Annotated in this window: 212 protein-coding genes and 4 pseudogenes (2 of these 216 only partly in view); 103 read left to right on the forward strand and 113 right to left on the reverse strand. The window is 69.1% G+C overall.

The window, feature by feature from the left end; all coding sequences use genetic code 11:
* A protein-coding gene (locus K5L49_RS09700; protein WP_223692318.1) for an ABC transporter substrate-binding protein crosses the window boundary here: on the reverse strand, positions 1-483 show its 5' portion. The gene continues 411 nt to the left of window position 1, outside the view; 483 of the gene's 894 nt are visible here — the first part of the coding sequence; its start codon is at positions 481-483; its stop codon lies off the left edge, out of view.
* Positions 484-600: 117 nt separating this feature from the next.
* On the opposite strand from K5L49_RS09700, the gene K5L49_RS09705 reads away from it, so the two are divergent.
* On the forward strand, positions 601-1,137 hold the full coding sequence (locus K5L49_RS09705; protein ID WP_223692320.1) for a MarR family winged helix-turn-helix transcriptional regulator: 537 nt from the start codon (positions 601-603) through the stop codon (positions 1,135-1,137).
* A 90-nt stretch (positions 1,138-1,227) separates the two neighbouring features.
* On the opposite strand, the gene K5L49_RS09710 is transcribed toward K5L49_RS09705, so the two are convergent.
* The 3 genes from K5L49_RS09710 to K5L49_RS09720 form a co-directional block, all read right to left on the reverse strand.
* Complete coding sequence (locus K5L49_RS09710) at positions 1,228-2,778, reverse strand: carboxylesterase/lipase family protein (RefSeq protein ID WP_223692322.1); 1,551 nt, start codon at positions 2,776-2,778, stop codon at positions 1,228-1,230.
* Positions 2,779-2,797: 19 nt separating this feature from the next.
* A complete protein-coding gene (locus K5L49_RS09715) occupies positions 2,798-3,472 on the reverse strand; it encodes a GAP family protein (protein WP_223692324.1) in 675 nt (224 codons plus the stop codon).
* Positions 3,473-3,713: 241 nt separating this feature from the next.
* Positions 3,714-4,148 carry a tautomerase family protein gene (locus K5L49_RS09720; protein WP_223692326.1) on the reverse strand — a complete coding sequence of 145 codons (435 nt, stop codon included), beginning with the start codon at positions 4,146-4,148 and terminating at the stop codon, positions 3,714-3,716.
* 87 nt (positions 4,149-4,235) lie between these two features.
* Here K5L49_RS09720 and K5L49_RS09725 point away from each other — a divergent pair, with 87 nt between their 5' ends.
* Entirely contained in the window at positions 4,236-4,799 is a 564-nt protein-coding gene (locus tag K5L49_RS09725) for a TetR/AcrR family transcriptional regulator (RefSeq protein WP_223692327.1), read from the forward strand.
* Positions 4,800-4,932: 133 nt separating this feature from the next.
* On the opposite strand, the gene K5L49_RS09730 is transcribed toward K5L49_RS09725, so the two are convergent.
* Both K5L49_RS09730 and K5L49_RS09735 read right to left on the reverse strand, forming a co-directional pair.
* Positions 4,933-5,151: a hypothetical protein gene (locus tag K5L49_RS09730; protein ID WP_223692329.1), complete on the reverse strand. Its 219-nt coding sequence runs from the start codon at positions 5,149-5,151 to the stop codon at positions 4,933-4,935.
* Between the two features lie 179 nt (positions 5,152-5,330).
* Entirely contained in the window at positions 5,331-5,723 is a 393-nt protein-coding gene (locus tag K5L49_RS09735; RefSeq protein ID WP_223692331.1) for a winged helix-turn-helix transcriptional regulator, read from the reverse strand.
* A 76-nt stretch (positions 5,724-5,799) separates the two neighbouring features.
* On the opposite strand from K5L49_RS09735, the gene K5L49_RS09740 reads away from it, so the two are divergent.
* The 5 genes from K5L49_RS09740 to K5L49_RS09760 all read left to right on the forward strand — a co-directional run bounded on the left by K5L49_RS09740 (position 5,800) and on the right by K5L49_RS09760 (position 9,863).
* Positions 5,800-6,447, forward strand: coding sequence for an NAD(P)-dependent oxidoreductase (locus K5L49_RS09740; RefSeq protein ID WP_223692333.1), 648 nt, complete (start codon positions 5,800-5,802; stop codon positions 6,445-6,447).
* 369 nt (positions 6,448-6,816) lie between these two features.
* Entirely contained in the window at positions 6,817-7,086 is a 270-nt protein-coding gene (locus tag K5L49_RS09745) for an SdpI family protein (protein WP_223692334.1), read from the forward strand.
* Between the two features lie 133 nt (positions 7,087-7,219).
* On the forward strand, positions 7,220-8,590 hold the full coding sequence (locus K5L49_RS09750; RefSeq protein WP_223692336.1) for a ferredoxin reductase family protein: 1,371 nt from the start codon (positions 7,220-7,222) through the stop codon (positions 8,588-8,590).
* Entirely contained in the window at positions 8,587-9,099 is a 513-nt protein-coding gene (locus K5L49_RS09755; protein ID WP_223692338.1) for an FMN-binding protein, read from the forward strand. The genes K5L49_RS09750 and K5L49_RS09755 overlap by 4 nt, the downstream gene beginning before the upstream one ends.
* Positions 9,096-9,863, forward strand: coding sequence for an FAD:protein FMN transferase (locus K5L49_RS09760; RefSeq protein ID WP_223692340.1), 768 nt, complete (start codon positions 9,096-9,098; stop codon positions 9,861-9,863). Before K5L49_RS09755 ends, K5L49_RS09760 begins: the two co-directional genes overlap by 4 nt.
* Before the next feature lie 42 nt (positions 9,864-9,905).
* Here K5L49_RS09760 and K5L49_RS09765 read toward each other — a convergent pair.
* The 7 genes and pseudogenes from K5L49_RS09765 to K5L49_RS20440 form a co-directional block, all read right to left on the reverse strand.
* Positions 9,906-10,671, reverse strand: a pseudogene (locus K5L49_RS09765) (helix-turn-helix domain-containing protein).
* A 58-nt stretch (positions 10,672-10,729) separates the two neighbouring features.
* Entirely contained in the window at positions 10,730-11,827 is a 1,098-nt protein-coding gene (locus K5L49_RS09770) for a glycoside hydrolase family 172 protein (RefSeq protein ID WP_223692342.1), read from the reverse strand.
* Positions 11,828-11,864: 37 nt separating this feature from the next.
* Complete coding sequence (locus tag K5L49_RS09775) at positions 11,865-12,755, reverse strand: carbohydrate ABC transporter permease (protein ID WP_223692343.1); 891 nt, start codon at positions 12,753-12,755, stop codon at positions 11,865-11,867.
* Entirely contained in the window at positions 12,752-13,609 is an 858-nt protein-coding gene (locus K5L49_RS09780) for a carbohydrate ABC transporter permease (protein WP_374107705.1), read from the reverse strand. The genes K5L49_RS09775 and K5L49_RS09780 overlap by 4 nt, the downstream gene beginning before the upstream one ends.
* 161 nt (positions 13,610-13,770) lie before the next feature.
* The gene (locus tag K5L49_RS09785; protein WP_223692345.1) at positions 13,771-15,093 is read right to left on the reverse strand and encodes an ABC transporter substrate-binding protein; all 1,323 of its coding nucleotides are present in this window, start codon (positions 15,091-15,093) and stop codon (positions 13,771-13,773) included.
* Between the two features lie 139 nt (positions 15,094-15,232).
* Positions 15,233-16,264, reverse strand: a complete 1,032-nt coding sequence (locus tag K5L49_RS09790; protein ID WP_223692348.1) for a LacI family DNA-binding transcriptional regulator — start codon at positions 16,262-16,264, stop codon at positions 15,233-15,235.
* A gap of 123 nt (positions 16,265-16,387) precedes the next feature.
* The gene (locus tag K5L49_RS20440) at positions 16,388-18,946 is read right to left on the reverse strand and encodes a LuxR C-terminal-related transcriptional regulator (RefSeq protein WP_223692350.1); all 2,559 of its coding nucleotides are present in this window, start codon (positions 18,944-18,946) and stop codon (positions 16,388-16,390) included.
* Between the two features lie 234 nt (positions 18,947-19,180).
* On the opposite strand from K5L49_RS20440, the gene K5L49_RS09800 reads away from it, so the two are divergent.
* The 9 genes from K5L49_RS09800 (at position 19,181) to mgrA (ending at position 27,863) form a co-directional block, all read left to right on the forward strand.
* Entirely contained in the window at positions 19,181-19,549 is a 369-nt protein-coding gene (locus K5L49_RS09800; protein WP_223692352.1) for a YciI family protein, read from the forward strand.
* On the forward strand, positions 19,546-20,796 hold the full coding sequence (locus K5L49_RS09805; RefSeq protein WP_223692353.1) for an RNA polymerase sigma factor: 1,251 nt from the start codon (positions 19,546-19,548) through the stop codon (positions 20,794-20,796). Before K5L49_RS09800 ends, K5L49_RS09805 begins: the two co-directional genes overlap by 4 nt.
* Positions 20,797-20,861: 65 nt before the next feature.
* A complete protein-coding gene (locus K5L49_RS09810) occupies positions 20,862-22,187 on the forward strand; it encodes a sensor histidine kinase (protein WP_223692355.1) in 1,326 nt (441 codons plus the stop codon).
* Positions 22,184-22,873 carry a response regulator gene (locus K5L49_RS09815; protein WP_223692357.1) on the forward strand — a complete coding sequence of 230 codons (690 nt, stop codon included), beginning with the start codon at positions 22,184-22,186 and terminating at the stop codon, positions 22,871-22,873. Before K5L49_RS09810 ends, K5L49_RS09815 begins: the two co-directional genes overlap by 4 nt.
* A 90-nt stretch (positions 22,874-22,963) precedes the next feature.
* Entirely contained in the window at positions 22,964-23,845 is an 882-nt protein-coding gene (locus K5L49_RS09820) for an ABC transporter ATP-binding protein (RefSeq protein WP_223692359.1), read from the forward strand.
* Entirely contained in the window at positions 23,842-24,945 is a 1,104-nt protein-coding gene (locus tag K5L49_RS09825) for an ABC transporter permease (RefSeq protein ID WP_223692361.1), read from the forward strand. Before K5L49_RS09820 ends, K5L49_RS09825 begins: the two co-directional genes overlap by 4 nt.
* Before the next feature lie 96 nt (positions 24,946-25,041).
* On the forward strand, positions 25,042-25,890 hold the full coding sequence (locus K5L49_RS09830) for a DUF3592 domain-containing protein (RefSeq protein WP_223692363.1): 849 nt from the start codon (positions 25,042-25,044) through the stop codon (positions 25,888-25,890).
* 38 nt (positions 25,891-25,928) lie between these two features.
* Positions 25,929-26,729 carry a PP2C family protein-serine/threonine phosphatase gene (locus K5L49_RS09835; RefSeq protein WP_223692364.1) on the forward strand — a complete coding sequence of 267 codons (801 nt, stop codon included), beginning with the start codon at positions 25,929-25,931 and terminating at the stop codon, positions 26,727-26,729.
* A 93-nt stretch (positions 26,730-26,822) separates the two neighbouring features.
* Entirely contained in the window at positions 26,823-27,863 is a 1,041-nt protein-coding gene (gene mgrA / locus K5L49_RS09840; protein WP_223692366.1) for an L-glyceraldehyde 3-phosphate reductase, read from the forward strand.
* Between the two features lie 117 nt (positions 27,864-27,980).
* On the opposite strand, the gene K5L49_RS09845 is transcribed toward mgrA, so the two are convergent.
* From K5L49_RS09845 to K5L49_RS09855, 3 genes are read right to left on the reverse strand one after another with little or no spacing between them, the layout of a single operon-like run.
* On the reverse strand, positions 27,981-28,745 hold the full coding sequence (locus K5L49_RS09845) for an ABC transporter permease (protein WP_223692368.1): 765 nt from the start codon (positions 28,743-28,745) through the stop codon (positions 27,981-27,983).
* On the reverse strand, positions 28,742-29,680 hold the full coding sequence (locus K5L49_RS09850; protein ID WP_223692370.1) for an ABC transporter ATP-binding protein: 939 nt from the start codon (positions 29,678-29,680) through the stop codon (positions 28,742-28,744). Before K5L49_RS09850 ends, K5L49_RS09845 begins: the two co-directional genes overlap by 4 nt.
* The gene (locus tag K5L49_RS09855; protein WP_223692372.1) at positions 29,677-30,042 is read right to left on the reverse strand and encodes a PLD nuclease N-terminal domain-containing protein; all 366 of its coding nucleotides are present in this window, start codon (positions 30,040-30,042) and stop codon (positions 29,677-29,679) included. Before K5L49_RS09855 ends, K5L49_RS09850 begins: the two co-directional genes overlap by 4 nt.
* A gap of 85 nt (positions 30,043-30,127) precedes the next feature.
* Here K5L49_RS09855 and K5L49_RS09860 point away from each other — a divergent pair, with 85 nt between their 5' ends.
* Entirely contained in the window at positions 30,128-30,751 is a 624-nt protein-coding gene (locus tag K5L49_RS09860; protein WP_223692373.1) for a DUF3887 domain-containing protein, read from the forward strand.
* 25 nt (positions 30,752-30,776) lie between these two features.
* On the opposite strand, the gene K5L49_RS09865 is transcribed toward K5L49_RS09860, so the two are convergent.
* Positions 30,777-31,496, reverse strand: a complete 720-nt coding sequence (locus K5L49_RS09865; RefSeq protein ID WP_223692375.1) for an SOS response-associated peptidase — start codon at positions 31,494-31,496, stop codon at positions 30,777-30,779.
* A 73-nt stretch (positions 31,497-31,569) separates the two neighbouring features.
* Entirely contained in the window at positions 31,570-32,094 is a 525-nt protein-coding gene (locus K5L49_RS09870; RefSeq protein WP_223692377.1) for an SRPBCC family protein, read from the reverse strand.
* A 104-nt stretch (positions 32,095-32,198) separates the two neighbouring features.
* On the opposite strand from K5L49_RS09870, the gene K5L49_RS09875 reads away from it, so the two are divergent.
* Positions 32,199-32,675 carry a winged helix-turn-helix transcriptional regulator gene (locus tag K5L49_RS09875; protein WP_223692378.1) on the forward strand — a complete coding sequence of 159 codons (477 nt, stop codon included), beginning with the start codon at positions 32,199-32,201 and terminating at the stop codon, positions 32,673-32,675.
* Positions 32,676-32,764: 89 nt separating this feature from the next.
* Here K5L49_RS09875 and K5L49_RS09880 read toward each other — a convergent pair whose 3' ends face one another.
* Genes K5L49_RS09880 through K5L49_RS09890 form a run of 3 tightly spaced genes read right to left on the reverse strand, consistent with a single transcriptional unit; the run spans position 32,765 to position 36,328 of the window.
* Positions 32,765-34,159 carry an MFS transporter gene (locus K5L49_RS09880; RefSeq protein ID WP_223692380.1) on the reverse strand — a complete coding sequence of 465 codons (1,395 nt, stop codon included), beginning with the start codon at positions 34,157-34,159 and terminating at the stop codon, positions 32,765-32,767.
* The gene (locus K5L49_RS09885) at positions 34,156-35,109 is read right to left on the reverse strand and encodes a ChbG/HpnK family deacetylase (RefSeq protein ID WP_223692382.1); all 954 of its coding nucleotides are present in this window, start codon (positions 35,107-35,109) and stop codon (positions 34,156-34,158) included. The genes K5L49_RS09880 and K5L49_RS09885 overlap by 4 nt, the downstream gene beginning before the upstream one ends.
* 22 nt (positions 35,110-35,131) lie before the next feature.
* A complete protein-coding gene (locus tag K5L49_RS09890; RefSeq protein WP_223692384.1) occupies positions 35,132-36,328 on the reverse strand; it encodes an ROK family transcriptional regulator in 1,197 nt (398 codons plus the stop codon).
* Between the two features lie 507 nt (positions 36,329-36,835).
* Between K5L49_RS09890 and K5L49_RS20675 the strand changes: the two are divergent.
* The 3 genes and pseudogenes from K5L49_RS20675 (at position 36,836) to K5L49_RS09905 (ending at position 44,108) form a co-directional block, all read left to right on the forward strand.
* Positions 36,836-38,376: pseudogene (locus K5L49_RS20675) on the forward strand (sugar transferase).
* Positions 38,377-38,452: 76 nt separating this feature from the next.
* Entirely contained in the window at positions 38,453-42,931 is a 4,479-nt protein-coding gene (locus K5L49_RS09900) for a LamG domain-containing protein (RefSeq protein ID WP_223692385.1), read from the forward strand.
* Between the two features lie 10 nt (positions 42,932-42,941).
* Complete coding sequence (locus tag K5L49_RS09905; RefSeq protein WP_223692387.1) at positions 42,942-44,108, forward strand: glycosyltransferase; 1,167 nt, start codon at positions 42,942-42,944, stop codon at positions 44,106-44,108.
* Positions 44,109-44,252: 144 nt separating this feature from the next.
* Here the strand turns inward: K5L49_RS09905 and K5L49_RS09910 are convergent, their stop codons facing one another.
* From K5L49_RS09910 to K5L49_RS09935, 6 genes are all read right to left on the reverse strand, one after another.
* On the reverse strand, positions 44,253-46,103 hold the full coding sequence (locus tag K5L49_RS09910) for a polysaccharide biosynthesis tyrosine autokinase (protein WP_223692389.1): 1,851 nt from the start codon (positions 46,101-46,103) through the stop codon (positions 44,253-44,255).
* A gap of 70 nt (positions 46,104-46,173) precedes the next feature.
* On the reverse strand, positions 46,174-47,538 hold the full coding sequence (locus K5L49_RS09915; protein WP_223692391.1) for a hypothetical protein: 1,365 nt from the start codon (positions 47,536-47,538) through the stop codon (positions 46,174-46,176).
* Between the two features lie 18 nt (positions 47,539-47,556).
* The gene (locus tag K5L49_RS09920; protein WP_223692392.1) at positions 47,557-48,207 is read right to left on the reverse strand and encodes a hypothetical protein; all 651 of its coding nucleotides are present in this window, start codon (positions 48,205-48,207) and stop codon (positions 47,557-47,559) included.
* Positions 48,204-49,004: a CDP-alcohol phosphatidyltransferase family protein gene (locus tag K5L49_RS09925; RefSeq protein ID WP_223692394.1), complete on the reverse strand. Its 801-nt coding sequence runs from the start codon at positions 49,002-49,004 to the stop codon at positions 48,204-48,206. Before K5L49_RS09925 ends, K5L49_RS09920 begins: the two co-directional genes overlap by 4 nt.
* Positions 49,001-50,248: a DUF1972 domain-containing protein gene (locus K5L49_RS09930; protein WP_223692396.1), complete on the reverse strand. Its 1,248-nt coding sequence runs from the start codon at positions 50,246-50,248 to the stop codon at positions 49,001-49,003. The genes K5L49_RS09925 and K5L49_RS09930 overlap by 4 nt, the downstream gene beginning before the upstream one ends.
* A gap of 189 nt (positions 50,249-50,437) precedes the next feature.
* The gene (locus tag K5L49_RS09935) at positions 50,438-51,418 is read right to left on the reverse strand and encodes a glycosyltransferase (RefSeq protein WP_223692398.1); all 981 of its coding nucleotides are present in this window, start codon (positions 51,416-51,418) and stop codon (positions 50,438-50,440) included.
* A 26-nt stretch (positions 51,419-51,444) separates the two neighbouring features.
* Here K5L49_RS09935 and K5L49_RS09940 point away from each other — a divergent pair, with 26 nt between their 5' ends.
* Positions 51,445-52,431 (forward strand): glycosyltransferase family 2 protein, encoded by a 987-nt coding sequence (locus K5L49_RS09940; RefSeq protein WP_223692399.1) that lies wholly within the window; start codon positions 51,445-51,447, stop codon positions 52,429-52,431.
* Positions 52,428-53,150, forward strand: coding sequence for a polysaccharide deacetylase family protein (locus K5L49_RS09945; RefSeq protein WP_223692401.1), 723 nt, complete (start codon positions 52,428-52,430; stop codon positions 53,148-53,150). The genes K5L49_RS09940 and K5L49_RS09945 overlap by 4 nt, the downstream gene beginning before the upstream one ends.
* Before the next feature lie 54 nt (positions 53,151-53,204).
* Here K5L49_RS09945 and K5L49_RS09950 read toward each other — a convergent pair whose 3' ends face one another.
* Complete coding sequence (locus K5L49_RS09950) at positions 53,205-54,224, reverse strand: glycosyltransferase (RefSeq protein ID WP_223692403.1); 1,020 nt, start codon at positions 54,222-54,224, stop codon at positions 53,205-53,207.
* A gap of 244 nt (positions 54,225-54,468) precedes the next feature.
* Here K5L49_RS09950 and K5L49_RS09955 point away from each other — a divergent pair, with 244 nt between their 5' ends.
* From K5L49_RS09955 to K5L49_RS09965, 3 genes are read left to right on the forward strand one after another with little or no spacing between them, the layout of a single operon-like run.
* On the forward strand, positions 54,469-55,545 hold the full coding sequence (locus K5L49_RS09955) for a polysaccharide pyruvyl transferase family protein (protein WP_223692404.1): 1,077 nt from the start codon (positions 54,469-54,471) through the stop codon (positions 55,543-55,545).
* Positions 55,542-56,906: a Coenzyme F420 hydrogenase/dehydrogenase, beta subunit C-terminal domain gene (locus K5L49_RS09960; protein ID WP_223692406.1), complete on the forward strand. Its 1,365-nt coding sequence runs from the start codon at positions 55,542-55,544 to the stop codon at positions 56,904-56,906. Before K5L49_RS09955 ends, K5L49_RS09960 begins: the two co-directional genes overlap by 4 nt.
* Entirely contained in the window at positions 56,903-58,663 is a 1,761-nt protein-coding gene (locus K5L49_RS09965) for a lipopolysaccharide biosynthesis protein (protein WP_223692407.1), read from the forward strand. The genes K5L49_RS09960 and K5L49_RS09965 overlap by 4 nt, the downstream gene beginning before the upstream one ends.
* Positions 58,664-58,938: 275 nt before the next feature.
* Here the strand turns inward: K5L49_RS09965 and K5L49_RS09970 are convergent, their stop codons facing one another.
* Positions 58,939-61,569: a right-handed parallel beta-helix repeat-containing protein gene (locus tag K5L49_RS09970; protein ID WP_223692409.1), complete on the reverse strand. Its 2,631-nt coding sequence runs from the start codon at positions 61,567-61,569 to the stop codon at positions 58,939-58,941.
* Positions 61,570-61,913: 344 nt separating this feature from the next.
* Between K5L49_RS09970 and K5L49_RS09975 the strand changes: the two genes are divergently transcribed.
* Entirely contained in the window at positions 61,914-62,495 is a 582-nt protein-coding gene (locus K5L49_RS09975; RefSeq protein ID WP_223692410.1) for an arsenate reductase/protein-tyrosine-phosphatase family protein, read from the forward strand.
* 90 nt (positions 62,496-62,585) lie between these two features.
* The gene (locus K5L49_RS09980; RefSeq protein WP_223692412.1) at positions 62,586-63,041 is read left to right on the forward strand and encodes an adenylyltransferase/cytidyltransferase family protein; all 456 of its coding nucleotides are present in this window, start codon (positions 62,586-62,588) and stop codon (positions 63,039-63,041) included.
* 131 nt (positions 63,042-63,172) lie between these two features.
* Here the strand turns inward: K5L49_RS09980 and K5L49_RS09985 are convergent, their stop codons facing one another.
* Positions 63,173-64,363 (reverse strand): amidohydrolase, encoded by a 1,191-nt coding sequence (locus tag K5L49_RS09985; protein ID WP_223692413.1) that lies wholly within the window; start codon positions 64,361-64,363, stop codon positions 63,173-63,175.
* Complete coding sequence (gene pip / locus K5L49_RS09990; protein ID WP_223692415.1) at positions 64,360-65,316, reverse strand: prolyl aminopeptidase; 957 nt, start codon at positions 65,314-65,316, stop codon at positions 64,360-64,362. Before pip ends, K5L49_RS09985 begins: the two co-directional genes overlap by 4 nt.
* A gap of 49 nt (positions 65,317-65,365) precedes the next feature.
* Between pip and K5L49_RS09995 the strand changes: the two genes are divergently transcribed.
* Positions 65,366-66,358, forward strand: coding sequence for a malate dehydrogenase (locus K5L49_RS09995; RefSeq protein WP_223692416.1), 993 nt, complete (start codon positions 65,366-65,368; stop codon positions 66,356-66,358).
* Positions 66,359-66,455: 97 nt separating this feature from the next.
* Here K5L49_RS09995 and K5L49_RS10000 read toward each other — a convergent pair whose 3' ends face one another.
* Positions 66,456-68,558 (reverse strand): acyl-CoA dehydrogenase family protein, encoded by a 2,103-nt coding sequence (locus K5L49_RS10000; RefSeq protein ID WP_223692418.1) that lies wholly within the window; start codon positions 68,556-68,558, stop codon positions 66,456-66,458.
* Between the two features lie 195 nt (positions 68,559-68,753).
* A complete protein-coding gene (locus K5L49_RS10005) occupies positions 68,754-69,218 on the reverse strand; it encodes a DapH/DapD/GlmU-related protein (protein WP_223692420.1) in 465 nt (154 codons plus the stop codon).
* A 162-nt stretch (positions 69,219-69,380) separates the two neighbouring features.
* Here K5L49_RS10005 and K5L49_RS10010 point away from each other — a divergent pair, with 162 nt between their 5' ends.
* Positions 69,381-69,959, forward strand: a complete 579-nt coding sequence (locus K5L49_RS10010) for a YdeI/OmpD-associated family protein (protein ID WP_223692422.1) — start codon at positions 69,381-69,383, stop codon at positions 69,957-69,959.
* A 27-nt stretch (positions 69,960-69,986) separates the two neighbouring features.
* Here K5L49_RS10010 and K5L49_RS10015 read toward each other — a convergent pair whose 3' ends face one another.
* Positions 69,987-71,786 carry a glycoside hydrolase family 3 protein gene (locus K5L49_RS10015; protein ID WP_223692423.1) on the reverse strand — a complete coding sequence of 600 codons (1,800 nt, stop codon included), beginning with the start codon at positions 71,784-71,786 and terminating at the stop codon, positions 69,987-69,989.
* A gap of 89 nt (positions 71,787-71,875) precedes the next feature.
* On the opposite strand from K5L49_RS10015, the gene K5L49_RS10020 reads away from it, so the two are divergent.
* A complete protein-coding gene (locus tag K5L49_RS10020) occupies positions 71,876-73,120 on the forward strand; it encodes a TetR/AcrR family transcriptional regulator (RefSeq protein ID WP_223692425.1) in 1,245 nt (414 codons plus the stop codon).
* 117 nt (positions 73,121-73,237) lie between these two features.
* Here K5L49_RS10020 and recQ read toward each other — a convergent pair whose 3' ends face one another.
* Positions 73,238-75,256 carry a DNA helicase RecQ gene (recQ, locus tag K5L49_RS10025; protein ID WP_223692427.1) on the reverse strand — a complete coding sequence of 673 codons (2,019 nt, stop codon included), beginning with the start codon at positions 75,254-75,256 and terminating at the stop codon, positions 73,238-73,240.
* A 128-nt stretch (positions 75,257-75,384) separates the two neighbouring features.
* Between recQ and K5L49_RS10030 the strand changes: the two genes are divergently transcribed.
* From K5L49_RS10030 to K5L49_RS10050, 5 genes are all read left to right on the forward strand, one after another.
* A complete protein-coding gene (locus K5L49_RS10030) occupies positions 75,385-75,948 on the forward strand; it encodes a dihydrofolate reductase family protein (protein ID WP_223692429.1) in 564 nt (187 codons plus the stop codon).
* A 13-nt stretch (positions 75,949-75,961) separates the two neighbouring features.
* Positions 75,962-76,843: an EamA family transporter gene (locus K5L49_RS10035; protein WP_223692431.1), complete on the forward strand. Its 882-nt coding sequence runs from the start codon at positions 75,962-75,964 to the stop codon at positions 76,841-76,843.
* 141 nt (positions 76,844-76,984) lie between these two features.
* On the forward strand, positions 76,985-77,653 hold the full coding sequence (locus tag K5L49_RS10040; protein WP_223692432.1) for an ECF transporter S component: 669 nt from the start codon (positions 76,985-76,987) through the stop codon (positions 77,651-77,653).
* A 7-nt stretch (positions 77,654-77,660) separates the two neighbouring features.
* Positions 77,661-79,475: an ABC transporter ATP-binding protein gene (locus tag K5L49_RS10045; protein WP_223692434.1), complete on the forward strand. Its 1,815-nt coding sequence runs from the start codon at positions 77,661-77,663 to the stop codon at positions 79,473-79,475.
* Positions 79,472-80,272 carry an energy-coupling factor transporter transmembrane component T family protein gene (locus K5L49_RS10050; RefSeq protein ID WP_223695280.1) on the forward strand — a complete coding sequence of 267 codons (801 nt, stop codon included), beginning with the start codon at positions 79,472-79,474 and terminating at the stop codon, positions 80,270-80,272. The genes K5L49_RS10045 and K5L49_RS10050 overlap by 4 nt, the downstream gene beginning before the upstream one ends.
* 105 nt (positions 80,273-80,377) lie before the next feature.
* Here the strand turns inward: K5L49_RS10050 and K5L49_RS10055 are convergent, their stop codons facing one another.
* Both K5L49_RS10055 and K5L49_RS10060 read right to left on the reverse strand, forming a co-directional pair.
* The gene (locus K5L49_RS10055; RefSeq protein WP_223692436.1) at positions 80,378-80,851 is read right to left on the reverse strand and encodes a MarR family winged helix-turn-helix transcriptional regulator; all 474 of its coding nucleotides are present in this window, start codon (positions 80,849-80,851) and stop codon (positions 80,378-80,380) included.
* A gap of 12 nt (positions 80,852-80,863) precedes the next feature.
* Complete coding sequence (locus tag K5L49_RS10060) at positions 80,864-82,591, reverse strand: MFS transporter (RefSeq protein ID WP_223692437.1); 1,728 nt, start codon at positions 82,589-82,591, stop codon at positions 80,864-80,866.
* A gap of 329 nt (positions 82,592-82,920) precedes the next feature.
* On the opposite strand from K5L49_RS10060, the gene K5L49_RS10065 reads away from it, so the two are divergent.
* From K5L49_RS10065 to K5L49_RS10075, 3 genes and pseudogenes are all read left to right on the forward strand, one after another.
* Positions 82,921-83,916: an IS481 family transposase gene (locus K5L49_RS10065; RefSeq protein WP_223692439.1), complete on the forward strand. Its 996-nt coding sequence runs from the start codon at positions 82,921-82,923 to the stop codon at positions 83,914-83,916.
* A gap of 308 nt (positions 83,917-84,224) precedes the next feature.
* Positions 84,225-84,944: a cohesin domain-containing protein gene (locus K5L49_RS10070; protein ID WP_223692441.1), complete on the forward strand. Its 720-nt coding sequence runs from the start codon at positions 84,225-84,227 to the stop codon at positions 84,942-84,944.
* A 35-nt stretch (positions 84,945-84,979) separates the two neighbouring features.
* Positions 84,980-86,829, forward strand: a pseudogene (locus tag K5L49_RS10075) (amidase family protein).
* A gap of 84 nt (positions 86,830-86,913) precedes the next feature.
* Here the strand turns inward: K5L49_RS10075 and K5L49_RS10080 are convergent.
* The 10 genes from K5L49_RS10080 to K5L49_RS10125 all read right to left on the reverse strand — a co-directional run bounded on the left by K5L49_RS10080 (position 86,914) and on the right by K5L49_RS10125 (position 97,653).
* On the reverse strand, positions 86,914-88,278 hold the full coding sequence (locus K5L49_RS10080; protein WP_223692443.1) for an NAD-dependent succinate-semialdehyde dehydrogenase: 1,365 nt from the start codon (positions 88,276-88,278) through the stop codon (positions 86,914-86,916).
* An 85-nt stretch (positions 88,279-88,363) separates the two neighbouring features.
* Positions 88,364-88,900, reverse strand: a complete 537-nt coding sequence (locus K5L49_RS10085) for a gluconokinase (RefSeq protein WP_308116534.1) — start codon at positions 88,898-88,900, stop codon at positions 88,364-88,366.
* The gene (gene manD, locus K5L49_RS10090) at positions 88,897-90,147 is read right to left on the reverse strand and encodes a D-mannonate dehydratase ManD (protein WP_223692445.1); all 1,251 of its coding nucleotides are present in this window, start codon (positions 90,145-90,147) and stop codon (positions 88,897-88,899) included. Before manD ends, K5L49_RS10085 begins: the two co-directional genes overlap by 4 nt.
* A gap of 1 nt (position 90,148) precedes the next feature.
* Positions 90,149-91,537, reverse strand: a complete 1,389-nt coding sequence (locus K5L49_RS10095; protein ID WP_223692447.1) for a mannitol dehydrogenase family protein — start codon at positions 91,535-91,537, stop codon at positions 90,149-90,151.
* Entirely contained in the window at positions 91,534-92,403 is an 870-nt protein-coding gene (locus K5L49_RS10100; protein WP_223692449.1) for a sugar phosphate isomerase/epimerase family protein, read from the reverse strand. Before K5L49_RS10100 ends, K5L49_RS10095 begins: the two co-directional genes overlap by 4 nt.
* 3 nt (positions 92,404-92,406) lie before the next feature.
* Positions 92,407-93,549 carry a Gfo/Idh/MocA family protein gene (locus tag K5L49_RS10105; RefSeq protein ID WP_223692451.1) on the reverse strand — a complete coding sequence of 381 codons (1,143 nt, stop codon included), beginning with the start codon at positions 93,547-93,549 and terminating at the stop codon, positions 92,407-92,409.
* Complete coding sequence (locus tag K5L49_RS10110; RefSeq protein ID WP_223692453.1) at positions 93,546-94,379, reverse strand: sugar phosphate isomerase/epimerase family protein; 834 nt, start codon at positions 94,377-94,379, stop codon at positions 93,546-93,548. Before K5L49_RS10110 ends, K5L49_RS10105 begins: the two co-directional genes overlap by 4 nt.
* 20 nt (positions 94,380-94,399) lie before the next feature.
* Entirely contained in the window at positions 94,400-95,275 is an 876-nt protein-coding gene (locus K5L49_RS10115) for a carbohydrate ABC transporter permease (protein ID WP_223692454.1), read from the reverse strand.
* Positions 95,272-96,282 carry a carbohydrate ABC transporter permease gene (locus K5L49_RS10120; protein WP_223692456.1) on the reverse strand — a complete coding sequence of 337 codons (1,011 nt, stop codon included), beginning with the start codon at positions 96,280-96,282 and terminating at the stop codon, positions 95,272-95,274. Before K5L49_RS10120 ends, K5L49_RS10115 begins: the two co-directional genes overlap by 4 nt.
* A 12-nt stretch (positions 96,283-96,294) precedes the next feature.
* On the reverse strand, positions 96,295-97,653 hold the full coding sequence (locus K5L49_RS10125) for an ABC transporter substrate-binding protein (protein WP_223692458.1): 1,359 nt from the start codon (positions 97,651-97,653) through the stop codon (positions 96,295-96,297).
* A 143-nt stretch (positions 97,654-97,796) separates the two neighbouring features.
* Here K5L49_RS10125 and K5L49_RS10130 point away from each other — a divergent pair, with 143 nt between their 5' ends.
* The 9 genes from K5L49_RS10130 to K5L49_RS10170 all read left to right on the forward strand — a co-directional run bounded on the left by K5L49_RS10130 (position 97,797) and on the right by K5L49_RS10170 (position 105,910).
* Complete coding sequence (locus tag K5L49_RS10130) at positions 97,797-98,816, forward strand: LacI family DNA-binding transcriptional regulator (RefSeq protein WP_223692460.1); 1,020 nt, start codon at positions 97,797-97,799, stop codon at positions 98,814-98,816.
* A 10-nt stretch (positions 98,817-98,826) separates the two neighbouring features.
* Entirely contained in the window at positions 98,827-100,260 is a 1,434-nt protein-coding gene (gene uxaC, locus K5L49_RS10135) for a glucuronate isomerase (RefSeq protein WP_223692461.1), read from the forward strand.
* A 78-nt stretch (positions 100,261-100,338) separates the two neighbouring features.
* Positions 100,339-100,566 carry a hypothetical protein gene (locus K5L49_RS10140; protein WP_223692463.1) on the forward strand — a complete coding sequence of 76 codons (228 nt, stop codon included), beginning with the start codon at positions 100,339-100,341 and terminating at the stop codon, positions 100,564-100,566.
* Between the two features lie 11 nt (positions 100,567-100,577).
* The gene (locus K5L49_RS10145) at positions 100,578-100,988 is read left to right on the forward strand and encodes a type II toxin-antitoxin system death-on-curing family toxin (protein ID WP_223692465.1); all 411 of its coding nucleotides are present in this window, start codon (positions 100,578-100,580) and stop codon (positions 100,986-100,988) included.
* 121 nt (positions 100,989-101,109) lie between these two features.
* Positions 101,110-101,697, forward strand: coding sequence for an HdeD family acid-resistance protein (locus tag K5L49_RS10150; protein WP_223692466.1), 588 nt, complete (start codon positions 101,110-101,112; stop codon positions 101,695-101,697).
* 92 nt (positions 101,698-101,789) lie between these two features.
* Complete coding sequence (locus K5L49_RS10155; protein WP_223692468.1) at positions 101,790-102,557, forward strand: MFS transporter; 768 nt, start codon at positions 101,790-101,792, stop codon at positions 102,555-102,557.
* A complete protein-coding gene (locus K5L49_RS10160; RefSeq protein ID WP_223692470.1) occupies positions 102,470-103,105 on the forward strand; it encodes an MFS transporter in 636 nt (211 codons plus the stop codon). Before K5L49_RS10155 ends, K5L49_RS10160 begins: the two co-directional genes overlap by 88 nt.
* Positions 103,102-104,913 carry a glycoside hydrolase family 2 protein gene (locus tag K5L49_RS10165; RefSeq protein WP_223692471.1) on the forward strand — a complete coding sequence of 604 codons (1,812 nt, stop codon included), beginning with the start codon at positions 103,102-103,104 and terminating at the stop codon, positions 104,911-104,913. Before K5L49_RS10160 ends, K5L49_RS10165 begins: the two co-directional genes overlap by 4 nt.
* Positions 104,888-105,910, forward strand: coding sequence for a DUF2804 domain-containing protein (locus K5L49_RS10170; protein WP_223692473.1), 1,023 nt, complete (start codon positions 104,888-104,890; stop codon positions 105,908-105,910). The genes K5L49_RS10165 and K5L49_RS10170 overlap by 26 nt, the downstream gene beginning before the upstream one ends.
* 16 nt (positions 105,911-105,926) lie before the next feature.
* Here K5L49_RS10170 and K5L49_RS10175 read toward each other — a convergent pair whose 3' ends face one another.
* From K5L49_RS10175 to K5L49_RS10195, 5 genes are all read right to left on the reverse strand, one after another.
* On the reverse strand, positions 105,927-106,247 hold the full coding sequence (locus tag K5L49_RS10175; RefSeq protein WP_223692475.1) for a hypothetical protein: 321 nt from the start codon (positions 106,245-106,247) through the stop codon (positions 105,927-105,929).
* A gap of 148 nt (positions 106,248-106,395) precedes the next feature.
* Positions 106,396-107,430 carry a DUF2804 domain-containing protein gene (locus K5L49_RS10180; RefSeq protein ID WP_223692476.1) on the reverse strand — a complete coding sequence of 345 codons (1,035 nt, stop codon included), beginning with the start codon at positions 107,428-107,430 and terminating at the stop codon, positions 106,396-106,398.
* Between the two features lie 54 nt (positions 107,431-107,484).
* On the reverse strand, positions 107,485-108,372 hold the full coding sequence (locus K5L49_RS10185; RefSeq protein ID WP_223692477.1) for a carbohydrate ABC transporter permease: 888 nt from the start codon (positions 108,370-108,372) through the stop codon (positions 107,485-107,487).
* Complete coding sequence (locus tag K5L49_RS10190) at positions 108,369-109,208, reverse strand: carbohydrate ABC transporter permease (RefSeq protein ID WP_223692479.1); 840 nt, start codon at positions 109,206-109,208, stop codon at positions 108,369-108,371. Before K5L49_RS10190 ends, K5L49_RS10185 begins: the two co-directional genes overlap by 4 nt.
* 103 nt (positions 109,209-109,311) lie before the next feature.
* Positions 109,312-110,682, reverse strand: coding sequence for an ABC transporter substrate-binding protein (locus K5L49_RS10195; protein WP_223692481.1), 1,371 nt, complete (start codon positions 110,680-110,682; stop codon positions 109,312-109,314).
* 241 nt (positions 110,683-110,923) lie between these two features.
* On the opposite strand from K5L49_RS10195, the gene K5L49_RS10200 reads away from it, so the two are divergent.
* Positions 110,924-112,024 (forward strand): LacI family DNA-binding transcriptional regulator, encoded by a 1,101-nt coding sequence (locus K5L49_RS10200; RefSeq protein WP_223692482.1) that lies wholly within the window; start codon positions 110,924-110,926, stop codon positions 112,022-112,024.
* A gap of 75 nt (positions 112,025-112,099) precedes the next feature.
* Here K5L49_RS10200 and K5L49_RS10205 read toward each other — a convergent pair whose 3' ends face one another.
* Positions 112,100-112,714, reverse strand: a complete 615-nt coding sequence (locus tag K5L49_RS10205; RefSeq protein WP_223692484.1) for a LysE family translocator — start codon at positions 112,712-112,714, stop codon at positions 112,100-112,102.
* A 120-nt stretch (positions 112,715-112,834) separates the two neighbouring features.
* Here K5L49_RS10205 and K5L49_RS10210 point away from each other — a divergent pair, with 120 nt between their 5' ends.
* Complete coding sequence (locus tag K5L49_RS10210; RefSeq protein WP_223692485.1) at positions 112,835-113,299, forward strand: Lrp/AsnC family transcriptional regulator; 465 nt, start codon at positions 112,835-112,837, stop codon at positions 113,297-113,299.
* 20 nt (positions 113,300-113,319) lie between these two features.
* On the opposite strand, the gene K5L49_RS10215 is transcribed toward K5L49_RS10210, so the two are convergent.
* Positions 113,320-114,711 carry a pyridoxal phosphate-dependent decarboxylase family protein gene (locus K5L49_RS10215; RefSeq protein WP_223692487.1) on the reverse strand — a complete coding sequence of 464 codons (1,392 nt, stop codon included), beginning with the start codon at positions 114,709-114,711 and terminating at the stop codon, positions 113,320-113,322.
* A gap of 208 nt (positions 114,712-114,919) precedes the next feature.
* On the opposite strand from K5L49_RS10215, the gene K5L49_RS10220 reads away from it, so the two are divergent.
* Complete coding sequence (locus tag K5L49_RS10220; protein WP_223692488.1) at positions 114,920-115,534, forward strand: hypothetical protein; 615 nt, start codon at positions 114,920-114,922, stop codon at positions 115,532-115,534.
* A 434-nt stretch (positions 115,535-115,968) separates the two neighbouring features.
* Here the strand turns inward: K5L49_RS10220 and K5L49_RS10225 are convergent, their stop codons facing one another.
* A complete protein-coding gene (locus tag K5L49_RS10225; RefSeq protein ID WP_223692490.1) occupies positions 115,969-116,820 on the reverse strand; it encodes a phytanoyl-CoA dioxygenase family protein in 852 nt (283 codons plus the stop codon).
* A gap of 100 nt (positions 116,821-116,920) precedes the next feature.
* On the opposite strand from K5L49_RS10225, the gene K5L49_RS10230 reads away from it, so the two are divergent.
* The 4 genes from K5L49_RS10230 (at position 116,921) to K5L49_RS10245 (ending at position 120,611) form a co-directional block, all read left to right on the forward strand.
* Positions 116,921-117,796 (forward strand): helix-turn-helix domain-containing protein, encoded by an 876-nt coding sequence (locus tag K5L49_RS10230; protein ID WP_223692491.1) that lies wholly within the window; start codon positions 116,921-116,923, stop codon positions 117,794-117,796.
* 4 nt (positions 117,797-117,800) lie between these two features.
* Complete coding sequence (locus tag K5L49_RS10235; RefSeq protein WP_223692492.1) at positions 117,801-118,979, forward strand: amidohydrolase; 1,179 nt, start codon at positions 117,801-117,803, stop codon at positions 118,977-118,979.
* Positions 118,980-119,064: 85 nt separating this feature from the next.
* Positions 119,065-119,700, forward strand: a complete 636-nt coding sequence (locus K5L49_RS10240) for a TetR/AcrR family transcriptional regulator (protein WP_223692494.1) — start codon at positions 119,065-119,067, stop codon at positions 119,698-119,700.
* Positions 119,700-120,611: an aminoglycoside phosphotransferase family protein gene (locus K5L49_RS10245; RefSeq protein WP_308116535.1), complete on the forward strand. Its 912-nt coding sequence runs from the start codon at positions 119,700-119,702 to the stop codon at positions 120,609-120,611. Before K5L49_RS10240 ends, K5L49_RS10245 begins: the two co-directional genes overlap by 1 nt.
* A gap of 36 nt (positions 120,612-120,647) precedes the next feature.
* Here the strand turns inward: K5L49_RS10245 and K5L49_RS10250 are convergent, their stop codons facing one another.
* The 3 genes from K5L49_RS10250 to K5L49_RS10260 all read right to left on the reverse strand — a co-directional run bounded on the left by K5L49_RS10250 (position 120,648) and on the right by K5L49_RS10260 (position 124,440).
* Complete coding sequence (locus K5L49_RS10250; RefSeq protein ID WP_223692496.1) at positions 120,648-121,502, reverse strand: patatin-like phospholipase family protein; 855 nt, start codon at positions 121,500-121,502, stop codon at positions 120,648-120,650.
* Positions 121,503-121,572: 70 nt separating this feature from the next.
* A complete protein-coding gene (locus K5L49_RS10255) occupies positions 121,573-122,052 on the reverse strand; it encodes a hypothetical protein (protein WP_223692498.1) in 480 nt (159 codons plus the stop codon).
* A gap of 153 nt (positions 122,053-122,205) precedes the next feature.
* Entirely contained in the window at positions 122,206-124,440 is a 2,235-nt protein-coding gene (locus K5L49_RS10260) for a DEAD/DEAH box helicase (protein WP_223692500.1), read from the reverse strand.
* Between the two features lie 317 nt (positions 124,441-124,757).
* Between K5L49_RS10260 and K5L49_RS10265 the strand changes: the two are divergent.
* Both K5L49_RS10265 and K5L49_RS10270 read left to right on the forward strand, forming a co-directional pair.
* Positions 124,758-126,205, forward strand: a pseudogene (locus K5L49_RS10265) (phytoene desaturase family protein).
* Between the two features lie 65 nt (positions 126,206-126,270).
* A complete protein-coding gene (locus K5L49_RS10270) occupies positions 126,271-126,543 on the forward strand; it encodes a DUF2277 domain-containing protein (protein ID WP_223692502.1) in 273 nt (90 codons plus the stop codon).
* 7 nt (positions 126,544-126,550) lie between these two features.
* On the opposite strand, the gene K5L49_RS10275 is transcribed toward K5L49_RS10270, so the two are convergent.
* Complete coding sequence (locus tag K5L49_RS10275) at positions 126,551-127,312, reverse strand: IclR family transcriptional regulator (RefSeq protein WP_223692503.1); 762 nt, start codon at positions 127,310-127,312, stop codon at positions 126,551-126,553.
* A gap of 156 nt (positions 127,313-127,468) precedes the next feature.
* Between K5L49_RS10275 and hutH the strand changes: the two genes are divergently transcribed.
* The 3 genes from hutH to hutI all read left to right on the forward strand — a co-directional run bounded on the left by hutH (position 127,469) and on the right by hutI (position 131,983).
* Positions 127,469-129,031 (forward strand): histidine ammonia-lyase, encoded by a 1,563-nt coding sequence (hutH, locus tag K5L49_RS10280; protein ID WP_223692504.1) that lies wholly within the window; start codon positions 127,469-127,471, stop codon positions 129,029-129,031.
* Positions 129,032-129,125: 94 nt separating this feature from the next.
* Entirely contained in the window at positions 129,126-130,781 is a 1,656-nt protein-coding gene (gene hutU / locus K5L49_RS10285) for a urocanate hydratase (protein WP_223692505.1), read from the forward strand.
* A 2-nt stretch (positions 130,782-130,783) separates the two neighbouring features.
* The gene (hutI, locus tag K5L49_RS10290) at positions 130,784-131,983 is read left to right on the forward strand and encodes an imidazolonepropionase (RefSeq protein WP_223692506.1); all 1,200 of its coding nucleotides are present in this window, start codon (positions 130,784-130,786) and stop codon (positions 131,981-131,983) included.
* 446 nt (positions 131,984-132,429) lie between these two features.
* Here the strand turns inward: hutI and K5L49_RS10295 are convergent, their stop codons facing one another.
* From K5L49_RS10295 to yczR, 3 genes are all read right to left on the reverse strand, one after another.
* A complete protein-coding gene (locus K5L49_RS10295) occupies positions 132,430-133,359 on the reverse strand; it encodes an arginase family protein (protein ID WP_223692507.1) in 930 nt (309 codons plus the stop codon).
* Positions 133,360-133,449: 90 nt separating this feature from the next.
* The gene (locus tag K5L49_RS10300) at positions 133,450-136,689 is read right to left on the reverse strand and encodes an efflux RND transporter permease subunit (RefSeq protein WP_223692508.1); all 3,240 of its coding nucleotides are present in this window, start codon (positions 136,687-136,689) and stop codon (positions 133,450-133,452) included.
* 292 nt (positions 136,690-136,981) lie between these two features.
* The gene (gene yczR, locus K5L49_RS10305; RefSeq protein WP_223692509.1) at positions 136,982-138,451 is read right to left on the reverse strand and encodes a MocR-like transcription factor YczR; all 1,470 of its coding nucleotides are present in this window, start codon (positions 138,449-138,451) and stop codon (positions 136,982-136,984) included.
* 61 nt (positions 138,452-138,512) lie between these two features.
* On the opposite strand from yczR, the gene yczE reads away from it, so the two are divergent.
* On the forward strand, positions 138,513-139,157 hold the full coding sequence (yczE, locus tag K5L49_RS10310; RefSeq protein WP_223692511.1) for a membrane protein YczE: 645 nt from the start codon (positions 138,513-138,515) through the stop codon (positions 139,155-139,157).
* A gap of 72 nt (positions 139,158-139,229) precedes the next feature.
* Here yczE and K5L49_RS10315 read toward each other — a convergent pair whose 3' ends face one another.
* The 6 genes from K5L49_RS10315 to K5L49_RS10340 form a co-directional block, all read right to left on the reverse strand.
* Positions 139,230-139,988, reverse strand: a complete 759-nt coding sequence (locus tag K5L49_RS10315) for a MerR family transcriptional regulator (RefSeq protein WP_223692513.1) — start codon at positions 139,986-139,988, stop codon at positions 139,230-139,232.
* An 82-nt stretch (positions 139,989-140,070) separates the two neighbouring features.
* Positions 140,071-142,224: an APC family permease gene (locus K5L49_RS10320; RefSeq protein WP_263299230.1), complete on the reverse strand. Its 2,154-nt coding sequence runs from the start codon at positions 142,222-142,224 to the stop codon at positions 140,071-140,073.
* Between the two features lie 226 nt (positions 142,225-142,450).
* Complete coding sequence (locus tag K5L49_RS10325) at positions 142,451-143,068, reverse strand: PadR family transcriptional regulator (RefSeq protein WP_223692516.1); 618 nt, start codon at positions 143,066-143,068, stop codon at positions 142,451-142,453.
* On the reverse strand, positions 143,065-143,916 hold the full coding sequence (locus K5L49_RS10330) for a DUF4097 family beta strand repeat-containing protein (RefSeq protein ID WP_223692518.1): 852 nt from the start codon (positions 143,914-143,916) through the stop codon (positions 143,065-143,067). Before K5L49_RS10330 ends, K5L49_RS10325 begins: the two co-directional genes overlap by 4 nt.
* A 179-nt stretch (positions 143,917-144,095) precedes the next feature.
* Positions 144,096-144,680 carry an antibiotic biosynthesis monooxygenase gene (locus K5L49_RS10335; RefSeq protein WP_223692520.1) on the reverse strand — a complete coding sequence of 195 codons (585 nt, stop codon included), beginning with the start codon at positions 144,678-144,680 and terminating at the stop codon, positions 144,096-144,098.
* Between the two features lie 56 nt (positions 144,681-144,736).
* Positions 144,737-145,786, reverse strand: a complete 1,050-nt coding sequence (locus K5L49_RS10340; protein WP_223692522.1) for a LacI family DNA-binding transcriptional regulator — start codon at positions 145,784-145,786, stop codon at positions 144,737-144,739.
* Positions 145,787-146,126: 340 nt separating this feature from the next.
* On the opposite strand from K5L49_RS10340, the gene K5L49_RS10345 reads away from it, so the two are divergent.
* The 5 genes from K5L49_RS10345 to K5L49_RS10365 are packed head-to-tail and all read left to right on the forward strand — an operon-like array spanning position 146,127 to position 152,248.
* Complete coding sequence (locus K5L49_RS10345) at positions 146,127-147,377, forward strand: sugar ABC transporter substrate-binding protein (protein ID WP_223692523.1); 1,251 nt, start codon at positions 146,127-146,129, stop codon at positions 147,375-147,377.
* Between the two features lie 14 nt (positions 147,378-147,391).
* A complete protein-coding gene (locus tag K5L49_RS10350) occupies positions 147,392-148,507 on the forward strand; it encodes a carbohydrate ABC transporter permease (protein WP_223692525.1) in 1,116 nt (371 codons plus the stop codon).
* Positions 148,508-148,551: 44 nt separating this feature from the next.
* Positions 148,552-149,409 carry a carbohydrate ABC transporter permease gene (locus K5L49_RS10355; protein WP_223695282.1) on the forward strand — a complete coding sequence of 286 codons (858 nt, stop codon included), beginning with the start codon at positions 148,552-148,554 and terminating at the stop codon, positions 149,407-149,409.
* Positions 149,406-150,170, forward strand: coding sequence for a Type 1 glutamine amidotransferase-like domain-containing protein (locus K5L49_RS10360; RefSeq protein ID WP_223692527.1), 765 nt, complete (start codon positions 149,406-149,408; stop codon positions 150,168-150,170). Before K5L49_RS10355 ends, K5L49_RS10360 begins: the two co-directional genes overlap by 4 nt.
* 56 nt (positions 150,171-150,226) lie before the next feature.
* A complete protein-coding gene (locus K5L49_RS10365) occupies positions 150,227-152,248 on the forward strand; it encodes a glycogen debranching N-terminal domain-containing protein (RefSeq protein WP_223695283.1) in 2,022 nt (673 codons plus the stop codon).
* Between the two features lie 137 nt (positions 152,249-152,385).
* On the opposite strand, the gene K5L49_RS10370 is transcribed toward K5L49_RS10365, so the two are convergent.
* Positions 152,386-153,909, reverse strand: a complete 1,524-nt coding sequence (locus K5L49_RS10370) for an MFS transporter (protein ID WP_308116536.1) — start codon at positions 153,907-153,909, stop codon at positions 152,386-152,388.
* A gap of 51 nt (positions 153,910-153,960) precedes the next feature.
* Between K5L49_RS10370 and K5L49_RS10375 the strand changes: the two genes are divergently transcribed.
* Entirely contained in the window at positions 153,961-154,707 is a 747-nt protein-coding gene (locus K5L49_RS10375) for a TetR/AcrR family transcriptional regulator (RefSeq protein ID WP_223692528.1), read from the forward strand.
* Positions 154,708-154,747: 40 nt separating this feature from the next.
* Here the strand turns inward: K5L49_RS10375 and K5L49_RS10380 are convergent, their stop codons facing one another.
* Together K5L49_RS10380 and K5L49_RS10385 are read right to left on the reverse strand one after the other, a co-directional pair.
* Positions 154,748-155,281 (reverse strand): hypothetical protein, encoded by a 534-nt coding sequence (locus K5L49_RS10380; protein ID WP_223692530.1) that lies wholly within the window; start codon positions 155,279-155,281, stop codon positions 154,748-154,750.
* Between the two features lies 1 nt (position 155,282).
* Complete coding sequence (locus K5L49_RS10385; protein WP_223692532.1) at positions 155,283-155,870, reverse strand: RNA polymerase sigma factor; 588 nt, start codon at positions 155,868-155,870, stop codon at positions 155,283-155,285.
* A gap of 259 nt (positions 155,871-156,129) precedes the next feature.
* Between K5L49_RS10385 and K5L49_RS10390 the strand changes: the two genes are divergently transcribed.
* Positions 156,130-156,714, forward strand: coding sequence for a hypothetical protein (locus tag K5L49_RS10390; RefSeq protein ID WP_223692533.1), 585 nt, complete (start codon positions 156,130-156,132; stop codon positions 156,712-156,714).
* Positions 156,715-156,913: 199 nt separating this feature from the next.
* Here the strand turns inward: K5L49_RS10390 and K5L49_RS10395 are convergent, their stop codons facing one another.
* On the reverse strand, positions 156,914-157,987 hold the full coding sequence (locus K5L49_RS10395; protein WP_223692535.1) for an NAD(P)-binding domain-containing protein: 1,074 nt from the start codon (positions 157,985-157,987) through the stop codon (positions 156,914-156,916).
* Between the two features lie 146 nt (positions 157,988-158,133).
* Between K5L49_RS10395 and K5L49_RS10400 the strand changes: the two genes are divergently transcribed.
* Positions 158,134-158,343, forward strand: a complete 210-nt coding sequence (locus K5L49_RS10400) for a DUF3073 domain-containing protein (RefSeq protein ID WP_223692537.1) — start codon at positions 158,134-158,136, stop codon at positions 158,341-158,343.
* A 15-nt stretch (positions 158,344-158,358) separates the two neighbouring features.
* Here K5L49_RS10400 and K5L49_RS10405 read toward each other — a convergent pair whose 3' ends face one another.
* The 10 genes from K5L49_RS10405 to K5L49_RS10450 form a co-directional block, all read right to left on the reverse strand.
* Positions 158,359-158,973, reverse strand: a complete 615-nt coding sequence (locus K5L49_RS10405) for a response regulator transcription factor (protein WP_223692538.1) — start codon at positions 158,971-158,973, stop codon at positions 158,359-158,361.
* A complete protein-coding gene (locus K5L49_RS10410; RefSeq protein WP_223692540.1) occupies positions 158,970-160,130 on the reverse strand; it encodes a sensor histidine kinase in 1,161 nt (386 codons plus the stop codon). The genes K5L49_RS10405 and K5L49_RS10410 overlap by 4 nt, the downstream gene beginning before the upstream one ends.
* Positions 160,131-160,225: 95 nt before the next feature.
* Positions 160,226-160,969 carry an ABC transporter permease gene (locus K5L49_RS10415; RefSeq protein WP_223692541.1) on the reverse strand — a complete coding sequence of 248 codons (744 nt, stop codon included), beginning with the start codon at positions 160,967-160,969 and terminating at the stop codon, positions 160,226-160,228.
* Complete coding sequence (locus tag K5L49_RS10420; protein WP_223692543.1) at positions 160,966-161,928, reverse strand: ABC transporter ATP-binding protein; 963 nt, start codon at positions 161,926-161,928, stop codon at positions 160,966-160,968. Before K5L49_RS10420 ends, K5L49_RS10415 begins: the two co-directional genes overlap by 4 nt.
* An 81-nt stretch (positions 161,929-162,009) precedes the next feature.
* Complete coding sequence (locus K5L49_RS10425) at positions 162,010-163,278, reverse strand: Ig-like domain repeat protein (protein ID WP_223692545.1); 1,269 nt, start codon at positions 163,276-163,278, stop codon at positions 162,010-162,012.
* A 133-nt stretch (positions 163,279-163,411) separates the two neighbouring features.
* Complete coding sequence (gene purM, locus K5L49_RS10430; RefSeq protein ID WP_223692546.1) at positions 163,412-164,539, reverse strand: phosphoribosylformylglycinamidine cyclo-ligase; 1,128 nt, start codon at positions 164,537-164,539, stop codon at positions 163,412-163,414.
* A 19-nt stretch (positions 164,540-164,558) separates the two neighbouring features.
* On the reverse strand, positions 164,559-165,350 hold the full coding sequence (locus K5L49_RS10435; RefSeq protein WP_223692548.1) for a carbonic anhydrase: 792 nt from the start codon (positions 165,348-165,350) through the stop codon (positions 164,559-164,561).
* 84 nt (positions 165,351-165,434) lie between these two features.
* Positions 165,435-166,673, reverse strand: coding sequence for an MFS transporter (locus tag K5L49_RS10440; RefSeq protein WP_223692550.1), 1,239 nt, complete (start codon positions 166,671-166,673; stop codon positions 165,435-165,437).
* Positions 166,670-167,422: a sugar phosphate isomerase/epimerase family protein gene (locus K5L49_RS10445; protein ID WP_223692551.1), complete on the reverse strand. Its 753-nt coding sequence runs from the start codon at positions 167,420-167,422 to the stop codon at positions 166,670-166,672. Before K5L49_RS10445 ends, K5L49_RS10440 begins: the two co-directional genes overlap by 4 nt.
* Positions 167,423-167,473: 51 nt before the next feature.
* The gene (locus K5L49_RS10450) at positions 167,474-168,232 is read right to left on the reverse strand and encodes a DeoR/GlpR family DNA-binding transcription regulator (RefSeq protein ID WP_223692553.1); all 759 of its coding nucleotides are present in this window, start codon (positions 168,230-168,232) and stop codon (positions 167,474-167,476) included.
* A gap of 82 nt (positions 168,233-168,314) precedes the next feature.
* Between K5L49_RS10450 and K5L49_RS10455 the strand changes: the two genes are divergently transcribed.
* The gene (locus tag K5L49_RS10455) at positions 168,315-168,950 is read left to right on the forward strand and encodes an HAD-IA family hydrolase (protein WP_223692554.1); all 636 of its coding nucleotides are present in this window, start codon (positions 168,315-168,317) and stop codon (positions 168,948-168,950) included.
* Positions 168,951-169,165: 215 nt separating this feature from the next.
* Here K5L49_RS10455 and purF read toward each other — a convergent pair whose 3' ends face one another.
* Genes purF through K5L49_RS10470 form a run of 3 tightly spaced genes read right to left on the reverse strand, consistent with a single transcriptional unit; the run spans position 169,166 to position 171,542 of the window.
* Positions 169,166-170,746 (reverse strand): amidophosphoribosyltransferase, encoded by a 1,581-nt coding sequence (gene purF, locus K5L49_RS10460; RefSeq protein WP_223692556.1) that lies wholly within the window; start codon positions 170,744-170,746, stop codon positions 169,166-169,168.
* Between the two features lie 27 nt (positions 170,747-170,773).
* Positions 170,774-171,136: a hypothetical protein gene (locus K5L49_RS10465; RefSeq protein ID WP_223692557.1), complete on the reverse strand. Its 363-nt coding sequence runs from the start codon at positions 171,134-171,136 to the stop codon at positions 170,774-170,776.
* A gap of 37 nt (positions 171,137-171,173) precedes the next feature.
* A complete protein-coding gene (locus K5L49_RS10470) occupies positions 171,174-171,542 on the reverse strand; it encodes a sterol carrier family protein (RefSeq protein ID WP_223692559.1) in 369 nt (122 codons plus the stop codon).
* 74 nt (positions 171,543-171,616) lie between these two features.
* Between K5L49_RS10470 and purD the strand changes: the two genes are divergently transcribed.
* A complete protein-coding gene (gene purD / locus K5L49_RS10475) occupies positions 171,617-172,873 on the forward strand; it encodes a phosphoribosylamine--glycine ligase (protein WP_223692560.1) in 1,257 nt (418 codons plus the stop codon).
* Positions 172,874-172,886: 13 nt separating this feature from the next.
* Here purD and K5L49_RS10480 read toward each other — a convergent pair whose 3' ends face one another.
* Complete coding sequence (locus K5L49_RS10480; RefSeq protein ID WP_223692561.1) at positions 172,887-174,131, reverse strand: FAD-binding protein; 1,245 nt, start codon at positions 174,129-174,131, stop codon at positions 172,887-172,889.
* A 148-nt stretch (positions 174,132-174,279) separates the two neighbouring features.
* Here K5L49_RS10480 and K5L49_RS10485 point away from each other — a divergent pair, with 148 nt between their 5' ends.
* Both K5L49_RS10485 and K5L49_RS10490 read left to right on the forward strand, forming a co-directional pair.
* Positions 174,280-174,708, forward strand: coding sequence for a DUF6325 family protein (locus K5L49_RS10485; protein WP_223692562.1), 429 nt, complete (start codon positions 174,280-174,282; stop codon positions 174,706-174,708).
* An 82-nt stretch (positions 174,709-174,790) separates the two neighbouring features.
* The gene (locus K5L49_RS10490; RefSeq protein ID WP_223692563.1) at positions 174,791-175,132 is read left to right on the forward strand and encodes an SHOCT domain-containing protein; all 342 of its coding nucleotides are present in this window, start codon (positions 174,791-174,793) and stop codon (positions 175,130-175,132) included.
* Positions 175,133-175,150: 18 nt separating this feature from the next.
* Here K5L49_RS10490 and K5L49_RS10495 read toward each other — a convergent pair whose 3' ends face one another.
* Positions 175,151-175,648, reverse strand: coding sequence for a MarR family winged helix-turn-helix transcriptional regulator (locus tag K5L49_RS10495; RefSeq protein WP_223692564.1), 498 nt, complete (start codon positions 175,646-175,648; stop codon positions 175,151-175,153).
* A 52-nt stretch (positions 175,649-175,700) separates the two neighbouring features.
* On the opposite strand from K5L49_RS10495, the gene K5L49_RS10500 reads away from it, so the two are divergent.
* Positions 175,701-176,444, forward strand: coding sequence for a hypothetical protein (locus tag K5L49_RS10500; RefSeq protein ID WP_223692565.1), 744 nt, complete (start codon positions 175,701-175,703; stop codon positions 176,442-176,444).
* Between the two features lie 28 nt (positions 176,445-176,472).
* A complete protein-coding gene (locus K5L49_RS10505; RefSeq protein ID WP_223692566.1) occupies positions 176,473-177,384 on the forward strand; it encodes a phosphoribosylaminoimidazolesuccinocarboxamide synthase in 912 nt (303 codons plus the stop codon).
* 16 nt (positions 177,385-177,400) lie between these two features.
* On the opposite strand, the gene K5L49_RS10510 is transcribed toward K5L49_RS10505, so the two are convergent.
* Positions 177,401-177,949, reverse strand: a complete 549-nt coding sequence (locus K5L49_RS10510) for a hypothetical protein (RefSeq protein WP_223692567.1) — start codon at positions 177,947-177,949, stop codon at positions 177,401-177,403.
* Positions 177,950-178,004: 55 nt separating this feature from the next.
* On the opposite strand from K5L49_RS10510, the gene K5L49_RS10515 reads away from it, so the two are divergent.
* Together K5L49_RS10515 and K5L49_RS10520 are read left to right on the forward strand one after the other, a co-directional pair.
* Entirely contained in the window at positions 178,005-178,652 is a 648-nt protein-coding gene (locus K5L49_RS10515) for a TetR/AcrR family transcriptional regulator (RefSeq protein WP_223692569.1), read from the forward strand.
* Positions 178,649-179,533, forward strand: coding sequence for a VOC family protein (locus tag K5L49_RS10520; RefSeq protein ID WP_223692579.1), 885 nt, complete (start codon positions 178,649-178,651; stop codon positions 179,531-179,533). The genes K5L49_RS10515 and K5L49_RS10520 overlap by 4 nt, the downstream gene beginning before the upstream one ends.
* A 97-nt stretch (positions 179,534-179,630) precedes the next feature.
* Here K5L49_RS10520 and K5L49_RS10525 read toward each other — a convergent pair whose 3' ends face one another.
* Entirely contained in the window at positions 179,631-181,391 is a 1,761-nt protein-coding gene (locus K5L49_RS10525) for a DHA2 family efflux MFS transporter permease subunit (protein ID WP_223692581.1), read from the reverse strand.
* Positions 181,376-181,987 carry a PadR family transcriptional regulator gene (locus K5L49_RS10530; protein ID WP_223692583.1) on the reverse strand — a complete coding sequence of 204 codons (612 nt, stop codon included), beginning with the start codon at positions 181,985-181,987 and terminating at the stop codon, positions 181,376-181,378. Before K5L49_RS10530 ends, K5L49_RS10525 begins: the two co-directional genes overlap by 16 nt.
* 168 nt (positions 181,988-182,155) lie before the next feature.
* On the opposite strand from K5L49_RS10530, the gene K5L49_RS10535 reads away from it, so the two are divergent.
* Positions 182,156-183,271, forward strand: a complete 1,116-nt coding sequence (locus K5L49_RS10535) for an AI-2E family transporter (protein ID WP_223692585.1) — start codon at positions 182,156-182,158, stop codon at positions 183,269-183,271.
* A gap of 9 nt (positions 183,272-183,280) precedes the next feature.
* Here the strand turns inward: K5L49_RS10535 and K5L49_RS10540 are convergent, their stop codons facing one another.
* A complete protein-coding gene (locus K5L49_RS10540) occupies positions 183,281-183,874 on the reverse strand; it encodes a TIGR00645 family protein (protein ID WP_223692587.1) in 594 nt (197 codons plus the stop codon).
* 757 nt (positions 183,875-184,631) lie between these two features.
* On the opposite strand from K5L49_RS10540, the gene K5L49_RS10545 reads away from it, so the two are divergent.
* Positions 184,632-184,916, forward strand: a complete 285-nt coding sequence (locus K5L49_RS10545) for a hypothetical protein (protein ID WP_223692589.1) — start codon at positions 184,632-184,634, stop codon at positions 184,914-184,916.
* Between the two features lie 197 nt (positions 184,917-185,113).
* On the opposite strand, the gene K5L49_RS10550 is transcribed toward K5L49_RS10545, so the two are convergent.
* Both K5L49_RS10550 and K5L49_RS10555 read right to left on the reverse strand, forming a co-directional pair.
* Positions 185,114-185,539, reverse strand: a complete 426-nt coding sequence (locus K5L49_RS10550; RefSeq protein WP_223692591.1) for a hypothetical protein — start codon at positions 185,537-185,539, stop codon at positions 185,114-185,116.
* 8 nt (positions 185,540-185,547) lie between these two features.
* Positions 185,548-185,802, reverse strand: a complete 255-nt coding sequence (locus tag K5L49_RS10555; RefSeq protein WP_223692592.1) for an amidase domain-containing protein — start codon at positions 185,800-185,802, stop codon at positions 185,548-185,550.
* Between the two features lie 185 nt (positions 185,803-185,987).
* On the opposite strand from K5L49_RS10555, the gene K5L49_RS10565 reads away from it, so the two are divergent.
* A complete protein-coding gene (locus K5L49_RS10565; RefSeq protein WP_223692594.1) occupies positions 185,988-186,164 on the forward strand; it encodes a hypothetical protein in 177 nt (58 codons plus the stop codon).
* A 7-nt stretch (positions 186,165-186,171) separates the two neighbouring features.
* On the opposite strand, the gene K5L49_RS10570 is transcribed toward K5L49_RS10565, so the two are convergent.
* The 6 genes from K5L49_RS10570 to K5L49_RS10595 all read right to left on the reverse strand — a co-directional run bounded on the left by K5L49_RS10570 (position 186,172) and on the right by K5L49_RS10595 (position 193,114).
* Complete coding sequence (locus K5L49_RS10570; protein ID WP_223692596.1) at positions 186,172-187,347, reverse strand: zinc-binding dehydrogenase; 1,176 nt, start codon at positions 187,345-187,347, stop codon at positions 186,172-186,174.
* Complete coding sequence (locus tag K5L49_RS10575) at positions 187,344-188,249, reverse strand: phosphonatase-like hydrolase (protein WP_223692597.1); 906 nt, start codon at positions 188,247-188,249, stop codon at positions 187,344-187,346. The genes K5L49_RS10570 and K5L49_RS10575 overlap by 4 nt, the downstream gene beginning before the upstream one ends.
* Positions 188,250-188,315: 66 nt before the next feature.
* Positions 188,316-189,473 carry a TIGR03364 family FAD-dependent oxidoreductase gene (locus K5L49_RS10580; protein WP_223692598.1) on the reverse strand — a complete coding sequence of 386 codons (1,158 nt, stop codon included), beginning with the start codon at positions 189,471-189,473 and terminating at the stop codon, positions 188,316-188,318.
* 37 nt (positions 189,474-189,510) lie between these two features.
* Positions 189,511-191,103 (reverse strand): phosphonate ABC transporter, permease protein PhnE, encoded by a 1,593-nt coding sequence (gene phnE / locus K5L49_RS10585; protein ID WP_223692599.1) that lies wholly within the window; start codon positions 191,101-191,103, stop codon positions 189,511-189,513.
* Positions 191,103-191,984: a phosphonate ABC transporter ATP-binding protein gene (gene phnC, locus K5L49_RS10590; protein WP_223692600.1), complete on the reverse strand. Its 882-nt coding sequence runs from the start codon at positions 191,982-191,984 to the stop codon at positions 191,103-191,105. The genes phnE and phnC overlap by 1 nt, the downstream gene beginning before the upstream one ends.
* A gap of 197 nt (positions 191,985-192,181) precedes the next feature.
* Complete coding sequence (locus K5L49_RS10595) at positions 192,182-193,114, reverse strand: phosphate/phosphite/phosphonate ABC transporter substrate-binding protein (protein WP_223692601.1); 933 nt, start codon at positions 193,112-193,114, stop codon at positions 192,182-192,184.
* A gap of 260 nt (positions 193,115-193,374) precedes the next feature.
* Here K5L49_RS10595 and K5L49_RS10600 point away from each other — a divergent pair, with 260 nt between their 5' ends.
* The 4 genes from K5L49_RS10600 (at position 193,375) to K5L49_RS10615 (ending at position 197,127) form a co-directional block, all read left to right on the forward strand.
* Positions 193,375-195,438, forward strand: coding sequence for a cell wall-binding repeat-containing protein (locus K5L49_RS10600; RefSeq protein WP_223692602.1), 2,064 nt, complete (start codon positions 193,375-193,377; stop codon positions 195,436-195,438).
* Between the two features lie 69 nt (positions 195,439-195,507).
* Positions 195,508-195,765 carry a phosphoribosylformylglycinamidine synthase subunit PurS gene (purS, locus tag K5L49_RS10605; RefSeq protein ID WP_223692603.1) on the forward strand — a complete coding sequence of 86 codons (258 nt, stop codon included), beginning with the start codon at positions 195,508-195,510 and terminating at the stop codon, positions 195,763-195,765.
* Complete coding sequence (purQ, locus tag K5L49_RS10610; RefSeq protein WP_223692604.1) at positions 195,765-196,463, forward strand: phosphoribosylformylglycinamidine synthase subunit PurQ; 699 nt, start codon at positions 195,765-195,767, stop codon at positions 196,461-196,463. The genes purS and purQ overlap by 1 nt, the downstream gene beginning before the upstream one ends.
* A 205-nt stretch (positions 196,464-196,668) precedes the next feature.
* Positions 196,669-197,127 carry a DUF3817 domain-containing protein gene (locus K5L49_RS10615; RefSeq protein ID WP_223692606.1) on the forward strand — a complete coding sequence of 153 codons (459 nt, stop codon included), beginning with the start codon at positions 196,669-196,671 and terminating at the stop codon, positions 197,125-197,127.
* Between the two features lie 9 nt (positions 197,128-197,136).
* On the opposite strand, the gene K5L49_RS10620 is transcribed toward K5L49_RS10615, so the two are convergent.
* On the reverse strand, positions 197,137-198,306 hold the full coding sequence (locus K5L49_RS10620) for an FAD-dependent oxidoreductase (protein ID WP_223692608.1): 1,170 nt from the start codon (positions 198,304-198,306) through the stop codon (positions 197,137-197,139).
* Between the two features lie 43 nt (positions 198,307-198,349).
* Positions 198,350-199,066 (reverse strand): TetR/AcrR family transcriptional regulator, encoded by a 717-nt coding sequence (locus tag K5L49_RS10625; protein ID WP_223692610.1) that lies wholly within the window; start codon positions 199,064-199,066, stop codon positions 198,350-198,352.
* Between the two features lie 109 nt (positions 199,067-199,175).
* Here K5L49_RS10625 and purL point away from each other — a divergent pair, with 109 nt between their 5' ends.
* Positions 199,176-201,527: a phosphoribosylformylglycinamidine synthase subunit PurL gene (gene purL / locus K5L49_RS10630; protein WP_223692611.1), complete on the forward strand. Its 2,352-nt coding sequence runs from the start codon at positions 199,176-199,178 to the stop codon at positions 201,525-201,527.
* A gap of 90 nt (positions 201,528-201,617) precedes the next feature.
* The gene (locus K5L49_RS10635; RefSeq protein ID WP_223692613.1) at positions 201,618-202,034 is read left to right on the forward strand and encodes a type II toxin-antitoxin system VapC family toxin; all 417 of its coding nucleotides are present in this window, start codon (positions 201,618-201,620) and stop codon (positions 202,032-202,034) included.
* 99 nt (positions 202,035-202,133) lie between these two features.
* Here the strand turns inward: K5L49_RS10635 and K5L49_RS10640 are convergent, their stop codons facing one another.
* Positions 202,134-203,036, reverse strand: coding sequence for a DMT family transporter (locus tag K5L49_RS10640; RefSeq protein ID WP_223692614.1), 903 nt, complete (start codon positions 203,034-203,036; stop codon positions 202,134-202,136).
* Between the two features lie 87 nt (positions 203,037-203,123).
* On the opposite strand from K5L49_RS10640, the gene K5L49_RS10645 reads away from it, so the two are divergent.
* Positions 203,124-204,617, forward strand: a complete 1,494-nt coding sequence (locus tag K5L49_RS10645) for a glycosyltransferase family 2 protein (protein WP_223692616.1) — start codon at positions 203,124-203,126, stop codon at positions 204,615-204,617.
* Between the two features lie 39 nt (positions 204,618-204,656).
* Here K5L49_RS10645 and K5L49_RS10650 read toward each other — a convergent pair whose 3' ends face one another.
* From K5L49_RS10650 to K5L49_RS10670, 5 genes are all read right to left on the reverse strand, one after another.
* Positions 204,657-205,076, reverse strand: coding sequence for an organic hydroperoxide resistance protein (locus K5L49_RS10650; RefSeq protein ID WP_223692617.1), 420 nt, complete (start codon positions 205,074-205,076; stop codon positions 204,657-204,659).
* Between the two features lie 72 nt (positions 205,077-205,148).
* Positions 205,149-206,096: an SDR family NAD(P)-dependent oxidoreductase gene (locus K5L49_RS10655; protein WP_223692618.1), complete on the reverse strand. Its 948-nt coding sequence runs from the start codon at positions 206,094-206,096 to the stop codon at positions 205,149-205,151.
* Positions 206,093-206,407, reverse strand: coding sequence for a chorismate mutase (locus K5L49_RS10660; RefSeq protein WP_223692619.1), 315 nt, complete (start codon positions 206,405-206,407; stop codon positions 206,093-206,095). Before K5L49_RS10660 ends, K5L49_RS10655 begins: the two co-directional genes overlap by 4 nt.
* 16 nt (positions 206,408-206,423) lie before the next feature.
* A complete protein-coding gene (locus K5L49_RS10665) occupies positions 206,424-207,764 on the reverse strand; it encodes an FtsX-like permease family protein (RefSeq protein WP_223692620.1) in 1,341 nt (446 codons plus the stop codon).
* Positions 207,761-208,465 carry an ABC transporter ATP-binding protein gene (locus K5L49_RS10670; protein ID WP_223692621.1) on the reverse strand — a complete coding sequence of 235 codons (705 nt, stop codon included), beginning with the start codon at positions 208,463-208,465 and terminating at the stop codon, positions 207,761-207,763. Before K5L49_RS10670 ends, K5L49_RS10665 begins: the two co-directional genes overlap by 4 nt.
* A 141-nt stretch (positions 208,466-208,606) precedes the next feature.
* Between K5L49_RS10670 and K5L49_RS10675 the strand changes: the two genes are divergently transcribed.
* Positions 208,607-209,896 carry a GNAT family N-acetyltransferase gene (locus tag K5L49_RS10675; RefSeq protein WP_223692622.1) on the forward strand — a complete coding sequence of 430 codons (1,290 nt, stop codon included), beginning with the start codon at positions 208,607-208,609 and terminating at the stop codon, positions 209,894-209,896.
* 11 nt (positions 209,897-209,907) lie between these two features.
* Here K5L49_RS10675 and K5L49_RS10680 read toward each other — a convergent pair whose 3' ends face one another.
* On the reverse strand, positions 209,908-211,194 hold the full coding sequence (locus K5L49_RS10680) for an adenylosuccinate synthase (protein WP_223692623.1): 1,287 nt from the start codon (positions 211,192-211,194) through the stop codon (positions 209,908-209,910).
* Positions 211,195-211,314: 120 nt separating this feature from the next.
* Between K5L49_RS10680 and K5L49_RS10685 the strand changes: the two genes are divergently transcribed.
* The 5 genes from K5L49_RS10685 to K5L49_RS10705 all read left to right on the forward strand — a co-directional run bounded on the left by K5L49_RS10685 (position 211,315) and on the right by K5L49_RS10705 (position 215,952).
* Positions 211,315-211,965 carry a TetR/AcrR family transcriptional regulator gene (locus tag K5L49_RS10685; protein WP_223692625.1) on the forward strand — a complete coding sequence of 217 codons (651 nt, stop codon included), beginning with the start codon at positions 211,315-211,317 and terminating at the stop codon, positions 211,963-211,965.
* 118 nt (positions 211,966-212,083) lie between these two features.
* Positions 212,084-212,797, forward strand: coding sequence for a hypothetical protein (locus tag K5L49_RS10690; protein WP_223692627.1), 714 nt, complete (start codon positions 212,084-212,086; stop codon positions 212,795-212,797).
* On the forward strand, positions 212,794-214,647 hold the full coding sequence (locus K5L49_RS10695) for a YhgE/Pip domain-containing protein (protein ID WP_223692628.1): 1,854 nt from the start codon (positions 212,794-212,796) through the stop codon (positions 214,645-214,647). The genes K5L49_RS10690 and K5L49_RS10695 overlap by 4 nt, the downstream gene beginning before the upstream one ends.
* A gap of 40 nt (positions 214,648-214,687) precedes the next feature.
* On the forward strand, positions 214,688-215,536 hold the full coding sequence (locus tag K5L49_RS10700; protein ID WP_223692629.1) for a metallophosphoesterase: 849 nt from the start codon (positions 214,688-214,690) through the stop codon (positions 215,534-215,536).
* A complete protein-coding gene (locus K5L49_RS10705; protein ID WP_223692630.1) occupies positions 215,533-215,952 on the forward strand; it encodes a DUF3052 domain-containing protein in 420 nt (139 codons plus the stop codon). The genes K5L49_RS10700 and K5L49_RS10705 overlap by 4 nt, the downstream gene beginning before the upstream one ends.
* 109 nt (positions 215,953-216,061) lie before the next feature.
* Here the strand turns inward: K5L49_RS10705 and K5L49_RS10710 are convergent, their stop codons facing one another.
* Positions 216,062-216,760: a TrmH family RNA methyltransferase gene (locus K5L49_RS10710; RefSeq protein WP_223692631.1), complete on the reverse strand. Its 699-nt coding sequence runs from the start codon at positions 216,758-216,760 to the stop codon at positions 216,062-216,064.
* A 64-nt stretch (positions 216,761-216,824) separates the two neighbouring features.
* Here K5L49_RS10710 and K5L49_RS10715 point away from each other — a divergent pair, with 64 nt between their 5' ends.
* Positions 216,825-217,616, forward strand: coding sequence for a GH25 family lysozyme (locus K5L49_RS10715; RefSeq protein WP_223692632.1), 792 nt, complete (start codon positions 216,825-216,827; stop codon positions 217,614-217,616).
* A gap of 25 nt (positions 217,617-217,641) precedes the next feature.
* Positions 217,642-218,439 (forward strand): HAD-IIA family hydrolase, encoded by a 798-nt coding sequence (locus tag K5L49_RS10720; protein ID WP_223692633.1) that lies wholly within the window; start codon positions 217,642-217,644, stop codon positions 218,437-218,439.
* A gap of 44 nt (positions 218,440-218,483) precedes the next feature.
* Here the strand turns inward: K5L49_RS10720 and K5L49_RS10725 are convergent, their stop codons facing one another.
* A complete protein-coding gene (locus tag K5L49_RS10725; protein ID WP_223692635.1) occupies positions 218,484-219,572 on the reverse strand; it encodes a PucR family transcriptional regulator in 1,089 nt (362 codons plus the stop codon).
* A 114-nt stretch (positions 219,573-219,686) separates the two neighbouring features.
* Between K5L49_RS10725 and K5L49_RS10730 the strand changes: the two genes are divergently transcribed.
* The 6 genes from K5L49_RS10730 to K5L49_RS10755 all read left to right on the forward strand — a co-directional run bounded on the left by K5L49_RS10730 (position 219,687) and on the right by K5L49_RS10755 (position 226,063).
* A complete protein-coding gene (locus tag K5L49_RS10730) occupies positions 219,687-220,625 on the forward strand; it encodes an alpha/beta hydrolase (RefSeq protein WP_223692637.1) in 939 nt (312 codons plus the stop codon).
* Positions 220,626-220,749: 124 nt separating this feature from the next.
* Positions 220,750-221,700: an alpha/beta hydrolase gene (locus K5L49_RS10735; RefSeq protein ID WP_223692638.1), complete on the forward strand. Its 951-nt coding sequence runs from the start codon at positions 220,750-220,752 to the stop codon at positions 221,698-221,700.
* 59 nt (positions 221,701-221,759) lie between these two features.
* Positions 221,760-222,761 (forward strand): sugar ABC transporter substrate-binding protein, encoded by a 1,002-nt coding sequence (locus K5L49_RS10740; protein ID WP_223692639.1) that lies wholly within the window; start codon positions 221,760-221,762, stop codon positions 222,759-222,761.
* Positions 222,758-223,531, forward strand: coding sequence for an ATP-binding cassette domain-containing protein (locus K5L49_RS10745; RefSeq protein ID WP_223692640.1), 774 nt, complete (start codon positions 222,758-222,760; stop codon positions 223,529-223,531). Before K5L49_RS10740 ends, K5L49_RS10745 begins: the two co-directional genes overlap by 4 nt.
* A complete protein-coding gene (locus K5L49_RS10750) occupies positions 223,528-224,538 on the forward strand; it encodes an ABC transporter permease (RefSeq protein ID WP_223692641.1) in 1,011 nt (336 codons plus the stop codon). Before K5L49_RS10745 ends, K5L49_RS10750 begins: the two co-directional genes overlap by 4 nt.
* A 19-nt stretch (positions 224,539-224,557) precedes the next feature.
* Positions 224,558-226,063: a mannitol dehydrogenase family protein gene (locus K5L49_RS10755; protein WP_223692642.1), complete on the forward strand. Its 1,506-nt coding sequence runs from the start codon at positions 224,558-224,560 to the stop codon at positions 226,061-226,063.
* A 39-nt stretch (positions 226,064-226,102) separates the two neighbouring features.
* Here the strand turns inward: K5L49_RS10755 and K5L49_RS10760 are convergent, their stop codons facing one another.
* The 3 genes from K5L49_RS10760 to pyrE are packed head-to-tail and all read right to left on the reverse strand — an operon-like array spanning position 226,103 to position 229,427.
* Positions 226,103-227,419, reverse strand: a complete 1,317-nt coding sequence (locus K5L49_RS10760) for a septum formation family protein (protein ID WP_223692643.1) — start codon at positions 227,417-227,419, stop codon at positions 226,103-226,105.
* Entirely contained in the window at positions 227,416-228,879 is a 1,464-nt protein-coding gene (locus K5L49_RS10765) for a hypothetical protein (protein WP_223692645.1), read from the reverse strand. The genes K5L49_RS10760 and K5L49_RS10765 overlap by 4 nt, the downstream gene beginning before the upstream one ends.
* Positions 228,879-229,427 (reverse strand): orotate phosphoribosyltransferase, encoded by a 549-nt coding sequence (pyrE, locus tag K5L49_RS10770; RefSeq protein ID WP_223692647.1) that lies wholly within the window; start codon positions 229,425-229,427, stop codon positions 228,879-228,881. Before pyrE ends, K5L49_RS10765 begins: the two co-directional genes overlap by 1 nt.
* 123 nt (positions 229,428-229,550) lie before the next feature.
* Here pyrE and K5L49_RS10775 point away from each other — a divergent pair, with 123 nt between their 5' ends.
* Together K5L49_RS10775 and K5L49_RS10780 are read left to right on the forward strand one after the other, a co-directional pair.
* Positions 229,551-230,396: an exodeoxyribonuclease III gene (locus tag K5L49_RS10775; protein WP_223692648.1), complete on the forward strand. Its 846-nt coding sequence runs from the start codon at positions 229,551-229,553 to the stop codon at positions 230,394-230,396.
* Between the two features lie 167 nt (positions 230,397-230,563).
* Positions 230,564-230,686: the 5' end (the start) of an ABC transporter ATP-binding protein gene (locus K5L49_RS10780; protein WP_223692650.1), read on the forward strand. 744 nt of this gene lie beyond the right edge of the window; the window shows 123 of its 867 coding nt (coding positions 1-123); it begins with the start codon at positions 230,564-230,566; its stop codon lies off the right edge, out of view.

The raw sequence follows: 230,686 nt of genomic DNA on the forward strand, positions 1-230,686 counted from the left end.
GCAGAGGTCGTCCATCCCGCTCACTCCGGCCGGGTTCCCTTTTTTCACGAGCAGGACCTGACCTCCGGCCAGGATGTCGACGAAGTCGAGCGTCTCTCGTCGTTGGGCGAAGTCGCCGAGGGCGAGGCCCGCATCGAATCGGCCGGCCAGCACGCCGGGCACAACGGAGTCGCCGGCGACGCGTTCGATCTTCGCGGTCACGCCGAGTCGTCGCGCGTATTCGGCGGCGAGGTCGGGGACCAGACCGATGATCACATCGCTGCCGGACTCGGTGTACTTGAGCGGTTTGACGCTTCCGCTGTCGGCGAGCACGATGTAGCCCTTCGAGGCGATGGCTGTCGGAAGCCCGGCGACGGTCGTCGCAGCCGTTGTCTTGCCCGGCTCCGGGGTGGTGATGACGGCCTGGCAGCCGGCGAGGGATGTGGCGGCGAGCACGGCGACGGTCGCCGCCCCCACGGCGCCGATGGCGCGGGTGAACCTCATGTGAACCTCCTTGTTCGGGATGCGGTGAGAGCGACACTAGGAGAGATGGGAGAGATAGTCAAGGCATTGACTATACAAATTCACATCGGATTTGCTACTGTCGATCCGGGAGGCGCGATGACGACCGAGAAACGCGAAACCGCTGTGGATGACGTGGGGTTCTGGACCTTCGTCGACTACGCGATGACCAGCCCGCGCAACAGCGAACGGGGCATCGACACCGAAGCCGCCCGACTGTTCATCACTCTTCGCCGCTCCACCGAGCTGATGTTCTACGACCTGAGGGCGCCGGTTCGCGACGCAGGCCTGAGCGAGGCTGGCTTCTCGCTCCTTTACATCCTCGACGTCACCGGCGAGATCACGATGAAGAAGCTCGTCGAATTGAGCGGGATGAGCAAGGCATCGGTCTCCGCCGTCGTCCGTACCCTCGCCGCCGACGGCCTGGTCGAGCGGACGAAATCCGTTGCCGACGGCCGCAGCATCACCCTGTGCCTCTCCGAGATCGGCGCCGAGACCGTCGCCCGGATCTACCCTCGCTACAACGAGCGAGAACAGAGCTGGGCCGAACTGCTCAGCGAAGACGATCGCGCGCACCTGGTGCGCATCCTCGCCTCCCTGATGGACGGCGGACGCGAGGCCCTGCGACGCGCATAGCGGAGCGTCGAGTCTGCGGAACGTTCAAGCACGATGCGCGGACTGCCACCCCGGACGGGTCGGAAGGCCCGTCCGCTCAGTGGCCATGCGTCAGCGGAAGGCGAGCACCCGGTCGCCCCATCCCCCTCGAAGCTCGCGGTCGAGGTCGTCGACCACCCGGTCGGCACGGCCGACGGTGAGCGTCGCGCGGGAGCCCTCGTCGAATGCGGGCCACGGCGAACCGGGTGCGTCGGGTTCGCCGCCGTGGGCGAAGCCGGTCCAGCGGGCCCGGATTCGCTTCGACACCTCCACGCCGGCGCGGTAGCCGCCGAGCTTGAACGTCGGGTCTTTCGGAGCAGAGGTGAGGTTGCCCCAGACGTACGGAAGCTCGGTCGCGTGCGCCGCGCCGATGCCGATCAGTTTCAGCATCGGGGTCGTGAAATCGAAGCGGTAGAGATAGGTGGGCGCTACACGGCTGTGACCCTCCGCGAGCCAGACGGTCGGCATCCGGAACCCGATGTCGGTCGCGATCCCGAGGCCGAGGGTTCGGTGCCGCACCGTCTCGTAGGCGTCGAGCACCTGCTCCCGCGTCGGCGCTTCGAGGCCGGGGTTGTCGGCCCGCATGTTCTCGAACATGGTGTCGATGGCCTCGCCTTTGATCGGCATCAGCGGCGACTTCATGAACTTGAACAGGGTCGCCTCATCCTTGTTCGTGCCGATGAGGAGCGGCACGGGCAGACCGCGCCCGTTGCGTAGCGCGGTGATCGGAGCTTCGCGCAGCAGTTCGCCGTCGATGACCGGCGCGAACGCGAGGGTGCCGGGGAACTCTGATGGGATGTCCGCGTAGACGGTCATGGCCGCATCGACGATGGCCTCGACGTTCAACGTCCGCAATCGGTCGACCTCGTCGGTCGACACCCCCGCGGCAGCCAGAAACCGGTCGGCGACGGTGCGCGAGCGGTCGGTGCCGTACATGGAGGTGGCCGGGGAACTCTCGATGATCGCGCGGTGGAACAGACCGGATGCCGCATCCGTCGCGAGCAGAGCCGTCAGGATCCCGCCCCCGGCCGACTCGCCGAACACGGTCACGCGCTCGGGGTCGCCGCCGAACGCGGCGATGTTGTCGCGCACCCAGGCCAGGGCGAGCAGCACATCTCGCAGAGCCAGATTGGAGTCGAACGGTTGCTGCGGTGTCGCGTGACCGGTGAGGTCGAGGAACCCCAGCGCACCCGTGCGGTAGTTGATGGTGACCAGCACGACATCGCCGTCGGCGACGAGCGTCGTGCCATTGAAGAGCGGCTGGCTGGCCGAGCCGAACGTGTAGGCGCCGCCGTGGATCCAGACCATGACCGGCCGGGCATCCTCGGCCGGTGCGGCCGGACGCCAGACATTCAGGAACAGGCAGTCTTCATCCATCACCGTGTCTGGTCCGAGCGGAACAGCGGGATTGGGTCTCTGCGGTGAAGCCGCGCCGAATGTGACCGCGTCGAGCGGCTGCGCCCACGGCTCGGCTTCGACGGGCGCGCGCCACCGCAGTGCTCCGACCGGCGGCCGGGCGTAGCGGATTCCCTTCCAGGAGATCGCCCGACCGTCGTCCCGTCCGCGGACGACTCCCCCTCTCGTCACCACGACGGTGTCGTCGACGGCACGCGCTGCGTCCATGTGAACGCCTCCCTTTCGGCTATTTCACCAGCTGCTGGATGAGATGGCTCACTTCGATCGCGGCGAGCATCGCGAACAGCACGGTCATGATGATGGCATTGTGCTTGATCATCTCGGTCTTCAATCGCGTGAGGCCGGCCGTGATGACGCGGGATCCGGTCGCCGCGAGAAGGGTGGGGAGCAGCACCCCGAGACCGGCCACCACGGCGAAGCCGAGTGCGAGCAGGATCACTGTCGAGATCGCGAGATCGTGTGCGCCGATCAGGGCGCCCGCCTTCAGCTCCAGCGGGATGTTCTTACTGTTGGTGACCGCCATCAGCGCGCCCAGACCTGCCGCCTTGGCGGGGGAGAGAGTGTCGACGGCCGCCAGCCAGCCGGGCGTCTTCGCCTCCGCGCCGTCGCGGGGTCGGCTGAGCCAGCTGAGCACGGCCAGAACCGTGAAACCGGCGCCGAGAGCTGCGGTGAGGATCAGCACGATCGCGTCGTCGCCGGAGGAGTGTCCTGCGCCCGCCGAGGAGGTGCTCAGGGCGGCGATCACGGTGAAGACGAAGCCGATCAGGGTGAAGGCCACCGAGTAGGCGACGCCGTTCATGCGCCCGCGCTTCGACAGCAGGATGGCCACGATCGCGACGATGGGCAACGGACTGACAATGATTCCGACGAACAGCGGAACCAGCTGTGCAAGCGCACCCACGATCGAACCCTTCGGTCTGCGACCCACCGGGTCACCCGACGGTATTCAAAGTCGGGTTCCGGAGACGCATCCCGGTACGGCTGACACGACAGACCGTCGGCGCACGCACCCGTCACGCGCGGGCCGAGTTGCCGCAAAACGTCGTTCTGGGGCCCGAATCAGCCTCGAGAACGACGTTTTGCGACCGCTCGGGGTCGAGAACCTCCGCGGCGGGCGGCGGCGGCGGTCGAGAGGGCGCGCCTTAGCCGCGGGCGGCGGCGGCCTGCGCCAGGGCGGTGAACTCTTCCACGCCGAAAGCGGTGCCCGCGAGACCCCAGCCGCCCTCGGCCGCCTCGGTGAGGATGACCCAGGTGCGCGACGCCTGGCTCTCGTCTCCACTGAGTCGGGCGATGATGCCGGTCGCCTCGCGCACGATCTGCTTCTGTCCTTCGCGGTCGAGCGAACCGGGCGGGGTGACGATCTGCACCCTCACCGTGCGGGACGACGGCGTGTTCGCGGTGGACACGGCCGTGGCGGGCAGACGGTGGATGAACGCGGCCGTGTTGTCGAGATGGAACGGTCCCGGCGTGGCGACGCCTTCGGCTCGCAGAACGGCGTGGGTGAGCTCGCGGCCGAGCTCGTGGTCGGCGTCCACCGGGAAGAGGTCGTCGGGTGCGTACACATCGATCATGGGCATGGGATGCTCCTCAGAGAAATTATGATGATATGCATAGACCGTAGATTATGACGTTCGTCATAGTCAAGGCCGGAGGGACGATCCGTGGTGAACGATGTGCGAACGAGAATGGTCGACGGCGCCATCCGCCTCCTTGCCACCCGCGGCCTCGCCGGCACGTCGTTCTCCGAGGTGATCGAGCTCACCGCGACACCGCGAGGCTCGATCTACCACCACTTCCCCGGTGGCAAGGATGAGCTCATCGCGGCCGCGATCGACCGCTCGACCGGCACCGCGATCGCCCTGCTCGACCAGCGGGCGGGCCGCCCGGCCGTAGAGGTGGCGCAGCTCTTCCTCGACGCCTGGCGACGGCTCCTCACCGGCACCGGATTCGAAGCGGGATGCGCGCTCGTCGCCGTCACCGTCGACACCGACTCGGCCGACCTTCGAGCCGACGTCGCGACCGCGTTCCACGCCTGGCGGGACCATCTGAAGCGCCTGCTCATAGAGGGCGGACTGCCCCTCGCCGACGCCGAAGCCCAGGCCACCCTTCTCTTGGCCGCAAGCGAGGGGGCGGTCATCCTGAGCCGCGCGACGCGCGACCTCGCCGCATTCGACGCCGTCGCCGAAACCCTGCTGACTCAGATCCGTCGCCTGACGCCGGCGCCGTAGGGCGCCCGCGCGCCGGGGTGACGCGGGCCCGTCCGAACGGTCAGCTGTCGGCGAGGCGTTCCATGATCTGCGCAGCCTGCGACAGAGTCCGACGATCGGCGGGCGAGAGGTGCTCGTCGATCGCGGCCTCGAGTCAGGCCTCGCGGATCGCCGGGATGCTCAGCCGAGCCGCTCGAAGACCCGTCCAGCTGACGCGCGCAGGGACGGGCTGCGCGCTCATCGGTGTCGCGGACGGGGCCTGGCTGGGTCCGCGCCTGCCGCGATGGGCGACGTATGCGATCTGCGCCCTGCTCTCGGGTGCACCGCCGTTCTTCGCGCTGGCCGCCTTCACCTCGCTCCCGGTCGTGCTCACGATCGCCCTGCTGTGCGATGCCGTCGGCGGTGTGCTGAATCCGATCCTGGGCGCGGTGCAGTTCGAGCGCATTCCGCCGCGGCTCCACACGCGGGTTCTCGGGGCCCTTACGGCGAGCGCCTGGATCGGCATTCCATTCGGCTCGCCCGGCGGTCACGGGACTCGCCGACTCGTGAGGGTCAGGCGCTCTGGCGGTTGTCGTACTCCGCCTGCGCCCGGCTGACCTCGCCGAAGTGGTGGATCGACCACTCTTCGAGCGCGCGGAGCGGTTCGAGCAGTGAGCGACCCCCCTCGGTCAGCCGGTATTCGACCTTGACCGGAACTTCCGGGTACACCGTTCGGGCGACCAGGCCGTCGCGCTCCAGCGCGCGCAGTGTCTGGGTGAGCATCTTTTGCGATATGCCCTCGACCTGACGGAGCAATTCGGAGAAGCGCCGGGTGCGTTCTCCCAGCGCACCCACGACCAGGACGGTCCACCGGTCGCCGACGCGATCGAGGATGCGACGCGTCGGGCAGCCGTCTTGGTAGGGATCGAGTTCGAGGCGCCCAGCGGCAGCAGAGGTGGTTACCACAAAGTGCCTTCTTCCGAAAGGAGAGTTGGTTACGTAGAGTTACCACGATACGACAGGGTGTCGACGGAAGGAAACCATGACGAAGATCACAGTGCTGGGCGGAACCGGCTACACGGGAGCGAACATCGCGCGCGAGGCGGTGTCGCGCGGACACGAGGTGACCTCATTCAGCCGCACTGCGCTGAGCGAGCCCGTCGCCGGCGTGAGCTACGAGACCGGATCCCTCCTCGACGACGCCGTTCGTCGAAGCGCCGTGCAGAATGCAGACGTCGTGCTCGGAGCGCTCTCTCCGCGCGGCGAACTCGCGGGCGCACTCGAAGACGTCTATGCACGATTCGAAGAGCTCTCGGCCGAGTCCGGCGCGAGGTTCGTGGTGATCGGCGGTTTCAGCACCCTCCGGCCGGCCGAAGGCGCACCGCGCTTCGTTCACGGCGACGGCGTCCCTGCCGAGTTCGCCGACGAGGCCCGCGAGATGACCGGCGTGCTCGAACACCTGCTCAGCGCATCCCCGACTGCTCTCGACTGGCTCTACGTGAGCCCGGCGGCGACCTATGGCTCCTATGCGCCCGGCGAAGCGACGGGCGCCTACCGCACGGGCGGCGAGGTTGCACTCTTCGACGAGGCCGGCGAATCGGCCGTCTCGGGCGCCGACTTCGCCCTCGCCGTGGTCGACGAGATCGACAAGCCCTCCCTCCGTCGCGCCCAGCTCTCCGTCGCCTATTGAGCAGCCTGCCAGAAGGCTGAGCCCACGCGCCGCCATCCTCCCCGAGAGGGCCGGGAGGGTGGCATGCGGTCATGAAATGCTCGTCCGCGGTGCTGAGGAGTCCGGCCTCAGCACCGAGCCGGGCACGATCCAGATGGGCGCTCTTCTCGCCGAGCCGTACGGCGATCGCGTACGCCTCCCGTGCCGCATCATTCTCATCCATCGTCTTCCTCTCGCGGGCAACGACCGTGCCATTGCGGGATGTCGGGGAGCCGGGCAAACTGAGCGCACCGACGCAACACCTGCGGACGACCGGCGAAGCGGAGGCACCCCCTGATCCCACTCACCGCGCTGGCGTGGGTGTTCACCGCCCTCTTGATCCTCCTGTCGGTGAGCTGTGTCGCGGCCGGCCACGGCCGGATCCCGCTCAATCACCTGGTCGGCATCCGGCTGCCCTCCCTTCTGCGCAGCGAGACGGCGTGGCGTGCGGGACACGAAGCAGCAGTGACTCCTGCGATCGTCGCATCCGCGCTCGCCCTGGTGTTCAGCGTGATCGGACTGTTCGCGCCCCTCGCCTACGTGGGCGCGATCGTCGTATTCGTCGGCGGGGTCAGCTGGGTGTTCGTGCGCGCGTCGAAGGCGGCGACTGCCGCGGGGTGACCCGCGCGGTCATCGGAAACACATCACCTTCTCGCGGCCGCCTCCCAGGCCAAATAAGAATCGCTCAAGGATTCATCCGGACGATGGGAGTACGCCGAAGGTCGGCTGAAGGTCGAACTCCGGGAGGTCGAGCATGACGACGATCGCACCACCTCGCCGGGCGAGCATGCGCCGCGTCAGTCCTCATGCGCAACGCCGTCACGCCCGGGTCGTGCGGCTGGTGCTCGCCGCCGGGCTGGTGGCCGTGATCGGCATGTGGTGGGCGAGCGTCCCGGCCGGATACGCCACGACCCCCGCCGACCTCGCGACCACCGTCGGCGAGCTCAGCGGGATGCTCGGCGGCTACCTGGTCTGCGCGCAGGTGCTGCTCATCGCGCGGGTGCCGTGGTTCGAGCGGGCCGTCGGCCTCGACAAGCTCGTGCTCTGGCATCGGGTGCTCGGCACGACGGTCCTGTTCCTGATCGTGACGCACGTGCTGTTCATGGTGATCGGCGGCGAACTGCTCGACCACAGCCTCCCCTGGACCGAGTTCGTCTCGATGCTCGGCAACTACCCCGACATGGTGACCGCCCTCATCGGCACGATCGCTTTCCTCGCCGTCGGGCTGAGCAGTGCCCGGCTGATCCGGGCCAAACTCTCCTACGAGGTCTGGTATTGGCTTCACCTCACCACCTATGCCGCGATCTTCTTGACCTTCCTGCACCAGCTCAGTGCGGGCGCGCATTTCATCGACAACCCGATCAACCGGGTGCTGTGGCTGCTGCTCTACCTCGGCACCGCATCCGCCATCCTCACCTGGCGGTTCCTCCTCCCGACGCTGAGCGCGTGGCGGCACCGGATGCGCGTGGTCGCAGTCGTGCCCGAAAACGTCGGAACCACGAGCCTCTGGTTCGCCGGAGCCCACACCGACGAGCTCGGCGTGCGGGCCGGCAACTTCCTGCTGTTCCGATTCCTGTCGTGGGGCCACCTGCTGACGGCCCACCCGTTCTCGGTCTCGCGGGTTCCGCACGACGGCACGATGCGGATCACGGTCGGCGCGGTCGGCGATCACACGCGCCGGCTGCGAGACCTGAAGAAGGGGACACTGGTCTTCGTCGAGGGCCCCTTCGGCCATTTCACAGCGGACCGCGCGAGCCGCGACCGCATCCTGCTGGTCGCCGGCGGCGCCGGGATCGGGCCGATCCGAGCCCTGGCGGAAGACCTGCTCCTGCGGGGAGCGAAACCGGTGCTGATCTATCGCGCGCACTCCGCCGACGATCTCGCCCTCCTCGCAGAGCTTCAGGGGATGCGCGGGCTCACCGTGGTCCCGGTCGTCGGGCGCCGGAGCGAGCTCGGCTACGACCCGCTGGGGCCGGAGGGCCTGCACTCCATCGTGCCGAACCTGCACGAGTGGGAGGCATTCATCTGCGGGCCGGAGGGGATGGCCGCCCGGGCGGAAGACTCCCTGCGGGAACTGACCATGCCAAAGCGATTCATCCACCGAGAAGAACTGAGCATGTCATGAACAGAATGAAGTGGCGCGGCACCGTCCTTTTCGTCGTGATCCTCACCGTGATGGGGCTGACGATCGGGCTGCGCCTCTACGGCGTCGGGCAGGTCGCGACCGGCTCCACCGCGGCGACGGCCGTTCTCCCCACCTCGTCGCCGAGCGCGACGGCGTCGGCCGCCCCGTCGGCCACCGCGTCGGCCTCCCCCTCGACCTCGGCCTCCTCGTCGTCGGCCGGGACGGCGTCCGCGTCGGCGTCGAAGACAGTGGACGGCGCCGTCGAACAGACGCCCTACGGGCCGATCCAGGTGCAGATCACCGCGAAGGGGAAGACGATCACCGCGGTGACCGTGCTCCAATCGCCGAGCGACCGGGGGCGCAGCGTCGAGATCAACGCCCAGGCCACGCCGATCCTCGCCCAAGAGGTGCTCTCCTCGCAGTCGGCGAAGATCGACACCGTCTCGGGAGCGACCTACACCTCGGAGGGCTACAGCCAATCCGTGCAGGCGGCGATCGACAAGCTATGAGAACCCTCGACACGGTCATGGGTATCCCGATGTCCATCGACATCCGCGACGACGGCGACTGGTCGGCAGCCGCGCGCGCCGCCTTCGAATCGATGCACGAGGCCGACCGCCGCTTCAGCCGCTTCCGAGCCGAGAGCGAGGTCTCGGCGGTGAACCGCGGCGACATCGTGCCGGACGAGTTCAGCGCAGACCTGCGGGAGGTGCTCGACATCGGCCGCGCCATCGAAGCCGCCTCCGCCGAGGCCTTCACGCTGCGCGCACCCGACGGCACCCTCGACACCGACGGCATCGTCAAAGGATGGGCCGCGGCGCGAGCGGCCGCTGCGCTCCGCCGAGCGGGGATCCGCACGTTCTGCCTCAACGCCGGCGGCGATGTCGCCGTCGCAGGCACGCCGGATGGTTCCCCCTGGAACATCGGCATCCGCTCCCCCTCCGACGCCCACCGCATGCTCGCCGTTCTGAGCGTCACCGACGGCGCGATCGCCACCTCCGGGGCGTACGAGAGGGGCGCCCACATCATCGACGGCCGGACGGGTATGCCTGCAACCGCATATGCGAGTGTGACCGTCATCGCCGACGACCTGACTGTGGCGGATGCGCTGGCGACCGCTGTCTTCGCCCTCGGCTCGGACGGGGTCGGCTGGGCGCTCGGCCAAGGGGCACGGGGTGTGCTGGCCCTGAACAGCGACGGTGAGCTCGTCGGTGCGGGCGAACTCCCCTTCGCCCACAGCCTGACCGACGGGAGACATCCCGTTTCGCCCTGATGCGAAGGATGCGCCCGTCCGCGGCTTCTGGTCGATCTCGGACTACAGCGCCGAGGGCTTCTTCGAACCCGAGGGCGCGGGCTCGACCTCGTGGCTCGCCACCCAGCTGTCGAGAAGTGTGAGCGCATCCTGGGAGGGCGTGCCCGGCTCCGCCGTGTATACGTTGATGCGCAGCCCCGGGTCACCGGGCAGCTCCAGGGCCTCGAAGGTCAGATCGAGGTCGCCGACGATCGGGTGGTGCAGGCGCTTGTGCCCTGTGCGGTGGTACTTCACGTCATGCCGTGCCCAGCGCACGCGGAACTCTTCGCTGCGCGTGCTGAGCTCGCCGATCAGATCGCTGAGGTCGCGATCGTGCGGATTGCGTCCCGCGGTCTGCCGCAGGATGGCGACGATATCGTCGGCGGCACGCTCCCAATCGGCATAGAAACTGCGGGCCCGGGGGTTGAGGAAGGTGAATCGAGCATTGTTCGGCGGCTGGACCTCCTCCGACATCAGGTCGAGGTAGAGGGCCCGGCCGAGCGCGTTGGCCGCGAGCACATCCGACCGGTCATTGCGCACCCACGCCGGCGCCGTCGAGCTGAAGGGCGCGGGCGATCGCGTCGAGCACGCTGTCCGAGACGCCGGCGAGGTTCCCACGTTCGAGGCGCGTGTAGTAGTCGACACTCACACCGGCCAGCATTGCGACCTCTTCGCGCCGCAACCCGATGACCCGACGATTGCCTCCGTACGCGGGAAGCCCGGCCTGCTCCGGACCGATGCGGCCGCGGCGGGAGGTCAGGAAATCTCTCACCTCGGAGTTCTGCGGCATACCTTCGACCGTACGCCGTCGACGACCGCCGAGGGAGGGTCTGCCGGTACCTGCCGCCTTATCTCGGGGCGCGACCGTTCGCTCCGGGTACGGCGGGGAACGGCGAATGCGGCTCGGTCTGGTACCAATACGCCACCGAGAAGATATCGTCCGACCGCTCGAAGAGCCCTTTGTCCCAGACGCCGATCTGCTGCACGGTGACGCGCAACGCGTTCTCGAAGAAGATCGGGTCGGGGAGGTGCCAGCGGTAGACCGCGTGCATCGGTGCCACCGACTGGATGAACGGGGCGGCGCGCGTCTCGTCGCGGGTGCTGAAGAACGGGTAGCCGCAGTACGGCGCACTGAACGGGATGGGCTGCGGTTCCGGTGAGCTCCGCAACTCGTCCTGGAACGCCCATGCGCCGCCGGCGTAGTCTTCGAGCCCCGTGCTGCACAAAGTCGGCAGTTCCGTGTCTCCGTCGAGGAAGAACTTGACCTCGCCCTCACCCCACCAGAAGCGCGACAGGGACGCGAGCCCGATGTAGGTTCCGAGATAGCGCCCGCTCCCGGAGACCCCGTCCACGATCACGTGGTCCTCGCCGAGCGCTGTCGAGGCGTTCGAGCGCCGCCACTGCGCGTGGAAGTATGGCGTCGCATCCGGCACGTCGTCGCCCACGGTGTAGTCGACCTGGAAGAAAACGTGCTCGATCGTGGCGGAGTGGTCGCTGTCGATCACGATGCGCGCGCGCCGCCGGAACGGCATGGGGATGTACGAGTTCATCCCCCCGGTCGGAGCGACGACGATCGGCTCCGACATCACGAGCGACCGCGCGGCGAAACCGTTGCAGAAGAAGTCTCCGAGCGGCGACTCGACCGACGGCTCCTCCTCGTCGTCCCAGTAGATGCGGAGCACGAGATCGCGCAGAACGAACGGCCCGCCGTCGGTGCGGTCGGGGACCGTGATCCAGATGTGTCGAATCACCCCGGGCCCCTCGATGTCGGCCAGCGTCAGGCGCCCACCGGCGGGAAGCGGCAGGTAGGCGCTGCCCTTCCGTCCCGGGCCGAGCGGCGAACTCGCCGCAGCCGCGGCACCCGGCTCCCCGGTTCGGTTCTCCGCATTGATGGAACGGGATCGGACTCCGGCCGGGGCGCGAAGATCGGTCAGTGTGGGAAGCACAGTTCTCCTTGGTGGTGGTGGGGATGCGACGACGGGGTCACTTGACCGAGCCGGCGGTGACGCCGCGGCTCAGGGTCCGCTGGAAGATGATGAAGAAGACCAGGGTGGGGAGCAGCGAGAGCAGCGATCCGGCATTGAGCGCGGTCACGTTGATGCTGTTCTGCCCCTGCAGTGTCGCGAGCGCGATGGGCACCGTCTGCACCGATTGGTCCGAGAGCAGGATGAGCGGGATGTAGAACTCGTTCCAGGTCCAGACGAAGAAGAACACCACGAGCACCGACAGGGTCGGACGCATCACCGGGAAGACGACCGACCACAGGATCCGCCAGCGGCCGGCGCCGTCGAGCGCGGCCGCTTCGAGCAGCGACGGCGGCAGCGTGGACATCACGCTCGACAGCAGATAGGTGCCGAATGCCGCCTGCAGAACGGTGAAGACGATGATCACGCTCCACACGGTGTTGAATGTGCCCGTCGCCTGGGCGCCGTAGAACAGCGGATAGATCAGCGCTTCCTGCGGAAGCATCGTCGCGAGCAGGAAGACGGCCAGCAGCACGGTGCTCCCTCGCACCCGTCCGATCCCGATCGCGTATGCGCTCAGAAGGGAGACGAGCGCGCCGAACACGGCCACGAGCGTCGAGATGACGACCGAGTTTCCGAGGGCTCGCAGATAGTCCACGCGCTGGAGGTACTGCTGGAACGCTTCGAGGCTGAATGCCCGGGGCCAGGCGAGCGGCCCGTTGGTCGAATAGTCGGCGCCGGTCTTGAACGCGTTGAGCACGAGCAGCATCAGCGGCGCGAGCATGACCAGGGCGACCGCGATCGCGGCGGCGAGCACGAGCCAGCGCAGGGGGCGGGCACGACGCGTGCGGGCACGGGGAGCAGCCGTTGCGGACGAGACCGTCGTTCGTGATGAGTCGGTCGCGGTCATGCGCGCTCTCCATCCGCTGCGCCCCGTCTTTGCAGCCAGAGCATGACCCCGGCGACGAGGAAGATGACCACCGACATCGCCGTCGCGATGGCCGAGCCGTACCCGACCTTCGACAGCTCGAAGAAGTTGCGGTACGAGTAGTACGAGGGGACGACCGTCGACCCTTCCGGACCGCCACCGGTCAGGATGAGCACAGGGGCGAACACTTTGAGGGCGCCGACCGTCGCTGTGATGACGACGACGAACACCTCCGGCCGGATCTGCGGGATGGTGATCGCCCGGAAGCGCCGCCACCACCCGGCGCCGTCCAGGGCTGCTGCTTCGTAAAGCTCAGGGTCGACGCGCTGAAGGGCGGCCATGAAGATCACGACCGGATAGCCGATCTGCAACCAGATGAGCATCAGCATCACCGCGTAGATGGCGATGTCCGGGTTGCCGAGCCAATCGGGCGGGCTGGTGACGCCGAATGCTTCGATGACACTGTTGAGCAGTCCGTTCTGCGTGGCGAGCACCCAGCTCCAGATGAATCCGGCCACGGCGATCGGAAGGATCTGCGGCAGGTAGTACGTCGCCCGCAGGAACGCCGCCGTCTTCGCCGTGAACTCGCGACCGATGTAGTCGAAGAGCATTGCGGCGAGCAGCAGGCCGAGAAGCGTCGGGATGACCACCATGCCCACGACCATGAAGATCGTGTTCTTGAAGGCGAGCCAGAACTGCGCGTCGCCGAGCAGATCGGCGTAGTTGCCCAGACCGTTCCAGTGCATCGGGGCGAGGCCGCCCTTCCACCGGAAAAGACTGATGAAGATGTTCACCGCGAACGGCACGAGCACGATCGCGACCGTGCCCACCATCATCGGGGCGAGGTACCACCAGTAGCCGGTTCTGCCCGTTCGTCGCACACCGGTCCGCGCTGGCCGCGCCGGCGCATCCCGTGTCGCTGTCGTCATCATGGGCTTCTTCCTCGAAATGGGTGGATACGGAAGGGGGAGCCGCGCGCGGCGGCTCCCACCCCGCGTCAGCCTTGGTCGACGGCCTTCTTGCCGTCGTCGTAGAACGTCTGGAGCTTGGCCGTGTAGCCGTCGGCCGTCTCGTTCTTGTTCGACATCGCCGCCATGTTGGTCTGGATGAAGTCGAGGAATCCGGGAACCGGGTAGTCCGGGTAGAAGGTGAGTGTGTCGTCCTTCACCAGCTGGTCGAAGCGCTCCGAGTATGCGCGTGTGACCGGATCGGTGATCTTCGACGTGTCGCCCGCGAGCGGAAGGCCGCCGAGCTCACCGATCTTGTTCTGAACCTCCGGGCTGAGCGTGATGTCGATCCAGTCGGCGGCGAGATCCTTGTTGGCCGCTTTCGCTGGAACACCCCACAGGTGCCCGGACGAGCCCATCGACATGTTCGCGCCCGGCAGGGTGAAGTAGCCCCACGGGAAGGTGGCCTGGTTCTTGATGCGATCGAAGACGCTCCCGTTCCAGATGAGCATTCCGGTCTTGCCGCTCAGGAAGTTCACGTTCGCCTGCTCGTAGGTGAGGCCGGCGAGGTCGGTGCCGAGGTACCCCTTGTCGATCCAGTCTTGGAACTCCTGGGCGCCCTTCTTCCACGGATCTGCGGAGAAATCGACCTTGCCTTTGAGGAACATGAAGTCGTCGATCTGTTTGCGATCGGCGAAAGCCGAGACGAGTGAGTACCAGACCCACATCTGGTTGAAGCCCTGATTGGTCGAGGCCGACGACGAAACCGGCGTGACACCGGCGCCTTGCAGCTTCTGCATGTCGGCGACGAACTCGTCCAGGCTGGTGGGAACCGCAGCGATACCGGCCTTCTCGAACAGCGACTTGTTGTAGTAGAGCGTCACGTATTCGCCGATGTTCGGGATGCCGTACCAGTCACCCGAACCTGCTTTGCCCGACTCGTCGTACCGGGCGAACGACTGCATCGCCCCGGTGACCTTCTTATCCCAGCCGAACTTCTTCACGTCGTCGGTGAGGGGCTGCAACAGGCCCTGACTGGCGAGCTGGCCGCCGTCGGCATTGCCTTTGTTGAACTCGACCACATCGGGGACCTTGTTTCCTCCGAGCACGAGCTTGGCGTTCTTGCGGAACGCATCGAAGCTGGTGGTCTGGAAGTCGACCTTCACATCGGGATGCTTCTTCTTGAACAGGTCGACGGCGAGTTGCCAGCCCTGACCCTGTGCCGTGGTGGCGTCTTCGTATTGCAGGATCGTGAAGGTTTTGCCGGCATCGCCGGCTCCGCTGCTGCAGCCGGCGAGACCGGCCGCGGTGATCGCGAGGGCGGCCGCCGTGGCCGCGAGGCGCGCGACGGCGCGCTGACGGGGTGATTTCATTCGTTGCTCCTTTGCATCGGGTTGCACTCCGGGGGGAGGCGTGGGCGAGGGCTCGACGGCAGGCTGGCGCCACCGGCCCTCCGGTTCGTGTGGGGTGACGACGCCGACGGCGCCGGACGACGGATCGGTTCCTGCCGACCTAGCCGGGCGGGGGCCCGATCGAGTTGCGGATCACGGGCGGGCAGGGCATCAGACGGCCGGTGCTCTCGCCTGACCCGACCCGGCCTTCCAGCCGGTCGAGTGCACGCCGCACGGCCCACTCCCCCATCTCACGGTGGGGGAGCTGCACGGTCGTGAGACCGGGGTCGAGCGCCTCGGCGACGAACTCCTGATTGTCGAAGCCGACGAGCGACAAGTCGCGGGGGATCTCGAGTCCGAGCCGCCGCGCGACGTGGTAGAACCCCATCGCGGTCTGGTCGCTGAAGCCGAACACCGCGGTCGGGCGATCGGCTCGCTCGAGCAGGCGGCGGGCCGGTTCGATCGCGAGCGCGGTCGCCGCATCCTCGGCGACGACCGAGAGCGACGGGTCGGGCGTGATGCCCGCGTCGAGCAGGGCGCGCTCATACCCACGAGCGCGCAACCGGGATGCGATCGGGTATGCGGCCACATTGCAGAAGCCGATGCGCCGGTGCCCGGCCTCGACGAGCATCTTCGTCGCGGTGTAGGCGCCGCTCTCCTCATCCGGCACGACGAAGTCGACAACGGCGTCGACGTCATCGTTCGGCCTGCCGTCGAGGATCACCACCGGCATTGCCGGAGGAACGAAAGGGAGTTCGACGAGGCGGTGGAAAGTGGTCGCAACGATCAGCGATTCGATGTTGCGCTGAAGCAGCGATTGGACGGCCGGCGTCTGCAGGTCGTCGTTGCCGCCGGTGTCGATCAGCATCAGCATGAACCCGCTCTCCCAGGCCGCCTGCTGCGCACCCGCGAGCATGTGGCCGGAGAACGGCACGGTCGCCACGCGATCGGAGACGACCCCGATCGTGCGGCTCTGTTTGGTCTTGAGCGACCGGGCGAGCTGATTCGGCACGTAGCCGAGTTCTTCGGCCACGGCCTGGATCTCGGCGGCGACCTGGGGCTTGACCCGTCCGCCGCCGCGTCCGCTCAGAACCAGCGAAACGGAGGAGACAGAGACGCCGACGTGCGAGGCGATGTCTTTCATCGTCAGCATCGATGCTCCCGGGGGTTCGGATCCGTCAATCGTTTGACTTCAAACGATTGACGCAACCGTAAAGGCGTCAAACGCGTTGACGCAAATCCTCGTTGTCGAAGTGTGATCTTCGCGCACCCGGGTTCAGTCGACGAGGTGCCGGCGGCGGGCTTCGGCGGCGGCCTGATCGCGGGATGCGACGTCGAGCTTGCGGTAGACGGAGGCCACCTGGGTCTTGACCGTGTTGAGGGAGACGAACAGCTCATCGGCGATCTGTCGCAGTGTGGCGTCCGTCGCCAGCCGGCGGAGCACGACGAGTTCACGATCCGTCAGCGACACCGCGGCCAGCGCACGCCCGAACGGATCGGCACGACCGTCGAGCAGCTCGCCGCTCGACGGGAACTCCTCCGCGATCAGAGCGGCCAGCTCAGCCCGCGGCACGAGGGCGAAGGGCGAGCGCAGACCCTGCAGGTCGGCGATCGCGATCGCCCGTTTGAGGGCGGCGACCGACTCGGTTCGGTGACCGGAGCGGGCCCGTGCCACGCTCACGAGCAGCAGGGCATCCAGTCGTTGGCGGGGAGTCGCGTCGTCGAACTTCGCGAGCGACTCGACCAGGAGGGCGGCCCCCGCATCTCCCGTGGCGAGGGCGAGCCGGGCACGGGCGATCGCCAGGTGAGCCGAGCGCGAATCCGAACACGTCTCGAGCAGAGACCGGGCCGTCTCCAACCGGCCCGCGGCGATGTTGAGGTCGCTGCGGATTCCCACGAGCTGCGCGAGGGCGGTGTCGCTCGCAGCGCGCGCGCCGTTGACTGCGAGCGCATGCGCCAGCTCGTCCAAGCCCACCTCGGCCTCGCCGGCGACGAGGCGGATGTACGCCCGCACCCACAGCAAGTAGGGCCAGTGCTCGACCCGGGCGATGCGGGCGTCGATTTCGGCGATCGTCTCCAGAGCGCCGGTGACGTCGTTCCGTTCGATCCGCATCAGCGATTCCGCGATGTACCACCCGGTTGCCGGAACGGTGGCACGCCATTGGGCGATGCGCGACTCGGCCATCTGATCCGTCATTGTGCCGGCCTGCACCATCTCGCCGCGGAGCGCGTGGATGTACCCGACCAGGGCACGACGGTGCAGCCGTCGACCGGGGTGGGTGTCGGCCGCGAGCCGTTCGGCGAGCACGGCGGCCTGCCGCATCCGCCCCTCGAGCACGTTCGTGATCACGATCTGGATCATCCCTGCCCCGGCGGCGGGGCCGATGCGCCGCCGGTCGTCGGGCGTCATCGCATCGAGGATTCCCACCACCTGCGTGCCGGCGAGGACCGCCTGGGTGTACCGTCGTGCGCTTCGCAACCCGGCGAACTCCGAGAGCCGCCGGTAGAAGGCCTCGACGGCGTCGACGGGCGGGCGGCGGGCAGCCAGTTCGGCGAGCGCGGTGTCGACGCGCTCGACGAGGGTGAACGACGGCATCGCCTCGTGCTCGCTCTGCACGATCGCGAGCACGATCCCGACGGTGCCGTCGGCGGCGATCTGTTCCGGGCTCAGCAGAGACACGACCCGTTCCAGTTCGGCGTCGTGGTGGTTGATCAGATCGGAGAAGTTCTGTGCCACGATCGGCCAGATGCGAGCGGTGTCACCGGCGCGGACGCTCAGCTCGACCGCTGTCAGCGCCCAGCCTCGGCGATCGGCGAAATCGGATGCCGCGACCCTGCGAAGACTTCTGACCTCACCACCGTCGAGGTCGCGTTCCGCCTCCCGTTCGAGCGCGAGGCGCACGAGCACGTGGAAGGAGAACATCCCGTGCTCGTCGAACTCGCCGAGCCCTTCCCGTTCGAAGCGGGCGAGCATCGGCCCGGCATCGGCAACCCCCGTGAGCCGGGAGGCGAGAAAGCGATCCACTGCGGGGGCGAGGGCGATGCGGAGGGCGAATCGACGCCCGTCGTCGTCCAGCGACGGAATCATGTCGCGCACCGCGTCCGCCGCGATGCGGCCGAGGTCGTGCGGCGCCCCCGCGGGCGTCGCCGTCGCCGCGATGGCGAGGCGGGTCGCCAGGGTGTGCCCGACCGTCGCCGCCCGGATGGCCTCCGCCGTGTCACCGCTGAACGCATCGTTCCCGTTCTGCCGACCGAGCTGGTGCACCTCAGCCGTGTCGAAGGCGAGGTCGGTCGCGAGGATCGTCGCCGTGTCGATGCGCTCCCGCACGACGATCGACTCGAGCCTGCTCCGTCGCCGGGTCGCGACGATCAGCTGGGCGCCCTGGATGCGCGGCAGGATGCGGACGAGGTCGTCGATGCTCTCGTCGGGCGCCGTGTGCAGGTCGTCGAGCACGAGACGGATGTGGCGACCGCTGCCGTTGAGTGCGTCGGCCACCCAGGCCGGCACGAACGTCACATCGAGATAGCCGGCCAGGAAGTCGCGCAGAGGGCCCTCGTCGCCGACCAGGCCGGCGTCGGCCAGCGCCCGCACGACGAGGAACCAGAATCCTCCACGGCTGGCCGCGCGGTCGTCGAGCGCCACCCAGACCTGCGTCTCGTCGCCGGGTCGCCGGCGGAGCCAGTCGGCGAGCGCGAGCGTCTTGCCCGACCCGCCGGGCGCGCGCACGACGACGAGCGCGACCCCGTCGTGCTCGTCGAGGCGATCGGTCACGCGCGGACGGTGCAGGAAGCGGGAGGGGAGACGCGGCACGCCCACCAGCGTCGTGTCGGACACGGCCTCAGTCGGAACCGGAATCGACCTCTCCTCTGTTCGAGACGGCACACACCCCTCCAACGTAGTGGTGCCGGGTGCGCGAGGGGGCCGGGCGGGGAAGGTCCGAGGAATGTTGCGTTCCCGCCGCTGCAGTGTCGAGAATGCGGTAGCGGTGACGACCTTGCTGTGATTCCGCTTTTCGCGGCGTCCCCGCGGTCCGCCGAGCGGATCGCATCCGACACGAAGGAGTACGTCATGAAGTATCTGATTCTGATGCAGGTCGACCCGGCGGTCATCGAGGCCCTGACACCCGACGAGCAGTCGGCGATCGGGGCCGGCCACCAGGCCTTCATCGAGAAGACGACGGCGTCTGGGGAGATGCTGAGCACTCACGCGCTCGGCGACCCCAGCCAGTCGGCGACAATCCGCTCCGTCAACGGAACACCGGAGGTGATCGACGGCCCGTTCGCCGAGATGAAGGAGTTCATGGGCGGCTACTACCTGATCGACGTGGAGTCACGGGAGCGCGCCATCGAGCTCGCCCGGATGATCCCGGATGCCAGCATCGACGGTCTCGCCCTGGAGGTGCGGCCGGTCATGTTCTCCGCCGGGGCGAACATGTGACCGCGCCGGGCCCGGTCGAGGACCTGCTGCGCACCCTGGCGCCGCAGGTTCTCGGTGCGCTCCTGCGCCGGTACGGCACCGGTCAGTTCGATCTGTGCGAAGACGCGGTGCAGGAGGCGCTGCTCGCCGCCCACCAGCAGTGGCCGGAGCAGGGGCGGCCGAACGATCCGCGCGCCTGGCTCGTCACGGCGGCCGGCCGCAAGCTCATCGACCGCATCCGCAGCGAGAGTCGTCGGCGTGAACGCGAGCGCACCCAGACGACTCTGGCGCATCCCCTCGCCGACACCACGGCGAGCAGCGTCGACGACAGCCTGGAGGTCATGCGCCTGTGCTGTCACCCCGCGTTGTCGCGGCCGGCCCAGATCGCCCTCACGCTGCGCGCCGTCGCAGGTCTCACCACGCGGCAGATCGCTCACGCATACCTGCTGCCGGAGGCGACCGTCGCCCAGCGCATCAGCCGAGCCAAGGCACGCATCCGGGCGGCCGGCACGACCTTCCCCTCGCCGGCCACTCCGGGCGACCGCCTCGATCAAGTGCTGACTGTGCTGTACCTGATGTTCACCGAGGGGCACACGGCGACGACCGGACCGGCGGTGCACGATGTCGAGCTCAGCGGTGAAGCCATCAGGCTGGCGCGCATGGTCTGCGCCCGGAAGCCGGAGCACGGCGAGGCGGCCGGCCTTCTCGCCCTCATGCTGCTCACCGACGCCCGGCGCGCGGCGAGAACGACCGAGGACGGCGCACTGGTTCCGCTGGACGAGCAGGACAGGAATCGCTGGAACCACGCGGCCATCGCCGAGGGCGTCGCCATCCTGGAGCGGACCCTGCCCGGGAGGCCTCCGTCGCCCTACCTCCTTCAGGCGAGCATCGCCGCGCTCCACGATGAGGCGGTGAGCACCACCGGAACGGACTGGCGACAGATCCTGATCCTCTACCGCCTGCTCGAACGGCTGACGGGCAACCCGGTGGTCACCCTCAACCGCGCGGTGGCGGAGGCGATGGTGTCGGGGCCGGCGGCCGGACTGGCGACCATCGAACGGCTCTCCGCCGACCGTCGACCGACCGACCGGCACCGGCTGCTCGCCGTGCGCGCGCATCTCCGCGAGCTGGCCGGCGAATATCAGGACGCGGCAGAGGATTACCGGGCGGCGGCCAGGGCGACCGCATCCCTGCCCGAACGTGACTACCTGCTCGGCCGCGCACGACGCCTGACCGAAAGCGCACCGGGGGCGGCGACCGAGCGGTGAGGAACGGCGACCGCCTCCCCCGCCAGACGGATCCGCCCCGAGTCGCCTCCCGGTAGCGTGAGGGGATGACGACGACCGCCGAGAGCGACTGGCTGCGGCCGCGGCCCGACGCCCGCGGCTACCGCACCGACGCGATCTTCGCTGCGGTCCTCACACTCGGAACTGTGGTGTCGGTGCTGCTGACGGTGCGGTCGGGGATCTTCGGGGACGCGCCGCTGTGGCAGGGGCTGATGTGGGCGGGTGCGACGGGGCTTTCGCTGGCCTTCCGACGGCGCTGGCCCGAAGCCGTCGCGATCGTCGGCTCGCTTCTGTTCCCGATCGGCGTCGGTTTCGGTGTGGCGGACATACTGTTCTCCAACATCTGCCTCTTCGTGGCGTTCTACACGCTGGGCGCCTGGAGCCGCCACCGGCGGCGTGCGACGGTTCTCCGGATCGTCATCGTGGCAGGGATGTTCGGGTGGCTGTTCTGGAACCTGATCGTGACGGCCGGGCAGACGGCCTTCCTCCCGGCGCTCTCGCGCGACGGACTGATCTCGCCCTACCTCGCCTACGGACTCATCCAGATCATCACCAACATCCTGTACTTCGGCGGCGCCTGGTATTTCGGCGATTCGGCGTACCGCTCGGCTCGGGAGCGGGCGGAGCTGGTCGAGCTCACCCGCGAACTGGCCTCCGAGCGGGAACGCACCGAGGCGCAGGCGATCGCGCTGGAGCGAGTGCGCATCGCCCGCGAACTGCACGACGTCGTTGCGCATCACGTCTCGGTGATGGGGGTGCAGGCAGGGGCCGCCCGTCGCGTTCTGGAGCGGGATCCCGCCCAGGCGGCGGCCGCCCTACTCACCATCGAGTCCAACGCCCGCACGGCCGTCGACGAACTGCATCTGCTGCTCGGAGCGCTGCGAGCCGACGGTGCCGACGCGGACGACCCGGCACACCGCAGCACGAGCACGCGCGGGATCGGCCAGCTCGCCGAGCTCGTCTCGGAGACCACGGCGGCGGGCCTCCCGACGCGACTCGATGTGATCGGCGAGCCGCGCGCGGTTCCGGCCACGGTGGCTCTGAGCGCCTACCGCGTCGCGCAGGAGGCTCTGACCAACACCCGCAAGCACGCGGGCCCCGGTGCGACCGCCGAGCTGCGTGTGCGCTACCTCGTGGATGCGGTGGAACTCGAGGCCAGCGACACGGGCCTCGGCGGGTCACACTCCAGCGACGGCCGCGCCGGGCTGGGCCAGCGAGGGATGCGCGAGCGCGTCGCCTCCGTCGGCGGCAGCATCGAGATCGGTCCGCGCGCCCGGGGCGGTTACCTCGTGCGCGCCCGGTTCCCGCTGCCCGCGACAGCCGGTGCCGGATCGGGCGAGGGAGCCGCCGCGCCCGCCGAGGGGATGTCGTGACCGCGATCCGTGTGCTGCTCGTCGACGACCAGGAGCTGGTCCGCGCCGGCTTCCGCATCATCCTCGAGTCGGAGCCGGGCATCCGTGTCGTCGGGGAGGCCGGAGACGGCGAGACGGCCGTGCGCCTGGCCGAGCAGACGCATCCGGACGTGGTGTGCATGGATGTGCAGATGCCGGGCATGGACGGGCTGGAGGCCACCCGCCTCCTCACCGCCGGGGTGGAGCCCCGACCCGCGGTCCTGGTGCTCACCACCTTCAACCGCGAGGACTACCTCTTCACCGCGCTGCGCGCCGGCGCCAGCGGCTTCCTGCTGAAGAACGCCAGCCCCGAGGAGCTGGTCAATGCAGTGCAGGTTCTCGCCCGCGGGGATGCGCTGCTCGCCCCGGAGCTCACCCGGCACGTCATCGCCCGGTTCGGCCAGGGCGCGACCGCGGTCCCGCCGGCCGCCGCCCCGGCTGCCCCGGCGGCGACGTCGGCGCTCGCCGAGCTCACCGACCGCGAGCGCGAGGTGCTCGGACTCCTCGCCGCGGGGATGTCGAACGGCGAGATCGCGAAACGGCTCTACCTGGGCGAAGCGACAGTCAAGACGCATGTGTCCAAGGTGCTGCTGAAGCTTGGCCTGCGCGACCGCATCCAAGCTGTGATCTTCGCGTACGAGAACGGCCTGGCGGTGCGCGGGGAATAGCCATCCCCCGCGCGGCGGACACCACGCGGCGGATGTGCGGCCCCCGCCTGCCGCCCTAGCGTTGCAAGCACCAACGGAAAGGTGTCTCCAGTGCTCGAGATCCAGGGCGTCACCAAACGCTACGGCGACCGCACCGTGCTCGACGGAGTGGACTTCACGGTCGCCCGCGCCCGCATGACCGGCTTCGTCGGCGGCAACGGCGCCGGCAAGACGACGACGATGCGCATCATCCTCGGCGTGCTCGCCGCCGACGCCGGAACGGTCAGCCTCGACGGCGCACCGTTGACCGCCGACGACCGTCGCCGCTTCGGATACATGCCCGAGGAGCGTGGACTGTACCCGAAGATGCGCGTGGCCGAGCAGCTGATCTACCTCGCCCGGCTCCACGGCCTCACCCCGGCGGCGGCGAAACGCAACACGGAGGCGCTGCTCGACCGGCTCGGGCTCGGCGAACGCGCCGACGACCTCGTCGCGAGCCTCAGCCTGGGAAACCAGCAGCGGGCGCAGATCGCCGCGGCATTGGTACACGATCCGCTGGTGCTGGTGCTCGACGAACCGTTCTCCGGGCTCGACCCGCTCGCGGTGGATGTGGTGGTCGGCGTGCTGCGCGACCGCGCGGCGGCGGGCGTCCCCGTGCTGTTCAGCTCGCACCAGCTCGACATCGTCGAACGCCTCTGCGACGACCTCGTCATCATCGCGGACGGCGGCATCCGGGCGACGGGTTCGACGGATGCGCTGCGCCGGGAGCACGGCGGCAGCCGGTTCGAGATCCTGCTGGCGGGCGACGCCGGCTGGATCCGCGACTTCCCCGGCGTGGACGTCCTCGACTTCGACGGCGGCTATGCCCTGTTCGAGGCGGACGGCGTCACGGCACAGGGCCTGCTGCTGCGCGCCACCACCCAGGGCACCGTCGTCAGTTTCGGTCCGCACCAGCCCTCCCTCGCCCAGATCTTCAGAGAGGCCATCCGATGAGCACCTCCCCCGCCCCCGTCACCACGCCAGGGTTCGTCTCGAGTGTCGGCCTGGTGGCCGGACGGGAGATCAGCACCCGGCTGCGCAGCAAAGCCTTCCTCGTCTCAACCGGCATCCTGCTGCTCGTCGTGCTGGCGAGCGTGCTGCTCGGCGGCTTCCTCGGCGGCTCGCCGAGCGAGCCGAAGGTGGCCGTTCTGGGCACCGCTTCAGCGATCGTCGAGAAGGCGGGCGGCCTGGAGCAGATCCCGGTCGACTCCCGGGCGGAGGGCGAAAGGCTGGTCCGCGATGGCGAGGTGAGCGCTCTCATCGTCCCGTCCGAATCCGGCACACCCGCCGTCACCGTCATCGGCCTTGACAAGCAGCCGACCGATGTCGTGTCGGCACTGAGCCTGAGGCCGACGGTCGACCTGCTCGACCCCGCCGCGCAATCGCCGTTCCTCGTCTACATCGTCGCCATCGGCTTCGGCATGGTGTTCCTGTTCTCGGCGATCACCTTCGGCACGATGATCGCGCAGAGCGTGGTGGAGGAGAAGCAGACGCGCATCGTGGAGATCCTCATGTCGACGATCCCCGTCCGGGCGCTGCTGGCCGGCAAGGTGCTCGGCAACAGCCTTCTCGCCTTCGGCCAGATCGTGGCGATCGCCGTGCTGGCCACCATCGGAATGATGGTCACCGACCAGACCGTGCTTCTCGGCACGGTCGGGCCGTCGATCGTCCTGTTCGTGGTGTTCTTCATCGTGGGGTTCGTGCTGCTCGCCGCACTCTACGCGGCGACCGCGGCGCTGGTCTCGCGCTCGGAGGACATCGGCTCGGTCACCTCGCCGGTGATGATGCTCGTGATGATCCCCTACTTCCTCGTCATCTTCTTCTACGACAATCCCACCGTTCTCGGCATCATGAGCTACGTGCCGTTCTCGGCGCCGGTCGGCATGCCCATCCGGGTGTTCCTCGGCACGGCCGAATGGTGGGAGCCCGTGCTGTCGCTGGCGATCCTGGTCGCGACGACCGTGCTGGTGCTCGGCCTCGGCGCCCGCATCTACTCGAACTCGCTGCTGCGCACCGGGGCCAGGGTGACACTGTCGGAGGCGCTGAAGGGGTGATCTCCGGTCGTGGCGACCTCGCCGGCTGACCCTCGTGCGGATGCGCGCGCACCGTCTGGTGCGGCGCATCCGCCCCGGCCCGCTACCATCGGGGGCATGAGCACGATCGACCCGCGCGTTGCCCGAGCCGACCGCGAGGCCCGCGCCGCGAAGGGCCCCCGATCCGCCCTGGCCGGCGTGCTGGTGCTGATCGTCCACATCGCCCTCTGGGTCGCCGCCGGCTACGGCCTCGGCGGTCTGCTCGACACCTTCCGCCTGATGGGCGTGAACCAGGTGGGCACCGGCTGGGACAGCGCATACAGCGACACGTTCTCGATGCTCTGGCCGATCGCGGCCGTGTTCGCCGGCTCGATCTTCGGCTTCGTCGTCACCTCGCGCCTGCGCCGATTCGGCCTGGTCGCGGCCGCTCTCGCCCCGTTCACCACCGGCACGCTCGGCGTCGCGATCGGCCTGGCGTTGTTCATCCCGGCCTGGACGCCCGCGCAGGCGTACGGCGAGAAGGTGCCGTTCCTGGCGGGCGACCCCTCCGAGCCGTGGGGGTTCGGCTCGTGGGTGGCCTACTGGATGCCGGTCTGGTTGCCCGCCCTGTTCGCCGTCGCCTTCCTCCTCCTGCTGCTGGCCGCACTGCGGGCGGGGGTGCGAGCTCAGGCGCGGGAGAAGCAGATGGTCGACCTTGCTGCGAATGGTCGGCGCGTGCACGGAACCGTGACGGAGTCGGTCGCGACCGGCGTCGAGATCCAGGGGATGCCGCGCATCCGGTTCACGGTGCGTTTCACCGACACGAACGGCGTCGACCGCTGGGTGACCAAGAAGGGCACCTTCCCGCCGGCCTCGCTGCCCCGCGAGGGCGACCCGGCCGTGGTGTGGTTCGACCCGCTCAACCCCGGCGATGAGAAGGGCATCGTGGTCGGACTCGGCCCGGACGCCGCCGACACCGCCCGGTAGCTCGCCGAATCCGCTTCGACGGCGTAGTGTCGGTGACCATGTTCGGGTTCACGACAGGCCACCGCTCGACGAGCGGGGAGTTCCGCCGCGACAACCAGGACTCCCTTTACTCTTCGCCCTGGTCGGCATTCGTCGCCGACGGGGTCGGAGGCCACGCGGCCGGCGACATCGCCTCCGCCGCGGTCACCCTCAGGATCGCCTCGACGCTCGACGCGACGCACGGGCTCGTGCGCACGGAGTCCCGGCTGCGCGAACTGATCGCGGTCGGCAACGCCGAACTCGGGATGCGGGTGCGACACGACAACGCCCTCACCGGCATGGCGACGACCTTCACCGGCATCTTCAGCGACGGGGAACGCATCCGGGTGGCCCATGTGGGTGACTCGCGGGCGTACCTGGTGCGTGAGGGCCACCTCACGCAGGTCACCCGCGACCATTCGCTCGTGCAAGACCTGATGGATGCCGGGCGGCTCACCCCCGAGCTTGCCCGCACGCATCCGTACCGGTCGGTCGTGGTGAACGTTCTCGGCGGCGACCTCGAAGACGCTGAGGCCGTGCAGATCCTCACCGAGCGTCCCCGCCCGGGCGACCGCTGGCTGCTCACGAGCGACGGACTCACCGACTACGTTCCCGAGGAGGTGGTGAGCGAATGCCTCTCCGCCGCCGCCCGACCTCAGGATGCGGCCGAGCTGCTGGTCAACGCGGCAACCGTTCTGCAGGCCCGCGACAACGTGACAGTCGTCGTCGCCGATGTGATCGCGCACGCGACGGAACCGGCGTACGAGCCCTCCTTCGGCGGCTCCGCGGCCGCCAGCCCGGCCTCGTCGCGCGCGTTCTAGCAGGTCGCGGCGACCGATTCAGCGACGCTGTTCCTGAATGGGATCGAGCTCTCCTGTTGGACAGAACCGGCCGGCGAGCGCGAAGGTGGTGACATGGCTTACCAACCGGACCCCGCCCGCTACGACAGCATGCTCTACCGCCGCACCGGGCGCAGCGGACTCGATCTTCCCGCCCTGTCGTTGGGGCTCTGGCACAATTTCGGTGACGATCGTGCGCACGAGACCCAGCGGGCCACGGTTCTGCGGGCGTTCGACCTGGGGATCACCCACTTCGACCTGGCCAACAACTATGGGCCGCCGTATGGCGCCTCCGAAGTGAACTTCGGGCGCATCCTGCGAGACGAGCTGCGCCCGCACCGGGATGAGCTGATCGTCTCGACGAAGGCCGGCTGGGACATGTGGCCCGGGCCTTACGGCCAGGGCGGCGGCAGCCGCAAATACCTTCTCGCCAGCCTCGACCAGTCGTTGCAGCGGCTCGGCCTCGACTACGTGGACATCTTCTACTCCCACCGGCCCGACCCCTCCACGCCGCTCGAGGAGACCATGCAGGCCCTCGACACCGCCGTGCGCTCGGGCAAAGCGCTGTATGTCGGCATCTCGTCGTACAGCGCCGACGACACCCGGCGTGCCGCCGAGATCCTCCGCGAGCTGGGGACCCCGCTGCTCATCCACCAGCCGTCGTACTCGATGCTCAACCGCTGGGTCGAGAACGAGGGTCTGCTCGATGCGGCCGGCGAGCTGGGGATCGGCGTGATCGGGTTCACCGCGCTGGCACAGGGGATGCTGACCGACAAGTACCTGGGCGGGGTGCCCGACGGGTCGCGCGCCGCCGAGGGCAGTTCGCTCGACCGGGGCTGGCTGACCGACGAGGCTTTGGGGCACATCCGCGCCCTCAACGACATCGCGGCGTCGCGCGGCCAATCCCTCGCGCAGCTGGCCCTCGCCTGGGCGCTTCGGGATGCGCGGGTCACCTCGCTCGTGGTCGGCGCGAGCAGCGTCGCCCAGCTCGAGCAGAATGTCGGGGCTCTCGACCGGCTCGACTTCAGCGCCGAGGAACTCGCGGCGATCGACGAACACGCCGTGGATGCCGGCGTCGACCTCTGGGCGGGCGCGCGCCGCGGCGAACTCGGGTAGTGCCGGTGCCCTGGCCCTGTTGGCCCGAAGGCGCCCTGTTGGCCCGAAGGGGCTGGCCGGGCCGGCGCAGGAACCCGGCCTGGCGGCCTCGGGCGGATGCCAGCGGCGTGGCCTGGTTCAGAGTTCCTTACGGCGGAAGAGGGCCGCGGCCAGCGCGACGACGAGGACGCTGAGCGCCAGCGTGATCAGCACCGGCCAGAGCGGTGAGTCGGTCGCGCTCCCGGCGGCGAGCGAGGTCGCCCGGCCGAGAAGGCCGGCGGGCGAGTAGTCGGCGACGGATGTCCAGATGCCGCCGATCGAGAGCAGCACGAACACTCCGAGGCCGGCGCCGGCCGCGCCGGCGGCGGAGGGGATCAGCACGGAGAACAGAGTCATCAGCGAGACATAGAGCACGGCGAGAACGAGCCATAGCAACGCCGACGACCAGAGCGGCCCGGCCGGTGCGTCGCCGAAGGTGGCGGCGGTGAGCCCCCAGGTGATCAGGGTCGCCACGACGAGCAGCACGGCCACGTAGACGGCGTGAACGATCGCTTTGACCACGACGAACGCCGACCGGGAGACCGGTTTGGTGAGCACCAGGATGGCGGTCCCGCTTCGGCGTTCGGCCGAGACGAGGCCACCGTAGATGATGATGATCGCGAACAGTCCGATCTGCGACAGGTTCTTGATCCACTGGCCGTAAGCGGCGAACGCGGTCGGTTCGGGCACGTGCAGCGCCGAGAATTGGTCGCCGGCGACCGCGGCGAGGAGTTGCGGCGTGTACCGGGCCAGCAGCGGCCCGGTCACGGCGAACAGCAGCAGAATCGCGGGGAGTACGAACAGACGCCAGGTGCGGACGATCTCGAACGCCTCTTTGCGGGCGAACATCAGCGAGGTCTTCACGCCGCTGCCTCCCCGATGAGCTCCACGAACACGTCCTCGAGCCCGAGCTCCCCCGCTTCTAGACGCACCAGGCCGGCGTTCTGGGCGGCGACCAGGCCCGGGATGTCGTGCTGGGCGGCGCGCACATCCGTCACCGTCAGCTCGATCACGCCGGGCGCCCCGGGCGCGCCGGGGGCGACGGATGCGGCCCACGGTCGGGTGGCGAGCACTGCGGCGAGCGCGTCGGCTCCGTCGGAGACTTCCAGCGTGATCCGGTGGCGGCCGTAACGGGCCTTCAGCTCCGGGATCGGTGCCTGGGTGAGCACCCGGCCGTGGTCGAGGATGGCGACCGAGTCGCAGACCCGCTCGACGTCGCCGAGGATGTGCGTGGAGAAGAAGATCGTCGTGCGCCCACGCAAGGAGCCGATCATGTCGAGCACGTCTTTGCGTCCGATCGGATCCAGCGCGCTTGTAGGCTCGTCGAGCAGAAGCAGCCGGGGCGCGTTGACGAGGGCCTGGGCGATGCCGAGGCGTTGGCGCATCCCCCGCGAATAGCCGCCGATGCGCGTCGTGACGCCGCTGAGGCCGGCGGCGTCGAGCAGCATCCCGGTGCGTTCGGTGAGCACGCGGCGTTCGAGCCCGAACAGGCCGCCGGCGAAGAGCATGAACTCCTCCGCGGTCATCCACTCGTAGAAGGCGGGAACGTCGGGCAGGAATCCGAGTTGGGCGCGCACCGTGTTGCCCGCATCCGACACGTTCTCGCCGAGCACGCGGACGGTGCCGCTCGTCGGCCGCGCCAAACCGGTGATCAGGCGCAGCGTCGTCGTCTTACCGGCGCCGTTCGGGCCGAGGAAGCCGAAGATCGACCCCTCCTCAACCGTGAGGTCGACGGCGTCGAGCGCTTTGCGCCCGCGATAGGCCTTGGTGAGCGCCACCGCTTCGAGCGCGGCGGTCATCGGGATCCCCCGGTGCCGGGCTCGCCGGTGCCGCCCTTCCCGGAGCCGCCCTCATCTGCGGGGTCGCCGTACAGTGCGTCGGCCACCGAACGGTTCGAGACCGTTCCCGGCGCCGAGGGCACCTGTTCCACCGGCGTTGCCGGCCGGCGCCCGATCGTCAGATAGAGGATGGCGCCGATGAGGTTGATCAGCACGATGATCGCGACCCACACCCATTTGTTGCCGAGCGCGACCCGCTCGCGGGGGCGACGGACGAGGTCGACGAGCGCGAACACATCCAAGGCCAGCTCGGCGAGTGCGAGGACGCCGAGGATCACCAGCACGCCGACGGGGAGGGAAGTGAGGGTCAGGTTCGGGCTCATCGCGATTCTCCTTGGGCGCCGACGACGTCGGCGCTGATAACAATCTGCTTGACAAGAAGCCCATTTGTCAAGGTATTGTTTACACATGTCGGATTCCTTCTCCGCCGCCGCCGGCCGCCTTCACCGTGATCTGGAGACGATCCTGGCCGCGCCCGTGCTCCGCAGCGAGAGCGATCCGCTCGACGCGCTCCAGGCGTCGCTCGCTGTTCAATCCCGCGCCGCCGAGCTGGTCGCTTCAGCGGTCGAACACGCTCGCAGCTCCGGCCGCACCTGGCAGGAGATCGGCGACGCGCTCGGCGTCAGCCGCCAGGCGGCCTTCCAGCGTTACGGCCGCCCGATCGACCCCCGAACAGGAGAGACGATGAACACCACACCCCTGCCCGAAGCCACCGACCTTGCCGTCACGGTCGTCGACGACCTCACGCACGCTCGCTGGGCGGCGGTCGCCGACCGGTTCGACACCACCGTGCGCTCACAGCTCGGTCCCGACGGCCTCGCCGCGGCATGGGCGCAGATCGTCGGCCTCGCCGGCGCCTACGAGAGCCACGGCGACATCACGGCGACACGCATGGCCGAGTACACGGTCACCGACACCCCCCTCGCCTTCGAAGCGGGCGACTTCATCGCCCGCGTCTCGTTCCGTGACGACAAGACCATCGCCGGGCTGTACATCCTCCCGGCCGAAGTGGCACCACTGCGTCCCGAGTGATCGGATGCGCGCGGCGCGGGCGCCCCTAGTCCGCCTCGTGCTCCAGCGGCCGGATCAGCTCGGGGCCGTCGCCGACCACCGGGCCGACACGATCGAAGACGAGATCGTTCGCGACGGGGATCGCCGCCCGCACCGCTTCGTCGAGCAGTGCCTGGTCGCCGACGACCGTCGGGTCGACCCAGTGGTCCCAGAGCTCTCGCGGCAGGGGAACCGGGTTGCGGTCGTGGATGTCTTCGAGCGTCTGCACCGCATCCGAGGTCAGGATCGTGGCGGTGAGGTGCCAACGGGCCGGATCGTCCCGGCCGAGCGCCGGGTCGGCCCACCAGGCGTAGAGTCCGGCGAGCCCGAGCAGTTCGCCGTCTCGCGCATGGATGAAGAACGGCGTCTTCTTTCCGGTGTCGGTGTTCGTCTGCCATTCGTAGTACCCGATCGCGGGAACGATGGCGCGTCGCGAGGCGACCGATGCTTTGAACATCGGCTTCTCCGCGGCGGTCTCAGCGCGCGCATTGAAGGTGGGAACCCGGGTCTTGAGCTCCTTCGACCAGGAGGGCGTGAGCGACCAGCGGGCGACCTCCACCCGGCGCACGGCGGGCTCGTCCCGTTTCTTGCTCTGCAGGAAGACGGGGATCGGATCGGTCGGGGCGATGTTCCAGCTCGGCCGCCAGTCGCGGAAGTCACCGCCCTCCGCCACGAACTCCTGAATCATGTCGTCGGTCTCTTTGTCCATCGCGAAACGCCCGCACATGCAGGTGAGCATACTCAGGACCACCGTCGAAGGCACCGAGTGCGTGGCCGAGCCCGCCGCGGCCACACCCCCGTCAGTCGGCGTTGTTCACGGGTCCGGCCGCCTCGGCCACCTGGCGGTGCAGCTCCGCGTGATCGGCGGCGGTGAGCGCCTCCCCGCCGCCGAACGAGTACGGCTCGCCCGCACCCGTCTCGATGAACGCCGTGAGGCTACCGTTCACGAACATGCCCCACGCGTTCGTGCACAGCTCGTAGCATTCGACGTCGGGGTCGAGCCCCTCATGGGTGAAGACGATCCGCGTGCCTGCGTCGGCCTCCTCGATGTCGAAGCGGACCGTCGTTCCGTTCCACTCCTGCTTGTCGGCGATGAAGTCGAGGTAGCTTCCGGTGACGAGCCAGGAGATCCGGTGCGCCGGAACGATCTCGGTGACGCGGAATCCGCTGTAGTGCAGTCCGGGGACGACGTACACGAACTCGTCGCCGATGGCCGTCGTCGAGCCGGTGATCCTCCCCCACCATCCGGAGACGTCATTGATCGCATCGAACGCTTGCTGTGGCGTGGCATCCACGGTGATCGTCGTCGTGTAGTTCGCTGTCATCTTCGTCTGCTCCTTGTTTCGACCCCTCGACGGGGCGCTGACTAACTTGCGTGATGCAAGCGTAGGATCACCGACTTGTATCACGCAAGTGTTAAGGTCGAACCATGTTGGGGAAGACCTATGACACGCAGGTGTGCTCGATCGCACGCTCCCTCGAACTCGTCGGCGAACGCTGGAGCCTGCTCATCATCCGCGACGCCCTCTTCGCCCGGGTGACGCGCTTCGGCGACTTCCAGCACAACCTCGGGATCGCGACCAATGTGCTCGCAGCACGACTCGACGCTTTCGTCGCGAGCGGAATCATGGAGCGAGAGGAGCCCTCCGACTACATCCTGACAGCCAAGGGACGCTCCCTCGCCATTGCGCTCATCGCTCTCACCGAGTGGGGAGACGCCTGGGCATCGCCCATCGAACCGCCCATCCTGTACCGGCACACGGCCTGCGACGGCGGTGCGGTGCACACGGTCGCACTGTGCGAGACGTGCGGCCCGGTTCCCGAGGAGGAGATCGCCGTCAGCATCGGTCCGGGCATGCCCGCCGACTACCTCGCGGCGCGACGCGGAGGCACCCGCGCCAGCTGATCGGCACCGCAAGCGTCGACGAACCCCACGCGCCCGAATCGGTCCGGCCCGCCCTGCCCGCCCGCCCTGCCCGCCGAATGCGGCGTGCCTCACGCCGTCAGGGTCGACTCCGATTCCGACTCCGGGTCCTGATCCCGGTCGGGCGTGGCGAGGCTGTCCTGGCTGCGCAATGGATAGGCCCAGAAGCAGATCCAGCCGAGAGCGGCGGCCACAGCGGGAAGCACACCCATCAGCAGCCGAACGCCTCCGTCGACGGCGGCCGCCTGGTGGTCGCCGGCGGCCGGATCGTAGCCACTGGCCGTGAGCACCCACGCGACGGCGACCGCCTGCACGATCACGGAGCCGCGCACGACGAACCCGTTGGCGCCGAAGTAGATGCCCTCTCGGCGCAGACCGGTGCGCTTCTCGTCGTCGTCGATGACCTGCGCGAGAGCGACCTCGAGCAGTTGCAGCACTCCGCCGACCCCGACACCGACGCCGAGTCCCACGAGGACGGCGCCGAGCATCCCGGCCGGGAAGAGGTAGGCCAGCGACGCGACGGCGTAGACGGCCACCGCCCAGAGCAGCGCCGTGCGGGGCGAGCTGCGCCGCACCACCCACGACCAGCCGACGATCGCCGGAACGGCCGCGAGGAAGATCGCCGCGAGGATCGGCGTGCTCGCCGTCTGCGGCTCGTTCAGCGAGTACCGCACATAGAATGGCACGGAGGCGATGATGATCGACGTCGAACTCTGCACGAAGAGCGACCCGAGCACATACGTGACGAACGCGCGATTTCCGAAGGTGTACGCGAGCTGCGCCCTCCAGGGCAGGGCTGCCTCGCGTGCGCGCACCGCTTCGCGGTCGACGGGCCGCTCGACCATCCCGGCCAGTGACCAGGCGAAGAAGCCGAGGCAGACCACGCCGAGCGCCAACGCCATGCCGGCCCAGCCGATCGTGCCGTAGAGAAGCGGGGCACCCGCTGTTCCGAGGATCATGCCGACCAGCCCGAACAGCTGCCGCGGGGTGTTCCCGCGCGCGCGTTCGCGGGTGCTGCGGAAGATCTCGGGGAACAGGGCGGAGACGTTGAGCACCACGACGACGACGGTGACGTCGTAAACGGCGACGATCACGAGGAACCAGACGAGCAATCCTGCCGCATCCAGACCGGCCGGGGGCATCCAGATAAGGACGAACGCCACGATCATCGGGCCGATGCCGAGCGCGATCCACGGCACCCGGCGCCCCCACCGCGTCCAGCGCCGGTCGGAAACGGCGCCGACGAGCGGATTCAGCAGGGCGTTCAGGATGCCGTGGGCGACCATCGCCCCGGCCACCCATTCCGCGGGCACCTTCAGCTGGTCGGCGTAGAAGAACACGACGAACGCCGAGAAAGTCTGCGCCATCAACTGGATGGGGAACGCTGCGGCGCCGAACCCGAGGGTCTGCGCGCGCCCGGCCGGCCCGGTGAGCCGACGGTCCCGCATCCGCCCGAGCGCGCTCATCGCTCACCCCTCTGCACGGCGCGGAGGTCGCGCCACGAGACGCGCACGATGCCTTCAGCCGTGATCGTCGCCGCGACCTCCGGATCGGCGAGCAACCGGTGCTCGTATCCGCGCTTCGAGGCGCCGTAGTCGGCGATGTCGGCAAGCTCGGCATCGTCGGCCATCGGATGCAGGTAGAACTCGGTCACTCCCGCCCCGACCGACCTCAGCAGGTTCAGGAACCCGGCCTTGACCTCGTCGTAGCTTTCTTCGTCGGCCGTGCCGGCGTCGCGCAGGTCGAACGGATGCGTCCACAGCCGGTCCGGGAGCACGACCCCCAGCCGATCGGCCAGGCCGGTCGCCTGATCCAGTGCGCCCTGGAAAGACGGATCGATGTCCATCCCGTCGATCGAGCGCGGCAGCCGGAACGGCAGCCCGTGCTGTGCGGCGAGGGCGAGCACGACGGGAAGGAGACTGCGCCCGGTCGCCAATCCGTAGACCGACCCCATGTGGTTGTCGAGGTGGCTGACATCCGCTCCGGCCGCCAGCGCAGCCGCCAGCTGCGCGGCGAGCTCTGCGGCGACATCCTCGTCGCTCACCTGCCGTTCGACGCTCTCCACATCGAGGGGGAAGTAGCCGGCGTCGTCCACCAGCGTCGTGCCGACGCCCGTGAGCGGCCGCCACCGATAACGGCTCCACTCGCTGGTCAGCACCAGATGCACGCCGACATCCAGCGCCGGCCTCGCGGCCGCGAACGCGAGCGCCTCGGGCGCCCAGGAGCACGGCACCATCACGGTCGTCGAGTCGATATTCCCGGCCTCCAGCAGCTCGGTGATCGCCCGATTGGCCGCGCGGCACATGCCGAAGTCGTCGGCGTTCAGGATGATCGCCCGGGCGTCCGGCGCGAAGCCGAGGCGTTCGACGAGGTCTGACGGGGCCGGGCTCGCCGGCGGGCGGGGGTTCGGTGTCATGGATGGTCTCCTTCGGGGTCGGTCACGAAGCGATCGGGGAACCGGCGGCGGAATCGGCGGCCACGGCGGCGTCGAACACGTCGTCGCGCACCTGCCGATGCACCTGCCCGATGGCTCCGAGCAACACGCCCTCGCCCTGCAGGGCGGATGGCACGAACCGCATGGGCAGCTCCGCGGCGGCAGTCGCCGCGAAGTCGGTGACGGCCGTCACCAGCAGGTCGTCGGCCGCCAGGTCGGTCAGCACGAACAGGTCTGGATCGAGCACGAGGGCCACGGATGCGGCGGAGAGGGCGAGCCGTCGGCCCACCTCGGCGACCACACGCCGCGCGCGCCCGTCACCGGCGGCGGCATCGTGCAGTAGTGCACTCAGCGGCCGCCCGGACGGCAGCCCTTCGGCACTCGCCAGGTCGGCGATCGCCCGGCGGCCGAGCGACTCCGCTCCCAGCCGGAGCCCCGGCTGAGGCAGATAGGCCACCTCGCCGGCTCCACCTGCCGCGCCGCGGTACAGTCGCCCATCGATCACGAGGCCGGCGCCGAATCCGGAGTCGAGCGAGAGCACCGCGAAGGTGCGGGCGTCGCCGACGGCCGTGCCGCACTGCTCGGCGAGCGCGCTCAGATTGATGTCGTTCTCGATGGTCACCGGGCAATCGAGCCCCGCCTGGAGCGCATCGTGGAGCGCTGTTCCGCCCACCGCATATCCGGGAACGGTGCGGAGCGTCCGCCCGTCGGCCCCGACGATGCCGTCGATCCCGACGACGGCCCGCCGCAACCGTGGGGCGGCGGCCCCGGTCTCACCCGGTTCGATCGCGCCGACGGCGTCGGCAGCCAGCTCGAGGATGAGCGCGGCGCGGGCCTCCTCCCCGTCGATCATGCCTGCAACCTCGGCTCCGGCGCGTGCGCGAACCTCCCCGGACGCATCCACCACTGCGACCCGCACGTGGTCGGGCGCGCTGTGCACCGCGAGCCCGAAAGCGGTGTCCGGAACGAGCCGATAGAGCACCGCTGCCGGCCCGCGTCGCGTGCGGTCGAGCCCGGCTTCGGCGATGACACCCGAACCGACGAGCGCCTGGACGGTCTGCGTCACCGTGGTGCGCGACAGCCCTGTGGCCGCGACGAGTTCTGGGCGGGCGAGCTGCCCGCGCGCATCGAGCACGGCGAGCACGGCCCGGGCGTTGAGCGCCCAGAGCAGCCCTTGCGGGCCCGCGAGCAGGCCATCCATGCGTTCTCCTCCCACGTCGCTGTGCGGAACGGGTTGAGTATGACACAAAGTGTCGTACTGGGGAAGAGTGCCGGCGCGGAGGCGATTCGAAGCAGGCTCCCGGCCGCCTGACAGAGGGCTCTCGTAAAGATGAGAAATAATCACCCCCCAACAGGGCTCACGCTCGATGTGGAAAACGATGTAATCTCACTTTTGTGAATAGGTGAGAAACAGTCACTTTCCGTTCGCTGAACTCCTCGTCCGGTCTCACGAGTGGGTCTCCCGGTTCACACACCCGAAATGCACCAACCCGACACGCAGGGAACAACCCGTGAACCCGCATCCGCCGCGTCGAGCGACCCGATCGCTCAACCCCCTTGGCGACCCCAGGCCGCCTCGGCGCGAGCGGAGCAACGGACGAACCCTCACAAGCGGGGCCGGCGGCGGTGAAGCCGTTCGAGACCACGGCTTTCCCCCAGCCGTCGTCGGCTCTTCCGTCGGGAATCCCAGCGCGGGGAGGGCGCTTCCATGACCGTCGTCAAGACACGAATTTCCACCTTCGGCCGGCCCGAGGTGGCGGCACAACCCGTCTCCTCCGAGCGCACATGGGCACGGCAGTACCGAGCACGACTCTTCGTGACCGACACGGCCATCATCCTCGCCTCGACGATCGGAGCCATGTTCCTGCGCTTCGGCTTCGATGACACGGGCGCACGGTTCGCCGGTTTCCGCACCGACTACTTCACCCTCTCGATGCTCATCGCGGCGACCTGGATGTTCGCGCTCGGCGTCTACCACACCCGCGACCCACGCGTGGTGGGCGTCGGGGTGTCCGAGTACAAGCGGGTCGTCAACGCCAGCGCGCTGACGTTCGGCCTGCTCGCCATCGTGTTCCTGGTGGCGAAAGTCGACATCGCCCGCGGCTACTTCGTGCTCGCACTCCCCGTCGGCGTGCTCGGCGTGCTGTTCTCGCGCTGGCTGTGGCGCCAATGGCTCATCCGCCAGCGGATGTTCGACCACTACCTTTCCCGCGCTCTCGTCGTGGGAGGGTTCGACGACGTCGACTACGTCGTGCGGCAGATCCACCAGAAATCCGGCGCGGCTTACAACGTCGTCGGTGCCTCCCTCGACGCGGCGCCGCACGGCGCGCATGTGCGCAAGGGCGTTCCGGTGCCGGCCTCCGCGGGCAGCACCGCCACGGTCGCCGCCCCGCAGCGCGAGGTGCCGGTCGTCTCCGACCTCGACGGCGTCGCCGAGGCCGCCGCCCGGCTCGGTGCTGACACCGTGATCGTCGCCGGACAGGCGCTCACCGGCGGCGACTTCGTGCGCAACCTCGCCTGGCAGCTCGAAGGAACGGCCACCGAACTCGTCCTCGCCTCGCGGCTCACAGATGTGGCCGGACCGCGCATCCACTTCCGCCCGGTGGAGGGCCTTCCGCTCATCCACGTGGAGATCCCGCAATTCGAGGGCGGCAAGCACGTGCTCAAGCGGGCGTTCGACTTCTTCGTCTCCGGCATCGCTCTGGCGCTGCTCTCCCGCTCTTCCTCATCATCACGCTGGTCATCAAACTCGACGACCGCGGGCCGGCGATCTTCTCGCAGGAGCGGGTCGGCCGCAACGGCGAGACGTTCCGGATGTTCAAGTTCCGTTCGATGGTCGTCGACGCCGAGGCGCGCCTCGCGCAGCTGCAAGCGAAGAACGACGGGAACGGGCTGCTCTTCAAGATGAAGAACGATCCCCGCATCACCCGCATCGGCCACACCCTTCGCAAATACTCCCTGGACGAGCTCCCGCAGCTCGTCAACGTCTTCCTCGGCGATATGAGCCTCGTCGGCCCCCGCCCCCCGCTGCCCGCGGAGGTCGAAGGCTACGACGACCACGTGCACCGCCGCCTGTACATCAAGCCGGGACTCACCGGCATGTGGCAGGTGAACGGCCGCTCCGACCTCTCGTGGGACGAAAGCGTGAGACTCGACCTCTACTACGTCGAGAACTGGTCGCTCACCGGCGACCTCGTGATCATGTGGCGCACCGTGAAGGTGCTCACGCATCCCGTGGGGGCGTACTGATGAACGCCGCCAACGCACCAAGCAGGACCCGACCACCGCAAACCCCCATTCGCACATCACAGACACCGAGGTTGTCATGAGCACTGAATCTCGCCCCCGCGCTCGCTCGCTGGGCATCCTGGCCTCCGTCGTCACGACGATCGGACTGGTCTTCGGCGGGCTGGCGCTGGCATCGCCGGCGATGGCCGACACGGCACCACCGGATCCGTCGAGCCCGGCCTCGCCACCGACGGTCGGAGCGACGCCGCTCCCCACCACCCAGATCGACGGTGTCGCCTGGGCGCAGGTCGTCGTGGGCAACACGGTGTACGTCGCAGGAAGCTTCGCCACAGCCCGCCCCGCGGGTGCTGCGGCCGGCGTGAACACCACGCCGCGCGCGAACCTCCTCGCCTACGACATCACCACAGGCAACCTCATCTCGAGCTTCAACATCCCGTTGAACGCACAGGCCCTCGCCATCACGGCGTCGCCCGATGGCTCGCGAGTCTACGTGGGCGGTGACTTCACCACCGCCGGCAGCGGCAACTACTACCGCATCGTCGCGATCAGCACCGCCACCGGCCAGATCATCAGCAGCTTCCGGCCGATCATGGAGAGCGAAGTGCGCGCCCTCGCCGCCACGAACACCGCCGTCTACGCCGGCGGAACGTTCTCCAGCGTGAACGGCACCCACACCGGATACATCGCCAAGATCAACGCCTCCGACGGCTCCCTCAATACCGCCTGGCAGGGCAGCGCCGACTACGTCGTCGACGCGCTCGCGGTGAGCCCCGACGGCAGCAAGGTCTACGCGGGCGGCCGGTTCCAGAATATGAACGGCACACCGCAGTACGGCCTGGCCATGCTCACCGGCGACACCGGAGCCGTGCAGCCGTTCGCCGCGAACCAGACGGTCCGGGACGCGGGCACGCAGGCCGGCATCACGTCGCTCGCGGCCACCAACGACACCGTCTACGGCTCCGGCTACGTGTTCGGCTCCGGCGGCAACCTGGAAGGCAGCTTCTCGGCCAACCCGAACACCGGCGCGATCAACTGGATCGAGGACTGCCACGGTGACACCTACTCGATCTTCCCGATGAACAGCGCGCTGTACATCGCCGGTCACCCGCACTACTGCGGCAACGTCGGCGGGTTCCCGCAGACCAACCCGTGGACCTACCACCACACGCTCGCGTTCTCGCAGGCGACCACCGGCACCCTCACGAACAACGGGGACGGCGCCTACGCGAACTTCAGCGGTCAGCCCTCCCCGACCCTGCTCAACTGGTTCCCCCAGTACGTGACCGGTTCCTACACCGGTCAGGGCCAGGCGGCGTGGAGCGTATCGGGCAACGGCAACTACCTGGCGGTCGGCGGCGAGTTCCCCTACGTCAACGGCATCGCCCAGTACGGTCTCACGCGCTACGCGATGGACAGCGTCGTGAAGAGCACCACCGGGCCGAACGTCAACGTCCCGCTCGTGCCGAACGCGGCATCCTTCACCGCCGGTCAGGCCCGCGTCTCGTGGACCGCGACCTACGACCAGGACAACGTGAACCTGAACTACAAGGTCGTGCGCGACGGTGACACCGCCCACCCGGTGTACCAGACCAACCAGATCTCCAACTTCTGGACCCGCCCGGCGATGGGCTTCATCGACACCGGGTTGACGCCCGGCAGCACGCACTCCTACCGGGTGTACGTGACAGACCCCGACGGCAACCAGATCTCACGACTCGGCAACACCGTGACGATCGCCGCCACCAGCTCCGGCGGAGCCTACGCCAGCTCGGTCACCGCGGCAGGCGCGTCGTCGTACTGGCCGCTTGACGAGTCGAGCGGAAGCGTCGGCCTCGACCACGTCGGATTCAACGACCTGCAGATGCAGGCCGGTGTGACCCGCGGCGTCGCCGGACCGATCACCGGAACCACCGCATCCACGTTCAGCGGAGACTCCACCGGCTGGGCCGTGACCCCGGCGACGGCCACCGCACCCGACACGTTCACCGCGGAGGCGTGGATCAACACCACGACCACCAACGGCGGCAAGATCATCGGCTACGGCAACGCGAACACCGGCACCTCCTCCAGCTACGACCGTCATGTCTACATGGACAACAACGGCAAGATCTGGTTCGGCGTGTACCCGGGATCCTCGCAGACCCTGAACAGCTCGGCTTCGTACAACGACGGCCAATGGCACCAGATCGTGGCCTCCCTCGGCCCGAACGGGATGCGGCTCTACATCGACGGCAAGCTCGTCGGTTCGCGCACCGATGTCACGAACGGGCAGGCGTACTCCGGCTACTGGCGGATCGGCGGTGACAGCCTGAGCGGATGGTCCAACCAGCCGACCAGCAACTTCTTCGCCGGCAGCATCGGGCAGGTCTCGATCTACCCGACGGTGCTCTCGCCGACCACGATCGTGAACCAGTACGTCGCCTCCGGCCGCACCTCACCGTTGCAGCCGGCTCCGGCCGACGCCTACGGCGCTGCGGTCTACAACTCCAACCCGGACATCTTCTGGCGCCTCGGCGACACGAGCGGTTCGACGGCGGTCAGCGCGGACGCGTACGGCAACAACGGCACGTACTCAGGCACGGCGACCACGAAGAATCAGTCGGGCGTGCTCCCGGGCAACGCCGACAAGGCGGTGAAGTTCAACACGAACTCCAGCGGCTCCAGCGGCGGCATCGTCAGTTCCAACCAGCAGGTCACCAACCCGACCACATACTCCGAGGAGATCTGGTTCAAGACGAACACGACGAACGGCGGAAAGCTCATCGGGTTCGGTGACGCCCAGACCGGGCTGTCGAGCAACTACGACCGCCACATCTACATGCAGACCGACGGTCGCATCGTGTTCGGGACGTACACCGGGCAGACCAACACCATCACCTCGCCGACACCGCTGAACGACAACCAGTGGCACTACGCGGTGGCCACGCAAGCCTCGGACGGCATGAAGCTGTACGTGGACGGCACCCTGGTCGGCACCAATCCCCAGACGGCCGCGCAGAACTACAGCGGCTACTGGCGGATCGGCGGTGACAGCACCTGGGGCGGCGCACCGTACTTCTCGGGAACGCTCGACGAGGCTGCGGTCTACTCCAGCGAGCTGAGCGCGCAGGACGTGACCAACCACTACGCCCTCGCCACCACCGGCACCCTGCCGAACCAGGCGCCCATCGCCTCCTTCACGTCGAGCCAGTCCGGCCTGACGCTGAACGTGGACGGCAGCGCCTCCAGCGACCCGGACGGAACTGTTGCGTCCTACGCCTGGGACTTCGGTGACGGAGCGACGGCGACGGGTGCGACCGCATCCCACGCCTACGCGGCCGGCGGAACCTACACAGTCGCCCTCACGGTGACCGACAACCAGGGCGCCACCAACACGAAGACGACCTCCGTGACGGTCACGGCCCCGCCGCCCAACCAGGCGCCGGTCGCCGCGTTCACCTCGACGGTGTCGAACCTGAGCGTCGCCTTCGATGGCTCCGGCTCGGCCGACCCCGATGGAACCGTGGCCTCGTACGCCTGGGACTTCGGTGACGGCACGACCGGCACCGGCGTCAACCCGACACATGTGTACGCCACGGCCGGCGCGTTCACCGTCACCCTGACGGTGACCGACAACCTCGGTCTCGCCGGAACACCGGTGCAGCACCAGGTGACGACGGTCGCTCCGCCGAACCAGGCCCCCGTGGCCTCGTTCACCGCCACACCGAACGGCCTCGCCGTCGCGGTCGACGGCAGCGCATCGAGCGACCCGGACGGAACTGTCGCCTCCTACGCCTGGAACTTCGGCGACGGAGCGACCGGCACCGGGTCGACCGCCAGCCACACCTACGCGGCCGGCGGCACATTCACCATCACGCTGACGGTGAAAGACAACCTGGGTCTTGCCTCGGCGCCGGTCACCAAGTCCGTCACCGTGACGGCCCCGCCGCCCGCGGCGATCGCGTCCGACACGTTCGAGCGCACCTCCGCCAGCGGCTGGGGCACGGCCGACCTGGGCGGCGCATGGACGGGCGCCGGTGCGGCATCCGCCTACACCGTCGCCTCCGGCACCGGCACGATCGTCGGTGCGGCCGCCTCGACCAAGACTGAACTGCTGAGCGGCATCTTGAGCACGAACACCGACACCACGGTGCAGTTCTCGTCGCCCACCACCTCCACCGGCGGCGGCATCTACGTCTCGGCGATCGGACGCTCGAACGGCACCATCGAGTACTCTGCTCGGGTGTGGATGCAATCGACCGGTGTGGTGCAGCTCCAGCTGCTCCAGGGTTCGACGATCATGCAGGCCGTGAACGTCAGCGGTCTCACGTACACCCCGGGCACGCAGTACCAGGTGCGCGTGCAGGTGTACGGCACGTCGCCCACCACCGTCCGCGCCCGCGTGTGGGCCGTCGGTGCGACGGAGCCCACCACCTGGCAGACCAGCGTCACCGACAGCACCGCGACTCTCCAGGTCGCCGGTTCGGTCGGGCTGCGCGCGTACCTGTCGGGCACGGCGACCACCGCCCCGCTGACCACGAAGTTCGACAACTTCGTCGTCAGCCCGGCCCAGTAGGAGACAACGGATGACCACCCCCAGCCGTCGGCAGAACGCCACCGTTCTCGTCGCCCACCCCAGCGCGGAGCTCTACGGCTCCGACCGGGTGATGCTCGAGAGCGTCAGCGCCCTGATCGACGACGGCTGGGAGGTGGTCGTCACCGTTCCCACCGACGGTCCGCTGCTCGGTGAGCTCCGTGCGCGCGGCGCACGCATCGAGATCTGCCCCAGCCCTGTGCTGCGCAAGAACGTGCTGCGCCCGCTCGGGATGCTGCGCTTCCTCCGCACCACCGCCGCAGCCACCGTGCACGGCACCTCGCTGCTGCGCCGCGAGCGGCCGGCACTGGTCTACGTCAACACCATCACCATCCCGCTGTGGGCGGCTCTCGCCCGCACCCGCCGGCTTCCGGTGCTCACCCATGTGCACGAGGGTGAAGCCTCGGCCTCGAAACTCATGCGCCGCGTCCTGGCGCTCCCCCTGTTCCTCTCGTCGGCGCTTGTGGCGAACAGCCGCTTCAGCGTCGGCGTCGTCGAAAGCTCGTTCCGCCGGCTCGGGCGGCGCACCGAGGTCGTGTACAACGCCGTACCCGGCCCCCCGGCGCACCACCCGGTCCGGCGGGACTTGGAAGGCGGGATGCACCTCACATACATCGGCCGCCTCTCCCCCCGCAAAGGCGTCGACATCGCGATCGACGCCCTCGCCGAACTGCGCTCCCGGGGCGTGGACGCCGAACTCGACCTGGTCGGCTCCGTCTTCCCCGGCTACGAGTGGTACGAGAACGAACTCCGCGAGCAGGTCGCCGCCGCCGACCTCGGCTCGAGCGTCACCTTCCACGGCTTCCAGCCCTCCGTCTGGGATCTGGTGGGCTCCGGCGATGTAGTCGTCGTCCCCTCCCGCGTCGACGAACCGTTCGGCAACACCGCGGTCGAAGCGATCCTGGCCGGTCGCCCCGTCGTCGCCAGCGCCACCAGCGGCCTGCTCGAGGCGACCGCCGGGTACCGCACCGCCACCACCGTCGCCCCGGGGAGCGTGAACGCTCTCGCCGACGCCCTCGAAGACACCATCGAGGCCTGGGCGGATCACGCCGACGCTATGCACGACGACACTCTCGCAGCCGAAGAGCGGCACAGCGTCGACGGCTACCGCCGCCGCATCGCCGCCATCGTGCGCCGCCTCGCCTCCCGCACCGCCTGACCGGCCCACCCCGCCCCGCGAGCCACCCCGGCCGAACGGTCGCAAACTGTCGTTCTCCGCCCAGAAGGGCTGGGCAGAACGACGGTCTGCGACCGATGAGCACCCGCTCACCGCCGGAGCTGTGGAGAACTCCGGCGGGCGAGATTACTTCTTGGTCTGCTTCGGGCGATCGGGGAGCTCCCGCTTGGCCGTCGTTCCGGCGTTCGCGGGCTCCAGCAACTCGTCGTCGTCCATCGTGGGGTCACCCAGATCGTCCTCGAACTCGTCGTCGAGGGGTGAATCGTCCACATCGGCGGGGTCCGCCTGCGGTTCTTCCTCCGGGAATTCGAGTTCGAGCGCGTCGAGTGCGACGGTGGCGTCCTCCTGCGGGGCGTCCTCCTGCGGGGCGTCCTCCTGCGGGGCGTCCTCCTGCGGGGCAGCCTTCTGCGGGGCAGCCTTCAGCGGGGCAGCCTTCTGGGCAGCCTTCGTTAGGGCGTCAGCAGTCAGGGCGTCAGCAGTCAGGGCGTCAGCAGTCAGGGCGTCAGCCGCCACGGCATCGGCAGTGATCGCAACAGCGGGAGCCACGAGCGGCGCGACGGGCGCAACCGGCGTCACCGCAACCGGCGGCACCATCGACCGGCGCGAGAACATCCGGCGCCACCACGGCTTCGTCGGTTCCTGCGGGCGGTAATAGTAGGCGTGCCGGTCTTTCGCGGGTGTCGAGCGGTTCAGCACGAGGCCGAGCACGCGTACACCCGACTTCTCGAGCGAGTCCATCGTCTGGGCCAGCTGGGGCCGGTGCACCCGGGTTCGGTCGGCGACGAGCAGGGCGCCGTCGAGCATCCGGGCCAGGATCGCGGCGTCGGCGACGGCGACCATCGGCGCCGTGTCGAACACGACGACCTCGTACTCGTGCACGAGGGAGTCGACCAGCTCGGCCATCGCCCGGGAGGAGAGCAGTTCGCTCGGGTTCGGCGGGATGGGTCCGCTCGCGAGCACCTTCAGTCCGGTGTCGCCCCAGGTCTGCACCACGTCGGCGGCCGTGGCGCGTCCGACGAGCACCGAGGTGAGGCCGGCCTCGCCGGGCAGGCCCGTGTACGCCGCCACCATGGGTCGTCGCAGGTCGGCGTCCACGAGCAGCACCTTGCGGCCTCCCTCGGCCAGCGCCAGGGCCAGGTTGAGGGCGATGAGCGACTTGCCTTCACCGGGGACGGACGAGGTCACGACGAATCCGAGCGTGTCGGAGTCGACCGCCACGAATTCGAGGTTCGAGCGCAACTGGCGGTAGTTCTCTGCCGCGTTCGAGAGCGGATCACGCAACACGACGGGCCCGACCGCCCGACGCTTCTCCCGGTCGGCGGTTCCGAGCAGGGGCACACCGGTGACGGCGGTCGCGATGGCCGCCGAGTGCACCCGGGTGTCGAGCAGCTCGCGCAGCACGACGATGAGCGAGCCGAGCAGGAGCCCGAGCACGAGACCGGCCACCAGGTTGAGTCGTGTGTTCGGCGACGACGGGTCGGTCGGCGCCGACGCCGGCTGGATGACGCGCACGGCGACCGTGGTGCCACCGCCGACACTCTTCGGGGCGATCTGCTCCACCTTCTCGCCGAGGCTCGCCGAGACGGCGTTCGCGATCTTCGCCGCCTGTGCGGGGTCGGTGTTCGACACAGACAGCTCCAGGATGACGGTGTTCTGCGGTGTGCTCACCCCGATCGCATCCGAGAGGGCTTTCGGCGTTGTGTCGAGGCCGAGCTCGTCGATCACCGGGTTCAGCACGAGCGGGGACACTGCGAGCTGAGCGAACGACAGCATCTGGTTCTGGGTGTACGTCGACCCCTGGTTGAGGTCGTTGGCCGAGCCTCCGAAGTTGAGCGAGAAGTAGAGACTCGAAGTGGCCGTGTACACCGGCGTCGCCACCTGGGAGAGGCCCCACCCCCCGAGAGTTCCCACGATCGTCGCGACGACGACGACGTACCAATAGCGCCGGAATGCGGCGAGGTACTGATGCTGACTCATTGCTGTGCCTCTCACGTGGTCGGAGGTGGGGCGAGGTGGTTGGACGTGCCGCGAGCGTGCTGGAGGCATTCTAGGCTCGCCTCCCGCGCGCGGTGCCCGCGAGTTCTCCCGGTGGTTCCGGTTCGCGGCGACGGACGAGCGTGAGCCCGTCGTCCGCTTCTGCGCGCCCGCGGCCGCGCAGAGCGAGTTGCGTGGAGGCCGCGAGACCGATGACGAACCAGACGAAGACCGAGTACTGGGTGATGAGCGCCACCGTGGCGAAAGCGGGGATCTGTGCCACCACCGCGATGGTCGGCGCCGTCGCGCGACGCAGAACGACGAGCACGATGCCGACGACCAGGGCCACGACGATCAATGCCAGGGCGAGGAGACCGCTGGACAGGCCGGTGAGGATGAGCTGGCTGTCGATCGAGCGGAAGTTGCCGAAGTAGACCTGCCCGGTCGAGTCTTTCGTGGCCGATCCGGCCACACCGACCAGATTCATGCTGCCGAGCAGGGAGAGCAGATCGCCGCGGTAGGCGGCGCTCCCGCTCGCCTCCGCTCCGGCGTCGTCGAACACGGTCGTCACGAGCGGGAACAGCACCGCCGAGACCACGACCAGGGTCGAGGTGAGGAGGATGCGGCTGCGGCGCGAGATCGCATCCCTCATGAACACGATCGAGAGCACGAGGCCGAGGAGTGCGCCGATCATGCCGATGCGGCTGAAGGTGAACACCGTCGCCAGAAGCATGAGCAGCACCATCCCGCCGCGCACCAGCAGCGGGAACCGCGAGGCGAGGGTGAGCGGGATGGCGATGGCCAGGCTCGACCCGAGCGCGATGGAGTGCCCGAAGGCGCCCTCCGCGCGAAGAACTCCGCCGCGCGCTTGCAGGCTTCCCCAGATCGTGTACATCGAGTTGTTCACACGGATGAGCACGAACGGGTTCCAGCCCGCGAAGAACTCGATGATGGCGAGGATGCTCACCACCGTGAACGCCACCGCCACCGCCCCGTAGATCCAGTCGGCCGACACCCGGAGGGGGGCGAGCCGGCCGAGCAGATAGCCCACGATGAAGTAGGTGAACAGCGAGAAGGCGAAGCCGAGCGCGATGCCGGGGTTCTCGGTGAGCAGCGAGGCGAGCGCGAACACGACGAGCAGGATGACGAGCGCGTCGAGCAGGCTGAAATGGAAGGAGCGCACGGGCAGCAGCGCCACGATCACCAGCAGCGCGGCCGCGCTCACCGCCGGCAGGTAGTAGTTGCCGTTGAACCCGATGCCGATCCCGATCCAGACCGGCACGAAGCAGAGCACCACGATCCACACGGCCACCGCGAGCTTCGGCGATCGCCGCAGCACGAGGAACGCCGCCACCGCCGCCGCGATACCGGCCGCGGCGACCAGGGAACGGTCGACGGTCGGGCCTGTGACGGCGGTGAGGACGGTGGCGGAGATCATGGAGGGTGCGTCCGGCTGCTACTTGAAGACCGTGATGGGCGAACCGGCGGCGTCGGTCATCGTGATGACGGCGGAGTCCTGCTGGCTGACCGGCATGGTGAAGAGGTAGACCCCGGTGGCGGTCGCCCCGGCAGCGAGCGGACCGAGCAGCGGCTTGGCGCCGTCGGTGAGCGTGGGAGCCGGGGTCGACTTGGAGCCGGAGAACGCGTTCACCGAGACCTGGGCGAGCGAGACGTCTTTGCCGGTCGTGTTCGTGAGGCTGATCGTCACCTCGATGGCCGGGCCGGCCGTCTCACCGGCGCGGATGGCTTTTCCGTCGACGGAGGCGACCGAGACGATCGTGGCGGTCAGCCCGCCGCTGAGTTTCGCATCCACATTGCGGTCGACCGTTTGAGCGACTGCGGCGCCGTACCGGGCGTCGACCTTCGGCGGCGTGACCTTCCCGTCTTTCGACGGTGCCGGGGTCGTCTTGGCGGACGGTGGCGGCGGCGAGTTGGTGCCGTACGTGGGCAGGGTGAACGCCGCCGGGTCTTTGGCGGTGTTCGCGGCACCGCGGATGCCCGCGACGACGAACGCGGCCGCGACGAGCACCACGACGACGGCGCCGACCACGATGAGGACGATCCGTTTGGTGGTCAGGCGTCGGGGCCTGCTGTCGACCTTCGTCATCGGAGGTCCCCTTTCTGAGGTGTGGCCGGGGACGGATTCGGCGTCCAGGCCTGAAGCTCGCGGAACCATTTCACGGCCGCGAGGAGGAGGAATGCAGTGGTGGCGGCGGCGATCAGCGTGTAGACGACCACGAAGACCGGCACGGCGCCGAGCAGGACGAACGAGAGGCAGAGCACCCCGTAGTCCATCGGGAGAACCGCGAGGGCACGCACCCAGGAGGGGCGTCCCGGCTGCTCCGCGGCGAGGGGCACGGCGCCGGCAGTGCGCCGGCGCAGCTGTTCGGTGAGGATCATGCCGAAGAACAGCACGGCCGAGACGACGGCGAACGCGATCGGCACGAGCAGCCAGCCCCGCGGCACGACGTCGAAGCGGTAGAAGCCGATGGCGAGAGCGAGCGGCATCGCCGAGACTTTCGTGGCGTCGACCATGTGGTCGAGCCATTCGCCGGACGGGCTGCTCGTGCCCTGCAGGCGGGAGACCTGCCCGTCGGCCGAGTCGAACGCATAGCCGACGAGCAGCAGCACGGCGACTCCGACGCCGAGACCCCACGAGGGTGGGGCGACGATCAGCAGGGCGACGGCCACGAAGGTGAAGATCGCACTGATCCCGGTGACCGCATTCGGCGAGAGCCCGACCCGGTAGGCCCAGGCGGCGAGGTAACGGCCGATGCGGCGGTTCACGAACCGGGAGTATGCGGGCGCCGAGCGGGCGGCGGGTTTCTGGGCCGCGGCGAGGCGGCGCACGACGCCGAGGTAGCTTTCGGCGGTGGGCGTGGAGGCGATGCTGTCGTCGGTCACGGTGTCGTCAGCTCCTCGGGGGCCGTGTTTGAGGATACGGAGGCAGTGGCGGCACCGGATGCATTCTCGGCCGCCGTCCGGGCGGCCCGCCCGCTGCGCTGCGCGAAGAACGGGCGTCGCGGCCGGCGGAGCTCGCGGGCGGCGAGGCCGAGGCACATCCGCTCGTAGGCGTCGGCGACGTCGTCCCAGTCGTACGCCGCGGCGCGTTCGTGGGCGAGCGCGCGACGGGCCGCGATGATCTCCGGGCCGGCTTCGGCGGCCTCCAGGGCGGCGGCGACGCCCTGCGCATCGGCGAAGTAACTGCCGGAGGCGCCGACGACCTCGCGGTTGAAGGAGACGTCGTAGGCGATCGTCGGTGCGCCCGCGCCGAGCGCGCGCAGCAGCGAGGGGTTGGTTCCGCCGACGGAGTGCCCGTGCAGGTAGGTGTACGCACCGGCGTAGAGCTGGTCGAGCAGCCGCTGATCCCACACGCCGCCGAGGAAGGTCACCCGGTCGTCGCCGAGGGAGTGCACCCGGCGGGTGTAGTCGTCGGCGTACGGCGCCGATCCGACGACGATCAGCGGCTTGGTCGCGTGGCTGCGCCGGTACCCGTCCACGATCACGTCCACGTGGTTCTCCGCCTCGAAGCGGGCGACGACGAGGTGGTATCCGCCGGGCTCCAGGTCGCGGTCGGCGAGCAGGTCGGTCGCGCCGTCGACGGTCGGAGCGCCATAGGCGATGAGTTCGGTGCCGGCGTCGAACTCGTCGCGGTAATAGTCGGCGATGCCCTGCGCGTCGGCGATGAGCGCGTCAGACCAGCGCACGGCCCACGATTCGGCGAACCGGTAGTAGCGGCGGCCGCCGCGGCCCCATTTCGCCCGACGCCACTCCAGTCCGTCCACGTGGGTGGCGACGGGGATGCGCGCGGCGCGGAGCAGCGGCAGGTACGGCGAGTTCGCGGCGTTGAAGACGATGGCGGCATCCGTTCGGTGGCGCAGCAGGTGCGCGACCGAGAGGCCGGTGTGGCTCAGCGTCTCGAGGGACCGCTTGCGAAGCGCGCCTCGGTGTACGAGGCGCATGCCGGCGTAGGTGTCGGGACGGTCGGCGGCGTCGTCGGTGGAGCGGCAGTAGACCACCACTTCGTGCCCGCGGTCGGCCAGCCGGCGACCGACCTCTTCGACGCAGGTCTCGAACCCGCCGTACCGTGCCGGCACGCCGCGCGTGCCGACGAGAGCGATGCTGAGGCGCTTTCCCCCACTGGCCATGACTTTCTCGCTCTCGGTCGACGAACGGAACGACGGATCGACGGAGTGTGGTCACCTTCTCGCTGAGACGTGCGGGAAGGACGCATGCTGATCGCACCAGGGTCGGGTCGCTGTTGCTTCACCCCAGCTTAATGCGAGATTTCCTCACTTGTCGCCCCCTCATCCGGGGGCCGCCCCAGAAATGCCGGATCAAGCGCGGTCCGCGCACCGGTCCTCCGGCACCGGCCGCCCGCCGAGCGCCCTCGCCCGCATCTCATCACGAACGATCCGCCTGCCGTCTCGCAGCGCGCGCGCCGCCGCACCGAACGGGCGCAACGAACGAAGGAACTGTCGTCGACCGCCCTGCAACAGGATCTCCCACGCCACCGGCCACGCCGTGCGCCGCCAGACGAGAAGATCGTCTGTGCCCAGGTTGCGGGCCGCGAACAACAGTCGGTTGCGGATGTTGAAGTAGTAGTAGCCGTTCGACTTGGCCGGCGACTCATGCGCCTGTCCCGACCGTTGGGTGCCGCCCTCCGCGTGCACGGCCACTGCATCCGCGGCGACGTCGAGCGCGCCACCCACCGCCACCACCCGATACGACAGCTCCACATCCTCCCAATACAGGAAGTAGCCGTCGGCGAAGCCGCCGACACGATCCCACAGCTCGGCGCTCACGCACAGACACGCCCCGCTGAGCCAGGGATGCGCCCGGCGCTCGGGCGGCTGCGGCCGTTTGGCGGCCGAGCTCATCCGGCCGTCGGCGAGCGCCAGGTCGGCTCCCGCGAACCAGACCGATCCGTCGGGGCGCAGCACCCGCGGTGAGACGAGCGTCAATGGTTCGGCGGCCACGCGCTCGAACAAGCGACCGGCGTCGGCTGCGCCGATCGACGCATCCGGGTTGAGCAGCAGAAACCGGTCCGCCCCGAGCTCGCAGGCCTTCTCGACGCCGGCGTTCATTCCGAGCCCGAACCCGAGATTCGTGGCGGGGAGAACGGTGGCCCAGCCCTCCGCTCCGGCGAGCGCTGACACCGCAGAACGCTCGGATGCGCTGCTCGCGTTGTCGACGACGACCACCGTGAGTCCTTCCGCATCCCGAGCCAACGGCGCGAGGTTGACGGCGAGCAGCTCGGTGGACGCGTAGTTCACGACGACGACGGCGCAACCCGCGAAACGTGCTCTCTCTGGCATAGACTTCCGCTCTTAGAGCCAAGGGGGTGGAGACAGTGCAACCGGACGAGCCGGTGAGAGTGACGATAGCCGTGCCGACGTTCCACCGTCCAGCCGAGCTGACCACGCTGCTCCCCATGCTTCTCGCGCACGCCGACGAGGTTGCGCAGCTCACCGTCGACGGTGCCTCCCCGCGGTTCACTGTCGACGTCCTCGTCGTCGACAACGATCCCGACGGCAGCGGGCGGACGGCAGTGGCGGGCGTCGGCGACAGCCGCCTCCGCTACGTGATCGAGGCGCATCCGGGCATCTCGGCGGTGCGCAACCGGGCGCTGGACGAGACGGATAGCTCCCGCCTGCTGGCCTTCATCGACGACGACGAGCACCCCCACGACGGCTGGCTGCGCCACCTGCTCCGCACCTGGGCGGCCGCCGGGCGCCCCGCCGCCGTCTCGGGGAGGGTCGTCGCCGCGTTCGCCGGCGAGCTCGACCCCTGGCTGGCGGCCGGCTCGTTCTTCGTGCGCCGCAGCATGCCCACCGGCAGCGCCATCGACGTCGCCGCTGCGGGCAACCTGCTGCTCGACCTCGACCAGGTGCGCGAGTCGGGTGTGCGTTTCGCCGACGACCTCGGCCTCAGCGGTGGCGAGGACACCCTCTTCAGCCGTCAGCTCCACGCGGCCGGGCGCCGCATGGTCTGGTGTGACGAATCCGTGATCACCGACCTCGTCCCCCTCGACCGCATGACACGGCGCTGGGTGCTCCGACGCGCCTGGAGCCACGGCAACTCGGCGAGCGTTCTGCGTGTGCGGCTGGCCGGCGGCGGTGCCCACTCCCTCGCCGCCCGGGTGACCGGTGTGGTCGGCGGTGCCGCGCGCGTCGCCGGCGGCGGGCTGCGCTGGGCGTTCGGGATGCTGTCCCGCTCCCTGCGCCACCAGGCCCGCGGTGCCCGCGCCGTCTGGCGCGGCGGCGGCATGATCTCTGGCGCCGCCGGCATGGTCTACCAGGAGTACGCCAGAACGGAGACGACGCCGTGAGCGCCAGAAGCACAGCCGCCACCCTGGTGCGCAAAGCCACCTCGTTCGCCGGAACGGTGATGGCGGTGCGCACGGACGCCCCGGAGTTCGTGCTGACCTACGACGACGGGCCCGTCGCCGGGAGCACCGACCGCATCCTCGCCGTCCTCGCCGAACGGGGGGCCACGGCCACCTTCTTCATGCTGCTCAGCCGCGTGCGTGCCGACCCCGGTCTGCTCGCCGAGGTGGTCGCCGCCGGCCATGAAGTGGCTCTGCACGGCGTGGACCACCGCGACCTCACGACCTTCCCTCTCGACGAGGTGCGCCGCCGGATGCACGACGGACGCCGCGAGCTCGAAGATGCGGCGGGCCGGCCGGTGCCGTGGTTCCGCCCACCGTACGGGCATCAGACGTTCGGCGTCTGGCGCGCCATCCGGGCCGCCGGGATGACGCCGGTGCTGTGGGGTCCGTCCACGGGGGACTCCCGGGGCGACTTCGACCAGGAGCAGCGGGTCACCGCCGCACTGACCGGTGCCATGCGCGGCGCGATCCTGCTCGCCCACGACAATTTCGCCGACGCCCTCGACGGTGTCGACGACGGAACGCCGCCCCTCCTCGACCGGGCCGATCTGCTCGTCCGCGTGCTCGACGGCTACGCCGGGCTCGGTCTCCACGCCCGCTCGCTCACGGCCGCACTCGCCACCGGCGCCCCCGTCTTCGAGGGCCGCTTCACCCGCTGACCCCTCCCGTCTCCGTGCGGAGGGGCGGTCAGCGTGTCCGTGCGGGATGCGCGCTCAGCGCAGCAGGGCGATGGCGCGTCGGTAGGCTGCGACGTGGGCGCGACCGGCGTCGTCCCATTCGCGGCGGCTGAGGTCCGGTCCGGCGTCCGCAGACAGGGTTCGCACCTGTGCAAGGGCGGACTCGAGGGCTGCGGGGGTGAGCTCGCCGTCGTAGCGGAGAACCCACGGTTCGCCGACCTCGGCCGCGAGCATCCGGTTCACCTCGTTGTCGGGCACCAGCACGGGCCGGCCGAGCGAGAGCGCAGAGAGGGCGCCGCCGGAGTTGTGCATCTCGCGGTACGGCAGCACCACGATCTCGGCCCGGGTCACGGCTTCCACGAGTTCTGCGTCGCTGAGGAAGGAGAAATGCAGGGCGATCCGCCCGTCGCCGGCGGCCAGGGACCGTAACTGCTCCACGAGTTCGGCTGACGACGGCTTGCCTCCGACGGTCAGGGAGACGGGTTCGGCGCCCTCTGGTCCGCCGAATGCCGCATGGAACGCCGTGACCAGCGCGTCCACGCCTTTGTACCGCCGAACGAGACCGACATAGGCGAGACGGCCGGCCACACGCGGCGAGCGCGGGTGAGGCGCGTACCAGCCGCGGTAGTGCCCGTGCACGATGGTCTCGAACGCGGCTTGCGGCGGCATCGGCGTGAGCGGGTTGAGCCGGATGCGCAGGGTCGTGCGCCGGTCGATCAACCGCAGCAGCCATTTCTCGCGCCGCGAGATGCCGTCCGGAACGTCGAGGTTGTGCACAGTCCGCACGATCGGCGTGCGTGTCACGGCGAGTTTGCCGAGCAGCAGCAGGGTGAGTCCCTGGCGGACCAGCTTCTTCACCGGACTGTGCCCGGAGACGAGGATCTCGGGCCAGTGCACGTGGAACACATCGAAGCGCCTGGTGAGCACCCCTCGCCAGCTGAACGTGCGCACCTCGACGCCGGGAACGGTGCGGATGCCGTCCCGCAGCATCACGAGGTACGGGTTGGTGGTGGGGCGCGGTTCGGGGAACGACTGCTGCACGATCAGCTCGGCCACGGCATCCCCTTTCGCGTGTGTTCTCGGACGCGGGCGTCCGTGCGCTCCATCTTGGCCTGCCGGGGCGGAGGCCGCGAACCGCGCGCCCTGTACTGGGGTCATCCCCCGGGGGCGCGCCGGGCAGGGCACGTGGCTAAGATACATGAGTAAGTCTCAACTAGAGGCACCCGTGCAGCGGCTGCCGGGCCCGGCGCGTGAGGGACGCGCCCCGCGCATCCGTTGACCCGATGACGGAAGTGTTGCCATGCGAGTTCTCATTCTCTGGGCCGACGACGCCTCACCCAATCTGGGCGTGCGCGCCCTCGGGTCCGGCACGGCCGAGCTCGTGCGACGCGTCTGGCCGGATGCCGAAGTCACCTTTCAGAACTACGGCCGCCGCGTGCCGCAGCTCCCCATCGGTCGGGTCCGCTCGCTGGTGAAGGAGCGCGTGCTCGGCCGGGCCGGCATGCAGAAATGGCTGGCCGGGTTCGACCTCGTCGTCGACACCCGCTCCGGCGACAGTTTCGCCGACATCTACGGCACCCGCCGGCTCGTCGTCATGTCCACCGTCGCCGAGTTCGCGAGCCAGGCCGGCGTTCCGGTCGTGCTCGGCCCGCAGACGATCGGGCCGTTCGACAGCCGCCACGGCCGCGCCATCGGCCGGCACTCGCTTCGCCGCTCCGCCCTCGTGATGGCCCGCGACTCGGCGAGCGCCGGGCACGCGAGCGAGCTGGGCCGCACCCCCGATGTGCTCACCACCGACGTCGTCTTCGCCCTCCCCCGGCCCACCGTCGCGAAGACCCGGGACATCGTGCTCAACATCTCCGGGCTGCTCTGGTTTCCCAACCCGCACGTGGACTCCGACGCCTACCGCGCCACCGTCACCCGGCTGTACCGATCGCTGCGCGTCGACGGGCGCGATGTCACACTGCTCGCCCACGTGCTCGACTCCGACAATCCCGACTCCGACATCGCGGCCATCCGCGAGTTCTCGGCGACGGTCGCGCCCGAGGCCGAAGTGGTCGTGCCGACCGGTCTCGACGATGTGCGCACCACGGTCGCCTCGGCCGCGACCGTGATCGGGTCGCGCATGCACGCCTGCCTCAACGCGCTCTCGGTGGGCACCCCGGCCATCCCGCTGGCGTACTCGCGCAAGTTCACGCCGCTGCTGGCCGACCTCGGCTGGACCCACACCGTCGACCTGCGCACCAGCGACGACCCGGTGGCCGAGACACTGCGCGAGCTCGACTCCCCCGACCTCGAAGCAGACGCGGTGAGCACGCTCGCCCGCGCCCACGCCACCCTCACCATCGCCGAGCAGGCGCTGCGGGAGGTCGCGTGAGCACCTCGACTCCGACGACCTCGCCGCTGAGCGCGGCCTCCGTCGCGCTGGATGCGGCGATCGACCGCGTCGTGCGCGCCGGCAACTGCTCGGGATGTGGCGCCTGCGCCCTGCTCGACCCGGGTCTCGAGATGCGGCGGACCGCCGACGGGTTCCTGCGCCCGGTGCGCCGCGGAAGCGCCGCCGATGCCCAGGCCCTGCCGGAGGCGGCCGAACGCTCCGCGCCGGTCACCGAGACACCCGCTGCGCCCGTCGCAGACGCGGTCGCCCGTTTCGACGCCGCCTGCCCCGGCGCCACGGTGAGAGCGGCCAACCCCGTCGGCGCAGTACGGCATCCGACGATGGGCCCGGTCGTGCGCGCCTGGAAGGCCTGGGCCACCGACTCCGAGACGCGGCACCGCGGTTCGAGCGGCGGCGCGCTCACCGCCATCGCCGCCTGGCTGCTCGAATCCGGCGAAGCCGCGCGCATGGTGGGGGCGACCGCCGAGCCGGCCGAGCCGCGCCGCACCGTCAGCGTCACGATCCTGTCGCGCGAGCAGGCGATCGCGGCGGCCGGCTCCCGCTACGCCCCGACGGCGAGTGCGGCGCAGCCCGCGGCCGTGCAGAACGGCTCGGTGTTCGTCGGCAAGCCGTGCGAGGCGTCCGCCGTGCGCTCCCTCATCGGCACCCGGCCGGCGGTCGAGGCGACCGCCCCCGGGCTGGACCCGGTCATCCTCTCTTTCTTCTGCGCCGGAACACCGAGTCAGCACGCGACGGATGCGCTCGTCGAGTCGCTCGGCGTGCCCGCCGGCGAGCCGCTCGCCGACCTCTGGTACCGGGGCCGGGGCTGGCCCGGGCGGTTCACCGCCGTGCGCCGCGACGGGTCGTCGGCCGACGCCAGCTACGACGAGTCGTGGGGGTCGACACTGGGACCGGCGGTGCAGTGGCGGTGCAAGGTCTGCGCCGACGGTGTGGGCGAGAGCGCCGACATCACCGCAGCCGACTTCTGGCGCGCCGACGCCCAGGGGTACCCCGTGTTCGCGGAGGGTGCCGGCCGCAGCGCGCTCATCGCGCGGACCGAGCGCGGCTACGACATCGTGGTGCGCGCCGTCGAGGCCGGGGTCATCTCGGTCACCCCGATGAACATCGACGATCTCGCCGGCGTGCAACCCCTCCAAACGACGCGCCGCGGCACCCTCGCCGGGCGCCTCGTCGGTGCCCGTCTCGCCGGGACGACCGTTCCCCGCTACCGCGGCTTCTCGCTGACGTACCTCGCCCTGCCGCGGCTGCGCGAGACGTTCCGGATGGCGAAAGGCACCTTCCGTCGCCGCCGCGCGGCCTCGAACACGGCCGGTACCCGCAATGGAGCGCCGACTCCGTGAGCGACCGGCGCTCGCCACGCCCGCCCGCCCGCCACCGCGGCGAGCGCGGAGGAGCGACGAGCGCATCCGCTCTGAGCGACCGCGGGCCGTCCGTCGACCTCGATGTCGTCGACCCTGCGACCATCGGCGATGCGGCCGACCTCGCCGCGGCGACCCCCGCCGAGACCCTGACCGAGGAGACCCTGGCCGAAGCGGAGCTCGCCGATGCCGAACTCGCCGACACGGACCTCGCCGACACCGGCGGTGGGCGCCCCACCGGGCCGGCCCGCACCGGGCCGGCCCGTGCCGGGCGGGGTGCACCGGCCGCGCCGCGGCTCGGCGCTCAGGCCGCCCGCGGAGCCGCGGTCACGCTCGGGGCGCAGGGCGGCAAGGTGCTCGTGCAGATCGTGTCGGTGGTCGTGCTGGCACGCCTGCTCTCCCCCCACGACTACGGACTCATCGCGATGGTCGTCGCGATCATCGGCGTCGGCGAACTGGTGCGCGACTTCGGGCTCTCTTCCGCCGCCATCCAGGCCACCACCGTCACCCGCGGACAACGCGACAACCTCTTCTGGGTGAACGCCGCGATCGGCCTCACCCTCTCGGCGGTGGTCTTCGTCGGCGCCGGTCTGATCGCGGCCGCGTTCGGTCAGCCCGACCTCGTTCCCATCTCGCATGCGCTCTCGTTGACCTTCCTCATCAACGGCCTCGGCACGCAGTACCGCGCCGACCTCGTTCGGCGCCTGAAGTTCTCCGCGGTGGCCTCCGCCGACATCACTGCGCCGGCCGTGGCGCTGGTCATCGCCATCGGCGGCGCGCTGCTCGGTTGGGGGTACTGGGCGCTGGTCGCTCAGCAGCTCAGTCAGGCTCTCGTCCTGCTCATCGTGCTGGTGGCGGCGGCCGGGTGGCTCCCTCGCCTCCCCCGACGCAGCGAGTCCATCCGCGGGTTCCTCCGCTTCGGCTGGAACATGCTCGCCTCGCAGCTGGTCAGCTACATCAGCAACAATGTGGACAACGTGCTCGTCGGCATCCGGTTCGGTCCGCTCACGCTCGGCGTGTACAGCCGGGCGTTCCAGCTGCTCATGACGCCGCTGAACCAGGTGCGCATCCCGCTCACCACCGTTGCCCTGCCGGTGTTCTCACGCCTCAAGCACGAACGCGCCCGGTTCGACGACTGGCTCTGCCGGGGCCAGCTCGCGCTCGGCTACACGATCGTGGCGGGTCTCGCACTGGTCGCCGGCGCCTCGGAACCACTCACCGCGATCCTGCTCGGGCCGCACTGGTCGGAGGCGGCGCCCATCCTGCGCATGTTCGCCATCGCCGGAATCTTCCAGCTGCTAGCCTTCGTCGGCTACTGGGTCTACGTCTCGCGGGCGCTCACCGGCGACCTGCTGCGGTACTCCCTGGTGAGCGCGGCCATCAAGATCGTCTGCATCCTGATCGGCGTCTCCGGCGGCGTGATGGGGGTCGCGATCGCCTACGCCATCGCCCCGGCGATCTCCTGGCCGATCTCCCTCTGGTGGCTGTCGCGCCGCACGCAGATCCCGACGGCCCGCCTCTATGCCGGCGCCGGGCGCATCCTCACTCTCGCCGTGCTGACCGCGGTGGCCTCGGGGGTGGCCACCTGGCTGTGCACCCCGTGGGGCGCGATCGTGCAGGTGGCCGCGTCGATCGGCGCGGCCCTCGCGGTCTACGCGCTGGCCACACTGCTGGTGCCGGCCGTGCGCCGGGACCTCGGCGGCGTGCTTGCCGCCGCGCGGATGATCCGCTCCCGCTGACCATCCGCTCCCGCTGACCATCCGCTCCCGCTGACGCCCCGGCCCCGGCCCCCGCTGACCATCCGCTCCCGCCCCGGCCCCGGGGCCGGACCCCGGACTTATCCACACCTCACACCCGAAATCGCGAGTGAGTGGTCGCAAACTGTCGTTGTCAGTGCCGAATCGGCAGAGATAGTGACAGTTTGCGACCGCTCGACAGGCTCACGCGGGGCAGGCTCACGCGTGGCAGGCTCACGCGGGGCAGGCTCACGCGGGGAGGCCCGCGCGGGGCAGGCTCACGCGGGCCAGGCTCCGACCTGCAGGGCACCGACCGGTTTGCCGGTGAGCGCAGCGGTCGCGGCTGGCAACGGCTGCGCCAGGGCGGAGGCACCGACCGAGGGCACGAGCTGCGTGAAGCCGGTGAGCACATCCGCGCCGTCGATCGCGCGGGACGACTTCTCCTGCCCGGTCGCCGCCGTGAAAGCGGCGATGGAGGTGTACACCGCCGGGTCGCCAGGACCGCGCGACCAGACGATCGCCCACGTAGGCAGCGCCGTGCTCGACCGCTGGTAGACGTTGCCATTCGTCGTGATGCCCATCTGCGCCGCCGACCGCTCGTGGCTGTAGTCCTCCACGGCCAGGATGGCGTTGCCCGTGCTCTTCGCCAGCACATTGTTGATCACGGTGATGTTGCCGGTGATCCAGGTGACCGTCGGGTCCGGCAGCTTCTGTCGCGGGTCGTGGCCCGCCGTGGAGAGGTCGCTCGCCCGCCGGGTGCCCTGCGTGATGTTGATGTCGCGCTGGTTGCCGGTGATGGTGTTGTTGCGGATGTCGACCGTCCCGGTGTCGCTGACCAGCACCCCGGCCAGTCCGTTGTTCGCGATCACGTTGTTGGCGATGGCGAACTTGGCCGAGATCTCCGCCACCAGTGCGTTCCCGTCATTGCCGACGATGTCGTTGTTGGCCACGGAGGCGTTGTAGACCGATTCGTCGAACCAGAGCGCGTTGCCGGCGTTGCCGAGGAAGTTGCTCCGGGTCACGGTGATGTCGCGGGAGCGGGCGATCTTCAGGCCGCCGGCGACCGGCGCCCGGTTGAAGTGCTCGGTGTTGTTGTTCGCCGCGAGCAGCCCGGTCACTTTGAGACCGTCGGCGTAGGTGGCTGTGGCGCCGAGCATCCCGTTGCGGGCAACGGTGACGTTGGTGACCGTCGCGCCGGTGTCGCCGATCGCGAGCCCGGTGGTGGCGTTGTCGGTGATCGAGAGGTTCTCGAGCGTGACGCCCTTGGCGTACACCTGCAGCGCACCCATGTCAGGAACGGAGGGGGCGTACCGTTTCACGCCGAAGCCGCGCAGCACGGTGCCGTCGCCGACCACGGTGAACGCCTTCACGGTGTCGCTGGACTGCACCTGCTTGCCGTTCGGGTCGGAGCCGAGCACGAGCTGCTTCGCGGCGGTGTCGACATAGAAGGTGCCGGGGGTCACGGCCGAACGCGAGGCGACCTGCGTCAGGGCGGCTCCGTCGATCCAGACCTGGTCGGGATGCGCCGCCATCGGGTAGTTGGGGCTCACGAACGCCCAGCCGGGCTGGGTTCCGTCGGGGGCGCCGCGCGTGTAGGTGGGGCTGTTGTCGAAGGCGACATTCCAGTTGCCGGCCACCCAGGTGCTTCCAGAGCGTGTCCAGCCGGTGACCGTGCGGCTGCCGTCGAACCAGACGGCCTCCTTCGGGTACGACTGGATGGTGACCTGCTTGCCGCGCGGGATCGTGACGGTCTCGTGGTACGTGCCGCCGCGCAGCACGATGGTCGAGCCGCTCGGCACCACGTCGACGGCGTGCTGCACGGTCTGCCACGGAGTGGCCTGGGTGCTGCGCGCTGTGGCGTCCGAGCCGCCCGGGGCCACGAAGTACGCACCGGCCGGAACGGCGTATGCGGTGCTGCCGACCGCGGCCGCACCGGTGGCGACGCGCGCTGTGCTCTGGTCGATCGTCGGGTCGGCGGTGGGAACCGTCGGCGTCGTGGGGGTGGTCGGCGTCGTCGGTGTGGTGGGCGTCGTCGGTGTCGGCGTCGGCGTGGGCGTGACCGTCGGCGTCGGGGTCGGCGTGGTGGTCGCGGGCGGGGTCGGCTGGCCCGGCTGCACCGACTTCAGCGAGTAGGCCTTCAGATCGTCGAAGGAGACCGCCGTGGCTCGGCTGCCGCTGGACACATACGTCCAGACGCCGACAGAACCGGCGCCGCTGAGGCGTTTGGTGGTCATATCCGTTCCAGACACCTGCCAGGCGGGCGCGGGCTGCGTGGCGAACCAGGCCTTCGCGGTGGTGGTCACCGTGTCGCTTCCGGTCACCCGGAAGTCGATCGCGATCTTCTGACCGGCGGTCACCCCCTGTGCCACCAGCTTCTCGCCCGCCAGCGTAGTCTGGTCGACGGTCGAGCCGTTGACCCGCGACACCGAGAGCAGCACGCGCGCATACGCATCCACTCGGATGGTCGCCTGGTAGTACGAGCCCTTCGCCGAGCGCAGCTGCAACCCGGCGTAGACGCCGTTGCCAGTGGTGGGGATCATCGGAAGCGTCACGATGGCCGAGGCGTCGGTGTCGACGGCCGTGGCGGAGGGGAGGGATGCGCTGAGCGACGCTCCGGGGCGCGGCACCGTCGCGACGCCGGTCGCTCCGTTCGCCGAGAAGGCCTGGGGGCTGTTCACGGCGTATGCGCCGCCGACCGGGGCGGCACCCCAACCGTTCTTCTGCACACGGGTGAAGGGGTCGGAGACGATCTGTTTGTCGTTCTGGTAGCTGACCGGCGCGGCGTTCGCCGCGAGGGCCGGCAGACCGAAGGCCGCGAGGGCGATGGCCGCCGCTCCGGCGGTGATGCCGAAGCCGAGCCGGTGAGTCTTTTTGGGGGTTGTGAGGCGGTGAGCGGGCTGACGAACCATAAGGGGTGTCTGTCCAATGCTGTCGTCGTTGTTGGGTGGGGCAGTAGGTGAGACCAACGACTACTGAATTGCTGCAGGCGAGGCTAGCAGAATGCATGTATTGACGCGAACGCAAACTTTCAACTGTACCGGAGTGTTACGCGACTGCGGATAACGATTGACCCCCTTTCGGGTGTCCGTCGCCTGCCGAAAACCCCCGGTCTCCTCGCAGAACGACCCGATCTGGTTGGCGTCCAGTATTCAGGATGCGCACGGTGCGTCGTGGTGCCGCGCCGACGCCTGCTCCCAGGGCCTTGACAGATTCGGTTCCGCCTCATGTCGTCTCGCTCGGCGAGAATGGCGGCATGCCCGACTCCCTCTTCCGCATCCTCACCGTCTGCACCGGCAACATCTGCCGTTCGCCGGCCGCCGATCTGCTGTTCGCCGCCGACCTGGCCGGCGACGAGCGCTTCGCTGTGAGCTCAGCCGGAACCCATGCGGAGTCGGGCTGGCCGATCTCGCCGCCGATGGGCGCCTTGCTGGCCGAGCAGGGCATCCCGAGCGACGGTTTCGTCGCCCGGCAGGCCACGAAGGCCCTCCTCGCCGAGTCGGATCTCGTGCTCACCGCGACCCGTGAACACCGGGAATGGATCACCGGGCACGACCCGCGCACCGTGCGCCGCGCGTTCACGATGACCGAGTTCGCGGATGCGGTGCGCGCCCACCCGAATCCCGCTGAACTGACCGCCGCCGAGCTTGTCGCCTGGGCGGCGGCGAACCGCCCGAGCGCCGGTGTGACCACCCGGGGCGCCACCACCCGGCGCGGTTATGTCGAGGGCGACATCCTCGATCCCTACGGGCGCGGGGATGCAGCTTATGTGGCCTCGCTCGCGCAGATCCAGCCTCTCACTCGGGCGATCTCGGCGGTACTGCTGACCACGCACTGAGCCCGAGCGGCGGCCACCCATCGGGGGTGACAAATTCTCACTTATGCGACAGAATAGGTGAGGATATCTCAACCCGGAGGAGTGCAGCCCGTGACCCGACGCGTCGGCTACGCAGCGGGGGCGTTCGATCTGTTCCATATCGGACACCTCAACATCTTGAAGCACGCCAAAAGCGAGTGCGACTACCTGATCGCGGGCGTCGTCTCGGACGAAATGCTGCACCTGACCAAGGGCATCGACCCGGTCATCCCCCTCGCCGAACGTCTGGAGATCGTCGGGAGCATCGGTTTCGTCGACGAAGCCGTCGCCGAGACGGTTCCGGACAAGCTCGACACCTGGCGCGAGCTCCGGTTCGACGTCTTCTTCAAGGGCGACGACTGGCGCGGCACCGAGAAGGGCCTCCGCCTGGAGCGCGAGTTCGCCGCCGTCGGCGTCGAGGTCGTCTACTTCCCCTACACGATGTCCACCTCGAGCACCGTCCTCCGCCGCGCCCTCGACGCCCTCACCGCCGGCGCCGCACCCGCCCCCCGCTCCGCCCAAGCCTGACCCCCGCCCAGCCCCTTCCCCCGCGCCCCACCAGCCGAGTCCACGAACTATCCGCGGACTCGACGGTTTCGAGCCGATTTTGCGAGGACTCGCGGGCTACTTTGTGCGTAGTCGGGCTGACGCGCGGGCGGCTAGGCGAATTCGACCCCGCCGACGAGCACCAGCTCGCGCGGCGGAGCCGCGACGAGCGCCTCCGGAACGTTCTCGGCGTCGACCAGCACGATGTCCGCAGGAGACCCCACTACCAAGTCGTGCACCGCGCGGCCCACGAACGCGGCGGCGTCGCTGGTCGCCAGGCGCACGGCCGCCGTGAGCTCCTCGTCGCGGCGCGCCCCCGCCAGCTGGGCGAGCCGCGCGGCCAGGCGCAGCGGGTCGCCGTCGCCGAACGGACCCCACAGGTCCCGGATGCCATCGGTGCCGAGCCCGACCGGAACGCCGGCGGCACGCAGCGCATCCAGGGGGAGTCGCGGAGCGTTGATCGGCGCAACGGTCGTGATCGAGACTCCGGCCTCGCGCATCCGTTCGATGAGGCCCTGCTGACGCGCGGGCGCCACCTCGCCGATGGCGAAACCGTGCGCCACATTGACGCGCCCCGCAAGACCGGTGGCCAGCGTGCGCTCGATGATCAGCTCGTACTCGAATGCGCCGAGCTCCCCGCCGTCGTGCAGGTGGATGTCGATGCCGACTCCCCGCCGCACGGCGATGTCGAACAGCGCATCCAGCTGGCCGACCGGGTCGCGGTCGATGGAGGCCGGGTCGAGCCCGCCGATGTGCTCCGCACCGGCAGCGGCAGCCTGGTCGAGCAGGTCGAGCACGCCCGGGCGGCGCAGCACACCGTCCTGCGGGAACGCGACGATCTCCAGCGCGACCGGCACGCCGAGCGATGCCACTGCATCCCGGACTACGCCGATGCCGTCGAGCCCCACCCCGAGGTCGACATCGACGTGCGAGCGGAAGGCGGTCGCCCCCTGCGAGACCAGCGCCCGCAGCAGCGCCGCGGTGCTCTGCGGGCTCGGGATGCCCAGCTCGCCCCGGTGCGCCCGCTCGTGTTCGATGCGCCCCTGCGTCGTGGCCACCCCACCGTAGGAGACCCACGGCCTACCCCACCAGCTCTTGTCGAGGTGGGCGTGCGCGTTCACGAACCCGGGCAGGGCCAGAAGCCCGCGCCCGTCGATGAACCGCGTCGCCGGATCGCCGGCGAGCACATCGTCGCCCGGCCGGTGCGGGTCAACCGCGACGATCGCCCCGTCGGCAATGCGGATATCGGCCGCGGCCGCGCCCCAGGGCCGCACATTGCGAAGAACGGTCTGCACGTCGCTCACCCCGCGAACCGGTCGGTGGCCTCGATGAGCGCGTCAAGGATGCCCGGCTCATCGAAGGCGTGCCCCGCATCCGGGATCATCTGGAACTCGGCCTCCGGCCACGCCCGGTGCAGATCCCAGGCCGTCATCGGCGGGGTGCAGGCGTCGTACCGTCCCTGCACGATCACACCGGGGATGCCGCTCAGTCGACCCGCATCGCGGATCAGCTGCCCCTCCTCCCACCAGCCGCCGTGCCGGAAGTAGTGGTTCTCGATGCGGGCGAATGCCACCGCGTACTTCGGCTGTGTGAAGGTCGCCACCACATCCGGCCGGGGCAGCAGGGTGATCGTCGACGACTCCCAGCGCGACCAGGCGACGGCGGCGGGCCCGTGAACGGCCGGGTTCGGGTCGTTGAGCAGCCGACCGTACGCCTCGATGAGGTGGCCGCGCTCCGCCGGCGGAACCGGCTCCAGGAACCCTTCCCACAGGTCGGGGAAGAGGGCCGCGGCGCCGCCTTCGTAGAACCAGTCCAGCTCCATCTTCCGCAGCGTGAAAATGCCGCGCAGGATGAGCTCGGTCACACGCTCCGGGTGGGTCTCGGCGTAGGCGAGCCCCAGCGAGCTGCCCCAGGAACCGCCGAACACCATCCAGCGTTCCACCCCGAGGTGCCCCCGCAGCCGCTCGATGTCGGCGACGAGATTCGCGGAGGTGTTGCTGCTGAGATCCGCCTCGGGGTCGCTCGCGTGCGGCAGGCTCTGCCCGCAACCCCGCTGGTCGAACAGCACGATGCGGTACTTCGCCGGGTCGAATGCCCGCCGCTGGCTGGGGTTCGTTCCCGCGCCGGGCCCGCCGTGCAAGAAGACGACCGGCTTCCCGTCGGGGTTCCCGCTGGTCTCCCAGTGGATCCGCTGCCCGTCGCCGACGTCGAGCAGACCGGATGCGTACGGTTCGATTTCGGGGTAGAAGGTGCGCATGCTCCGAGCCTAAGCGTGGATGCGCGCCACCGCGTCTTAAGCTGGCAGCGTGAACACCGCATCCCGCCCCGCCGTCACTGTCACCGTCACCGGAGCGGGCGGCCAGATCGGCTACGCGCTGCTGTTCCGGGCTGCCGCCGGCCATTTGCTCGGCCCCGATGTTCCGGTGGACCTGCGCCTGCTGGAGATCCCGCAGGGGCGGGCGGCGGCCGAAGGCACCGCCCTCGAACTGGAGGACGGCGCGTTCCCGCTGCTGAACAGCCTGACGGTCACCGAAGACGCCACGGCTGCGTTCGACGGGGTGAACATCGCCCTGCTGGTCGGCTCACGCCCGCGCGGCCCCGGCATGGAGCGGGCCGACCTGCTCGAGGCGAACGGCGCGATCTTCGGGCCCCAGGGCGCTGCGATCAACGCGGGCGCCGCCGACGACGTGCGGGTGCTCGTGGTCGGCAACCCGGCCAACACGAATGCGCTGATCGCCGCCGCGCACGCCCCGGATGTGCCCGCCGAGCGGTTCACCGCGATGACGAGGCTCGACCACAACCGCGCCGTGGCGCAGCTCGCACGCACGCTGGAGGTTCCGGTCACCGTGATCGACGGTGTCGCCATCTGGGGCAACCACTCCGCCAGCCAGTACCCCGACATCAGCCACGCCACCGTCGACGGCCGGCCGGCCACCGACCTGGTGGATGAAGCATGGCTCGCCGGGGAGTTCATCCCGCGCGTGGCCAAGCGCGGCGCCGAGATCATCCAGGTGCGCGGCGCGTCCAGCGCGGCATCCGCCGCCAGCGCCGCCCTCGACCATGTGCACGACTGGGTGAACGGCACCGGCGACCGGTGGACTTCTGCCGCGGTCGTCTCCGATGGCTCGTACGGCGTTCCCGCCGGCCTCGTCTCATCGTTCCCGGTGCACTCCATCGACGGAGCCTGGCGGATCGTTCCCGGCCTGGAGATCGACGAGTTCTCCCGCACTCGCATCGACGCCTCCGTCGCCGAACTGCTCGACGAACGCGACGCTGTGCGCGCCCTGCAGCTGCTCTAGCCTCCGCCGCTGGCGAAACATTTGCGCCGAGCGTCGCCTCTGCGTCGCCTATTCGCCGCATTCGGCGCACATGTTTCGGCGGCTGCCCGCCGCCGAATCAGCGCTTCTTCGACGTGAGGGTCTTCTCGTCGACGGGGGCGGTGCCGGAGGCGCGCTGCGCCTTGTAATACGCGCGAGCCTCAGCCTGCCGCTCCGCCTCCGCGCCGGTGGCGATCTTCGCGCGCACCAGTTCGGGGCCGTACCCGAAAGCGTCGACCAGGTCGACAGCGTGCGGGCGGATGCGGGCGAGCAGTCGGTCGATGTACGCCGTCACGGCCTGCGCGCGCTGCGGCGCGAGGCGGCCGTGGATGAGGTACCAGGCCAGGTGCTTCTCGATCAGTCCGAAACCGAACAGGTCGCGAAGCCAGGTGAGCACCTGCTTGGTGCCGGCGTCGGGCGCCTGCTCCAGCGCATCCGTGAACGCCTCCCACTGCAGAAGTTCGGCGTGGGCGCGGGCCGCCTCGATGAGATCGTTCTGCTGCGAGTTGAACAGGTCGGCCGCCGCCTTCTTGCCGAGCTTGGATGCCGGGCGCAGCCGGCCGCCGATCTCGGCGATCATCGTCTCGACGCGGTCGGTGAGCAGCTCGCGCTGGGTGCTCGCCTCCTGCAGCCAGTTGACCGAACGGGCGGTCGAGCCGAAGTCTTTCACGGTCTGAGCGACGCTGCGCAGGCCCGTTCCGTGGTAGGCCTTGCCCGCCGCCTGGGTGACGACATAGCGGGCAAGCGCCCCCGCATCCGCCTTCGCGAACTTGCGACTGAAATCGGTCAGCAGTCGCTTGGCCACCAGCTGCAGCAGCACATTGTTGTCGCCCTCGAATGTGACGTAGACGTCGAGGTCGGCGCGCAGCGAGGTGAGCCGATTCTCGGTGAGGAAGCCGGAACCGCCGCAGGCCTCGCGGGCCTCCTGCAGCGTGTCGAGCGCATGCCAGGTCGAGAGCGGTTTGAGCGCGGCCGCGATGGTCTCGAGGTCTTGGCGGTCGGCATCCGTCGCGGCGCGGCCGCTGAACACGTCGTCGAACTTGTGCAGGAAGACTTCGTGGGCGAAGCTGCCGGCGTAGGTGGTCGCGAGCAGCGGAAGCAGCCGGCGCTGGTGCCGCTGGTAGTCGAGGATGACCTCCTCGTCGGTGTCGCTGCCGGCGGTGAACTGGCGGCGCTCGTCGCCGTAGGTGATCGCGATCTTGAGCGCGATCTTCGCGGCGTTGATGGCCGAGCCGTCGAGTGAGACGCGCCCCTGCACGAGGGTGCCGAGCATCGTGAAGAACCGTCGGCCGGGGCTGTCGATCGACGAAGTATACGTGCCGTCTTCCGCGACGTCGCCGTACTTGTTCAGCAGGTCGAGGCGCGGGATCCGCACACCGGTGAAGTGCAGGCGTCCGTTGTCGATGCCGTTGAGCCCACCCTTGATGCCGTCGTCTTCACCGCCGATTCCGGGCAGGAAGTCGCCGTTCTCATCCCGGATGGGCACGTAGAACGCGTGCACGCCGTGGTTGACGCCCTTCGTGATGAGCTGGGCGAACACGGTGGCCGCGATGCCGTCTTTGCCGGCATTGCCGAGGTAGTCCTTCCACGCCCCGCGGAACGGGGTGTCGATCACGAACTCCTGCGTCGCCTCGTCGTAAGTGGCGGTGGTGGCCACCGAGGCGACATCCGATCCGTGGCCGGTCTCGGTCATCGCGAAAGCGCCGGGCACGTCGAGGGACATGATTCCGGGCAGGTACTTCTTGTGGTGGTACTCGGTGCCCAGCTGAAGCACCGCGGCCCCGAACAGGCCCCACTGCACGCCCGACTTGATCTGCAGCGACGGGTCGGCCGCCACGAGCTCCTCGAAGCCGGCGATGTTGCCGCCGTTGTCCTCCTGGCCGCCGACGCTCTTCGGGAACGCACGGTGCACCTGCCCGTTCTCGACGAGCAGCTTGAGCTGGTGGAATGTGCGGGCCCGCTGGTCGTCGAGGGTCAGCCCTTCGACCTTCTGCATCTCGGGCCGGCTCGAGAGCTCGCGGGAGGCGAGCCGGATCTCGGCCCAGTCGCCGAGCAGTTGACGGCCGAGAGCGGCGACGTCCACGCGGGGAGCGCCACCCGACGGCGCCGAATCTCGGGCGGGTGCGGATGCCCGGGCGGGCGTGGCGGATGACGGTGTGGTGCGCGCGACAGTGTCGACCATGAGCATTCCTCTTCGATCTCGCGGGGATGCTGTCACGCTACGACGCCGCGCCCGGAACACGAAGTCTGCGGTGCGGGGCCTACAAACACCCAAGGGATGCAGCGCCGCACGTTTGCGGATTGCTCCAATTCGTAGCGCCCGTGTTGTGCGCGAACCCACAATCTCGGACGCTTGTCGCCCGAGGACGTCGTGCGGTCAGGCGGCGCGGCGCGCATCTCTCGCGGTTCGTGGGTGCGCGTGCAGCGGCGCCGCCAGCGCCGCGCGAGCTGCCCCGGCCCCGCGGAGTTCGATCACCGTCCCGGCCGCCACCTGGAGGTCGCGATCGACCCGCGCACCGTTGCCGACCATCACATTGCGGCCGAGCTTGGCGTTGCTGCCGATGCGGACACCGGCGCCGATGACGCTCTCTGCCCCGATGTGCACATTGGCGCCCACGAAGGTGCGGTCGCCGATCATCGCGCCCTGGTCGATCCAGCTGCCGGCGCCGACATAGGCGTCGAGGCCGACGCGCGCGTTCGCCTCGACGTAGGCCGTCGCGTCGATGTAGGCCGAGTCGGCCACCCGGGCCGACGGGGCGACGAGGCCGCGCCCGTTGGCGTGCCTCTTGTACTTGATCACGGCGCCGGTCTCGTCTTCGAGCTCTTCGATCATCCTTGCCATCGCGTCCTCCTCGAGATCGTCACAGAAAGGTTCATTGTGATAACACGTAGACGGTAAAGATAATTCCCTGGCTGCCGGGCAGAACCGTCGACCGTGCACCGTCGACCGTGCACCGTCGTGTTCCTACCAGAGCCGTCGGGCCGATCGGGGCATGATCGGTGTATGGCCGATTTCGAGACGATCTACCCCCTCAGTGCCGCCGAGTGGCGATCGTGGTTGGCCGACCACCACGACGACACGGCCGGCATCCGACTCGCGGTCGCCAAGAAGGGGTCGGGGCACACCAGCCCTGACTGGGACGAGGCCGTGCGCGTCGCCCTCTGCTTCGGGTGGATCGACGGGCGGCGCAACGCACTCGACGACACGCACTTTCTGCAGAGCTTCACACCCCGGCGACCGCGCAGCACCTGGTCGCAGCGCAACCGCGATCTGGTCGCCGAGCTGATCGCCTCCGGCGACATGACCGAGGCGGGGATGCGCGAGGTCGACCGCGCCAAGGCCGATGGGCGCTGGGATGCGGCCTACCAGCGGGTCTCCGACAAGACCGTGCCCGACGACCTCGCCCGGGCGTTGGCGGCGAACCCCGAAGCCGCCGCCTTCTTCGAGACGCTCACCAGCCAGAACCGGTTCTCCATCGTCTACCGCACCACCAACGCCAAACGTCCGGAGACGCGGGCCCGGCGCATCGCCGATTTCGTCGCCATGCTCGCCCGGCACGAGACCGTCTACCCCCAGAACTGAGCCGAGACCCAGAACCGGGGGTCGGCCTCAGAAGCGGAGGCCGTGACCGAAACGGAAGAGCGGGTCGGCCGTGTCGAAGGGCACGTCGGGGCGGTTGGCCCGCACCGCATCCATCGACGAGGGGAGCTCCATCGGCAGCGATCCCTGCGGCTCGGCCTCGCCGAACAGCACGTCGAGGAGGGCGCGCTGGCTGGCGCCGAAGTCGCCGAGCAGGGCGGCCGCATCCGCCGCGAACGGGGTGAGGATGGCCGGCCGGTCGAGGAAGACCTCGATCACGGTCGGCACAGCGCGCGCGATGGCGAGCACCTCGTCGACCGTCTCCTGCGGGAAGTCCAGCGATCCCGCGTGGAAGAAGTTCTCGAACATGGTCGCGCGCTGCTCATAGGGCGCGTGCAGGCGCACGAGCGCCGCATCCGCCTCCTGAGGAGTGGCGACGACGGTGGCGAACCCTGCCGCCACCTCGGCGTCGAATCCGTGCAGGTATACGCGGATGCCCCGTTTCAGCGGCAGGATCGGCGCACTCGCGCCGGTGGGGGTCTCGTTGGTGAGTAGGGTGACCGCGGCGCGCTGAGCGGCCTCGCCGGCGGCGACGAACTCCGCGTTGCCGACGACCTCTGTGGCCCGCGCCACATCCACGAGCGGAGCGTCGAACAGCCCGAGCACGAACTTCTCGCGCAGCAGACGGCAGGCGGAGGTGTCGATGCGGTCCTCGGCGATCTCTCCGCTACGCACCAGTTCGACCAGCAGTTCGGGGATGGCCTCACCGCCGAACTGGTCGGCGCCCGCGTTCAGCACCTTGACCATCCGCTCCCTCGTGCTGAGGTGTTCGACACCCCAGGCGCGGGCGGGAAAAGGCTGACCGGCGATCTCGGCGTCGCTGAGGAGCCCCCAGTCGGTGCAGACGATGCCGTCGAAACCGAACCGCTCGCGCAGCAGCCCGGTGATCACCGACTTGTTGAAGCCGAAACCGACCTCTTCGTACTCGGTGCCGACGGGCATGCCGTAGTAGGGCATGATCTGGCTGGTGCCGGCCTCGAAAGCGGCCTCGAACGGCTTGAGGTGCAGTTCGAACTCCCCGCCCGGATACACCTGCTCGCGGCCGTAAGGGAAGTGCGGGTCTTCGCCGTCTTTCTGCGGACCGCCGCCGGGGAAGTGCTTGGTCATGGTGGCAACCGAGTCGGGACCGAGCTCGCTGCCCTGGAAACCGCGGATGTATGCCGCTCCGAGGCGCGAGGTGAGGTCGGCGTCCTCGCCGAACGTCGCCACCTGGCGCGCCCAGCGCGGCTCGGTGGCGAGGTCGATCTGCGGGTGCAGGGCCACCCGGATGCCGACGGCGGTGTACTCCTGGCGGGCGATGTCGCCGAACTGCTCGACGAGCTCCTCCGAACCGATCGCCCCGAGACCGAGGGTCTCCGGCCACTGCGAGAACGGCCCGGCCAGCATCGAGGCGCCCGGGTTCTCGCTGAACGAGTGACGCGGGTCGGTCGAGATGGTCACAGGGATGCCGAGCCGGGTGCGGGCGGCCACCCCCTGAACGCGGTTGTGCCACTCGGCCATCTCCGCCGCGGTCTGCGCCGCGCCGAACACGTTGAAGTGCGTCATCTGACGGTCTTCGATCAGCTCGGCGGTCGCCGGGATGCCGAAGGTCGGCTCGGCCTCGGCCACCTGGCCGCCCTCGCCGATCGTGATCATGGTCTGGAAGAAGAGGCCGGCCTTCTCCTCGAGCGTCATCTGGCCGAGCAGGTTCTGCACCCGCTCGTCGACCGGCAGCGCGGCGTCGCGGTACGTGGGGTCGACCGGGGCGGTTTCGGGGGTGGTTTCCGGCATCACTTCTCTCCTTTGATTCGCAGTGCAGCACGAGTATAGGTCAAATTCGACCGCTTGGTAACATGGTGGTCCGCGGCTATCCTCGAACGATGGCGGCGACAGCGGATGCGGGGCCGGGGCCCCGAACGGAGCCCCGCCGTTCCGCGCGCGGCCTCGCCCGGCGGGAGCAGATCCTCGACGCGGCGGGCGCGCTGTTCGCCGAGGGCGGCTTCGCGGGCGTCTCGCTGCGCGAGATCGCGGCGCGGGCCGAGCTGTCGCATCCGGGACTGCTGCGCCACTTCGCCTCGAAAGACGAGGTGCTCCTCGAACTGCTGCACCGCCACGAGGCGGCCACCGGGGCGTGGCTCGCCGAGCAGTCGTTCTCGCCGAGCGACAATGCGGAGCGCATCGTTCGGATCGCCGAGCGCAACGTCGCGATCCCCGGATACGTCGAGCTCTTCACCGCGCTGGCCGGGGAGGCGACGAGCCCCGCACATCCAGCGCACGACTACTTCGCCCGCCGCTATTCCGGGCTTCGGCGCTCCAGCCCTGCCGGAGCAGCGGACGCGCGGCTCGCCGCGGCATGGGACGGACTGCAGCTGCAGTCGCTCTACGATCCGGCGCGGGTGGATGTGGCCGAGCGCCTGAGAGCGCACCTCGCGCCGGCCGGCACGCAGCCCGCAACACGGGCCGCAACACGGCCTGCTCCGACCGGGGTCGACCCGGTGCGCGGCGAAGCGCGCCGCGACGTGCGCAGCGACGTGCGCAGCCGCGGTGGAACGGGCTACGCCGCCGGGCGCGCCCGGCGCGAGCGCATCATCGACGACGCGACCACCCTCTTCGCCGCCGGCGGCTTCACCGCCACCAGCCTGCAAGACATCGCCGACCGGGTCGGCGTCACCAAGTCCACCCTGCTCTACCATTTCGCGAGCAAAGACGATCTGCTGCTCGCCGTGCTGCGTCGGCGCGACGACCTCTCGATCGCGAGCCTTCCCGAGACCGGCTTCACCGCCCGCGACCTCCTCGACCCGATGGTCGACGGAGCGCGCAGGAACGCCACCCAGCCGGGCCTCGTCGAGCTCTACAGCGTGCTCGCCGGTGAAGCGACGAGCTCCGACCATCCCGGGCACGACTTCTTCCGCGAACGCTTCCGGGGAATGCGACACCTGCTCACCGACGCGTTCGCCGAACTCGCCGGCACGGGCGCGCTGCCCACCACGATCGACCCCGACCAGGAGGCCGTATGGTTTCTGGCACTGTGGGACGGCCTGCAATTGCAATGGCTCTACGACCGCACCGCGGTGGATGTGGCCGACCAGCTGCGAGCGCACCTGGTCGCCCTGGCTTCGCGCTAGCTTCGCCCTGGCTTCGCGCTAGCTTCGCGCTGGCTTCGCGCTAGCTTCGCGCTAGCCCAACCGACGGGTCGAACGGCGGGTCGAACGGCGGGTCGAACGGCGGATCGAACCGGCGGTTCAGCCTGCGGCGACGACGCCGAGCAGAGCCTCCCCGTAGGCTTCGCGTTTCTTGGCGCCGATGCCCGTGATGCCGTCGAGATCGGCGAGGCTCGCGGGACGGGCCGCCGCCACCGCCTTCAGGGTGGCGTCGCCGAAGACGATGTAGGCCGGGACTCCCTGGGTGCGGGCGGCCTCGGCGCGCCAGGCGCGCAACGCCTCGAACAGCGGCTGGTCGGCAGGCGCGAGATCGGCCGTAGCGCTGCGCGAGGAGCGCGAGACGCGTTCGGGGCGATCGGGTTCGCGGCGCAGGATCACGGTGCGCTCGCCACCGAGCACGCTCGCGCTCTGCGGGGTGATGGCGAGAACGCCATACTCACCTTCGGGCTTCAGGAGTTCCTGGGCGATGACCTGGCGCACGACACCACGCCACTGGCTGTCGCTGAGGTCGGCCCCGATGCTCCAGGTGGCGAGGTTGTCGTGGCCGTACTGGTCGATCCGGGGCGTGCGCTTTCCGCGCAGGATGTCGATGAGGTGGCCGGCACCGAAACGTTGATTGCGTTCCCGCTGCAGGCGCACCACGGTCGAGAGCAGCTTCTGGGCCGGGACGGTTCCGTCCCAGCTCTCCGGCGGGGTGAGGCAGGTGTCGCAGTTGCCGCAGGGCTCAGAGCGCTGGCCGAAGTAGCCGAGAAGGTTGACCCGGCGGCATTGCACTGTCTCGCAGAGGGCGAGCATCGCATCCAGGTGCTGACTCATCCGGCGGCGGTGCGCGAGATCGCCCGGGGAGTCGTCGATCATGCGGCGCTGCTGCACCACGTCGTTGAGACCGTAGGCGAGCCAGGCGGTAGAAGGGAGGCCGTCGCGGCCGGCGCGGCCCGTCTCCTGGTAGTAGCCCTCGACCGACTTGGGCAGGTCGATGTGGGCGACGAACCGCACATCCGGCTTGTCGATGCCCATGCCGAACGCGATTGTGGCGACGACGATGATGCCGTCTTCGCGCAGGAAACGGGACTGGGTCGCCGCTCGCACCCTGGCGTCGAGACCGGCGTGATAGGGCAGTGCCTTCAGGCCCCGGGCACTGAGGAACTCGGCGGTCTTCTCGACGGTGTTGCGCGAGAGACCGTAGACGATGCCCGCGTCGTTCGGGTGCTCGGTCGTTATGAAGTCGAGCAGCTGCTTGCGCACCTCGACCTTCGGAACGATGCGGTACTGGATGTTCGGCCGGTCGAAATCGGCGACGAACTGGGCGGCGCCTTGCAGCTTCAACCGGGCGGTGATCTCCTGGTGGGTCGCCTCGGTGGCGGTCGCCGTGAGCGCAATGCGCGGAACCTCGGGCCAGCGCTCGGCGAGCTCGGAGAGTGCGAGATAGTCGGGGCGGAAGTCGTGCCCCCACTGGGAAACGCAGTGCGCCTCGTCGATTGCGAATAGGGCGATCGTGCCCCGCTCCAGGAACCGTTTGGTGGCCTCGGAGGAGAGACGCTCCGGGGCGACGTAGAGGATGTCGAGCTCGCCGGCGAGATAAGCCTGCTCCACCCGGGAGCGCTCGGTGGCGTCTTGCGTGGAGTTGAGGAAAGCGGCACGCACGCCCACCGCGAGGAGCGCATCCACTTGGTCTTGCATGAGCGCGATGAGCGGCGAGACGACGACACCGGTGCCCTCGCGCACGAGCGACGGGATCTGGTAGCAGAGGCTCTTGCCGCCGCCGGTGGGCATGAGCACGACAGCGTCGCCGCCGCCGACCAGCTGCTCGATGATCTCGCCCTGCTGACCGCGGAAAGAGTCGTAGCCGAACACCGTGTGCAAGGCGTCGGCGGCGGTGGCGAACGTGGATGCGGATGCGCGCGGCTGCGGCCGCGCCGCTGGGACCGGCACAGAAGACCCGCCCGCCGGCGCCCCACCCGAATCGGCCGGCGCCCCACCGAAGTCGACGGGACCGCCGAGGTAGGGGTCGTCGACGAGGTCGGGGAACGGGGGTTCGTCGTCGGCCGGCGGCGCGTCTCGCTCGTCGGGCTCCCAGGGTACTTCCGCGTTCCAGCTCATCACCCGATCGTAACGAGAGCAGCCGACCTGCGGAGACCGAGGCGCCGGGATGTGGACGACGCCGGACTGTGGAGAACCTCCCACTGCTAGCATCGGCACACCACGTCGCCGCAACCGGAGGAGACAGCATGCGCCGCCTGATCGTCACCGAGTTCATCACCCTCGACGGCGTGGTGGAGGCGCCGGGCGGCGAGAAGACGCATCCTCACGCCGGCTGGACGTTCCCCTTCGGCACCGACGAGCTCTTCGCCTTCAAGCTGCGCGAGACGCTCGAGGCGGAGTCGCTGCTGCTCGGACGAAAGACGTTCGAGCAGTTCCAGGCCGCATGGCCGGAGCGCGACGGCGAGTTCGCCGACACGATGAACGCGATGCCGAAGCATGTCGTCACGGCCCGCACCGACGAGCTCGGCTGGAACGCGACCCGTCTCGCCGGCGATGCGCGGGCGGCGGTGGGAGAGCTCAAACGCGGCGACGGGGGCCCCATCCTCGTGGCCGGGAGCGCGACCCTCGTGCGCTCGCTGCTGGTCTGGGGGCTGGTCGACCAACTTCGGCTCCTCAGCTTCCCCGTCATCGTCGGCGGCGGGCTGCGCATCTTCCCCGACGACCGCGCGAAGGCGCAGCTCGAACTGACCGAGCTGGTGCGCTTCGAGAGCGGCGCCGTGCTGCACGTCTACGACTTCGCCGGGAACTGAGCTCCGCCCCTCGATGCTCACAGCGGTCATCGGGCTCCTCGGAGCCGTCGTCTACGGCTCCGCCGATTTTCTGGGAGGTCTGGCATCGCGCCGGATCAGCCCGCTGCGCGTCACCGCGATCGGCGCGGTCTCCGGGCTGGTCGGCCTGCTAGTGGCGCTGCTTGTGGTCGGCGGACGCTGGTCGGCCTCGGCCGTCGGCTGGGGCGCTCTCTCCGGTGTGACCGGCGCGGCGGCCATCTCGCTGCTGTACGCCTGCCTCGCGATCGGGCCGATGAGCATCCTTTCACCGCTGACAGCCGTGGTCTCCGCGGTGGTTCCGATGACCTGGGGACTGCTCGGCGGTGAACGGCTCGCCCCGATCGGCTTCGTCGCGCTCGGGTCGGCCCTCGTCGCCGTCGTTCTGGTGGGGTTCGTTCCCGAGAAGGGGGCGGTGCGGCCCCGGCCACGCGGCCTCCTGATGGCCGTGTGTTCCGGCACCTTGATCGGCGTGTTCCTGATCCTCGTCGATCAGACACCCGACGACTCAGGGCTGGTACCGCTCGTGCTGAACCGCACTGTGAACGGCGCGATCATGTTCACCACCATCGGGGTGCTCGCCCTGCTGGCGCGTCGGCGGCGGGCGCGGGCGAACCTGCCGGCCCCGGATGCGCGCTCGGGCTGGCTCCCCGGCCTCGGCCTCGCGATCGCCTGCGGGTTCGTCGACACGGCCGCCAACGTGCTTGTGCTCTTCGGCCTCCGCGCCGGCGACCTGAGCGTGATGTCGGTGCTGATCGCGATGTACCCGGCCGGCACGATCCTGCTCGCCGCGGTCGTACTGCGCGAACGGATCGCACCGGTGCAGTGGGCGGGTCTGGCACTCGCGCTGGCCGCTGCCGGGATGCTCGCCGTGGCCTGAAAAGCGAGACCCGCGATCGATACCGCCACGGCGTAGGACCGGTTGGAGCGCGACCACGCTCGAGCCCCACCGGTTGTAAGGCTAGCCTTACCTCATCTACGCTGGAGGGAGCATCCCACCCCCGACCGCAGAGAACGGCTCATGAAAAACACCAGCACCCGCCTTCTGCTCACGTGCGCCGCGATCGGGGTGGCCGGCGGCATCGTGTTCTCCATCAGCGCCTACATCTCGGGCACACTCGCCGCCGCCGCGCCGATGTTCTACGGCGCCGTGATCGGCGTGTACTTCCTGCCCGGCGTGATCGCGCAGGCCCTGCTCCGACGCGGCGGCGTGGCCCTGATCACCTCGGTCATCGCCGGGCTGGTGTCTGTCCCGTTCCAGCCCATCGGGTTCGCCGCCGTGATGGCGGCCGGTTCGATCGGCCTGCTGCAGGAGCTCCCGTTCGCCGTGACCCTCTACCGCTACTGGCGGGCCTGGCTGTTCTACGCGGCCGTGACGGTGGCCGGGCTGGTTTTCGGGTTCGGCGTGTACATCGCCCAGGGCGCCGAACAGAGCAAGCCGTGGGTGCAGGTGCTGCACGTCGGGCTGTTCGTGCTGAGCCCCATTCTGTTCACCTGGATCGGTCGTGCCGTCGCGGCTGGCCTCGACCGCACCGGCGCGGGCCGCGGCCTGCAGATGCCGCTGGTGCGACGCCGCCCCGGCCGAGGCGGCGACGCGATGCCGATGACGGCCGCCGCGTTCGCAATGCCGTTCGGCCCGTTCGCCCTTCCGGCCCTGCGCCCGGCGCGGCGCGTTCGGCCGACACGCTGAGGCGGCGGTGACCGCGCAGCCGGCGGCCCTCACCCTGCGCGGTGTGCGCATCCGTCACGAGGGGGCTCCGGCCTGGACGCCCGACGGGGTGACGCTGGAGGTCGCCGCCGGGGAGGTCCTACTCGTGCTCGGACCGAGCGGATGCGGCAAATCGACTCTTACGCTGGCGCTCAACGGTCTCGTTCCGCATGCTGTGCCGGCCGACCTCGAAGGTACGGTGCTCGTCGCCGGGCGCGACACGGCCCAGGCCCGCGTCGCCGAGCTGAGCGAGCAGGTCGGCATGGTCTTCCAAGACCCTGACGCGCAGCTGGTGTCGGCCACCGTTCTCGACGAGGTCTGTTTCGGACCGGAGAACCAGCTGGTGACCGTCGACGATGTGCTCGAACGCGCGGAGTGGTCGCTGCGCGCCGTCGGGCTCTGGGAGCGACGCGACGACAACCCCGACACACTCTCCGGCGGCGGGAAGCAGCGGCTGGCGATCGCGTGCGCACTCGCCCTGGATGCGCCCGTCCTGGTGCTGGACGAGCCCACCGCCAACCTCGATCCTGCGGGAATCGAGGAGGTGTACGAGGTGCTCCGCTCGCTGCGAAACGCCGCCGAACCCCGCAGCATCGTGCTGGTGGAGCACAACCTCGACGCGGCGATGGACCTCGTCGACACCGTGGCGGTGCTGGATGCGGCCGGGCGGCTCGTCGCCCACGGTCCGGTCGGCGAGGTGCTGCGCGACCGCGCGGACGAGCTCCTGAAGCTGGGCGTCTGGCTTCCGACCGCGACCCTGGCGGCGCTGCGACTGCGCTCCGCCGGCGTCACCATAGACCCGCTTCCCCTGACCACCGCCGACCTGAGCGCGGCCCTCGACGCCCTACCGTCGCTTCCCACGCTCCCGACGCAGACCCTTGCGCGCGCCGGCGACGCGACATCGCCGGAGTGGGCCGTGCGCATCCGGGGCCTGACCGTGCGCCGCGGGCGTGGGGACGCGCGACGCGAGGTTCTGCACTCCGTGTCGCTCGACGTGCGACGCGGCGACTTCGTGGCTGTGCTCGGCGCCAACGGCACCGGCAAGACCACGCTCGTGCAGGCGCTCGCCGGTGTCGTCCGCCCTCCTCGCGGAACGGTCGACCTCGACGGGCTCGACCCGGCCCGCGCCTCCGTCGCCGCCCTCACCGCCGCGGTCGGGTTCGTCTTCCAGAACCCGGAGCACCAATTCGTGACGGCGTCGGTGACCGACGAACTCGCCTACGGGCTCCGGCTGCACCGCCGGCCCGAAGCGGAGGTGCGCGAGCGCGTCGACCGGATGCTCGCCACCCTCGGTCTGCAGAACCATCGCGATGCGCACCCGTTCCTGCTCTCCGGCGGCCAGAAACGCCGCCTCTCGGTGGGAACGGCGCTGATCGCCGGCGCGCCGCTGCTGGTGCTCGACGAGCCGACCTTCGGGCAGGATCGGGAGCGCGCCGCCGAATTGCTCGGCCTGCTCGGCGAGCTGAACGCTGCCGGCACCACCGTGATCATCGTGACTCACGACCTGCAGCTCGTGGCCGAACACGCCAATCACGTGGTCGTGCTCACGGACGGCGGGGTCGTCGCTTCCGGAAGGACGGCGGCGGTGCTGGCCGACCGGGCGACCCTGGAGCGGGCAGGACTGCGACCCCCACCGCTCGCCCGTGCGTTCGCGGACCTCACCGCGCATCCGTCGTGGCGCTCGGTGACACGCCTGGCCGACCTGCCCTCCGGCCCCGACCTGCCCTCCGCCCCCGCCCCATCGATTCGGGATGTGCGCACAGGGCAAGCGGCCGCCGGCACCATCGACGGGGGCACCCCCTGAGCCTCCTGACCACCGACCCCTACGCCTCGACGACCGACCCGCCCGCACGGTTCCTGCACCACCTGAACCCGCTCGCGAAGATCGCGGCGGTGCTGCCGGCGATGGCCGTGCTGCTGTTCACGCGCGACATCGTCACGCCGCTCGTGTTCGTCGTGCTCAGCGTGCTGGTCGTCCTGGCCGGCGCTCGGATGCGACCGGCCATCCTTGTGGGGCTGCTCGCCGCCCTGCCGGCGCTCGTGTTCGTGATGGCGCTCAGCTTCGGATTCTGGACGGATGCGTCACGTTTGGCCGATCAGCGCATCCTGTTCGGCATCGGGTCGTACACGTACACCGCGGGGGCTTTCGCGGTGGGAATCGCCACCTCCCTGCGCCTGGCGGGCCTGGTGGTTCTCGCGCTGATCGGCGGCCTCACCACCACCGGACCCGACCTCGCGCGGGCGCTGGTGCAGCAGTTGCGAGTGCCGTACCGCATCGGCTACACGGCGATCGCCGCCTACCGGTTCATCCCGCGTTTCGGCACTGAGCTGGCGCTGATCCGGCAGGCGCAACGCGTGCGTGGGGTCGCGACCGGGTGGGGCCCGGTCGCAACCCTGCGGCGAGCATTCGCGGCGGTCGTACCCCTGCTGGCCGGTGCGATCCGGCACGCGGACCGGATGGCGCTCGCCATGGAGTCGCGTGCGTTCGGTGCGCATCCGACCCGCACCGAACGCCACCCGACCCCGTGGCGTGTGCGCGACACCGTCTTCGTCCTGCTGTTCTGGGCGGTCAGCGCGGCCGTCTTCGCCCTCACCCTCTAAGCCTGACCCCCGGCGGTTTGCCACTGAGTGCCGCTCTGACCGCCTGAGAGCGAGCGCCGGTTGCAATCGGCGGGCGGCGTCAGCGGGCTGGACCGGCGGGCGGGGTCAGGGGTTCGGGGAGGTGACCTGGGCGGCGGTTTCGAGTGCGGGGATGGCCCGGCGGATCTGTTCCACCTCGGTGGCGCTGAGCTCGGCGAGGATGGCGGTCACCGCTCGCGCCCGGTCGGAGCGGGCCCGCAGGAGCAGCTCGATACCGGCATCCGTTCCGGTGACGAAGAACGAACGGCCGTCATCGGGGTCGGGCTGGCGCGAGACCAGCCCGCGCGCCTCCAGATCGGCGATGACACGGGTGATCGTGGGGGCCGCGACGACCTCGATCGCGGCGATCTCGCTCGGCCGCACCGGCCCGCGGCGCACGATGGTCGACAGGGCCGAGAGCTGCCCGTGGCTGAGGCCACCGGTCGACGATCGCATCCGGCGGTTGAGCCGGCCGACGGCGAGAGCCAGACGGCTCGCCAGATCGTCATCCTCGGCGAGGATGCTCTCCGGCGCCGCCCGGCGCCCGCCGCCCGTCACCATCGACGTTCCCTGCTATGCGCTCGTCGCACCGACTTCCTCACCCTCCCGCTGAACGACACTCTCCTCATGAACATACTTGCCCCCGCCCGCGAACGAGGCGATGGCGCCGATGATCGACATGACCGCGGCGGCGATGAACACCACGATGAGACCGTCGTGGAACGGTCCGGAGATCAGCTGCGGGAAGAACTCTTTACCGGTGAGGGTCGCCGCATCCACGTGCGGGCTGGAGAGCACGCCCGTCGGCCCGAGCAGGTTCTTGATCGGGTTGTAGCCGAGGAACGCCGCGAACAGACTGCCGACCGGCGGCGTCTGTCCGACCTGCGCCGCAATGTTTGCGGGAACCCCGTTGGCAGTCAACCCACTGGTCAGTGCCCCCGGCAGCGAAGTCGACAACCCGGCGATCATCAGCGAGAAGAAGATGCCGATCGACAACGAGCTTCCGGCGTTGAGGGCGACGCCGGCCATCCCGGAGGCGGATCCGCGCTCGTTCGCGGGCACGCTGTTCATGATCGAGGTGCGGTTCGGCGATGAGAACAGTCCGGAGCCGATGCCGTTCAACCCGGTGAGCAGCGCGAACTGCCAGTAGTCGAAGTTGACCGGGATGAGCAGCAGCCCGATGAAGGTCAGCCCGACGAGGGTGAGACCGACCGTCGCGAACATCCGCGACCCGTACCGGTCGGAGAGAGCACCGGAGATCGGCCCGGCGATCAGGAACCCGATCGTGATCGGCAGCATGTAGATGCCCGCCCAGAGCGGCGTCTGCTCATAGCTGAACCCGTGCAGCGGCAACCAGATGCCTTGCAGCCAGATGATCAGCATGAACTGCAGCCCGCCGCGGCCGATCGAGGCGAGGAAGCCGGCGAAGATGCCGGAGGCGAACGAACGGATGCGGAACAGCCGCATCTCGAACATCGGCGATTTCACCCGCAGCTCGATGAACACGAACGCCACGAGCAGCAGGATGCCGCCGATGATCGAGCCGAGGACCCACGGGTTCCCCCAGCCCTGCGTGCTGCCGCCGTAGGGCTGGATGCCGTAGGTGATGCCGGTGAGGAGCGCGATCAGCCCGACCGCGAAGGTGGCGTTGCCGAGCCAGTCGATCCGGCCGGGGTTCTTGGTGCCCACCTCGTGCAGCGACTTGTACGACCAGATCGTGCCGATGATCCCGAACGGAACCGAGACGAAGAAGACTGCGCGCCAGTCGATCTCGGCGAGGATGCCGCCGACGATCAGTCCGATGAAGCTTCCGGCGATGGCCGCCACCTGGTTGAGCCCGAGGGCGAACCCGCGCTTGTTGGCGGGGAACGCATCGGTGAGGATCGCGGTGGAGTTGGCGAACAGCATCGCGCCGCCGATGCCCTGCACGAACCGCCAGACGATCAGCCACATGGCCGCCGGGCCGCCGGTGAAAGGGTCGAGACAGAGGGCGATGGCGGCGATGGTGAAGATCACGAAGCCGAGGTTGTAGATCTTCACCCGGCCGTACTGATCGCCCATGCGCCCGAACATCACCACGAGGACGGCGGTGACCAGCATGTAGCCCATCAGCATCCAGAGCAGGTAGCTCACATTGCCCGGTTCGAGCGGATTCAGTTTGATGCCGGTGAAGATGGCGGGCAGCGAGATGATGACGATCGACGAGTTGATCGTCGCCATGAGCATGCCGAGGGTGGTGTTGCTGAGTGCGACCCACTTGTAGTGGGGGTGGTCTTTGTTGAAGATGCCGGTGCGGGCCAAGAGAGTCCTTCGAACGTTCACGTCAGATAGTTGCTTTATATGCATTAACTATATATCCGGATGCGCGGGCGGCAGCTTCGCGGGTATCGGGCGAACAATAGGCAGTTGACATGAACCCGTCGATCCCTCGTCGAGTGGACGTCACTTTTGGTCTGGTCGCTCTGACCGCCATGGTGATTGCTGTCGTCGGACTCTTGAGCTGGGCCGGCCACGCACGCTCTAGATGTAGTGCCCAGGGACGTTGTTTGATTTGGCATCCGTGACATGGCGAGAACCTCCGGGCCAGAGTGGGAGTTGCTTAGACACTCACTCGAAACCTGGAGGTTCTCGTGTCTCACGGTAATGCGGCTTTGACGCCGCGGCAAAGGTTGCGTGTTGCGCGACTGATCATCGACGAGGGCTGGACCGTCGCTGCGGCGGCTGACTACTTCCGTGTTTCGTGGCCGACCGCCGCGAAATGGGCACGCCGCTACGTCGAACTCGGCCCGGAGGGGATGACAGATCGGTCCTCCCGCCCGCACGCGCATCCGAATCGGACCCCGCAGCTGCTGGTGAAGAAGATCGTGCATCTGCGGATCAAGAAACGCCTTGGTCCGGTGCAAATCGCTGGCCGGCTGGGGATGCCGGCGTCGACCGTTCACGCGGTTCTGGTGCGTTGCCGTCTCAACCGGCTCACCCATGTCGATGTGAAGACCGGGGAACCGGCCCGACGTTACGAACACGACTACCCCGGATCGCTGATCCATGTCGATGTGAAGAAGCTCGGCAACATCCCCGACGGCGGCGGGTGGCGGTTCGTCGGCCGAGCCCAGGGCGACAGGAATCGGGCGAAGACGCCGGGCAAAGACCGCAACCAGTACTACAACCCGAAGATGCGACACGCGTTCGTGCACACCGTGATCGATGACCATTCCCGCGTCGCCTACGCCGAGATCCACGACGACGAACGCGCTGAGACTGCGATCGGAGTCCTCCAACGGGCGACGTCCTGGTTCGCCGATCGTGGAGTCCGCGTCGAACGCGTCCTCTCCGACAACGGCTCCGCCTACCGCTCCCACGCCTGGCGACACGCCTGCACGGACCTCGGCATCCGCCCGAAGTTCACCCGCCCCTACCGGCCGCAAACGAACGGCAAAATCGAACGCTTCCACCGCACGATGAGCGACGGATGGGCATTCGCCCGCCACTACAACTCCGAGTCAGCCCGCCGCGCAGCCCTCCCCGCCTGGCTCCATCACTACAATCAACACCGACCCCACACCGCCACCGGAAAGCTCCCGCCCATCACCCGGCTATCGAGCAACCTACCTGGGCACTACATCTAGAGCAGGCTAAATCGATTTCAGAGGGTCGCCTCCCAATCCATTCGGCCGCAGACTGTGCCTCAATTTCGCGCGCCGGCCCCCGTTCTGTGAAATGTCTCAGAAACACGATCGCGCACTGCCGGAAACAGCGGTTCCGTATCGTCCTTCGTGTCGATGGCGCCGCTTCCTCAGCCGCCGGCCCGCTCCCCTGGGCCGGCCTTGGACCGTTCGCAGGTCGTGCTCCCCCGGCGCCTCGAGTCTCCCCTTCCTCCCGCTGACGGCGGACGCATCGGCGTCCCCTTTCGCCCCCAGAGGAAGGCACCACCCGAATGCATCAGAATCCCAGGCGGCTCCCGCGCCTTCTCGCCGTCGCCGCGGCCGCACTGGCCGGTCTCGGCCTCGCGGTCGGCACAGCGGCTCCCGCTCTCGCGGCCCCCGCTGTCGCGAACGTCTCCGTCTCGGCGCCGTCGACAGTCACCGCCGGTGACGCCTTCGAGGTGACGGTGAAACTCGCCGGCGCGACCGATGTCTACGGCTATGAGGTGGTGCTGGCATTCGACCCGGCCGTGGCCTCCCCCGTCGACGGCAGCGCCGCTGTCACCGCCGGCGGCTTCGATTCGGTCCGCACCGGAACCGGCACGGTCGACCTCGTGTACACGCGGCTCGGCACCTCCCCGGCGCTCTCCGGCGACCTCACCTTCACGCTGACCTTCACCGCGACCGCGGCCGGGTCGACAGCGTTCACGGTCCGCTCGCTCTCGCTGGTCGACTCCGCCTCGGCCGTGACGGCGTCGACGAATGCGGCGACCAGCCCGACGGTCGAGGTCGTGTCCGCCGCGGCGACCCCACCCCCGACGCCCACTCCCACCGGCAACCCCGGGACCGGCGGCACGGGCACGGTCGGCACCGCCTCGGTATCGGACGATGACCTCGCCTCCACCGGTACCGATGTCGTCCCCTACGCCGCCGCCGCCCTCGCGCTGCTCGCCGTCGGCGCCGCGGCCGTACTGATCGCCGCACGCCGCCGCCGCGCAGGAGACGCCCGATGACCGCCAGCCGCCCGACCGAGAGGAGAACCACTGTCATGCACACCCGATCGAAGCGCCCCCGCACCGCGACCATTGCGGGCGCCATCGCCACCCTGGCCGCGCTCGTCGCCACCGGAGCCGTCGTCGCCCCGGCCGCATCCGCCGCGCCTTCCGACACCACCACCGGCGCGTTCCTCGCGCCGTACTACACCGCGCTCGACCTGACGGGCGACCGTCAGGTCACGAAGGCCGACCTCGATGTGCTGGCGAAGCACCTCGGCGACACGCCCGCCTCGGCAGGCTGGTCCCTCGTCTCGAAGGCCGACACCGACGGCGACGGCACCATCACCATCCGAGACCTCGTCGCACTCTCCCAGCGCATGATCTACGATGATGGACCCTTCCAGCTGGTGGAGGCGTCCGCCCTCGACATGCAGGCCGCGATGAACGCCGGCGTCACCACCTCCGTGAAGATCACCCAGGAGTACCTCGACCGCATCGCCGCCCTCGACCGAACGGTCGTCGACACGGGTGCCGGTGGGCGAGCGCTCAACTCGATCATCTCGACGAACAAGCAGGCACTGACGATCGCCGCCCAAGCCGACGCCACTCGCGCCCGGAAGGGGATGACGAGCATGCTCCTCGGCGTCCCGATCGCGGTGAAGGACAATTACGACACCGCCGACATGCCGACCACCGGCGGCTGCGGCTGCTGGGATACGAACCAGACCAGCGATGACGCGGCGATGGTGAAGGGCCTTCGCTCGGCGGGCGCCGTCATCCTCGCCAAGGCCAGCCTGGACGAGTTCGCCTACGGGTTCGTGTCCGAGTTCTCCTCATTCCAGGACGCGGGCACGTCGCTCCTCGTCGCCAGCCCCCTCAACACGACGAAGACGGCGGGCGGCTCCAGCGGTGGAACGGGGGCCGCCATCGCCGCGAACCTCGCGGGCATCGGGTTCGGCACCGACACGGGAGGCTCCATCCGCGTGCCGTCGACGTACAACTCGCTCGTCGGCATCCGCCCGACTGTCGGCCTCACCAGTCGCGACGGCATCATCCCCTCGCACTCAGCCAGGACACCGGCGGCCCGATCGCGCGAAGCGTCACCGACGCGGCCGTGGCTCTCGACGCCGTCACCGGCGTGGACTCCGCCGACCCGATCACCGCGGAGCAGACCGGCCACGTGCCCGCCTCGTACACCGCGGCTCTCGACCCGACCGCGCTGAGAGGCAAACGGATCGGCATCGTCACCTCGATGGTCGGCACGAACGCGACCGTCACCCGGCTGTGGGCGAACGCCAAGGCAACGCTCGAGGCGCAGGGCGCGACCGTCGTCGAGCTCACCGCGAGCACGGCGTTCACCGCCACGCTCAACGAGGGGAGCGGGAGCACGAACGAGTTCAAGCACGACCTGAACATCTACATCCAGAACCACCTCGCCCCGGCGGTGACGGCCCGCTCGATCACCGACATCCTCGCCTCTGGCCGGAACGTCACCTCCCGCAACAGCATCTACACCTCGCGGAACGCCGTGACGGATGCGCAATACCAGGCGTGGGCGGGCCCGGCGGGCACGCACACCACCGCCATCGCGAACGGCAACACCACGGTCACCCAGCTGATGAACGACAACGCGCTCGACTCTCTGGTCTACCCGAGCGGTTCGCCGTACGGCACCATCGGCACGAACATGCGCCTCAGCCCGAACACCGGGATGCCGGCCATCACCGTGCCGATGGGTCAGGCCATCGCCTCCGACGGCAGCAACCCGGTCGTCGGAGCCAACGTCAACCTCGAGTTCCTCGGGCGCGACTACGACGAGAGCGGCATCATCGGCCTGGCGTACGCCTTCGAGCAGGCGACCCACGCCCGCGCGACCGCGCCACTCTACGGTCCGCTGAAGTAACCCTGTCGTCCACCCCGTCGAGGGCGGTAGAAGCAGCGCCAACCGGCGCGGATCGGTGCTTTTGCCGCCCTTCGACGAAGGGGGTCAGCCGAGGCGGATGAGCTTCTTGTTGACGAACTCGTCGGCGCCGAAGCGGCCGAGCTCACGGCCGGAGCCGGAGCGCTTGACGCCACCGAACGGGAGCTCCGCGCCGTCGGCGAGCACGACGTTCACGAAGACCATGCCGGCCTGGATCTGGTCGGCGACCCGCAGGGCTTGCTCGTCATCGGTGGTGTACAGGTATGAGCCGAGCCCGAACGGGGTGTCGTTCGCGATGCGCACCGCGTCGGCCTCGTCTTTCGCGCGGTAGACCTGCGCCACCGGGCCGAAGAACTCCTCCTGCGAGGCCGGGTTGTCGGGGGCGACATCGGCGAGCACCGTCGTCTCGAAGAACGCGCCCGTGCGTCCGCCGCCTCGCACCAGGGTCGCGCCGTTCTCGACCGCGCGCTTGACCTGCTCGTCGAGGTTCTCGGCCGCGCGCAGCGAGGAGAGCGGCCCGAGCGCCGACTCCGCCGAGGTGGGGTCGCTCGCCTCGACCTCGGCCAGTTTCGCCGTGAACTTCTGCAGGAACGGCTCGTACAGCGCGTCGGCGACGACGAACCGTTTGGCGGCGTTGCAGGACTGGCCGCTGTTGTCGAGGCGCGCATCCACGGCGTTCTGCACGGTCGCGTCGAGGTCGTCGGTGGAGAGCAGGATGAACGGGTCGGAGCCGCCGAGCTCCAGCACGACCTTCTTGAGGTTGCGTCCGGCGACCGCGGCCACCGTGGCGCCGGCGCGCTCGGAGCCGGTGAGCGAGACACCCTGCACGCGCGGGTCGGCGATCACGGTCTCGATCTGCTCATGCGAGGCGTAGATGTTCACGTACGCGCCGGCCGGGAAGCCCGCGTCGAGGAACATCCGCTCGATGGCGGCGGCCGACTCCGGGCACTGTTCGGCGTGCTTGAGGAGGATGGTGTTGCCGATCACCAGGTTCGGGCCCGCGAACCGGGCGACCTGGTAGTAGGGGAAGTTCCACGGCATGATGCCGAGGAGCACACCGAGCGCCGAACGCCGGACGAACGCCGAACCGTCGCCGTCCAGCAGCGTGATCGGCTCGTCTTTCAGGAATTCGGCGGCGTGGTCGGCGTAGTACTCGTAGATCGCTCCGGCGAAGTCGACCTCCCCGAGCGCCTGCTCGACCGGCTTGCCCATCTCGCGCACGATGATGTCGGCGAGCTCCTGGCGACGCTCGATGTGCAGTTCGCCGACGCGGCGAACCAGGGCCGCACGTTCGTCGACGCTTGTCGTTTGCGACCAGGTCCGGAAAGTGTCGTCGGCCGAGGCGATCGCGGCGCCGAGGGCATTGTCGTCGATGGTGTCGAACGTCTTGACGATCTCACCGGTAGCGGGGTTCGTGACGGCGTAGGTCATGTCGTCTCTCCTCTTTGAGCGTTTGGGACAATCGTACTAGGCCGCACGCGCGCCCCGATAGGAGAGGGCCACCGGGCTGTCCGCCTCAGGGGGTGCTCGTGCTCCGGCCGATGGTCAGGGTCCGCACCCCCTCAGTCGCCTGGATCAGGATGTCGCCCGTCGCGGCGGCCACGTCGATGGTGACGCCGGGCTCGTCCTCCCCCAACGGTTCGAGCGCACCGAGCTGGGAGTCCAGGAGTGTCGCCGGCATGAAGTGGTCGGAGCGGCCCTCCATCCGCACGGCGAGCACCTCCCGGGATGCGGCGAGGTGGACGAAGACCGCGGCCGGCGACTGGCCGAGGATGGTCTCCCGGTACGACCGTTTGAGCGCCGAGCAGGCGACGACGAGACCGTCGCCAGCGGCGAGCGCCTGCCCCACCGACCGGAGCCAGGGTGCACGGTCGGCGTCGTCCAGGGGCGTGCCGCCGGCCATCTTACGGACGTTCTCGATCGGGTGGAGGGAGTCGCCGTCGACGAATGGCACGCCCAGCTCGTCGGCGATGAGGGCGCCGATCGTGCTCTTGCCCGAGCCGGACACCCCCATCACGACGACTCGCACCGGCGCTGCTGCCGCGTCGGTCACCAGTCGTGCATGGAGCCGTCGAGGAGACGGTTCACCGGCAGGTACGCCGCCTCGTACGGGAACGACTGCGCGATGGCCTCGTCGTAGTCGACGCCGAGGCCGGGCGCTTCGCTCGGCTTCAGCATCCCCTGCTCGAAGGTGTACGTGGTGCGGAACACCTCGTGCGTGGTGGGGCTGTGCTTCATGTACTCCTGGATGCCGAAGTTGGGGATGGCGATGCCGAGGTGGATCGCCGCGGCCAGTCCGACCGGCGAGACGTCGGTCGGTCCGTGCACACCCGACTTGATCTGGTAGACGGCGGCGTAGTCGAAGATGCGCCGCAGGGCGGTGATCCCGCCGGCGTGGGTGATGGGCGAGCGCACGTAGTCGATCAGCTGCTCCTCGAACAGTTCCCGGTAGTCCCAGATCGTGTTGAACACCTCCCCGATGGCCAGCGGCGTCGTGGTGTGCTCACGCACCCGGCGCAACGCCGCCTGGTTCTCGGCCGGGGTGACGTCTTCGAGCCAGAACAGGTCGTACGGTTCCAGTGCTTTGCCGAGTTTCGCCGCCTGGATGGGCGTGAGCCGGTGGTGCGCGTCGTGCAGCAGCGGCAGTTCGGGGCCGAACTCATTGCGCACCGCCTCGAACACGGTGGGCGCGTGGCGGAGGTAGGCGCGGGTGTCCCAGCTCTCCTCCACCGGCACGGCGCTGCGCCGGGCGGGCTCGTAGTCGTAGCGGGCATCCGACCCCGACCCGGCGCCGGCGGCCGCGTTCTTGCTCGACGCGACCCCGTACACGGACGGCAGGCCCGGGATGCCGGTCTGCACCCGGACGGCGCGGTAGCCCTCTTCGAGGTGCTCGGTGATCGAGTCGAACAGTTCCGGCAGCTCGGCGCCGGAGGCGTGGCCGTAGACCAGCAGCCCCTCGCGACTGCGACCGCCGAGGAGCTGGTAGAGCGGCAGGCCGGCGACCTTCGCCTTGATGTCCCACAGCGCCGTGTCGACGGCGGCGATCGACGCCATCGTCACCGGACCGCGGCGCCAGTACGCACCCCGGTAGAGGTACTGCCAGGTGTCCTCGATCTGGTGGGCGTCGCGGCCGATCAGGAGCGGGACGACGTGCTCGCTCAGGTAGGCGGCGACCGCGAGCTCGCGGCCGTTGAGCGTCGCGTCGCCGAGACCGGTGAACCCGTCATCGGTCGTGATCCGCAGGGTGACGAAGTTGCGTCCGGGGCTCGAGACGAGCACTTCGGCAGAAGTGATAAGCATGTCAGTGTGCTCCTGTCGGTAGCGGTGGTTCGGTGGTGGTTCCGGCCCGCAGGTGCGCGATCCGGCTGTGGATGAGGTCGGTGACCGCTGACACGCCCGCCAGGTCGGGAGCCAGTTCGGTGAGAACAGCGGTTGCGAGCGCGCCATCGTCGTCTGGGTTAGCGCGAAGGCGCACGACGAGCGCGATGGCGGCGGGATCGCGCACATCATCACCGAGCAGATGCAGTGCCCAGGCAGCGAGAACCCCGGCCTGAGCCTCGCCGGGCCCCCGGCCGTCCGTCAGCCGCAACCTCAGCGGGTCGAGGATGCGCGGACCGAGCTTCTGCGAGCCGTCGGACGCGATCTGCGCCAGTCGGTGCTCGATGCGTGCGTTGCCGAAGCGATCGCGGAGGGCTGCGAGGGTCGCATCCACTGTCTCGACATCGAATGGGAGTTCGGTGCGCGCCTCCGCCCAGAGGGCTTCAAGGTCGCCGACGATGTCGACGTCGCGCATCGCCTCCGCGATGGTGGTGTAGCCGCTCAGTAGCCCGCGGTAGGCCAGAAGCGAGTGTCCGGCGTTGAGCAGCCAGAGCTTGCGGCGCTCGTACGGCTCGATGTCGGCGACGAACTGTGCACCGACCGCTTCCCAGGCGGGGCGGCCGGCGGGGAAGTCCCCGCTCAGCACCCACTCGCTGAACGGCTCGGTGACCACGGGCGCAGCATCGTCGTAACCGGTCAGCCGCGCGGCGGCCTCGCGGTCGGCGTCGGTGGCGGCCGGGGTGATCCTGTCGACCATCGACGACACGAACGAGACCGATCCCTCGATCCACTCGGCCAACCCTGGGTCGACGTCGCTCGCGAGGCCGAGCACCGCATTCCGCGCCACCCGGCCGTTGTTCGGCAGGTTGTCGCAGCTCACCACGGCGATGCCGCCGGCACCCGCTGCGCGACGAGCACGCAGCCCGTCCACCAGTCGACCGGGGGCAGTGGCTGCGCCATCCCCTGCCGCGAGCGACGCCCGGTCAGCATCCAGCGCCTCCGCCGGTGGTCGGTAGCCGGCCTCGGTGACGGTGAGCGTCAGCACCGCGACTGCCGGGTCGGCGACGGCCGAACGCCAGCGAGCGGTGTCCCCGCCGTCTGCCACAGTGCTCAGCGCATCCACGATGGTCGCCGCATCGGATTCCGGGCCGCGCTCGATCAGCGTGTACACCGCGTCCTGTGCGGCGAGCACGCGCGCCCCCTCCGGGCTCCGGCCGGTGAACGCCGCGATACCCCAGCCCGCGCCGCCCGCCCGGTCGCCACGCTCGTTCGCCCGCTGGGTGTACCAGGCCTGGTGGGCACGGTGGAATGCGCCGAGACCGAGGTGGACGATGCGGACGGGGTGACGCTCGGCGCGCGGCGGCGGTGTCATGCGCGCGCCGCGACCCGCGAACGCGTGCGAGCCTCGACCTCGCGCAGGTAGGCCAGGTTGTCGCGCGTGCGCTCGGCGAGCGGCAGTTCGGTGGAGAAGTCCTCCGCCGTGACCCAGCCGTCATAGCCGAAGGTGTGCAGCGCCTCGAAGTACGCCTCGACATCGCCTGCGCCCGTGCGAAGAGGCGCCCACTCGTGGTGCCAGCGCACGGTGCTGTCGGCCTCGGGCGCGCCCGGCAGCCAGGCGACATTCTTCACGTGCACGTGCGCGAGGTACGGGCCGAGAAGCTGGAAGGCGGCGAGGGTCGCCTCCTGGCCCTCGATGACGAGGTTGCCGAGGTCGTGAATGACGCCGACCGTCTCCGGGTCGATGCCATCGACCAGCCGGAACGCCGCAGACGCCGATGGTGTGATGGTCTCGTGATGCAGTTCGATCAGCGCCTTCACACCGAGTTCGCCGGCGCGGGACGCCGCGCGCTCGATATCGCGACGCGCGGAGGCGAACAGCTCACGGTAGTCACCCGAGTCTGTGCGCAGCACGGTGACGCGCACCTGCCGTGCGCCGAGCGCGGCGGTGGCGGCAAGCATCCGGTCGACGTTCGCGTGGTCGTCGCAGCGGGCATAGCCGCCGATGCCGGAGAACTGCAAGCCGGACTCTGCGGTCAGGCGGGCGATCTCGGACACGGACTCCTCGAGCCCGGTCAGCGGCCAGGTCGCGCGATTCCCGGCCCAGAAGCCGGGCGGGTCGGCTTCGTCCTGGTCGATGATGCGCCACTCGATTCCGTCCCAGCCTTGGGCGGCGAGCGTCTCCGCCGCTTCGGCGGGGGTCCAGTCGGGGGTGGACGCGGTGAACACAGAGAACTTCATCGGTCAGGCTCCTGTCGTGACGGTGATGTGGTCGAGCGCTCCGGAGAGCACCTCGTCGAACGCGATCGGTCGGCCGAGGGTGGCCGACAGGTAGATGGCGCGGACGACGGCGAGCGACACGAACGCGTCCTCGACCGTGACGCCGGGTGCGCGGTGCTGCTGGATCGCATCCACCACGTCTTCGTATTGACGCAGGTGGCCGACGATGAAGCGGTCGGCGCCGCGGACTCCCCCGCGCACCTCGTCCGCCTCGACGAGCTCGGCCGCACGATTCACCACGCTGGCACCGCTCGCATCGAACGCTGTCGGGTCCGCGGTGCCGAAGTACTCGAGCTGGTCGTCCTCGATGATCGCCGAGCCGCGGTCACCGTGCACGTGGATGCGCACCGACCCTCCGGGGTATGCGGCGGTCGTCGCGTGCACCACGGCGAGCGCGCCGGACTCGAACCGCACAGTCGCGACGGCGATGTCCTCGACCTCGACACGCTCGTGCGCGAGGAGTGCCGTCTGCGCGACGACCTCGACCGGTCGGCCGAGGAACCAGACGAGCAGGTCGACGGTGTGCACGCCCTGGTTCATCACGGCCCCGCCGCCGTCGAGCTCCCAAGTGCCGCGCCACTGGCCGGAGTCGTAGTAGTCCTGGCTGCGCCACCAGGCGACGGAGGCGATCCCGCTGGTCACCCGGCCGAACGCGCCGCCGTGCGCGGCCTCGGCGACGACGACCGAGGCCGGGTCGAACCGGTGCTGACTGATCACGGACACCACCAGACCGCGGCTCTCCGCCTCCCGCGACAGCTCCAGGATGCGCTTGGCCCGCGCCATCGAGACGTCGAGAGGCTTCTCGATCACGACATGCTTGCCGGCGGCGAGCGCTTCCTCGGCGAGCTGCACGTGCAGCCCGCTGGGGGTGCAGATGACGACGATGTCGACGTCGGCGCCGGCGACCGCGGCGGGAAGGGTCTCGAACTGCGCGGGGCGCTGCCCGCCGAACTCGGACACGATCTGATCGGCGAGAGCGCTCGCCGCGGCGGGGACCGCATCCACCAGGGCGGTGATCGCGAGGTCGGGGTGCCGGGCGATTGCCCTGGCGTGGTTGAGGCCGATGATGCCGCAGCCGACGATGGCCACGTTCAGGCGAGAGCTCATACGAGCTGCACTCCAATCTGGTCGGTGAGGCGACGGAACGCGCGGCCCGCGCGGCCGAACGCCTCCGGTCCGGAGAAGCCGCCCATATTGTTCACGTCGGCGAGGTGGGGTTCCAGGGAGGCGAAGCCGGCGTAGCCGTCGTCGCGGAGGGCGGTGAGGGTGGCGAGCAGTTGCCCGTCGCCCTCACCGGCGGGGGTGACCTCGCCGGTGGCGCCGATGGCGTCTTTCACCTGCAGGTACTCCACGTGCGGGCGAAGGGCGGCATATCCGTCGTCGAACGGGAAGGCGACGCCCACCTGCACGAAGTTGGCGCTGTCCCAGGCGAGCCGGAGGTTCGGCGATCCGACGGTCTCGACGATATCGAGGCAGCGCTCGGGAGTGTCGCCGTAGATGTCCTTCTCGTTCTCGTGCAGCAGCACGACATCGGCGGCCTCGGCGGCGTCGGCGAGGCCGCGCATGCGGCGCATCACGTCGTCGCGGATGCTCGCCACGGCCACGTCGTCTCCGCGGTAGAAGGAGAACACCCGGATGGAGCGTGTGCCCAGACGTTTGGCCGCTGCGATGGCGCGGCCGAGGCGTTCGATCTCGTGCTCGACAGGGAGCGACACATCCACTTTGCCGATCGGGGAGGCGATGGCGGAGACGCCCATCCCCCGCTCGCTGACGATGCCGGCGAGACGATCGAGCTGTTCGTCATCGAGGTCGACGACGTTCACTCCCCAGGCGCTGCGCACCTCGATGTGGTTCGCGCCGAGCGCTTGCAGCACGGCGACTTGGACCACCGGATCCTGGTCGATCTCGTCGCCGAAGCCCGACAGGGTCCAGCTCACCGATCTTTGAGCGTTTTGGCTCACTTCACTCCTCCTGAGGTCAGGCCACCGACGAGGTAGCGCTGGAATACGAGGTACAGCGCGACGACGGGAACGGCGCAGATGAGCGACGCAGCCATCATCTGCCCGTAGAGCGGTATCGCGCCACCCTCTTGCGTTGCCCCGAACACCTGCAGTGCCACGGCGGCAGTGCGGGTCTCGGGGTTGGTCAGCACGGATGCGAACAGCACGTCGTTCCAGCCGAGCAGGAACGCGAAGATGCCAGAGACGACGATGCCCGGCCAACTCAGCGGCACCACGATGCGGGTCAGGATGCGCCACGACGACGCCCCGTCGATCCGCGCCGCCTCCTCGAGCGCCTTGGGCAGGCCGCGCAGGTAGGTGACCATGACCCAGGTCGAGAACGGGAGCGCAAACGTCAGGTAGGTGACGAACACCGCCCAACGCGTGCCAATGATCTGGACGCCGAGAAGGCTCGCGGTCGACGAGAACAGCACGAACACCGGAAGCAGCATCAGCGTGCCGGGTATCGACTGCAGGCCGAGAAGACCGCGCAGGAACGTCAGGCGCCCGCGGAAGTCGTAGCGGACCAGCACGTACGCTGTCGCGACCGCGAGGAACGCGCAGACGATCGCGACGGCGACACAGACGATCACACTGTTCATCAGGCCGGTGCCGAGATCCACCGTGGACCACACTTTGAGGTAGTTGTCGAAGTGCAACTCGGTCGGCCAGAACGCGCCGCCGGCAACGGCCACGTCGGAGTTGATCGACGCGAACAGCATGTACAGCACCGGACCGAGCACGATCACCAGGAGCACAACGATGATCGCGACAAGTAGTGGACGCGGCAGCAGTCGCGTGATATCGGCTGAAGACGGCTTGACGGCGGTCATTTCTGCTCCTCCTCTCCCGAGTCGAGTTTTACGGCCCGCAGGTAGACGAACAGCGGGATGGCGATGAGCACCAGGGAGCAGATCGCCATGGCGGCGCTCAGCCCGAACCGGAAGCTCTGAAAGCTGGTGACATAGGTGAGCACCGGCAGCACATCGACGTCTTGCGGGGCCGGAACGCCGAACAGGACGAACGGCAGTGTGAACGCGTTGATGTTGTGCAGGAACGCGATGATGAGCGCCAGGAGGATCGGGCCGCGCAGGTACGGCAGAATCACCGAACGCAGCTTGATCCACCAGGTCGCGCCGTCGATCGCGGCGGCCTCGTGTACCTCGTGGTCCACGGATTGCAGACCGGCGAGTACGAGCAGGTAGAAGAACGGCCACGATGTCCAGATCTGCACGACGATGAGCGACCAGTAGCTGAGCGGGCCGTTGAGGAACAGGCCGGTGTGGATGCCCATGCTGCCGAGTGTCGAGTCGACCACGCCGCCCGGCTGCAGCATCGTGCGCCACAGCGTACCGACAACGAACGCCGGAAGCACGTAGGGGATGAGGAACAGCGAACGGACGAGGGCGCGCCCGCGGAACTTGTTCTGCGTCGCGAGGGCGGCGGCGAGGCCGATCGGCATCGTGACGACGGCCGCAATCAGCGCGAAGGAGACACTGATCCCTATGGAGCGCAGCAGTGACGAGGAGACGATCGCCTCGATGTAGTTCTGCACGCCGATGAACGGCGCCTGCAGCCAGCTTTGCAGCGTGTACTGGTCAAGGTCGAGCGTGGACAAGAGCGCTGCAACCAGAAGCGGCACCACGATGATGACCAGCATGAGGATGCCGCCGGGCAGCAGCATCCAGAGCGGCCGGTTGCGCTCGTACTTCCGCCTGCGGCGCGGCTTGGGGTGCTGGTCGGCTCGGCCGGAGCGGCCGCCCGCGGGGGTGATCCCCGCGGGCGAACCACTGTGGTGACCGGTCGCGCCTTCCGGAGCGGCCAGGGTGGAGTTGGACATGATCGGGGCCGGTTACTTGGCCTTGTTGAGCGAGCTCTGCGCGGTGTCTTGTGCCGTCTTGAGCTTGGCTTGGAGGTCGGAGGACGACACCGATCCGCTGGCGAGCGACGGAATGGACTGCACCACCACGTTCACCAGGGCGAGCTGGGTGTCACCCCATGCGCCGCTGAACGGCGTGCCGAACGCCTTCGTACCCGCATCGAGGATCGGCGCGATGAGCTGGTTCCCGCTCTCGATCTGCTTGGCTGCGTCGGCGTTCGTCGGCAGGTCGCCGAACGTCTTGGTGTACTTCACCTGGTTGTCGGTGCTGGTGAGCATCTTGATGAGCGAGAAGGCGAGGTCCTGGTTCTTGGAGTACTTCGCCACGACCATGTTGTCGCCGGAGATGATCGTCGCTGCGGCTTTGCCACCGCTGGGGAGCGTGGTCGCTCCCGGCGGGATGGTCGGCATCACGGCGTAGGCGTACTTGCCCGCGACGCTCGACTTGTCGAGCGTGACCTGCGACGACGAGGAGACCATCGGCAGGATCGCGGCCTTTCCTTCGGCGAACGCGGCGACAGCGTTGGCGTTCTTCCAGCCGACCGCGGCGGGGTCGACGACCTTGTCGTCGGTCAGCCAGCCGAAGTACGACTCGTACGCCTTCTTCACGGCGTCGTCATCGATCGTCGCCTTCTTGCTCTTCAGATCCAGAATGGTGTTGCCCTGCTGCATCGACATCGCCCAGATGAACTTCCACGGGTCGAAGCTGTCCGCGTACGCGATGGCCATCCCGTGGACGTCGCCCGAGGTGAGCTTCTTCGCCTGCTCGGCGAGCCCATCCCAGGTGTCGGCGGGCTTGTCGATGCCTGCCGCCTTCAGGAGGTCTTTGTTGTACGCCATGACGAACGGACGGCTGAGGAACGGGATGCCGACCTCGTTCTTCTCGTCCGGCCCGGAGATTCCGAGCGTGGCCGGCACGAAGCGGTCGCGACCACCGATCTTCTTCCAGTCGTCGTCGGTGAGCGTGACGAAGGCCCCGGTCGAGTATGCGGTGGGCGTGAAGGTGGTGCCGAGGTCGTAGATGTCCGGGCCCTGGCCGCTGAGCACCGAGGTCTGGATCTTGGTCAGCTCATCGTTCGCCGATGCGAACGTCTCGAACTGGACCGTCGCGCCCGTCTCCTTCTGGAACTGGGCGGACACATCCTTGAACCACTGCTGCTGTTCGGTCGGGTAGAGGGCGTTGGCCGCGATCATGACGTCGAGAGTCTTGCCCGTGCCGTCGACCTTTCCCGAGGTGGAGGAGCCAGTGCTCCCCGACGAGGAGCAGCCGCTCAGTGCTAGGCCGATGACGGCCAGTCCGGCGACCGCGCCGAGCGCGATACGTGATCTCATTCGTGACTCTCCTTTGAGACAGGGACGTGAGTGTCAGCACCCTCTGCTGGTGCGTCGAGGATGGTTGCTGAGGACTCTAGGCAGGGCGGCAACGGCACTGCAACCGATTGCCAAAAATTGCCAAAGTGTGCTGAGATGTCGTCATGCAACCTCTCGCCGGAGCGGGGTCGGATCGCCCAGCCACCCTCGCAGACGTGGCGGCGGCCAGTGGAGTCGCCACCTCGACGGCCTCGCGTGCCCTCTCGAACCCCGGCCGGGTGAATGCCATCACCCGCGAGCGAATCGAGCACGCCGCCCGCGAACTCAACTATCTCCCCAACTCGCAGGCCAGAGCACTCACCAGCGGCAAGACCCGCGCCATCGCCGTGCTCGTCTCCGACGTGACGAACCCGTTCTACTTCGGGATCATCCGCGGCACACAACAGCAATTGAAGGCGGCCGGGTACACCCAGATCCTCGTCGACACCGAGGAGTCCGACGAACTGGAGGACGGAATGCTGCACAAACTCCGGCGCTCCTTCGACGGCGCGATCCTCGCCGCTTCCCGCCTCACCGATCGGCGGCTGACCACGCTCGCACGGGAGATCCCCCTGGTCGCAATCAATCGGCAGACCCGCAGCGTGCCGCACATCTTCATCGACACCCCGAGCGGGATCGAACAGGCCGTCGGCCACCTCGTCTCCCTCGGCCACACCCAGCTCTGCTACGCATCCGGCCCAGAGACGTCGTGGTCGAACGAAGGCCGTTGGCGGGCGATGGTGCGGGCGGCGGATCGCTACGGGGTGACCGCCACGCGACTCGGCCCGTTCTCCCCGCGCCAGTACGCCGGCGCTGCGGCCGCCGACGCCGTGCTGCATGCGGGCGTCACCGCCTGCATCGCCTTCAACGACCTGCTTGCCATCGGGATGCTCGCCCGCTTCCGCGAGCGCGGCGTCGATGTGCCCGGTGATGTCAGCATCGTCGGCTGCGACGACATCTTCGGCGCCGACTTCTGCAACCCGCCGCTGACCACCCTCACCGCGCCGATCGAGCAGGCCGGCCGCACGGCCGTGTCGATGCTGCTCGCCCGGCTCGACGACGAGAGCACCCTCGGGATGCGCCAAGGCGCCACCCTCCCCACCCATCTCACCGTACGCGCCTCCACCGGGCCCGCGCGGAGCTGAAAGGACGCCGATGACAACGCTCGCCCCGCATCCGGACCGTCTGTTCCCCGCCGACCCGGCGGAGCGCGACCTGGCCAGGCGTCTGCACGCCGCAGTCGCGGATGCCCCCATCGTGTCACCGCACGGCCATGTGCCCGCGGCGATGCTCGCCGCCGACGAGGCGTTCGGCGACCCGTCGGCGCTCCTCATCACGCCCGACCACTACGTGACGCGGATGCTGCACGCCGTCGGTGTGCCGCTGGCCGACCTCGGGCTCTCGCGCGACGGCGCGGCGCCGACCACCTCCGGCCGGGAGATCTGGCGCAGGCTCTGCGAGAACTGGGACGTCTTCCTGGGCACCCCCGTGCGGTTCTGGTTCGAATCGGAATTCAGCGAGGTGTTCGGGCTCACCGAGCAGCCGTCGGCCGCGAGTGCCGACGCGCTCTACGACCAGCTCGCCGAGACGCTGACACGCCCCGAGTTCCGTCCGCGCGCTCTATTCGACCGGTTCCGCATCTCGGTGCTGGCGACGACCGACGACCCGGCCGACGATCTCGCCGCCCATCGACGCCTCAACGAAGATCCGACGTTCACCGGCCGCGTCATCCCGACGTTCCGCGCCGACCGGTACATGCACCCGGACGAGCCCACCTGGCGGGGCAGACTGGACGCTCTGGCCGCACGGGCCGACATCGACACGTCCACGTACCCCGGCCTTCTCGCCGCCCTCCGCGCGCGCCGCCACGTCTTCCTCGCCGCGGGTGGCACGGCGACGGACACCGGCGTTATCGATGCGGGATGCGAGCCGCTCCCAGACGCGGAGGCGTCGCGCATCCACCAGGCCGCCATCAGCGGCAGCCTGACCGCCGCCGAGGCGGTGGCCTATCGGCACAACATGCTCTACCGGCTCGCCGAGATGGCGGCGGACGACGGACTGGTGATGCAATTGCACCCGGGTGTCATCCGCAACCACCACCGCCCGACGTTCGACGCGTTCGGCCCCGACACCGGCCACGACCTGCCGGCCGTCGGCGGGTTCACGACGCCGCTCACGCCCATCCTGCGCGACTTCGGCACCAGCTCGACGTTCCGCATCGTGCTGTTCACCGTGGACGAGACGACGTTCTCACGCGAGATCGCGCCGCTGGCCGGCTTCTATCCGAGCGTGTACGCGGGCGCGCCGTGGTGGTTCATCGACACCCCCGCCGCGATCCTGCGCTACCGCCAGGCGATCACAGACAGCGCGGGCTTCACGAAGACGAGCGGGTTCATCGATGACACGCGGGCGTACTGCTCCATCCCGGCCAGGCACGACATGTCGAGGCGGGTGGATGCGTCGTTCCTGTCCTCCCTCGTGATCACGCACCAGCTGACGGAAGAAGATGCGTTCGCCCTCGCGCACAGGCTCGTCGACGAGATCCCACGGTCGACGTTCCGCCTCGACCGACCGACGCTCCACATCTGACGCCGGGGCCATCCACAGACGACCCACGGAGTCGCGTATATACTCGTTCTACATTGACATATACGGAGGGGGAGGGGGATGACTCACATGACGCCTCCCGCCCGGAGCAAGAAGCTGATCGCGTTCCGTGAAGACCAGGTGCGCGCGCTCGGCTCCATCGCCGATGACACCGGGTCGAACTTCACCGCGACGGTGCTCGACGCCGTCGACGCCTACATCGCCGCGCACGACAGCACCACGCAGCAGATCGTCGACCGCCTGGCGTCCAAGAACGCCGGACTCCTCGAACGACTGCGCGACGCGTGAGCATCCGGTACGTGGCCCTGGAAGAAGCGCTCATCGTCATCCGGGTTGTTCACGGGGGCGAGCCACTCGCTTCCATCCGGGACACCGTGCTCCTGCAGTCGGCATTGGAGCGGCCGAAGGCCACCCTCTTCGGCCGGGACGCCTACCCGGATGACTACGCGAAGGGGGCAGCCCTCCTGCATTCGATCACGCGCAACCATCCGCTCCTCGACGGGAACAAGCGCACCGGCTGGCTGTTGTGCGCCCTCTTCTTCGAGCTGAATGGCTACGAGGAGCACTACGACGAGGACGCGATGTTCGATTTCATCCTTGCTGTCGCCGCCGGCGAGATCGAGGAGATCGGGGAGATCGCCCGACCACTCTCCGGCTGGTTCACGCGGCGACCTCCACGCGAACAGGTGATGAACGCCGTCGCTGGTTGAGTCGACCGAGCGCGCACATTCGCGCTACCCATTGCTTTTGGCCGCGGGGAGGGCGACTCTGGGAATGCGGGCGCCGCCCGCCCGTGCGACCGTTTCCCGACCGGTGGAAAGGAGCGCGCACATGACCCACCCCGTCATCCCCATCGTGCCCGTCGTGCCATTGGCGCAGAAGTCCGGATTCTCGCTGCAACTCCACCGCGGTGAGACGTTCGCCATCGCCATCGCGGGAATCCTCCTCGGCATCATCGCCCTGGTCTGGCCGAACGTCACCCTGGTGTTCATCGGTGTGATCTTCGGCGCCTACCTGATCGTCTCCGGGTTCGTGCGGCTCTCCGCGGCGATCGCGTCCAAGCATGTCGGCGCCGGTCACCGCTTCCTCGTCGGTCTTCTGGGGGTGATCGTGCTGGCGGCAGGGGTGCTCTGCCTCATCGACCCGACACGGTCGGCCGTGCTGCTCGCCTTCGTGCTGGGCCTCGGCTGGATCGTCTCGGGCATCGTCGACCTCATGGGGGCGGCGACCGGTGCGACACGTCCGAGGTGGGTGGGGCTCGTCAGCGGGATGGTCTCCCTCCTCGCCGGCCTCGTCGCCCTGACCCTGCCGGCGCTCACCCTGCAGGCGTTCATCGTCGTCGGCGCGATCCTGCTGATCTCGGTGAGCCTCATCTCGCTGCTGACGGTGCCGCGACGCGGGGCGACCGCCGCCTGGTAGTCGCCCCCTCACGCGATCGCCACGAGTCGTCGATTTTTGCTACGGTGAGGGCGGATAATATTTCCACGTGGAAATGCGACGATGAGGACGCCATGATCACCCCTGCAGAAACCGACGATCCGTCGCGCATCCGAAAGCGGGGCACCGCCCTCGGCGGCCGCACCTGGACGTCCCTGATCCTCCTCGGGCTCGTCGGCCAGCTCGCCTGGACGATCGAGAACATGTACCTCAACCTGTTTGTGTACGACACGATCAGCCCCGACCCCACCGTCATCGCGATCATGGTCAGCGCGAGTGCGATCGTCGCGACGCTGGCCACGATGATCGTCGGGGCGTGGTCCGACCGGGCGGGCCGACGCCGCCCGTTCGTCTCGCTCGGCTACATCGCCTGGGGTCTCTGCACGGCGGCGTTCGGTTTCGTCGGTGTGCCCGGCGGCACCGAGACCGCCAGCGGCACGGCCGTTCTGGCGGCGATCGTCGGCATCATCGCGCTCGACTGCATCATGAGCGCCTTCGGCTCCGGCGCCAACGACGCGGCGTTCACCGCCTGGGTCACCGACTCGACGGTGCCCGCCAACCGGGGTCGGGTGGATGGCGTGCTCGCCGTCCTGCCGCTCATCGCGATGCTCCTCGTCTTCGGCCTGCTCGACGGCCTCACCCGCGCCGGCGATTGGAAGGCGTTCTTCGCCGTCGTGGGAGTGGTGACGGCCGCGACCGGTGCACTCTCCTGGTTCCTCCTGCGCGATCGTCCCCTCCGCGCACCCGCGAGCGCGTGTTCGCCGCCGTGCTGCACGGCCTGCGCCCCAGCACCATCCGGCAGCAGCCGACCCTCTACCTCACGCTCGGACTGTGGGCCGTGATCGGGACGAGCACGCAGGTCTTCCTGCCGTATGTGATCATCTACCTGCAGCGGTACCTGCACATCGAGGCGTACGCGCTCGCCCTGGGCATCGTGCTCATCCTCGCGTCGGTGCTCAGCGTCATCGCCGGCCGCATCATGGACAGGATCGGGAAGATCCGGTTCCTGCTCCCCGCCGTCGTGGTGTTCGCGGCCGGCCTCGTGGCGATGACCTTCGCCCGCGAGCTGCCATTCGTGATCGCCGCCGCAACTGTGATGATGGCCGGGATGATGGCCTCCCTCGCCACCGTCTCCGCCCTCACCCGCGACCAGACGCCACCGGATCGGGCCGGTGCCGTGCAGGGCATCCGGATGATCCTCGCCGTGATGGTGCCGATGATCGTCGGCCCGTTCGTCGGCGCCGCCGTGATCGCCGGCGCCGCCAACACCTACACGAGCCTCGGCGTGACCCAGCCCGTGCCCGGCCCCGAGATCTTCCCGGCGGCGGCGATCGTGCTCGTGCTCGTTCCGGTGCTCGCCTTCCTGCGCGCGCGGACGGTGCGCGCGTGAGCCGCACCACGCCGTGGGCCGGTTCACTCGACCCCGACGCGGTGCTCACCGAGTATCCCCGCCCGCAGCTCGTCCGAGACAGCTACCTCAACCTGAACGGCCGCTGGCGGTACGCGATCCGCGACGCCGCCGGCACACCCGCGAGCTGGGACGGCGAGATCCTCGTCCCGTTCTCGCCCGAGGCCGCCCTCTCGGGCGTCGACCGACAGCTGAAGCCAGGCCAGCACCTCTGGTACGAGCGGACGGTGAGCCTGCCGCCGGGCTTCGCCGACGATCGGATCCTGCTGCATTTCGGCGCGGTCGATCAGGCCTGCGCCGTGCTCATCGACGGCGTCGTCGTCGGAACGCATTCCGGCGGGTATCTTCCGTTCGCCGTCGATGTGACGGAGGCGTTCCACGCCGACGGCGAGCACCTGCTGCAGGTCGACGTGATCGACGACTCCGACACCGGCCACCACTCGCGCGGCAAGCAGGCGTTGCGGCGCGGGGGCATCTGGTACACCGCCCAATCCGGCATCTGGCAGACGGTGTGGCTCGAATCCGTTCCGTTCGTGCACGTCGAACGCCTCGACATCCGCCCGCTGCTCGCCGAGAGCGCGGTCGAGGTCACGGTCGAGGCCCGAGACGCGCCGGTCACCGTGATCATGACGGCCGACGGCGTCGAATGCGCGCGCGCGAGCGGGCGACCCGGCCGGGCGATCCGGCTGGCGCTGGATGAGGTGCGCGAATGGAGTCCCGAAGATCCATACCTCTACGACCTCGAGATCCGCGTCGCCGACGACATCGTTCGCAGCTACGTCGGCATGCGCTCGGTCGGGCTCGAGCGCGACGCCTCCGGGCTCCCCCGATTCACCCTCAACGGCAAACCGTACTTCCACGCGGGCGTACTCGACCAGGGCTACTGGCCGGACGGACTGTACACGGCACCCTCCGATCAGGCGCTGGTGCACGACATCCGGTCGATGAAGGAGCTGGGCTTCACGATGCTGCGCAAGCACATCAAGATCGAGCCGCTTCGCTGGTACCACCACTGCGATCGCCTCGGGATCCTCGTCTGGCAAGACATGGTCAATGGCGGCCGGTCATACAATCCCGCCGTGATCACTGCGCCGGTCCTGCTCCCGGTGCGGCTCGACGATCGGCGGCATCGCGCGTTCGGACGGCAGGACGCGGCCGGTCGTGACGACTTCCGGGCCGAACTGGCCGAGACCGTCGCGCTCCTCAGGAACACGCCGTGCGTCGTGGCGTGGGTGCCGTTCAACGAGGGGTGGGGGCAGTTCGATGCGCTCGACGCGGTGGCGCGCATCCGTGCTGCCGACCCCGACCGCCTCATCGACCACGCCAGCGGATGGCACGACCAGGGCGGCGGGGACATGCGCAGCCTGCATGTCTACTTCCACAAGCTCCGGCCGCGGCGCTCGTGGGGGCGCGACGGCCGGGCCGTCGTGGTGTCGGAGTACGGCGGATACAGCCTGCGGCTGCCGGGGCACGCTTTCGGCCCCCGCGAGTTCGGCTATCGACGACTCCCGACGATCGCCGCCTTCACCGCGGCGTTCGCGGCGTTGCACCGGGAGCAGATCGTCCCCGCGATCGGGGCGGGCCTCTCGGGCATCGTCTACACGCAGCTGGCCGATGTCGAAGACGAGCTCAACGGTCTGATGACCGCCGACCGCACGGTGTTGAAGGCCTTACCCGATACGGTGCGAGAAGTGAACCGCGAACTCGCCGAGGCATTCCGTCGAGCCGTCGGGGAACCAGGGATCCGCGAAGAAGAGGAACAGGATGAGCCGCACGATCAGCGAGCGTGAGATCACCGAGCCGGTCGCGCTCCGCCTGCCGAACGGCCGGCTGAACCCGGCGGCCGTCGGGTGGAGTCGCACCCCTCTGCACGACACCTCCGGCATCGGCCGACCGGGCTTCCGGCGCGGCTGGGGACGGGACAAACGCTGGGAGTACTGGGCCGTCACCACGCCCACCCACCTGATCGCGCTGACCGTGTCGTGTCTCGACTACGCCTCCGTGCACAGTGTGATGGTGCACGACCGACGCACCGGGAACACCGTCGAGCGCGGCGCCGTCTCCCCGCTCGGGAAGAGCGCCGTCCTTCCGCCCTCGCTGGGCTCGGGGCCGGCCCGCGCCCGCGCCGGGTCGATCGCGATCGACATCGACGAGACGGCGGAGGGCACCCGGCTGCGCGCCACGGCTGACGGTCTCGCCCTCGATATCCTCGCCGTGCGTCCGGTGGGGCACGAGGCGATGGCCGTCGTCGTGCCGTGGTCGTCCCGTCGATTCCAGTACACGGTGAAGGATGTCGCCCGGCCGGCACGCGGGTTCGTCCGCGTCGGCGACGACCAGACGCTCGTGCCCGCCGGCGAGAGCTGGGCCGTGCTCGATCACGGCCGCGGCCGGTGGCCCTACCGGGTGCGCTGGAACTGGGGCGCCGCCTCCGGCCGCCTCGCAGACGGGACGACGGTCGGCCTGCAGTTGGGCGCACGGTGGACCGACGGCACCGGATCGACCGAGAACGCCGTCGTCGTCGAGGGCCGGGTGCACAAGATCAGCGAAGAGCTCGACTGGGAGTACGACGAGACCGACTGGCTCGCCCCGTGGCGTATCCGCGGCTCGTCCGTCGACCTGGTGTTCGAGCCGTTCTGGGATCACACCAGTTCGACCGAACTCCTCATCTTCGGCAGCCGCGGGCACCAGTGTTTCGGGCACTACCGCGGTTGGGTGCAGACCCCAGTCGGCCGGGTCGCCGTCGACGGGCTGCTCGGCTGGGCGGAAGACGTGCGCAACCGCTGGTGACCGGCCGCGCCGGCCCTCAGCTCGAGAGGGCGTTCACCGGCGAGGGGAAGGATGCGGCCGAGGCCGCGATCAGCGTGTAGACGACGACACGGTCTATCTGCGAATGCCGCACCCACGACCGGCTGTGCGACGCATCCCCGTCGTAGTCGATGATGATGAGATCGTAGGGATCGTGCGTGCCGACGATGGGCACCAGGCGGGCCGTTCCCGCACCGGCCGGGCCGGTGAGCCAGGCCGTGTACCCGCTCGAATCGTCGCCGTCGCGCGGCACCTGGAGCGCACGCTCGGGGATGCGGAGCACGGTGGGGGTGGCGTGTTGCAGCTGTCTCACAGTCATGATGTTCTCCGTTCAGGGGAGGGGATGAGCGGAGCACCGAATATCGGTACGGCGCTCCGCTCGGCTCCGGCCGTGACAGTGGACGTGCACGGTGATCCCGGAGCTGCTCAGGGGTGGCGACGGCGTCAGCCCTCGCCGGTGCGGCGGCTCACCACCGTCGCTCGACCTCCTCGACGTGACCGAAGACGTTCGCGAAGGCGACGACCTCGCCGGTCGCCAGGGTGATCCGGCCGGTGTACGTGCCGTAGCAGGTGTCGCCGCGGCTCTTCACCACCCAGCGGTCGAAGAGGTGACGCCGATGATGCTCGGGGGCGAAGACGACGTCGACATCGGGACCGGTGAGCGTCCAGGGTTCGAGCCAGTGGGCCGGGTCGTAGTCCCAGGCCAAATGCGAGCTGATCTTGTGCAGTCGGCCCTCGATCCGGATCCAGTTCTCGGTCGAGGGTGTCCCGTCGGTCCATTTGCCGCCGAACTGCAGCCCGATCCGACGCCCGAGGGTGTCCTGTCCGTGGCCGGCGCCCCAATTCCACAGCGTGAAGTACGGCCAGCGGCCACGACCGCGATCGTGGACGGCCGTCGATTCGTCGGCCTCAACGCGGTGGCTCACCCCATCGACGACGATGACACCCTTCGCCGTCAGCCCATTGTCCTTCTTGGTGTACTGGAACGCCTTCGCCGACCAGGGCACGACAACGCCCATCGACTCGTGCCCCGGCTCGCCGGTCACGGTGAGGTCGACTCGGATGCGCTCCGACTCCGCGTGCAGCACGGTGCCGGTTCCGCGCGGCGTCATCCGCACCAGCACGTTGCCACGGCGGGCCTCCATCGGCTCCCCGGTCGTGGCGCTGCCCAGGCCGCCCCCACCGGGCAGCCAGGTGTTCCCACCCTGGGTGATCTCCGCGTAAGTGGAGCGGTCGATGTACGAGATCGAGACATTGGCCCGATAGTCGTGGTGCGAGATGTTCAGCGAGACGATCGCCGTCGGTGTGACGATCGACCAGTACTCGAAACGTTTGTTGCGGCCCCAGCCCGGCAGTCCGGTGCGGTGCAGCGCCGTGCGGGTCCAGCCGACCGCGTCGGGGTTCAGCCGGCCGGAGGGCAGGCACAGGTCGACAGGCGCCGTGATCTCCCTCTCGGTCACGCGTTCTCCGGCGGGTGGGATCTGCTTGACGGGGAGCCTCACGCGGTGGCGCCTTTCTCTTGTGATCGTTGATGACATGGTTCGGTGACCGACCGGTCAGCCCTTGGTGGCGCCATCGGCGAGACCGCGGATCAGCCATTTCTGCACGACGAGCGCCAGGATGACGACGGGCACCACGGTGAGCATCCCGGCCGCCGACAGGGCGCCCCAATTCGCGCCGTGCTCGGTGTCGCCGGCCATACCCACGATCGCCACCGGAACGGTGACCGCGTTGCGGCTCGTCAGCACGAGCGCGAACAGCAGCTCCTCCCAGGCGAGGATGATGCTGAAGATGAAGGTCGAGATCAGCCCCGGCGCCGAGATCGGAACGATGATGCGGAAGAACGCACCCATGCGCGAGCATCCGTCGAGCATCGCCGACTCCTCGAGCTCTTTCGGCAGTGAGAGGAAGAAACCGCGCATCAGCCACATCACGTACGGGATGACGAACGAGCAGTAGGCGAGGATGAGCGTGATGTGGGTGTCGGTGATCCCCAGAGTGCGGGCAACGAGGAACATCGGCACGGCGAGCGCGATCGGCGGCACGCCTCGCGAGAGCAGGATCAGCACGCCGATCGTCGCCGCTCCCCTGATGCGCAGGCGGGAGAGCGCGTAGCCCGCCATCGACCCCGCGACCAGAGAGAGGATGCCCGCGCCGAGCGCCACGATGACCGTGTTGATCATCTTCTGGCCGAACCCGTTGCTCATGAAGGCGGCGACGTACTGCGAGAGCGTCGGATCGAAGAAGAACGTCGGGGGCGTGGTGAAGATGTCGCGCTGCAGCTTGAACGAGGTCAGCAGCATCCAGAGCAGCGGGAGCAGGAACAGGATGCAGACGATCACGCCCGCCCAGATGCGGGTGCGCTCGCTCCGGCTGCGCTTGCCGACGGGCGCGACGGAGTTCTCGTCGACGCGCATTCTTCGGCGTTCTGCGGTGGTGGTCACAGTCTGTCCTCCAGCTTCTTGCTCCCCAACAGGAACACCAGGGTCAGGATCATCGTGATGACGAGCACGATCACCGCCATCGCCGACGACTCGCTGAACTTCAGCAATCGGAACGCCTGTTGGTAGATGTACAGGTTCACGACGTTCGTCGACTGGCCGGGACCGCCGTTGGTGGTGGCGAGGATGATGTCGAACATTTTCACGGCGCCCAGCCAGCGCACCACGAAGGTCGCCGCGATGATCGGTCCGAGCATCGGGAGACTGACCGACCAGAGGGTCTGCCACCAGGATGCGCCATCCACCTTCGCCGCCTCGAAGACGTCTTTCGGGAGGGCGAGCAGGGCGGCGGCTGCGATCAGGGCGACGAACGGCACCGAGCGCCAGGTGTCGATCATGACGATGCTGATCATCGACATCGTCGCGTTGCCGAACCAGTCGATCGGCGCCACCCCGAACAACCCGAGGAACCAGCCCACGACCCCCCAGAGCGGGTCGAGGATCATCTTCCAGATGCCACCCGAGACGACCGGGGCGACCACCATCGGGATGAGGAAGAGGGCGCGGACGACACCGCGCCCCCTCCACTCGGCGTTCATGAGGTAGGCGATCCCGAATCCGAGGATGATCTGCAACGGCAGTGCGAGTACCAGGTAGATCCCGGTGACCACCAGTGAGTTCTGGAAGCTCTCGTCTTGCAGTGCCGCCGTGTAGTTGTCGAATCCGACCCACCCCGAGGGGGAGAACGATGCGAGGTCGAACGTCGAGAAGCTGATGCGCAGCGTGTAGAGCAGCGGGTAGATCAGCACAGCGGCCAGGAGCAAGGTGGCCGGCAGCATGAACGTCCACCTGCCCAGGACATCCCGCATTCGTGATGCCCTGCGCGTGGGGATGCTCCGCGTGGCGGCGCGTCGGCGTCTCGTGAGTTCGACCGTCATCACGTTACTTCTTCAGCAGAGCGACGATTTGCTGCTTGGCCTTCTTGAGGGCATCCGATGCGGATGTCTGGCCTTGCACGGCAGCACTGGTCTGATCGGCGAGGATCTCCTGGATGGCGTTCGACTGCGGCGAACGAACACGCCACATCTCGCCCTTGTCGGCGATGTCGTACGCGCTCTGGAGCGCGGTGAACACCGGGGCCAGCCACGGCTGTGTGGGCGTCGTGGCGAGTGTCGACTTGCGGGCGGGGAAGGAGCCCAAGGTGTTGGTCGTCCAGACCTCGCCCTTCTTCGACGACATCCACTGCAGGAACGTCCACGCGGCCTGCGGATGCGTCGAGTTCTTGAAGACGGAGCCGCTCCAGATGCCGCGGTGCGTGCTCGCGCCGGCACTGCCGGCGGGCAACGTCTGGATTCCGACCTCATCAGGGGTGAGCTTCGTCACTGCCGGGTCGACCGCTGCGCTCTTGTACGCGCTGCCCCAGGTGAAGATCGAGGCGACCTTGCCCTGACGGAAAGCGTCGAGCGGCTGGGTGTAGTCATAGTTCGTCGCTCCGGGCGGGGCGTACTTGAGCAGGTCGACCTGCGTCTGGAGCGCCGCGACGCCCTTGGCCGTGTCGAAGGTCGGGTTCAGATTCTTATCGAACAGCGCCCCTCCGTTGGCGTTGAGCACGGACTGCCAGACCGGCGGTGAGAGAACGCCGCGCGCCCAGGTGAGCCCCGTCGACCAGGAGTCGATCGTGCCGTCACCGTTGGTGTCCTGCACCAGCTTCGGCGCTTCCTGCATGTACTGATCCCAGGTGAGCTCCGGCGTCGGCTCGGCGAGACCGGCCTTCTTGTAGAGCGTCTTGTTGTAGAACATGAGCAGCATGTTCGAGCGCAGGGGAACGCCGTACTGCTTGCCCTTCCACTCACTCGACGCCAGCGGCGCAGCGTTGAAGTCGGCCCAGTCGTACGATTTGTCCGTCCACTGGGCGGCATCGCTCTTCAGCTCGTAGAGCACGCCGGCATCGGCCAGCTGTGGGGTCCACGGGTCGTCGAGGGTGATCAGGTCGTATTGGGGATCCGTGGCGGTTCCGTTGAGCATCCCCTTGGCCAGCAGCTCGTCGTAGGGCACCGAGTCGATGGTCACATCGATGTAGGGGAACTCTTTGTTGAACTCGGGCACGAGCTGGTCCTGCCACTGCTGGGCGAAGGCGTCGTTGGCCATCATCGTGATCTTGACGTGCTTGGCTGCGGTGCCGACACCGCCGCCGTCGACCTTTGCGGGTGTCTCACTCGTCCCGCTGCAGGCAGTGAATGCCATGAGGCTCAGGACTGCTGCACCGGCCGCGAATCCTGCTCGCGCTCGCCGCATTCGAACGGACTTGTTCATTCGTACATCTCCTCGTCGTTGATTTGGATGTTCGTGGTCGTCGCACGACGCACGAGCGCCTGGCGCGGGTGTGCCGCGCAGACGGCGCCGACGTGTCGCCGACCGGAATGTGAGTGCGGGACGGCCCGTCGGGGGTTCGATGGGGAGCGCCGCAGAGACACTCAATCAGATCTGATCGAATATTGCAACGTGGAAATAGAGAAATATCGCAACGTTGCAACATGGTGGCTACGATATGGGGGTGAGCTCCAGAGACGACTCGACACCGGCCAAGCGCACCGGGGCGCCGACGATCAAAGACGTCGCGGCGCTCGCGGGCGTCTCCTACCGAACCGTGTCCAATGTGGTGAACGGGCACCGCTACATCAGCGACTCCACCCGGCAGAAGGTCGAGGCGGCGATCGCCGAGCTCGGCTATCGGCCGCAGCTCGCCGCGCGCCAACTGCGCAGCGGTCGCAGCAACCTCCTCACCCTCTCGGTGCCGTTCGTATCGCATCCGTACTTCGCCCAGCTCGCCCACGCGGTCGTCACCCAGGCTGAGCATTTCGGCTACGACGTTGTCATCGACGAGACGCGCGGCCTGCTCGAGCGGGAACTGCGCGTGGCGGCCGGGTTCAGCACCATCCTCACCGACGGCATCCTGTTCAGCCCCCTGACCATCGACCTACACCGGTTCGAAGCCGAACGCGGGGCGACCCCGCTCGTCCTGCTCGGTGAGCGCTTCCGCAGCACCAGCATCGACAGCGTCGTCGTCGACAACGTTCACTCGAGCTTCGACGCGACGACCTGTCTGGTCGAGGCGGGCCGTCGGCGACTCGGGTTCCTCGGCCAGGTTCAGGTCGGCACCATCGGCGCGGCACCCGCCGACCTGCGCATCCGTGGTTTCCATCTGGCACTGGAGGCCGCCGGCATCGAGGCGGATGCGCAGCACATCATCTCGGTCTCGCGGTGGGACCAGTCGAACCCCGACGGCGACTACTCGCGCGAGGAGGGGTACGAGCGCGTCAAAGAGCTGATCGCGCGCCCGAACGGTCTCGACGGCCTCGACGGCCTCGTCTGCGCGAACGACCTGCTCGCGATCGGCGCGCTTCGTGCGTTCCGTGAAGCCGGGATCGCCGTTCCCGGCGACGTCGTCGTCGTCGGCTGGGACAATACGGCCGAGGCGGCCTTCTCCGCGCCCTCGCTCACCACGATCTCCCCCGACCTGAACGAGATCGCCCGCCTGTCGATCGTTGCGATGTTGCGCCGCCTCGACGACCCGGCGGCCGCCCCGCAGACCGACATCGCGCCCTACCGCCTGGTGCAGCGCGAGTCGACCAACACCGCGGACGCCTCCCGCTAGGACGCCGCCCGAAACGGAGGATGGCGCTCACTCGGGTGCGTGGCGATATCCTGACTCGCTGCGGGGCGTCTTCGGTCAGAACACGATCCTTTCCACGATCAGCACCAGGCCGATCACGATCATCGCCGAACCGGAGACCCGGCTCACCCAGCGGGATGCCGCCGGGCGCGAGCGCAGCACCGCGCGCGCCCCGAATCCGACACCGGTGTAGACCACCGCGCAGCTGAGCACATGCACAGCGCCGAGCACCGCGATCTGCAGGGCGACCGGCCATACGGCCGTTGGCGTCGTGAACGGCGGCAGCAGTGCCAGGAACAGCAGGAGGAGTTTCGGGTTCAGCCCGCTGACGCCGATGCCTTTCGTCGCCCAGCGCAGCCACGACCCCTCGCTCCCGCCGCTCTCCGCGATCGGCACGGCGGGGCGACGAAGCGTCGACACGCCCAACCAGATCAGGTATCCCGCGCCGGCCACCGTGAGCATGGTCAAAATCACCGGAGCGCCCGCCACCAGGGCACCGACACCGGCCGCGACGACGATCGTCGCGATGACATGTCCGGTGAGCAGGCCGCCGACCGCCGGCGCGATGCGGTCGCGCAGCCCCCCGGCGATGACATACGCCCAGTCCGCGCCGGGCGTGATGACGAACAGGAACGACACCGCCCAGAACGCGAGAATCGTGCCGAACGCCATGACGCTCCCTCTGCTCCGCCCCGGTCGGGCGGTCGCCCTCTGGAAGAGTAGGCGGGATCACGCGAAAGGTGCTTCCAAGATCTTCCACGCAATCCGAGGTTTTGGGGGAGAATCTTTCGTGTGGATGACGTTGACAGAAGAATCCTTGCCGAGCTGCAACAGGATGGGCGGCTCAGCATCACCGAGCTGGCCGAGCGCGTGCGCCTCAGCGTCTCCCCGTGCCACCGCCGTCTGCGCGCCCTCGAACGCTCGGGGGCGATCAGCGGATACCGGGCCCACCTCAATGCAGGCGCGCTCGGCCTGACCTTCGACGCGCTCGTGTTCGTCACCATGCGCGACTCGACCCGGGACACCATCGCCGAGTTCGAACAGTCCGTGTCGACCGTTCCGGCCATCATTCAGGCCCAGCGACTCTTCGGCGACCCCGACTACCTGCTGCGCGTGGTCGCCCGCGACCTCCCCGCTTTCGAGGCCCTCTACGACCAGGAGCTCTCGGCGCTTCCCGGCGTGCAACGCCTCAGTTCGACCCTCGTCATGAAGAATGTCGTGCAAGACCGGCCGCTGCCGCTCGACCCGCTGCGCTGACCGGGTGGGCGGCAGAGCCGTCACATCGTGTCGAGGATGCCGACCAGCTGCTCGAACGTGGTCATCGGGTTGAGAATCGCGAACCGCGTGTTCGGCCGCCCCTGGTGCGAACTGGGGGTGACGAACGCCCGCTGTTCGGCGAGCAGACGCGCGGACCACTCGGCGTAATCGGCGCGCGACCAGCCGTCGCGCTCGAACACGACGACCGAGAGCTGCGGTTCGCGCACGAGCCGCAGCCCCTCGCGGGTGTCGATCTCACGGGCGATGTCGTGAGCGAGCTGCAGAGAGGCCCCGATCGCGTCACGGTAGGCCTGCGCGCCGTATGTGGCCAGCGAGAACCAGAACGGGAGCCCGCGTGCCCGACGCGTGAGGTGCGCCGCATAGTCGGAGGGGCTCCACTCCGACGTCTCCGTGAGGGTGTCCAAGTATTCGGCATGCTGCGTGTGCGCCCGACGACCGGCCGCCGGGTCACGGTAGATCAGGGCGCAGGCGTCGAACGGCGCGAACAGCCACTTGTGCGGGTCGACGATCACCGAATCCGCCTGCTCGACGCCGGCGAACCGGGCACGGGCGAGCGGGGAGAGCATCCCGGCCAGACCATAGGCGCCGTCGACGTGCAGCCAGAAGTCGAACTCCGCCTTGAGTGTGGCGAGGGAGGCGACGTCGTCGACGATCCCGAAGTTCGTGGAACCGGCCGTGGCCACGACGGCGAACACGGAGGATCCGTGCTCCTCGAGCGCTCCACGCACATCGGCGCCGGTCAGCATGCCGCTGTCGCCGACCGGCACGGGAACGACCTCAACATCCATCACCCGGGCGGCCGAAGCGATGGAGGAGTGCGCTTCCGCGCTGCAGACGATGCGCCAACGCGCCGGCGGCACCTCGCCCGCCTCCTCACAGCGCGTGCGCGCCGCCTCGCGGGCCGCCACCAGCGCAGACAGGTTTCCGAGCGTCCCACCCTGCACGAACACACCGCCGGCGGTGTCCGGCAGCCCGAATTCGCCGGCCAGCCAGGAGAGCACCTGGTTCTCGGCGAACACCGCCCCCGAGCCTTCGAGCCAGGAGCCGCCGTACACCGCGCTCGCCGAGACCACGAGGTCGAACGCCGTCGCCGCCTTCGTCGGGGCGGTGGGGATGAACGAAAGGTACTGGGGGTGGTCGGTGGTGATGCAGGCGGGCGCGAGCACGTCTTCGAAGAGTTGCAGCGCACGGGCGGCGCCGATCCCCTCGTCCACGACGGTGCGGCCGACGAGCCGCGCGAGCTCGGCCTCCGCAACGGGACCGTCGAGCGGTGTGTCTGTGCTGAGGATGCGCCGGCGCGAATACTCGAGCACGAGGTCGACGAGATCGACCGTCTCGGGCGACACCTCGTGCATGCGCCGTGTGTTCGCGGGTGCGTCGCTCTCGGTCATCGGGGCTCCTTCTCTGCTCATCTGCTCGTCTGCTCTCGCGCAGCACGCGCGTCGACAGACTCTCACACAAAGGAGGTCTGACGCACGTTCAGCGCATTTCTTGACGATACAACGCACGCTTTCCTCCCTTGTGTGTCATTTTGCGCAACAAAACATCACCGCTGCATCACGGTCGAAAGATGTCGGAGGCCCGGCGTAGAACGGCCTCATGGCCGAACGAAATCGCGTGACTCCGCTCGGCGACATCGTCGCCATCCCCCTTCGTGGCGCTTGGACGGGCAATCGCGGGCGCCTGCACGTCGGCCACGAGATCACCCGCTTCCACACCAGCGACCTCTGGATCACATGCGAACTGGACTTCCGCGGACGTTGGAGCGAGCAGTGGCTCCCCACGCGCTACACCTACCTCTTCTTCCACGACGAGGCGGTCTCGTTCGCCGCCGGGCACCGACCGTGCGCCGAATGCCGTCGCACGAGCTACCAGGCGTACCAAACCTCGTGGGCGAACAGTCTGGGCGAAGACCTCCCGACGGCGGCCCAGATGAACCACCGACTCCATGCCGAACGACTCGTCGCCGGCAGTCACCGCCGCCGCCTGCACATCGAGTCGTGGCCGCACCTGCCGACGGGCGCGTTCGTGCTCACCTCTGAGGGCCCGGCGCTGGTGCTCGACAGCGAGGTCGTCGAGTGGAGCCACGACGGCTACGGCGACCGGCATCCCCGACCGGTGCGCGGCGAGGCGATCGCGATCACCCCGCCTGCGACCCTGGCCGTTCTCCGCGACGGCTACCCCGTGCAACTCGGCATCCCGCGTTCAGCCTGATTGACTGGACGGATGTCGGATGCTCCGCTCTCCGCCCCCGCGCGGGCCCTCTTCCTGAACGGAACCGTCGGCGTGGGCAAGACCACCACCGCGCGGCCGGCGCGAGGGTGCTCGTGCTCGCCGGCGTGATCGAGGAAGCGGCGACGGTCGAACGCTACCGCGAGGCGGTGGATGCGGAGCTCACCGTCGTACGTCTCACAGTCGCCCCGAGGAGGGCGAACGCCGGCTCCTCCGCCGCCACGAGGGCGACCCCGCCGGCCTGGCCTGGCATCGCTCCCGATTCGGCGAACTCTCCGCGGTGCTCGACGCCACCGGACTCCCCGGTCCGACCGTGGACACCACCTCGCGCACCCCGGATGAGGTGGCCGAGGAGCTGCTGAGGGCTGTGGGCCTCTGACCCGCGCCGCGGGAAGACACAGCGAGGGGAACGATCGCTACAACCCGTCTCGGTCGTGCCAGTGCTCCTGCCAGCGCCAGTCGATCGGGTCGGAGACGCGCTGGTAGCGGATATCGGTCGACAGACGCATCCGGCCCTGGGCATCCGTGTTGTCGCAGGAGGCGTGCACGATGTGAGCCGAGTGCACCATCACGTCGCCGGCGCGATAGTCCGCGAATAGCCAGCGTGCGTCGTACTCCTCGGCCAGGCCGGGAAGGTCTGCGGTGATGGAAGCGGCGGGCCGTTTGAGGGTTCCGGCACGCTCCTCGGCCAGCACACGATGATGGCTGCCCTCCAGGTAGGCGAGACCGCCGCGATCGAGCGGGCAGTCACCGAGCGGAATCCACATCGAGAGCACCCGGTCGGTGCCCTCGCGCAGATACACCAGGTCGTAGTGCGCCTGCGTCGCGGTCCCGACGCCGTTCTCGCCCGCGCGGGTGTGCCGGATGATCTTGCGCCTGTGCAGATGCACCTCGTCGTCGAGCAGCCAGGCGAACCAGTCACGGATGCGGGGATGCTCGGTGAGCGCGCGGTACGCCTCGCCGGGCACGATCTCGTCGAAGAGCACTCGGCGGAGTTCGGCGCGGTCGACCTCACCGTCGGCGCCGAGGCCGAGCCCCGGATCGGTTCCCGCTCGCACCAAGCCGGTGCCGGCCAACGCGGCGAAGTAGTGGGCGCGGAAGGCTTCGACCAGCTCAGGCGCGAGGTGCCCGGGCAGGTAGAGGTAGCCGTCACGGCGCAGGCGGGCCCAGAGGGCGTCACGATCGTCGCGGTCGGAATCCGGTACGGGGTCGAGCATCCCGAACCGCGCGGGGGATTCGTCGAGCCGGTATCCGTTCGAGGTGAACATGACACCATGGTGCTGCCGCTTGGATTCCTGCGGCTTGGACTTCTGCGCTCCTATGCTTGGATTCTCGGCGATCAATGACCTCGACTTGGACGGAGACGCCATGTGGTCCTCCTTCGCAACACCCCCGGACGTGCTGCGCGACACGGGGTTGGTGTGCCTCGGCGCCGGCGAGGCGAACGGGGTCGCGCCCGGCTTCGTGCGTCGCGCGCTGCCGAGCCACGGCCTGGTACTCGTCACCGCGGGCGACGGTTGGTATGCGAGACCCGGCGAACGCCGGCCGGAGCGGGTGATCGCGCCGGCGGCGATCTGGCTGTTCCCCGGTGTCGAACACGGCTACGGCTCTGGGCCTGCGGGCTGGCATGAGCACTGGATCCTGTTCTCCGGCGCGATGACCCGCGTGTATCGCGAACTCGGCGCCGATTCCCGCCGTGCCGTCGTCGGCACTCGGCACGGGCCAGACGCCGACACGATCGGGGCGACGTTCGCCGGGCTGCGCGAGGCTCTCTCGACCCCCGGTCTGCCCGCCGCACTGCGCGCATCCGCGCTCGTTCAGCGTCTCCTGCTCGCCGCCGCGGCGGGCCTGCCCGAGCGACACCCGACCCACGACGTGCTCGGCGCCCTCGAGCAGACAGCGGCCGCCCCGACCCCGATTGCCGAGCGAGCCCATCGCCTTGGCCTGGCACCGGCCGGGCTGCGCGAACGGGTGCGCGAGCAGACGGGGATGACCCCGCAGGAGTACATCCTGGGCGTCCGCCTCGCCCGCGCGCAATCCCTGCTCGCCGAGACCCGGCTCGACATCGCCACCGTCGCCGCCCGCGTCGGCTACGACGATCCGGCATACTTCTCCCGCCTCTTCGCGGCGCGGGTGGGCGTGCCGCCCCGCGCGTTCCGCGCCCAACAGTCCCGCGACCGCGAGACCCCGATCGGACGTCAACCCGATTCGGGTTCCGCCCGCGACGACGACGCGGCAAGATGAAACCATGACCATCGACGAGCTGTACCGCGACCTGCACCGCCACCCCGAGCTCTCCTTCGAGGAGGTCCGAACGGCCGGCATCGCCGCCGACAGGCTCCGCGCGGCCGGCTACGAGGTCACCGAGCACATCGGCCGCACCGGCGTCGTCGGCGTGCTGCGCAACGGCGAGGGACCGACGGTGCTGCTCCGCGCCGATATGGACGCCCTGCCCGTCGCCGAAGACACCGGTCTCGACTACACGAGCGAAGCAGCCGGTGTCATGCACGCCTGCGGACACGACGTTCACGTGACCTGCCTGATCGGTGCCGCCGACCGGCTCGCCGCCACCCGTGACGAGTGGCACGGCACCCTGATCGCGCTGTTCCAGCCGGCCGAAGAGGTCGGCGGCGGCGCGCAGTCCATGCTCGACGACGGGCTCTACGAGTCCGTTCCGGTTCCGGATGTGGTGCTCGGCCAGCACGTCGGTCCCGCCCCGGCCGGGCTGGTCGGCGCCCACTCCGGCGCAGCCTTCGCCTCGGCGAACAGCATCGACATCACCGTATACGGTCGCGGCGGGCACGGCTCCCGGCCGGAGACGACGATCGACCCCGTCGTGCTGGCGGCGGCGATCGTGAGCCGGCTGCAGACGGTCGTGGCCCGCGAGATCGCCCCACAGGAGACGGCCGTCCTCACCGTGGGGCGGCTCAACGCCGGTACGAAGAACAACATCATCCCCGACTTCGCCAGCCTCGGCCTGAGCGTCCGCGCGTACAGCGAAGAGGTGCGAACCCGTCTGCTCGGCGCGATCGAGCGGATCGTGCGGGCCGAAGCCGCCGCATCCGGCGCCCCCGAACCACTCATCGAGCATGCGGAGTCGTTCCCCGTGACGGTGAACGAACCGGCGGCCACCGAGCGCACGGGCTCCGCATTCCGCGCCGCGTTCGGCGAAGGTTCGGTGCTCGACCCCGGCCAGGTGAGCGGCAGCGAGGATGTCGGCCTGCTCGCCACCGCGGCGGGCGCACCCCTCGTCTACTGGATCCTGGGCGGCGCCGACCCCGACAGCTATCTCGCTGCGGCACGAGCCGGAACCGTCGACCGCGACATCCCCTCGAACCACTCGCCGCACTTCGCACCCGTGATCCAGCCGACGCTCGACCGCGGCGTGGAGGCGCTCGTCGTCGCCGCCCGGGAGTGGCTGGCCTGACCTCGCGCACATTCGGTGCGAAAGTTCGGCCCGCCTATACTCCGAATTGGGCGACGACCACGCCGACCCGGAAGGAAGAATGAAGATGGCCGCGTCCCGCCCCACCCGCCGCAGCGGGGCCGCCGCCGATCGGGTGGTGAAACCCCAGGCGCGCACGGCCGCCACCCGGCAGCGCATCCTCGACTCGGCGATGGCCGTGTTCGCCATCAGGGGTTTCAACAACGGCTCGCTGATCGAGATCGCCGAACAGGCCGGGATGACGCATGCGGGCGTCCTGCACCACTTCGGCTCCAAAGACCAACTTCTCATCGCCGTGCTCGAGCACCGCGACCAGGCGGACGTCATGCACTTGGAGGGCCAGCACCCGCCGGTGGGCAAAGACCTGCTCCGTCACCTCGTCGACACCGCCCGGCTGAACGCGACCCGGGCCGGAATCGTGCAGGCCTACGCCGTGCTCTCCGCCGAGTCGGTCACCGACGACCACCCCGCGCAGGACTTCTTCCGGGAACGCTTCATCGGTCTGCGCAGCATGGTGGCTGAGGCTTTTCGCGAGGTTGCGCCCGCCGACGTCGCCGAGGAGAAGCTCTGGCAGGCAGCGGCGGCGGTCATCGCCGTGATGGACGGCCTGCAGGTGCAGTGGCTGCTCGAACCGGATGCGGTGCAGATGCCGGAGTCCGTCGACGCCGTGATCGGGGCACTGACCGCCTGGCTCAACGCCTGATGCTCACGCCCGAAGCAGACATCCCGTTGGATGTCGGCACGGTCGCTGCGCTCGTGGCGGCCCAGCATCCTGATCTCCTCGCCGAACTGCGGCTGGTGGCCGACGGCTGGGACAACTCGATCTACCGTCTCGGCGACCGCTACGCAGTGCGGCTTCCGCGACGGCAGGTAGCCGCGCAACTCATCGTGAATGAACAGACCTGGCTGCCGCGACTGGCGATGGCCCTCAGCATCGCGGTGCCGGAGCCTGTGCGGGTCGGCGTGCCGACCGCCGCCTTCCCCTGGCCGTGGAGCATCGTCCGCTGGTTCGACGGCATCGACGGTGCCGATGTCTCGGCCTCCGAGCGGGCGGCCCTGGCTGTTCCATTAGCCGAGTTCGTGGTGGCATTGCACTCGCCCGCTCCGCACGACGAACCGGTTCCCCACAACCCGGTTCGCGGTGTTCCTCTCTCCTCGCGCGATGCGTCGGTGCACGACCGGCTCGCGCAACTTGTCGACCGGCCGGAGGCGGGCGCGCTTGCCGACGGCTGGGAGCGCGCCCTAGCCGCACCCCCGTGGGCGCGCGAACCGATCTGGCTGCACGGCGACCTGCATCCGGGCAACCTGGTGCTCAGTAGGCCGCCGGGAGCGGGGCAGCCGGGCGCGGCGCTCGCGGCCGTGATCGACTTCGGCGACCTGACCGCGGGCGACCCCGCCACCGACCTCGCCACGGCCTGGCTCACCTTCGACGCTGAGGCGCGTGCTGTCTTCCGCGCCCGCATCGACGAGCTCACCGACACCGACGAGGCGACCTGGCAGCGGGCCCGCGGGTGGGCGATCGCCCTGGGCACCGCCCTCGCCCTGCACTCGGACGACAACCCCCGCATGGCGGGGCTCGGCCGTCACGCCCTGGAGCAGCTCAGCGGCGCGTGACCAGCGCACTCCGACGCCAGACGGCCCGGCGAGCGATCAGCGCAGGCCGAGCCGCTCTCCGATCCCGCATGCGGCGGCGCGCCCGACCGCGAACCCCGCCTCTGCGGCCGGCCGGCGGGTGTGCGGGTCGAGCGGGTTGACGCCGAAGGCGGCGACGGACGCATCGTCGGCGTAGACGACGGCCACCGGTGCCGGTCGCAGCGCCTCGAGCTCTTCCGCGGGGAACTGCCCGAACCCCGGACCGCCCGGTAGGATCGGCGCGATCACCAGCACCCAATCGGATCCGACGGCCAGATCGGCATTGGCGAGGGAGCGCATCCCGCCGTCGATGTACCGCCGGTCGCCGATGGTGACCGGCGGCCACACTCCGGGCACGGCACAGCTCGCGGCGACGGCGTCGGCAAGGCGCACGCCCGATGCGGCGTCGAACACGCGCAGCTCGCCGCTGCCGGCATCGATCGCCGTGAGCAGCATCCGCCGTTCCGGCCAGTGTTCGATCGGCAGCCGGGCCTCGATGGAGACCATGCGCTCGGCCTCGGTCACCGTCTTCGCCGCCAGCGCGAGACCCCCGATGCGCCGTCGCCCCTCCTCGGGTGTCGCGTCCGGGTCGGCGATCGCGAGATAGCTCGCCATCAGGGCCTGCATGTCGACCCTCGGATCGAACTCGGCTGTCTCCGGAGCGAGTTGCGCCGCGTAGAGCTCGGCCACGGGTCGCCCGCTCGCCAATTGCGCCGCCACGGCTGAGCCGGCCGAGGTGCCGATGAAACCGACCTCCGGAGCGAAGAGCGCCTCGACCAGTCGTGGGTCGGCGTCGGCCAACCCGTTGACCACGCCCAGCTCCCAGGCGATGCCCGCGACCCCTCCTCCGGCAAAGGCGATCGAACCGGCCACAGCGCACCTCTCTCTCCTTGGTGACTTCCCAGCATCACGCTACTCCGCGCCGCAGACACGGGCGCGCTGGTCAGCCCAGCAGGTGCGGCACCGCAGTGGCGGCCTCGCGCAGGCTCGCCGCGGGGATCACCGGTTGCAGGAGCACGTTCAGATAGACCGCGATGCTCGGCCCTCCGGCCGGGCGCTCGTCGACGTAGCATCCGTAGAACCAGTCGGCTCCGAGCAGGGCGAGCGTCCACCCGAACAGGTCGCCGAGCGCCGTCTCGTCGGAACCGGCCGTCATCCGGATGCACACCGTCGGCACGGCTCCGTCGACGCGGCCGATGCGCACGACCGTCTCGGCGAACCCGGGATGCGCGGGTGTCACGCAGGAGCGGATCACGTCGAACGCCTCGGGCTCTCGCGAGCGGTCCTGCAGGTGGTCGATCACCAGATCGGTCAGCCCGACGCGGGCCGCCGCCAGCTCGGTGAGGCAATCCGCCGTGACGGCAGCCGCGATCCGATCGGCCTCTGCTGCGGCGATGACACTGCCGGCAGTTCTGACCGTCATAGATGATCCTCTCGAGCGTCCCCTCGATGGTCTCACATTTCTACACGTTGTAGAAGTCAGTTCTGGGATTCTCATCACCGCCAGGACTCCATCCGCACAAACGAAAGGCCGCCGACGAACCGGAGTTCGTCGGCGGCCTTTCTCGGGCGGATCTCAGGCGCCGGCGTGGGCGAGGTCGCTGAGCAGCTGGTCGCCGGGGATCGCGGGAACGAACTCGGCCTCGATCTCAGCGCGACCGAGCAGCTCGGTCATGCGACGCTGGCGCTGGCGCGGGATGAGCGTGACCACCGTGCCCTGCTTGCCGGCACGACCGGTGCGACCCGAGCGGTGCAGGTAGGTCTTGTACTCGTCCGGGGCGTCGGCCTGGATGACCAAGTCGATGTCGTCGACGTGGATACCGCGCGCGGCCACATCCGTCGCCACCAGCACGTTGACCCGGCCGCTGGTGAGCTGCGCGAGGTTGCGGGTGCGGCGCGACTGGTTGAGGTCGCCGTGCAGGCTGACGGCCGGGATGCCGGCGTCGTCGAGCTGGTCGGCGAGCATCTCGGCGAACGCGCGGGTGCGGGCGAAGACGAGAGTCTTGCCCTCACGGTCGGCGAGCTGCTCGATGATCGCGCCCTTGTCGCGGTGCTCGATCACGAGCACGCGGTGGTCGATGGTCGACGACGCCTGGTCTTCACCGGCGACCTCGTGCACGCTCGGCTCGGGGAGGAACTCCTCGACGAGCTGGGCGACGCCCTTGTCGAGCGTGGCCGAGAACAGCAGCTTCTGACCACCCTCCGCGGTCTCACGCAGGATGCGCTGCACCGGCTCGAGGAAGCCGAGGTCGCACATGTGGTCGGCCTCGTCGAGCACCGTGATGACGACCTCGCTGAGGTCGAGGCGGCCCTGCTCGATGAGGTCTTCGATGCGCCCGGGGGTGCCGATCACGATGTCGACGCCGCGCTGGAGGGCGCCGACCTGACGCGCCTGCGGAACGCCGCCGTAGATCTGCGTGGTGAACAGTCCGACGCTGCGGGCGATCGGCTGCACAGTACGGTCGATCTGCAGCGCGAGCTCGCGGGTGGGCGCCAGGATGAGGGCGCGCGGCTTGCGGCCCATCTGACGCTTTCCGCCCGATTTGCCCGAATCGGCCCAGAGGGTCATCAGGCGTTCGACGAGCGGGGCGCCGAAGGCGATGGTCTTGCCGGAGCCGGTGCGGCCGCGTCCGAGCACGTCTTTTCCGGCCAGCACATCCGGGATGGTCGCGGCCTGGATCGGGAACGGCTTGTCGGCGCCGAGTTCGGCGAGGGCGCGCTCGATGTTGCCGCCGATGCCGAGATCGCCGAAGCTCACGCCTTCGACGTCGGTGGCCTGGATGGCGTCGGCCTCGAGGCGTTCGAGCACGACATCCGCGCCGGGAGCGAAGGACGCCTTCTCGTCGCGCGACGGGTAGAACGAGGAGCTGCTGTCGCGGCGCGGGCCGCGGTCGCCGCGGTCGTCGGACGACCGACGCGGACGGTCGTTGTCGTAACTGCGGGCCGGACGGTCGTTGTACGCGGGACGCTCGGTGCGGGCCGGGCGGTCGTTGTACGCGGGACGCTCGCCACGGGCGGGACGGTCGCCGTATGCCGGACGCTCGCCACGGGCGGGACGATCGTTGTACGCCGGACGCTCCGTGCGGGCCGGACGCTCCGTGCGGGCCGGACGCTCACCGCGGTCGGCGAACGAACGACGCGGACGGTCGTTGTCATAGCTGCGGGCCGGACGGTCGTTGTACGCCGGGCGGTCGGTGCGGGCCGGACGGTCGTTGTACGCCGGGCGGTCGCTGCGGGCCGAACGGTCGCCGCGGTCGTCGAACGAACGACGCGGACGGTCATTGTCGTAGCTGCGGGCCGGACGGTCGTTGTACGCCGGACGCTCACCCCGCGGGGCACGGTCGCCGTACGCGGGACGCTCACCACGGGCCGGACGGTCGCCGCGGTCCGGGCGGTCGCCGCGGTCGTCGAACGAACGACGCGGACGGTCGTTGTCGTAGCTGCGAGCCGGACGGTCGTTGTACGCCGGACGCTCACCCCGCGGGGCACGGTCGCCGTAGGCGGGACGCTCACCACGGGCCGCGCGCTCACCGGTGCCGGGGCGCTCGCCGCGCGACTCCCAGCTGCGTGCTTCCTTGCCGCGGGGCTCCCAATTGGGTCGCTCCTTGCGGGCGCCGGCGCTTCCGGCGGAGTCGCGCGAACCGTATCCCTGACGGGCGGCACGGTCTTCGGTGGTCCAGCGCTGCTTCTTGGGCGCGGGGGCGCCGGTCGACTCTTCCGCGCGGTAGCCGCGGTGGCCGGGGCTGCGGCTGCCCGACTTCGGTCCGCCCTTGCGGGCGCCGGGGGCACTGTTCTTCTTGAATCCTGGCATGATGTTTTTCCTGGGTTGTTCTCGTGTGCATGGCACAGCGCATGACACGTGGTGTCATGGTCTGGGGAGAACCCGGGCAGTCTTTGGCCGGGGCCGTTCACATACAGTGATCATTCGCCCGCCGAATTGGCGACGAAACCGGCCCACCTGACTTACAAACCCATCCGCGCACAGAAGCGCGGTGTCAAGAGCCGACCTCCCTACGATACCCGATCGAGCCTGAGAATGGGTCGGGACTGCAAAAGACGCCGGGATGCGGCCGGCCGGCCCCGTCTCCTGCACGCACAAGCGGCGCACCAAGGGGTATACAGGGAGACATGAGCCCCGACCCCGACGCGATCGTCATCGGTTCCGGACCGAACGGTCTGGCGGCCGCCGTCACCCTCGCGCGGGCGGGCCTCGCCGTGCGCGTCTACGAGCGCAACGCCACGGTCGGCGGCGGGATGCGCACGGAGCCGCTCACGCTGCCCGGTTTCCGACACGATGTGTGCTCGGCCGTGCATCCGATGGCCTTCGCCTCCGGATTCTTCCGGCGGTTCGGGCTGGCCGAGCGCACGCCGTTCGTCGTGCCGTCCGCGTCGTACGCGCATCCGCTCGACGACGGACGCGCCGGAATCGCCTACCGCGACATCGACCGCGCCGCCGCCTCGCTCGGCGCCGACGGCCGCGCCTGGCGGCGGCTGCTCGGCCCACTCGCCGCCCGGGCCGACGAGGTCGCACAGTTCACCGGCTCCCCTCTGCTCCGGGTTCCCCGGCACCCGGTGGTCGCAGCCCGCTTCGGCCTCGCCGCACTCAACCAGGCCGGTCCGTGGTGGAACAGCACCTTCCGCACCGAAGAGGCGGCCGCCCTGCTGACGGGCGTGTTCGCCCACGCCACCGTCGCCCTGCCGAGTCTGGCCGGCGCCGGCGCCGGGCTCGCGTTGGCCACCTATGCGCACGCGCACGGCTGGCCGGTTCCGATCGGGGGCAGCCAGGCCATCGCAGACACTCTGGTCGCCGATCTCGTCGCCCACGGCGGCGAGGTCGTCACCGGGACCGAGATCACCAGCCTCACCGAACTCCCTCCTTCCCGGGCCGTGCTCTTCGACACCGGGGCCGCTGCCGCCGCGCGGCTGGGGGGCGAGCTGCTGCCGTCTGCCTACCGCCGACGGTTGACAGCGTTCCGCACCGGGAACGGCGTCGCCAAAGCCGATTTCGCCCTCGCCGGCCCGGTGCCCTGGGCGAACCCCGAACTCGCCGAAGCCCCGACTGTTCACCTCGGCGGAACACGAGCGGCCATCGCCCGGTCGGAGAACGACGTGGCGGCCGGGCGCCACAGCGAAGACCCATACGTACTCGTGTCGCAACCGTCGTTCGTCGACCCGTCGCGCGCGCCGGCCGGCAAGCAGGTGCTCTGGGCGTACACGCATGTCCCCGAGGGTCGACCATCGACCAGAAGGATGCGATCATCCGCCAGATCGAACGGTTCGCACCAGGCTTCCGCGACCTCATCCTCGCGTCGGTCTCGCGCACCGCGGCCGACATGGAGAGGTACAACCCCAACTACGTCGGCGGGGACATCGCCACGGGCGCCCCCAGCTTCGCCCAGCTCGTCGCCCGGCCCGTCGCCTCCGCCGACCCGTGGCGGATGCCCGGCCGCGGTCTCTACCTGGCATCGGCCGCAGCCACCCCCGGACCGGGCGTGCACGGTCTCGCCGGTTACTACGCCGCGCGCAGCGCACTGCAGCACGAGTTCGGATTGCCGGCCCCCTCGCTCTCCCCCTGATCGCGAGGCGTGCATCCGTTCGGCCACCCCTGGTCTGCGTCGGCGGCTCGGCGTACCCTCATCGCATGTGCCGGAACATTCACACCCTCCATAATTTCGAGCCCGCCGCCACCTCAGACGAGGTGCACGCCGCCGCGCTCCAATACGTGCGCAAGGTGAGCGGATCGACGAAACCGTCGCAGGCGAACACCGCCGCGTTCGACCGTGCTGTCGCCGAGATCGCCCACATCACCCATCACCTGCTCGAAGACCTCGTCACCACGGCGCCACCCAAGAACCGTGACGAGGAGGCCGCCAAAGCGAAAGCCCGCTCGGCCCGTCGTTTCGCCGCCGCATAGCCGCCGCTCAGCTGCCCCGGATGCGCCGCGACAGTTCCGCCGCCGCCGCACCCACCCGAGCGGCGAGCGCCGGCCACTCCTCGCGCGGTACATGCTCCCGCGGGAATGTGATCGCGATCCCGGCCGCCGGCCAGCCCGCGTGGTCGCGCACCGACACGGCGACCGACGCGAGACCGGGGGTCACCTCACCGTCCTCGGTGGCGTAACCGGCCGCACGCACCTCGGCAACCACACGTTTCAGCTCGGCGTAGGTGTGGGGGCCAGAACCGGTGCGGCTCTCGAAGGCCCCCGCATCCGGGTACAACGCCCGAAGCTGCTCGGCCGGCAGCGTCGCCAGCAGGGCTCGCCCGCTGGCGGTCAGATGGCTCGGCAGGCGAACTCCCACATCCGTGACCAGGCGCGGCCTCCGCGGGGCCCGCTCCTCAACGATGTAGACGACATCACGTCCGTGCAGCACGGCCACATGGCCGGATTCCCCGATCGCATCCACGAGCCCGGCGAGGATGGGTCGCCCCAGCCGACTGAGCGGCTCCTGCCGCGAGAACGCCGAACTCAGCTCGTACGAGGCCACACCCAGCCCGTAGCGTTTCGCTTCGGGGAAGTGCAGAACGAACCCATGCTCCAACAACACGGCGAGCAGGTGGTAGACCGTCGACCGCGGCAGACCCAGCGCCCCGGCTATCGATGCCGCGGCCACCGGCCCCCGCTGCCCCGCCAGGTGCTCCAGAATCCGCAGCGTGTTCTCCGCCGCAGGAACCTTGCTCGCCATCGAGCTCCTTTCGCCGTCGAGTCCAGGCTTTCGCGCTGAATCCGGCCCGCATCATGCATGGAACCCAGAAACCGATCGCGGAACACGTCTGGGATACGAGACAGTGATGAGTCTAGGGGAGGCGCGCGCGGGCCGCGGAACGTGTGGGATGAGGTCATGGTCACGAACAATGTCGTCATCGTCGGTGCACGGCCGCTCAGCATCGCTGAAGTGGTCGCCGTCGCGCGCAACGACAGCCCCATCGAACTCGATCCCGCCTCGCTCGAGAGCGTCGAGGCCTCCCGCGCCCTCGTCGAAGCCCTCGCCGACGACACCGAACCGCACTACGGCATCTCCACCGGTTTCGGTGCGCTCGCCACCACGTTCATCCCGAGCGACCGCCGTGCCCAGTTGCAGGCGAGCCTGGTGCGCTCCCACGCCGCCGGCTCCGGTCCGGAGGTCGAACGCGAGGTGGTTCGCGCGCTCATGCTCCTTCGGCTGTCCACCCTGATGACCGCCCGCACGGGCGCCCGCCGCGTCACCGTCGAGACCTACGCCGCCCTGCTGAACGCCGGCATCACGCCGATCGTGCGCGAATACGGCTCCCTCGGCTGCTCCGGAGACCTCGCCCCGCTCGCCCACTGCGCGCTGGCCGCGATGGGCGAAGGCCAGGTGCGCGTCGGCTCCGCCCCGGACGGGCCGGGTGCGCTCACCGACGCCGGCGCCGCGCTGGCCGCCGCCGGCATCCGCCCGGTCGAACTCGCAGAAAAGGAGGGTCTCGCCCTCATCAATGGCACCGACGGGATGCTCGGGATGCTCTCCCTCGCCATCCACGACCTCGCGGCCCTGCTCACCACCGCCGACATCTCCGCAGGTCTCAGCGTCGAAGCCCTGCTCGGAACCGACGCCGTCTTCGCCGACGACCTGCAGCGCCTGCGCCCCCAGCACGGCCAGGCCCTGTCGGCCGCGAATCTGCGGGCCATGCTCGCCGGATCCCCGATCATCGCGAGCCACAAAGGCCCCGAGTGCACCCGCGTGCAAGACGCGTACTCGTTGCGCTGCGCCCCACAGGTTCACGGCGCTGCCCGCGACACTCTCGACCACGCGACCCTCGTCGCCGAGCGCGAACTCGCCTCCGCGGTGGACAACCCGGTACTCACGCCCGATGGCCGCGTCGAATCGAACGGCAACTTCCACGGCGCCCCGGTCGCATATGTCCTCGACTTCCTGGCGATCGTCGTGGCGGATGTGGCGAGCATGTCCGAGCGGCGCACTGACCGCTTCCTCGACGCCTCGCGCAACCAGGGGCTCACCCCGTTCCTCGCACACGAAGTCGGAGTCGACTCCGGCCTGATGATCGCGCAGTACACCGCGGCCGGTATCGTCTCCGAGCTCAAACGGCTCGCCGCGCCGGCATCGGTGGACTCGATCCCCTCGTCCGCGATGCAGGAGGACCACGTCTCGATGGGCTGGTCCGCCGCCCGCAAACTGCGCCGCTCGCTCGACGGGCTCGGCCGGGTGCTGGCCATCGAGATCATGACCGCCGCCCGCGGCGCCGACCTGCGCGCCCCGTTGAAGCCGGGCCATGCCACCGGTGCCGTCATCACAGCTGTGCGCGAGGTCTGCGCGGGCCCCGGCCCCGACCGCTTCCTCTCGCCCGAGATCGAGGCGGTCACCGCCCTCGTGCAGTCCGGCCGCATCCGAGCCGCCGCCGAATCCGCGGCCGGCCCCCTCACCTGACCCGCCTGGCCCGCCCGGCCCGCTTCAACGTGGTTGAGGGAGGCGGTGGCGCGCACGAGACAGACAGAGAGACAAGAGAAGGAGAAGGAAGATGATGGATGGAGCGAGGGAGGTGCGCGCAGCGCGCGGCACCGAGATCACCGCGAAAAGCTGGCAGACCGAGGCGCCGCTGCGGATGCTGATGAACAACCTCGATCCGGAGGTCGCCGAACGCCCCGACGATCTCGTCGTCTACGGCGGAACCGGCCGGGCCGCCCGCAGTTGGGAGGCGTTCGACGCCATCGTGCGCACGCTGCGCGACCTCGAGAAGGACGAGACCCTGCTCGTGCAGTCCGGCAAGCCCGTCGGCGTCTTCCGCACCCACGAGTGGGCGCCACGCGTTCTGATCGCCAATTCGAACCTCGTCGGCGACTGGGCGACCTGGCCCGAGTTCCGCCGCCTCGAAGCCCTCGGCCTCACCATGTACGGGCAGATGACCGCGGGCTCCTGGATCTACATCGGCACCCAGGGCATCCTGCAGGGAACGTACGAGACCTTCGCGGCCGTCGCGGCGAAGCGGTTCGGCGGCACGCTCGCCGGAACCCTCACGCTCACCGGCGGCGCCGGCGGCATGGGCGGCGCCCAACCGCTCGCCGTCACCATGAACGAGGGCGCGGTGCTCATCGTCGACGTCGACGAAACACGCCTGCAGCGCCGCATCGACCACGGGTACCTGGATGAGCTCGCCACCGACCTCGACGACGCGGTCGCACGCGTGCTCACGGCCAAGCTCGAACGCCGCCCACTCTCCGTCGGGCTCGTCGGCAACGCGGCAACCGTCTTCCCCGAACTGCTCGCGCGCGGCATCCCGGTCGACATCGTCACCGACCAGACGAGCGCGCACGACCCGCTCAGCTATCTGCCCGAGGGCGTCTCCGTCGCCGAGTGGCACGATGCGGCGGCCTCGGACCCGGAGGGCTTCACTCTGCGCGCCCGCGCCTCGATAGTGAAGCATGTCGAGGCGATGGTCGGCTTCCAGGATGCCGGGGCCGAGGTCTTCGACTACGGAAACTCTCTGCGGGCCGAGGCCGAACTGGGCGGTTACGCACGTGCCTTCGACTTCCCCGGGTTCGTGCCGGCCTACATCCGCCCCCTCTTCGCCGAGGGCAAGGGGCCGTTCCGGTGGGCTGCGCTCTCGGGCGACCCGGCCGACATCGCCGCCACCGACAAAGCGATCCTCGAACTGTTCCCCGACGACGAGCACCTGCACCGCTGGATCACCCAAGCCCGCGAGAAGGTGCACTTCGAGGGCCTGCCGGCGCGCATCTGCTGGCTCGGTTACAAGGAGCGGCATCTGGCCGGCCTGCGCTTCAACGAGATGGTCGCCAGCGGCGAGCTCTCCGCACCGATCGCGATCGGCCGCGACCATCTCGACTCCGGTTCTGTCGCCTCCCCCTACCGGGAGACCGAGGCGATGGCCGATGGCTCGGACGCCATCGCCGACTGGCCCCTGCTGAACGCCCTCCTCAACACGGCCTCCGGCGCGACCTGGGTGTCCATCCACCACGGCGGTGGCGTCGGGATCGGCCGGTCGATCCATGCCGGGCAGGTCGTCGTCGCCGACGGCACGTCGCTCGCCGCGGAGAAGATCGAACGCGTGCTCACCAATGACCCCGGCACCGGCGTCATGCGCCACGTCGACGCCGGCTACGAGCGCGCGGCCGAGGTCGCCCGCGAACGTGGGCTGCGCATCCCGATGCAGGAAGGCTGACCATGGCCGCTCCGACCACCCTCGTCACCGGCATCGGCCAGCTCGTCACCAACGACCCGGCGAACCCGGATGCGTCGGGCACCGAGCGACTCGGGCTGATCGAACGGGCGGCGCTGCTGATCGCCGACGGCGCCGTGGCCTGGGCGGGGCCGGAGTCCGCTCTCCCCCGCGCCGCCGTCGAGGCCGCTCGGACCGTTGACGTCGGCGGGGCTGCCGTGCTCCCCGGCTTCGTCGACACGCACACCCATCTGGTGTTCGGCGGCGACCGGGCAGCCGAGTTCGAGGCACGCATGTCGGGGGAGGCATATACGGCGGGCGGCATTCGCAGCACGGTCGCCGCAACCCGGGCGGCGACGAATGCGGTGCTGGCCGCGCGCCTCGACGGGTTCGTCTCCGAACTGCACGCCCAGGGAACGACGACGTTCGAGATCAAGAGCGGATACGGCCTCACGGTCGCTGACGAGGCCCGTCTCCTGGCCCTGGCCGCGCGGGTCACCGACGAGACCACATATCTCGGCGCCCACGTCGTTCCGCCCGAGTTCGCGGGCGACCCCGACGGGTATGTCGACCTCGTCGTCGGGGAGATGCTCGACGCCTGCCTCCCCCACGCGCGCTGGATCGACGCGTTCTGCGAGACCGGAGCTTTCACCCCGGAGCAGTCCCGCCGCATCCTGGAGGCCGGCGCCGCCCGCGGGCTCGGCGTGCGCCTGCACGCGGGCCAGCTGGCGCCCAGCGAGGGCGTCGCCCTCGCAGTCGCGCTCGACGCCGCGAGCGTCGACCACTGCACCTACCTCACCGACGCCGATGTCGCCGCCCTGGCCGCCTCCCGAACCGTCGCCACCCTGCTTCCCGGCGTCGAGTTCTCCACGCGCCAGCCCTACCCGGATGCGCGACGTCTGATCGACGCCGGCATCACCGTCGCCCTCGCAAGCGACTGCAACCCCGGCTCCTCGTTCACGTCTTCGATGCCGTTCTGCATCGCCGTCGCCGTGCGGGATATGCGCATGACACCCGCCGAGGCCACCTGGGCCGCCACCGCCGGCGGGGCGGCCGCGCTCCGCCGCACCGACGTCGGTCGCCTCGCCGTCGGAACCCGCGCCGACTTCACCGTCTTGCGCGCCCCGAGCTTTCTGCACCTCGCCTACCGGCCGGGGGTGCCCCTCATCGACGCGGTCTGGCGCGCGGGGGAGCGGATCGTCTGAGATCACGGGGCGACCCGCATCCCAGCTGCCCCTCCTGTTCTCAGGAGCCGGCACCCACCGGCTCGCTGCTCCCGAAACGAGGGGTGCCGCTACCTGTTCTCAGGAGAAAACGGCACCCACCGGCTCGCTGCTCCCGAGACAGGGGGTGCCGCTACCTGTTCTCAGGAGCCGGCACCCGTCGACTCGCTGCTCCCGAGACAGGGGGTGCCGCTACCTGTTCTCAGGAGAAAACGGCACCCACCGGCTCGCTGCTCCCGAAACCGGGGGGGCCGCTACCTGTTCTCAGGTGAAAACGGCAACCGTCGACCGGTGGCTCCTGAGAAAGGGACGACGCGGCGCTCCCGACACACGGGCTCCTGAAAAGCGCGCGCCCTCCTCACGAGAACCGCCGAGCGGCCGAGCCGCCGAACCGCCGAACCACCGAACGGCTGATCCACGCGATCCGGTCAGCGCTCCGCGACACCGGCGGCCGCCTCCAGCACGCACAGTGCCATGAGCCGCACCGTGCGTCCGTCGGGGGCGTCCGCGGTCGCATCCACCTCGGCCAGGTCGAGGGACCGCACGGCGGGATGCGCAGCCGTCACCCGAGCCGCGCGGCGCAGTTCCCAGGCCGAGAGGCCGCCGGGAACGGAGGCGGGGCAGCCGGGCGCGACCGACCGGTCGCAGACATCGACATCGAGGTCGACGTGGATGGGGCCACCGGCGCGACCGGCGATCTCCAGGGCCTCCTTCAGCACATCGTCGAGCGGGCGACGGTGCAATTCGTCGCGGTGGATCACGGTGATGCCGAAATCGGCGGCGCGAGCCGAGTACTCGGGCGAGTTGGCGAAGTCGGCGATGCCGATCTGAACGATGCGCCGACCGGCGAGGCCGGCTTCGATCAACCGGCGCACCGGCGAGCCGTTGCTGACACCGTCGCGCAGATCGTGGTGGGCGTCGAGCGTGATCAACCCCGCGGTCGCGAGCTCATCCCCCCACGCGCCGAGGGCCGCCGGCACCGTGAGGGCGTTGTCGCCGCCGAGCGCCACGACCAGGCTGGCGCGGGCGACCGCATCCGCCATCGCCGCGATGGCTCGGCCCTCACCCTCGGCCCCGTCTGGTTCTGGCACATCGCCGGCGTCGGTGATGGTCAGGTCGGCCAGTGACCGCGCCCGGGTGCGACGCCTGTCGGGCGAGAGGAACGGCGCGTAGTAGCGCAGTGCTTGGCGAACCGCCGCCGGAGTCTCCCCCGCGCCCGTGGCCGACAACGAGGTGCGCCAGGTCGGGATGCCGAGCAGCGTCAGGTCGATCTGCTCACCCGGTTCGATCGTCTCGGGGGATGGCCAATCCCCTGCCCGGCCCCACAACGGATCCACGGACAGTTCGCGTGTGCTCATACCGCGAAGCTACCAAGGCACCCTCGTCGGCGAAACGTCTGCCGCTGCTTTCGTGTCCGAGATCCCATACACCCCAGGCTCCGGCGGCAGCTAGGGGGTTGCATCGACCGGGGCGGGGATGTGTTCGGCCGCCCTGGCCGCGCGTCGCGCGTCGCGACGCTCCCGGCGACCCTCCACCAGGTTGTACAGGGTGGGCAGCACGACCAGCGTCAGCAGCGTAGACGAGACGAGACCGCCGATCACGACGATCGCGAGCGGCTGCGAGATGAACCCGCCGCCACCGGTGAGGCCGACCGCCATCGGCGACAGGGCGGCGATCGTCGCCAGCGCGGTCATGAGGATCGGGCGCAGACGGCGGGAGGCGCCGTGCGCCACCGCCTCGGCCACCGACATCCCCCGACGCCGGTACTGGTTGACCAGGTCGATGAGAACGATCGCGTTGGTGACCACGATGCCGATCAGCATCAGCACACCGATGAGCGAGGCCACTCCGAGCGGGATGCCCGAGATGATCTGCAGGGCGATGGCACCGGTCGCCGCGAACGGAACCGAGACGAGCAGCAGCAGCGGCTGTCGCAGCGAGCGGAAGGTCGCGACCATCACGATGTACACGATCAGGATGGCGGCCAGCAGTGCGAGCCCGAGCTGGGAGAACGCATCCGACTGATTGGAGGAGACGCCGCCGATCTTGGCCGTTGCGCCGCCCGGGAGGTCGGCGGCCTTGAGGGCCTTCGTCACGTCAGCGTTCGCGGTCGCCAGGTTGTCCGTGTTGGGCGTCGCCGTCACCGTCGATGTGCGCAGTCCCCGCGAACTCGTCACAGTGGACGGGCCGTTGGCCTGCTCCACGGTTGCGAGCGTGCTGAGGGCGACCGGCCCGGTGGCTGTCGGGATCGACAGCTGCGAGAGCGCCGCGACGGTGGTCGGCGGGTTGGCGCTCTGCAGGTAGATGTTCAGCGTCGAGTTGTCGATCGCGATCGTTCCGGTCTGGGTCGGTTGCATCGCCTGCGAGACGAGCGACCCGATGGCCACCTCGCTGAGCCCCGCGGCGGCGGCCTTCGTTCGGTCGACGCTCACCGAGACGTACGGCAGCGAGGCGCTCAGGTTGTCGCTGGTCTGCTTGAGCGAATCGAGCTTCTTCATCTGCGCGACGACCGAGTCGGTGGCTGTCTGCAGGTCCGCGTTGTTCGGGGCGGTGATGTCGACCTCGATGTCGCTCGAGGTGCCGAACCCGCTTGAGGCCGAGACCTCGATGTCGCCCTGCCCCTTGATCGCGGCCATCTCGTTCTCGACCGTGTTCTGCAGTGCGGTCTGGTCGTAGCTCGGGTCGGTGGTGACGGAGAACGTCGCCCCGCCCCCGCCCCCGCCGGTGAACGCAGCGGCGAGCGAGCCGCCGCCGATCGACAGCTGCACGGTCTTCACGCCCTTGGTGTCGAGCAGTTTCTGTTCGACGACGCGGGCCGCGTCATCCTGCGCCTGCAGGCTGGCTCCCGGTTCGAGCGTCTGCGTGATCGACAGGGTGTTCTGGCCGGTGGAGCCGAGGAAGTTGGTCTTCATCAGCGGTGTCAGCGCGAGCGTTCCGACAAGCACGACCACCGCGATCAGCACCGTGGCCACCGAGTGCCGCAACGTCCAGTGGATGATCGGCAGGTAGCCCTTCTGCAGGCGTGAGGGATGCTCGAGCTCGTCTTCGCCCTTCTCCATCGCCTCAGCGATCGACAAGTGCGAGGCCTCCGACGCGTCCGCCTCATGCTTCTTCGACTTCGGGGCGCGGAGGAACCAGTAGGCGAGCACCGGCACGATCGTCAGGGCGACGAGCAGCGATGAGAGCAGCGCGATCGTCACGGTGACCGCGAACGGACGGAACAGTTCGCCGGTCGTGTCGCCGACGAAAGCCAGCGGGAGGAATACGGCGACGGTGGTGATGGTGGAGGCCGTGATGGCGCCCGCGACTTCGCGCACCGCTTTGACGATCGTCGAGGCCCGGTCGACCCCGGGCACGAGCTGTCTCTTGATGTTCTCGATGACGACGATGGAGTCGTCGACCACACGGCCGATCGCGATGGTGAGCGCGCCGAGGGTGATGATGTTGAGCGTGTACCCGCTGGTCCACATCACGATGAAGGTGATGAGCACGCTGGTCGGGATGGAGATCGCCGTCACGAGCGTGGAACGGATCGACAGCAGGAACACCAGGATCACGATGACCGCGAAGAGCAGGCCCAGCAGGCCCTCTTCGGTCAGCGAGTTGATCGACTGCGTGATGAACGGTGCCTGGTCGAACACGACGGTGACCTTGGCGCCGTTGCCGAGCTTCGTCTGCAGGTCGTCGATGAGAGCGTTGACGCCCTTCGACACCTCGACGGTGTTCGCCGAGGGAAGCTTCGTGACCGCGATGGTCAGGGCCGGCTTGCCATCGACGCGCGAGATCGAGCTGGTGGGGTCGTCGGTCTCTTTGACACTGGCGACGTCGCCGATCGTCTGCGGGGTGGCAGCAGCGGCGGCCGCTGCAGCAGCCTCGGCAGCGGCGGCTCCTGCGCCGGTGCCGGCGCCGGCGGAGGCTCCTGCGCCCGTTCCGGCACCGGCCGTGGCCGAGCGGATGAGCGGGAGCGACTCGAGGTCGGCGATCGAGTCGAGCTGCTTGCCCGACTGCACCGAGAGGGTCTTGCCGTCTTCTGTGATCGACCCACCCGGAACGAGGACGCCGTTCTGCTGAAGCGCGTCTTTGATCGACTGCACGCTGAGCCCGGCAGCGGTGAGCTTGGCGGTGTCGGGGACGATGGTGACCCGCTGACCCACCTGGCCGACGAGGGTAGCGTCGTTGACGCCCGTGACGTTCTTGATCTCGGGGAGCGCCAGCTTGGTGATGTCGTTCCCGAGCGACTTCACGTCGGTGGCACTGGTCACGGCGAGCTGGATCACCGGCAGATCGTCGATGCTGCCGGAGAGGACCTGCGGGGTGACGTTCGTCGGAAGCGTCGACTGGATGCGGTTGATCGCCTGGTCGATCTTCTGCTCGGCCGTGGCGAGATCGGTGCCGTAGGTGAACTTCGCCGTGATGAGCGACTGGTTGGTGCTGCTCACCGACGAGGTGCTGTCAAGGCCCGGGACGCCTTGGATGGCCGCCTCGACCGGCGTGCTGACGTCGTTGTTGACGATCTCGGGCGATGCCCCCGGGTAGGTCGTCATGATCGCGAGCTGCGGGAACTCGATCGACGGGATGAGCTCCTGTTTGAGGTTCGCCAGCGCGAGTCCACCGAACGCGGCCGCGACGATCGTGATCAGCGCGATCAGGGCGCGGTTCTTCATACTGAGGACGGCGAGAAAATGCACAGGCGCACCCTTTGCGAGATCTGTTTGCGAGGATTGCGACGCCTTCGCCGCAGACGAAGTATCTCATTGCAGCCTGTGCACGTTCCTCATGCCGTGGTACGACTTCCGGGCCGCGCACTACTCCCCTCGGAGTGTGTCAGCCCGCGATGGCTCTCTCGTCGGGACGGAGAGATGGACGGTGGCCGACGACACCGGAGATCCGTGGCACCCGCCCCGGTGGGGTCATGGCCAGGTGGATCATCCGCCCGAAGGCGGGGCGAGGCGGGGCGGAGGAAGCAGGGAGAGGTGCGCGTCAGACGACGTCGGCGAGGATGGCGGGGTCGGTGTAGGGGACGGGTTGGTGCAGCGACGTCGCCCATGCCCGGGAGAGGGCGCGGAAGGCGCGGATCGTCTCGTCCTCCCCCGACGTGATCGGGATGCGCAGGAAGCGCTCGAACGCTCCGTCGAGCCCGAAACGGGGACCGGCGGCGATCAGCAGCCCGTGGTTGCGGGCCCCGAGTGACAGGGCCGAGCTGACGGGGGCGCCGAGGCCGACCCAGGCAGCGAGACCGCCGTGCAGGTGGGGAACGGTCCAGGTCGGGAAGTGCTCGGCCACCAGGCGGCGCACCGTGTCCCGGCCCGACCGCAGCTGCGCCCGGCGCTCTTCGACGATCTCGCCCATCTGCGGCAGCATCCTCGCCACCACCAGCTGCTCCAGGATGGGTGTGCCGAGGTCGGTGGAGGGTTTCGCCGCGACGAGTTTGCGGATCAGCGGCCGGTCGGCGCGGATCCAGCCGATGCGCAGGCCGCCCCACATGCTCTTGCTCGCCGAGCCGATCAGGATGACGGGCGCGTCTCCTGCGCGACGGTCGCCGTACGCCGCGAGCGGGAGCAGGTGGTCGGCACGGTCGATGTCGAGCTCGGCCGTCGTCTCGTCGCCGACCACAATGGTGCCCTGGGAGGCCGCCGCCGCCAGCACGCGCTCGCGCGTCTCGGCCGACATGGATGCGCCCGTCGGGTTGTGGAAGTCGGGGATCAGGTAGGCCAGCGCCGGGTTCGCCCGGCGGATCGTCTGCTCGACAGCGTCCACATCCCAACCGTCGGCGCCTGCCTCGAGGCCCGGGGTCGTGCCGACGGTCACCGGCACCAGCCGGGCGCCGGCCAACCGAAGCGACTCCGTTGCATGGGGATAGGTCGGCATTTCGACCAGCGCACGGTCGCCCCGGCCGAGGAACGTGCGCGCGAGGAGGGCGATGGCCTGCTGCGCCCCCACGGTCACGAGGATCTGTTCGGCGTCGGTGGGCAGGCCGCGCTCGCCGTACCGTTTCGCGATCGCTTCCCGCAGGTGCGGCAGCCCGATCGGGTCGTAGCCGGAGTCGGGCAGGAAGTGCGGCAGCTCTTCGGCGGCGGCCCGCGCGGCGGCGGGCAGGGAGGCGACCGCAGGCAGCGCCGCCTTGGTGAAGTCGAGCATCCCCTCGCCACCGAGGGGGGACGCTGCAACCAACACCGGCCCCGGGAGCCGGGTCAGGCTGCCCGATCCGCGCACGCTGTCGACGAAGCCCGCCTCGCGCAGTTCCCGGTAGGCGGCGGTGACTGTCGTCCGGCTGAGGTCGAGGCGGCCAGCGAGGTCGCGCTCGGCCGGCAGCCGGGTGTCGATGGGGATGCGTCCGTCGAGCACGAGCAAGCGGATGCGGTCGGCGAGCGCCTGGTAGTGCGCCCCGTTTCCGCGCCACTCGCCGAGCAGGGTTCCGAGAGAGCGGGCGGTCAGCTGTGCATTCGGCATGATGCCACCTTAAGCAGATTGGCATCTTGATAAAAGGCCAATCGTCAAATTGGATGATTGTGTGACCGCTCGACTCTTCCCCCGCCGCCTCGCCCGGCTCCTGCTCGGCCTCGTTCTCTACGGCATCGCCATCTCGATGATGGTGCGAGCCGGCATCGGGCTCTCCCCGTGGGATGTGCTGGCACAGGGACTGTCGATCAAGACCGGGTGGGCGTTCGGCCTCATGACCAACCTCATCGGGCTCGTCGTCCTGCTGTTCTGGATCCCGATCCGTCAGCGTCCGGGGCTCGGCACGATTCTCAATGTGCTGCTGATCGGTCCGAGCGCGCAGCTCGGGCTGACCCTCATCCCTCAACAGACCCAGCTCTGGGCGCAGGTGCCGCTGTTCGCCGGCGGCCTCGTACTGCTCGCCGTCGCGACCGGGCTCTACATCGGCCCGCAGCTCGGGCCCGGCCCGCGGGACGGCCTGATGACCGGGCTGCACACGCGGACCGGGTGGCCGATCTGGGTGGTGCGCACCGGCATCGAGGTCACCGTGCTGATCGTCGGGTGGCTCCTGGGTGGCAACGTCGGGTTCGGCACCCTCGCGTTCGCCGTGCTGATCGGCCCCCTGTGCACGCTCACGCTCCCCCTTTTCGCGATCCACCTCCCCACGGCAGCGACGACGGATGCGGCTGAGAACGAGCTCGAGACGCGCACGACGTAGCCGCCGAGCACACACCGCCTGGCCCTCGTCAATGAGGAGGGGGCCACATCGCGTGTACTCGGCGGTCGCCGTTCAGAGGGTGCGGTCGGCGTAGACGCGCAGGGCGTCACGCACGAAGGCCGCACCGACGGCGCCACCGTAGTTCGCACCGAACCGCGGATCGGCCACATACATCTCGCCGAGGCCGAGGAGATACGCCTTCGTCGGACCGTTCGCGTCACTGCCGGGCGTGCCGGGCACGCTCGCAAGCCAGTCGAAGTGCCGCTGGGCGAGCGCCTGGGCCTCCTCGCCGTCGGGAGTGATCCCACTCTCGGCCGCAGCGGCCCAATCGGCGTTCAGCCGACCGACGACGGTTTGGAAGGCCTTCTTCTCGTCCGGCGAGGTGCTGCGCCACCAGGCGTCGCTCGTTGCATACGCCTGCGTGCCCCAGCGTTCCTCGACCTCGTCTTTGTATTGCGTGTGGTCGAATCCGTCGAACATGTCTTCTGCCATGATCTGTTCACCCCCCTCCAGCGATCGGATCGTCGCTTCGACCGCCGCGATCTGCCGCGCCAGCCGGCCCCGCTCGTCACGCAACCAGATGAGGTGGTTACGCAGTGCGGGGGCCGCATCCCGGTCGCTGCCGAGAACATCGGCGATGGCCGGAAGGCCCAGGCCGAGTCCCCGCAACAGCAGGATGCGCTGCAATCGCACGAGGGATGCCCGGTCGTAGTACCGGTAGCCGTTGTCACCGATGCGGCTGGGCGGGAGGAGGCCGATCTCGCCGTAATGGCGCAGCGTGCGGCTCGTCGTTCCGGCCAACCGCGCGATCTCCTGGATGGACCAGTCCATCGTCTTCTCCTCTCTCGTGGGGTGCGAACTCCACGGTAGAGGTTGACGCAGCGTCAAGGTCAAGTGCCCGACGGCGCTGATCTCAGCGCTTCGCGCGCGCCGGAACCTTCTTGGTCTCGGCAGCCGGCTTCTTCGCCGGCTTCTCGTCCGGCGACGGCGCGGCAACGGACGGTGCAGCAGTTGACGGCGGCGTCGCGGCGGGCGGCATCCCACCCGACCGGGTCGGCCCGTGGCCGCGACCACCGTGCGTGACGGAGGCGGGCTCCAGCGGCCGGCGGGCCACCGGGCGAACCGGCTCGCCGCGCCGATCCTGCCCCGGCAGCGGGCGGGAACGACGACCGTAGATGAGCGACGACGAATCGAGCAGCCACGGCACCAAGGCGACCGTGACGCCGTGACAGAGCAGAAGCTGCTGGCGCAGACGACGCGCCCGGTGGTTGTGGAGCAGCGCCTCCCACCAGTGCCCGACGATGTACTGCGGCAGATACACGGTCACGACTTCGGCGCCGTGCTCCTCCCGCCGGTGCTTCAGATACTTGATCAGCGGGATGCCGAACTCGCGGTACGGCGACTCGATGATCGTCAGCGGCACGTGGATGTTCTGCTCGATCCAGTCTTTCTGCAACTGCTCGGTCGCATCCTCGTCGATCGACACATGCACGGCCTCGATCGATTCGTGCCGGGCGGCGATCGCATAGTCGAGGGCCTTCAGCGCGGGCTTCTGCATTTTGCCGACGAGGACGATCGCGTGGTCGCCGCGGCTGCCGAACGTGGTGACCGGGTCGACCTCGATCTCTTTCTCCACATCCCGGTAGTAGCGGTTCACGCCGAGCATGAGCAGCCAGAGAATCGGCATGAAGATGAACACGAGGTACGCGCCGTGGGTGAACTTGGTGATCGTCACGACGATCAGCACCACCGCCGTGAGAAACGCGCCGAAGGCGTTGATGCAGAGGCTGCGCACGATGCTTCCGCGTTCCCCGTGCGGCACCGTGCCCGAACGCAGCAGGGAGATCCAGTGCCTCACCATGCCCGATTGACCGAGGGTGAACGAGACGAAGACACCGATGATGTACAGCTGGATGAGGTTGGTCAGATTGGCCTGATAGACGAGCAACAGGGCGGTCGCGGCCAACGCCAGGACGATCATCCCGTTCGAGTAGACGAGACGGTCGCCGCGAGTGTTGAGCGACTTCGGCGCGTAGGAGTCGCGCGCCAGCACCGAACCGAGCAGCGGGAAGCCGTTGAACGCGGTGTTGGCGGCGAGCAGCAGCACGACCGCCGTTGCGGCCTGCACGATGAAGAACAGCAGGGAGTTGTTGCCGAAGGTCGCGGAGGCGATCTGGGCGATCAGGCTGCGCTGCGGCGACGTGGCGCACTGGGCCCAGCCCTGCAGATCGCAGGGGTTCTCTGCGTAGTGCACACCGCTGATCAGGGCGACCGTGGTGAGACCGGCGAAGAGCACGATGGCGATCCCGCCCATGAGGGCGAGCGTCTTGCGAGCGTTCTTGATCTTGGGGGTGCGGAACGCGGGGACGCCGTTGGCGACCGCCTCCACCCCGGTGAGGGCGCTGCATCCGCTGGAGAAGGCGCGCAGCAGCAGCAGGATCATGGCGGCTTGACCGAGGCCTGCCGCGTGCACGGTGTATCCGGCGGATTCGGCGACCGGCGCATGGCCGAGCGCCGTGCGGATGAGCGCGGTGACGACCATCACGAAGATCGACCCGATGAACAGGTAGGTGGGGAGCGCGAAGGCTTTGCTCGACTCGCGCACACCGCGCAGGTTCACGGCGGCGATGAGCACGACGAAGAGCACGGCGAGTTCGACTCGCCAGCCGCTCAGGAAGGGCAGCGCAGAGATGATGTTGTCGACGCCCGAGGCGACGGAAACCGCGACCGTCAGCACGTAGTCCACGAGGAGTGCCGAGGCGACGACCAGTCCGGCCTTCTCGCCGAGGTTCTTGTGCGCGACCTCGTAGTCACCGCCGCCGGAGGGGTACGCCTTCACGAGCTGCCGGTACGACAGCACGACCGTGACGAGAAGCACGACGACGGCCGCCGCCACCCAGGGCGCGAACGTCAGGAACGCCAGACCGCCGAGCAGCAGGATCATCAGAAGCTCCTGCGGAGCGTACGCCACACTCGACAGCGCGTCGGAGGCGAAGATCGGGAGGGCGAGGTGCTTCGGGAGGAGCTGTCCTTCGAGTTTTTCGCTCGGAAGCGGGTCGCCGATCAACCACCGCTTCGGGGATCTCCCGTCATTTGTCACGAGGGTCGAGAATACTCGCTGCCAATCCCCTGTCAAGTCGGCGCGTCGACCGCAGGGAACGTTGCGGTTCTGCAATACATGGATGCAGGCCTGCGGGTGGCCCGAATCGGCCCCGCACACACGCGAAGCGCGTTCGAACCTGAGTGTCGAACGCGCTTTCGCTGTATTCGGCTGAGTGCCGGTCGCCGAGCGGTCAGCGGCGGCTCAACGACTCCAGAACCGAGGCCCGCACCCGGGCGAGCTCGAGCTTCAGCTGGGGGATCACGTCGTCGGGGATGAACCCGCGCGCGGCATGCGAACGCAGATCGGTTCGCAGCTGCTGACGGAACTCATTGAGCACCGCCTCGGCCTCACGGGCGGAGGCGGAGGCCGCCTGGCGCGCGTTGCGGACCGTCGACGTGAACTCGCTCACATTCGGAGACCTTTTCGCCTCGCGCGCGGCTGAGGCGAGATCGGCGCGCAGGCTGCGCATCGCGTCATCGACCCCGGCGCGGACCTCGTCGGCGAGCCGACGGACCGAATCGGTGACCTCATCTTCGATGGCGTCGAGTTCGTGCTCCCGCTCTGCGAGTTCAGCGCGCCCGGCGTCGGTGATGGCGTAGACGGTCTTGCGGCCCTCGGTGGACTTGGTGACGAGCCCCTCTTCCTCGAGCTTCGCCAGCCGGGGGTAGATCGTGCCCGCGCTCGGGCTGTAGGTTCCGCCGAACCGTTCGCTGAGCGCCTGGATCAGCTCATACCCGTGTCTCGGCGACTCACCAAGCAGGCTCAGCAGGTAGAGCCTCAGGCTGCCGTGGGCGAAGACGGGGGTCATTCGGGCGCTCCGTCGTGAGCGGTGTCGTTCGCGGCGCCGGCCGGAACCGCGCTGCGCACGACCGAGACATTGCCCGACACCGAGTTGACGCTGACCTCGGCCCACGAACCGTCGAGTCTGCCGGAGGTACCGGTGAAGTTCTTTCCGGGCGACGAGGAGATGAGCGCGTTGTCGAGCAGGATCTTGCCCGACACCGTGTTCACGCGGTAGCGTGCCCCCAGCCCATCGGGGATGCGCACGGTCAGGTCACCCGAGACCGTGTTGCTCGAGAGCTCGTCGAGCCGCCCCGTGATGTCGACCATCACATCGCCGGAGACGCTGTCCACCGTGAACCGCGGGATGTCGCCCGACGCGGTGACATCGCCCGACACCGTGTGAGCGGAGATCCGCCCGATGTGGTCGCGCGCCGAGAGTTCGCCGCTCACGGAGTTCAGCTCGATGTCGCCGATGAGCCCGTCGACCACCAGGTCGCCGGAGACCGTGCTCAGTCGGCCGTTCGTCTTCAGCCCCGACACGAGCGCGGTGGCCGACACGATGCCGAATTTGAGGGCCACATCCCGGGGGACGAGCACACTGACGTCGGCCTTGCCGTTGCTGCGCATCGATTTGAAGACTTCGATGAAGTTGTCCCACCGCAGTTGCGGGTGGTCGATCTCGAGCTGGTCGCCTTCGATACTGATCTTGAGGTCGCGCCCGCTGACCGAGTGCACCTCCACCCTCGCTCCGGGTTCGTCGTGCCCGATCACGTCGATCTGCCCGCCGATGAACCCGACCTTGAGCGAGCGGACCAGCTCGAGGTCGATGACTTTGCTCTCCCCGGGCTGGATCAGCCACTTGTCCTGTGCCATTGTTCTCTCCTGTTGCGCCTGTGTGGTGCCGCGCTGCGCGGACCCTCGGTGATTCGCGATATATCGCGTTGTTGACAAATTCACGATATATCGCGTTTGCGGGCATCGCAAGCCCGCGATGCGATTCCCACCGCTTTTCAGGGTCGGCTCAGGGTCGGCTCAGGGTTCACCCGCGCCGGTCAGGACCGGCGGAGCCAGGGCTGCAGCGTGCGGGTGACGAACGGCAGCAGCAGATAGGTCATCGTCGGGGTGAGACAGAGCGTGGTGATCAGCACCGTCGCCAACGGCCAGAGCTGGTGCCAGCCGGGGATGAGGTAACCGGTCGCGTAGGTGAACACGAGCGAAAGCGGGAAGAAGCCGAGCCAGATCGTCACCGCCTGCTTCCAGCGGGGCGGCGCGGGCGGCACTCCCGCCTGCGGTTCGTCGAACCAACCCTCGATGCCGGTGCGACGCTCCACACGGGAGACCTCGACGAGCTCACGCCCCTCGTAGAGCCAATCGGCCCGGTCTTCCGACGCCTCCCAGGCGTCGAGCGTGGCCGTGTCGGCGAACCGATAGAGCATGTGCCACTCGTCGGAGTCGTGGCGGGCCCGCACCCAGCCGGAGCCGAGGAAGCCGTCATAGGTATTGGCGAGGTTGACGCCCGACTGCACCCAGCGGGTCACTTCGGGCAGGCGGGTGTGGTCGACGCGGCGGGTGATGGAGACGGTGACGGGGAGTCTGTGCGCTTGTGGCGCATCCCGATCGGACTCTTGTGGAGGCATACCTCCAGTGTCGCCGATTCTCGGTTACACCGGTGTTTCGACCGACTCGACCGGTGTCAGCGGGCGGCGGCGATGACGGACGGCCCATCGCGCACGACGAGTCGGGGCGCCACCATGCGGTGCCGAGGGTCGGAGGCCGAGGTCTCGGTGGTGACCCGGCCGCCATGGGCGCCTGTGAGCAGGTCCAGCACGCCCGTGGCCACTTCATCGAGCGGCTGCTCCACGCTCGAGAACCCGATCGACGCCGCTACCGGGGTGTTGTCATAGCCGATCACGGGAAGGCGGCCCGCCGTCGCCATGAGCGCGCCGAGGGCGAGCGAGTCGCTCGTGCAGACCACCGCATCCAGCGTGCCCGCGGCGAGCTCCAGACGGCGCATGGCCTCGGCGCCGAAGTTCACACCGTCTTCGGCGGCGACCTCCAGCACGGCGAGCTCGTCGGCGCTGAGGCCGCTGTCGGAGCGCATGGCCTCCAGCCAGCCGAGGCGACGGTCGTCGCCGGTTCCCGACCCGGTCGGCCACCCGAGGAATCCGATGCGCCTGGCCCCGCCCGCGAGCAGATGGGTGGTCGCCTCGCGCAGGCCGTGCCGGCCGTCCACATCCACCCAGAGGTGTTCGGGGTCGGCCATGTCATCGATGCCCCACGGCCGACCGAAGGTCACGAACGACTGGCCGCGCTCGATCAGCCATTCGGTGCGCGGATCGCCGTGGAAGGTCGATGTGAGCACGAAAGCGTCGACGTCGGCGCCGTCGCTGAGACGGCCGAACTGGGCGATCTCGTCTTCGGGCCCGGCGGCGGTGAAGAGCAGCACGCGCAGGTTCTTGCGATCGGCCTGCTCCGTGAGGGCGTGCAGGAAGCGGTCGAGGATGCTGCCCGAGATGCCGTCGGTCGTGATCGGGTCGAGCCGGATGCCGATGGTCGAGCTCTTCTGCGTGCGCAGACGCCGTGCGGAGGCGTGAGGGCGGTAGCCGAGGTCGAGGATCGCCGCCTCGACGCGTTCCCGCGTTCCCTGCCGCACCATCTCGGGGGCGTTGAGCACATTCGAGACGGTCTGACGCGAGACGCCGGCCGCGAGGGCGACATCGAGGACGGTGGGCTGGGCTCCCATGCCGCTCCTCTCGCTTCGTCGCCGTTCTGGCCGTTCGGGCCGGTAACGACCATACTGCCCGGCAGCTTGACACCTTCGGAACGACGTGACTATGGTGACAACGCCCCAATTTGATCGTTCAAAAACGAATGTACCATGTCGAAATTTGAACGATCAAAACCGTTCCACGACCAGAGGAGGTCCGATGCCCGCCGCTCGCGTGCCGCATCCCTCCTCCCGTCGGAACAGCCGAACCGACCGGCCCCGGGGCAACTCCGCCGAACACGGCGCCCTCCCGACTTCTGCGACCCACCCCCTCGTGCGCCCCTCCAACGGGCACACTCACACCAAGGAGAAAACAATGCAACGAAGCACACCACGCTGGTTCGCAGGCGGCGCTGTCGCCGTCGCCACCGCGCTGGCCCTCACCGCGTGCGGTTCGGGCTTCAGCGGCGGCGGAAGCGACTCGACCGGCAAGCTCACCTCGTCTGACAAGCCCCTCACGGTCATGATCGGCTCGAGCGGCGATGCGGAGACCGCAGCGGTCAAGTCGGCCGTGGCCGACTGGTCCACGAGCGATGGAACCAAGGCGTCCGTCGTCGCAGCCTCCGACCTCAACCAGCAGCTGTCGCAGGGTTTCGCCGCCAAGAAGCCGGCCGACGTGTTCTACCTGTCGACGGATGCGCTGGCCGGTTACGCCTCCAACGGCTCGCTGCTCGCCTACGGCGACCAGCTCAGCAACAAGAGCGACTTCTACCCGAGCCTGGTCAAGTCGTTCACCTACGACAATAAGTTCTACTGCGCGCCGAAAGATTTCTCCACGCTGCAGCTGATCATCAACACCGACATGTGGAAGGCCGCCGGCCTCACCGACTCGGACATCCCCAAGACCTGGGATGAACTCACCACCGTGTCGAAGAAGCTCACCACCGCCGACCACGTCGGTCTCGGCTTCTCGGGCGAGTACGCCCGCATCGGCTCGTTCATGACCCAGGCCGGCGGCAACCTGATGAACGCCGACAGCACCAAGGCGACGGCGAACAGCGACGCCAACATCAAAGCGCTCGACTACGTGAAGTCGCAGCTCGTCGCGGGAGACTTCAAGTACGCCAAAGACCTCGGCGCCGGCTGGGGTGGCGAGGCCTTCGGCAAGGGCCTGGCCGCGATGACCATCGAAGGCAACTGGATCACCGGTGCCCTGAAGTCCGACTTCCCGAACATCAAGTACAAGGTGGCCGAGCTGCCCGCCGGCCCCGCCGGCCAGGGCACCCTGCAGTTCACCAACTGCTGGGGAATCGCCGCGGACAGCCCCAACCAGGCCGCCGCGCTCAAGCTCGTCGAGAAGCTGACCAGCAAAGACGACCAGCTCGCGTTCTCGAAGGCCTTCGGCCCGATGCCGTCGATCAAGTCGGCCGCCAGCGACTGGAAGGCCGCCAACCCGGACCTCGTCCCGTTCCTGAGCGCCGCCGACTACGCCCAGGGCGTTCCGACCGCCAAGGGCTCGGCCGACGTCGTCACCGACCTCAACAGCAAGCTGGAGACGCTGAAGACGAGCGATCCGAAGACGATCCTCGACGCCACGCAGAAGAACCTCGAAGCGCTGCTGAAGTAACGAGAAGATCGATCATGTCAACAACCACGAGTCGGTCTCGTCGCACCGGAATCCGGCGCGGCGAGGCCGCCTCGGGGTGGCTCTTCACCGCCCCGATCATCATTCTCCTGGGAGTGTTCCTCCTCGTTCCGGTGCTCATGGCACTCTGGGTGAGTTTCTCCGACTGGGGCGGCCGGGGCAGCCCCTTCTCGAGCGACGTGCACTTCGTCGGCTTCGAGAACTACAACACACTGCTCTCCGGGGGCGGACTGGCCGAGCAGGACTTCGGCACCGCCCTGCGGAACAACGCCTGGTACGTGGTGCTCGTCGTGCCGCTGCAGACGATCGTCGCCCTCTTCCTCGCCGTTCTGGTGAACCGGGCGATCCTTCGCGGTCGCGGATTCTTCCGCACCGCCTTCTACTTCCCGTCCGTCACGAGCTCCGTGGCGATCACCGTGCTGTGGCTGTTCCTGTTCAGCTCGTCGGGCGCGGTCAACAAGGTACTGTCGTGGTTCGGCATCAACGGACCGAACTGGTTCAACGACCCCGACGGCATCATCCACAACCTGCTCGCCGGGTTCGGCATCACGACCGGGCCGGCCTTCCTCACCGACAACTCGCTGCTCGGCGTCTCCTGGTGGGACTGGCTCGGCGGCCCCTCGGTGGCGATGAGCGCCTTCGTGCTGATGGCCATCTTCACCACCAGCGGCACCTTCATGCTGCTCTTCATCGCCGCCCTGCAGAACCTCGGCGGCGACATCACGGAAGCCGCGATGATGGACGGCGCCAACGGCTGGCAGCGCTTCTGGCGCATCACGCTCCCGCAGCTGCGCCCCACACTGTTCACCGTGCTCACCCTCGGCCTGATCGGCTGCTGGCAGATCTTCGACCAGATCTACACCGGCACCAAGGGCGGCCCCGGCAAGACGACGCTGACGCCTGCCTACCTGTCGTACACCTCGGCATTCCAGAACCAGGAGTGGGGCCAGGGCGCGGCGATCGCGTTCATCCTGTTCGTGATCATCGTCGCCTTCACGCTGCTGCAGCGGTGGATCCTGCGTGAACGCAAAGTCTCCAAGCGCCGCATGCGGCTCTATGAGGTGCCGGCCGCCGACACCGTCGCCCAGAAGTCAACCGGAGGCACCCTGTGACCATCGCAGCGAAGCCGGCGCCGACCGGCACGACGCCCGCACCCGTGCGCAATCCGGAGAAGCGCCACAAGTCGACCGGATCGATCGCGGCGCAGTCCGTGCTGTACGCGATCCTGATCGCGATCGCCGTCATCTACATCATGCCGTTCCTGATCCAGGTGTCGACGTCGTTCAAGACCGAGCCGAACGCCACGGCCGACCCGATCTCGCTCATCCCGTGGAGTTGGACGACGGCCGCCTACGAGAAGCTCTTCGCCTACTCCGACTTCCCGCTCTGGTTCAAGAACTCGGTGATCGTCACCGTGTTCGTGACACTCGGCCGGGTGTTCTTCAACTCACTGGCCGGCTACGCGCTCGCCCGCCTGCACTTCCGCGGGCGGACCGTGATCTTCGTCTCGCTCATCGCGGTCATGTCGGTGCCGTCGGTCGTGCTGCTCATCCCCAAGTTCCTGGTGCTCAACCAGATCGGTATGTACGACTCGTACGCCGGCATGATCGTGCCTCTGCTCACCGATGCGGCCGGCGTGTTCATCATGAAGAACTTCTTCGAGTCGATCCCGCCGAGCGTCGAGGAGCAGGCCCGGATCGATGGCGCAGGAACGTTCCGCGTCTTCTGGTCCATCGTTCTGCCGATGGCGCGACCGGCGCTCATCACGATCATCATCCTGTCGTTCCAGGGGTCGTGGAACGAGCTCAGCCACTTCATCATCTCGACCCAGGATCCGTCACTGACCACCCTGACGAAGGGTGTCGCCGGCCTCGCGAGCGGGCAGCTGAGCCAAGGCTCGCAGTACCCGATCAAGCTGGCCGCAGCGGCCATCATGACGATCCCGGTCGCCGTGATGTTCTTCATCTTCCAGAAGCGCATCATGAACTCCAGCGAGGGCGCGGTGAAAGAGTGACGGCCGCCCGACCGACCATCCTCGCCACCTGCGGCGGGCTCAACCCGGGAACGTGGACCGACGCCGTCTACGGCCCCCTGCTCACGCACGCCATCGAGCTGGCCCGCGTAGACGGTCGCGCGCCCCGCGTGGCGCACCTCAATACAGCGGGCGGCGACCAGCGTTCGGTCGAAGGCATCGAGCTCGAGGCCGCGCGCGCCGCCGGCGTCGAGGCGAGCCATGTGCGCTTCTTCCCGCACCCCAATGTTCCCCACCTGCGCGAGCACATCCTCACCCGCGATGTGATCTGGGTGAGCGGCGGCAGCCTGGTGAACCTGCTGGCCGTGTGGCGCGCCCACGGTCTCGACCGCACCCTGCGCGAGGCGTGGGAGGCCGGGGTCGTGCTGGCGGGCGGTTCGGCCGGCGGCCTCTGCTGGCACAGCGGCGGCACCACTGCCTCGTTCGGCCCGCAGATCAGCGCTGTCGCCGACGGTCTCGGCTTCCTGCCCGGATCGCTCGGCGTGCACTACGACTCCGACCCCCGGCGGCGGGTCGCACACGAGGCGGCGATCGCCTCCGGCGCCCTCCCGCCCGGCTACGCCCTCGACGAGGGTGTCGGCCTGGTCTACGCCGGGACCGACCTCACCGACGTCGTCACCGAACGCGACGGCCAGTACGCCTGGCGGGTCGACGTCGAGAACGGGCACGCCGTGCAAACGCGTGTGACCCCCCGGGTTCTCGGCGCCGTCGACGCGGCGAGCGCCGCGACCGAAACCCTCTGAACATCCTCCCCTCCCATCCCCTGACCACACCCCTTCGAGGAGACGTGAACACCACGATGACCCAGCCGCTCCAACCCCTCCTGCACGACAGCGTCGTGGTGCTCACCGCACCCAGCCAAGCCTGGTCGGCGACAGACGGCACCGTGGACGGGTGCGGCATCCACGGCTTCTACCACTCGGATGTGCGGGTGCTCAGCGAGATCGGCCTCACGGTCGGCGGCGCCGTGACCGAGCACATCGCCACTGCCGGCCCGGACGCCGGGACCGCCGTGTTCACCTCGCTCGCCCGCCCGCTCGACGACACCACGGCCGACCCCCGCGTGCGGGTCGAGCGGGTGCGCACCGTCGAGGCGGGCGCGCTCCGTGAGACCGTCACGGTTCGCAACGCCCTCGGCACGCCCATCCGTCCGGAGATCGTCGTCTCCCTGCGCGCCGACTTCAGCCCCATGCAGGTGATCAAGGCGGGCCGCAACGGAAGCGAGCATCCGATCGTCGCCGCCGCGACCGCTGACGGCGTCACCTTCACCTCCGGTGTCGTCACCGCCACCCTGGCGGCCGACGGCGCGGCGATCACCACCGCCGGCGACACAGCGACCCTCAGCTGGACGCCGGAAGTCTCCGCACGATCCGTCGTGACCGTGAGCTGGCGCATCGACGTCGACGACCCGTCCGCCGTCGTCGCCGGCGCCGCACCCTCCGCAGACTGGTCGGCGTTCACGGCCGCCACCGGCGACTCCCGTCTCGCCGCCTGGCTGTCGCGCGCCCTCGACGATCTGCAGGCTTTGCGGATGTCGACGACCGCGCACCCCGACGAGGTCTTCCTCGCCGCCGGGGCCCCCTGGTTCTTCACCCTGTTCGGTCGTGACTCGATCTGGGCCGCCCGCCTGTTGCTGCCCCTCGGCACGGACATCGCGGCGACGACCCTGCGCATCCTCGCGGAGCTGCAGGGCACCGAGATCGTGAACGAGACCGCCGAGCAGCCGGGCAAGATCATGCACGAGCTGCGCCCGTCCGCCCTCACGATCCCCGGCGAGGGAATCGTGCTCCCGCCGCTCTACTTCGGCACGGTCGACGCCACGGCCCTCTGGGTGAATCTGCTGCACGACGCCTGGAAGTGGGGGATGCCCACCGACCAGGTGGAGGCGCTGCTCCCCCACCTCGAAGCGGCTCTGGCATGGATGCGCGACTTCGGCGACAGCGACGGCGACGGCTTCCTCGAATACGTCGACACCACCGGTCACGGTCTGGCGAACCAGGGCTGGAAAGACTCGGGCGACTCCATCCAGTGGAAAGACGGCACGCTCGCCGACGGCCCGATCGCCCTCTGCGAGGTGCAGGGGTACGCCTACGAGGCCGCCGTCGGGGGCGCCGATCTGCTCGACGCGTTCGGGCGTCCGGGCGGCGCCGAGTGGCGCGAGTGGGCGGCCGGCCTGAAGCAGCGCTTCGCCGACGAGTTCTGGATCGATGACCCGGCGGGGGCATACCCGGCGATCGCCCTCGACGCGGCGAAGCGCAAGGTGGACACCGTCACCAGCAACATCGGGCACCTCCTCGGCACCGGCATCCTCACCCCGGAGCAGTCGGCCCTGATCGCCCGCCGGCTCGTCTCGCCCGAGATGAGCTCCGGATACGGTCTCCGCACCATGTCGACGGATGCGGCCGGCTTTTGGCCGCTGTCGTACCACGGCGGCTCGGTGTGGGCGCACGACACCGCGATCGCCATCGCCGGATTGGGCCGCGTCGGCCACACCCGCGAAGCGGAGATCCTCGCCGACGGTCTGCTCGCCGCCGCCGAAGGATTCGACTACCGCATGCCCGAGCTGCACTCCGGCGACCCGGCGGCCGAGACGTCGAAACCCATCCCATACCCCGCTGCGTGCCGGCCCCAGGCCTGGTCGGCGGCGGCAGCCGTCGCGGTGCTCTCCACCCGGCTCGGCCTGCGTGCCGACGCCCAGGCACGCACCCTGCAGGTCGAGCCGATCGTCGGCACCGGCGTGATGGAGGTCACCGGTCTGCGCTTCGCGGGAGCGCCGGTGGCGGTCAGCGCCGACGCCGACGGCACGGTCACGCGCGGCTGATCCCCGCCCCCCGAACCGGCGGGCCGTCTCTTCCCCCCACTGAGACGGCCCGCCTTTTCCCTGCCCGGCGCTCCTGTGGCAACCCAGCGTGAGCTGCGTCGGGCTGAAACGCCGCTGATCGTCCCCGTCGCGCCTCGCTAGCCCGCGACCTCAGCACCGGTCGTGTCGTCCGTCTCCGGCTCTGTCTTCGTGTCTGTCTCCGGCTCCGTCTCCGGCTGTGTCTCCGTCTCCGGCTGTGTCTCCGTCTCCGCGCGACGCGATCGCACGAACCCGAAGATCACGAACACGGCCGCCAGACCGGTGAGCACGAGTCCGCCGATGGTCGCGGCGAACTGGAATTGCGACCCCTGCTGGGCGGTCCAGTCGGATGCGGTGATGGTGCCGGTGAACACGGCGGCGAGGATCGTCCCCGCGACCGCGATGCCCACCCCGTTCGCCACCTCGGTCGTCGTGTCGGTCAGCGCCGAGCCGATGGAGGTGCGATTCTTCGGCAGACCGTTCAGCACGGCGATGGCCGAGACAACACCGATGACACGGAGGCCCGCCGCGACGAGGGCGAGAGCGATCGCGACGAAGACATAGCCGAAGCTGTTGAAAAGCGCGTAGACGGCGAGACCGATCACGACCGCGGCAGCGCTCATCCAGGCGGCGCGATTGATGCCGACCCGCTCGACGAACGGGTTCACGAAAGGGCCGAGCGACAGGAGCACGACGACCTGAGGCAGCATGCCGACGGCAGCCAAGGCGGGAGGCCACCCCCAGGCGAGCTGGAGTTGCAGGGTCACCAGGTAGCCGAGGCCGGCGGTGGCGAGCCCGGCCGCGGCCTTGAAGGCGAGACCGCTGGAGACGAGCGGCCGGGCGATGAGGCCGAGGTCGAGGAGCGGATGCTGCGCCGATCGCTCCCTGACCATGAACAGCGCCGCGGCGAGGACCGCCGAGCCGGCGACCACCCACGGGGCCCACGAGGCGGCGCCCTGATCGATGAACATCGTCGGCGCGACGAGGGCGAGCACGATCGTCGCCGTCGCGAGCAGCGCTCCCGGAATGTCGAGGGGGTCGCGATGGAGCTCACCCGGCTCGTCTGCGGCGATCCCCGTGCGGATGCCGACGATCGCCAGTAGAGCGATCGGCACATTGATCAGCAGCAGCACCTGCCAGGGCGCCACGGCCAGCACGAGGCCGCCGACCGTCGGCCCGATGGCGAGCCCGACCAGGCCCACGGTCGAGATGAGCGTGATCGCTCGAACACGCAGACTCTCCTCGTCGAACAGGCGGTAGGCGAGCGCCATCGAACCCGGGGTCGTCATGGCCGCCGCGATTCCCATCACCACGCGTACGGCGATCAACTGCTCGGCCGTTGTGACGAATGCGGTCGCCAGGCTTGCGACGCCGAGGAGCACCAGACCGATGAGCATCACGCGGCGGCGACCGTATCGGTCGGCCATCGCGCCGAACAGCAGCATCAGACCCCCGAACACCACGGCGTAGCTGCCGGTCACCCACTGCAATGCGGTCGTCGATGCGTGAAGGTCGCGGCCGATCGTGGGTAGCGCGACGTTCAGGATCGAGTTGTCGAGCATCTCGAAGAGGAAGATCGCCGACAGCCCGCCCAGGGCCAGCCATGACCCGCGCAGCGTAGTAGAACGTTGTTCGTTATTCACAAACACTGTTCTACTTGCAGAACAGTGTTCGTGTCAAGGTACGATGGCATCATGGCATCCCCACAGCAGCGTCGCGCCGCCCGGCACGCGACCGCCGAACCCTCGCTCACCGGCCGCAAAGCGCCCATCACCGTCGACCGGATCACGGATGCGGCGCTCGCGATCGTCGCTGCCGACGGATACGACGCCCTGACCATGCGCAGGGTCGCCGCGCTGCTCGAGACCGGTCCCGCATCGCTCTACGCCCATGTCGTCAACAAGGCCGACCTCGGCGAACTCGTCATCGGCCGCCTCTGCCGCGAAGTCGACCTGCCCGAACCAGACCCCGCGCAATGGCGCCGGCAGATCACCGACATCTGCACCCAACTCCGCGACCAATACGCGAAATACCCCGGGGTCTCCCGCGCCGCCCTCGCGATGGATGTGACCGACCTCGACGTTCTGCGCGTCAACGAGGGGATGCTGGCCATCCTGATCGCCGGTGGCATCGACCCCCGGATCGCCACCTGGACCATCGACGCGCTGTTCCTCTACGTCGGGGCGTACGCGATGGATGTCGCCGTCGCAGGAGCGGGCCCGGACACGGGCGACCGCCGACTCGGCACGAACGATCGAATCGACCTCATCGCCCGCTTCCGAGCGCTCCCCGCCGACCGCTTCCCGAACATCCGCACCTACGCGACCGAATTGACGTCCGGAACAGAGCACGAGCGCTTCGACTTCTCGCTCGGTCTCCTCCTGGGCAACCTTGCCCAACTGGAATCGAACGCGGCGCAATCGACCGCGGCACACGCCTGATCGGCGCTCTCGAGAACATGCTGCCTCTCATTCCATCGAGTCAGTGGCGCGGCGGCGCGCTCATCCCGAGGTCGGTGCAGAAGGCGTGCACACTCGAGGTGTCGCCCTCCGGGCGGGGGAAGACGGCCGGCACCTGATCCGGGCGCAGGCAGGCGACCAGTGGCGGCACGGCGAACTCGGTTCCAGCCGGCGCCGTCGATGCGGAGAAGACGCCCACCCGCCAGGCGGCGGCGCAGTTCTCGATCGCCGCGGCGAAACGATCCGCGGGGTCGGCGATCGCCGTGGTGTGCCCGTCCGGGCCGGTCATCTCGTCGGGGATGCCGGCCTGGGCGAACCGGGAGTTCGCATCCGGCGCGCTGTAGCAGTACGCGGTGCGCGCCTGCATCTTCTGGTTCGCGATGGTCACGGCGGCGATACCCGCGCCGCCGCCCACGAGCAGAACGGCTATGCCGGCCGCCACGAGGCGGTGCCGCTTCGCGCGGCCCCGGGTCTCGGTGTCGAGCCTGACGAACAGCTCGCGCTCCATGCGGAGGGTGGTGCCGTCTGGGAGGGGAGGAAGGTGGCCGATGGTCATGTCAGTGCCCCCGTTTCAGGAGAGTCAGTTCGGTTCGGAGACGCTGCTTCATCCGTGAGAGCCGGTTGCGCACCGATCCGTGGCTGAGGCCGAGCCGCGCGGCGGCCTCCTTGTAGGTGAGGTCTTCGACGAGACAGAGACGGAAGATGTCCCTGTCCTCTTCCGGCATCGCAGCGATCATGGCCTCGAGACCGCGCATCGCCTCCCTGCTGATCGACAGGTCTTCGGGGCTGGGGGCGTCCGCCTCGAGGTCGGCGCTGGTCTCGAGCGGCACCGTCGGGCGGCGTTGCACAGCGCGCATGCGGTTCTTCGCGAGGAAGCGTGCCGTCGTGACGAGCCACGGCAGGGTCGATTCCCCCACCAGGTCGATGCCGTCCCGTTTCGTCCACAGCGTCATGAAGGCGTCGACCGCGATCTCCTCGGCATCCGGCCGGGACTGCAGCACCGAGAACGCCGCCCAGTACACCGGAACGTGGTGCAGCTGGTAGAGCTGACGGAAAGCATTCCGGTCGCCGGCCACCACCTGCTGGAACAGCGCAGCCTCCGCGAGCCCGGGTGGGCTCTCACCCGGCCGTGCCTCCGTCGTCATCCCGAGCCCTCCCCCGTCGTCGTGCGGCCGACGGCGAGCCCAACGATGCCGTCATCTTGAGGTGTTCGCCACGAGGCCGGCCGTCTCACCGTCACACGAAATGCGCATCCCTTTCTCCAATGTTCACGAAAACGGATGCGTCTCAAAACGGTCGACCGGTCGGCGTGTCGCCACGCGCTCGGTTGACGAGCCGCCATCGGTCGAGTTGATTGAGTATGCAGCCTTTCGGGTGGGCTGCCAACCCGTGAGGAGAGCGACGATGCGTGCTAGGGGATATCGCCTGGGGGCGCTCGTGGGGGGCCTGGGGTTGATCGCGACGATGTCGACGATGGGGGTGGGGGCCGCGAACGCGACGCCCGCCCCGTCGGCACCGCCGGCGGACAAGTCCTGCTGGATCGCCATCGACACCGGCGACAGCCTCTGCGTTCCCGCCGGCGACGACCTGGTGGCCGCCGTTGCGGAACAGAAGGGCGTTCGACTCGTCATCCCCGACGGCACGGTTCTCGGTGGCGTGGCCGTGAACTCCGCACGTTCAGACCTCGCACCGGCCGCGGCGCTGGCGAGCGTCGCACTCTCCGCGATCTACGACGACGTGAACTACGGCGGAAGCTCGTACGTCATGTCGGTCAGCGGCGGCAATTGCTCGGTCTCGGCCTACGGACTCACCGATCTGAACGGGATCGGCTGGTACGGCCGGGTCTCGTCGTACAAGAGCTTCGGCACCTGCAAGACCGCCCTCTTCAAGAACACGAACTACGGAGGGACCTCCACCGGCTACGCCGTCAACGCCGCCTCGCTCGGGTCGATGAACGACCAGGCGAAATCGTGGCGCGTCTCGGGCTGAGACGATCTCGCGGTCTGAGGACACTACTGGAGTAGACACTCTTGTCCACGACAAAGGAGACTCCGATGACCTCGAACCCGTCCCCGTCCGCCCGCCCCGGATCCCTGGCCTCCGCCATCGACCTTCCGCCCACGCAGCCGATCGACATCTCCGAGCTGATCACCCGCGCTCTCGCCGAACACTGACCGAGCTGCGCCGGCTAGAGCTGAGCCATGATCTGGCGGGCGATCACACGCCCCGCCCGATTGGCGCCGATCGTGCTGGCCTGCGGGCCGTAGCCGGCCAGGAAGATGCGCGGATCCTGCCAGGAGGCGCCGGAGGCGACCGTGAGGCCGCCCGCCTTCTCGCGCAGCTTCAGCGGAGCGAGGTGACGCAGTTCGGGTCGGAAGCCCGTCGCCCAGATGATCGTATCCGCCTCGGTGAACGAACCGTCGGACCAGCGCACACCGTGCTCTTCGATGGCGGCGAACATCGGGCGTTCCACGAGTAGGCCACGGTCGACGCCGGAGGCGATGCGCCGGGTCCTCGGCACGCCCGTGCCGCTCACGATGCTGGGGAGCGCCCCGCCGGCGCGGGCCGCCGCATCCTGGGCCGCCACCGCTGCGACGCCGCCCTCGATGGTCAGCTCCGACTCATCCTTGAACTCGACCGGACGACGGGTGGCCCAGGTGACCTGCCGCACCACATGCTCCAGTTCCAGCAGGAAGCCGATCGCCGACGTGCCGCCGCCGACCACGACCACCGACTGCCCGGCGAACTCGTCGGCGGCGAGGTAGGAGGACGTGTGCACATGCCGTCCGGCGAATACGTTCATTCCCGGGTAGTAGGGCACGAAAGGTGCACCCCAGGTTCCGCTGGCGTTCACAACGACGCGGGCGACCGTCTCGCCGGCCGTGTGCTGCACCACGAGGTCGGCCCCACGGTCGAACACGCTCGTCACCGTCACCGGCCGCTGCACGGCGAGCCCGAAATGCTCCTCGTATCGGCGGTAGTAACCGGCGACGATGTCCTTGGCGGGAAGAGACCGGTCGGCGGTCTCGAAACTGATACCCAGCTCCGCCATGCCCGGCAGGTCGTTGACATGATGAGCACTGCCCAGTTTGAGCGCATCCCACCGATGCTGCCAGGCCCCGCCGGTGGCCGGGCCGCGGTCGTAGAGCACGAAATCGACGCCGGGCGTGAGCTCGAAACGGCGCAGATAGTAGGCGACGGCGAGGCCCGCCTGGCCCGCACCGACGATCGCCACCTGGGTCTCGGTGTTCGTCGCGGTCACGCGCTCATCCCATCATTCATGCCTGTGTGGGAACTCGGGGCGGGGCGGGTCCCCCATGCTAAACTAGCGGTTAGTTTTCACTGTTCCTGTTCGGATTCCCGGGTGGCTCATTGCCCACCCGGCCTGGCACCGTAAGGGGGTCACGCATGGGGCGCGGCCGTCAAAAGGCAAAGCACACCAAGATCGCGCGCGAGCTGAAGTCGTTCAGCCCGGACGTGAACTACGACGCGCTCGAGCGCGAGCTCACCGGGCACGCCCACCACGACACTCAGTACGACGCGTGGGCCGACTACGAGCCCGACGCCGGTGGCTACCAGGAAGACTTCGAGGAGCACGACCAGCCGAAGCGCGCATAGCCGACCGAGGCGCCGCTAGAGCCAGCCCTTTTCGGCGGCGATCGCCGCCGCCTCCGAACGGTTCCGCGCACCCGTCTTGCCGATCGCGCTCGACAGGTGGTTGCGCACGGTTCCTTCGCTGAGGTGCAGCGCGCGGGCGATGTCTGTGATGCTGCCACCCTGCGCGGCCACGACGATCACCTCCGTCTCACGCGGCGTGAGCGGCGAGCTGCCGGAGGCGAGCGACTCCGCGGCGAGCGCCGGGTCGACGACGCGCAGGCCCGAGGCCACGCGTCGCACCGCATCCGCGAGCTGACCGGAGGGCGTGTCTTTGACGACGAATCCCGAAGCCCCCGCCTCCATCGCGCGGCGCAGATAGCCGGGCCGGCCGAAGGTGGTCACGATCAACGAGCGGCACGACGGCAGCGTCTCCCGCAGCGCCGATGCCACCTGGATGCCGTCCAACCCCGGCATCTCCACATCCAGCAGCGCCACATCAACCAAGCCGGCACGTGCCGCCGCCACCACCTCGTCACCTCGGCCTACCTGCGCGACCACCTCGAGGTCGGCCTCCAGGTCGAGGAGCGCCGCGAGTGCCCCGCGCACCAGCGCCTGATCGTCGGCCAGGAGCAGCCGGATGGTCTCGGTCACGCTTTCGCCTTCCGTACGGTCAAACGGACGCCGCCGTGCTCGCTCGGGCCGACGAGCACCCGGGCTCCGACCGTACGCGCGCGGACGGTGAGGCCGTCGAGGCCCGAACCGCGCGTCGGGGTCGCCGCCACGTCGACATCGGGCGCACCCACCACGCCCACCGCGGCCAAACCGCGCCCGTCATCCTCGATCTCGAGGGTGTCTGGCGAGACCGTCACCCAGCAGTTCCGCGAGCCGGAGTGACGGATGACATTCGTCACCCCTTCCCGCAGCACCCACCCGAAGAGCTCCCTCAGATTCGGGTCGACACCGTCGCCGCTCCGCGGAAGATGCGCCTCGATGTCGGCGGCCGCGAGCCCCGCCTGAGCGGCGGCGAGTTCGGTGGAGAGACTCATCTCGCGGTACCCGGCGACGGCCGCACGCAGATCGGCGAGAGCCGAACGGCTGAGACGTTCGATGTCGGCGATCTCGGCTTCCGCCTTCACCGGGTCGATCGTGACGAGACGCCGTGCCAGCTCCGATTTGACCGTGACGACGGTGAGGGAGTGCCCGAGCACGTCGTGCATGTCCCGCGAGAACCGCGCGCGCTCCTCGATCACGGCGAGCCTCGCGATCTCGCCCTGCGCCCGGCGGAGCCGACGGAACGACTCGAGCTGCCGGGCGAAGGCGAACATCATGATGCCGATCGACACCGTGATGAGGGCGATGTACCAGTTGTCGTCGAACGTCCCGGTGATCGTGATGATGACCAGCTGCGCCGCACCGAGGCCACCGATGATGCCGATCGCCAGCGCCGGGCGGAAGGCGAGCATCCCGGTCATGCAGGCCACGTAGACCCACGTCCAGCACGCGGCGAGCCCGATGAACGGGAACAGGGTCAACGTCAGCAGGAAGTACGCGGCGATGACCACCATCCTGGTCCGCTCGCTCGACGCCCAGAACAGCGGGGGAAGCACCAGGAACCCGATACTGATGACCGCGAGCAGGGTGGTGACGATCACCTTCGTGCCCACGCTGCCCGGCCCCGCCCAAAGGGTGAAGAAGGTCGAGACCTGATAGATCAGCCCGATCAGCGCACCCGGATACCAGCGACGCGCGGAGAGGTGGGTCAGCTTCGCCCAGACGCCGTCGGGTGTCTCGTACTGCGAACTGTCCACCGTCAACACACTAGTCACTGGATCCGGCCCCGGGCACGGCGCCCCGTCGCCGCTCCGGGCTGCGGGCCCGCGATCGTCTGCGGGGATCCACACCATCAGCTGCGCGAGGCGTCTCGGCGGTAACGCCAGACGACGAGGCCGCCGAGCACGAGCGTCCACCCGAGGAGGACCAGAGCGGGCTCCAGCACCCCGCCGCTCTGGTGGGCGCCCATCTGCCCGAGCCGGTTCAGCCAATAGGAGGGAACGATCTGGGCAACGTTCGCGACCCAGGCCGGGAAGATCTGCAACGGAACCCAGAGCCCACCGAGCACCGCCATACCCATGAACACCGCCATGAAGAGGGGCTGGGCGAACTCCGGCTTCGCGAGCTGGCCGATCAGGATACCGAGCAGCGCGAACGGGACGACTCCGAGCCACAGCCCGAGCCCCGCGGTCAGCCAGTTGCCGAGCGGCAGTGGCGAATGGAAGAGCATCGACGACACCGCGAAGATCACGATGATGGAGACGAGCGCCATGAGCAGGGCGGCGATCAGCTTGGAGAAGAGGTAACCGAGGCCCGAGAGCGGTGTGATGCGCAACTGACGGTTCCAGCCGATGGACCGCTCGGTGACGATGTTGAACGCCTGCGACAGCGCCGCCATCATGCCGCCGTACCCGGCCACCTGGATGGTGGTGACCACGATCCATGGCAGCTTGGTGGTCGGGTCGACCTGCCCGCTCGCCCCGAAAGCGCCGCCGAAGGCGACGAGCATCACGAGAGGGACGGCGAGGGTGAAGACCAGTGCTCGCGCGTTCTTGATCTGGCGCAGAGACTCGAGTCCGAGGTAGGCGATGCTCATCGCTGGGCTCCGTTCAGGGCGGCGCCGGCGGGGGCGGCATGGGCGGCGTCCGCGTTCGCGGTGCCTTCGGTGAGAGCGAGGAACGCGTCGTCCATCGTGTGGGCCGTGACCTCGATGTCGTGGATGTCGGCGTGCTCGGCGAGCAGCGCGCGCAGAGTCGTATCCGAGTCGTCGCTGACGATCGTGAACTGTTCGCCACGCCGGTCGAGCGAGCGCACGCCGGGAAGGCGTCGCAGCCTGGCCTCTGCCTCGGCCGACCAGGCGAAACCGAAGCCCGCGCGGATGCGGCGGCCCGAGACGACAGCCTTCACCTCTCCGGGGGTTCCGTCGGCCACCACCCGCCCCGCGTTGAGCATGACGATGCGGTCGGCGTAGGTGTCGGCCTCGTCGAGGTAGTGCGTGGCGAAGACGACGGTGCGGCCTTCGTCCGTGAACTCCCGCATCGACTGCCAGAAGGTGCGGCGAGCCTCCACATCCATCGCAGCGGTCGGCTCGTCGAGGAAGAGCAGGTCGGGGTTCGAGACGACGGCGACCGCGAACCGGGCCCGCTGCATCTGCCCTCCGGAGAGCTTGCTGACCTTCTGTTTGGCGATCTCGGTGCAGCGGGCGCGTTCAAGCGCTTCGGCCACGCTGAGCGGATGCCGGTGGGCGGCAGCGACGAGGGCAACCGACTGCGCCACGGTGAGGGTCGGCAGAAGCGCGCCACCCTGGAGCATCGCACCGACGCGCCCCTCCTGGATGGCACGGCGCGGGTTCTCCCCGAAGAGCTCGGCCGTTCCCGAGGTCGGGTGCGCCAGGCCGAGCGCCAGGTCGATCGTCGTCGACTTTCCTGCGCCGTTCGGACCGAGCAGCGCGACGACCTCACCACGGTCGATGCTGATGGTGACGCCGTTGACGGCCTGCAGGGAGCCGAATGACTTCCGCAGGTCGGTGAGCTGGATGGCAGGTGTTCGATTCACGCTTTCAGCGTGCCGAACGGGCCGCGCCCCCACGAAGAGCATCCGTCAGGGTTCGGGGGTGACATTTGTCACCCCCTGAGCTCAGGCTTTGGCCTCGCGGGAGCCGCCGAACCGCACAAGCCCGACGACACCGAGAATGCCGCCGACTGTCAGCAGGGCCGCGCCGATCATGAGCATGAGGTCTTCCCCGGCGCGTTTCAGCGGGGGCGCCGTCGGGTCGATCGCCGGCAGGGCGGAGTCCGGCCCGGCGCCCGGAGGGCTGTCGGAGAGCGTGACGACTCCCGCACCCGCGCGGGAGTATGGAACGGCCGGCAGTGCGACCGCGGCTCCGGCCGCATCCACTGTCGTGCTCGCCCGCTGCAGCAGGACGAAGAACGTCGCGGCGGCCGAGCCGGCCGGCCGGTGCGCGAGCGGAACGATGATCGTCGCCGAACGCTGCCCCTCGGCCAGCACGAGCCGCCCGCGGGTGGCGGTGTAGTCGGTGCCGGCCACGGCCGACCCGTCTGCGGTCGTGTAGTCGACGGATGCGGTTCCCGCGTCGCTCGCCCGAGTCACGGTCAGCACAGCCTGATCGGCGGAGGGGGAGAGCACCGGCGTCATGATGGAGAGCGCGCCGCTGGCGGCAGAGACGGTGAGCGTGGCCGTCGCCCGCGAACCGAGCAGCGGGGAGCCGTCGGCCGGAACATAGTGCGCCGTGACCGTGTGCGCACCGGATGCGGGGGCGGGGAGAGTCACGCGGGCGACACCGTTCGCCGCGACGGTGGCCCGCACGGGGTCGTTCGCATCGACCGCGAACTCGACCCGGCCGGTGTCCGGCGCCGCCAGCAGCATCCGCGTGACGGCCGCCGTCAGGGTGACCGTGTCGCCGGTTGCGACGGTCGCGGGAGCGGAGAGCACGACGGTCGTGACCGTGGCGCAGGGCGGCGAGGCTTGGTCGGCCGCGGCGGAGGCGGACCCGATGAGCCAGGTGGTCGGAGCGGCGACGGGATCGACCGTCACGGTCCAGACGCCGTGGTGGTCACCGGGGAGGAAGGCGCTCGGTTGCCCGCGATCGGTCGCTCCGGGGGTGACCAGGTTGGCCGCCGCTCCGGCCGGCACGGAGACCGGGGCCGTGGCGCTGCTGCGGTAGCCGAAGACCACGGTGCGCACCGCGACTCCGCTGTCGAGGGACGCGTCGACGACACAGTCGACGACGGGTGTGACGGCGTCGGCGGGCGATGTGGCCGGCACCGTCGATGCGCTCGGCGGCAGCGCCATCGCGGCCGGCGCGATCACGGCGACCCCGAGCAGCGCGAGACCGAGAGAAGCGAGCGCGCATGCCGCACGGATACTGGCATGCGTTCGGCTCACAGCCGCAACTCTATCCACCCGGGGTGACCCACCGCGTCTACCCATCCGGGTGTCGCCCCGGCCTCGCCCGCCCGCGTCGGGCCCGATCAAGCGAGGACGCGGCTGTGGCCGGCGGGAAGGAGGGACGAGGAGCCTAGGCGGGGTAGGCGCCGGTGAGGCGCACGGCACCGCCGTCGACGCCCTTGGCACCCTGCTCGAAACCGGCGAAGTCGCGGGATGCCGTGGCGACAGTCCCGGCCGCCCAGGCCGGAATGCCCGCGGCGACGATGGCCGCGATCACGGCGTCGGCCTTCTCAGCGGCAACGACGGCGAACATGCCGATGCCCAGGTTCCAGGTGCCCTCGCTCGACTCCAGGGTCGAGCCGGCGAGGTCGCCGAGCACGCGGAAGACCGGGGGCGGAGACCAGAGGGCACGGTCGAGCTCGACCCACGAGCCGCGGGGCAGCACCCGGGCGAGGTTGGCCGCGATTCCGCCGCCCGTCACATGGCTCAGCGAATGCACGGCACCGGCCAGCGCCGGGGTCTGCAGCACGTCGAGCAGGGGCGTGGTGTAGAGGCGCGTCGGCTCGAGCAGGGCCTCGCCAACGGGGCCGCCGAGCTCATCCAACCGGTCGGTGTAGCCGATCTTCGCCTGGGCGAGGATGTGGCGCACGAGCGAGAAACCGTTCGAGTGGAGGCCGGAGGAGGCGAGGGCGACCACCACATCACCGTCGCGCACACGGTCGGGGCCGAGCAGCGCATCCGCCTCGACGGCGCCGACGGCCGCGCCAGCCACGTCGTAGTCGTCCGGGCCGAGCAGACCGGGGTGCTCGGCCGTCTCGCCGCCCACGAGGGCCGTTCCTGTCGCGGAGCAGGCTCGGGCGATGCCCGCGACGATGTCGGCGATGCGGGAGGGGACGACCTTGCCGCAGGCGATGTAGTCCGTCATGAAGAGGGGTTTGGCACCGACCACGATGATGTCGTCGACGACCATGCCCACGAGGTCTTGGCCGATGGTGTCGTGCTTGTCGAGCGCCTGGGCGATGGCCACCTTCGTGCCGACGCCGTCGGTGCTCGTGGCCAACAGCGGACGTTCGAACGCTTTCAGTGCGGAGACATCGAACAGCCCGGCGAAACCGCCGAAGCCACCGACCACATCCGGTCCGTGTGTGCGGGAGACCGCCGCCTTCATCAGCTCGACCGCGAGGTCGCCCGCCGCAGTGTCGACGCCGGCCGCGGCGTAGGAGGCGGAGGCGGTCGGGGCTGCGTGCTGATCGGTCACCGGTTAAGGGTACCGGGTGTCAGCCCGCTGCGATGCCCGTGATCGTGCGACCGTTCAGCGGTTGCACCGGTCGGTGGTTGTCCGAGTAGATGTCGGTGAGGTCGTGCAGCTGCGCGGGCGACACGGTGAGCGGGTGGAGGTAGACGTTCCACAGCACGTCCGCGGTGCAGGGCGGGCTGGTGAGCGAGCCGATGTACCGCGCGCTCGTCGACCCGGGCGGGATGAGCGCGGCCGGGTCGATCGGCTCGGTCAGGTCCACCCTGTCTGTCCCCACCGTCACCGGATGCGGCATCGACGAGAACACTTCGTCGAGCGCGGCGTTCGCGGCACCGGTGCGAAACAGCACGCTCATCACCGCGATGGCGCCGGTGCTGCTGACGTGCACGAGCTGCAGCTCGGCCGCGGCCGGGCGGCCGTCGAGCTCGTGCTCCGACCCGGCGTGGAAGTCGAGTTCCCGCAGGTCGTACCGGGTTCCGGCGATGGTGATCGCATAGGCGTGAGGGTCGTCAGCGACAGCGACGATCATGTGTCCGTCGTTTCCGAGCTCGAACGATGCTGGCCGGTCGTGCAGCACGACGGGCGCCGCGGTCGGATCGATCGCGAGAGTGCTCGTGTCGATATCGACGGGCGATTGCCGGGATGCGCGAGTCGTCGAGCAGGCCGGGTCGAGCGTCTGCCACTGGGCCGGACCGGTGTCGGCGCCGTACGACCAGCTCGGCCGCGCCTTCTCGGCCGTGGCGGCGGATGCGCATCCGCTCAGCGCGACGGAGGCGGCGAGCAGCAGGGAGGTGGCGGCGATGATTCTGCGCATGACACCCTCAGTTGTAGCTCTTCTTGCAGTGTGTGCAAAATTGACGGATGAGTCCGGGCCGATCCGCCCGCGCACCCGCTCTCGCTAAAGTCGGCGGGATCGCTCGACGCGACTCATGATGACGAGGCCGATGACGGCGGCGACCGCGAAGGCCGCGGGAATGAAGAAGACGAGCGGGAGACCGATCGCGGCGACGCCGAGGCCGCCGGCCAGGCCGCCGATGGCGGAACTGATCGCGGTCGAGCTGAGGAAGATCGCGGAGGCCGTGGCGACGGCGGCCGGGAGAAGGCGCTGCGCGACGATGATCCCGAGCGCGGCGAAGACACCCCAGACCGCGCCCATCAGGATCTGTCCGGCGAAGAGCCCGACGGCCGTGCCCGTTGTGGCGAAGCAGACATTCGCGGCGACGCCGCAGGCAGCAGCGACCGCCATGAGCCGGATCATGCCGATGCGACGGCCGACCAGCACCGCGAGAGGCATGAGCGCGAGTTCGACGAGAGGCTGGATGCCGATGATCGCGCCGCTGAGGGCCGGAGCGAGGCGCAACTGCTCGTTCATGTAGATCGGCAGGTACGCATACTTGACCGATTCGCCCGCATAGACGCAGATGTACAGCCCAGTGAAGGCGAGCAGCGGCAGCATCACGCGGAACGTCGGTGCGCTCGAGCGGGGCGCCGGATCGTCGGGGGTGGAGGGCACCGGGGTGCCACGGAGACGGCCGAGGGGGATGATCTGCGCGAGGGTGGCGACGGCCACGGCGACGAACATGACGCGGAGCCCGGCAGCGGCGGCCAGGAAGGAGCCGAGCACGGGGCCGAGCACCCACCCGGCGGTGAGCGCCATTCGCACGACGGCGACGACCCCGTCATCGGCGGTGGTGGGTCGTGCGGTGAGTTCGTCGTGGACAGCCGCGAACAGCTGGGAGGTCGCGGCGCCGGCGAAACCGAGCACGACGATGCTGATGACGAAAGGCATCCATAGCTGGGTGGAGAACGCGATGCCGATCCACCCTGCGAAACCGGCGACGGCGCAGAGCCGGAAGAGTCCGAGCCGCTTGCCGGTGCGGTCGGAGCGCGAGCCGACCAAGTAGCCGGCGATCGGAGCGGTGAGATTGGTCAGGTAGTAGAGGCCGGCGACGGGGAGCGAGGCACCGAGATCTCTGACGAGGAACGATGCGATGAGGGGCGCGGCGGCGGAGATCCCGAGCCCGGAGAGGAAGAGTGCCAGCGTGGACGCCCGGTAAAGCGGATGCGCGAGAACGAGCCGGAGCGCCGAACTCCGGGCACCTGAGGAGGCGACGCGCGTCGGTGATGTCTCGGTCATCGCGCCTCCCCGAACACAGCACTGACGACCTGGTGTTCGATGTCGAGACCGGACCATTCGTCGACGAAGTCGTCGTCGTAGACGAGCGCGAGCGGGCCGTCGAACCCGTTGTCGCGGAGGGTCTCCAGCGAGCGACGGTAGTCGTCGAGGTCGCCGCCGGCAGGACCGAAGTGGCACTTCGCGTGGCAGGTCTCACCGCGGGCCGCGACCGCGGCAAGGTCGTCGTACTTGGTCTCGCCGACCCAGTTGCCGGTGTCGATCAGGAGGCCGACCGCGCCGCCGGCCGCATCGAGGAGCTGCAGCACTTCGCGAGGACCGGGGGTGAGTTCGAGCCAGTTCTCGGTCACGATGCGGATGCCGTCGTGGTCGCGAGCGAGCCGCGCGAGACCCTGGGCGCTCGCGCGGAGCGTCTCCTCGTCAGGTGCCGATCGACCCGCGATGACCCGGGCGCGCCGTGCCCCCAGGATGGTCGCATCCTCGACCCAGCCGCTGATCCAGTCACGGTGCGCTTCGCCGTCGTCGGGGTTCGTCAGGTCGCCGTCGTCGATGAGCAGCGCGTCGAGGGCTATGCCCGACTCGGCCAGCGCCTGCCAGAGCTCGTCGAGGTAGCCCGCCTCCCGCGACGGCAGATGGAAGTGGCAGAGCTGCACGGTGTCGAACCCGCGCAATTTCAGCAGGGCGGGCAGCTCAAGCAGCGGCACGCCGGAACCGAGCGTGCGGTGCAACGACCAGGACGAGACGGTCTTCAATGACTTCTCCAGACAGGGGCGAGGGGCGGGGATGCGGCGGCCGGCACGGAGTCAGGCGATGACGATCTCGACGCCGAGGGAGCGGAGCTCGGTGAGCACGTCCTCCGGCGCCGTGTCATCGGTGACCACGACGTCGACGTCGCGGAAGCCGCAGGTGACGGACATCGCCGACCGGGAGAACTTCGCCCCTTCGGCGATCAGTACCACGCGGCGACCGGCACCGACCATCGCCCGCTTCGCCGCCGCATCCTCGAGGTCGTGCGCGGTGACGCCGTCTTCGATCGAGGCGCCGCAGCAGCTGAGGAACACGGTGTCGAAGCGCAGCCCGCGAAGCGACTGTTCGAGCAGCGGGCCGACGATCGACCCCTCTTCCGGGTTGACGGAACCGCCCGGAAGCAGGATGTGCGCGGTCTCGCTTCCCGCGAGCGCGTTGAGGGCCTGGATACTGAAGGGCATGACGGTCAGTCGGCGCGACGCCAGCCGCCGGGCGAGCTCAGCCGCCGTGGTGCCGCTGTCGACGCACACCGCTTCGCCGTCGGCCACCAGGGCCGCGGCCGCCACCGCGATCCGCTCCTTCGCCGAAGTGTCTTCGAGGCGGCGCAGCGCGTAGGGCAGGCCTTCGCCACGCATCCGCACGCTCACCGCTCCGCCGCGCACCCGGCGCAGGATGCCGGCCCGGGCGAGCTGGTCGAGGTCACGGCGGACGGTGACCTCGGACACGTCGAAGGCGGAGGCGACATCGGTGACGTCGACGCGACCGCGGGCGTTGAGGGCCTCAAGGATGGCCTCGTGTCTCGGGTTTCCGCTCATGTCGACAAACATACACGGATGATGTTCGTTTGGTCATGTATTGTGAATGTTCTGTCGCCGCGTGCATCCAGGAAGGACGGTCGTGACCGTGACGAAACACCTGCTCGTGGACTTCGGCGAAGTGATCAGCCGACCACAACCCCCCGCCGCCATGACCGGGATGGCCGCCCTTGTCGGCCTGCCGCCCGAGACGTTCAGCGAACGGTACTGGGCGTTCCGGGCGCCATACGACCGCGGCTCATCGGCGCAGGAGTATTGGGCCGACGTCGTCGGCCGGCCCGTGCCCCGAGATGAGCTCGCCGAGCTCCGACGCCGTGACCTCGAAAGCTGGACCCACCTGAACACCGCGACGATCGCGGCACTGCGCGACGCCTACCGGCGAGGAGCCCAGCTGACCCTGCTGTCGAACGCGCCCCACGACCTCGCCGAGGAGGTCGGCCGGCACGCCGATCTGACGGAGGTCTTCACGCTGCTGCTGTTCAGCGCCGAGCTGCGCCTGGCGAAACCGACACCGGAGATCTTCGACATCGCTCTTTCGCTCGCCGAACGGCCTCCGGAGGACACACTGTTCATCGACGATCGCGACGAGAACCTCCGCGCGGCCGAATCCCGCGGCATCCGCACGCACCGCTTCACCGCGGCCGAGACCCTCGACGCCACGCTCCGGGACATCGACTTCCTCCCGCCGCGGCCACCGTCTCGGAACCGGGCGGGTTGAGCCGGAAGTCGCGGTTGGAGACGAACACGCGCAGCGATTCGAAGCCTATTGAGAACCTGAGAGACCTCTCAGGCAGTTTCGAAACCGTTCAGAGAAGGTTCATTCGTGCCGTCTTCGAGCCATCGACGGCGCCCGCCGAAGCGTTCCGGGCGCGCCGGACCCGGCCGATCCACCGGCGGCAGAGCCACGATGTCGGCGGTCGGCCGAACGAGGGACTACTCCTGACGGGCCGGATCGCCGAGCGTCGCCGCGGGGAGCAGGGACTCGAGCTCGGAGTCGGGACCGGGGTCGCATCCGTCGGCCGCAGCCGCGCCCTCGACGGGCGATTCGGCGCCGGCGGGACGCTCCAGCAGGTTCTTGCCGAGGTGGTGCGCATCCGGGAGCTCGATCGGGTAGACCCCGGTGAAGCAGGCGGTGCAGAGACGCTCGCGCGGCTGCTCGGTGGCGGCGATCATCCCTTCGGCCGAGAGGTAGCCGAGGCTGTCAGCGCCGATCGACTGCCGCACCTCGTCGACGGCGAGGCCGGTCGCGATCAGTTCGGCGCGCGAGGCGAAGTCGATGCCGTAGAAGCACGGCCAGGTGATGGGCGGGCTGGAGATGCGCACGTGCACCTCGGCGGCGCCGGCCTCACGCAGCATGGAGACGAGAGCACGCTGCGTGTTGCCGCGCACAATCGAATCGTCGACGACCACCAGACGCTTGCCCTTGATGACCTCTTTGAGCGGGTTCAGCTTGAGCTTGATGCCGCGCTGACGGATGGTCTGCGACGGTTGGATGAACGTGCGACCCACATAGGAGTTCTTCACGAGACCCTGGCCGAAGGGGATGCCCGATGCCTGGGCGTACCCGATCGCGGCCGGCGTGCCCGACTCCGGGGTGGGGATGACGAGGTCGGCTTCCACCTGGTGCTCGCGGGCCAGCTGCCGGCCCATCTCGACGCGGGCCTCGTGCACGCCACGGCCGGCGATGGTGGTGTCGGGCCGGGCGAGGTAGACGTACTCGAAGACGCAGCCGGCGCGCTTCTCTTCGGCGAACCGCTGGGTGCGCAATCCGTTCTCGTCGATCGCGACGAGCTCGCCCGGCTCGATCTCGCGCACAAAACTGGCGCCGACGATGTCGAGGGCGGCGGTCTCGGAGGCGACGACCCATCCGCGCTCAAGCCGGCCCAGTACCAGCGGACGCACACCCTGCGGGTCGCGGGCGGCATAGAGGGTGTGCTCGTCCATGAAGACGAGACAGAATGCGCCGCGCAGGTGCGGAAGCACCTCGAGGGCAGTCGCCTCCAGCGTGTGGTCGAGGTCACCGGTGAGCAGCGCCGTGACCACGGCGGTGTCGGTGGTGTTGCCGCGGGAGAGCTCGCCGTCGAGCTCCGGGTAGCGGTCGTGCACGAGCTGCATCAGCTCGGCCGTATTGGTGAGGTTGCCGTTGTGGCCGAGCGCGACCGTTCCACTCGCGGTGCGGCCGAGCGTCGGCTGCGCGTTCTGCCAGGTGGATGAGCCGGTGGTCGAATAACGGCAGTGGCCGACGGCGATGTGGCCGGTCAGGGAGTTGAGGGCGTTCTCGTTGAACACCTGCGAGACCAGACCCATGTCTTTGTAGATGAGGATCTTGTTGCCGTCGCTGGTGGCGATGCCGGCCGACTCCTGGCCGCGGTGCTGCAGGGCGTAGAGGCCGAAGTAGCTGAGCTTCGCCACCTCCTCGCCCGGAGCCCAGACGCCGAAGACACCGCAGGCATCCTGCGGACCCTTCTCGCCGGGCAGAAGATCGTGACTGAGAAGACCGTCGCCTCCGGACAAACCGGAACCCCCTTAGATCGGGATGAGTTAGTTCTCGATGGATTTGTGGGTGTCGGATGCTTCGTCGACAGCCGCTGACTCGCTGTGGGTGACGTGCACGTCCAGTCTATCCGCCAGAACGGTACGCGCCCTGCGCGTGCTGGAACGGTCGATCAGCAGGGCGACGAAAGCCCCGAGCGCCACGCCGACGACCACGCAGAACAGCAGCAGGAAGCCGAAGACGGTTCCGCGGTCGTAGGTGGGGTTCGGCGGGAAGGCGAACGTCAGGATCAGCGCGACGACCACGAACACCAGCGCACCCGCCAGCATGAACCGGAAGTACCTCGGCGAGCGCTTGACCCGCACCGAGCTCTCGGTGACGGTGGCCTGCTCCTCGGGGTTGTCGCTCATGTCCCTATTGTCCCTTAATGAAGCTGGGAGCGGAGCCTCACGAGATTCCGGCGACCCGCAGCGGCAGGAGCCCGTGCAGGTCTGCGCGCTGACCGGAGGCGTGCACCTGCCCCGCCGCCACGGCCTGCTCCCACGTCGTGCGGCCGGTGGCGAGTGCGAGCCAGGTGGCCGCATCCGTCTCGATCACGTTGGGCGGGGTGCCGCGCGTGTGACGGGGGCCCGGGATGCACTGCACAGCTCCGAACGGCGGCACCCGAACCTCCACGGTGTTGCCGGGCGCCCGCTCCGCCAGCAGTTGCAGGAGGTAGCGCACCGCTGTCGCCCGTGCGTTGCGGTCCGCGCCCTCCCCCAGCGCGGCGTGCACCGCCGCCTCACCGTCCGCATCCTGGATCTTCGCCCTCGCCATCCCCCCATCCTCCCGCACGCCCGTTCGGAGGAAACGGAGGAAACGAAAGAAAGGGGGATGGGTAGGATTTGGGCGTGAAGATTCTGGTGCTGGGTTCGGGCGCGCGCGAGCACGCCATCGTCACGTCGCTGCTGACGGAAGAGGTGGCGCACGAGATCGTCGTGGCGCCGGGCAACGCCGGGATCGCCCAAGACGTGTCGGTCGAACCGGGCCTGGACCCGCTGAACGGCGAGGCCGTCACCGAGTACGCGATCGAGCACGACATCGATCTCGTGGTGATCGGGCCGGAGGCACCGCTGGTGGCCGGAGTGGCCGACCCGCTGCGCACGCGCGGCATCCCGGTGTTCGGCCCCGGCAAGGTGGCGGCGCAGCTCGAAGGCTCCAAGACGTTCGCGAAGCGGATCATGGATGCGGCCGGTGTTCCCACCGGCCGTGCCGTCCGCGCCACCACCCTGCTCGAGGCCGAAGAGGCGCTCGACGCGTTCGGAGCCCCCTACGTCGTGAAGGCAGACGGGCTCGCCGCCGGCAAGGGCGTTCTCGTCACCGAGGACCGCGAGGCGGCCGTCGCCCACAGCTCGCACTACCTGGAGCACGGCGCCGTCCTCGTCGAAGAGTTCCTCGACGGCCAAGAGGTGTCGCTGTTCCTCGTGAGCGACGGCCACACCGTGCTGCCCCTCTCGCCCGCGCAGGACTACAAGCGCCTGCTCGACGGCGACGCCGGCCCCAACACCGGCGGCATGGGCGCATACTCCCCGCTCCCGTGGCTGCCGGAGACGTTCGTCGACGAGGTCATCGAGACCGTGGCCCTGCCCACCGTGCGCCAACTCGCCCGCGAGCAGACCCCGTTCATCGGGCTGCTCTACTGCGGGCTCATCCTGACCGGCCGCGGCATCCGCGTCATCGAGTTCAATGCCCGCTTCGGCGACCCGGAGACCCAGGTTGTTCTGCCGCGTCTGGTCACGCCGCTCTCCGAGCTGCTGTTCGCGGCCGCCACCGGCGCTCTCGCCACGCAGCCGCGGCCAGAGTTCGCGCTCGACGTGGCCGTCGCCGTCGTGCTCGCCAGCGAAGGCTACCCGGAAGCCCCGCTCACCGGCCGGGCGATCACCGGGCTCGACGAGGCCGCCGCCGTCCCCGAGGTGACGATCGCGCACGCGGCGACGGTCCGGGATGCCGCGACCGGCGCCCTGCTCGCGACCGGCGGCCGGGTGCTCTGCGTCGTCGCCCGCGGGACCACCTTCGCCGAGGCGCGCGCGCTCGCTTACGAGGCGGTCGGGAAGATCGGCCTCGACGGCTCGCAGTACCGCACAGACATCGCCGCCCGCGTCGTCTGAACCGGTTGCAGGCTCAGTCGAGCAGGCGGGCGAGGAAGGCGTTGCGGAACGTGCCCTGCGGGTCGAACGTCTCCGTCAGCGTGCGGAACTCCGCGAGCCGCGGATAGCGGGTCGGCACGACACCGGCAGTGTCGCGATAGACCTTGCCCCAGTGAGGCCGGGCTCCCAAAGGGAGAAGGGCATCCTCGACAGCGGGCAGCACCGCTTCGACGCCCGCCTGATCTCGCAGCCAGGTGAAGTGCAGGCCGACCGCATCCGTCTCGTAGGCCGACGACAACCACAGTCCGTCGGCGGCGACTGTGCGGATCTCGGTGACCTGGAGCAGCGGGGCCACGAGCGGGCCGAGCGCGCGGACGGCCTCGATGGCTTCCACCGCGCGAGCACGTGGCACGAGGTACTCCGACTGGATCTCTTCGCCGTTGGACGGCGTGAACTCGAGACGGAAGTGGGGAAGCCGCTCGTTCCACGGGCCGACGACGCCGAGCTGCTCGGTGGTGTTGCGCACATCCATGGTCGGGATCATGTGCCTCGGCTCGGTGAGCGCGCGGGCGCCGAAGAAGTCGTCGCCGACGGTGACGGTGTCGCCCTCCCGCTCCTTCAGCCAGGCGAGACCGACCGCATCCTCGGTCCAGGTCGTGAAGAGGGAGACGCTGTACGCCGCCGAGGTGATGTCGTCGAACCGGTCGAACACGGTCGACCAGGGCAGGGTCTCGAACAACCGCTGGCGCACGCCGAACGTGGGCTGGATGTCGAGCGTCAACTCGGTCACGACGCCGAGGGCACCGAGCGAGACGACCGCGCCGGCGAACGACGGATCGTCGCGATCGAGATCGACGATCTCCCCGTCGGCGCGCAGGATGCGCAGGGCCCGCACCGCGGTGGCCAGGTTGCCGTTGCGGTCGCCCGACCCGTGGGTGGCGGTGGCGACGGCGCCGGCCACCGAGATGTGCGGGAGCGAGGCCAGGTTCGCCAGCGCCCAGCCGGAATTCTGCAGCACGCGGGCGAGGTCGCCGTAGCGGGTGCCGCCGCCGACGGTCACGGCCCGGGCCCCCTCATCGATGCGCACCTCGGCGGGAAGCCCGGCCGTGCTCACCAGAAGATCAGTGTCATCGGCGAGATCGTTGAACGAGTGCCGGGAGCCGAGCGCCCGCACGGAGCGCGCCGCGACGATGAGGTCACGCAGCTCGTCGACGCCGGTGGGATGCGCGATGCGCTTCGCCCGGTACTCGTGATTCCCAGCCCAATTCCACTCGCCCACGCCGGCCTCCTTCGAACCTGTGCGCACCAGTCTCGCAGGTTGTGTGACCGTGCACATGAACGCGAGACGACTATGTCTTCTCACGGCCGACCCGCGCTGGTAGCGTGACGACTACGGCGCCGCGCCGTAGAGCGAGCGGAGGAATTGCGTGACCGATTTCGAGTACGGACCAGCTGAATTCATCGTCGCGCAATTCGACAGCGACAGACCATCGCCGGGTGTGGTGCAGGCGATCCTCGATCTCCTCGACACCGGAACGGTGCGGCTGCTCGATCTGCTCTTCGTGTCGCGTGCGCCGAGCGGTGAGGTCACGCTGCTCGAATTCGACGATGTCGGCGACGAGTACGGCCTGGCCGGCGTCACCCTGGAAGCCAGCGGGCTCGCCGGCGCCGAAGACGTGGACGACATCACCGAGCTGATCGATCCCGGCACCTCCGGCGCGATCCTCGTGCTCGAACACACCTGGGCCAAGAACCTCGCCAACCGGTTCTTCGCCGCGGGCGGGAGCGTCGTGCACGCCGAACGCATCCCGGCACCGGTCGTGAACGCCGTGCTCACCGAAGCCGCCGAGGAGTGACCACCGCAGGCCTCAGGCGCTCCGGCGCATCCACAGCGGGGCTGCATCACGCGGCCGCGTACGAGAGCAGAAGGAGAACACCATGCCGTTCATCCGTCGAGTAGGTCGTCCCGGATTGCTGGGGCTCGCCGCCCGCACCGCGGTCGTCGCGGGAACCGCGACCGCCGTCGCCGGTGGGATGCGCTCCCACCAAGAGGCGAAGGCGCAGGAGCAGTACGAGGCCGAACAGTTCCAAGCCCAGCAGCAGCAGGCCGCCATGGGTGCGGCGGCGCAGCAGGCCGTGGCGCAGGCGACGCCGGCGGCCCCGGCGGATTCCGGCGGCTCCGATCTGATGACTCAGCTCTCCCAGCTGGGGGCACTGCACTCGCAGGGCATCCTGTCGGACGATGAGTTCAGCGCGGCGAAGGCCAAACTGCTCGCGTAGGGAACGGTTGGGGCGGCGTCAGTCGTGGCGCGATTCATCGCGAGCGTAGCCAGGGTGCCCGTCGGGGCCGAGCCCCGCCCCTGCCGCGACTTTCGCCAGCAGGCGCGAGAGCACGAGACGTTCGTCGTCGTCGAGCGTTTTGAGCAGTCCGTCCTGGTGCGCGTCGGCGACGGTTCTCAGCTGCGCCAGAAGGGCGGTTCCGGCGTCGGTGAGTTGGAGCTCATAGTTGCGACGGTCTTTCGCGCTGCGGACTCGTTCGACGAGCCCCCGGTTCTCGAGGTCGTCGACAAGGGCGACGAGCCGGCTGGGCACCGTGCCGAGCCGGCCGGCGAGCTCGCGCTGGCTGATGCCCGGGCTGCGGCCGAGGGCCCGCAGAGCCCCGGCGTCGCGCGGCGTGAGACCGATCTCGGCGACACGCGCAGCGAAGCGGTCGGCGGCGTGCGCGCCGAGCTGCGTGAGCAGGAAGGCGGTGCGCGGCGATGGCCGTTCGGGGCGGGGGGCGGATGCGACGGTCACGGATCCAGAATACCCCTTGCGATAAACGATTACAAAGTGTAATCATTTCATCATGAACGCTCTTCCTGCTCCCGCCCGCCGATCGGGCGGACCCCATCTGGGCACACTGGCCATCGTCTCGGCCGCGCTCCTGCTCGCCTCCCTCCTCATCGGCGCTGTGCTGACAGGCGGCCAGGCCTTCGTCTCGCCATTCGACGGGAAAGACGCGGTCATGGCGTACGCGCAGAAAGACTGGGCGAGCATCCGGGTCACCTCGATGCTGCAGTTCGGTTCCGCCGTCCCGCTCGGCATCTTCGCCGCCACGGCGTTCGCGCGTCTCCAGCGGCTCGGCGTGCGCGTCCCCGGGCCGGCCATCGGTTTCTTCGGCGGCCTGACCGCCTCGGTGCTGCTCATGGTCTCGGCCCTGGCCGAATTCGTACTCAGCCGCCCGGAGGTCACGACGGATGCGAACCTCGCCCTGGCGCTCTCCTTCCTGTCGTTCGCCACCGGGGGCGTCGGCTCCGTCACCGGCATGGGTCTGCTCCTCGCCGGCATCGCGGTGCCTGCCCTCATCCTGCGCCTGTTCCCCCGCTGGCTCGCGTGGGCCGGGCTCGTCATCGCCGCACTGGCGGAACTCAGCTTCCTCTCGCTCGCGGTCGAACCGCTGCAGTTCCTGCTGCCCATCGGGCGCTTCGGCGGAATGCTGTGGCTGATCGCCGCCGGCTTCCTGCTGCCGACCGACCGCCGCGACGTGCGCGACCGGAGCCACGAGGTGCGCGGCGGATCACCGGCGGGGGACGACGGCACGAGCGAGTAGCGCCGCACGCGCCCCTTAAGATGGGCGCGTGACTTCCTCAGCCGCCCTGCCCTCCTGGTCGCACGTCTACTCCGGAAAGGTGCGCGACCTCTACGTTCCCGAGCGGGCCGGCGGCCTCGAAGACACCGACGCCGTGCTCGTGGTGGCGAGCGACCGGGTGAGCGCCTTCGACCACGTGCTCGTGCCGGGCATCCCCGGAAAAGGGGAACTGCTCACCACCCTGAGCCTGTGGTGGTTCGACCGGCTGTCGACGGTGCCGAACCACCTCATCCCCGACCACCGCCTGGTGGGCGATCGGGTCGTCGAAGCGATCCCGGATGCGGTGGCCGGCCGTTCCATGCTGGTGAAGCCACTGCACATGTTCCCGATCGAGTGCGTGGTGCGCGGCTACCTCACCGGTAGCGGGTGGGCGGAGTACCAGGCGACGCAGGGCGTGTGCGGCATCCCCCTGCCCGCCGGGCTCGGCAACGGCGACCGGCTGCCCGAACCGATCTACACGCCCGCATGGAAGGCGCCGCTCGGGCAGCACGACGAGAACATCAGCTTCGAGCGCACGATCGAACTCGTCGGCGCACCGGTCGCCGAGGAACTGCGCCGACTGTCTCTGCTGATCTACCGTCTGGGCTCCGAGATCGCCGAGGCACACGGCGTGATCATCGCCGACACCAAGTTCGAGTTCGGAGCCGACCGCACTACCGGCGAGATCACCCTCGCCGATGAGGTGCTCACCAGCGACTCGAGCCGGTACTGGGATGCGGCGGCCTACGCCGCGGGCACCACCCCGGCCGAGCGGATGGCCAGCTTCGACAAGCAGATCGTTCGCGACTGGCTCGCCGCCCATTGGGACAAGAACGGCACTCCGCCGGCCCTTCCGGCAGATGTCGTGGAGCGGACGGCCGCGCGCTACCGCGAACTGCTCGCCCGCCTCACAGCGGATTGAGCGCGGCGCGGACGCCTCACCGCGGGGTCGAAGCCTTGCCGGGCCAGAGGGTATAGCTCACCGGCCAGATCGCGCAGATGCCGAGCACGAGCGTGAGCGTCGAGAGCCAGCCCTGGAGGGCCGCGGTGCGGTCGTGGTCGCCGACGATCGCGATCGCTGCGAGGAGCAGCACGCAGGCGATCGCCCAGGCGACGACGGTCAGGCCGAACTGTCTCCACTCGTGGCGCACACGCGGCGGTCCTCCTTTCGGCACTGTCACCGGTGCCGGGCCGCCGGCGAACCGGTGGGCGAAACGCGCATCCATCCGGGTGATGATGCCGTGACCGAACGCGACCGAGAAGCCGAGGTAGGCGGCCGCGAGACCGTGCGTCCATTCGGCGGTCGCTCCCCGGGCGAGGTCGAGGACGGTGGCGGCCAGGAGGACAAGGTCTGTCACAGGCACCAGAACGAGCAGCATCCCACCGAGGCGGCGGCGGCGCAGCACATAGCGAGAGAGGAGTCCGGCCAGCAGGAGGATCCAGAACAGGATCTCGCAGGCGACGATCACAGCGATGAGCATGCTCATTTCTAGCACAGTCGTACTAGACTCGTCGAGGGAGAGGAACCGTATCGTAGTCCGCATGAGAACCAGCGAGTCCGTCGAGGAACGCCGCCGGCACATCGGCGAAGCCGTCTGGCGGGTGATCCGCCGCGACGGCATCAACGCGGTGAGCACGCGCACGGTGGCGGCCGAAGCCGGCATGGTGCTCGGGTCGCTGCGCCACTACTTCCCCCGGCAGGCCGACGTCGTGGAGTTCGCGATGCGCCTCGTCATCGACCGCACCACCGAACGCGTACGCCGCATACTGCACGAAGCCGGAGCGGATGGCCCCGACCCGCAACTGCTGCTGGAGCAGTTCCTCCCCCTCGACGATGAGCGACGCGAAGAGATGGAGGTCTGGCTGGTGTTCGCCGGAGCGACCCTGTCGGACGCGACGCTCGCCCCTGTGAAACGCGACTCGGACGCGGCCCTACTGCTGCTCATCCGGCAGCTGGTCGAAGCGCACTCGCCCGCCGGCACGACCGCGACCGAGCTCGACCGGGCCGCCGACCGGCTCCGGGCGCTCATCGACGGGATGGCCGCGCACCTGGTCGGACCAGCCCCCGCGCTCGACTCCGTCACGGCCCGAGCAATCCTGGCGGCGGAACTCGACCGGATCGGCGAAGACCCCCGCCGTGCACACCCTCAAGAAATACCGGGAGCCGCCCAAGCGTTGAACGGGGCATGACCGAGCTCCTCTCCCCCGACACCGCCATGGGCGCCGTCACGCTGCGCGTGGCCGACCTCGACACGATGACCGCCTACTACCGCGACGGCGTCACCCTCAGCGTGCTCGCCGCGGAGGGGAGCCGGGTGATCCTCGGCCGGGATGCGACCCCCATCGTCATCCTGGAGCACGCTCCCGAGCTGCGGCACGCATCGCCGCACGACGCCGGCCTCTTCCACACCGCGATCCTGTTCGACAGCGAAGAGACCCTCGCCGCCGCCGTGTACTCCGTGGCGACCAGGGCGCCGGGCACCTTCACGGGAAGCGCCGATCACCTGGTGAGCAAGGCGTTCTACTTCACGGACCCCGAGGGCAATGGCGTGGAACTCTACTGGGACCGCGACCGCACGCAGTGGAGCTGGGCTCACGGTCAGGTGGAGATGGGCACCCTGTACCTCGATCCGAACGACTTCCTCGGCGAGAACCTCAGCGAGCGGGCCGCCGCATCCGTCGACGCCGCAGACGGCAGCAGACTCGGCTCGGCCACGGTCGGCCACGTGCACCTATCGGTGGGCGACGTGGCCTCGGCACGCGAGTTCTACGTGAACCGTCTCGGCTTCGAGACGACCGCCGCGCTCGGCGACCAGGCGCTCTTCGTGAGCGCCGGCGGCTACCACCACCACATGGCCATGAACACCTGGAACAGCCGCGGCGCGGGGCGCCGGCAGCTGGCGCTCGGGCTCGGTCAGGTGGAGATCCGCGTGCCGAACGCTGACGATCTCGGCGAGCTGAGCGAACGGATGCGGCACTACGGCATCGAAGCTCGCGACGACGGTCGGTCGGTGACGTTCGACGACCCGTGGTCCAATGCGGTGCGGGCAGTGGCGGGGACAGCAGCGTAGCCGGCGACGACGTTTTCGGCCGGCTGGGCCGATTCGTCCGACATGTTCGGACAGAGAAGGCCCCGCCCGGAGAACGGGCGGGGCCTTCTCTGTCGGATCAGTCGACCGGGGCGGCGTGGAGGCCGTGCGGCGGCTCCTCGTCGGGAGCCAGATCGGTGACGGGCGGAACGTCGGCGGCATGCGAGCCGTGCGTCACCGCATCAAGCGGCACCGCTGCGGCATGCGAGCCGTGAGCGGCGGCGACACCGACCGGCTCCGGCTGACCGGCGCCGGAGGGAAGGCCGTCCACCGCACCGGAAGCGCCCGCACCGGAAGCGCCAGCAGCGGCGCCCGCGGCGGCAGCGCCCGCGGCGGCAGCAGCCGCGTCGGCCCGCGGGCCCCAGGCCGGCGGCTTCGGCTTGGCCCAGAACACCACGATGATGGCGCCCAGGAAGGCGACGGCGGCCGGGAGGAGCAGCGCCTCCGACATGGCCTGGGTGAACCCGGCGTGCAGGAACTCGGGAAGCTCCGTTCCCCCGGTCACCGCGCCGGCGCCGGAGGCGCCACCGGGCGCCTTGGGCAGATCGACGGCGAGACGGCCGGAGATGAGCGCAGCGATCGACGCCGAACCGAGCACGGCACCCACCTGACGGGTGGTGTTGAAGACGCCGGAGCCGGCGCCCGCCTGGTTCATCGGAAGGTTCCGGGTGGCCGTCGTCGAGATCGGGCCCCAGACCCCCGACATGGCGATACCGAGCAGGGCGCTCGGAGCGAGCAGCCACCAGATCGACACATCCGGGGTGAGCAGCCGCGAGTACCAGAACAGTGAGACCGCGAACAGCACGAGCCCGGTGGTAGCGAAGTAGCGCGGGTTGATCCGGTCGATGAGCTTGCCGACGAAGGGAGCGAACACGCCCGAGAACACGGCCATCGGGGCGAGCATCAGCGCGGACTCGGTCGGCGTGAGGCCACGCACGGTCTGGAAGTAGAACACCAGCGGCAGAGCCATGCAGGTCACCGCGAACCCGACGGCCGTGATGGCGCCGTTCGAGAGCGAGAAGTTGCGGTCGCGGAATAGCGCGAGCGGCAGCAGCGGCTCCTTCTTGTTGAAGGCCTGCCACACGACGAACGCGACGAGCACCACGATGCCGGCGATGATCAGACCCCACACGGAGATCGGGCCGGTGATGACGCCCCAGTTGTAGGTTCCGCCCTCCTGGATGCCGAACACGAGGAGGAACATGCCGACGGCACTGAGCACCACACCGATGATGTCGAAGCGGTGCTTGTGGGTGGGCAGTTTCGGCACGAGCCGTGCCGCGAGGATGAAGGCCACGACACCGACAGGCACGTTGATGAAGAAGATCCACTCCCAGCCGAGTCCGTCGACGAGCACGCCGCCGAGCAGCGGGCCGATCAGCGTGGCGACACCGGCGACGGCACCCCAGAGCCCCATCGCCGCGCCGCGACGGTCGGGCGGGAAGATCCGCGTGATCACAGCCATCGTCTGCGGCGTCATCAGCGAGGCGCCGAGACCCTGCACGACACGGGCGGTGATGAGCATGCCGATGCCGCCGCCGGCCATCGTTCCGGAGAATCCGCACCACGCGGAGGCGAGCGTGAAGATCACGAGGCCGACGAGGTAGAGGTTCTTCGGGCCGAAGCGGTCACCGAGACGGCCGGTGATCAGCAGGGGAACGGCGTACGAGAGCAGGTAGGCGCTCGTCACCCAGATGACGGCGTTGTAGTCGGTGCCGAGGTTCAGGCCTTTCATGATCGCCGGGTTGGCGACCGACACGATTGTCGTGTCGATGAGGATCATGAAGAACCCGATGACCAGCGCCCAGAGCGCCGGCCACGGCTTCAGTTCTTTTTCCATGTCGAGTCTTCCTTCTGATGGTTCTTCTCCTCGGTCCAGGACAGTTCGCCTGATTCGAGGTCGTCGATGAGGGACTCCAGCCAGGTCACTTCGACCCGGGTCAGTGTCCGCGTGTATTCCACGTTGATCCAGTACTTGCGGGGCAACGATTTCGCCCGGAGGTCGGCGATGCCGTCGTCGATGAACGCCAGGTCGGCGCGCAGCAGGTTCAGCCGGTTGCGCAACAGCTGGATGACCGACTCGAGCGGCAGATTGTGCGACTCTCCGAGGGCGAGCGGAAACTCCGGGTACTCGTTGGTCGGCGTCGCGAGGATGGTCGCGATCCGCTCGCTGAGAGCGAGGTTTCCTTGCTCGGTGATCTCATACGTCGTGCGCTCCGGTCTGTTGCCCTCGCGCTCGGTCCCGGTCGCCCGCAGCAATCCCAGCCCGGCCAGCCTGTCCACCGTGTGATAGAGCGAACCCGGCCTCACCTTGACGACGCGATCCTCCGAGCGCTGGATGAGCGTCTGGTACATCTCGTAGGGGTGCATCGGTCGCTCGACGAGCAGCGCGAGCGCGGCGACGCCGAGGGGCGTGAGCGGGGTGGGGGGTGTCATGATCGTTCGAATTCCAGGTTGATTATTCCACTCGGAATAATACGACGCTGAGTACCATTTATCAACACTCGATCGAATGTCGCGTGCTCCAGAAGCTCGAGATCTGACCCCTGACGGCGAACGGACACGGTGGTATGGTCGGGTCCCGGCGTCGAACCAGGGGGTCACGTGAAGAAGCAGCAGAAACAGGATGCCGTCGCACCCGCGCCGCGCACCGCGGTCGGCGCCCACCGCATCCGGCCGTTCTCGTTCGGGCTGGTCGGCGCGCTCGGGGTGCTCGTCGCACTGCTGATCGGCGCGGTGGTGGGGCAGCTCTCGACCGTGCTCGTCTACATCGGTCTCGCGCTCTTCCTCGCTCTGGGGCTCGACCCGATCGTCTCGTTCATCGAACGCAAGCTTCCGCGCGGCGCCGCGGTCACGATCGTCGTCGCTGCGGTGATCATCGTGTTCGCGGGCATCATCCTCGCGATCGTGCCCGTGCTGGTCGAACAGATCAGCCACCTGGTGAAGACCCTGCCGACGACGGTCGACGACATCACCAGAAGCGGCTGGTACAAAGACGTCACGCGGCAGTACGGCGACAGCATCCAGCAGGGGCTGGACGGCATCCTCAACTTCCTCAAAGATCCCGGCAACCTGGCCACCATCGGCGGTGGCCTGATCGCCGTCGGCGCGGGCATCGCAGGTGGTGTCACCGGGGTGACCATCGTACTGATCCTCACGCTGTACTTCATGGCCTCACTGCGGTCGATCAAAGGGATCGCGGCCCGGTTCGTGCCCGCCTACCGTCGCGAACGGTTCAGCGAACTCGTCGAAGACGTCTCCGGCGCCGTCGGCCGCTACGTCATCGGGCAGGCCGGCCTCGCGCTGATCAACGGCGTCCTCAGCCTGATCTTCCTCACCATCATCGGGGCGCCGATGCCCGCCCTGCTCGCGCTGATCGCGTTCCTCGGCTCACTCATCCCGTTGGTCGGAACGTTGATCGGTGCGGTCGTCAACTCGTTGATCTGCCTGATCGCCTCACCGCTCACCGCGCTGGTCGCGTTCATCTACTACCTCGTCTACATGCAGGTCGAGGCGTACATCATCAGCCCCCGGATCATGAACAAAGCGGTCTCCGTGCCCGGGGCGATCGTGGTCATCGCCGCGGTGGGCGGCGGCACGATCGGCGGGATCCTGGGCGCGCTGGTCGCGATCCCGGTCGCGGCGAGCGCGATCATCATCATCCAGAAGGTGGTCTTCCCCGCCCAGGACGAGAAGGTCGTCCCACCGGCGGAAGGCTGAGCCGCCGGGCTAGTTCTTCCTCGACATCCGGTCGATGGCGGCGAGCGCCACGGCCGACAGGATGAAGACGCAGTGGATGACCACCTGCCACAGCACCCCCTCGGAGGTGTAGCGGACGCCGTCGATCGACCCGCCGCCGGCAGCTCCGATATCGGAGACGCCGATGAAGGTCTTGAGCAGGTGGATGGAGGAGATGCCGATGATCGCCATCGCCAGTTTCACCTTGAGCACGTTGGCGTTCACATGGGACAGCCATTCGGGCTGATCCGGGTGGCCGTCGACGTTCATGCGTGAGACGAAGGTCTCGTAGCCGCCGACGATGACCATGATCAGGAGGTTGGCGATCATCACGACGTCGATGAGTCCGAGCACGTAGAGCATGATCGTGGCTTCGTCGATGTGCGTCGGGTCTTCGATGACCTTGGCCCCGAGGTGCCAGAGCTCGGTCATGAACACGAAGACGTAGATCGCCTGGGCGACGATCAGCCCGAGGTAGAGCGGGGCCTGCAACCAGCGGCTGGCGAAGATGAGTGTGCCGATGGCGCGTCCGACGCCTCTCTCGGCGTGGCGGGTGGGCGGAGTCGACGGGGCAGTCTCTGTCACGGGGGCTTCCTCACGGGGGTCGGGCAAGGAAGAGAATAAGCGGTCGAAACCGAGTTTTTATGTGAGAATGCTCAGATTTTGCAGGATGTTCTCAGCCGGCTGTTCCTCGGCGGCCGGTGAAGGCGCGGGTCACGGCCGTGCGGTCGAATGCCGGGTCGGCGAGCGCAGCCCGGTGAACGGCGGATGCGCCGCTCGCGGTGGCGCTCGCGCTAACCGGCTGTGGCTCGGCCCCGGCTGCGGCTCCACATGCGACACTGACAGCATCCACGCCAACATCAGCCGCCCGGTCGGCCGCTGACGAAGCGTACATCGCCGCGATCACGCCCACGCTTTCCGAGTACCCCGATGTTCAGCCGATATTGCTTGACTATCTGACCGAGGACAAACTCATCGAGCTCGGCAAGCAGGCATGCATCGACTTTCGGAGCGGCGACTCGCGATCGACACAAAGGTGCCTTGGTTCGCTGAGCCATTGTGGCTCACATACGCCCACCACCGCACTCCATTGGTTTCCGTCCCACTAGTGACCGCGAGCCACGGGCTATCGACGAAGTAGCTCACCCCAAGCCATGCGGCACCCAGGACTAATACTGAAGCGAGTCCACCCGCCACCCATTTCACGATCCGCTTAGTCCGCGGATTGGTTTTTTCTGGCATTTGTATGCGCTTCCCGCTACCCCCAGTCGTTTCCCGCCGTTCCCGTCCGGGCCGTAGTGGTCCACACCGTAGCCGAAGTACCGGCACCACCAAGGGTGAGGTGATCCACTACTACGCGACGATCGCGCCGGCGCCGCTCCCGCACACCGGAGCACCCGAAGGGGACGCGGCACTGGTACTGGACGACGGAACCCGAACGGGAGCCATCTCATCGCTTGCTGGCGTTGTCCTCGTTGAGCTCATGACCGAGGGGATATGTCGCGAATACATCAAGGCCGGCCGAAAGCCCCCGGTCTATCGCTCGCTCAACCTGCCAGACGGCGACGCAAAGAACGCTGAGCTCGAAATTCAGTATGCCGCTCGAGTTCGCCCCATCGAGCCTTAGGCTCGGCGCCCCTGCTGCCATCGCAAGAACAGCTCGCCACGTGGCGTATCGGCCGGTGCCTCATCCCAAACTGGCAAATGCGGATGTCATCGAGACAGAGTTTGAGATGCGCGCCGAACGCTCAGCTTCACCAAATCGAGGAGACGAGTGCGTCCGTGTCAAACCATCGAGCGAGCGTCGGCTCGATCCTCTCGGCACTAGGGCGTTGGCGATGAGGGGGTTGTGACCGCGCCGATGGTCCACACTCGCCGATCTTGATTCCAGTACATCCACCACCGGCAGGGATCTGAACCTTTGAGGTCGCTGTAGGCGATGACGAGCACGGCTTGTGGACCGTTCGGTGCGTCCAAGCTGGTGTGGCTCGCGTGCCCGTCCAGGTAGGTGCAGGCGGCGATGACGCTGGTCACGTCACCTGCTGGTGATCCGGGGACGAGCTCGTCGACACCACTATGGTTGCCTGACTCGAGTGCCCGAAGGAGCTTGGGCACGAGGTGTGAAGCACTGTCCGGCGGGGGCGCGCCGCCGGAGTCGACATCGGAGGAAGGTGTGCAGCCCGTCAAGGCAAGCAGAAGTCCCGTCACCGCGGTGACGCGAAGGACTCGGGCCTTGGCGGGCTGCTTCATGGAAATCCTTAGTAGCTGGTGTGCAGGTGCATGTCAGCAACGTACGCGTGCGGATTAGCCACGATATAGGCCGAGTATGCCTGGTTGTAGTGATTGGCCGAGTGCTGGGTGAAGTACGGGCTACCGCTGGCGTCGACGTAGGTGACGATCGTGGTGTGGTCGTACTTGGCGGTGGTGTCACCGTTCCAGATCCAGAAGGCGATGTCGCCCGCTTTCCACTTGGGAGTGGAAATGTCTGCGTAGAACCGGGGCGAGTAGAGCACCCCCAAAAGCCGGGACGCTACGGCGCACCTCGACGATCTGAGCAGCCAGTGCCTCCGGCGTCTTGTAGCCGCCGGCCAGGAACCCCAGAGCTCCGGCGCGCGCGGCCGCGATAACGAGGGCGGGGGACCGCCCGCCATCGGTGCTGCGACGAGGGGGATGCGCATCCCGAGCGAGGTCTGCAGGCGTGAAGCACGATGACACCATCGGATGCGGCCACGCCCCGCTCGAGGTCTGGGCTTCCGACTCTGTTCTGCTCAGCTTCGACGGGCGCGCGCTGGAAGTCTTCGGGTTCACCGATGTGCAGCGCTTCCATATCCCGTTCCGCCCGGTGGTGCAGTTCTCGGGCCGATCCCCCGTCTGACCCCGGCTCAGCCCGGGAGCACGGCGACCCGGGGGTACGTGCCTGTCGCGGCCTCGGCGATCGCCTCGTCGACATCGGCGAGAGGGAACGTCTTGCCGACCTGGGCGGCGAACGGGAAACGTGTCCACGACTCGCTGAGGAACCGCACCGCCTGCTCCAGGTGCCGCGGCGCGTAGTTGTGCACTCCGCGAACAGTGAGCAGCCGTCGCACCAGCTGCTCGGGGTCGAGGGCGATATCGGGGCCGGGCGAGACCGAGCCGACGAGGATGAGCGCGCCCCCGACGTCGACGGCCGCGAGCAGGGCGCGCACGGCCGCGGGCGCCCCCGAGAGCTCCAGCGCGACGGTCGGCGCGGCGCCGCGCCCGTCGGCGCGCACCAGAGCGGCGGCGAGGCCGAGCGGCGAATCGGCGGGGGATCGCGGATCAGAGACGGCGACGGCGCCGAAGGTCAGAGCCGTGTCGCGACGGGCCGGATCGGGATCGCTCACGACGACGCGGGCGCCGGCCTCGGTGGCCATCGCCACGGCGGTGAGACCGAGCATCCCGGCGCCGGCTACCAGCACCAGGGCACCCTCCAGCGTCGTGATCGCGGCCGCGGCCTCCAACGCCGCAGCCACGGTCGCCGTCGAGCACGACGCCGGAGCGAGCACGGTGGCGGGGATGTCGTCGGGCACCGGCACCATCGGCGTGCCGTCGAGGATGTGCGCGTGGGTGGCGAATCCGCCGGAGAGCTCCCAACCGCGGCGCATCCGTTCGTGACCGTACTTCTGCAGGGTGAGGCATTTCTGGGGCAGCCCGCGACGGCACCGGACGCACCGCCCGCAGGGCACAGCCACCGACCAGACGATCCGCTCACCGAGCGCGATACGGTGCCCGTCGGTCGACTTGGCTCCGCCGCGGCCGAGCGCGACGACGCGCCCTACCTGCTCGTGCCCGAGGACCAGCGGCGTCGGCGCCGACCGGTGCCCGGAGACGGTGTGCACATCGGAACCGCAGACCGTGGCGAGCTCGATCTCGACGAGGGCGTCGCCCGGCGACAGGCGCACTCCGGGAACAGCAACGGCCTCGTGCCGGTGCCCCTCGCCCGGCCACACCATCGCCGTCGCCGACGGGTAGACGCTGACCCCTTTGCCCGCGCGCGCCGGCGGTTCCAACACACGCGGGGTGACCGCCCGGACCGTCACCGGAGGGCAGCGTCGGTGTCGAGGTCGGCGAGCGGGTCGGTGTCGAAACCGAGCAGGTCGAGCAAGTCTGCCACACTCGGGATGACGGCATCGGCGCCGGCGTCGTGCAGAGTGTCTTCGTCGTGGGCGCCCGTGAGCACACCGACGACGAGGCCGGCGCCGGCCGCAATGCCGGAGACGATGTCGCTCGCGGTGTCACCCACCACGACCATGCCTTCGACGCTGGTCGCGCCGGTGCGCAGCAGCGCCGTGAGCGGCAGGTCGGGGTAAGGGCGCCCCCGCCCGGCCTCGGCCGGGCTGAGAGTGACGTCGGCGAGGTCTTGCCAGCCGAGGGCCGCGAGCACCGCATCCTGGGTCGGGCGGGAGAAGCCGGTAGTCAGCGCCACCTTCACCCCGGCGGAGCGGAGGCGACGGATGAGGTCTTCCGCACCCGGGACGGCGCGCAGCCCTTCGCTGGCCGCGAGGGCGGCGTATGCGCTCTCGAACTCGGCGTTCGCGTGCTGCGCCTGGTCTTCGTCGTCGGTGAGGGCGCGGAACACGGCGATCTTCGACTGCCCCATCGTCTCGCGCACATAGTCGAGCGCGCTGACGAGCTCCTCGGGGGTCTCACCGATTCCAGCCGCCTCGGCCGCGATCTCGAACGCGCGCACGACCAGGCCGTCATCGACGACCGTCGTCCCGGCCATATCGAGCACGACGAGTTCGAGGTCGACGTCGAGCGGGTCGTGCTCCTCCTCTTCGTCGTCGTCATCGTCGGTGTCGTCCCACTCGTCGTCCGCCCCGGCTTCGGCGCTGTCGAGGTCGCTCGCGCCGTAGGCGCCGACCTCGTCATAGGGGGCGGCAGTGTCGAAGGTCGAAGCGTCGTCGAATTCTGAGGTGATGAGTCCATCGCGCGTTGTCATGGTGCTGCCTTTCTGAGCGGTTCAACCGGGGATCGGTGGGTAGGGATGCGGGGGCGGGCCCAGCGGTCAGTCGCGGGCGGCACCGACGGTCGCGAGCGCGCTGGACGATGACGAGAACAGGTCGTCGACGACGCGTTCGGCGAATCCGAGCCCGGTGGTCATCCCGATGCCGGTGGTCACCGAGACGACGCGCACCTGCGGTGCCGGCGACGCGAGCAGGAACTCGTCCGGCGCCGAAGCGTAGACGCCCTGCCAGCGTTCGCGCACCCGGATGCGGTCGGTGCCGAAGAGCAGCCGCGCTTGGTCGAGGAGCGCGTCGAATGCGGCCTCCCGCTGGAACGGTGGAACGTCGTCACCGCGGTAGTGGGTGTCCCCGACGATCAGGCTGCCGTCGGGCCGCTGCGTGTACATCTGGTTCAGGTCGAGCGCCAGCAGCTCGGGATGCTCCTCCGCGAGCCGGTCCCGCAGGCCGGCCGCACTCGGTGTGCGCGCGAACCCGGAGTACCGGATGAGCGACCAGCCGGTGAACAGCGGCGCGCTCAACGGATGGTCGAGGTCCGCGTCGACGAGCATCATGTCGAGTCCGCACCGCCGGATGCCGGCCGCCTCCGCGATACCGGGGAACAGCTGGTCGACGTCGGCGTTGACCGCCACGACGACCGCATCCGCTGACACACGCCCGCGAGTCGTGTGCACGGCGCCCGTCTCCACGCCGACCACGGCGGTCTGCCAGAAGAAGTCGACGCCGTGCGCGTCGAGCCAACGGGCGATCGCGAGCGACGCCTCGCGCGGATCCACCTGCAGGTCGTGCGGGAGGAACGCGCCGCCGATCGCGACGCCGGGGCCGACTGGCACGCGCTCGCGCACCTCGTCGGCGGTGAGCATCCGCACATTGTGGCCGCCGCGCCGCTCCCGGAACTCGGCCAGCACGGCCAGTTCGTCGTCGGCCTGGGCCACCACGACGGTGCCGCTCTCGCGCAGCCAGAACCCCACCTCGGGGGCCAGGGTGAGCCACAGTTCTCGGGCGAGTTCGGCGTACGCCCGGGCTTCGCCCTCCTGCCCCGTGAGACACAGATGCCCGAAGTTGCGCACGGAGGCGCCCCGGATGGTGGATGCGCGGTCGACGACCGCGACGCTCAGCCCGCGGCGCAGCGCGGCCACGGCGTGGCCGAGGCCGACGATCCCCGAGCCGACGATCGCGAGATCGTAGTGTTTCGTTCCCATCCCCAACTCCTTGCTCATCGTTGTGCCCGTTCCGTGCTCATCGCAACGCCTTGCGCATCCACACCGCGATGCCCTCGACGACGAAAACCGTCGCCATGATCACCAGCACGAAGGCGAAGACTTCATTCCACGCGGAGACGCGGGAAGCGTTGTTCATGTAGAAGCCGATGCCGCCGCTGCCGACCACGCCGAGCACGGTCGCCGCCCGGATGTTGCTGTCGAACAGGTAGAAACTGTGACCGACGAAGGCCGGAACACTGGGCGGAACGGTCGCCGACGAGTACACCTGCAGCCGTCGGGCGCCGACAGCGGTGAGCGCGCGCTGCGGCCCGGCCGGCACCTCCTCGATCGAGTCGGCGAACAGCTTGCCGAGCAGTCCGATGCCGCCGAACCCGAGGGCGACCACGGCGGCCGTCGGTCCGAGACCGGTGATGATGATCAGCACGATGGCGAGCACCAGCTCCGGAATGCCCCGGATTGCGACGAGCAGAACCCGGAAAGTTCCGCGGGTCGGTGCGTTTGGCGCCACGTTGCGCGCCGCCAGCGAGCCGATCACCAGCGAGAAGACCAGGCTGATGATCGTCGCGGCGAGCGCGATGAGCACGGTGTCGCGCATCGCCACTGCGATCTGCTCCACCGTGTACGGCTCGAAGGTCGGCGGCCAGAACGTGATCAGCGGCAGGTTCTTCCAGAAAGTCAGAAAGTCGCCCCAGTGCACCTGCGCCACGAAGAACGCACCGAACACCACCACCGCCGTCAGCCCCCAGCCCACGGCCGAGCGGATGCGCCGCTCGCCGCGACTGCGCGCCTTGCCGCCGCCGAGCATCCCCCGCCGCACGGTGGAAGAGATCAGCTCCATCACCACGCAGAGCGCGAACATCACCAACGCGAGCGCCATCGCCGTGCGGTAGTCGAGCGTCGCGAGCGCCCGCCACATCTCGTATCCGAGACCGGCCACCCCGACGTAACCGAGGATGATCGAGCCGCGCAGGTTGATGTCGTTGCGGTGCAGCACCGTGGCCACCCAGCTCGGCATCACCTGCGGCAGCACGCCCGAGAAGAACTCCTGCGCTTTGCTGCCGCCGGCCGCCCGGATGGCCAGCCGAGGCCCCTCGTCGATCTGCTCGATCGCGTCGGCGAACAGCTTGGAGATCATCCCGATCGAGTGGATGCCGATGGCCAGGATTCCGGGAAGCGTCCCGAGCGTGAACAGCACGGCGAAAACCATCGCGAGCACCACATCCGGGATGGACCGGGTGGCCACCGTGAGGAAGCGGCCGATCCACTGGGCGGTGCGGTTGGGGCTCGTGTTCGAGGCCGCCAGGTAGGCGACCGGCACCGAGAGCACGGCGGCGAGCAGAGTGCCGAGCACCACCATCCCGAGCGTCTGCCCGATCGCCGGCCACAGCACCTCGGGGGGCGGGAACCGCAGCGGCACGATCCGGGCGAAGAACGCCTCGGCCTGCGGGATGCTGCGGCCAACCGTGTCGAAGCTGACCCCGAGCAGGGGGAAGGCGGCGACGCCGAGCGCCAGCAGGGCGAGCAGCACCACCACGGCCGCCACGCGCGAGAACGACGGGCGCGGGCGCCGCGGAACGGCGCGACGGTCGTCGAACGGCAGGGAGACCATCAGCCGGCGCGCTCCGCACCGGTGCCGGACGACGGTGCGAGCACGGCATCCGCCAGCTCGCGCTCGGCCGCGGCGTCGAGCTCGTCGGAGAGCTCGCTCTCGATAACCGTGAGCTCGCTGGTCGTCGCCGCGACGCGCCCGTAGATCTCCATCACCTGCTGCTTGTCCAACCCCTCGGTGGGGGTGTCGAGCACAACGCGGCCGTGCCGCAGCCCGACGATGCGGTCGCCCCAGCCGAGAGCGAGGTCCACCTGGTGCAGGCTGCAGATCACGGTCAGGCCGTTGTCGAGAGCGATCTCCCGGATGAGCGCCATCACCTGTTCGCTCGACTCGGGGTCGAGCGAGGCAACCGGCTCGTCCGCCAGCAGCACCTCGGGCTCTTGCATGAGCGCTCGCGCGATGGCGACCCGCTGCTGCTGCCCGCCCGACAGGGTGTCGGCGCGCTGGTAGGCCTTCGACTCCAGCCCCACGCGCTCGAGATGCTGCAGTGCGCGCCGGCGCAGGGCGGCCGGGTAGCTGAAGACGCCCAGTCGCGGACCGCGCAGCGTGGCGAGGGCTCCGGTGAGCACGTTCTCCACGACGGTGAGCGGGCCGACCAGCTCGAACTGCTGGAAGATGAAACCGACCCGGCTGCGAAGCGCTCGCAATGGCCGCTGGCGCAACGTGGCGACCGACTGGCCGAGAACCGTGACCGCACCGCGCGTCGGGGTCTCCAACCCGTCGAGGTGCCGCAGCAGAGTGGACTTCCCCGACCCGGACAGGCCGAGGAGCACCACGATCTCGCCCCGCGAGACCGTCAGCGACACATCGTCGAGTGCGGTCGTCTCTGCGAAAGTTTTGGTGACACCGCTCACCTCGACCACGCGCGCTGCTTCGCCCATTGTTTCCTGCCCTAGTTTTCCGCCCGAGAACCCGTGCCGTAACGCTAAAAGCCGGGTGCGACCGCCGCCGCAACGCCGGGTAACGGGAACATGAACGGCGTGCGGCTTGCTCGCGCCGCAGGCACACGAGAAAAGCCGCCGTCCGCTCCGGTCTCCCGGAGTGGACGGCGGCCTCGGTCAGAGCGCGCGGCGCGGGGCTACTTGGCCTCGCATTGGGGGGATTTGGTCACCGTGCAGATGTCGCGGATCTGGTCGTAGTACTTGTCGTCGACCGGGCTGAAGGCGAAGAACGTGTCTTTGAAGCCCTGCGAGTCGGCGTTCTTGATGCCGGCCTTCTGGATGTCGGCGATGGTGACGGTCGACAGCTTGTCGCTGAGGTCCTTCTTGATCTCATCGGGCAGCCCGTTGGCGTAGACCATCGGGGCGCCCGGAACCATCGTCTTGGCGACGACCTTGAGACCGGACTGCGCCTCCACGGCTGAGTCCTCGGCGAAGCCCGCATCGCACTCGGCGCCCTGCGACACCTTGAGGGCCGATGCGTCGTGCTTGCCGGCGAAGACCGGCGTGATGTCCTTCGCCGGGTCGATGCCCGCCTTGAGCAGGTTGTAGGTCGGGAAGAGGTAGCCCGAGGTCGAGCTCGGGTCGACGAAGCAAACCTTCTTGCCCTTGAACCCGTCGAGCGAAGTGATCGACGAGTTCTTGGGAACGATCGCCTCGGAGTAGTAGCCGGGCTTCTGCCCCTCCTTGGTGATGATGGAGGCGAACGGTGTGAGCTTGGCGCCGCCGTTGGCGGCGGTGACATACGTGAAGCCCGAGAAGCTCGCGACGTCGACCTGGCCGGCGATGGCCGCCTGGATGAGGGCGGTGTAGTCGCTCGACTCGCGGTACTCCACCTTCTTCCCGGTGATCTTCGCGATGTAGTCGGCGATCGGCTGGTAGTTGGACTGCGTGTTCACCGTGTCCGGGACGACGCCGAAGACCAGGGTGGAGGAGTCCTTCGCGAACGTTCCGGCGGAGGAGGCGGTGGCTCCGTCCGTGGAGTCCGCGTTGGCGGAACCGGTGCAAGCGGCCAGACCGAGCGACAGCACGAGGGCCGCGCCGACGGCGAGCGCCTTGGTGAGGGATTTCATCGAAGACCTTTCGTAGGTGTGCGCCGGTGCGGCGCTGCTGCGTACGTCGGGTCACGGTATGAGGCTCCGGAGACACCCTCGACAACCCCCGGTGACGCCCCGGTGAACGGATCGCGAGGCGCGCGCCGACGGGGGCACGGCGCGTGGGCGCATCTTTCGTTGAACGACGGGTGAACTGGTGCTGGTCACGGGCACCCCGCGACTGCTAGCCTCGGTCTGCTCAGGCGGGTCGCGATGGTCGCGGCAAGGGGGGAACTGTTATGCGGGCACGTTTCGTCGCCGCTCTGACGGCCGTCGTCGCGGTGGTCATCGGGCTCACCGCCGGATCGCCCGCCCTCGCCGCTACTGCTGGCGCCTTCCACACGGCCAAAGCGTCGTTCAAGATGGTCGGCAATCTGGACTCGATCAGACTTGTTCCTGGTCGCGGGGTCGTAGCGACCGGCTGGGCGCTCGACGTCAACAACCCCCGCGCGACCGACAACCTGCTCGAGATGCGAATCACCTACCCCAACGGGACCGTCGGGGATCAGGAACTCACCACCATCGCGCTTCCCCGTCCCGACGTCGCCCGGCAGTTCCCGACGGCGGGACCCAACCACGGGTTCTCCATGACGCTCGGCTACTTCGCGGCGGGAACCTACCGGTTCTGCGCCGAGGTGAAGGGGATGAACGCCGGGGTCGAAGACTTCACCGGGCTCGACAAGTACCTCTACCGCGAAATCGGCTGCAAAACATTCACCATGCCGAAGGAGACGATGAGCGGCGCCATCGAATCGATCACGCTGCAGCCGGCCAAGAACAAGCCCGGGTTCTGGATCACCGGCTGGGTGTCCGACAACTGGCTCATGGGTGAGCCACTCGTCACCTTCATCGTCACCCGCACGGACGCTCAGGGCAACATCGAGACTCGACAGGTGCAGGATCTGACCAGCGTCGCTCGACCGGATGTGGCGGCGGCGCATCCGGAGCTCACCGGCATCCGCGGGTTCTCCGTGAACACGGGGCCGTGGGGGTCTGGGTCGTTCAAGGTCTGCGGCTCGGTGGTCACCAACGGCAACAACCCGCAAACGTCGACAGTCGACCTGGGGTGCGTCAATGGCGCGTTCACCAGTGTGGCGTACACGCCCGACTCCGGTCTGGGCTTCAGCAGTCCCGCCACGGTCGGCTCGACCCTGACGTTCTCGCCGGGCAGCTGGACTCCCACCCCGAACACCATGACGTACTCGTGGGAGCGCGGCCGCGTCGCCGCGTCGTCCAGCGACGCCTACAACGCCCCGACAACGCCGACGACTCCGACGACGAAGGTCCTCGGCCCGAGCGACGTCGGGCACGCATTCCACGTCGAGGTGCTCGTCTCCGCCGACGGACTGATGGGGGGTCAGGGGCACGCCGACAGCGACCTCGTCACGATTCCGGGGGTCACGACGTCTCGCATCGGTGGGGCGGATCGCTATTCGCAGGCCGTGTTGAGCTCGAAAGCGGCCTTCCCCGACGCGGCTGCGGGCGCCCCGGTCGTATACGTCGCCTCGGGTGAGAACTTCCCCGACGCTCTCTCCGCGGGGCCGGCTGCCACCCACCAGCGCGGTTCCCTGTTGCTTACCGGATCGGCCGCCCTCCCGGCGGTCGTCGCGGCGGAGATCCGGCGGCTCCATCCCGCCACGATCGTCGTCGTCGGCGGGCCGACGGCTGTGAAGCCGGCGGTGTTCGCCTCCCTGCAGAAACTCGCCCCGTCGACGATCCGTCTGACCGGCGCCGACCGGTACGCGGTGTCGCGCCGCATCGCCGAATACGCTTTCGGGCACGGTGCGCCGAGCGCCTTCATCGTCACCGGGCGCAACTACCCGGATGCGCTCTCGGCCAGCGGAGCCGCCGCCTCAACCGGAGTACCCGTGCTGCTCGTCAACGGTTACGCGTCGCGCGCCGACTCGGCGACCGTCTCGACGCTGTCGAAGCTCGCCGTGAGATCCGTGACGATCGCCGGCGGCACGACCGCCGTCACACCGGGCGTTGCGGGGTCCCTCGGGGCGCGTATAGCGGTATCGCGGGCGACCGGCGCCGACCGCTACGCAACCTCCATCGCCGTCAACGCAGCTTTCGACCACGCCGACACCGTCTATCTCGCCACCGGCATGAACTACCCGGACGGACTCAGCGGTGGAGCACTCGCCGGCGCGAGCAACGCACCGCTGTTCCTCGCGACCGGTTCCTGCGTGCCACCGGGGGTGATCTCGTCGATCATGCAACTGAAAGCGACGAAGGTCGTCATCCTCGGCGGCACAAACGCGATGCGACCGCAGCTCGACGCGCTCTACGCCTGCGACTGACGGACACGGCCCGCCGCGGGGACCGATAGAATCGTCGCATCCCCGACCCCTCGCGAAGCGGAGTGTGCGTTGCCAACGATCGTTGTAGAAGTCATGCCGAAGGCCGAACTGCTCGACCCGCAGGGCAAGGCCGTCGCCGGCGCCCTCGCGCGTATCGGCAAAGCGCAGTTCAGCGGCGTCCGGGTCGGCAAGCGGTTCGAGCTGACCGTCGACGGGCCGATCGACGACGCCACGCGCGCCGCCGTTGAGGAGATCGCGGGCGAGATCCTGTCGAACTCGGTGATCGAAGACGTGGTGGGTATCCACTACCCGGGGGAGCAGGGCTGATGCGCATCGGCGTCGTCACCTTCCCGGGCTCGCTCGACGACCGCGACGCCCTGCGCGCCATCCGTCTGGCCGGCGCCGATCCGGTGGCCCTCTGGCACGGCGAACACGACCTGCAGGGCGTGGATGCGCTGGTGCTGCCGGGCGGGTTCAGCTACGGCGACTACCTGCGCTGCGGCGCCATCGCCAGTCTCTCCCCGATCATGACCGAGGTCATCGATGCGGCAGGAAAAGGGATGCCCGTGCTCGGCATCTGCAACGGCTTCCAGATGCTGGCCGAGGCGCACCTCGTCTCGGGCGGCCTGATCCGCAACGACCACGGCAACTTCATCCGCCGAGATCAGCACCTGCGCGTCGAGAATGTGGACACCCCGTGGACGAGCGGCTTCGAGCCCGGACAGGAGATCGTCATCCCGCTCAAGAACGGCGAGGGCGGCTTCGTCGCCTCGGCCGCTGAGCTGGAGCGGCTGGAAGGCGAAGGCCTCGTGGCGTTCCGCTACGAGGGTGTCAACCCCAACGGCTCGCTCAACGACATCGCCGGCGTTCGCAACGATCGCGGCAACGTCGTCGGCCTCATGCCGCACCCCGAGCACGCCGTCGAAGAAGGCTTCGGCCCCGACACCGCCGCCGCCATGCGGTCGGGCGTCGACGGTCTGACGTTCTTCACCTCCGTTCTGCGTTCGACCCTCCTCGCCGCCTGACGCCGCCCGGCCGGCGGCCTCCCGAGTCCGCACGAACTGGCCGGCGAGTCCGCGCGAAATCGTCCGAAAACGTTCGAGTCCGCAGACAGTTCGTGGACTCGCGGGCGTGCGGGGGGCGGGGGCGAGGGGGCGGGGGGGAGGGGGCGGGGGGGAGAACGAACTTTTGGATGATTCGGGGGGCGGGCGGAGGCGCGAGAGTGGGAGTATGACTCCCCGACTGCTGTTCCGAACTCTCGCGATCGCCGAAGCGATCACCTGGACCCTGCTGATCGCGGGGATGCTGCTGAAATACGTCGCCCAGGTCGGTGATTGGCCGGTGCTGGTCGCCGGGTCGATCCACGGCATCGTATTCATCAGCTACGCGGTGACGGCCGTGCTCGTCGGCATGAACCAGCGCTGGCGCATCCCGCTGCTCGTGCTGGCGGTGGCGACCGCGATCGTGCCGTACGCCACGATCCCGTTCGATGTCTGGGCCGACCGCAGCGGCCGGCTCGACGGCCACTGGCGCACGACCCCCACCGAGGACGCGCGCGACCACACCCTGGTGGCACGGCTGTTCCGCTGGATGCTGAACCACGTCGCCGTGCTCGCGAGCCTCCTGGTGATCGCGGTCATCGCCATCACCACAGTGCTCCTCATCATCGGGCCGCCCAAGCTCTCCTGACCCGGCCGCTCAGTCTGCAGGTCCGGCAGGACCGGCAGGTCCGGCAGGACCGGCGTGGCCAGAGAAGAAGTCGAGGAGTTCGGCCGGGGCGTTCGGGCTGAAGATCATGTCCAGGCCGAGGGCCGACTGTTCGGCCGACTCCTGACCGCGCGCGAAGAGGGCCGGCTCATATTCGGCGAGCGCCGCATCCAGGTCGTCGCCGTGGCGGAGGAGCGCGAGAGCCAGCGTCGCGCCGTCGAACATGGCGAGATTCGCACCCTCCCCTGCGAACGGCGACATCACGTGCGCCGCATCGCCCGCCAGTGTCACCCCGCAGACCGGCGCCCAGGAGTGGCCGACCGGCAGGGCGTAGATGGCGCGCGGAACGATGTCGTCGTCGCTGTTGCGCACCAGGTCTTGCAGCTCCGGGCTCCAGTCCGACAGCCGTTCGAGCACCGCGGCCCGCACAGCCACCGGGTCGCTCCAGTCGATGCCGCTGTCGGCGATCCAGTTCTCGGGGAGTCGATCGCCGACACCGAGCCAGATGTCGTCGCCGCCGTGGCCGCCGATGTACTTGTCGTCCGAGGCGGCGAAGAGCGAGCCGGTACCGACGGTCGCGTACTCGCGAGGGTGCCGTTCGGGCGCATCCGTCAGCCGGAACTCGACGAACGTGATTCCGGTGTAGGCCGGTTTGGCCGGCGAGACCAGCGGGCGCACCTTCGACCACGCGCCATCCGCTCCGACGACCAGATCGGCCCGGGCGGTGCTCCCGTCGGCGAAGCGCAGCTCGTGGCGGCCCTCGCCGAGCGGCACGGCCTCGACGAGCTTGCGACCCCACTGGATCGTGGCCGGCTCGAGCGAATCGACGAGCAGACGACGCAGATCGGCGCGGTCGATCTCGGGCCGGCCGCCCTCGCCGTCGTCACCTTCGTCGATGTGCACTCTGCCCGTCTTGTCGATCACGCGCATCGCTTCGCCGCCCGGGTGCGTAAGCGCCAGGAACTCGTCGAGCAGTCCGGCCTCGCTCAACGCGATCTGCCCGGAATCGTCATGGATGTCGAGCGAGCCGCCCTGGCTGCGGGCGTCGGCCGAAGCCTCGAGCTCGTAGATGGTGGAGCCGATGCCGTGCACCTGCAGGATGCGGGCGAGGACGAGGCCGCTGAGGCCCGCCCCCACGATGGCGATGGTTTTCGTTGTCATGATCGTTCCTCTTCGTTCGTCGTCGTGGTTTCGGTCGGCGCGCTCAGGCGCGACTGCCTGCCGTGGTGATGCCGGCGATGAGCACGTCGAGCGCCCACTCGTACCGGTCGGGACCGACACCGGAGCTCAGTTCGTGGGCCAGCCGGGCTATCTGGGGGTGGCTCGCAGCCTCCACCCCGGCGAACTGCCGGTCGAGTTCGACGTTCTCCGGCCGGCGCGGCTCGCCCCCCGCCTCGGCGTAGGCGGCCGAGTGCTCGGCCGCGATCGCCACCGGGTACAGCAGCAGCACATCCACACCCCACGCGGCGGCACGGTCGGAGGCCCCGCCCTGCACGAGGAGGTCGAGCACCGTCTCGACGAGGGCGACATAGTGCGGTCCGTTCGGCCGCGTGGTCACGGCCATCCTGGCGATCTCCGGATGTTCGAACAGCACGGTCGTGAACTGCCGGAGCACGTCTTTCAACCGGTCCGTCCAATCACCTGCGCCCTCGCGGGAAGCCCGGGTGTCGATCGCCGCCAGCTCGGCGTCGAGGATGCCGGCGTGCAGGTCTTCGGTGTCGCGCACGTAGACGTAGAGGGAGGCGTGCCCCGTGTCGAGTGCGCGCGCGACGCGCCGCATCGTGACTTTCTGAGCGCCTTCCTCGCGCAGGATCACGGTGGCCGCGTCGATGATCGTCTGACGGCTGAGCGCCGGCTTGGCGGGTCGCTCCCGTCGGCTTGGCGGGGTTGCTGGGGATGCGGTGACCATGGCGTCGAGCATAGCACGACCATGGTCGTTACGACCATGGTCGTTGCTGCGATTCGGCTACACACTTCGCCGGTAGACTGGGACCCTCCCCCGGCATCCACACATCTTGGAGAGTGCCAGCGTGACCGAAGCCGCCCCCACCACGCACGTCGTCGACACGCACGTCGTCGACACGCACGTCGTCGACACCGTCGCGAACGCGATCGCGACGCCCGAGAAGGAGCAGCCGTACGCGGCGCTCGGCCTCAAAGAAGACGAGTACGCCAGCATTCGCGAGATCCTCGGCCGCCGCCCCACCTCGGGCGAGCTGGCGATGTACTCGGTCATGTGGTCGGAGCACTGCTCCTACAAGTCGTCGAAGATGTACCTGCGCCAGTTCGGCCAGAAGGTCACCCCCGCCATGAAGAAGAACCTCATGGTCGGCATGGGCGAGAATGCCGGCGTCGTCGATGTGGGCGAAGGCTGGGCGGTCACGTTCAAGGTCGAGTCGCACAACCACCCCTCCTACATCGAGCCGTTCCAGGGCGCTGCGACCGGCGTCGGCGGCATCGTGCGCGACATCATCTCGATGGGCGCCCGCCCGGTTGCCGTGATGGACCAGCTGCGCTTCGGCGCCATCGACAACCCGGACACCGCCCGCGTCGTGCACGGCGTCGTCTCCGGGATCTCCTTCTACGGCAACTGCCTCGGTCTGCCGAACATCGGCGGCGAGACCTACTTCGACCCGATCTACCAGGGAAACCCGCTGGTCAACGCGCTCTCGGTGGGCGTCCTGCGCCACGAAGACCTGCACCTGGCCAACGCCTCCGGCCTCGGCAACAAGGTGGTGCTGTTCGGCGCCCGCACCGGTGGCGACGGCATCGGCGGCGCGAGCATCCTCGCCTCCGACACGTTCTCGGCCGGCGGCCCGACCAAGCGCCCCGCAGTGCAGGTCGGCGACCCGTTCGCCGAGAAGGTTCTCATCGAGTGCTGTCTCGAACTGTTCCGCGACAAGCTCGTCGAGGGCATCCAGGATCTCGGCGCGGCCGGCATCTCCTGCGCGACCAGCGAGCTGGCCTCGAACGGCGACGGCGGCATGTTCATCGAACTCGAGAAGGTACTGCTGCGCGACCCGAGCCTCACCGCTGAGGAGATCCTCATGTCGGAGAGCCAGGAGCGCATGATGGCGGTCGTCAAACCCGAGCTGCTCGACGCATTCCTCGCTGTCACCGCCAAATGGGATGTGGAGACCAGCGTTCTCGGCGAAGTGACCGACACCGGCCGCCTCATCATCAACTGGCACGGCGAAGAGATCGTCAATGTCGAGCCGCGCACGGTCGCGGTCGACGGCCCCGTCTACGAGCGACCCGTGGCCTACCCCACCTGGATCGACGCCCTCCAGGCCGACAGCGCCTCGCGCCTGGCGCGGCCCACCTCCGGCGACGAGCTTCGCGAGCAGTTCCTGGCCCTGCTCGGCAGCGCCAACCTCGCCGACAAGGGCTGGATCACCGACCAATACGACTACTTCGTCGGCGGCAACACCGCCCTCGCCTTCCCCGACGACGCCGGCATGATCCGCGTCGACGAGGAGAGCGGCCTCGGCTTCGCCATCGCCACCGACGCTAACGGCCGCTACTGCCAGCTCGACCCCAAGCAGGGAGCCAAGCTGGCGCTGGCCGAGGCGTACCGCAACGTCGCCGCATCCGGTGCCGTGCCCGTGGCCGTCACCGACTGCCTCAACTTCGGCAGCCCCGAGAACCCCGAGGTCATGTGGCAGTTCTCCCAGGCCGTTGAAGGCCTGTCGGACGCCTGCCTCGAGCTCGAGGTCCCGGTCACAGGCGGCAACGTCTCGTTCTACAACCAGACGGGGTCGACCCCCATCTTCCCCACCCCGGTGGTCGGCGTGCTCGGTGTCATCGACGATGTGGCCCGCCGTATCCCGGCCGGCTGGCAGGACGAAGGCCACAACATCTACCTGCTCGGCCTCACCCGCGAAGAGCTCGACGGTTCGGCCTGGGCCGGCACTGTGCACGGCCACCTCGGCGGCCTCCCGCCGGCGGTCGACCTCGGCCGCGAGCGCGACCTCGCCGAGCTGCTGCACGCGGCATCCATCGAGAGCCTCGTCGGTTCGGCACACGACCTCGCCGACGGCGGCCTCGCGCAGGCCCTCGCCGAGAGCGTCCTGCGGTTCGGCGTCGGCGCCCGGGTGTGGCTCACCGAGATCATGGACCGCGACGGCGTGGATGCGGCGACCGCGCTCTTCAGCGAGTCGACCGGCCGTGTCATCGTGTCGGTCCCGCGTGAAGACGATGTGAAGTTCCGTGGTCTGTGCGACGGACGCGACTTCCCCGTGCTGCGCATCGGCGTCACCGACGCCGAAGTCGGCACCCAGCCCGTGCTCGAAGTCCAGGACCTCTTCACGGTCGGCCTCGAAGAGCTGCAGAGCACCCACCGCTCCACGCTCCCCGAGCACTTCGGCCCGGTCGTCGCCTAGAGTTCCCGCCGCGACCGGTCGCGCACCGAGCACGGCGGGCAACCTGCGTGAGGACTTCGCTCCGCGCCCGTTCGGGTGTTTGCTTGAGAAATGACCGACTCGCCGAAGACCGTCCGTTTCGCGATCGATGCACCCACCGCACTGAGGCTCGTGCGCGACCGCGTCACCGACGATGCCCATCCGCCCCTGGTCGCGCCTGCCGTTCTGCGCAGCCACGTGCTGTCGATGCTCTACCGCGAGGCGCGGGACGGGCTCCTGGACGAGGCGACGGCGCGACGGCAGCTGGAGGGTCTCGCCAGCCTCAAGATCCGCCTGCTGGGCGATCGGGTATCTCGCGCGACCGCCTGGAGGCTTGCCCGCCAGCTCGACTGGGAGGACACCGCCCCCGCCGAGTATCTGGCGGTCGCGACGCTGCAGGCCGATGTTCTCGTGGCGGGCGACGACCGGATCGCAGCGGCGGCGACAGGGCTCGTTCCGCTGGCCGAATACGGCGACCTGATCCGCTGACGTCGCGCAGGACGTTTTCGGCGACGCGCCGCGCGTCCGTCCGTCCGTCGTGACGGATGGATCGGGCTCAGGGGCGGGATCGCCGATCAGCGGGGCGGGCTACCGCGCGGGTGCGGGGATCCGCCGCGTCAGCAGGCGCACCCGCTGCTGGGTGAGGAGGATGCCCGCGATCACGATCACCGCACCGGCCGGCTCGTTCCAGCTCAACGTCTCACCGAGCACGAGGATGCCGAGCGCCACGCCCACGACCGGCGTCACGTAGGTCACACCGGAGGTCGCCGTCGGCCCCCACGCGCGCAGCACATTCATGTTCCAGATGTAGACGATGCCGGTGCCGAGCGCTCCGAGGGCGAGGAGGCTCGCCAGCACCGGCCAGCTGAACGTCACGGGCCCCCACGCGACGACCGGAGTGAGCGCCACCATGATCACGGCGGCGATGCCGATGTTCATCACAGCGGTCGATGTGGCGGAGATCTGCCGGTGACTGATGAACCGGCGGATGTACCCGAAGCTGAAGCCGTAGCAGGTGACGGCACCGAGGCAGGCGAGCTGGCCCCACAGGCTGCCGGTGAGGGCGGCGACCCGCCACGGACCGATGACGACGATCACACCCGCGATCCCGACGACCACCCCCAGCACTTGGTCTCGGTTCAGCTTCTCGACGCGGAACGCCACCGTGACGAGGATTGCCGTGGCGATGGGGGTGACCGCATTGTAAATGCTCGCCAGGCTGGACGACACGTACTGCTCCGCCCAGGCGAACAGAAGATAGGGAACGATGCAGTAGCTGATCGCCACGACGGTGAAATGAAGCCAGACGATCGGCTCGCGCGGCAGCCGGCTCCGCGTCGCCACGGCGATGATGCCGAGCGTGATCGCCCCGAAGACCAGGCGCACCCAGACCACCTGACCGAAGCTCACGCCCTCGAGCCCCACCTTCATGAAGAGGAAGCTGGCACCCCAGATGAGCCCCATGGCGATGAACTGAACGGCGACCTTCACATCACGACGCTAGCGGGCGCACCCGACATCCGCTCGCGGCTTTCGGACTCAGGGTATTGTGGCGTCAGAAGGCGAGGGGTCTCCCGAATGGATGTGCTGTCGGTTCTCGCGTGGACCCTGACGATCGTGTGCGTGGTCCTGGCGCTCACCGGGCTCGTGCCCGTCGTCGCGAACTTCGTCGTCTTCCTGATGATCCCGTTCCACGCGTTCATCAACCACTACCGGGACGCGAAGCCGTACCTCCCCCGGGTGGCGATCGTCGTGCCGGCCTGGAACGAGGGCGCGGTGATCGGTGCCTCCATCGACCGGCTGCTGCGGCTCGACTACCCGCGCGACGCTCTGCGCATCGTCGTCGTCGATGACGCGAGCACGGATGCCACGCCCGATGTCGTGCGCGAGTGGCAGGCCCGCTATCCCGACAACGTCATGCTCCTGCGCCGCGAGAAGGGCGGCGAGGGCAAGGCTCACACGCTCAACCACGGCATCCGCGAGATCCTCAAAGACGACTGGATGGAGGCGCTGCTGATCATGGACGCCGACGTCATCTACCTTCCGGACTCGCTGCGGCGGATGACACGCCACCTGGCCGATCCGGCTGTCGGCGCCGTCTCGGCCTATATCCGCGAGGGCAGCGCCGACCGCAACTACCTCACGAAGTTCATCGGCGTGGAGTACGTGCTCTCGCAGCCCGCTTCCCGCCGTGCGCAGAACGTGCTGGGCGCGCAGGCCTGCCTGGCCGGCGGCGCCCAATTGCACTCCCGCGACAACCTCGTCGCCATCGGCGGGCAGATCGACACCTCCTCGCTGGCCGAAGACACCATCACCACCTTCGAGACACAGCTGCACGGTCGCCGGGTCGTCTTCGAACCGCACGCGGAGGTGCTGGCCGAGGAGCCGCGTGCGATCGAGGGTCTGTGGAAGCAGCGGCTGCGCTGGGCGCGTGGGAACGCCACCGTCACCGAGCGCTATCGCAAAGTGTGGTTCCGCCGTTCCGAGAACCACCACCTGGGCGGAGTCATGTTCGGCCTCGAATGGTTCAGCCTGTGGCTGCTCCCGGTGATCATGGTCGCGTCGTCGGTCGGGCTCGTCGGGCTGCTCTTCCTGCACAGCGAGTTCGCGACGACGGTTTTCCGCGTGCTCTGGATCTCAGCGGCCCTGGCCTACCTCTTCGTGCTCATCCTCGGCTCCCTCACCGACCCGCACACCAGCAGGCGCGCGCTCGGACACATCGTGCTCTTCCCCGGGATCGCGAACATGCTCGTGATGCTCACCGCGCTGTTCCCGCCGGTCACCCTGGTGTGGCTGCCCGGGCTGTTCGGCGTGACGCTGAGCGAGCAGGCCCTGTTCGTCATCACGCTCTGCACGTATGTCTGGATCCCGCTATCGATGGTCGTCGCCTGGCTCGCGCGCAAGGCGGAGAGAACCCGCGCCGGTCGCTGGCTCGCACCGACCCTCGTGTACCTGGCCGGCTACGGTTCGCTGCTCTGCGCGATCACCTTCGACTCGTACGTCAAAGAGCTGGCGCATGCCGAAGCCACCTGGGACAAGACCGAGAAGGTCGGCCGGGTCGCCCTCGACTGAGCCGCCCGCCCGACAAAGAGTCGGGCCGGGCATCCGGCCTCAGTCGACGATGGTGAGCTGCACCGGAACGTTGCCCCGGGTGGCGTTCGAATACGGGCACACCAGGTGTGCGGCCTCGGCGAGCTGCTCCGCCTGTTCCCGACCGAGACGCGGGATGTAGACGTCCAGTTCAACAGCGAGCGCGAATCCGCCTTCGCCGTTCGGGCCGATGCCGACGCTCGCCGAGACCGCGGCGTCGGTGGTGTCGAGTTTCTCGCGGCGACCGACCGCATGCACGGCGCTCAGGAAGCAGGCGGCGTAACCGGCGGCGAAGAGCTGTTCGGGGTTGGTTCCCTCACCCGACCCGCCCATCTCTTTGGGCGGGCGCGTGTCGAGGTCGAGCAGATCGTCTTCGCTGCGGACGTGTCCGTCCCGTCCCCCACCTGAAGCGTGTGCGATTGCGGTGTAAGCGATGTCCATGGCCTCAGCCCATACCAGCGATCTGAACGGCGGCTGGGAGCGCGCGGCCAGAGCGGGTGTAGGGCGGCGGTCTCAGCCGCGCGAACCCGACTCCGGCCGCGGCACAGCGAACGGCTGATCCGAGAACTCCTCCAGCAGCGGCCACAGTCGTGCGCCGACGCGCGCGCTGCGTGTCGTGCGGGTGGCGCCGACGACAGCCGGCGCTCCCCGGGTGACCTGCCGGGGGCCGAAGTACTGGCCGCCGACCGCATCCGGGTCGAGTGCGGCGCGCACGACCGGCCAGGCGCCACGGTCTTTGCCCTGCGTCCACCCGGACTGCAGGTTGTCCGCGAACCGCTTGAGTCTCGAGGGCTGGTTCACGCCGCGCACACCCGGCGTGCGGCCCGAGGTCGAATACCCCGGATGCGCGACAAGAGCGGACACCCCGCTGCCCGCCTGCCGCAGCCGGCGGTCGAGCTCGAACCCGAACACCTGCAGGGCGATCTTCGACCGCGCGTACGCCGTCCAGGCGTCGTACGACCCGGACAGCTGCAGATCGTCGAGCGGGAACCGGGCGAGCCGTGTGGCCAGTGAGCCGAGCGAGATCACCCGCGAGTCGGTCGTGCGCTCCAACACCGGCAGGGCGAGCGCCGTGAGCCGGAAGTGGCCGAGCACATTCGTGGCGAGCACCAGCTCGTTGCCATAGGCATCCGTCGCCCGCTTGGACGGGGGATGCACGATTCCGGCGTTGAGGATGAGCAGATCGACCCGCTCACGGTCGAGCAGGGCGGCGGCTGCTTCGTCAACCGAGGCGCGATCGGTCACCTCGAGCGGCATCGCCTCCACGCTCGCGCCCGGAACCCGGCGCCGGATGGCGCTGACCGCGGCCTCCGCACGCTCCGGGTCGCGGCAGGCGAGCACGACATGGGCGCCGGCCCGGGCCAGCTGCTCGCTTGCGAAATACCCGATCCCGGCGTTCGCCCCGGTGACCACCGCTGTCTTGCCCGAGGCGGAGGGCAGGGCGGCCGGGTTCCAGTTCACCGGGTGCTCTCGGTGGCGATCCGCTCGTGGTGGTGGATGACCTCGGCGATGATGAAAGTGAGGAACTTCTCCGCGAACGCCGGGTCGAGGTGGCTCTCCTCGGCCAGCGCCCGCAACCGCTCCACCTGTTCGCGCTCGCGCTGCGGGTCGGCGGCGGGCAGGCCGTATTCCGCCTTCAGCGTTCCGACCTGCTGCGTGAACTTGAAGCGCTCAGCGAGCATGTGTACGAGTGCCGCGTCGATATTGTCGATGCTCTGCCGGATGCTGTGCAGCCGGGCGATCGCCTCGGCCTCGTCTTCGTTCTGACCCATGGAACGACACTAGCCGTTAGAGACTCGGCGAGCGGTCGGCGAGCACGCGGGAGAGCACGGGTCGTGTCGCCGCGAGCCCCAGCCAGACGACCAGGATGCCCGCGGCGAGGCACGCCACGATCATCGCGATGCTCGCGGGCGCCAGCAGCAGGGCGAAACCCGTGAGGGGGAAGATCACGACGGCGGCCGTGAGGGCGGAGCCGATCGCCGTGATCCGGAGCGGGGACATGATGGCGCGGGTGCGCGCCGCGTTCATGGTCTCCTCGGGCATGCCGATCCGGTCGAGACTCACATAGAGCTCTCGGCGGTCGAGCACAGCGGAGGCTTGGTTGACCCCCACGGAGCAGGCGACCATGAGGAACGAAGCGATGACGGTGATGATCACGCCGGTGCGCACATCCGCGTAGAGCTGGAGGGACTCCTGATCGGCCGGCGCGCGGTCGGCCGCGAAGCCGAGCAGCGCGACTCCGACACCCGCGAACACAGCCATGAAGCTCGTCATCGCCACACCCGACACCTGCCGCCAGGCGGCTTTCGGCGACTCGAGGACGCTGCGGGCCGCCAGCAGCCGCGTGACCGTCTTCGCCCGTTTCGCCTGACCCGAAGCGACGAGCCGGATGACCCAGGGTCCGACAAGGTTGAGCACGGCGACGGTGCCGCCGAAGCCGAGGGCGAGCACGGCGAGGATCACGCCGAACCCGTCGGCGAGGCTCAGCGCGCTCATGGCCAGGAACGTGACCACGACCACCGCGGCACCGATGGCGAACCGCACCCAGTGCATCCGCGGCGCCACCTGTTTCGTGCGCACGCCGAGCGGTGTGACGATCACGCTCCGCAGCCCGACGATCGCGCTGACGGCGGCGAGCCCGGCGATCGCCAGCACGGCCAGCACGAGGAGCACCGGATGCAGGAAGACCGCGGCGGCGCCGAGCGGGGCGCCCCGGAACGGGATGAGTCCGACGAGCGGAACGGCTGCGAAGTAGACGACGACGCCCGCGAGCGCGCCGACCACCGCCGTCACAGTCGACTCGATCACGGTGAGAGCGCCGACCATCCCGGGCGTCGCCCCGAGCAGCCGAAGGCTCGCGAGCCGGTCGTCGCGTCGGCGGGCGGAGAGACGGGCGGCCGAGCCGCCCAGCGCGACGAGCGGCACGACGAGCAGGGCCAGAGCGACGACGGCGAGCAGTTGGTAGAGGAAGACGGTGTCGCCTCGCCAGGAGAAGAACGCCTGCGCCCCGCCGCTGACGATGAGCAGCAGGGCGGTGACGACCGCGAACGCGACCACGGGGAGCACGATCGTCGAGCGGTCGGCGGCGGCACGGCGGGAGAGCAGCCACGCGATCCGCAGCGTGGTCACGCGGTCACCGCCTCGTCGACGATGCGGCCGTCCGCGAGCTGAAGCACGCGCGAGCAGCGGGCGGCGACGCCCTCGTCATGCGTCACGACCACGAGGGAACGGCCACGGCCGATGGTGGAGCCGATCAGCGCATCCATCACCTCGGCCGAGGTGTGCGAGTCGAGGGCTCCGGTCGGCTCGTCGGCGAAGACGATGGATGCGCCGGTCACCTGGGCGCGCGCGATCGCGACGCGCTGGGCCTGGCCGCCCGAGAGCTGGCCGATCCTCCTGGACTCGAAACCGGCCAATCCGAGCGCGGCCAGCCAGCCGGCCGCGTCGTGCTCGGCGATCGGCCGGGCGACGCCGCCGAGCATCAGCGGCAGGGCCACGTTCTCCACGGCCGTGAGCTCGGGCAGCAGGAACCCTTGCTGGAAGACGAAGCCGAACGCCTCCCGCCGCAGCCGCGAGCGCTCCTTCTCGCTGAGCTGGACGATGCTCACCGGTCCGCTCGCCAGGGCGAGATCGATGGAACCGGCGTCGGGTCGGATGATCCCGGCGAGGCAGTGCAGCAGGGTGGTCTTGCCGGAACCGGATGCACCCATGATCGCGACCGACTCCCCGGCGGCGACACGGAAGTCGACACCGGCGAGGGCGACGGCCGCACCGTAGGTCTTGGTGAGGGCGACAGCGGACAGCACGGGCGGAGGGGCAACAGAAGTCATGACCCCATGCTCGCCAGACGGGCGGGGCCGGCACATCCGCCCTCCGCGCCATCCTTGCCGACTCGCGTCATCCTTGCGACGGAGACGAAACCGGGCCAGGCGGCCCTCGACGACGGCCGAGGTGGCGGATACGGTGGGTCAGTGACCCAGAAACATCGCACCATTCCCGCCGACGCCGATTCCGCCCGGGCCCTCGCCGAAACCGGCCTGCGGCTCGCCGTCGTCAGTCCCGACGACGACGCAGACCTCGACAACTGGATTCGGGCCGACTTCCGCGGCTTCCTCGGCGAGCACCCCAAGCCGGAGGTGCTGGCCGAGTCGCGCGGCTACTTCCGCGACAATCGCAATACGGCGGTGTACGACGATGCGATCCCCTCGGCAGAGGCGCCAGTCGGCACTCTCGGCGCCTGGGCCGACCCGCTCACGGTTCCCGGCGGCGCCCGGGTCGATGCCTGGGCGATCAGTTCGGTGACGGTCGCTCCGACGCATCGCCGGCGCGGCATCGCCCGCGCCCTGCTCACCGGCGAGCTGCGCACCGCGAACGCCCTCGGGCTTCCGCTGGCCATCCTCACCGTCTCCGAATCGGTGATCTACGGCCGCTGGGGGTTCGGTCCGGCCACGTTCGCGAGCGAATGGCGCGTCGACACGAAGCGGGTGAGCTGGGGCGGGGCGGAGACGACCGGTCGGCTCTCCTTCACCGAGCCGGAGGCCTACCGCGAGACCGGCCGCGCCGTGCTCGACCGGGTGATGGCGGGACGGGCGGGCGAAATCGGCCTCAGCCGGTACCACGCCGACCGGCTGATCGGACCGCTCAAGGGGAGCGTCGACGCCGACAAGTACCGCCTGGTGCGCTACGACTCTCCGGCCGGCGAGCCTGAAGGTTTCGTCAGCTATGTCGTGAAAGACACCGCCGACTTCGTCAAGCACACCGTGGAGGTCGTGCACCTCGCTGCCGCGACCGACGCCGCCCTCACAGCGCTCTGGCGCTACCTGATAGACCTCGACCTCGTCTCGGAGGTGCATGTCAGCACGCGCGGGGTCGACGAGCCGCTGCCCTTCCTCGTCTCGGATGTGCGCGGTGCCGCGGTCGCCGGCATCGAAGATCATCTGTGGCTGCGCATCCTCGATGTGCCCGCCGCCCTGACCGCACGCACCTACGAGCGCGACGGCGAGCTCGTGCTCGACATCACCGACAAGCTCGGCTTCGCCTCCGGCCGCTACCGTCTGAGCGTCGACGACGGTGTCGCCCGTGTGACCCCGACCGACGACGCCCCCGACGTGACGCTCCCGGTCGCCTCACTCGGCAGCGTGTATCTCGGCCACGACGCGGCACGCGGTCTCGCCGTCGCCGGCCGGATCGCGGGCGACGCGAATGCGCTCGACCGTCTGTTCCGCACGGCGGTTCCCCCGCGCCTCAGCACCTGGTTCTGAGCGGGCGGGAACTAGTCCACCAGATCGTGGCGGGAGATGATCTCGTCGCGAGCAGGCCCGACGCCGATCGCCGAGATGCGGGCGCCGGAAAGCCGCTCGAGGGCGAGCACGTAGTCTTGGGCGTTCTGCGGCAGGTCTTCGAAGGAGCGGCAGCCGCTGATGTCCTCGGTCCAGCCGGGGAACTCTTCGTAGATCGGCACCGCGTGGTGGAAGTCGCTCTGCGACGCGGGCACCTCGTCGTGGCGCACTCCGTCGACGTCGTAGGCGACGCAGACCGGGATGCGCTCGATGCCGGTGAGCGTGTCGAGCTTGGTGAGCACGAAATCGGTGACGCCGTTGATTCGTGCCGTGTAGCGCGCGATCGGGGCGTCGTACCATCCGGTGCGGCGCGGGCGACCCGTCGTGGTGCCGAACTCGAAGCCACGCTCACGCAGAAACTCGCCCCACTCGTCGAACAGTTCGGTCGGGAAGGGGCCGGCTCCGACGCGGGTCGTGTACGCCTTGACGATGCCGATGACCCGGTCGATGCGGTTCGGGCCGATGCCCGACCCGGTGGCGGCCCCGCCCGAGGTGGAGTTCGAGGAGGTGACGAACGGGTAGGTGCCGTGGTCCACGTCGAGCATGGTGGCCTGGCCGCCCTCGAAGAGCACGTACTGGCCGGCCACGAGCGCCTCGTGCAGCAGCAGGCTGGAGTCGACGACCATCGGGCGCAGGCGTTCGGCGTAGCGCAGCAGGTCGTCGACGACCTCGTCGACCGAGATCGCACGTCGGTTGTAGATCTTCACCAGCAGGTGGTTCTTCTGGTCGAGCGCACCCTCGACCTTCTGACGCAGGATGTTCTCGTCGAAGAGGTCTTGGATGCGGATGCCGACGCGGTTGATCTTGTCGGCGTAGGTCGGGCCGATGCCGCGCCCGGTCGTGCCGATCTGGCGCTTGCCGAGGAACCGCTCGGTCACCTTGTCGATGGTGCGGTGGTACTGGGTGATCACATGGGCGTTCGAGCTGACCTTGAGGCGCGAGACGTCGACGCCGCGGGCGATGAGCGCATCCAGTTCTTCGAACAGCACCTCGATGTCGACGACGACACCGTTCGCGATCACCGGCGTGACGCCCTCGGTCAGGATGCCGGAGGGCAGCAGGTGCAGCGCGTACTTCTCGTTGCCGACCACGACGGTGTGGCCGGCGTTGTTGCCGCCGTTGAACTTGACGACGTAGTCGATGCGGCTGCCGAGGAGGTCGGTGGCTTTGCCTTTGCCTTCGTCGCCCCACTGGGCGCCGATGATCACAATCGCGGGCACTTTTCAGTCCTCTCGATGGGGGATGGAGTGCGCCGGGCGGCCGGGGCCTGACTACCGTCGCACTCGATCCTATCGCGCCACTATCTTGCACAGCGATGTGCAAGATAGTACGATGGTGCCGTGCCCACGACCTCGACTCCACCGCCGCCCCGCGCGCCGCGACGCGACGCCGCCGAGAACCGCGAAGCCATCCTCGTGGCCGCGGCCGCCGAACTCAACGAAGACATCGACGCCTCACTCGAGGCGATCGCCAACCGCGCCGGCCTCAGCCGGCGGGCGATCTACGGGCACTTCGCCACCCGCGACGACCTGCTCGTCGCCGTGTTCACCCGCGGCGCCGCCCGCCTGGCCGCCCTGCTCGAGCCGGTGTCGCATCGGGACGCCCGGGTGGAGATCGCGCTCTTCGGCGCCACTCTCTGGGCCGAGGTCGAACATGTGCGCGTCGCGGCCGAGCTCGCCGTGCGCGGTCCGTACCGCGAACAGGTCGGCGACGCCCTCGAACCGGCGCGACGACGCCTGCGCCGAACACTGGAACGCGGCATCGTCGCGGGACAGGTGCGGGAAGACATCGACCTCGGCACGCTGTCGCGGCTGGTCGAGAACGCCGCCGTCTCCGTGCTCGACGAGGCGACCCGCACCGGGCTCTCCCGCGAGGCCGGGCACCGGCTCGTCATGCTCGCCGGGCTGAGCGCCGCCGGGCTCGGCTGGCGCGAGGCGGATACGCTGATCGCGCAGGCTCCAGAACTCGCCTTCGAGGAGGCCTCCGCATGAAGATCGTTCTCGACCAGGTCGCCAAGGGCGCGCACAATGCGGCGCTTCCCCCACCTCCGCCGCCTTCCAGACCGGTGAGGTCACCCTGGCACGGGCCGAGACCGAGCAACGCCCGACCGTGCTCGGGCTCATCGCATCCGGCCGGATGCGCCCCGACTCCGGCACCGTCACCATCGACGGCGACACCGACTTCCGGGCGATGCGCCGTCGCATCGCCCTGATCGACGCCCCGGATGTGTGCGAGCCGGCCGCCGATGTCACCGTGGCCGGCATCGTGGCCGAGGAGCTCATGTTCGCCGGCCGCCGCTCCAACCCGATCGCGGTGAACCGCGCACTCGGCGAATTCGGCGTCTCCAAGTGGGCCCGCTTCGCGATCGGAACCATCCCGCCCACAGTGCGGATCGGTCTGCTGATCGAACTCGCCCTGCTGCGCAGAGGCGTGGAAGGCCTGGTCATCACGTCGCCCGACCGGCACGGCGGCGACCCGAACGAATGGTGGGACCTGGCGCGCCGCGTCGCCGCCCGCGACATCGCCATCCTCATCGTCGCCGGAGACGCCTCGGCCGCGGCCATCGCGGGCGCCGCCCTCGTCGCCCGCATCGACGAGGTGACGACACCGGACCACGCCGACGACACCTTCGACGAAGACCCGGCCCGAGACGACACCGACGAGGTTCCCGATCAGATCGTGGCGCCGGCCACGTTCGATACCGGAGAGCCCCTGCGCGCCGCTGCCCTGCCGCTCACAGGCCCCGATGGCGCCGATGGCGCCGGCGAACCCGACGGCATCCCGACGTTCCGCAAGCCCGACGCCCAGGAGGGCATCGAATGAAGATCCCGCAGATGATCGCGGCGGAGTTCCGCCGGCTCACCGCCAGCCCGATGTCGATCGTGGCGCTCATCGCCCTGATGTGCGTTCCCGTGCTCTACGGCGGCCTGTACCTCTGGGCCAACCAGAACCCGTACGCGAACCTCAACAAGATCCCCGCGGCCATCGTGGTCGACGACACGGGCGCGACCGTCGACGGCACGACGACGAACTTCGGCGACGAGGTGGCCGACGAACTCATCAAAGACGGCTCCTTCGACTGGCATCGCGTGACGACCGGGTCCGCCGCCTCCGGGGTCGACAACTCGAAGTTCGACTTCAGCATCACGTTCCCGGCCGACTTCTCCGACGCGCTCGCCTCAGCATCCGGAACAGCCCCCCGTCAGGCCAAGGTCACCCTGACCACCAACGACGCCAACAGCTACCTCGCCTCGACCATCGGAACGCAGGCCGCGGAGAAGATCCGCGCCTCCATCGTGAAGAAGGTCAACCAGCAGGCGGCGGCCCAGTTCCTGCTCGGTCTCTCCGACATCCGGGGCAACCTCGTGACCGCCGTGGACGGCGCGGGTCAGCTGGTGGCCGGCAGCACGACCGCGCAAACGGGCGCGGCGACACTCGCCGACGGCACCGCCCAGCTCGCCACCGGCACCAAGCAGCTGAACGGCGCCCTCGAGCAGCTGTCCAGCGGCGCGGCGACGCTGCGCGACGGCGCGGCGAAGGTGGCGAGCGGCAACGACACGCTGGCCGCGCTGGCATCGGACGCCGGAACGAAGGCCGCCGATGCGGCAGCCCAGCTTCCCGCCGTTCGTCAGGCGATCGTCGACCAGATGACGGCTGCCGGCGCCAGCACGACCGAGATCGACCTCGTGCTGAGCAAACTCGACCCGCTCGGCGACAAGCTGGTCGCCGGAAACGACAAGGTGCAGGGCCTCGTCGCGCAGGTGAACGAACTCGCCGCGGGCGCCGACCAGGTGGCCTCGGGGTCGAGTCAGCTCGCCACCGGCGCCTCCCAGGCGGCCGCCGGATCGGCGCAGCTCACCGCCGGCGCCTCCCAGGCCGCGAGCGGTTCTGCCCAGCTGCGCGACGGCCTCACGACCCTGAAAGACGGCACGGCGAAGCTGCAGAACGGCCTCAAAGACGGTGTCGCGCAGATCCCGGACAACTCACCCGCGCTGCAGGCGAAACAGGCGGCCACCATCGCCGACCCCGTGAACCTCAAGAACGACTCGATCACCTCCGCCGGAACCTACGGCGCCGGCCTCGCCCCCTTCTTCGTCGCGCTGGCAGCCTGGATCGGCATCTACGCCCTGTTCCTCATCGTGAAACCGGTGTCACGCCGCGCCATCACGGCCCTGCACTCGCCGATCAAGATCACTCTCGCCGGCTGGCTGACCCCCGGTCTGCTCGGCGCCATCCAGATGGTGGGGCTGTTCGCCGTCGTCGCGGGTGCGCTGCAGTTCAGCATCCACAATCCGCTCGGGATGTTCGGGCTGATGGCAGTCTCGTCCCTCACCTTCGCCGCGATCATCCTGGCCCTCAATGTGTGGCTCGGCAGTGTCGGGCAGTTCCTCGGGCTCGTTCTGATGGTGCTGCAATTGGTGACCGCCGGTGGAACGTTCCCCTGGCAGACGCTCCCCGGGCCGCTGGCGGCACTGCACCATGTGCTGCCCATGTCGTACGCGGTCGACGGGATGCGCCAGCTCATGTACGGCGGCAATCCGGCCACCGCCTGGGCCGACGCCGGCGTATTGGCCCTGTGGATGCTGATCGCGCTGCTCGTCGCCGCCATCGGGGTGACGCGGATGACCCACTTCCGCACCCTGCGCGACCTGCGCCCGAGCCTGATCGGCTGAGGCGCGGGCGCCGTCATCCGTGCCCGGTAGGGTGACCGTCGTGAACGATCCGTTGCGCATCCTGCACCTCTCCGACACCCACCTGTTCGGCGACGGGAGCCTCCACTACGGCGTCGTCGATACGCTCGCCGCGCTGGACAGGGTTCTCGACCGTGCCGCCGCCCTGGACGCGGTCGACGCTGTCGTCGTCTCCGGCGACCTCTCAGACGACGGCAGCCCCGAGTCGTACCAGCTGCTCGCCGACCGACTCGCCCCCTGGGCGGCCGGGCGCGGCGCGCAGGTCGTGCCGGCGATGGGCAACCACGACGACGCTGCGGCGTTCGAGCGGGTGCTCGGCGACCGGGAACGGACGGTCGGGATCCGCGGCTTCCGCATCGTGACCGTCGACAGCACCATCCCCGGTGCCGGCTACGGTCGCGTCGAGGGCGCGCGACTCGACCGGCTCGCGGAGGCCCTGGCCGAGCCCGCCCCGAACGGCACCGTCGTCGTGCTCCACCACCCGCCCGTCCCACCGACGACCCGGCTGTTCGATTCGCTGCGCTTCGTCGACCCGGCGCCGTTCCTCGCGGTGTGCGCGGCGGCCGACGTCCGCGTCGTCCTGGCCGGGCACTTCCATCACGCCCTCGCGACGACGGCCGGCCCTCACGCGGTCCCCGTCGTGGTGTCGCCCGCCGTCGCCAACACCGTCGATGTGCTGGCACCGCGCGGGCACGACGTCGGCGTGCGCGGTTCCGGGTTCACCCTCCTGCAGCTTCCCGCGACCGGCCCCGTTCGGGCACACGCCGTGACAGCACCGCACCCCCACGACGGTGCCATCGTGTACGACCTCGACGGCTCGGACATCGGCCGGATCGCCGCCGTGACCGGATGGAGAGGAGAGAACCGATGACAGCGACACCGCCCAGCCGGTCGGCGACCCCGCTGGCGAAGAAGCTCGGCGCGAAACCGGGGATGACGGTGCAGTTGCTGCACGCGGATGCCGGCTGGCGCATCCCACCGGACGGCCTGCCCGACGACCTCACCTGGCTTCCGGACGGCGACGACTCCCCGGCCGACCTCATCGTGGCGTTCTTCCGCGCGACCGCCGACCTGCTCGCCGAACTCGACGCGCTCGGTCCGCGCATCCACCCCGCCGGGATGCTCTGGCTCGCCTGGCCGCGCAAGGCGGCCGGTCGCCTCAGCGACCTCTCCGACTCGGTGGTGCGCGCCGCCGGTCTCGATCGTGGTCTCGTCGACGTGAAGGTCGCCGCCCTCGACCAGGACTGGTCCTCCCTCAAATTCGTCTGGCGCCTCACCTCCCGCTGAGCCGCCCTAACCCCTCCCCGCCGTGCCCTGCCCTGCCGTGCCCTTCCCCAGCAGCCGAGTCCACGAATTGTTCGCGGACTCGGCGGGGCGGGAGCGTCAGCGCGGCAGGTCAGGCGAAGGGAACATGCTGGAGGATCCAGGCGTGCATCGCCACGGCCGCAGCCGCGGACGCGTTGATCGAACGGGTGGAACCGAACTGCGAGATCTCGACCACCGCGTCCGCCGCCGCCAGCGCCTCCTCCGACAGCCCCGGGCCCTCCTGCCCGAACAGCAGCACGCAATCGCGCGGAAAGGTGAACGTCTCGATGATGACCGAACCGGGAACATTGTCGATCGCGATGATCGGCAGCCGCGCGTCCCGGGCCCAGGCGACGAACGCGGCGACGTCCTCGTGGTGGTCGACGTGCTGGTAGCGGTCGGTGACCATCGCACCGCGCTTGTTCCAGCGACGGCGGCCGATGATGTGCACCGTGTCGGCGGCGAACGCGTTCGCGCTGCGCACGATCGAGCCGATGTTCATATCGTGCTGCCAGTTCTCGATGGCGACATGGAACGGATGCCGCCTCTCATCGAGGTCGGCGACGATGGCCTCCATGCGCCAGTACCGGTAGCGGTCGATCACATTGCGGGTGTCGCCGTGTCGCAGGAGGTCCGGGTCGAAGTGCCCCTCCTCGGGCCACGCACCCAGCCACGGTCCGACCCCATTGGTGCTGAGCTCGGGTGTCGCCGCCGCGGCACCGGATGCGGGCTCGCCCGACCCGAGCGGGCTCGACTCGGCCTCGGCCGGCCTCTCGGGGGTGCTGTCCATCCGTTCAGCGTAACCGGAGGCGAAGTCACAGGATGCGCGCCGCCGCGTGTGACAGATTGATCCGGTGACAGCCCAGAAGACCGAGAGGACCCGCCGACGGCGAACCCGCTGGTGGCTCGCCGGAGGCGCCGTCGGCACAGCCGTTCTCGCGGCCGGCGTGTGCGCCGTGCTCATCGCCACAGGCATCCTCTGGCCCAATCGGATCTTCGCGAGCACGTACCCGGTGCGCGGTGCCGACGTCTCCACGTACCAAGGGGCGATCGATTGGCCCGTCCTCGCGAAGCAAGACCTCGACTTCGCGATCCTCAAAGCAACTGAGGGGTCGACCGACAAGGATTCCCGCTTCGACCAGAACTGGGCCGAAGCACGGAAGACGCCCCTGATCGTCGGCGCCTACCATTTCTTCAGTTTCGACAGCTCGGGCGCCGCGCAGGCAAGGAACATCATCCGCACGGTCCCGGCGGAGGCGGGCACCCTTCCGGTGACGGTCGACCTCGAGTTCTACGGCGCGTATCTCGCGAAGCCTCCGAGCGTGGAGCGGGTTCGCAGCATCCTCGACCCGCTGCTCACGGCGCTGCGAACGCACTACGGTGTGCCCGCGATCATCTACGCCACGCCGGACGTCTACGACCGGTACCTCCGCGGGAGCTACACGGACAACCCGCTCTGGATCCGGTCCGTCGCCCTCCCGCCCGAACTGCCGGACGGGCGCGACTGGACGTTCTGGCAGTACTCGGACCGGGAACGCCTCGCCGGGTACGCCGGAGAGGACGGCGACGAGCCCTACCTCGACATGAACGTCTTCTCGGGATCCATGGAGGCGCTCGAAACGCTGCGGCAATCGGGCACACAATAGGCTGTACCCGTCGAAAGGGGTTTGCGTGGCGCGACGCGACGAGATCGAATGCTGGCTCACAGACATGGACGGAGTGCTCGTCCATGAGAACCACGCCCTGCCGGGGGCGGCCGACCTGATCCAACAGTGGCGGGACCAGGGCACACCGTTCCTGGTGCTCACCAACAACTCGATCTTCACCCCGCGCGACCTCGCCGCCCGGCTCCGCGCATCCGGTCTGGATGTGCCGGAGGAGTCGATCTGGACCTCCGCCCTGGCCACTGCCGACTTCCTCAAGTCGCAGATGCCCGGCGGCAGCGCCTTCGTGATCGGCGAAGCCGGCATCACCACCGCGCTGCACGAGGCGGGCTTCATCATGACCGACACCGACCCCGACTATGTGGTCGTCGGCGAGACCCGCAGCTACTCGTTCGACGCGATCACAAAGGCCGTTCGCCTGATCGGCAAGGGGGCGCGGTTCATCGCCACAAACCCCGATGCGACCGGCCCGAGCGCCGAAGGCCCCCTCCCGGCCACCGGTGCCATCACCGCGATGATCACCAAGGCCACCGGCATGGAGCCGTACGTCGTCGGCAAGCCGAACCCCATGATGTTCCGCTCGGCGATGAACCGCATCGGCGCCCACTCCGAGAACACCGCGATGGTGGGCGACCGCATGGACACCGACATCGTGGCCGGCATCGAGGCGGGGCTGCACACGATCCTCGTCCTCACCGGCATCAGCGACAAGAGCGAGATCGAACGCTTCCCGTTCCGGCCCGACGAGATCGTCGACGGCGTCGCCGACCTGGTCACCCGCGAGCCCGTCGAGTCAGACCTCTAACCCCCCCCCTCCACCCCACCACCCCGGAGGGGGTGAGGGTGTGGTTAGAGCGAACAACGCCAGAGTAGGAGGGCGAGTTGCGCCCGCTGGCGGCCGGCCGGCGACGCCAGGTCGATGTCGAGCTGCGTTCCGATGCGCCCGATGCGGCTCTGCAGACTGCTGTGATGGAAGTTCGTCGCGCGAGCGGCCTCCCTCAACGAACCCGAGTGCAGATAGGCGTCCAACAGTTCGAGCGCCAATTCGCCACCGGTCTCAGCTGCGATGCGGGCGATCGCAGACACGTCGTCGTCGGCGGCGATCGTGCCCGCGTCGATCCCGCCGAGGAGACGGAGCACCCCGACGGAACGGGCGTCCAGAGCGCGCGGCCAGGCTATTCCAGCCCCGGCGAACCGCAGCGTCTCGCGAGCGGCCGACCACGACCGGGGCGCGTCCAGAGTCTCCACGACAGGCCCTGCTCCAAGCCGGGCGGGAACGTCGATCGCCTCCAGGTCGGCCGGATGCGCACCGACCACGACGACCAGGGCGAGCCGGCGGGAGAGTTGCGCTGCGAACAGGCGGCGGGACCAGACCGCGCGCAGGTCGCGGACGACGGCCTCGACAGGGGTGCCATCATCCGGTTCGAGCGCGATGAGCTGAACGGTGCTCGACGGCTGAAGGCCGATCAGCTGGGCGGCGCGAGAACGTTCGGCCTCGGTGGCGCGATCGCTGATGAGGATCTGGGCGAGAGCGGGATCCGCGAAACCATTGGTCGCCTCGAGATCGGTGGCGGACCGCCTACGAAGAACGCTGGCGACCGTCAGGGCGAATCGTTCGATGATGAACTCGTCGAGATCGCGGGCCGCGCTCTCCCGTTCGAGCCACACCCGCCCCTCTTCCTCCCCGTCGAGGATCCGGACACCGCTGGTCTGCCCCCGAGGGCCGTGCAGGGGTTCGCCGTCGCGTGAGCAACGGACGAGCATCCCTCGGCCGCTCAGCTCGACCCCGGCGGTGCAGTCGGCGATGACGGCGGTAGCCCGCACGACGGCCTCGAGATCGGGGCTGTTCGTGCTCAGCTGGTCGAAGTAGGAGACAACACGAAGGGCGCGCTCACCAGCCGCGTCAACATTGACCAGCTTCAGCATCAGCCCTTGCATGCGGCAATGGTACGACCCCGTCGCGCCATTCGGCGCGCCAAATGGCGCGAAATCGGCTCGAACCCGCGCCGAATGGCGAGCCGTTGGCGCACACGTTCGCGAAACGATGTGCTGGTGACCCTTTCGGTACCGCTTCGCCTCGACCCCGAGCTCGCCGCGATCAGCGTCATGATCCCGGAATTCGATCTGCTGGATGACCTGCCCGAGGCACGACGGATCGAGGACGAACTCGCGGCGCAGGGCCGCAATCCGCTTGACGGCATCGTCATCGACGACATCCGCATCCAGCGACGCGACGGAGCCCGACTGCGCGTGCGGACCTATCGACCGCCCTCTTCCCGGGCGCTCCCCGCGATCCTCTACATCCACGGGGGTGCCTTCATGCTCGGCAGCGTCGCCACCGAAGACGAACGCTGCGAGTTCTACGCACGCGACGCCAACTGCGTGGTGATCGCACTGGACTACCGCCTCGCACCCGAGCACCCCTTCCCCGCCGCGTTCGATGACTGCGCCGATGTGCTCGACTGGATCTACCGCGAAGCCGGCTCGCTCGGAATCGACCCCCGGCGGATCGCGATCGGCGGCAACAGCGCCGGCGGAGCGCTCGCCGCGTCGACAGCACTCGCCGCTCGCGCCATCGACCGCCCTCCGCTCGTGCACCAATTGCTGGTCAATCCGGTGTTGGACTGCCGAAGCCGCACACCCTCGATCGCCCGATTCACCGAGACCCCGGTGTGGACCGGCGCGCACAATGTGCTGATGTGGGAGCGGTATCTCGGAGCCGCCGCCGGCAGCGCGGACCACCGCGCGTCGCCGTCGCTCGCCGACGACCTCGCCGGATTGCCGAGCGCTTCCTTCTGGATCGCCGAGTTCGACCCGCTCCGCGACGAGGACTACGACTACGCGCTGCGCCTGATGGCGGCCGGCGTTCAAGTCGACCTGACGCAGTACGCCGGCACCATCCACGGCTTCGACGGCTACCGCATGACCGGGGTGGGCCGTCGGGCGATGCGCGACCAGATCCGCGTGCTCCGCCGGGTCTTCCAGGGGTAGGCGCCAAACGGCGCCGAGCGGGCCGGAACACCCGACGAATGGCTGGTGCCCGCCGCCCGCCGTGCTTCTACCGTCGAAGAAGAGAAAGAAGCCGCACCGACGGTGACTCGAAGAGGAGTTGAACGTGCAGAACGCGCAGACAGACAACGGCACGGTCAAACCCGTCATGGATCCCGCCGTGCGGCTTTTCGTCGAGTCGGCGCGAGGCTCGCTCTTTCCCCCTCTCGCCGACCTCCCCGCTGGACGCCTGCGTGCCACGATCAACGCCGCCCTGCTGAGCCACGACATCGTGGGATACGTTCCCGAGCCCGTCTTCCGCGTCGAACGCGCCACATACACGGACGTTCCGGTGCGTGTCTACTTCCCATCCACCCCTCCGCAGAGCGTGGTCGTCTACTTCCACGGCGGCGGATTCGTGGCGGGCAGTCTCGACACCCACGACAAGACCACCCGCCGTGTCGCCAATGGGGCCGGTGCCGTCGTCGTCAGCGTCGACTACCGCCTCTCGCCGGAGTATCCGTTCCCGTTCCCGTTCGAGGATGCCCGCACCGCGACGAGGGAGGCCGCGCGACGTTATCCGCACCTGCCGCTCATCGTCATGGGGGACAGCGCCGGCGGCGCCCTCGCCGCATGCGTCGCCCAGTGGGCCCGCGACACCGGCCTGGTCGAGCTCGCGGGCCAGGTTCTGGCATACCCGGTCATCGACTTCGATCTCGGGACCCGGTCGATGCTCGACTACGGCACCGACTACCTTCTCACCCGTGACGACCTCGCCCTGTATCGACACCACTACCTCGACGGCACGGAGGGTGCACGCTACGCCCTCCCCGGCTCCCTGACCGATCTCAGCGGTCTCGCACCGGCCGCCGTCACCGTCGCCGGGTTCGATCCTCTCCACGACGAGGGCGTGCGGTACGCACGACGACTCTCCGATGCGGGCGTCCCCGTCGAACTCATCGAGAACGACGACCTCATCCACGGCTGGCTCGAGGTCGCCGACACGTTTCCCGCAGCCGCCGCCGCTCGCGATCGGCTCGTAGTGGCCGTACGTCGCCTCTCCACCGTCTTCCGTTGACCGAACACCCGCTCGAACCACACCTGAATCACACCCGAATCACACCAAGGAGAATCACAGTGTCACAGCGCACCTCTCACCCCGTCCGCACTGTCGCGGCCGCGGTCATGGCGTCGGCAGCCCTCATCGCCCTCGCCGGCTGCAACGCCATCACCAACGGCTCCACAGCCGACACCCCCAGCACCGGCGGTGCCCTCCGATCCATCCTGTTCGTGAACCCACTGCCCAACTACTCGCAGTGGAAGCTCATCGGCACGTGCATGGGCGAAGAGGCGCAGAAGAAGGGCGTGAAGTTCTCGCAGGTCGGCCCCTCCGGTAGCAGTGTCGACGCGAACTACATGGTCTCCCGCTATCAGCAGGGCATCGCGAACGGTGAGGGAGCGATCGCCACGTTCCCGCTGTCCGCCGAGCAGTTCTCGCCCCTGATCGACCAGGCCAAGAAGAAGGGGATCCTCACGGCGACCCTGTTCGGCGGCGGCTCCACCTCGGATCAGGATGTGGAAGTCGGCACCGACTACGCGACCTCGGCGACACAGGCGGTGGACTTCATCTCCAAGAATGCCGGAAGCGAGCAGGTCAAAGTCGGACTGATCGTGGGCGCCGCGACGCCCCCGCCGAAAGTCTGGTCCGATGCCTTCATCGCGGCCGCGGACAAGACCGACAATGTGAAGGTCGTCGACACCGGCATCGACAACGGCGACCCGACGAAAGACGTCGACCTGGCCGTGAACATGCTGACGGCCCACCCGGAGATCACCATGTTCGCCACGAACGAGGGCGCCGCCTCGGCCGGCATCAGTGCCGCCATCAAACAGAAGGGTCTCGTCGGCAAGGTGCACTTCGTCGGCAACGGTGCCGACGAGAGCGGGGTCCAGGCGCTGAAAGACGGCACCGCCGCATCTGTGCTCATGCAGGATCTCTGCGGTGCGGGCGAGGCGACAACCGATGCGCTCATCGCTCTGCACGAGGGCAAGAAGGTCGAACCCACGATCGGTGTCGACATCGTCTACGCGACGAAAGACACCTACAAGAAGTACCTCGACGGCGGGCGCTACCTGTGAGCGACACCACCGTGCCGGCATTGGAGCTGCGATCCGCCTCGAAGTCATTCGGGCGGGTCGCGGCCCTCCGCAACGCCAGCCTCTCTGCCTACCGCGGCCAGGTTCTCGGGATCGTCGGCGACAACGGCGCCGGAAAGTCGACGATGCTCAAGACCCTGAGCGGCATCCACTCGCCCGACTCCGGCTCCCTGCTGATCGACGGTCGCGACGTGGTCTTCAACAACCCCAAGGATGCCCGCGATGCCGGTATCGCGACCGTGCAGCAAGATCTGGCCCTGGTCGAAGTGCTCGACGTCGCGACGAACATGGCGCTCGGGAGCCTGCCGCGCAGAGGTCTGTTCGTCGATCGCGCGACGATGAACCAACAGGCGCGCCAGGTGCTCACCGACATCAAGGCGACCGTCGGGTCGGTGACGATGCCGGTGGGACTGCTCTCCGGCGGGCAGCGGCAGATCATCGCCATCGCACGAGCCGTGCGCCTCAACGCCGACATCGTGCTCCTCGACGAACCGACCGCCGCGCTCGGCGTGCGCGAGACCGCGCACGTGGGCGAGATCATCGACGAGCTCAAACGGCAGAACAAGGCGGTCGTGTGCATCAGTCACGACATGGAGTTCGTGTTCGAGCACAGCGACACCATCGCCGTGATGCGGCTCGGCCGGGTGGTGGCGATCCGTCCCGCCTCCGGTACGCCCCGCGAAGAGATCATCGGGCTCATCACCGGCGCCATCGCCGGAAACGCCCCCTACGACAGCGAGGGAACAGCATGACGCAGAACGTGGCGCAGGCCGCGCCTCAGGAGCGCACACAGGGAACGAGCGAACCCGGCCGGATCGCGCAGCTCGTGCGTCGCCAGGAGTTCACCCTCGTGCTGGTCGTGCTCGTGATCGGCATCATCGCGGCGATCCTCAACCCGGTCTTCATCAGCAGCAACAACCTGATCGAGCTGGCGCGAGCCACTGTGATCTACTTCATCATGGCGTGCGGCGCGACCCTCATCACGATCGGGGGCGGGCTGGACTTCTCGGTCGGCTCCGTGTTCACGCTCGGCGGCATCGCGACCGCCTGGGGAATGAGCATCGGGGTGCCCTGGCCCTTCGCCATCGTCATCGGGTTGCTCTCCGGCACGATCGCCGGGCTGGTCAACGCCCTCATCATCGAGAGGCTCGGCGTGCCGCCCATCATCACCACACTGGGCACCTTCTACATCATCTCCGGCCTCATCGTGGTGTTCTCGGGAGGCAACGACATCGTGGGGCTCTCCCCCACGTTCGAGCTGCTCGGTCAGGGATCGCTCTACGGCATCCCTCTGGTGGTGCTCTACGCGATCATCATTGGGGTCGTGTTCTGGATCCTCCTGGAGAAGACCCGATTCGGATACAACGTGCGCGCCATCGGAGGCAACCGTGCCGCAGCGGTCACCAACGGCATCTCGGCGACCTCCATCAACCGGTGGCTCTACGCCCTCGGCGGGCTGCTGGCCGCTCTCGCTGGGATCATCTACACGGCGCGCACCGGCAGCGGCCAGGTCAGCGCCGGCGGCGCCTCGGTGACGCTCGTCGTGACGAGCGCCGTCCTGATCGGCGGCACGAGCCTCTTCGGCGGCCTGGGGACCATCACCGGCACGGCGATCGGGGCTCTCCTGTTCGCCGAGATCGATAACGGGCTCGCGCTCTCCAACATCCCGCCGCTGTACCTCAACATCGTGATCGGCAGCATCCTGATCCTGGCCGTGGCCGCCGACTACGTGCGACGCAAGCGGCTGTATCGCCGCTGAGACCACGGAAGAGCATTCAATGACCACCGACGACAAGCAAGGAATCAGCGTGAGCGCCCGTCTCAACACCCGAACGCTCGACTCCCTCGCCGCCCGGGTCCGCGTTCCGGACTACGACCGTTCGTCTGTGCGAACCGGGATCGTCCACTTCGGCGTCGGCGGTTTCCATCGTTCGCACCAAGCGGTGGTCATCGACGATCTGCTCGCCCGCGGCGAACTCGATTGGGGGATCTGCGGGGTCGGCCTGCTGCCGGCCGACGCTGGGATGGCGCGCGCGCTGGCCGATCAGGACAACCTCTACACGCTCATCGAACGTGCGCCGGATGGGTCCGAGGCGGTGAGGGTGGTCGGCTCCATCGTCGACTACGCCTACGCACCAGACGACCCCGAGGCCGTACTCAACCGCCTCACCAGCCCGACGGTGCACATCGTCTCCCTCACGATCACCGAGGGCGGCTACTTCCTCGACCACCGCACGGGTGCGTTCGACCCTGACGCCGACGCGATCCGACGTGATGGCGCCTCGCCGTCACGTCCGTCGACCGCATTCGGGTTCATCGTCGAGGCCCTCCACCGCCGGCGGGAGCTCGGGATTCCCCCGTTCACCGTGATGTCCTGCGACAACATCCGGTCGAACGGCCGGGTCGCACGCGACGCCACCGTCGGGATGGCTCGGTCGCGATCCGAGAATCTCGCCGGCTGGATCGAAGAGAACGTCGCATTCCCGAACTCCATGGTCGATCGGATCACCCCGGTGACGACCGATGAGGATCGGGCGAGGCTGCGGGCCGAGGGGATCGAAGACCACCGGCCGGTGGTGTGCGAGCCCTTCTTCCAGTGGGTGCTCGAAGACGATTTCCGGTCGGGTCGCCCGCCCTACGAGCTCGCCGGAGTCGACGTCGTCACGGATGTGGCCCCCTACGAGCTCATGAAACTGCGACTCCTCAACGGAGCCCACCAGGTGCTCGCCTCCCTCGCCGCGGTGGCCGGACACACCTTCGTGCACGAAGCAGCCCAAGACGCTCCGTTCGCGAGCCTCCTGCAGAACTACTGGGCACAGGAGGCGATCCCCGGCCTCGACCCGCTCCCCGGAGTGGACTACGGCGACTACGCCCGCTCGCTCCTGGAGCGGTTCCGGAATCCGTTCATCGGCGACACGCTGGAACGCCTCGTGACCGACTCGACGAACCGCATCCCGGTCTTCCTCCTTCCTGTCGTCGCCGATCGGATGCGACGGAACCTGCCTTCGGAGGCGGCGACGCTGGCGATCGCCGGCTGGGCCCGGTATGCGGAGGGGGCCGACGATGACGGCCGGATCCTGCGCCTCCACGATGCCCGCGCAGACGATCTCCGCGAGCGCGCAGCGCGGTGGCCGAGCGACGTTGATGCCTTCATCGATAACCGCGACGTGTTCGGCGACCTCGCCGATGAGCCGGATTTTCGCCGCGACTACCGCGAAGCCTCCGACCGCATCCACCGGCTCGGAGCCCGCGCGGCGGTGATCGCCACCGTCGAGCGTCGGTGACCGCGGAGCCGGCGGCCGTGGGGGCCGACGTCTGCGGGGTCAGCCCGTCGGGCCGGGACCGGCCACGGACGCCGTCAGCGGCTCGCCGCCCGACCGGTTGGCGAAGCAGTAGTACGAGCGCTGGCCGTCTTTCCACTGCTTCTCGGTGGCCGGGTATGTTCCCTGCAGTTGGAGGTCGGGGTAGGCGGCCGCCGCATCCAAGTTGATGATGCCGGGCTTCGTGCAGAGCACGTTGATCTGCTGGGCGAGCGCGTCTGCGCCGGGATAGGGAGCGGCCGGATCGCTCGAGAACAGGTTCGTGTAGACCAGCTGCGCAGCGTGCGGGGTGGCGCAGTCGACGACGGTGAACGTCTCCGCCCAGGGCGAGGTGTACGGCTGCAGGCACTCGCCGCCGCCGAGGGTGCTCCACGCGAATGTACCGGCCGGTTTCGGACCGGCGGGCTTCGGCTGCACCGTGGGGGTCGGAGTGGGTGTCGGTGTCGGCGTCGTCTTCGCGGTCGCGCTGGAGCTCGGCGCCGGGCCGGCCGCGCCGAACAGCGACGGTAGCCGGGTACCCAGAGCGAACAGGGCGATCAGGACGAGCACCGCGGCAAGGCCTCCGGCAACGAAGAACAGCGTGCGGTTCGCTCGACCCGGCGCGGCGCCACCCCGGGGCGGACGGCCACCCCGGGCGGAACCGGTACCACTGGGGCCGTCGGGCGCGACAACGGCGGTCGGGACTGCGGCGGTCGGCGCAGCAGCACTGGGGGTCTGCGCGGGAGTGGCCTCGGGGAACAGGATGGTGTCGGCCGAGGGCGCCGGCGGAGCAGGAGCGGGGGCAGCGAACGCGGTGGTGTCGGCTTCTGACAGAGGGAGGAGCGTCGTTGCAGCGTCCGCTCCCGGGGTGGCCTCATCGGCGGCCTCGAAGGGTGCGAAGGGATCGAAGGGCTCGAAGGGCTCGCTCATTTCGGCGAGGCTCTCCGCGTCCAACGGCTGGGTGGCCGGCGAGGGAAGCGCCCCCATCAGCAGTGCCGCCGCCTCGAGCGGGGGGACAGCACCGGATGCGTTATCGCGGTGATCCTGAGGAACGGTCGGGGGCACCGGATCAGGGTCACCGTTTCGGCCGCTGAGCAGGGCCGCGATCTCGGATGTGTCGAGCTTCGCCGTCGGGGTGTCCGCTGCGGTCGCCCGCGCTACGTCATCGGCCGGGTCGGTGATCGGCGCGACGACCGGAGGGACCGCCGTGGGCGGGGTCGGGACCGCGGACGGGGTCAGCGCCTCGGGTGCCGGCAGAGCGCCAGGCTCTTCCGCGTCGGCGGGTTTCGGCGCGGGTAGCACTCCCGGAAGAACGATGATCCCTGTCGTATCACCGATCACCGACCGGCTTGTCTTCTCGGGGAGGGCTCGGATTCGTCCTCGAACAGGCCGAGAAGCGCGGCGAGGCCGTGACCTTCGTCCGCATCGGCATCGTCCGCGACAGCCGGTTCGGCAACAGCCGGTTCGGCAGCGGCCGGTTCGGCGGTTTCAGGTACCGCGGCGGTCGGTTCGGCGCGCTCGGGGGCGACGGGTGTCGCATCCGGAATCGCACTATCGGGGGCGGCGACCGGCGCCGGCGGCGGTGTCAGGACGATCGGGGGCTCGACGGTACTCGGTGCGGGGGCGGCCGACGGAACAGCCGGCCCGCCTGCGTGCGCGGGGCCCGGTGACCCGCCCTCGCGAGCCGGGGGGATCGCCTCCACCGGCCGGGTGAAGAAGCTCGGCTCGGAGACCGGTTCCGGGGCGGCGGGGGCTTCGTCGCCGGGTGCCGGGGCGGCGGTCGCAAAAGGGTTCCAGGACGACGGGACGGTGGCCTGCTCCTGCTCCTGCTCCTCGCCCGCGGATTCGGGTGCATCGTTCTCGGGCGGAACGGCAGCGTTCCACGAGGGCGGAACGGGCATCCGCAGAGCCGCGGCGAAACTCGGCGGTTCGAAGCGCGGCGGCTCCGGCGCGGCAGTCGGCTCTACTGGAGCAGGGGACGCGCCGGCGGGCGCCGGCTCGAATGCGGGCGGCTCGAATGCAGGCAGCTCAGCGGGAGCCGACTCGACGGGAGCCGACTCGACGGGCGCAGGCTCGACCGACACGGGTTCAACAGGCGGCTCGACCGGCGCGGGCTCGACGGCGGCCGGAACCGGCGGCGCCGGGAAGACCGCGGTGGGTGGCGCCACCGCATCCTCCGTCTCGGCACCGTTCGGGGTCTCGTCAACAGCAGCGGAAGCGGCCACCCGCGGATCGCTGCCGACACCCGGGGTCAGGTTCCAGACGAAGGGCGCGGCCGGCGCCTCGTCGGGCGACTCCGATGCCGGGCGCGCGGAATCGGAGGAGGGCGTGACGTGGTCGCCCGCGGAGGGAACCGCGGGCACGATCGGAGCCTGCAGCGCGACCCCGGGGGCGAGCGGCGGCTCGTCGGGTTCCCCCGGCGAGCGCAGGAAAAGCTCGAACGTGTCCTCTGGGCGGCTGAACTGCGGGTCGAATGCGGGAACAGCCTGTTCGGTCGGCGCCGACTCCTCCGGAACCGACTCCTCCGGAACCGACTCGACGGGCGGTTGCGCGGCGGGCGGCACGACCGGTTCGGGCGACACGACCGGTTCGGGCGACACGACCGGTTCGGGCGGCACGACCGGTTCGGGCGGCACGACCGGTTCGGGCGCATCCGGTGCCTTGTCATCCGCCCCCGCGACCACGCGCCCGCCCGTCAGCTGCTGGAGCAGCCATTCGGAGCTGCCGAACTCAGGCTCCGGCGCGCCGGCGTCGCCGTCGGCCGTCGGGTCGCCGTCGTTCCCGCCGCGGTGGTCGGCCACTATTCGAGCCCCAGATCCTCGAGACCGATGGCGGCGAAGTAGGGGAATCCGGCCTCTTCGATGATCTCGCGGGCACCGGTATTGCGATCGACGACGACGGCGACGCCGACGACGATGGCACCGACCTTCTTGAGCGCCTCGATCGCTTTCAGCGGCGAGCCGCCGGTGGTCGAGGTGTCTTCGAGCACGATCACGCGCTTGCCCTGGAGGTCGGGGCCCTCCACCTGCTTGCCGCGCCCGTGGTCCTTGGGCTCCTTGCGCACCACGAACGCGTCGTACGCGAGACCGCGCGCGGCGCCCTGATGCAGAATCGCCGCGGCCACCGGGTCGGCTCCCATCGTCATGCCGCCGACGGCGACGACATCCGGAACCTCGCCGATCAGATCGAGCATCACCTGGCCGATGAGCGGTGCGACGCGGTGGTCGAGACTCACCTTGCGCAGATCGACGTAGTAGGTCGCCTTCTTCCCGCTGGTCAACGTGAAGTCGCCGTGGAACACGGCGTCGGCCGAGATGTAGTCGATGAGCTGCTGTCTTGCGTCGGTCACGTCCCCGATTCTAGAGGGCAACCGGAAGGATACGCCTCCCCTGCAAGACAAGCGGAGTCCCCGCCCTCCACAGGTTCCCGCCCCGGCTGGAGACCGGTCGGTGGCGGCCGATACCATCGGGGCATGCGCGTTGCGACCTGGAATGTGAACTCGATCCGCACCCGAGTGGGGCGGGTCGTCGACTGGATGGTGCGAGAAGACATCGATGTCCTCGCCATGCAGGAGATCAAGTGCAAGCCGGAGCAGTTCCCCGCGCAGGCCTTCGACGACGCCGGCTACGACCTCGCCATCCACGGGCTCAACCAGTGGAACGGCGTCGCCATCGCCAGCCGGCTCCCGCTGGAAGACGTCGAAGTCGGCTTCCCCGATATGCCCGGGTTCCTGAAAGGGCACGACGGTCCCGACCTGCCCCAGGAGGCGCGGGCGATCGGCGCGACGGTAGACGGCATCCGGGTGTGGAGCCTCTACGTGCCGAACGGCCGAGCCCTCGACGATCCGCACTACCACTACAAACTCGACTGGCTGGCCACGCTGGCGGCAGACACCCAGCGCTGGCTCGCAGAGAAGCCCGATCTTCCGCTGGCGCTCATGGGTGACTGGAACGTGGCGCCGCTCGACTCCGATGTGGGCGACCCGACCATCGTCCAAGGCGTCTCCACCCATGTCTCACCGGCCGAACGCAGCGCATTCAGCGCGTTCGAGAAGGTCGGCCTCACCGACGTCGTGCGACCCCTCGTTCCCGACGGGTACACCTATTGGGACTACAAACAGCTGCGGTTCCCCCGCAACGAGGGCATGCGTATCGACTTCATCCTCGGCTCGAAGCCGTTCGCCGACCTCGTCACCGGAGCGAGCATTCATCGCAATGAGCGCAAAGGCGACGCCCCGAGCGATCACGTTCCGGTCGTCGTCGATCTCGATCTCGCTGCCGACGAAGACGACGACGATCGGCCGATGATCTTCGGCTGACATCGCCTTCCTGCGCGATCACGCAACCGTTCAGCCAACGCCCACCGGCGCGCCCAACACAACTTTCGTTACGTAACATTTCCTTTCTCTCAGCAACGGCCGCCGCGGGCCGGTAGCTTCGGAGGTCCGGCACCCCCAACCGTCTGCCCGACTCCGGAGCGAGAACCATGTCGTCACCGTCAGCCTTCCCCGTCGAATTCGTCGACGTCGGGCGCACCTTCGTCGTGCAGAAGAGCCGCCGGAACCGCGACGCCGTCGCATCCGATGCCGGTGGTCGCCGGCCCGTGCTG

This window comes from Leifsonia poae, assembly GCF_020009625.1.
Lineage (GTDB): Bacteria > Actinomycetota > Actinomycetes > Actinomycetales > Microbacteriaceae > Leifsonia > Leifsonia poae_A.

Bases quoted from the DNA above. Each gene is read 5' to 3' on its own strand.
- K5L49_RS09705 (WP_223692320.1), top strand. From the start codon at position 601: ATGACGACCGAGAAACGCGAAACCGCTGTGGATGACGTGGGGTTCTGG.
- K5L49_RS09710 (WP_223692322.1), bottom strand. From the start codon at position 2,778: ATGGACGCAGCGCGTGCCGTCGACGACACCGTCGTGGTGACGAGAGGG.
- K5L49_RS09720 (WP_223692326.1), bottom strand. From the start codon at position 4,148: ATGCCCATGATCGATGTGTACGCACCCGACGACCTCTTCCCGGTGGAC.
- K5L49_RS09740 (WP_223692333.1), top strand. From the start codon at position 5,800: ATGACGAAGATCACAGTGCTGGGCGGAACCGGCTACACGGGAGCGAAC.
- K5L49_RS09750 (WP_223692336.1), top strand. From the start codon at position 7,220: ATGACGACGATCGCACCACCTCGCCGGGCGAGCATGCGCCGCGTCAGT.
- K5L49_RS09755 (WP_223692338.1), top strand. From the start codon at position 8,587: ATGAACAGAATGAAGTGGCGCGGCACCGTCCTTTTCGTCGTGATCCTC.
- K5L49_RS09760 (WP_223692340.1), top strand. From the start codon at position 9,096: ATGAGAACCCTCGACACGGTCATGGGTATCCCGATGTCCATCGACATC.
- K5L49_RS09775 (WP_223692343.1), bottom strand. From the start codon at position 12,755: ATGACCGCGACCGACTCATCACGAACGACGGTCTCGTCCGCAACGGCT.
- K5L49_RS09780 (WP_374107705.1), bottom strand. From the start codon at position 13,609: ATGATGGTGGGCACGGTCGCGATCGTGCTCGTGCCGTTCGCGGTGAAC.
- K5L49_RS09785 (WP_223692345.1), bottom strand. From the start codon at position 15,093: ATGAAATCACCCCGTCAGCGCGCCGTCGCGCGCCTCGCGGCCACGGCG.
- K5L49_RS09790 (WP_223692348.1), bottom strand. From the start codon at position 16,264: ATGCTGACGATGAAAGACATCGCCTCGCACGTCGGCGTCTCTGTCTCC.
- K5L49_RS09800 (WP_223692352.1), top strand. From the start codon at position 19,181: ATGAAGTATCTGATTCTGATGCAGGTCGACCCGGCGGTCATCGAGGCC.
- K5L49_RS09810 (WP_223692355.1), top strand. From the start codon at position 20,862: ATGACGACGACCGCCGAGAGCGACTGGCTGCGGCCGCGGCCCGACGCC.
- K5L49_RS09825 (WP_223692361.1), top strand. From the start codon at position 23,842: ATGAGCACCTCCCCCGCCCCCGTCACCACGCCAGGGTTCGTCTCGAGT.
- K5L49_RS09830 (WP_223692363.1), top strand. From the start codon at position 25,042: ATGAGCACGATCGACCCGCGCGTTGCCCGAGCCGACCGCGAGGCCCGC.
- K5L49_RS09835 (WP_223692364.1), top strand. From the start codon at position 25,929: ATGTTCGGGTTCACGACAGGCCACCGCTCGACGAGCGGGGAGTTCCGC.
- mgrA (WP_223692366.1), top strand. From the start codon at position 26,823: ATGGCTTACCAACCGGACCCCGCCCGCTACGACAGCATGCTCTACCGC.
- K5L49_RS09850 (WP_223692370.1), bottom strand. From the start codon at position 29,680: ATGACCGCCGCGCTCGAAGCGGTGGCGCTCACCAAGGCCTATCGCGGG.
- K5L49_RS09855 (WP_223692372.1), bottom strand. From the start codon at position 30,042: ATGAGCCCGAACCTGACCCTCACTTCCCTCCCCGTCGGCGTGCTGGTG.
- K5L49_RS09860 (WP_223692373.1), top strand. From the start codon at position 30,128: ATGTCGGATTCCTTCTCCGCCGCCGCCGGCCGCCTTCACCGTGATCTG.
- K5L49_RS09865 (WP_223692375.1), bottom strand. From the start codon at position 31,496: ATGTGCGGGCGTTTCGCGATGGACAAAGAGACCGACGACATGATTCAG.
- K5L49_RS09870 (WP_223692377.1), bottom strand. From the start codon at position 32,094: ATGACAGCGAACTACACGACGACGATCACCGTGGATGCCACGCCACAG.
- K5L49_RS09875 (WP_223692378.1), top strand. From the start codon at position 32,199: ATGTTGGGGAAGACCTATGACACGCAGGTGTGCTCGATCGCACGCTCC.
- K5L49_RS09880 (WP_223692380.1), bottom strand. From the start codon at position 34,159: ATGAGCGCGCTCGGGCGGATGCGGGACCGTCGGCTCACCGGGCCGGCC.
- K5L49_RS09885 (WP_223692382.1), bottom strand. From the start codon at position 35,109: ATGACACCGAACCCCCGCCCGCCGGCGAGCCCGGCCCCGTCAGACCTC.
- K5L49_RS09890 (WP_223692384.1), bottom strand. From the start codon at position 36,328: ATGGATGGCCTGCTCGCGGGCCCGCAAGGGCTGCTCTGGGCGCTCAAC.
- K5L49_RS09900 (WP_223692385.1), top strand. From the start codon at position 38,453: ATGAGCACTGAATCTCGCCCCCGCGCTCGCTCGCTGGGCATCCTGGCC.
- K5L49_RS09905 (WP_223692387.1), top strand. From the start codon at position 42,942: ATGACCACCCCCAGCCGTCGGCAGAACGCCACCGTTCTCGTCGCCCAC.
- K5L49_RS09910 (WP_223692389.1), bottom strand. From the start codon at position 46,103: ATGAGTCAGCATCAGTACCTCGCCGCATTCCGGCGCTATTGGTACGTC.
- K5L49_RS09915 (WP_223692391.1), bottom strand. From the start codon at position 47,538: ATGATCTCCGCCACCGTCCTCACCGCCGTCACAGGCCCGACCGTCGAC.
- K5L49_RS09920 (WP_223692392.1), bottom strand. From the start codon at position 48,207: ATGACGAAGGTCGACAGCAGGCCCCGACGCCTGACCACCAAACGGATC.
- K5L49_RS09930 (WP_223692396.1), bottom strand. From the start codon at position 50,248: ATGGCCAGTGGGGGAAAGCGCCTCAGCATCGCTCTCGTCGGCACGCGC.
- K5L49_RS09935 (WP_223692398.1), bottom strand. From the start codon at position 51,418: ATGCCAGAGAGAGCACGTTTCGCGGGTTGCGCCGTCGTCGTCGTGAAC.
- K5L49_RS09955 (WP_223692404.1), top strand. From the start codon at position 54,469: ATGCGAGTTCTCATTCTCTGGGCCGACGACGCCTCACCCAATCTGGGC.
- K5L49_RS09970 (WP_223692409.1), bottom strand. From the start codon at position 61,569: ATGGTTCGTCAGCCCGCTCACCGCCTCACAACCCCCAAAAAGACTCAC.
- K5L49_RS09975 (WP_223692410.1), top strand. From the start codon at position 61,914: ATGCCCGACTCCCTCTTCCGCATCCTCACCGTCTGCACCGGCAACATC.
- pip (WP_223692415.1), bottom strand. From the start codon at position 65,316: ATGCGCACCTTCTACCCCGAAATCGAACCGTACGCATCCGGTCTGCTC.
- K5L49_RS10000 (WP_223692418.1), bottom strand. From the start codon at position 68,558: ATGGTCGACACTGTCGCGCGCACCACACCGTCATCCGCCACGCCCGCC.
- K5L49_RS10005 (WP_223692420.1), bottom strand. From the start codon at position 69,218: ATGGCAAGGATGATCGAAGAGCTCGAAGACGAGACCGGCGCCGTGATC.
- K5L49_RS10010 (WP_223692422.1), top strand. From the start codon at position 69,381: ATGGCCGATTTCGAGACGATCTACCCCCTCAGTGCCGCCGAGTGGCGA.
- K5L49_RS10015 (WP_223692423.1), bottom strand. From the start codon at position 71,786: ATGCCGGAAACCACCCCCGAAACCGCCCCGGTCGACCCCACGTACCGC.
- K5L49_RS10020 (WP_223692425.1), top strand. From the start codon at position 71,876: ATGGCGGCGACAGCGGATGCGGGGCCGGGGCCCCGAACGGAGCCCCGC.
- recQ (WP_223692427.1), bottom strand. From the start codon at position 75,256: ATGAGCTGGAACGCGGAAGTACCCTGGGAGCCCGACGAGCGAGACGCG.
- K5L49_RS10030 (WP_223692429.1), top strand. From the start codon at position 75,385: ATGCGCCGCCTGATCGTCACCGAGTTCATCACCCTCGACGGCGTGGTG.
- K5L49_RS10035 (WP_223692431.1), top strand. From the start codon at position 75,962: ATGCTCACAGCGGTCATCGGGCTCCTCGGAGCCGTCGTCTACGGCTCC.
- K5L49_RS10040 (WP_223692432.1), top strand. From the start codon at position 76,985: ATGAAAAACACCAGCACCCGCCTTCTGCTCACGTGCGCCGCGATCGGG.
- K5L49_RS10055 (WP_223692436.1), bottom strand. From the start codon at position 80,851: ATGGTGACGGGCGGCGGGCGCCGGGCGGCGCCGGAGAGCATCCTCGCC.
- K5L49_RS10070 (WP_223692441.1), top strand. From the start codon at position 84,225: ATGCATCAGAATCCCAGGCGGCTCCCGCGCCTTCTCGCCGTCGCCGCG.
- K5L49_RS10080 (WP_223692443.1), bottom strand. From the start codon at position 88,278: ATGACCTACGCCGTCACGAACCCCGCTACCGGTGAGATCGTCAAGACG.
- manD (WP_223692445.1), bottom strand. From the start codon at position 90,147: ATGCTTATCACTTCTGCCGAAGTGCTCGTCTCGAGCCCCGGACGCAAC.
- K5L49_RS10095 (WP_223692447.1), bottom strand. From the start codon at position 91,537: ATGACACCGCCGCCGCGCGCCGAGCGTCACCCCGTCCGCATCGTCCAC.
- K5L49_RS10100 (WP_223692449.1), bottom strand. From the start codon at position 92,403: ATGAAGTTCTCTGTGTTCACCGCGTCCACCCCCGACTGGACCCCCGCC.
- K5L49_RS10105 (WP_223692451.1), bottom strand. From the start codon at position 93,549: ATGAGCTCTCGCCTGAACGTGGCCATCGTCGGCTGCGGCATCATCGGC.
- K5L49_RS10115 (WP_223692454.1), bottom strand. From the start codon at position 95,275: ATGACCGCCGTCAAGCCGTCTTCAGCCGATATCACGCGACTGCTGCCG.
- K5L49_RS10120 (WP_223692456.1), bottom strand. From the start codon at position 96,282: ATGTCCAACTCCACCCTGGCCGCTCCGGAAGGCGCGACCGGTCACCAC.
- K5L49_RS10125 (WP_223692458.1), bottom strand. From the start codon at position 97,653: ATGAGATCACGTATCGCGCTCGGCGCGGTCGCCGGACTGGCCGTCATC.
- K5L49_RS10130 (WP_223692460.1), top strand. From the start codon at position 97,797: ATGCAACCTCTCGCCGGAGCGGGGTCGGATCGCCCAGCCACCCTCGCA.
- uxaC (WP_223692461.1), top strand. From the start codon at position 98,827: ATGACAACGCTCGCCCCGCATCCGGACCGTCTGTTCCCCGCCGACCCG.
- K5L49_RS10140 (WP_223692463.1), top strand. From the start codon at position 100,339: ATGACTCACATGACGCCTCCCGCCCGGAGCAAGAAGCTGATCGCGTTC.
- K5L49_RS10150 (WP_223692466.1), top strand. From the start codon at position 101,110: ATGACCCACCCCGTCATCCCCATCGTGCCCGTCGTGCCATTGGCGCAG.
- K5L49_RS10155 (WP_223692468.1), top strand. From the start codon at position 101,790: ATGATCACCCCTGCAGAAACCGACGATCCGTCGCGCATCCGAAAGCGG.
- K5L49_RS10170 (WP_223692473.1), top strand. From the start codon at position 104,888: ATGAGCCGCACGATCAGCGAGCGTGAGATCACCGAGCCGGTCGCGCTC.
- K5L49_RS10175 (WP_223692475.1), bottom strand. From the start codon at position 106,247: ATGACTGTGAGACAGCTGCAACACGCCACCCCCACCGTGCTCCGCATC.
- K5L49_RS10190 (WP_223692479.1), bottom strand. From the start codon at position 109,208: ATGCTGCCGGCCACCTTGCTCCTGGCCGCTGTGCTGATCTACCCGCTG.
- K5L49_RS10195 (WP_223692481.1), bottom strand. From the start codon at position 110,682: ATGAACAAGTCCGTTCGAATGCGGCGAGCGCGAGCAGGATTCGCGGCC.
- K5L49_RS10205 (WP_223692484.1), bottom strand. From the start codon at position 112,714: ATGGCGTTCGGCACGATTCTCGCGTTCTGGGCGGTGTCGTTCCTGTTC.
- K5L49_RS10215 (WP_223692487.1), bottom strand. From the start codon at position 114,711: ATGACCGAGAGCGACGCACCCGCGAACACACGGCGCATGCACGAGGTG.
- K5L49_RS10220 (WP_223692488.1), top strand. From the start codon at position 114,920: ATGGCCGAACGAAATCGCGTGACTCCGCTCGGCGACATCGTCGCCATC.
- K5L49_RS10225 (WP_223692490.1), bottom strand. From the start codon at position 116,820: ATGTTCACCTCGAACGGATACCGGCTCGACGAATCCCCCGCGCGGTTC.
- K5L49_RS10230 (WP_223692491.1), top strand. From the start codon at position 116,921: ATGTGGTCCTCCTTCGCAACACCCCCGGACGTGCTGCGCGACACGGGG.
- K5L49_RS10235 (WP_223692492.1), top strand. From the start codon at position 117,801: ATGACCATCGACGAGCTGTACCGCGACCTGCACCGCCACCCCGAGCTC.
- K5L49_RS10240 (WP_223692494.1), top strand. From the start codon at position 119,065: ATGGCCGCGTCCCGCCCCACCCGCCGCAGCGGGGCCGCCGCCGATCGG.
- K5L49_RS10245 (WP_308116535.1), top strand. From the start codon at position 119,700: ATGCTCACGCCCGAAGCAGACATCCCGTTGGATGTCGGCACGGTCGCT.
- K5L49_RS10255 (WP_223692498.1), bottom strand. From the start codon at position 122,052: ATGACGGTCAGAACTGCCGGCAGTGTCATCGCCGCAGCAGAGGCCGAT.
- K5L49_RS10260 (WP_223692500.1), bottom strand. From the start codon at position 124,440: ATGCCAGGATTCAAGAAGAACAGTGCCCCCGGCGCCCGCAAGGGCGGA.
- K5L49_RS10270 (WP_223692502.1), top strand. From the start codon at position 126,271: ATGTGCCGGAACATTCACACCCTCCATAATTTCGAGCCCGCCGCCACC.
- K5L49_RS10275 (WP_223692503.1), bottom strand. From the start codon at position 127,312: ATGGCGAGCAAGGTTCCTGCGGCGGAGAACACGCTGCGGATTCTGGAG.
- hutH (WP_223692504.1), top strand. From the start codon at position 127,469: ATGGTCACGAACAATGTCGTCATCGTCGGTGCACGGCCGCTCAGCATC.
- hutU (WP_223692505.1), top strand. From the start codon at position 129,126: ATGGATGGAGCGAGGGAGGTGCGCGCAGCGCGCGGCACCGAGATCACC.
- hutI (WP_223692506.1), top strand. From the start codon at position 130,784: ATGGCCGCTCCGACCACCCTCGTCACCGGCATCGGCCAGCTCGTCACC.
- K5L49_RS10295 (WP_223692507.1), bottom strand. From the start codon at position 133,359: ATGAGCACACGCGAACTGTCCGTGGATCCGTTGTGGGGCCGGGCAGGG.
- yczR (WP_223692509.1), bottom strand. From the start codon at position 138,451: ATGCCGAATGCACAGCTGACCGCCCGCTCTCTCGGAACCCTGCTCGGC.
- K5L49_RS10315 (WP_223692513.1), bottom strand. From the start codon at position 139,988: ATGGACTGGTCCATCCAGGAGATCGCGCGGTTGGCCGGAACGACGAGC.
- K5L49_RS10325 (WP_223692516.1), bottom strand. From the start codon at position 143,068: ATGACCCCCGTCTTCGCCCACGGCAGCCTGAGGCTCTACCTGCTGAGC.
- K5L49_RS10330 (WP_223692518.1), bottom strand. From the start codon at position 143,916: ATGGCACAGGACAAGTGGCTGATCCAGCCCGGGGAGAGCAAAGTCATC.
- K5L49_RS10335 (WP_223692520.1), bottom strand. From the start codon at position 144,680: ATGCCTCCACAAGAGTCCGATCGGGATGCGCCACAAGCGCACAGACTC.
- K5L49_RS10340 (WP_223692522.1), bottom strand. From the start codon at position 145,786: ATGGGAGCCCAGCCCACCGTCCTCGATGTCGCCCTCGCGGCCGGCGTC.
- K5L49_RS10345 (WP_223692523.1), top strand. From the start codon at position 146,127: ATGCAACGAAGCACACCACGCTGGTTCGCAGGCGGCGCTGTCGCCGTC.
- K5L49_RS10350 (WP_223692525.1), top strand. From the start codon at position 147,392: ATGTCAACAACCACGAGTCGGTCTCGTCGCACCGGAATCCGGCGCGGC.
- K5L49_RS10365 (WP_223695283.1), top strand. From the start codon at position 150,227: ATGACCCAGCCGCTCCAACCCCTCCTGCACGACAGCGTCGTGGTGCTC.
- K5L49_RS10375 (WP_223692528.1), top strand. From the start codon at position 153,961: ATGGCATCCCCACAGCAGCGTCGCGCCGCCCGGCACGCGACCGCCGAA.
- K5L49_RS10380 (WP_223692530.1), bottom strand. From the start codon at position 155,281: ATGACCATCGGCCACCTTCCTCCCCTCCCAGACGGCACCACCCTCCGC.
- K5L49_RS10385 (WP_223692532.1), bottom strand. From the start codon at position 155,870: ATGACGACGGAGGCACGGCCGGGTGAGAGCCCACCCGGGCTCGCGGAG.
- K5L49_RS10390 (WP_223692533.1), top strand. From the start codon at position 156,130: ATGCGTGCTAGGGGATATCGCCTGGGGGCGCTCGTGGGGGGCCTGGGG.
- K5L49_RS10400 (WP_223692537.1), top strand. From the start codon at position 158,134: ATGGGGCGCGGCCGTCAAAAGGCAAAGCACACCAAGATCGCGCGCGAG.
- K5L49_RS10415 (WP_223692541.1), bottom strand. From the start codon at position 160,969: ATGAGCATCGCCTACCTCGGACTCGAGTCTCTGCGCCAGATCAAGAAC.
- K5L49_RS10435 (WP_223692548.1), bottom strand. From the start codon at position 165,350: ATGCGCAGAATCATCGCCGCCACCTCCCTGCTGCTCGCCGCCTCCGTC.
- K5L49_RS10440 (WP_223692550.1), bottom strand. From the start codon at position 166,673: ATGACCGAGACATCACCGACGCGCGTCGCCTCCTCAGGTGCCCGGAGT.
- K5L49_RS10450 (WP_223692553.1), bottom strand. From the start codon at position 168,232: ATGAGCGGAAACCCGAGACACGAGGCCATCCTTGAGGCCCTCAACGCC.
- K5L49_RS10465 (WP_223692557.1), bottom strand. From the start codon at position 171,136: ATGAGCGACAACCCCGAGGAGCAGGCCACCGTCACCGAGAGCTCGGTG.
- K5L49_RS10470 (WP_223692559.1), bottom strand. From the start codon at position 171,542: ATGGCGAGGGCGAAGATCCAGGATGCGGACGGTGAGGCGGCGGTGCAC.
- K5L49_RS10490 (WP_223692563.1), top strand. From the start codon at position 174,791: ATGCCGTTCATCCGTCGAGTAGGTCGTCCCGGATTGCTGGGGCTCGCC.
- K5L49_RS10500 (WP_223692565.1), top strand. From the start codon at position 175,701: ATGAACGCTCTTCCTGCTCCCGCCCGCCGATCGGGCGGACCCCATCTG.
- K5L49_RS10510 (WP_223692567.1), bottom strand. From the start codon at position 177,949: ATGAGCATGCTCATCGCTGTGATCGTCGCCTGCGAGATCCTGTTCTGG.
- K5L49_RS10515 (WP_223692569.1), top strand. From the start codon at position 178,005: ATGAGAACCAGCGAGTCCGTCGAGGAACGCCGCCGGCACATCGGCGAA.
- K5L49_RS10520 (WP_223692579.1), top strand. From the start codon at position 178,649: ATGACCGAGCTCCTCTCCCCCGACACCGCCATGGGCGCCGTCACGCTG.
- K5L49_RS10525 (WP_223692581.1), bottom strand. From the start codon at position 181,391: ATGGAAAAAGAACTGAAGCCGTGGCCGGCGCTCTGGGCGCTGGTCATC.
- K5L49_RS10530 (WP_223692583.1), bottom strand. From the start codon at position 181,987: ATGACACCCCCCACCCCGCTCACGCCCCTCGGCGTCGCCGCGCTCGCG.
- K5L49_RS10550 (WP_223692591.1), bottom strand. From the start codon at position 185,539: ATGAAGCAGCCCGCCAAGGCCCGAGTCCTTCGCGTCACCGCGGTGACG.
- K5L49_RS10575 (WP_223692597.1), bottom strand. From the start codon at position 188,249: ATGACAACGCGCGATGGACTCATCACCTCAGAATTCGACGACGCTTCG.
- K5L49_RS10580 (WP_223692598.1), bottom strand. From the start codon at position 189,473: ATGGGAACGAAACACTACGATCTCGCGATCGTCGGCTCGGGGATCGTC.
- phnE (WP_223692599.1), bottom strand. From the start codon at position 191,103: ATGGTCTCCCTGCCGTTCGACGACCGTCGCGCCGTTCCGCGGCGCCCG.
- phnC (WP_223692600.1), bottom strand. From the start codon at position 191,984: ATGGGCGAAGCAGCGCGCGTGGTCGAGGTGAGCGGTGTCACCAAAACT.
- K5L49_RS10595 (WP_223692601.1), bottom strand. From the start codon at position 193,114: ATGAAATCCCTCACCAAGGCGCTCGCCGTCGGCGCGGCCCTCGTGCTG.
- K5L49_RS10600 (WP_223692602.1), top strand. From the start codon at position 193,375: ATGCGGGCACGTTTCGTCGCCGCTCTGACGGCCGTCGTCGCGGTGGTC.
- purQ (WP_223692604.1), top strand. From the start codon at position 195,765: ATGCGCATCGGCGTCGTCACCTTCCCGGGCTCGCTCGACGACCGCGAC.
- K5L49_RS10615 (WP_223692606.1), top strand. From the start codon at position 196,669: ATGACTCCCCGACTGCTGTTCCGAACTCTCGCGATCGCCGAAGCGATC.
- K5L49_RS10620 (WP_223692608.1), bottom strand. From the start codon at position 198,306: ATGACAACGAAAACCATCGCCATCGTGGGGGCGGGCCTCAGCGGCCTC.
- K5L49_RS10625 (WP_223692610.1), bottom strand. From the start codon at position 199,066: ATGCTCGACGCCATGGTCACCGCATCCCCAGCAACCCCGCCAAGCCGA.
- K5L49_RS10635 (WP_223692613.1), top strand. From the start codon at position 201,618: ATGACCGACTCGCCGAAGACCGTCCGTTTCGCGATCGATGCACCCACC.
- K5L49_RS10645 (WP_223692616.1), top strand. From the start codon at position 203,124: ATGGATGTGCTGTCGGTTCTCGCGTGGACCCTGACGATCGTGTGCGTG.
- K5L49_RS10650 (WP_223692617.1), bottom strand. From the start codon at position 205,076: ATGGACATCGCTTACACCGCAATCGCACACGCTTCAGGTGGGGGACGG.
- K5L49_RS10660 (WP_223692619.1), bottom strand. From the start codon at position 206,407: ATGGGTCAGAACGAAGACGAGGCCGAGGCGATCGCCCGGCTGCACAGC.
- K5L49_RS10670 (WP_223692621.1), bottom strand. From the start codon at position 208,465: ATGACTTCTGTTGCCCCTCCGCCCGTGCTGTCCGCTGTCGCCCTCACC.
- K5L49_RS10695 (WP_223692628.1), top strand. From the start codon at position 212,794: ATGAAGATCCCGCAGATGATCGCGGCGGAGTTCCGCCGGCTCACCGCC.
- K5L49_RS10705 (WP_223692630.1), top strand. From the start codon at position 215,533: ATGACAGCGACACCGCCCAGCCGGTCGGCGACCCCGCTGGCGAAGAAG.
- K5L49_RS10710 (WP_223692631.1), bottom strand. From the start codon at position 216,760: ATGGACAGCACCCCCGAGAGGCCGGCCGAGGCCGAGTCGAGCCCGCTC.
- K5L49_RS10725 (WP_223692635.1), bottom strand. From the start codon at position 219,572: ATGCAAGGGCTGATGCTGAAGCTGGTCAATGTTGACGCGGCTGGTGAG.
- K5L49_RS10750 (WP_223692641.1), top strand. From the start codon at position 223,528: ATGACGCAGAACGTGGCGCAGGCCGCGCCTCAGGAGCGCACACAGGGA.
- K5L49_RS10755 (WP_223692642.1), top strand. From the start codon at position 224,558: ATGACCACCGACGACAAGCAAGGAATCAGCGTGAGCGCCCGTCTCAAC.
- K5L49_RS10775 (WP_223692648.1), top strand. From the start codon at position 229,551: ATGCGCGTTGCGACCTGGAATGTGAACTCGATCCGCACCCGAGTGGGG.